The 222106-nt window shown below is 58.7% G+C and carries 232 protein-coding genes, 5 tRNA genes, 1 other RNA gene and 1 riboswitch (2 of these 239 cut by a window edge); of the genes, 109 read left to right on the top strand and 129 right to left on the bottom strand.

Annotation, left to right across the window (positions count from 1 at the left end; all coding sequences use genetic code 11):
* From ACR0B5_RS01695 to ACR0B5_RS01655, 9 genes are all read right to left on the bottom strand, one after another.
* A protein-coding gene (locus tag ACR0B5_RS01695) for a cell division protein FtsQ/DivIB (RefSeq protein WP_480537987.1) crosses the window boundary here: on the bottom strand, positions 1–578 show its 5' portion. 430 nt of this gene lie to the left of the window's left edge; 578 of the gene's 1008 nt are visible here — the first part of the coding sequence; the start codon lies at positions 576–578; the stop codon falls past the left edge of the window.
* Positions 566–1483 carry a D-alanine--D-alanine ligase gene (locus ACR0B5_RS01690; protein WP_170460942.1) on the bottom strand — a complete coding sequence of 306 codons (918 nt, stop codon included), beginning with the start codon at positions 1481–1483 and terminating at the stop codon, positions 566–568. The genes ACR0B5_RS01695 and ACR0B5_RS01690 overlap by 13 nt, the downstream gene beginning before the upstream one ends.
* 108 nt (positions 1484–1591) lie before the next feature.
* Positions 1592–2518: a UDP-N-acetylmuramate dehydrogenase gene (gene murB / locus ACR0B5_RS01685; protein ID WP_480537985.1), complete on the bottom strand. Its 927-nt coding sequence runs from the start codon at positions 2516–2518 to the stop codon at positions 1592–1594.
* Positions 2519–2574: 56 nt separating this feature from the next.
* A complete protein-coding gene (locus ACR0B5_RS01680; RefSeq protein WP_480537983.1) occupies positions 2575–2817 on the bottom strand; it encodes a DUF2484 family protein in 243 nt (80 codons plus the stop codon).
* Positions 2814–3062: a DUF2484 family protein gene (locus tag ACR0B5_RS01675; RefSeq protein ID WP_480537981.1), complete on the bottom strand. Its 249-nt coding sequence runs from the start codon at positions 3060–3062 to the stop codon at positions 2814–2816. The genes ACR0B5_RS01680 and ACR0B5_RS01675 overlap by 4 nt, the downstream gene beginning before the upstream one ends.
* A 72-nt stretch (positions 3063–3134) precedes the next feature.
* On the bottom strand, positions 3135–4544 hold the full coding sequence (gene murC / locus ACR0B5_RS01670; RefSeq protein ID WP_480537979.1) for a UDP-N-acetylmuramate--L-alanine ligase: 1410 nt from the start codon (positions 4542–4544) through the stop codon (positions 3135–3137).
* On the bottom strand, positions 4541–5638 hold the full coding sequence (locus ACR0B5_RS01665) for a UDP-N-acetylglucosamine--N-acetylmuramyl-(pentapeptide) pyrophosphoryl-undecaprenol N-acetylglucosamine transferase (protein ID WP_480537977.1): 1098 nt from the start codon (positions 5636–5638) through the stop codon (positions 4541–4543). Before ACR0B5_RS01665 ends, murC begins: the two co-directional genes overlap by 4 nt.
* Entirely contained in the window at positions 5638–6801 is a 1164-nt protein-coding gene (gene ftsW / locus ACR0B5_RS01660) for a putative lipid II flippase FtsW (protein WP_170702517.1), read from the bottom strand. The genes ACR0B5_RS01665 and ftsW overlap by 1 nt, the downstream gene beginning before the upstream one ends.
* Before the next feature lie 128 nt (positions 6802–6929).
* Positions 6930–8003 (bottom strand): Hint domain-containing protein, encoded by a 1074-nt coding sequence (locus ACR0B5_RS01655; protein WP_480537975.1) that lies wholly within the window; start codon positions 8001–8003, stop codon positions 6930–6932.
* A 249-nt stretch (positions 8004–8252) separates the two neighbouring features.
* Here ACR0B5_RS01655 and ACR0B5_RS01650 point away from each other — a divergent pair, with 249 nt between their 5' ends.
* Positions 8253–9431, top strand: a complete 1179-nt coding sequence (locus tag ACR0B5_RS01650) for a BaiN/RdsA family NAD(P)/FAD-dependent oxidoreductase (RefSeq protein ID WP_480537973.1) — start codon at positions 8253–8255, stop codon at positions 9429–9431.
* On the opposite strand, the gene ACR0B5_RS01645 is transcribed toward ACR0B5_RS01650, so the two are convergent.
* The 9 genes from ACR0B5_RS01645 to mraZ form a co-directional block, all read right to left on the bottom strand.
* Entirely contained in the window at positions 9428–9808 is a 381-nt protein-coding gene (locus tag ACR0B5_RS01645) for a glycine zipper family protein (RefSeq protein WP_170374988.1), read from the bottom strand. The genes ACR0B5_RS01650 and ACR0B5_RS01645 overlap by 4 nt on opposite strands.
* A gap of 99 nt (positions 9809–9907) precedes the next feature.
* Positions 9908–11308: a UDP-N-acetylmuramoyl-L-alanine--D-glutamate ligase gene (gene murD, locus ACR0B5_RS01640; protein ID WP_480537971.1), complete on the bottom strand. Its 1401-nt coding sequence runs from the start codon at positions 11306–11308 to the stop codon at positions 9908–9910.
* Positions 11309–11457: 149 nt separating this feature from the next.
* Positions 11458–12540 (bottom strand): phospho-N-acetylmuramoyl-pentapeptide-transferase, encoded by a 1083-nt coding sequence (gene mraY, locus ACR0B5_RS01635; protein ID WP_170468019.1) that lies wholly within the window; start codon positions 12538–12540, stop codon positions 11458–11460.
* Between the two features lie 35 nt (positions 12541–12575).
* Complete coding sequence (locus ACR0B5_RS01630) at positions 12576–13970, bottom strand: UDP-N-acetylmuramoyl-tripeptide--D-alanyl-D-alanine ligase (protein WP_480537969.1); 1395 nt, start codon at positions 13968–13970, stop codon at positions 12576–12578.
* Entirely contained in the window at positions 13967–15448 is a 1482-nt protein-coding gene (locus ACR0B5_RS01625; protein ID WP_480537967.1) for a UDP-N-acetylmuramoyl-L-alanyl-D-glutamate--2,6-diaminopimelate ligase, read from the bottom strand. Before ACR0B5_RS01625 ends, ACR0B5_RS01630 begins: the two co-directional genes overlap by 4 nt.
* Before the next feature lie 22 nt (positions 15449–15470).
* Entirely contained in the window at positions 15471–17258 is a 1788-nt protein-coding gene (locus ACR0B5_RS01620; RefSeq protein WP_480537965.1) for a peptidoglycan D,D-transpeptidase FtsI family protein, read from the bottom strand.
* Positions 17255–17623, bottom strand: coding sequence for a cell division protein FtsL (gene ftsL, locus ACR0B5_RS01615; protein ID WP_170460904.1), 369 nt, complete (start codon positions 17621–17623; stop codon positions 17255–17257). Before ftsL ends, ACR0B5_RS01620 begins: the two co-directional genes overlap by 4 nt.
* On the bottom strand, positions 17620–18612 hold the full coding sequence (rsmH, locus tag ACR0B5_RS01610; RefSeq protein ID WP_480538154.1) for a 16S rRNA (cytosine(1402)-N(4))-methyltransferase RsmH: 993 nt from the start codon (positions 18610–18612) through the stop codon (positions 17620–17622). The genes ftsL and rsmH overlap by 4 nt, the downstream gene beginning before the upstream one ends.
* Positions 18613–18616: 4 nt before the next feature.
* Positions 18617–19084, bottom strand: a complete 468-nt coding sequence (gene mraZ / locus ACR0B5_RS01605) for a division/cell wall cluster transcriptional repressor MraZ (RefSeq protein ID WP_480537963.1) — start codon at positions 19082–19084, stop codon at positions 18617–18619.
* A gap of 815 nt (positions 19085–19899) precedes the next feature.
* Here mraZ and ACR0B5_RS01600 point away from each other — a divergent pair.
* Positions 19900–20247 (top strand): DUF1127 domain-containing protein, encoded by a 348-nt coding sequence (locus ACR0B5_RS01600; protein WP_480537961.1) that lies wholly within the window; start codon positions 19900–19902, stop codon positions 20245–20247.
* 374 nt (positions 20248–20621) lie between these two features.
* Positions 20622–20912: a DUF1330 domain-containing protein gene (locus ACR0B5_RS01595; protein ID WP_170637194.1), complete on the top strand. Its 291-nt coding sequence runs from the start codon at positions 20622–20624 to the stop codon at positions 20910–20912.
* A gap of 3 nt (positions 20913–20915) precedes the next feature.
* On the opposite strand, the gene ACR0B5_RS01590 is transcribed toward ACR0B5_RS01595, so the two are convergent.
* Entirely contained in the window at positions 20916–23312 is a 2397-nt protein-coding gene (locus ACR0B5_RS01590; RefSeq protein WP_480537959.1) for an ATP-dependent helicase, read from the bottom strand.
* 180 nt (positions 23313–23492) lie between these two features.
* Here ACR0B5_RS01590 and ACR0B5_RS01585 point away from each other — a divergent pair, with 180 nt between their 5' ends.
* The 7 genes from ACR0B5_RS01585 to ACR0B5_RS01555 all read left to right on the top strand — a co-directional run bounded on the left by ACR0B5_RS01585 (position 23493) and on the right by ACR0B5_RS01555 (position 33626).
* A complete protein-coding gene (locus ACR0B5_RS01585) occupies positions 23493–25271 on the top strand; it encodes a sensor domain-containing diguanylate cyclase (protein ID WP_480537957.1) in 1779 nt (592 codons plus the stop codon).
* 39 nt (positions 25272–25310) lie between these two features.
* Positions 25311–26447 (top strand): alpha-hydroxy acid oxidase, encoded by a 1137-nt coding sequence (locus ACR0B5_RS01580; protein WP_480537955.1) that lies wholly within the window; start codon positions 25311–25313, stop codon positions 26445–26447.
* Positions 26448–26593: 146 nt separating this feature from the next.
* Complete coding sequence (locus ACR0B5_RS01575) at positions 26594–30031, top strand: pyruvate carboxylase (protein WP_480537953.1); 3438 nt, start codon at positions 26594–26596, stop codon at positions 30029–30031.
* Positions 30032–30104: 73 nt separating this feature from the next.
* Complete coding sequence (locus ACR0B5_RS01570; RefSeq protein ID WP_170468037.1) at positions 30105–30488, top strand: MAPEG family protein; 384 nt, start codon at positions 30105–30107, stop codon at positions 30486–30488.
* Positions 30489–30808: 320 nt separating this feature from the next.
* A tRNA-Thr gene (locus ACR0B5_RS01565) sits at positions 30809–30884 on the top strand.
* A 134-nt stretch (positions 30885–31018) separates the two neighbouring features.
* Positions 31019–31798: a hypothetical protein gene (locus tag ACR0B5_RS01560; protein ID WP_480537951.1), complete on the top strand. Its 780-nt coding sequence runs from the start codon at positions 31019–31021 to the stop codon at positions 31796–31798.
* Entirely contained in the window at positions 31791–33626 is a 1836-nt protein-coding gene (locus ACR0B5_RS01555) for a 7-cyano-7-deazaguanine synthase (protein WP_480537949.1), read from the top strand. The genes ACR0B5_RS01560 and ACR0B5_RS01555 overlap by 8 nt, the downstream gene beginning before the upstream one ends.
* On the opposite strand, the gene ACR0B5_RS01550 is transcribed toward ACR0B5_RS01555, so the two are convergent.
* The 3 genes from ACR0B5_RS01550 to ACR0B5_RS01540 are packed head-to-tail and all read right to left on the bottom strand — an operon-like array spanning position 33627 to position 35375.
* The gene (locus ACR0B5_RS01550) at positions 33627–34688 is read right to left on the bottom strand and encodes a tyrosine-type recombinase/integrase (RefSeq protein WP_480537947.1); all 1062 of its coding nucleotides are present in this window, start codon (positions 34686–34688) and stop codon (positions 33627–33629) included.
* Positions 34666–35172: a helix-turn-helix domain-containing protein gene (locus ACR0B5_RS01545; protein WP_480537945.1), complete on the bottom strand. Its 507-nt coding sequence runs from the start codon at positions 35170–35172 to the stop codon at positions 34666–34668. The genes ACR0B5_RS01550 and ACR0B5_RS01545 overlap by 23 nt, the downstream gene beginning before the upstream one ends.
* Positions 35172–35375 (bottom strand): helix-turn-helix domain-containing protein, encoded by a 204-nt coding sequence (locus ACR0B5_RS01540; protein WP_480537943.1) that lies wholly within the window; start codon positions 35373–35375, stop codon positions 35172–35174. Before ACR0B5_RS01540 ends, ACR0B5_RS01545 begins: the two co-directional genes overlap by 1 nt.
* A gap of 313 nt (positions 35376–35688) precedes the next feature.
* On the opposite strand from ACR0B5_RS01540, the gene ACR0B5_RS01535 reads away from it, so the two are divergent.
* The 3 genes from ACR0B5_RS01535 (at position 35689) to ACR0B5_RS01525 (ending at position 39005) form a co-directional block, all read left to right on the top strand.
* Positions 35689–36486 (top strand): hypothetical protein, encoded by a 798-nt coding sequence (locus tag ACR0B5_RS01535; protein ID WP_480537941.1) that lies wholly within the window; start codon positions 35689–35691, stop codon positions 36484–36486.
* 222 nt (positions 36487–36708) lie between these two features.
* Positions 36709–37857 carry an amidohydrolase gene (locus ACR0B5_RS01530; protein WP_480537939.1) on the top strand — a complete coding sequence of 383 codons (1149 nt, stop codon included), beginning with the start codon at positions 36709–36711 and terminating at the stop codon, positions 37855–37857.
* On the top strand, positions 37848–39005 hold the full coding sequence (locus ACR0B5_RS01525) for a M24 family metallopeptidase (RefSeq protein WP_480537937.1): 1158 nt from the start codon (positions 37848–37850) through the stop codon (positions 39003–39005). Before ACR0B5_RS01530 ends, ACR0B5_RS01525 begins: the two co-directional genes overlap by 10 nt.
* A 182-nt stretch (positions 39006–39187) precedes the next feature.
* Here the strand turns inward: ACR0B5_RS01525 and ACR0B5_RS01520 are convergent, their stop codons facing one another.
* Positions 39188–39442, bottom strand: coding sequence for a DUF6552 family protein (locus ACR0B5_RS01520; RefSeq protein ID WP_480537935.1), 255 nt, complete (start codon positions 39440–39442; stop codon positions 39188–39190).
* On the bottom strand, positions 39432–40136 hold the full coding sequence (locus ACR0B5_RS01515) for an SDR family oxidoreductase (RefSeq protein WP_480537933.1): 705 nt from the start codon (positions 40134–40136) through the stop codon (positions 39432–39434). Before ACR0B5_RS01515 ends, ACR0B5_RS01520 begins: the two co-directional genes overlap by 11 nt.
* A 98-nt stretch (positions 40137–40234) precedes the next feature.
* Between ACR0B5_RS01515 and ACR0B5_RS01510 the strand changes: the two genes are divergently transcribed.
* On the top strand, positions 40235–41113 hold the full coding sequence (locus ACR0B5_RS01510) for a LysR substrate-binding domain-containing protein (RefSeq protein WP_480537931.1): 879 nt from the start codon (positions 40235–40237) through the stop codon (positions 41111–41113).
* Between the two features lie 292 nt (positions 41114–41405).
* Here ACR0B5_RS01510 and ACR0B5_RS01505 read toward each other — a convergent pair whose 3' ends face one another.
* Genes ACR0B5_RS01505 through ACR0B5_RS01490 form a run of 4 tightly spaced genes read right to left on the bottom strand, consistent with a single transcriptional unit; the run spans position 41406 to position 45487 of the window.
* Positions 41406–42317: a glycosyltransferase family 4 protein gene (locus ACR0B5_RS01505; protein WP_480537929.1), complete on the bottom strand. Its 912-nt coding sequence runs from the start codon at positions 42315–42317 to the stop codon at positions 41406–41408.
* Positions 42318–42330: 13 nt separating this feature from the next.
* The gene (locus ACR0B5_RS01500) at positions 42331–43317 is read right to left on the bottom strand and encodes a glycosyltransferase family 2 protein (RefSeq protein ID WP_480537927.1); all 987 of its coding nucleotides are present in this window, start codon (positions 43315–43317) and stop codon (positions 42331–42333) included.
* Between the two features lie 20 nt (positions 43318–43337).
* The gene (locus tag ACR0B5_RS01495; RefSeq protein WP_480537925.1) at positions 43338–44252 is read right to left on the bottom strand and encodes a glycosyltransferase family 2 protein; all 915 of its coding nucleotides are present in this window, start codon (positions 44250–44252) and stop codon (positions 43338–43340) included.
* On the bottom strand, positions 44249–45487 hold the full coding sequence (locus tag ACR0B5_RS01490) for an oligosaccharide flippase family protein (protein ID WP_480537923.1): 1239 nt from the start codon (positions 45485–45487) through the stop codon (positions 44249–44251). Before ACR0B5_RS01490 ends, ACR0B5_RS01495 begins: the two co-directional genes overlap by 4 nt.
* A gap of 195 nt (positions 45488–45682) precedes the next feature.
* On the opposite strand from ACR0B5_RS01490, the gene ACR0B5_RS01485 reads away from it, so the two are divergent.
* Positions 45683–46912 (top strand): polysaccharide biosynthesis/export family protein, encoded by a 1230-nt coding sequence (locus tag ACR0B5_RS01485; protein ID WP_170723054.1) that lies wholly within the window; start codon positions 45683–45685, stop codon positions 46910–46912.
* 1 nt (position 46913) lies between these two features.
* Here ACR0B5_RS01485 and ACR0B5_RS01480 read toward each other — a convergent pair whose 3' ends face one another.
* The 4 genes from ACR0B5_RS01480 to ACR0B5_RS01465 all read right to left on the bottom strand — a co-directional run bounded on the left by ACR0B5_RS01480 (position 46914) and on the right by ACR0B5_RS01465 (position 52380).
* Positions 46914–49301: an ATP-binding protein gene (locus ACR0B5_RS01480; RefSeq protein ID WP_480537921.1), complete on the bottom strand. Its 2388-nt coding sequence runs from the start codon at positions 49299–49301 to the stop codon at positions 46914–46916.
* 195 nt (positions 49302–49496) lie between these two features.
* Positions 49497–50003, bottom strand: coding sequence for a putative pterin-binding protein (locus ACR0B5_RS01475; RefSeq protein WP_170663342.1), 507 nt, complete (start codon positions 50001–50003; stop codon positions 49497–49499).
* A 101-nt stretch (positions 50004–50104) separates the two neighbouring features.
* A complete protein-coding gene (locus ACR0B5_RS01470; protein WP_480537919.1) occupies positions 50105–50986 on the bottom strand; it encodes a UTP--glucose-1-phosphate uridylyltransferase in 882 nt (293 codons plus the stop codon).
* 20 nt (positions 50987–51006) lie between these two features.
* Positions 51007–52380, bottom strand: a complete 1374-nt coding sequence (locus tag ACR0B5_RS01465; RefSeq protein ID WP_480537917.1) for a WecB/TagA/CpsF family glycosyltransferase — start codon at positions 52378–52380, stop codon at positions 51007–51009.
* 252 nt (positions 52381–52632) lie between these two features.
* Between ACR0B5_RS01465 and ACR0B5_RS01460 the strand changes: the two genes are divergently transcribed.
* The 3 genes from ACR0B5_RS01460 to ACR0B5_RS01450 all read left to right on the top strand — a co-directional run bounded on the left by ACR0B5_RS01460 (position 52633) and on the right by ACR0B5_RS01450 (position 56117).
* Entirely contained in the window at positions 52633–53247 is a 615-nt protein-coding gene (locus tag ACR0B5_RS01460) for a response regulator transcription factor (RefSeq protein WP_170768777.1), read from the top strand.
* Positions 53248–53607: 360 nt separating this feature from the next.
* Positions 53608–54843 (top strand): GumC domain-containing protein, encoded by a 1236-nt coding sequence (locus ACR0B5_RS01455; RefSeq protein ID WP_480537914.1) that lies wholly within the window; start codon positions 53608–53610, stop codon positions 54841–54843.
* Entirely contained in the window at positions 54840–56117 is a 1278-nt protein-coding gene (locus tag ACR0B5_RS01450; RefSeq protein ID WP_480537912.1) for an O-antigen ligase domain-containing protein, read from the top strand. The genes ACR0B5_RS01455 and ACR0B5_RS01450 overlap by 4 nt, the downstream gene beginning before the upstream one ends.
* A gap of 363 nt (positions 56118–56480) precedes the next feature.
* Here the strand turns inward: ACR0B5_RS01450 and ACR0B5_RS01445 are convergent, their stop codons facing one another.
* Positions 56481–57371, bottom strand: a complete 891-nt coding sequence (locus ACR0B5_RS01445; protein ID WP_480537910.1) for an AraC family transcriptional regulator — start codon at positions 57369–57371, stop codon at positions 56481–56483.
* 161 nt (positions 57372–57532) lie between these two features.
* On the opposite strand from ACR0B5_RS01445, the gene ACR0B5_RS01440 reads away from it, so the two are divergent.
* A complete protein-coding gene (locus ACR0B5_RS01440; RefSeq protein WP_480537908.1) occupies positions 57533–58486 on the top strand; it encodes an SDR family oxidoreductase in 954 nt (317 codons plus the stop codon).
* Between the two features lie 159 nt (positions 58487–58645).
* On the opposite strand, the gene ACR0B5_RS01435 is transcribed toward ACR0B5_RS01440, so the two are convergent.
* Both ACR0B5_RS01435 and ACR0B5_RS01430 read right to left on the bottom strand, forming a co-directional pair.
* Positions 58646–59278, bottom strand: coding sequence for a tyrosine-type recombinase/integrase (locus ACR0B5_RS01435; protein WP_480537906.1), 633 nt, complete (start codon positions 59276–59278; stop codon positions 58646–58648).
* A gap of 104 nt (positions 59279–59382) precedes the next feature.
* Entirely contained in the window at positions 59383–60546 is a 1164-nt protein-coding gene (locus ACR0B5_RS01430) for a tyrosine-type recombinase/integrase (protein ID WP_480537904.1), read from the bottom strand.
* A 601-nt stretch (positions 60547–61147) separates the two neighbouring features.
* On the opposite strand from ACR0B5_RS01430, the gene ACR0B5_RS01425 reads away from it, so the two are divergent.
* Positions 61148–61381 (top strand): hypothetical protein, encoded by a 234-nt coding sequence (locus ACR0B5_RS01425; RefSeq protein ID WP_480537902.1) that lies wholly within the window; start codon positions 61148–61150, stop codon positions 61379–61381.
* Between the two features lie 31 nt (positions 61382–61412).
* Here ACR0B5_RS01425 and ACR0B5_RS01420 read toward each other — a convergent pair.
* A tRNA-Tyr gene (locus ACR0B5_RS01420) sits at positions 61413–61496 on the bottom strand.
* A 116-nt stretch (positions 61497–61612) separates the two neighbouring features.
* Here ACR0B5_RS01420 and rlmB point away from each other — a divergent pair.
* From rlmB to ACR0B5_RS01400, 4 genes are all read left to right on the top strand, one after another.
* The gene (rlmB, locus tag ACR0B5_RS01415; RefSeq protein ID WP_170374935.1) at positions 61613–62389 is read left to right on the top strand and encodes a 23S rRNA (guanosine(2251)-2'-O)-methyltransferase RlmB; all 777 of its coding nucleotides are present in this window, start codon (positions 61613–61615) and stop codon (positions 62387–62389) included.
* A 9-nt stretch (positions 62390–62398) separates the two neighbouring features.
* Positions 62399–62680 (top strand): hypothetical protein, encoded by a 282-nt coding sequence (locus ACR0B5_RS01410; RefSeq protein ID WP_475217007.1) that lies wholly within the window; start codon positions 62399–62401, stop codon positions 62678–62680.
* A gap of 171 nt (positions 62681–62851) precedes the next feature.
* Positions 62852–63232 carry a YHS domain-containing (seleno)protein gene (locus tag ACR0B5_RS01405; RefSeq protein WP_480537901.1) on the top strand — a complete coding sequence of 127 codons (381 nt, stop codon included), beginning with the start codon at positions 62852–62854 and terminating at the stop codon, positions 63230–63232.
* 197 nt (positions 63233–63429) lie between these two features.
* A complete protein-coding gene (locus ACR0B5_RS01400; RefSeq protein WP_480537899.1) occupies positions 63430–63900 on the top strand; it encodes a CoA-binding protein in 471 nt (156 codons plus the stop codon).
* A gap of 2 nt (positions 63901–63902) precedes the next feature.
* Here the strand turns inward: ACR0B5_RS01400 and ACR0B5_RS01395 are convergent, their stop codons facing one another.
* The 3 genes from ACR0B5_RS01395 to hisF all read right to left on the bottom strand — a co-directional run bounded on the left by ACR0B5_RS01395 (position 63903) and on the right by hisF (position 65617).
* A complete protein-coding gene (locus ACR0B5_RS01395; RefSeq protein WP_170374931.1) occupies positions 63903–64469 on the bottom strand; it encodes a hypothetical protein in 567 nt (188 codons plus the stop codon).
* Positions 64470–64541: 72 nt separating this feature from the next.
* Positions 64542–64859: a phosphoribosyl-ATP diphosphatase gene (locus ACR0B5_RS01390; RefSeq protein WP_480537897.1), complete on the bottom strand. Its 318-nt coding sequence runs from the start codon at positions 64857–64859 to the stop codon at positions 64542–64544.
* Complete coding sequence (gene hisF, locus ACR0B5_RS01385) at positions 64856–65617, bottom strand: imidazole glycerol phosphate synthase subunit HisF (RefSeq protein ID WP_170460845.1); 762 nt, start codon at positions 65615–65617, stop codon at positions 64856–64858. The genes ACR0B5_RS01390 and hisF overlap by 4 nt, the downstream gene beginning before the upstream one ends.
* 118 nt (positions 65618–65735) lie before the next feature.
* Between hisF and ACR0B5_RS01380 the strand changes: the two genes are divergently transcribed.
* Positions 65736–66182 (top strand): DUF302 domain-containing protein, encoded by a 447-nt coding sequence (locus ACR0B5_RS01380; protein WP_475216657.1) that lies wholly within the window; start codon positions 65736–65738, stop codon positions 66180–66182.
* Positions 66183–66187: 5 nt separating this feature from the next.
* Here ACR0B5_RS01380 and hisA read toward each other — a convergent pair whose 3' ends face one another.
* Positions 66188–66907 (bottom strand): 1-(5-phosphoribosyl)-5-[(5-phosphoribosylamino)methylideneamino]imidazole-4-carboxamide isomerase, encoded by a 720-nt coding sequence (gene hisA, locus ACR0B5_RS01375; protein ID WP_480537894.1) that lies wholly within the window; start codon positions 66905–66907, stop codon positions 66188–66190.
* A 123-nt stretch (positions 66908–67030) separates the two neighbouring features.
* Here hisA and ACR0B5_RS01370 point away from each other — a divergent pair, with 123 nt between their 5' ends.
* Entirely contained in the window at positions 67031–67432 is a 402-nt protein-coding gene (locus tag ACR0B5_RS01370) for a DUF2147 domain-containing protein (protein WP_170374923.1), read from the top strand.
* A 108-nt stretch (positions 67433–67540) separates the two neighbouring features.
* Here ACR0B5_RS01370 and hisH read toward each other — a convergent pair whose 3' ends face one another.
* Together hisH and hisB are read right to left on the bottom strand one after the other, a co-directional pair.
* Positions 67541–68179, bottom strand: coding sequence for an imidazole glycerol phosphate synthase subunit HisH (gene hisH, locus ACR0B5_RS01365; protein ID WP_480537892.1), 639 nt, complete (start codon positions 68177–68179; stop codon positions 67541–67543).
* A gap of 58 nt (positions 68180–68237) precedes the next feature.
* Complete coding sequence (gene hisB / locus ACR0B5_RS01360; RefSeq protein WP_170401424.1) at positions 68238–68825, bottom strand: imidazoleglycerol-phosphate dehydratase HisB; 588 nt, start codon at positions 68823–68825, stop codon at positions 68238–68240.
* A gap of 154 nt (positions 68826–68979) precedes the next feature.
* Between hisB and ACR0B5_RS01355 the strand changes: the two genes are divergently transcribed.
* Positions 68980–69219, top strand: a complete 240-nt coding sequence (locus tag ACR0B5_RS01355; protein WP_050602861.1) for an Lrp/AsnC family transcriptional regulator — start codon at positions 68980–68982, stop codon at positions 69217–69219.
* Between the two features lie 125 nt (positions 69220–69344).
* On the opposite strand, the gene ACR0B5_RS01350 is transcribed toward ACR0B5_RS01355, so the two are convergent.
* From ACR0B5_RS01350 to ACR0B5_RS01340, 3 genes are all read right to left on the bottom strand, one after another.
* Positions 69345–69419, bottom strand: a tRNA-Gly gene (locus ACR0B5_RS01350).
* A gap of 37 nt (positions 69420–69456) precedes the next feature.
* Positions 69457–69531, bottom strand: a tRNA-Gly gene (locus ACR0B5_RS01345).
* Positions 69532–69651: 120 nt separating this feature from the next.
* Positions 69652–69873: a hypothetical protein gene (locus ACR0B5_RS01340; RefSeq protein ID WP_170374917.1), complete on the bottom strand. Its 222-nt coding sequence runs from the start codon at positions 69871–69873 to the stop codon at positions 69652–69654.
* Between the two features lie 144 nt (positions 69874–70017).
* On the opposite strand from ACR0B5_RS01340, the gene ACR0B5_RS01335 reads away from it, so the two are divergent.
* Positions 70018–70893, top strand: a complete 876-nt coding sequence (locus ACR0B5_RS01335) for a hypothetical protein (protein ID WP_480537889.1) — start codon at positions 70018–70020, stop codon at positions 70891–70893.
* A 16-nt stretch (positions 70894–70909) separates the two neighbouring features.
* Here ACR0B5_RS01335 and ACR0B5_RS01330 read toward each other — a convergent pair whose 3' ends face one another.
* Complete coding sequence (locus ACR0B5_RS01330; RefSeq protein WP_170374913.1) at positions 70910–71176, bottom strand: DUF2312 domain-containing protein; 267 nt, start codon at positions 71174–71176, stop codon at positions 70910–70912.
* Between the two features lie 164 nt (positions 71177–71340).
* On the opposite strand from ACR0B5_RS01330, the gene ACR0B5_RS01325 reads away from it, so the two are divergent.
* On the top strand, positions 71341–71559 hold the full coding sequence (locus tag ACR0B5_RS01325) for a hypothetical protein (protein WP_170468076.1): 219 nt from the start codon (positions 71341–71343) through the stop codon (positions 71557–71559).
* 9 nt (positions 71560–71568) lie between these two features.
* Here the strand turns inward: ACR0B5_RS01325 and ACR0B5_RS01320 are convergent, their stop codons facing one another.
* On the bottom strand, positions 71569–71784 hold the full coding sequence (locus ACR0B5_RS01320) for a hypothetical protein (RefSeq protein ID WP_170468079.1): 216 nt from the start codon (positions 71782–71784) through the stop codon (positions 71569–71571).
* 235 nt (positions 71785–72019) lie between these two features.
* On the opposite strand from ACR0B5_RS01320, the gene ACR0B5_RS01315 reads away from it, so the two are divergent.
* Genes ACR0B5_RS01315 through ACR0B5_RS01300 form a run of 4 tightly spaced genes read left to right on the top strand, consistent with a single transcriptional unit; the run spans position 72020 to position 74205 of the window.
* A complete protein-coding gene (locus tag ACR0B5_RS01315; RefSeq protein WP_480537887.1) occupies positions 72020–72883 on the top strand; it encodes an MBL fold metallo-hydrolase in 864 nt (287 codons plus the stop codon).
* Between the two features lie 30 nt (positions 72884–72913).
* Complete coding sequence (locus tag ACR0B5_RS01310) at positions 72914–73333, top strand: YeeE/YedE family protein (RefSeq protein WP_480537885.1); 420 nt, start codon at positions 72914–72916, stop codon at positions 73331–73333.
* Positions 73333–73764, top strand: a complete 432-nt coding sequence (locus ACR0B5_RS01305) for a DUF6691 family protein (RefSeq protein WP_480537883.1) — start codon at positions 73333–73335, stop codon at positions 73762–73764. Before ACR0B5_RS01310 ends, ACR0B5_RS01305 begins: the two co-directional genes overlap by 1 nt.
* Before the next feature lie 9 nt (positions 73765–73773).
* Positions 73774–74205, top strand: coding sequence for a protein tyrosine phosphatase family protein (locus tag ACR0B5_RS01300; protein WP_480537881.1), 432 nt, complete (start codon positions 73774–73776; stop codon positions 74203–74205).
* A gap of 1 nt (position 74206) precedes the next feature.
* Here ACR0B5_RS01300 and ACR0B5_RS01295 read toward each other — a convergent pair whose 3' ends face one another.
* The 5 genes from ACR0B5_RS01295 to ACR0B5_RS01275 all read right to left on the bottom strand — a co-directional run bounded on the left by ACR0B5_RS01295 (position 74207) and on the right by ACR0B5_RS01275 (position 80111).
* Positions 74207–75301, bottom strand: a complete 1095-nt coding sequence (locus ACR0B5_RS01295) for a FliM/FliN family flagellar motor C-terminal domain-containing protein (protein ID WP_480537879.1) — start codon at positions 75299–75301, stop codon at positions 74207–74209.
* 76 nt (positions 75302–75377) lie between these two features.
* The gene (locus tag ACR0B5_RS01290; protein WP_480537877.1) at positions 75378–78056 is read right to left on the bottom strand and encodes an ATP-binding protein; all 2679 of its coding nucleotides are present in this window, start codon (positions 78054–78056) and stop codon (positions 75378–75380) included.
* Positions 78056–78364, bottom strand: a complete 309-nt coding sequence (locus ACR0B5_RS01285) for a hypothetical protein (RefSeq protein WP_480537876.1) — start codon at positions 78362–78364, stop codon at positions 78056–78058. The genes ACR0B5_RS01290 and ACR0B5_RS01285 overlap by 1 nt, the downstream gene beginning before the upstream one ends.
* Positions 78361–78741, bottom strand: coding sequence for a response regulator transcription factor (locus ACR0B5_RS01280; RefSeq protein ID WP_480537874.1), 381 nt, complete (start codon positions 78739–78741; stop codon positions 78361–78363). The genes ACR0B5_RS01285 and ACR0B5_RS01280 overlap by 4 nt, the downstream gene beginning before the upstream one ends.
* Before the next feature lie 77 nt (positions 78742–78818).
* The gene (locus tag ACR0B5_RS01275) at positions 78819–80111 is read right to left on the bottom strand and encodes a helix-turn-helix domain-containing protein (RefSeq protein WP_480537872.1); all 1293 of its coding nucleotides are present in this window, start codon (positions 80109–80111) and stop codon (positions 78819–78821) included.
* A 189-nt stretch (positions 80112–80300) separates the two neighbouring features.
* Between ACR0B5_RS01275 and ACR0B5_RS01270 the strand changes: the two genes are divergently transcribed.
* The 4 genes from ACR0B5_RS01270 to aat all read left to right on the top strand — a co-directional run bounded on the left by ACR0B5_RS01270 (position 80301) and on the right by aat (position 83532).
* Positions 80301–80837 (top strand): LuxR C-terminal-related transcriptional regulator, encoded by a 537-nt coding sequence (locus ACR0B5_RS01270; RefSeq protein WP_170460784.1) that lies wholly within the window; start codon positions 80301–80303, stop codon positions 80835–80837.
* 151 nt (positions 80838–80988) lie between these two features.
* The gene (gene accB / locus ACR0B5_RS01265; protein WP_480537870.1) at positions 80989–81492 is read left to right on the top strand and encodes an acetyl-CoA carboxylase biotin carboxyl carrier protein; all 504 of its coding nucleotides are present in this window, start codon (positions 80989–80991) and stop codon (positions 81490–81492) included.
* Between the two features lie 9 nt (positions 81493–81501).
* A complete protein-coding gene (gene accC / locus ACR0B5_RS01260; RefSeq protein ID WP_170460778.1) occupies positions 81502–82851 on the top strand; it encodes an acetyl-CoA carboxylase biotin carboxylase subunit in 1350 nt (449 codons plus the stop codon).
* A gap of 48 nt (positions 82852–82899) precedes the next feature.
* Entirely contained in the window at positions 82900–83532 is a 633-nt protein-coding gene (gene aat, locus ACR0B5_RS01255) for a leucyl/phenylalanyl-tRNA--protein transferase (RefSeq protein ID WP_480537868.1), read from the top strand.
* On the opposite strand, the gene ACR0B5_RS01250 is transcribed toward aat, so the two are convergent.
* From ACR0B5_RS01250 to ACR0B5_RS01225, 6 genes are all read right to left on the bottom strand, one after another.
* Complete coding sequence (locus ACR0B5_RS01250; protein WP_480537866.1) at positions 83487–83855, bottom strand: DUF2155 domain-containing protein; 369 nt, start codon at positions 83853–83855, stop codon at positions 83487–83489. The two genes, aat and ACR0B5_RS01250, sit on opposite strands and share 46 nt — an antisense overlap.
* Entirely contained in the window at positions 83852–84304 is a 453-nt protein-coding gene (gene mlaD, locus ACR0B5_RS01245; RefSeq protein ID WP_170468107.1) for an outer membrane lipid asymmetry maintenance protein MlaD, read from the bottom strand. The genes ACR0B5_RS01250 and mlaD overlap by 4 nt, the downstream gene beginning before the upstream one ends.
* Before the next feature lie 13 nt (positions 84305–84317).
* Positions 84318–84701, bottom strand: coding sequence for an NADH:ubiquinone oxidoreductase subunit NDUFA12 (locus ACR0B5_RS01240; RefSeq protein WP_480537864.1), 384 nt, complete (start codon positions 84699–84701; stop codon positions 84318–84320).
* A 79-nt stretch (positions 84702–84780) separates the two neighbouring features.
* Entirely contained in the window at positions 84781–85146 is a 366-nt protein-coding gene (locus tag ACR0B5_RS01235) for a RidA family protein (RefSeq protein ID WP_480537862.1), read from the bottom strand.
* A gap of 164 nt (positions 85147–85310) precedes the next feature.
* Positions 85311–86579 carry an ATP-dependent Clp protease ATP-binding subunit ClpX gene (clpX, locus tag ACR0B5_RS01230; RefSeq protein WP_170374874.1) on the bottom strand — a complete coding sequence of 423 codons (1269 nt, stop codon included), beginning with the start codon at positions 86577–86579 and terminating at the stop codon, positions 85311–85313.
* Between the two features lie 133 nt (positions 86580–86712).
* Positions 86713–87345: an ATP-dependent Clp protease proteolytic subunit gene (locus ACR0B5_RS01225; RefSeq protein WP_170468115.1), complete on the bottom strand. Its 633-nt coding sequence runs from the start codon at positions 87343–87345 to the stop codon at positions 86713–86715.
* Positions 87346–87670: 325 nt separating this feature from the next.
* Between ACR0B5_RS01225 and ACR0B5_RS01220 the strand changes: the two genes are divergently transcribed.
* The gene (locus ACR0B5_RS01220; RefSeq protein WP_480537859.1) at positions 87671–88015 is read left to right on the top strand and encodes an ArsR/SmtB family transcription factor; all 345 of its coding nucleotides are present in this window, start codon (positions 87671–87673) and stop codon (positions 88013–88015) included.
* A 120-nt stretch (positions 88016–88135) separates the two neighbouring features.
* Complete coding sequence (locus ACR0B5_RS01215; protein ID WP_170374868.1) at positions 88136–88273, top strand: entericidin A/B family lipoprotein; 138 nt, start codon at positions 88136–88138, stop codon at positions 88271–88273.
* 598 nt (positions 88274–88871) lie between these two features.
* Here the strand turns inward: ACR0B5_RS01215 and ACR0B5_RS01210 are convergent.
* Both ACR0B5_RS01210 and ACR0B5_RS01205 read right to left on the bottom strand, forming a co-directional pair.
* Positions 88872–89138, bottom strand: a complete 267-nt coding sequence (locus ACR0B5_RS01210; RefSeq protein ID WP_480537857.1) for a hypothetical protein — start codon at positions 89136–89138, stop codon at positions 88872–88874.
* A 465-nt stretch (positions 89139–89603) separates the two neighbouring features.
* Entirely contained in the window at positions 89604–90056 is a 453-nt protein-coding gene (locus tag ACR0B5_RS01205; RefSeq protein ID WP_480537856.1) for a hypothetical protein, read from the bottom strand.
* A gap of 237 nt (positions 90057–90293) precedes the next feature.
* Here ACR0B5_RS01205 and ACR0B5_RS01200 point away from each other — a divergent pair, with 237 nt between their 5' ends.
* The 6 genes from ACR0B5_RS01200 to ACR0B5_RS01175 all read left to right on the top strand — a co-directional run bounded on the left by ACR0B5_RS01200 (position 90294) and on the right by ACR0B5_RS01175 (position 96653).
* Complete coding sequence (locus tag ACR0B5_RS01200) at positions 90294–92162, top strand: DEAD/DEAH box helicase (protein ID WP_480537854.1); 1869 nt, start codon at positions 90294–90296, stop codon at positions 92160–92162.
* A gap of 88 nt (positions 92163–92250) precedes the next feature.
* Positions 92251–92442: riboswitch (cobalamin riboswitch) on the top strand.
* 85 nt (positions 92443–92527) lie between these two features.
* Positions 92528–92749 (top strand): glutaredoxin-like protein NrdH, encoded by a 222-nt coding sequence (nrdH, locus tag ACR0B5_RS01195; RefSeq protein WP_170374861.1) that lies wholly within the window; start codon positions 92528–92530, stop codon positions 92747–92749.
* A 15-nt stretch (positions 92750–92764) separates the two neighbouring features.
* Positions 92765–93178: a class Ib ribonucleoside-diphosphate reductase assembly flavoprotein NrdI gene (gene nrdI, locus ACR0B5_RS01190; RefSeq protein ID WP_480538152.1), complete on the top strand. Its 414-nt coding sequence runs from the start codon at positions 92765–92767 to the stop codon at positions 93176–93178.
* Positions 93160–95283, top strand: coding sequence for a class 1b ribonucleoside-diphosphate reductase subunit alpha (nrdE, locus tag ACR0B5_RS01185; protein ID WP_480537852.1), 2124 nt, complete (start codon positions 93160–93162; stop codon positions 95281–95283). The genes nrdI and nrdE overlap by 19 nt, the downstream gene beginning before the upstream one ends.
* A gap of 12 nt (positions 95284–95295) precedes the next feature.
* The gene (gene nrdF, locus ACR0B5_RS01180; RefSeq protein WP_480537850.1) at positions 95296–96267 is read left to right on the top strand and encodes a class 1b ribonucleoside-diphosphate reductase subunit beta; all 972 of its coding nucleotides are present in this window, start codon (positions 95296–95298) and stop codon (positions 96265–96267) included.
* The gene (locus ACR0B5_RS01175) at positions 96267–96653 is read left to right on the top strand and encodes a nucleoside triphosphate pyrophosphohydrolase family protein (RefSeq protein WP_170554049.1); all 387 of its coding nucleotides are present in this window, start codon (positions 96267–96269) and stop codon (positions 96651–96653) included. Before nrdF ends, ACR0B5_RS01175 begins: the two co-directional genes overlap by 1 nt.
* Before the next feature lie 91 nt (positions 96654–96744).
* On the opposite strand, the gene ACR0B5_RS01170 is transcribed toward ACR0B5_RS01175, so the two are convergent.
* Positions 96745–97251, bottom strand: coding sequence for a hypothetical protein (locus tag ACR0B5_RS01170; RefSeq protein ID WP_170374852.1), 507 nt, complete (start codon positions 97249–97251; stop codon positions 96745–96747).
* A 208-nt stretch (positions 97252–97459) separates the two neighbouring features.
* Positions 97460–97627 carry a 50S ribosomal protein L33 gene (gene rpmG, locus ACR0B5_RS01165; RefSeq protein WP_037309480.1) on the bottom strand — a complete coding sequence of 56 codons (168 nt, stop codon included), beginning with the start codon at positions 97625–97627 and terminating at the stop codon, positions 97460–97462.
* Positions 97628–97906: 279 nt separating this feature from the next.
* Here rpmG and ACR0B5_RS01160 point away from each other — a divergent pair, with 279 nt between their 5' ends.
* From ACR0B5_RS01160 to ACR0B5_RS01150, 3 genes are all read left to right on the top strand, one after another.
* A complete protein-coding gene (locus tag ACR0B5_RS01160) occupies positions 97907–98542 on the top strand; it encodes a DUF1326 domain-containing protein (protein ID WP_425085569.1) in 636 nt (211 codons plus the stop codon).
* Between the two features lie 12 nt (positions 98543–98554).
* Positions 98555–99376 (top strand): DUF2182 domain-containing protein, encoded by an 822-nt coding sequence (locus ACR0B5_RS01155; protein WP_480537847.1) that lies wholly within the window; start codon positions 98555–98557, stop codon positions 99374–99376.
* 76 nt (positions 99377–99452) lie between these two features.
* Complete coding sequence (locus ACR0B5_RS01150) at positions 99453–99785, top strand: GYD domain-containing protein (RefSeq protein ID WP_480537845.1); 333 nt, start codon at positions 99453–99455, stop codon at positions 99783–99785.
* 9 nt (positions 99786–99794) lie between these two features.
* On the opposite strand, the gene rnpB is transcribed toward ACR0B5_RS01150, so the two are convergent.
* The 5 genes from rnpB to gatC all read right to left on the bottom strand — a co-directional run bounded on the left by rnpB (position 99795) and on the right by gatC (position 103506).
* Positions 99795–100194: RNase P RNA component class A (rnpB, locus tag ACR0B5_RS01145), an RNA gene on the bottom strand.
* Between the two features lie 126 nt (positions 100195–100320).
* The gene (locus ACR0B5_RS01140; protein ID WP_480537843.1) at positions 100321–101037 is read right to left on the bottom strand and encodes an N-acetylmuramoyl-L-alanine amidase; all 717 of its coding nucleotides are present in this window, start codon (positions 101035–101037) and stop codon (positions 100321–100323) included.
* Entirely contained in the window at positions 100988–101689 is a 702-nt protein-coding gene (locus ACR0B5_RS01135; protein ID WP_170768500.1) for a hypothetical protein, read from the bottom strand. The genes ACR0B5_RS01140 and ACR0B5_RS01135 overlap by 50 nt, the downstream gene beginning before the upstream one ends.
* Positions 101690–101727: 38 nt before the next feature.
* Positions 101728–103215 (bottom strand): Asp-tRNA(Asn)/Glu-tRNA(Gln) amidotransferase subunit GatA, encoded by a 1488-nt coding sequence (gene gatA, locus ACR0B5_RS01130; protein WP_480537841.1) that lies wholly within the window; start codon positions 103213–103215, stop codon positions 101728–101730.
* Positions 103216–103218: 3 nt separating this feature from the next.
* On the bottom strand, positions 103219–103506 hold the full coding sequence (gatC, locus tag ACR0B5_RS01125) for an Asp-tRNA(Asn)/Glu-tRNA(Gln) amidotransferase subunit GatC (RefSeq protein ID WP_170325838.1): 288 nt from the start codon (positions 103504–103506) through the stop codon (positions 103219–103221).
* 218 nt (positions 103507–103724) lie between these two features.
* Between gatC and ACR0B5_RS01120 the strand changes: the two genes are divergently transcribed.
* Together ACR0B5_RS01120 and ACR0B5_RS01115 are read left to right on the top strand one after the other, a co-directional pair.
* A complete protein-coding gene (locus ACR0B5_RS01120; RefSeq protein WP_170718948.1) occupies positions 103725–103883 on the top strand; it encodes a hypothetical protein in 159 nt (52 codons plus the stop codon).
* A 146-nt stretch (positions 103884–104029) separates the two neighbouring features.
* Positions 104030–104593 (top strand): DUF4202 domain-containing protein, encoded by a 564-nt coding sequence (locus ACR0B5_RS01115; RefSeq protein ID WP_480537838.1) that lies wholly within the window; start codon positions 104030–104032, stop codon positions 104591–104593.
* On the opposite strand, the gene ACR0B5_RS01110 is transcribed toward ACR0B5_RS01115, so the two are convergent.
* On the bottom strand, positions 104584–105240 hold the full coding sequence (locus tag ACR0B5_RS01110) for a ceramidase domain-containing protein (RefSeq protein WP_480537836.1): 657 nt from the start codon (positions 105238–105240) through the stop codon (positions 104584–104586). The genes ACR0B5_RS01115 and ACR0B5_RS01110 overlap by 10 nt on opposite strands.
* 58 nt (positions 105241–105298) lie before the next feature.
* Between ACR0B5_RS01110 and ACR0B5_RS01105 the strand changes: the two genes are divergently transcribed.
* Both ACR0B5_RS01105 and ACR0B5_RS01100 read left to right on the top strand, forming a co-directional pair.
* On the top strand, positions 105299–105991 hold the full coding sequence (locus tag ACR0B5_RS01105) for a metal-dependent hydrolase (RefSeq protein ID WP_480537834.1): 693 nt from the start codon (positions 105299–105301) through the stop codon (positions 105989–105991).
* Positions 105991–107157: a M24 family metallopeptidase gene (locus tag ACR0B5_RS01100; protein WP_480537832.1), complete on the top strand. Its 1167-nt coding sequence runs from the start codon at positions 105991–105993 to the stop codon at positions 107155–107157. The genes ACR0B5_RS01105 and ACR0B5_RS01100 overlap by 1 nt, the downstream gene beginning before the upstream one ends.
* On the opposite strand, the gene ACR0B5_RS01095 is transcribed toward ACR0B5_RS01100, so the two are convergent.
* The gene (locus ACR0B5_RS01095; protein WP_480537830.1) at positions 107154–107606 is read right to left on the bottom strand and encodes a nucleoside deaminase; all 453 of its coding nucleotides are present in this window, start codon (positions 107604–107606) and stop codon (positions 107154–107156) included. The genes ACR0B5_RS01100 and ACR0B5_RS01095 overlap by 4 nt on opposite strands.
* A 61-nt stretch (positions 107607–107667) precedes the next feature.
* Here ACR0B5_RS01095 and ACR0B5_RS01090 point away from each other — a divergent pair, with 61 nt between their 5' ends.
* The 13 genes from ACR0B5_RS01090 to ACR0B5_RS01030 all read left to right on the top strand — a co-directional run bounded on the left by ACR0B5_RS01090 (position 107668) and on the right by ACR0B5_RS01030 (position 122440).
* Positions 107668–108483 carry a pseudouridine synthase gene (locus ACR0B5_RS01090; protein WP_480537828.1) on the top strand — a complete coding sequence of 272 codons (816 nt, stop codon included), beginning with the start codon at positions 107668–107670 and terminating at the stop codon, positions 108481–108483.
* Between the two features lie 174 nt (positions 108484–108657).
* The gene (locus ACR0B5_RS01085; protein ID WP_480537826.1) at positions 108658–109572 is read left to right on the top strand and encodes a 5-bromo-4-chloroindolyl phosphate hydrolysis family protein; all 915 of its coding nucleotides are present in this window, start codon (positions 108658–108660) and stop codon (positions 109570–109572) included.
* Positions 109573–109605: 33 nt separating this feature from the next.
* Positions 109606–110796, top strand: coding sequence for a toxic anion resistance protein (locus ACR0B5_RS01080; protein ID WP_170374831.1), 1191 nt, complete (start codon positions 109606–109608; stop codon positions 110794–110796).
* Positions 110797–110808: 12 nt separating this feature from the next.
* Positions 110809–111765: a DUF2927 domain-containing protein gene (locus ACR0B5_RS01075; protein WP_480537824.1), complete on the top strand. Its 957-nt coding sequence runs from the start codon at positions 110809–110811 to the stop codon at positions 111763–111765.
* A gap of 22 nt (positions 111766–111787) precedes the next feature.
* The gene (locus ACR0B5_RS01070; RefSeq protein WP_480537823.1) at positions 111788–112936 is read left to right on the top strand and encodes an SPFH domain-containing protein; all 1149 of its coding nucleotides are present in this window, start codon (positions 111788–111790) and stop codon (positions 112934–112936) included.
* 539 nt (positions 112937–113475) lie between these two features.
* On the top strand, positions 113476–114564 hold the full coding sequence (locus tag ACR0B5_RS01065) for a TFIIB-type zinc finger domain-containing protein (RefSeq protein ID WP_480537821.1): 1089 nt from the start codon (positions 113476–113478) through the stop codon (positions 114562–114564).
* Positions 114565–114678: 114 nt separating this feature from the next.
* Positions 114679–115116 carry a D-aminoacyl-tRNA deacylase gene (dtd, locus tag ACR0B5_RS01060; RefSeq protein WP_480537819.1) on the top strand — a complete coding sequence of 146 codons (438 nt, stop codon included), beginning with the start codon at positions 114679–114681 and terminating at the stop codon, positions 115114–115116.
* Entirely contained in the window at positions 115116–116219 is a 1104-nt protein-coding gene (locus ACR0B5_RS01055; protein ID WP_480537817.1) for a DUF4147 domain-containing protein, read from the top strand. The genes dtd and ACR0B5_RS01055 overlap by 1 nt, the downstream gene beginning before the upstream one ends.
* Before the next feature lie 231 nt (positions 116220–116450).
* Positions 116451–118037 (top strand): ABC transporter substrate-binding protein, encoded by a 1587-nt coding sequence (locus ACR0B5_RS01050; protein ID WP_170468167.1) that lies wholly within the window; start codon positions 116451–116453, stop codon positions 118035–118037.
* Positions 118038–118052: 15 nt separating this feature from the next.
* A complete protein-coding gene (locus tag ACR0B5_RS01045) occupies positions 118053–119009 on the top strand; it encodes an ABC transporter permease (RefSeq protein WP_170643095.1) in 957 nt (318 codons plus the stop codon).
* Positions 119009–119824, top strand: coding sequence for an ABC transporter permease (locus ACR0B5_RS01040; protein WP_170375341.1), 816 nt, complete (start codon positions 119009–119011; stop codon positions 119822–119824). Before ACR0B5_RS01045 ends, ACR0B5_RS01040 begins: the two co-directional genes overlap by 1 nt.
* Positions 119821–121461, top strand: coding sequence for an ABC transporter ATP-binding protein (locus tag ACR0B5_RS01035; RefSeq protein ID WP_170662132.1), 1641 nt, complete (start codon positions 119821–119823; stop codon positions 121459–121461). The genes ACR0B5_RS01040 and ACR0B5_RS01035 overlap by 4 nt, the downstream gene beginning before the upstream one ends.
* A gap of 142 nt (positions 121462–121603) precedes the next feature.
* Entirely contained in the window at positions 121604–122440 is an 837-nt protein-coding gene (locus tag ACR0B5_RS01030; RefSeq protein WP_170637354.1) for an alkaline phosphatase family protein, read from the top strand.
* A gap of 85 nt (positions 122441–122525) precedes the next feature.
* Here ACR0B5_RS01030 and ACR0B5_RS01025 read toward each other — a convergent pair whose 3' ends face one another.
* The 3 genes from ACR0B5_RS01025 to ACR0B5_RS01015 all read right to left on the bottom strand — a co-directional run bounded on the left by ACR0B5_RS01025 (position 122526) and on the right by ACR0B5_RS01015 (position 127224).
* On the bottom strand, positions 122526–123449 hold the full coding sequence (locus ACR0B5_RS01025) for an alpha/beta hydrolase (protein ID WP_480537814.1): 924 nt from the start codon (positions 123447–123449) through the stop codon (positions 122526–122528).
* Between the two features lie 12 nt (positions 123450–123461).
* Positions 123462–125351: an acyl-CoA synthetase gene (locus tag ACR0B5_RS01020; RefSeq protein WP_170468173.1), complete on the bottom strand. Its 1890-nt coding sequence runs from the start codon at positions 125349–125351 to the stop codon at positions 123462–123464.
* Positions 125352–125511: 160 nt separating this feature from the next.
* The gene (locus ACR0B5_RS01015; protein ID WP_480537812.1) at positions 125512–127224 is read right to left on the bottom strand and encodes an ABC transporter transmembrane domain-containing protein; all 1713 of its coding nucleotides are present in this window, start codon (positions 127222–127224) and stop codon (positions 125512–125514) included.
* Here ACR0B5_RS01015 and ACR0B5_RS01010 point away from each other — a divergent pair.
* On the top strand, positions 127223–127387 hold the full coding sequence (locus tag ACR0B5_RS01010) for a hypothetical protein (RefSeq protein ID WP_480537810.1): 165 nt from the start codon (positions 127223–127225) through the stop codon (positions 127385–127387). The two genes, ACR0B5_RS01015 and ACR0B5_RS01010, sit on opposite strands and share 2 nt — an antisense overlap.
* A 67-nt stretch (positions 127388–127454) precedes the next feature.
* Here ACR0B5_RS01010 and ACR0B5_RS01005 read toward each other — a convergent pair.
* The 3 genes from ACR0B5_RS01005 to ACR0B5_RS00995 all read right to left on the bottom strand — a co-directional run bounded on the left by ACR0B5_RS01005 (position 127455) and on the right by ACR0B5_RS00995 (position 128703).
* Positions 127455–127528: transfer RNA gene (locus tag ACR0B5_RS01005), tRNA-Gly, on the bottom strand.
* Positions 127529–127617: 89 nt separating this feature from the next.
* Positions 127618–128184 (bottom strand): tetratricopeptide repeat protein, encoded by a 567-nt coding sequence (locus ACR0B5_RS01000; protein ID WP_170374785.1) that lies wholly within the window; start codon positions 128182–128184, stop codon positions 127618–127620.
* A gap of 30 nt (positions 128185–128214) precedes the next feature.
* Positions 128215–128703 carry an Lrp/AsnC family transcriptional regulator gene (locus ACR0B5_RS00995; RefSeq protein ID WP_480537807.1) on the bottom strand — a complete coding sequence of 163 codons (489 nt, stop codon included), beginning with the start codon at positions 128701–128703 and terminating at the stop codon, positions 128215–128217.
* 103 nt (positions 128704–128806) lie between these two features.
* Between ACR0B5_RS00995 and putA the strand changes: the two genes are divergently transcribed.
* Together putA and ACR0B5_RS00985 are read left to right on the top strand one after the other, a co-directional pair.
* Positions 128807–132205, top strand: a complete 3399-nt coding sequence (gene putA, locus ACR0B5_RS00990; RefSeq protein WP_480537805.1) for a bifunctional proline dehydrogenase/L-glutamate gamma-semialdehyde dehydrogenase PutA — start codon at positions 128807–128809, stop codon at positions 132203–132205.
* 42 nt (positions 132206–132247) lie between these two features.
* A complete protein-coding gene (locus tag ACR0B5_RS00985) occupies positions 132248–132991 on the top strand; it encodes a rhomboid family intramembrane serine protease (RefSeq protein WP_480537803.1) in 744 nt (247 codons plus the stop codon).
* Positions 132992–132997: 6 nt separating this feature from the next.
* On the opposite strand, the gene ACR0B5_RS00980 is transcribed toward ACR0B5_RS00985, so the two are convergent.
* Both ACR0B5_RS00980 and ACR0B5_RS00975 read right to left on the bottom strand, forming a co-directional pair.
* The gene (locus tag ACR0B5_RS00980; RefSeq protein WP_170468209.1) at positions 132998–133783 is read right to left on the bottom strand and encodes an inositol monophosphatase family protein; all 786 of its coding nucleotides are present in this window, start codon (positions 133781–133783) and stop codon (positions 132998–133000) included.
* A gap of 98 nt (positions 133784–133881) precedes the next feature.
* Complete coding sequence (locus ACR0B5_RS00975) at positions 133882–134787, bottom strand: LysR family transcriptional regulator (RefSeq protein ID WP_480537801.1); 906 nt, start codon at positions 134785–134787, stop codon at positions 133882–133884.
* 94 nt (positions 134788–134881) lie between these two features.
* Between ACR0B5_RS00975 and metF the strand changes: the two genes are divergently transcribed.
* Complete coding sequence (metF, locus tag ACR0B5_RS00970; protein ID WP_480537799.1) at positions 134882–135748, top strand: methylenetetrahydrofolate reductase [NAD(P)H]; 867 nt, start codon at positions 134882–134884, stop codon at positions 135746–135748.
* 184 nt (positions 135749–135932) lie between these two features.
* Positions 135933–136595: a J domain-containing protein gene (locus tag ACR0B5_RS00965; RefSeq protein WP_480537797.1), complete on the top strand. Its 663-nt coding sequence runs from the start codon at positions 135933–135935 to the stop codon at positions 136593–136595.
* A gap of 70 nt (positions 136596–136665) precedes the next feature.
* Here the strand turns inward: ACR0B5_RS00965 and ACR0B5_RS00960 are convergent, their stop codons facing one another.
* On the bottom strand, positions 136666–137184 hold the full coding sequence (locus ACR0B5_RS00960; RefSeq protein ID WP_480537795.1) for a YHS domain-containing (seleno)protein: 519 nt from the start codon (positions 137182–137184) through the stop codon (positions 136666–136668).
* 229 nt (positions 137185–137413) lie between these two features.
* On the opposite strand from ACR0B5_RS00960, the gene yghU reads away from it, so the two are divergent.
* Entirely contained in the window at positions 137414–138292 is an 879-nt protein-coding gene (gene yghU, locus ACR0B5_RS00955) for a glutathione-dependent disulfide-bond oxidoreductase (RefSeq protein ID WP_480537793.1), read from the top strand.
* Between the two features lie 58 nt (positions 138293–138350).
* Here the strand turns inward: yghU and ACR0B5_RS00950 are convergent, their stop codons facing one another.
* The gene (locus ACR0B5_RS00950) at positions 138351–139139 is read right to left on the bottom strand and encodes an SseB family protein (protein WP_480537791.1); all 789 of its coding nucleotides are present in this window, start codon (positions 139137–139139) and stop codon (positions 138351–138353) included.
* On the bottom strand, positions 139132–139719 hold the full coding sequence (locus ACR0B5_RS00945) for a uracil-DNA glycosylase family protein (RefSeq protein ID WP_480537789.1): 588 nt from the start codon (positions 139717–139719) through the stop codon (positions 139132–139134). Before ACR0B5_RS00945 ends, ACR0B5_RS00950 begins: the two co-directional genes overlap by 8 nt.
* A 237-nt stretch (positions 139720–139956) precedes the next feature.
* On the opposite strand from ACR0B5_RS00945, the gene ACR0B5_RS00940 reads away from it, so the two are divergent.
* Genes ACR0B5_RS00940 through ACR0B5_RS00925 form a run of 4 tightly spaced genes read left to right on the top strand, consistent with a single transcriptional unit; the run spans position 139957 to position 144513 of the window.
* On the top strand, positions 139957–140616 hold the full coding sequence (locus ACR0B5_RS00940) for an ATP-binding cassette domain-containing protein (RefSeq protein ID WP_170460627.1): 660 nt from the start codon (positions 139957–139959) through the stop codon (positions 140614–140616).
* Positions 140594–142162 carry a KpsE/RkpR family capsule polysaccharide export protein gene (locus ACR0B5_RS00935; RefSeq protein ID WP_480537787.1) on the top strand — a complete coding sequence of 523 codons (1569 nt, stop codon included), beginning with the start codon at positions 140594–140596 and terminating at the stop codon, positions 142160–142162. The genes ACR0B5_RS00940 and ACR0B5_RS00935 overlap by 23 nt, the downstream gene beginning before the upstream one ends.
* 5 nt (positions 142163–142167) lie before the next feature.
* Positions 142168–143001, top strand: coding sequence for a 3-deoxy-8-phosphooctulonate synthase (gene kdsA, locus ACR0B5_RS00930; protein WP_480537785.1), 834 nt, complete (start codon positions 142168–142170; stop codon positions 142999–143001).
* A 15-nt stretch (positions 143002–143016) separates the two neighbouring features.
* Entirely contained in the window at positions 143017–144513 is a 1497-nt protein-coding gene (locus ACR0B5_RS00925; protein WP_480537783.1) for a phosphomannomutase/phosphoglucomutase, read from the top strand.
* A gap of 28 nt (positions 144514–144541) precedes the next feature.
* Here the strand turns inward: ACR0B5_RS00925 and ACR0B5_RS00920 are convergent, their stop codons facing one another.
* Complete coding sequence (locus tag ACR0B5_RS00920) at positions 144542–146488, bottom strand: AsmA family protein (protein WP_480537781.1); 1947 nt, start codon at positions 146486–146488, stop codon at positions 144542–144544.
* Between the two features lie 98 nt (positions 146489–146586).
* On the opposite strand from ACR0B5_RS00920, the gene rimO reads away from it, so the two are divergent.
* Together rimO and ACR0B5_RS00910 are read left to right on the top strand one after the other, a co-directional pair.
* Positions 146587–147975, top strand: coding sequence for a 30S ribosomal protein S12 methylthiotransferase RimO (gene rimO / locus ACR0B5_RS00915; RefSeq protein ID WP_170555823.1), 1389 nt, complete (start codon positions 146587–146589; stop codon positions 147973–147975).
* 118 nt (positions 147976–148093) lie between these two features.
* Positions 148094–148417, top strand: a complete 324-nt coding sequence (locus tag ACR0B5_RS00910) for a hypothetical protein (protein ID WP_480537779.1) — start codon at positions 148094–148096, stop codon at positions 148415–148417.
* Positions 148418–148453: 36 nt separating this feature from the next.
* On the opposite strand, the gene ACR0B5_RS00905 is transcribed toward ACR0B5_RS00910, so the two are convergent.
* Both ACR0B5_RS00905 and ACR0B5_RS00900 read right to left on the bottom strand, forming a co-directional pair.
* Positions 148454–148810, bottom strand: a complete 357-nt coding sequence (locus ACR0B5_RS00905; RefSeq protein ID WP_170555825.1) for a diacylglycerol kinase — start codon at positions 148808–148810, stop codon at positions 148454–148456.
* Between the two features lie 139 nt (positions 148811–148949).
* Complete coding sequence (locus tag ACR0B5_RS00900; RefSeq protein WP_425085163.1) at positions 148950–149135, bottom strand: hypothetical protein; 186 nt, start codon at positions 149133–149135, stop codon at positions 148950–148952.
* Positions 149136–149364: 229 nt separating this feature from the next.
* Here ACR0B5_RS00900 and ACR0B5_RS00895 point away from each other — a divergent pair, with 229 nt between their 5' ends.
* Complete coding sequence (locus ACR0B5_RS00895) at positions 149365–149607, top strand: CDGSH iron-sulfur domain-containing protein (RefSeq protein WP_480537777.1); 243 nt, start codon at positions 149365–149367, stop codon at positions 149605–149607.
* A 23-nt stretch (positions 149608–149630) separates the two neighbouring features.
* Here the strand turns inward: ACR0B5_RS00895 and ACR0B5_RS00890 are convergent, their stop codons facing one another.
* Genes ACR0B5_RS00890 through ACR0B5_RS00875 form a run of 4 tightly spaced genes read right to left on the bottom strand, consistent with a single transcriptional unit; the run spans position 149631 to position 151301 of the window.
* Positions 149631–149900, bottom strand: a complete 270-nt coding sequence (locus tag ACR0B5_RS00890) for a DUF6455 family protein (RefSeq protein WP_480537775.1) — start codon at positions 149898–149900, stop codon at positions 149631–149633.
* A 14-nt stretch (positions 149901–149914) separates the two neighbouring features.
* Positions 149915–150211, bottom strand: coding sequence for a DUF6455 family protein (locus ACR0B5_RS00885; protein WP_480537773.1), 297 nt, complete (start codon positions 150209–150211; stop codon positions 149915–149917).
* Positions 150212–150234: 23 nt separating this feature from the next.
* Positions 150235–150603: a YigZ family protein gene (locus ACR0B5_RS00880; RefSeq protein ID WP_170460595.1), complete on the bottom strand. Its 369-nt coding sequence runs from the start codon at positions 150601–150603 to the stop codon at positions 150235–150237.
* The gene (locus ACR0B5_RS00875; protein ID WP_480537772.1) at positions 150600–151301 is read right to left on the bottom strand and encodes a M48 family metallopeptidase; all 702 of its coding nucleotides are present in this window, start codon (positions 151299–151301) and stop codon (positions 150600–150602) included. The genes ACR0B5_RS00880 and ACR0B5_RS00875 overlap by 4 nt, the downstream gene beginning before the upstream one ends.
* 120 nt (positions 151302–151421) lie before the next feature.
* Between ACR0B5_RS00875 and ACR0B5_RS00870 the strand changes: the two genes are divergently transcribed.
* The 3 genes from ACR0B5_RS00870 to ACR0B5_RS00860 all read left to right on the top strand — a co-directional run bounded on the left by ACR0B5_RS00870 (position 151422) and on the right by ACR0B5_RS00860 (position 153114).
* A complete protein-coding gene (locus ACR0B5_RS00870) occupies positions 151422–151661 on the top strand; it encodes a hypothetical protein (RefSeq protein WP_170460576.1) in 240 nt (79 codons plus the stop codon).
* Between the two features lie 185 nt (positions 151662–151846).
* On the top strand, positions 151847–152425 hold the full coding sequence (locus ACR0B5_RS00865; protein WP_170664759.1) for a nitroreductase family protein: 579 nt from the start codon (positions 151847–151849) through the stop codon (positions 152423–152425).
* On the top strand, positions 152422–153114 hold the full coding sequence (locus ACR0B5_RS00860) for an EI24 domain-containing protein (protein WP_480537769.1): 693 nt from the start codon (positions 152422–152424) through the stop codon (positions 153112–153114). The genes ACR0B5_RS00865 and ACR0B5_RS00860 overlap by 4 nt, the downstream gene beginning before the upstream one ends.
* Positions 153115–153116: 2 nt before the next feature.
* On the opposite strand, the gene ACR0B5_RS00855 is transcribed toward ACR0B5_RS00860, so the two are convergent.
* Together ACR0B5_RS00855 and mce are read right to left on the bottom strand one after the other, a co-directional pair.
* Positions 153117–153389, bottom strand: coding sequence for a DUF1467 family protein (locus ACR0B5_RS00855; RefSeq protein ID WP_170374730.1), 273 nt, complete (start codon positions 153387–153389; stop codon positions 153117–153119).
* 21 nt (positions 153390–153410) lie between these two features.
* Complete coding sequence (gene mce, locus ACR0B5_RS00850; RefSeq protein WP_170555832.1) at positions 153411–153815, bottom strand: methylmalonyl-CoA epimerase; 405 nt, start codon at positions 153813–153815, stop codon at positions 153411–153413.
* Positions 153816–153950: 135 nt separating this feature from the next.
* On the opposite strand from mce, the gene ACR0B5_RS00845 reads away from it, so the two are divergent.
* Positions 153951–154667, top strand: a complete 717-nt coding sequence (locus ACR0B5_RS00845; protein ID WP_480537767.1) for a response regulator — start codon at positions 153951–153953, stop codon at positions 154665–154667.
* Between the two features lie 425 nt (positions 154668–155092).
* Here ACR0B5_RS00845 and aspS read toward each other — a convergent pair whose 3' ends face one another.
* The 4 genes from aspS to ACR0B5_RS00825 all read right to left on the bottom strand — a co-directional run bounded on the left by aspS (position 155093) and on the right by ACR0B5_RS00825 (position 159340).
* Complete coding sequence (aspS, locus tag ACR0B5_RS00840; RefSeq protein WP_480537766.1) at positions 155093–156868, bottom strand: aspartate--tRNA ligase; 1776 nt, start codon at positions 156866–156868, stop codon at positions 155093–155095.
* A gap of 77 nt (positions 156869–156945) precedes the next feature.
* On the bottom strand, positions 156946–157617 hold the full coding sequence (locus ACR0B5_RS00835; RefSeq protein WP_480537764.1) for a CPBP family intramembrane glutamic endopeptidase: 672 nt from the start codon (positions 157615–157617) through the stop codon (positions 156946–156948).
* Positions 157614–158258, bottom strand: coding sequence for an aminotransferase class IV family protein (locus tag ACR0B5_RS00830; RefSeq protein WP_480537762.1), 645 nt, complete (start codon positions 158256–158258; stop codon positions 157614–157616). The genes ACR0B5_RS00835 and ACR0B5_RS00830 overlap by 4 nt, the downstream gene beginning before the upstream one ends.
* A complete protein-coding gene (locus ACR0B5_RS00825; RefSeq protein ID WP_480538150.1) occupies positions 158213–159340 on the bottom strand; it encodes an aminodeoxychorismate synthase component I in 1128 nt (375 codons plus the stop codon). The genes ACR0B5_RS00830 and ACR0B5_RS00825 overlap by 46 nt, the downstream gene beginning before the upstream one ends.
* A 177-nt stretch (positions 159341–159517) precedes the next feature.
* Here ACR0B5_RS00825 and carB point away from each other — a divergent pair, with 177 nt between their 5' ends.
* Positions 159518–162862 carry a carbamoyl-phosphate synthase large subunit gene (carB, locus tag ACR0B5_RS00820; protein ID WP_480537760.1) on the top strand — a complete coding sequence of 1115 codons (3345 nt, stop codon included), beginning with the start codon at positions 159518–159520 and terminating at the stop codon, positions 162860–162862.
* A 54-nt stretch (positions 162863–162916) separates the two neighbouring features.
* On the opposite strand, the gene ACR0B5_RS00815 is transcribed toward carB, so the two are convergent.
* From ACR0B5_RS00815 to ACR0B5_RS00805, 3 genes are read right to left on the bottom strand one after another with little or no spacing between them, the layout of a single operon-like run.
* Positions 162917–165958, bottom strand: a complete 3042-nt coding sequence (locus ACR0B5_RS00815) for an efflux RND transporter permease subunit (RefSeq protein WP_480537758.1) — start codon at positions 165956–165958, stop codon at positions 162917–162919.
* 11 nt (positions 165959–165969) lie between these two features.
* Positions 165970–167007 (bottom strand): efflux RND transporter periplasmic adaptor subunit, encoded by a 1038-nt coding sequence (locus ACR0B5_RS00810; RefSeq protein ID WP_170555839.1) that lies wholly within the window; start codon positions 167005–167007, stop codon positions 165970–165972.
* Complete coding sequence (locus tag ACR0B5_RS00805; protein WP_170637450.1) at positions 167004–167471, bottom strand: MarR family winged helix-turn-helix transcriptional regulator; 468 nt, start codon at positions 167469–167471, stop codon at positions 167004–167006. The genes ACR0B5_RS00810 and ACR0B5_RS00805 overlap by 4 nt, the downstream gene beginning before the upstream one ends.
* 168 nt (positions 167472–167639) lie before the next feature.
* Here ACR0B5_RS00805 and ACR0B5_RS00800 point away from each other — a divergent pair, with 168 nt between their 5' ends.
* Positions 167640–168764 carry a beta-ketoacyl-ACP synthase III gene (locus ACR0B5_RS00800; RefSeq protein WP_419737674.1) on the top strand — a complete coding sequence of 375 codons (1125 nt, stop codon included), beginning with the start codon at positions 167640–167642 and terminating at the stop codon, positions 168762–168764.
* Positions 168765–168851: 87 nt separating this feature from the next.
* Here the strand turns inward: ACR0B5_RS00800 and ACR0B5_RS00795 are convergent, their stop codons facing one another.
* Positions 168852–169313 carry a hypothetical protein gene (locus tag ACR0B5_RS00795; protein ID WP_170374695.1) on the bottom strand — a complete coding sequence of 154 codons (462 nt, stop codon included), beginning with the start codon at positions 169311–169313 and terminating at the stop codon, positions 168852–168854.
* 358 nt (positions 169314–169671) lie between these two features.
* On the opposite strand from ACR0B5_RS00795, the gene ACR0B5_RS00790 reads away from it, so the two are divergent.
* Entirely contained in the window at positions 169672–170250 is a 579-nt protein-coding gene (locus ACR0B5_RS00790) for a thymidine kinase (RefSeq protein WP_480537755.1), read from the top strand.
* On the opposite strand, the gene ACR0B5_RS00785 is transcribed toward ACR0B5_RS00790, so the two are convergent.
* The 5 genes from ACR0B5_RS00785 to ACR0B5_RS00765 all read right to left on the bottom strand — a co-directional run bounded on the left by ACR0B5_RS00785 (position 170247) and on the right by ACR0B5_RS00765 (position 173441).
* The gene (locus tag ACR0B5_RS00785) at positions 170247–171197 is read right to left on the bottom strand and encodes a 2-hydroxyacid dehydrogenase (RefSeq protein WP_480537753.1); all 951 of its coding nucleotides are present in this window, start codon (positions 171195–171197) and stop codon (positions 170247–170249) included. The genes ACR0B5_RS00790 and ACR0B5_RS00785 overlap by 4 nt on opposite strands.
* Positions 171197–171535 (bottom strand): tRNA-binding protein, encoded by a 339-nt coding sequence (locus tag ACR0B5_RS00780; protein WP_419737671.1) that lies wholly within the window; start codon positions 171533–171535, stop codon positions 171197–171199. Before ACR0B5_RS00780 ends, ACR0B5_RS00785 begins: the two co-directional genes overlap by 1 nt.
* Positions 171528–172343: a pyrroline-5-carboxylate reductase gene (proC, locus tag ACR0B5_RS00775; protein WP_480537751.1), complete on the bottom strand. Its 816-nt coding sequence runs from the start codon at positions 172341–172343 to the stop codon at positions 171528–171530. The genes ACR0B5_RS00780 and proC overlap by 8 nt, the downstream gene beginning before the upstream one ends.
* Before the next feature lie 38 nt (positions 172344–172381).
* The gene (locus ACR0B5_RS00770; RefSeq protein WP_170468281.1) at positions 172382–172882 is read right to left on the bottom strand and encodes a type III secretion system chaperone family protein; all 501 of its coding nucleotides are present in this window, start codon (positions 172880–172882) and stop codon (positions 172382–172384) included.
* A gap of 310 nt (positions 172883–173192) precedes the next feature.
* Positions 173193–173441, bottom strand: a complete 249-nt coding sequence (locus ACR0B5_RS00765; protein WP_050604795.1) for an accessory factor UbiK family protein — start codon at positions 173439–173441, stop codon at positions 173193–173195.
* Positions 173442–173538: 97 nt separating this feature from the next.
* On the opposite strand from ACR0B5_RS00765, the gene lgt reads away from it, so the two are divergent.
* From lgt to ACR0B5_RS00740, 5 genes are all read left to right on the top strand, one after another.
* Positions 173539–174426 (top strand): prolipoprotein diacylglyceryl transferase, encoded by an 888-nt coding sequence (gene lgt / locus ACR0B5_RS00760; RefSeq protein WP_480537749.1) that lies wholly within the window; start codon positions 173539–173541, stop codon positions 174424–174426.
* On the top strand, positions 174423–175490 hold the full coding sequence (locus ACR0B5_RS00755) for a class I SAM-dependent methyltransferase (RefSeq protein WP_480537747.1): 1068 nt from the start codon (positions 174423–174425) through the stop codon (positions 175488–175490). Before lgt ends, ACR0B5_RS00755 begins: the two co-directional genes overlap by 4 nt.
* Complete coding sequence (pgeF, locus tag ACR0B5_RS00750) at positions 175487–176245, top strand: peptidoglycan editing factor PgeF (RefSeq protein WP_480537745.1); 759 nt, start codon at positions 175487–175489, stop codon at positions 176243–176245. Before ACR0B5_RS00755 ends, pgeF begins: the two co-directional genes overlap by 4 nt.
* A gap of 273 nt (positions 176246–176518) precedes the next feature.
* A complete protein-coding gene (locus ACR0B5_RS00745) occupies positions 176519–176647 on the top strand; it encodes a hypothetical protein (RefSeq protein ID WP_425085140.1) in 129 nt (42 codons plus the stop codon).
* A gap of 325 nt (positions 176648–176972) precedes the next feature.
* Positions 176973–177755, top strand: coding sequence for a Hint domain-containing protein (locus ACR0B5_RS00740; RefSeq protein WP_480537743.1), 783 nt, complete (start codon positions 176973–176975; stop codon positions 177753–177755).
* Between the two features lie 117 nt (positions 177756–177872).
* Here the strand turns inward: ACR0B5_RS00740 and ACR0B5_RS00735 are convergent, their stop codons facing one another.
* A complete protein-coding gene (locus ACR0B5_RS00735; RefSeq protein WP_170718841.1) occupies positions 177873–178373 on the bottom strand; it encodes an Lrp/AsnC family transcriptional regulator in 501 nt (166 codons plus the stop codon).
* A gap of 225 nt (positions 178374–178598) precedes the next feature.
* Here ACR0B5_RS00735 and trxB point away from each other — a divergent pair, with 225 nt between their 5' ends.
* The 4 genes from trxB (at position 178599) to ACR0B5_RS00715 (ending at position 184212) form a co-directional block, all read left to right on the top strand.
* A complete protein-coding gene (gene trxB, locus ACR0B5_RS00730; RefSeq protein WP_480537741.1) occupies positions 178599–179540 on the top strand; it encodes a thioredoxin-disulfide reductase in 942 nt (313 codons plus the stop codon).
* Positions 179541–179619: 79 nt separating this feature from the next.
* Complete coding sequence (locus ACR0B5_RS00725; protein ID WP_480537739.1) at positions 179620–181290, top strand: adenylate/guanylate cyclase domain-containing protein; 1671 nt, start codon at positions 179620–179622, stop codon at positions 181288–181290.
* A 226-nt stretch (positions 181291–181516) separates the two neighbouring features.
* The gene (locus tag ACR0B5_RS00720) at positions 181517–183235 is read left to right on the top strand and encodes a bifunctional sulfate adenylyltransferase/adenylylsulfate kinase (protein ID WP_480537737.1); all 1719 of its coding nucleotides are present in this window, start codon (positions 181517–181519) and stop codon (positions 183233–183235) included.
* A 137-nt stretch (positions 183236–183372) separates the two neighbouring features.
* On the top strand, positions 183373–184212 hold the full coding sequence (locus tag ACR0B5_RS00715) for a hypothetical protein (RefSeq protein ID WP_480537735.1): 840 nt from the start codon (positions 183373–183375) through the stop codon (positions 184210–184212).
* Here ACR0B5_RS00715 and ACR0B5_RS00710 read toward each other — a convergent pair.
* The 4 genes from ACR0B5_RS00710 to ACR0B5_RS00695 form a co-directional block, all read right to left on the bottom strand.
* Positions 184209–185081: a glycosyltransferase family 10 gene (locus tag ACR0B5_RS00710; protein ID WP_170689254.1), complete on the bottom strand. Its 873-nt coding sequence runs from the start codon at positions 185079–185081 to the stop codon at positions 184209–184211. The two genes, ACR0B5_RS00715 and ACR0B5_RS00710, sit on opposite strands and share 4 nt — an antisense overlap.
* A complete protein-coding gene (locus ACR0B5_RS00705) occupies positions 185078–185965 on the bottom strand; it encodes a PhzF family phenazine biosynthesis protein (RefSeq protein WP_170689253.1) in 888 nt (295 codons plus the stop codon). Before ACR0B5_RS00705 ends, ACR0B5_RS00710 begins: the two co-directional genes overlap by 4 nt.
* Before the next feature lie 109 nt (positions 185966–186074).
* A complete protein-coding gene (locus ACR0B5_RS00700; RefSeq protein WP_170374662.1) occupies positions 186075–186299 on the bottom strand; it encodes a DUF1150 family protein in 225 nt (74 codons plus the stop codon).
* Between the two features lie 5 nt (positions 186300–186304).
* The gene (locus tag ACR0B5_RS00695; protein WP_480537732.1) at positions 186305–186718 is read right to left on the bottom strand and encodes an Hsp20 family protein; all 414 of its coding nucleotides are present in this window, start codon (positions 186716–186718) and stop codon (positions 186305–186307) included.
* Positions 186719–186881: 163 nt separating this feature from the next.
* On the opposite strand from ACR0B5_RS00695, the gene ACR0B5_RS00690 reads away from it, so the two are divergent.
* The 3 genes from ACR0B5_RS00690 (at position 186882) to ACR0B5_RS00680 (ending at position 189051) form a co-directional block, all read left to right on the top strand.
* On the top strand, positions 186882–187106 hold the full coding sequence (locus ACR0B5_RS00690; RefSeq protein ID WP_037308505.1) for a YdcH family protein: 225 nt from the start codon (positions 186882–186884) through the stop codon (positions 187104–187106).
* 396 nt (positions 187107–187502) lie between these two features.
* Positions 187503–187991 carry a 5-(carboxyamino)imidazole ribonucleotide mutase gene (gene purE / locus ACR0B5_RS00685; RefSeq protein WP_170468304.1) on the top strand — a complete coding sequence of 163 codons (489 nt, stop codon included), beginning with the start codon at positions 187503–187505 and terminating at the stop codon, positions 187989–187991.
* A complete protein-coding gene (locus ACR0B5_RS00680; RefSeq protein WP_480537730.1) occupies positions 187984–189051 on the top strand; it encodes a 5-(carboxyamino)imidazole ribonucleotide synthase in 1068 nt (355 codons plus the stop codon). Before purE ends, ACR0B5_RS00680 begins: the two co-directional genes overlap by 8 nt.
* A 66-nt stretch (positions 189052–189117) precedes the next feature.
* On the opposite strand, the gene ACR0B5_RS00675 is transcribed toward ACR0B5_RS00680, so the two are convergent.
* From ACR0B5_RS00675 to ACR0B5_RS00650, 6 genes are all read right to left on the bottom strand, one after another.
* Entirely contained in the window at positions 189118–190269 is a 1152-nt protein-coding gene (locus tag ACR0B5_RS00675) for an alpha-D-ribose 1-methylphosphonate 5-triphosphate diphosphatase (protein WP_480537728.1), read from the bottom strand.
* Positions 190266–191039: an esterase/lipase family protein gene (locus ACR0B5_RS00670; RefSeq protein WP_480537726.1), complete on the bottom strand. Its 774-nt coding sequence runs from the start codon at positions 191037–191039 to the stop codon at positions 190266–190268. The genes ACR0B5_RS00675 and ACR0B5_RS00670 overlap by 4 nt, the downstream gene beginning before the upstream one ends.
* A 44-nt stretch (positions 191040–191083) precedes the next feature.
* Positions 191084–191920: a DMT family transporter gene (locus tag ACR0B5_RS00665; protein WP_480537725.1), complete on the bottom strand. Its 837-nt coding sequence runs from the start codon at positions 191918–191920 to the stop codon at positions 191084–191086.
* A gap of 179 nt (positions 191921–192099) precedes the next feature.
* A complete protein-coding gene (gene groL, locus ACR0B5_RS00660; RefSeq protein ID WP_170374649.1) occupies positions 192100–193743 on the bottom strand; it encodes a chaperonin GroEL in 1644 nt (547 codons plus the stop codon).
* A gap of 56 nt (positions 193744–193799) precedes the next feature.
* Positions 193800–194087 (bottom strand): co-chaperone GroES, encoded by a 288-nt coding sequence (gene groES, locus ACR0B5_RS00655; RefSeq protein WP_170352338.1) that lies wholly within the window; start codon positions 194085–194087, stop codon positions 193800–193802.
* A 154-nt stretch (positions 194088–194241) separates the two neighbouring features.
* Positions 194242–194916: a DUF2161 domain-containing phosphodiesterase gene (locus ACR0B5_RS00650; protein ID WP_480537722.1), complete on the bottom strand. Its 675-nt coding sequence runs from the start codon at positions 194914–194916 to the stop codon at positions 194242–194244.
* A 122-nt stretch (positions 194917–195038) separates the two neighbouring features.
* Between ACR0B5_RS00650 and ACR0B5_RS00645 the strand changes: the two genes are divergently transcribed.
* The 7 genes from ACR0B5_RS00645 to ACR0B5_RS00615 all read left to right on the top strand — a co-directional run bounded on the left by ACR0B5_RS00645 (position 195039) and on the right by ACR0B5_RS00615 (position 201305).
* Positions 195039–196010: a TraB/GumN family protein gene (locus ACR0B5_RS00645; RefSeq protein ID WP_480537720.1), complete on the top strand. Its 972-nt coding sequence runs from the start codon at positions 195039–195041 to the stop codon at positions 196008–196010.
* Positions 196011–196115: 105 nt separating this feature from the next.
* Positions 196116–197036 (top strand): manganese-dependent inorganic pyrophosphatase, encoded by a 921-nt coding sequence (locus ACR0B5_RS00640; protein ID WP_480537718.1) that lies wholly within the window; start codon positions 196116–196118, stop codon positions 197034–197036.
* A gap of 230 nt (positions 197037–197266) precedes the next feature.
* Complete coding sequence (locus tag ACR0B5_RS00635; protein ID WP_480537716.1) at positions 197267–198142, top strand: TIGR01459 family HAD-type hydrolase; 876 nt, start codon at positions 197267–197269, stop codon at positions 198140–198142.
* Positions 198143–198243: 101 nt separating this feature from the next.
* On the top strand, positions 198244–198687 hold the full coding sequence (locus tag ACR0B5_RS00630; protein WP_074736482.1) for a MaoC family dehydratase: 444 nt from the start codon (positions 198244–198246) through the stop codon (positions 198685–198687).
* A 181-nt stretch (positions 198688–198868) separates the two neighbouring features.
* Entirely contained in the window at positions 198869–199801 is a 933-nt protein-coding gene (locus ACR0B5_RS00625; protein WP_480537714.1) for a bifunctional riboflavin kinase/FAD synthetase, read from the top strand.
* Positions 199798–200271: a YcgN family cysteine cluster protein gene (locus ACR0B5_RS00620; RefSeq protein ID WP_480537712.1), complete on the top strand. Its 474-nt coding sequence runs from the start codon at positions 199798–199800 to the stop codon at positions 200269–200271. The genes ACR0B5_RS00625 and ACR0B5_RS00620 overlap by 4 nt, the downstream gene beginning before the upstream one ends.
* The gene (locus ACR0B5_RS00615) at positions 200271–201305 is read left to right on the top strand and encodes a threonine aldolase family protein (protein ID WP_480537710.1); all 1035 of its coding nucleotides are present in this window, start codon (positions 200271–200273) and stop codon (positions 201303–201305) included. The genes ACR0B5_RS00620 and ACR0B5_RS00615 overlap by 1 nt, the downstream gene beginning before the upstream one ends.
* Positions 201306–201307: 2 nt before the next feature.
* Here ACR0B5_RS00615 and ACR0B5_RS00610 read toward each other — a convergent pair whose 3' ends face one another.
* A complete protein-coding gene (locus ACR0B5_RS00610) occupies positions 201308–201910 on the bottom strand; it encodes a DsbA family protein (RefSeq protein WP_475217000.1) in 603 nt (200 codons plus the stop codon).
* A 107-nt stretch (positions 201911–202017) separates the two neighbouring features.
* Here ACR0B5_RS00610 and ACR0B5_RS00605 point away from each other — a divergent pair, with 107 nt between their 5' ends.
* Positions 202018–203037, top strand: coding sequence for a ribose-phosphate pyrophosphokinase (locus ACR0B5_RS00605; protein WP_170637503.1), 1020 nt, complete (start codon positions 202018–202020; stop codon positions 203035–203037).
* Positions 203038–203139: 102 nt separating this feature from the next.
* Positions 203140–203580, top strand: coding sequence for a ribose 5-phosphate isomerase B (gene rpiB / locus ACR0B5_RS00600; RefSeq protein ID WP_480537708.1), 441 nt, complete (start codon positions 203140–203142; stop codon positions 203578–203580).
* A gap of 43 nt (positions 203581–203623) precedes the next feature.
* On the opposite strand, the gene ACR0B5_RS00595 is transcribed toward rpiB, so the two are convergent.
* The 7 genes from ACR0B5_RS00595 to ACR0B5_RS00565 form a co-directional block, all read right to left on the bottom strand.
* On the bottom strand, positions 203624–203974 hold the full coding sequence (locus ACR0B5_RS00595) for an H-type lectin domain-containing protein (RefSeq protein ID WP_170374626.1): 351 nt from the start codon (positions 203972–203974) through the stop codon (positions 203624–203626).
* A gap of 116 nt (positions 203975–204090) precedes the next feature.
* A complete protein-coding gene (locus ACR0B5_RS00590; protein WP_170374624.1) occupies positions 204091–204501 on the bottom strand; it encodes a F0F1 ATP synthase subunit epsilon in 411 nt (136 codons plus the stop codon).
* Positions 204502–204513: 12 nt separating this feature from the next.
* On the bottom strand, positions 204514–205938 hold the full coding sequence (gene atpD, locus ACR0B5_RS00585) for a F0F1 ATP synthase subunit beta (protein WP_170460468.1): 1425 nt from the start codon (positions 205936–205938) through the stop codon (positions 204514–204516).
* An 18-nt stretch (positions 205939–205956) separates the two neighbouring features.
* Positions 205957–206835, bottom strand: coding sequence for a F0F1 ATP synthase subunit gamma (locus tag ACR0B5_RS00580; protein ID WP_170374620.1), 879 nt, complete (start codon positions 206833–206835; stop codon positions 205957–205959).
* 12 nt (positions 206836–206847) lie between these two features.
* Positions 206848–208386: a F0F1 ATP synthase subunit alpha gene (atpA, locus tag ACR0B5_RS00575; RefSeq protein ID WP_170374618.1), complete on the bottom strand. Its 1539-nt coding sequence runs from the start codon at positions 208384–208386 to the stop codon at positions 206848–206850.
* Entirely contained in the window at positions 208387–208947 is a 561-nt protein-coding gene (locus ACR0B5_RS00570) for a F0F1 ATP synthase subunit delta (protein ID WP_170374616.1), read from the bottom strand.
* A gap of 300 nt (positions 208948–209247) precedes the next feature.
* Positions 209248–209982, bottom strand: coding sequence for a methyltransferase domain-containing protein (locus ACR0B5_RS00565; RefSeq protein ID WP_170680344.1), 735 nt, complete (start codon positions 209980–209982; stop codon positions 209248–209250).
* A 62-nt stretch (positions 209983–210044) separates the two neighbouring features.
* On the opposite strand from ACR0B5_RS00565, the gene gloB reads away from it, so the two are divergent.
* Together gloB and clpA are read left to right on the top strand one after the other, a co-directional pair.
* A complete protein-coding gene (gene gloB / locus ACR0B5_RS00560; RefSeq protein WP_480527106.1) occupies positions 210045–210812 on the top strand; it encodes a hydroxyacylglutathione hydrolase in 768 nt (255 codons plus the stop codon).
* Positions 210813–210986: 174 nt separating this feature from the next.
* Positions 210987–213311, top strand: a complete 2325-nt coding sequence (gene clpA / locus ACR0B5_RS00555) for an ATP-dependent Clp protease ATP-binding subunit ClpA (protein WP_170460457.1) — start codon at positions 210987–210989, stop codon at positions 213309–213311.
* Positions 213312–213393: 82 nt separating this feature from the next.
* Here the strand turns inward: clpA and ACR0B5_RS00550 are convergent, their stop codons facing one another.
* The 4 genes from ACR0B5_RS00550 to ACR0B5_RS00535 form a co-directional block, all read right to left on the bottom strand.
* Positions 213394–214035, bottom strand: a complete 642-nt coding sequence (locus tag ACR0B5_RS00550) for a phosphotransferase (RefSeq protein WP_480537705.1) — start codon at positions 214033–214035, stop codon at positions 213394–213396.
* A 111-nt stretch (positions 214036–214146) separates the two neighbouring features.
* Positions 214147–215826, bottom strand: coding sequence for a peptidoglycan -binding protein (locus ACR0B5_RS00545; protein WP_170374606.1), 1680 nt, complete (start codon positions 215824–215826; stop codon positions 214147–214149).
* A gap of 3 nt (positions 215827–215829) precedes the next feature.
* Positions 215830–217008, bottom strand: a complete 1179-nt coding sequence (locus tag ACR0B5_RS00540; protein WP_480537703.1) for a biopolymer transporter ExbB — start codon at positions 217006–217008, stop codon at positions 215830–215832.
* A 68-nt stretch (positions 217009–217076) separates the two neighbouring features.
* Positions 217077–217607 (bottom strand): gamma-glutamylcyclotransferase, encoded by a 531-nt coding sequence (locus ACR0B5_RS00535; protein ID WP_170701916.1) that lies wholly within the window; start codon positions 217605–217607, stop codon positions 217077–217079.
* A 67-nt stretch (positions 217608–217674) separates the two neighbouring features.
* On the opposite strand from ACR0B5_RS00535, the gene ACR0B5_RS00530 reads away from it, so the two are divergent.
* The gene (locus ACR0B5_RS00530) at positions 217675–218676 is read left to right on the top strand and encodes a DUF2125 domain-containing protein (protein WP_170637529.1); all 1002 of its coding nucleotides are present in this window, start codon (positions 217675–217677) and stop codon (positions 218674–218676) included.
* On the opposite strand, the gene ACR0B5_RS00525 is transcribed toward ACR0B5_RS00530, so the two are convergent.
* The 4 genes from ACR0B5_RS00525 to ACR0B5_RS00510 all read right to left on the bottom strand — a co-directional run.
* Positions 218673–219521 carry an extensin-like domain-containing protein gene (locus tag ACR0B5_RS00525; RefSeq protein WP_480537701.1) on the bottom strand — a complete coding sequence of 283 codons (849 nt, stop codon included), beginning with the start codon at positions 219519–219521 and terminating at the stop codon, positions 218673–218675. The genes ACR0B5_RS00530 and ACR0B5_RS00525 overlap by 4 nt on opposite strands.
* Positions 219518–220438, bottom strand: a complete 921-nt coding sequence (locus ACR0B5_RS00520; RefSeq protein ID WP_480537699.1) for a prephenate/arogenate dehydrogenase family protein — start codon at positions 220436–220438, stop codon at positions 219518–219520. The genes ACR0B5_RS00525 and ACR0B5_RS00520 overlap by 4 nt, the downstream gene beginning before the upstream one ends.
* Complete coding sequence (gene hisC / locus ACR0B5_RS00515) at positions 220435–221520, bottom strand: histidinol-phosphate transaminase (protein WP_480537697.1); 1086 nt, start codon at positions 221518–221520, stop codon at positions 220435–220437. Before hisC ends, ACR0B5_RS00520 begins: the two co-directional genes overlap by 4 nt.
* 64 nt (positions 221521–221584) lie before the next feature.
* Positions 221585–222106 carry the 3' end of an aminotransferase class V-fold PLP-dependent enzyme gene (locus tag ACR0B5_RS00510; RefSeq protein WP_480537695.1) on the bottom strand. The gene runs 894 nt beyond the window's last position, so 522 of the gene's 1416 nt are visible here — the last part of the coding sequence; its start codon lies off the right edge, out of view; it ends in the stop codon at positions 221585–221587.

The following is a 222106-nucleotide window of genomic DNA, read 5'->3' as shown; positions in this document are numbered from 1 at the left end:
ATGACAGGCTGACGCTCGACAACGTCCACCTGCAGGATGCCACCGGGCCGAATGCGCACAGTGGCCGATTTCACCGGATCAAGCCCGGTGATCGTGTCGCGCATCTGTTCGACATCCAAATCCCAAGAGCTGATCGGGAAATCCAGAGGCACCACTTCGCGAATGTCATCCGACAGGCCTGGGCCTGCACCGTCAATGGCCATCAGATTGACCATGAACTCAGGACGCTCCTGAATCGAGGTCCGGATGTCTGCGATATAGGTATTGAGCGCCTCGCGCCGCTCCTCGGACGCAAAGTAAAGCCCGACGGCTGCCGCAACGGCGCAGACCGGCAGACCCAGCTTGACGCCCATACGGATGCCCGGCGTCAGCATCCAACGCTGGAACCGGTAGCTGAGGCGCGACGGTGCCGGGTCAGACCGGCGCGCGGTGCGGTTGAACAGCTTCACCCCGCCCAAACGGAGAACGGGCTGCGTTTCATGGGATTCGGTATCAGCGGATTCGAAATCTGCATCCGGCCCGGCCAGAGGTTTGGCCCGATGGATCACTGGCGCGCGGGAGGCCCTTAGCGGTCGCATGAGGCATCCTCCACCATCCAGGCACAGAGCTGTCCGAAACTCATCCCGCAGTGTTCCGCCTGTTCCGGCACCAGCGAGGTCGGCGTCATCCCGGGCTGGGTGTTGGTTTCCAGCAGGAACAACCCATCCGCACCCATAGTGTCGTCCCACCGGTAGTCGGTGCGGGTCACGCCGCGACAGCCCAAAGCGTTATGCGCTTTCAAAGCGTAGTCCATGCAGCGGTCAAAGATATCCTGCGGGATGTCAGCGGGCAGCACATGCCACGAGCCGCCGGGCTTGTATTTGGCATCGTAGTCGTACCAACCACCATCCGTCATGATCTCAGTCACGGTCAGGGCGCGATCACCCATAACGGTCACAGTCAGTTCTCGACCCGCGACGTATTTTTCGACCATGATGTGGTCGGGCATATCCTCCGACAATTGCGGAGGACCATTCGACCCTTCGTGCACGATGTAGATGCCGACGCTCGACCCTTCGTTGTTGGGCTTGGCGACGTAAGGCGGCTCCATCACGTGAACCTCAACCACCTCGACCTTGGGCACGATCACGCTTGGAACAATGGGCAGCCCTTCGGCCTGATAGACCTCTTTGCTGCGCTGCTTGTCCATTGCAAGCGCCGAAGCCAGTACGCCCGAGTGAGTGTAGGGAATGCGCATCCATTCCAGTAGGCCCTGCACACAGCCATCCTCACCCCAGCGGCCATGCAGGGCGTTGAAAACCACATCCGGTTTGATGTCCAAAAGGCGCGCGTAGAGGTCGGGACCTGCGTCCAGCTCAACCACTTCAAAGCCTTCTCCCACAAGGGCGGCTGCGCATTCGCGCCCAGAGCTGAGAGACACCTCGCGTTCCGCCGAGGGGCCACCCATCAATACCGCCACTTTGGGGTTTGTCCTGCTCGACATACCCAACGTGCGCCTCAATGTCCCCGGACCTTATGTGGTGGTCCGTACTGTGTTTATGCCTTTGATCCGTCGCCGTTAATTGCCTGTTATGGTCTGACGGTTGGGGCTTTATTCTTTCGGCGGATCACCGACCCGCATGATTTCCCACTCTAGCGTGATGCCGCTTGTTTCGTAAACCTTTTTTCGCACCTCTTCACCCAGACCTTCTAGGTCCGCGGCAGTTGCATCGCCCGTGTTGATCAGGAAATTCGAGTGCTTGGGGCTCATCTGCGCGCCGCCTTTCGTGGCCCCACGCATGCCCGCGTCGTCGATCACTTTCCATGCCTTTAGGTCATGCACATCATCCGCCTTCCCCGTCGAGGAGAACCCAGCCGGATTGCGAAAGGTCGAACCGGCGCTGCGGTCTTTGGTGGGCTGGGTCTCGTCGCGCTTTTGCAACTGCGCCATCATTCGGGCATGAAGCGCGTCGGGGTCACCTTTGGGACCTTCGAAGGTTGCCGAGATCAGCACCGCGCCATCAGGCAGATCGGATTGACGATAGCGAAAGTTCAGGTCCTCGGGGCCGAGGCTCACCACCTCACCCTGTCGTGTGACGATAGCGGCCTTTTTCAGTACATCCGCTGTGTAACTGCCATAACACCCTGCGTTCATCCGAACGGCACCACCGACCGAGCCCGGAATTGTGCGCAAAAAGGTCAGATCCACACCGGCATCCGCCGCTTTACGCGCCACGTGCGCATCCAACGCCGCAGCACCTGCGGTGACCGAAGTGCCCTCGATCTCGATCCCGTTGAAACCCCGGCCCAGCCGGATCACCACTGCGCGCAAACCGCCATCGCGCACGATGAGGTTCGAGCCGACCCCCATCGGGAAGATCACGACGTCATCGGGAAGTTCGTGCAAAAAGCCCTGCAGATCTTCAACATCCGCAGGTTGGAACAGATAGTCAGCCGGGCCGCCGACACGCAGCCATGTCAGGTCGCTGAGGCTTCGGTTTTCGGACAGTTTGCCACGAGGCACAGGAAGAACAGTCATAGCTGCTAACTCGCGGATTCAGAGGGAGTTGGCAACCTGTATCCGCAGCGAAACGGTCAAATCCGCCTACGCAGCCACCGCCCCAGATAGATCACCGGCCAGCGCAAGATCGACATACCCATCACGAGAACTAACAGCCCGACCCATGGGCCATTCTCATAGGTGACATATCCAAGCAGAGGAATACCGACCGCTATCAGGATGTAGGCGCGGGTCCAGTGGTTGTCCTTGCTGGGGATCATCGCCAGAAGGTTAGCGACAAGGCCCCACAGGGCTGCGAGAGCAAGAGAGAGGGTCATTTCATCACCTCTCCGCGCACCCATTTGCGCCAGTAAAAGCGGATCGGTCTGCGGAACATCGAGACGAATCCTCCGAAAGCGAGAGCCGACCAGACCCATCCATGATCATAGCCCAGCCAGATGATCATTACCGGCGCGCAGAGCAACAGGATAATCCCCGGAGGGAATTGCAGCCGCATCGGCAACAAGGCCACGATCGTGGCGCTGATCACCCACAGGGCGGCAAAGATGGTCGAATAGTCCATTGTCCCCTCCTGGGACGTGGTCTTGGCAATAGGTCACACATCCTCAGGTTGTGCAGCAAATATGATCAGCCGTCAAACAGCCTGTTTCCGTTGCAACCGTTCCGGCAACCCGTTCGCCCATGCACTGATCGTCCCGGCGCCTAGACACACGACCATGTCACCGGGGCGGGCTTGTTCGCGGACCAGACGCTCCAGATCGTTTTCGTCCAACAAGGCCCGCGCATGGCGGTGGCCGTGACGGATGAGGCCCTGCACCAGATCATCGCGCGAAGCACCTTCGATCGGGTCTTCTCCGGCGGCGAAGATATCGGCGATGGCGACCACGTCAGCGTCGTTGAAGCAGGTGCAGAAATCGTCGAACAGGTTGGACAGACGCGAATAGCGGTGCGGTTGGTGAACGGCGATCACGCGGCCCTCGGTCGCTTGGCGAGCGGCTTTCAGGACGGCGGCGATTTCGACCGGGTGGTGGCCGTAATCGTCGATGATGGTGACACCGTCGACCTCTCCGACCTTGGTGAAGCGGCGGTTGACGCCACCGAAATTCGCCAAAGCCTCGCGGATTTCGGATGCTTTCATGCCCAAGTGCCGCGCCACCGCAACAGCGGACAACGCGTTCGAGACATTGTGGTCACCCGGCATCGGCAGGGTGCAACCTTCGATCACCTTGTCCTCATATTGCAGATGGATATCGAAATGCGCGACGCCGCCCTTGTAGGTCAGGTTCTCGGCCCGCACATCGGCCTGCGCGTTGAAGCCATAGGTGCGCACGCGGCGGTCGGTGATGCGGCCGACCAGCGCCTGCACTTCGGCATGATCCGTGCAGCACACCGCCAGACCATAGAAGGGCAGGTTCGATACGAACTCATAGAACCCGTCGCGCAGCGTATCGAAATCACCCCAATGCTCCATATGCTCGGGGTCGATATTCGTGACGATGGCGATGGTTGCGGGCAGACGGTTGAACGAGCCGTCGGATTCGTCGGCCTCGACCACCATCCATTCGCCCTGCCCCATGCGCGCGTTAGAGCCATAGGCGTGGATGATGCCGCCATTGATGACGGTAGGATCGAAGTCACCTGCGACCATCAGTTCGGCCATCATCGTGGTCGTGGTGGTTTTGCCATGGGTCCCGGCAATCGCGATGTTCGACCGCAGGCGCATCAGTTCGGCCAGCATGTCAGCGCGACGAACAACCGGCAGGCCCTGCGCGCGCGCCTCATCTAGTTCCGGATTGCCCGGTTTGATCGCGGTCGAGGTGACGACCACGGCGGCGTTTTGCAGATTTTCGGCCTTCTGCCCCACAAAAATCTCGGCTCCAAGAGACGCTAACCGATCCGTGATTATCGAGGCCTTAAGATCCGAGCCCTGCACCCGGTAGCCAAGGTTCAGCAACACCTCGGCGATGCCCGACATCCCGATCCCTCCGATCCCAACGAAATGGATCGGTCCTACGTCCTGCGGCAGTTTGGTTGCGGGGTTCATGTGGTCTCCTTCTGCGCCAGTTGCTCGACAAGGGCGACCAAGCGCTCGGTGGCGTCGGGGGCTCCTGTCGAGAGGGCGGCATGGGCCATTTTTTGTGCGGCTTCCGGGTTGGTTAAAACCGTGGTCATTTGCTCGGTCAGTGAGGGAACGTCAAGCGCCTTTTCGGGGATCATGATCGCCCCACCCGCCTGCACCAGCCCTCGGGCGTTGGCGGTTTGGTGATCCCCTGCAGCGGCGGCGAAAGGGATTAGGATCGAGGGCCGACCGATGACCGAGATATCGGCCACGCTCGACGCGCCCGAACGGCTGATGACAAGCTGCGCATCCGACATGCGGCGCGGAACGTCGTCAAAGAACGGCTGCACATCCGCGCGAATGCCGTGATCGGCGTAGAAGGCCGTGACCCTCTCGCCATCCTCGTCGCGGGCTTGATGCGAGACGCGGATGAACCCGCGCAGGAATTCGGGCAGAGCCGCAATCGCTTCGGGCACTACATCGCTGAGGATACGCGCACCCTGACTGCCACCCATCACCAGCACCGACATCGGATATTCGCCGGGCGGAATGTAGGGTGCGCCAGCCCGCTCCAGCACCGAAGCCCGGACCGGGTTACCGGTGTGAATGCCGCTGGACCCTTCGGGCAGATCGGTCGGCCAAACACCGCAGGCCACTTGGGCCACGCGTGTGGCGAAGAGCTGGTTCACACGCCCCAAAACGCCGTTTTGCTCATGGATCATACGCGGCAGTTTCAGCAGCGTTGCCGCGCCCAGCGCCGGGATCGACGGATAGCCGCCAAAGCCCACAACCACGTCCGGACGGTCGCGCAACATCTGCATCGCCATGCTGGTCACACCGCCCGCAATCTTCGGCCCCACCAGAGCCTTTGCGGCCAAACCGCCGCGCGCGAAAGTGGCCGAGGACACCTCGACAATCTCGGTCGAGTGCGGGAAACCCCCGGTATAGCGGGCACCGCGCGGGTCGGTCGACAGGCGCACGCGCCAGCCTTTTTGCAACATCGCCTCAGCCAAGGCCTGCGCCGGGAACATGTGGCCCCCGGTGCCGCCAGCCGCAATCAACAGGTAAGGTTTGCCCATCAGCCTCGTCCGCGCAAGATATCACCTAGCTCACCCTGTGGACGCGAGCGTGTGAAGGCTAGCAACATGCCGACCGCAATACCGCCCGCGATTAGGGATGAGCCGCCATAGCTGACAAAGGGCAGCGTCATGCCCTTTGCGGGCAACAGGCGCACCGCCACACCCATATTGATCATCGCCTGAACGCCAAACATGCAGGCCAGCCCGGTGCCAGCCAGACGGATGAACATATCCCGCTCACGCATCAGGCGCATCAGCGAGCGCACAACGATGATCGAATAAAGCGCGATGATGATCAGCACCAGGATCAGCCCATATTCCTCGGCCGCCACAGCAATGATGAAATCCGTATGCGCGTCAGGAAGAGACCATTTGACCTGCCCCTCACCCACACCAACACCGAACAAACCGCCCTCACGGATGGCATTGGTCGCGTAGCCCAGCTGAGTGGTCGGATCGACCTCTTGGTTCAGAAAGCCGTCGATGCGGCGGGCAAAGTGGTCCGAGTTGGAATAGGCGAACATCCCGCCCAGAACGACCACGCCTGCCATGCCAACCAGCAAAAGCATCGGCGCTCCGGCCACGAAATACATCACGCCCCAGCCGAACAGGATCAGGCAGGCTTGCCCAAAATCAGGCTGCATCACCAGCATGCCAACGATCGCCATACACAGCGCAAAGGACCACAAGCGCCCGGGAGGGCCGTTAATCTCTTGCGAGGCCGCCAGCAGCCACGCCGCAATGACCACAAATCCGGGCTTTAGAAACTCGGACGGTTGCAATGAGGCGAAACCCAGCGAGTACCAGCGTACAGCACCTTTTCCGAAATCCGTCCCGAAGACCGGCAGGAATGCCAGCGCTACGAAGGCCCCCAAAAAGCCCAACACCGCCAGACGGCGCACCAATGTCGGAGACATCATCGAGGTCAGCAACATTGCGATCAGCGCCAATCCGCCGAAGAGCGCCTGTCGTTCGACATAGTGGAACGGATCAAACCCGTTTCGCCCGGCCAGAGGCGGCGATGAAGCCAGCCCCAGCAACAATCCGATGACAAACAGAATCAGAACGCAGGACATCGTCCAGCGATCAATCGTCCGCCACCACTTCGGTAGAATCGGTTCCCCGCGCTGGTCCTGGACCGCGCCATACACCATCTCAGTCATGAGATACCGCCACTTACTGCCTCACTCGCGTCCCGTTTTCGGGATCTGCTTGAGAGTCTACAGGGAAATTGGCGTTTGGGCTAGGGAAATGAGCTTTGCAAACAAAAAACGGAGACAAAGTAGCGAGTTCAACCGCCGCTATTAGCCTGAGCCTTTCTCTGAACCATTGGCTTGCCGTTTTTCACGTGACGCTGAACCAGATTGCGCATTTGCCTCCCCCTCCTCGGGAACAGTCGCGCGGGTTCAGGCTTGTGGGTAATTAAAAACAATTGCGGGAAAATTTGCCGCAATTCTTCGACTCCGTTCTTTCCGATCGCCCTAAGCGCTTCGGGCCCCGTGAACAGGCTTTCCGTCGGCGCGCCCTCGGCAAAGATGACCTCGTGGCGGTCAAGGAGAAGGTGGATATACGTAACCGTCGCGCCTCCCGTCTGCACTGAAACGCCAGGCAGATCGAGCAGTTTGCAGGCCGGGACAAAGACCTCATCTTTGGCAAACATGCGCTCAGCAATGGCTGACTTTACCAGCATGCGGTGTTGTGGCGAGACACACAGATCACGCGCAGGAACGCCCTGTCCCAAAGCACCCTGCGCGATATGGATTGGCCTTAGCTTGGGTTTCAGCGTCAGATCTATTTTGTCGAGGTCCTGCGTGCCGATCCAACGGATCGGTTGAGCACCATTATCCTGAGTGAGAACCAAATCACCTGGGTTCAGATCGTCAATCAATCGTGGGCCATCAGGTGTTTCGATCAACGTGCCCGAAACGAAACACGGCACAACCGTATCAACATCAATATCGGGGCCGTTGTCGATAACCCCGTTGACGGTCAGAGGCGTGTTCAGCGGTGGAACAGAGCCATCAAGAAACCCAATGAAGAACCCGGATTCCGCGTTGATAACGTTCGAGTTTCCATTGCCGTCGATGTCGTAGTCGAAGATACCGATCTGGTACGTATTGGTGCCGTCAGTGACTTCGATAGTGAAGTCCCAGAAGATCACATTGCCATCGAAGGTCTGCGTTGGATCGTTTGGAAACTCGTTGTTCTGATCATCACCATCGATGATTGTAGCGTCGGCCCCATCCTCGATAGTGATCTGGCTGTAGGCCGAAATCTCGAAGACAACGCCTGTTGGATCGAAGGTAACGTCATTCGCAGACAGATCGGTATCGGTTCGGAACGCACCGAAAACATTGGTCGGCATAGTGAATACACTCCGCAAAACGGGAAACAGCTCGGAACTTGGCACTTTTTTATCGTCACTCAGGCCAAGGTAACAGGTGGTAGGCCTCACAACGGTTCAAAATACATTAATCTGTTGCTGTTCAGGCGCTCTCGGCTGCGGAAACTGTGCCTTTCGCCTGATAGAAGCTGGCCTTTGGACACGCTCTGTTTTTGAGCAGGTGTCTTACCAGCGCTTGCCATCCGGGCCAATCCGCGCCATTCGCAGCGCATGACCTATGACACGATCATCCTCGGGGCCGGTGCTGCCGGTATGATGTGCGCGGCGCATTGCGGCGGGCGGGTTCTGGTGATCGATCACGCAAAAGCCCCCGGCGAGAAGATCCGTATCTCAGGCGGCGGGCGCTGCAACTTTACCAACATGTATGCGGGGCCCGCCAATTTCCTGTCGCAAAACCCGCATTTCTGCAAATCCGCCTTGGCGCGCTATACGCAATGGGATTTCATCGATCTGGTCGCGCGTCACGGTATCGCATGGCATGAGAAAACGCTGGGGCAGTTGTTTTGTGATGAGTCTTCGAAACAGATCGTTCAGATGCTGCTGGATGAGATGACCCGGGCCCGGGCCGACCTGTGGCTGCGGACCGAGGTCAAAGCGCTGCGCAAGACCGAAGCCGGGTTTGCGCTGGAGGTCGACCGCGAAGGTGCGCGGCACAGCCTGACCTGCCGCAACCTTGTGCTGGCAACCGGCGGCAAGTCGATCCCCAAAATGGGTGCCACAGGTCTCGCCTATGACATCGCGCAGCAATTCAATCTGCGCACCACCGATACCCGCGCTGCGTTGGTCCCATTCACCTTCTCGGACGGGAGGTTCAAGGAGCTGTCTGGCGTCTCTCTGCCAGCACGTCTCTCCAACGACCGCACCAGTTTTGACGAAGCACTTCTGTTCACCCATCGCGGCCTCAGCGGGCCTTCCGTGCTGCAACTGTCCTCATATTGGCATGAGGGAGAAGCGATCCGCGTCAATCTGATCCCAGACCTGCCCTTGTTCGATCTTCTGCGCGATCAGCGACAAGCCGGAGGGCGCAAGGCTCTGACCACCGAACTCGCCCGGCACTTGCCATCGCGGTTGGTGGATCACCTCGCCCAGCATATCCCGATGAAGGGCAACCTTGCCGATCAGTCGGACGCGGCGCTGAACGATCTGATCTCGGCATTGTCAGAATGGCAGCTGACCCCCTCAGGGACCGAAGGTTACCGCACCGCTGAGGTCACTCTGGGTGGGATCGACACAGATGACCTGTCGTCAAAAACGATGGAGGCCAAGGATGTCCCCGGCCTCTATGCGATTGGTGAAGCGGTGGATGTCACCGGATGGCTTGGCGGCTACAACTTCCAGTGGGCGTGGTCCTCGGGCCACGCCGCTGGAAAGGCCATTTCCGCGCGTTAGCCGACGACGTTATAGCCGCGTCCGCGCATGCAGTTGCGCACGATGACTTCCTTGTTCTGGTTCTTTGCAATCACGTCAGCCCCGGCCCCGATCAGAGCACCCGCCGCCGCAGCGCGACCCAGATTGTCACTGCTGTCCTGAATGATCGCCGTAGTCGCCGCAGCACCCGCCGCACCGATCGCCGCGTTGCCAGCCGTCGACCCGTCAACTGCCGCCTGCGAGGCCGCCAGCTGCTGACATTGCAGCAAGTCTGACTGATAATTTGGACCAACCGGGCCATCAATAACGGGCACGTAGTTTGCGCCTGTATTCGTGCAAGCCCCAGCCAGCAGCAGAGCCGGGACGATCAGAAGGGATTTCGGGTTAGGCATATTCATGACCTCTTTTTGAATTTCCGAGCAGAAAAGCAAATTCTTAAACGGCTTCAAGCCGATACCCGCGAACTGTCGCCCAATCGGCAAGGAATTGCAAACGGGCTAGGCTTTAAGGTGCTTTTGAACCTGCGCCGCGAAGTCATCCCCGCGCTGCTCGAAATTGTCATATTGATCAAAACTGGCTGCTGCTGGAGCCAGCAAGACGGTCTCCCCAGCCTCACTGTCGGCTATGGCCTGCTCAACGGCAGCGGCCATTGTGGTACAGACTTGGGCTTCGACCTCTAGTTGCATGGCGAAACCCGCCGCTTCGCGCCCAATCACATAGGCCTTGATAACCTGATCCGAAGCACCGTTCAGGGCGTCAATGCCTCCTTCTTTCTCCAACCCACCGCAAATCCAACGGATTTTCTTGAACGCACTCAGAGCTTTCACCGCACTGTCCACATTCGTCGCCTTGGAGTCGTTCACGAAAGTCACCCCACCCGCTTCGGCGATGATCTGACTGCGATGCGGCAGGCCCGGATAGCTGTGCAAGGCATCCTCAATCACGCGCGGCGCCAGACCCAGAGACCGACAAGCGGCATAGGCAGCACAGGCGTTCTGGTGGTTATGCGCGCCCGGCAGCCCCTTTATGCCGCGCAGATCAATCGAGCCGGTCTGCCGCCCTTTGCGATACTCCGAAAGGAAGCCTTTGCGGGCAAAGACCTGCCATCCCGGACCGGTAAGTTTGCGCTCAACCGAGATGCGGATCACCCGATCATCCGCCGGACCCTCGGCCAGTTGCCCTGCGAGGAACGCGCCTTCGGCTTCATCAATGCCAATCACGGCACGGTCTGGCCCGCCCTCGGCAAAAAGGCGTCTCTTGGCGGCGAAATAGCCACCCATTCCACCGTGTCGATCCAGATGGTCCGGCGATAAGTTGGTAAAGACGGCTACATCAGGCGTCAATGCGCGGGCCAGCTCGGTCTGATAGCTCGAGAGCTCCAGCACAACGACCGATCCATCGCCACCGGGGTCGATATCCAACACGCCACGCCCGATATTGCCCGCCAGCTGCGCCTCACGCCCCGCCTCGGACAGAATGTGATGGATCAGGGCCGCCGTGGTCGATTTACCGTTTGATCCGGTCACTGCGATCACGCGTGGCGGCGTGTCGTAGTTGTTCCATTCCGGTCCCGCAAACGATCGAAAGAACAGGCCGATATCGTTGTCCACGGGCACCCCGGCCTCCAACGCGGCGGCGACAACCGGGTTCGGTTGAGGATAAAGATGCGGAATACCGGGCGAAACGATCAGCGTGGCGATCTCATCAAACGCCCCGTGGCGGCGCAGATCGAGGCATTGAAACCCCTCCCCTTCAGCAGTCTCGCGCGCGGCCGGATTGTCATCCCAACAGATCCCCTCGGCTCCACCGGCACGCAACGCGCGCGCCGTCGCCAAACCCGAGCGGCCAAGGCCCAAAACGGCGACCTTCTGCCCTGAGAAACCTTTGACCGGGATCATGCCGCCCTCCCCTTCGTTCAACTTGAATGCGCGCCACACTGCACCGAAGAAAATCCCAATGGCAAGGGCACTTCAGGCTCGCGTGCCAGCGCGAGCCGGGCCTAACAGGTGGCAAGAAGGCCGCAGGCCCTCTTAACCTGGCGGGAGGGCTATCGGACTTTCAGTGTCGCCAGACCGATCATCGCGAGGATCAGCGAAATGATCCAGAACCGGATCACGATGGTGGGTTCGGCCCAGCCCTTTTTCTCATAGTGGTGATGAATCGGTGCCATCAGGAACACGCGCTTGCCAGTGCGTTTGAAGTAAAGAACCTGAATGATCACACTCAGCGCCTCGACCACAAACAGGCCGCCGACCACGGCCAGCACCAACTCGTGCTTGGTCGCCACGGCAATCGCGCCCAGCGCGCCACCCAAAGCGAGCGACCCAGTGTCGCCCATGAACACAGCCGCAGGCGGGGCGTTATACCACAGGAACCCAAGGCCACCGCCGAACAGGGCCGAGGTGAAGATCAGAATCTCGCCCGTTCCGGGTACGTAGTGCACATCCAGATACTCAGTAAAGTCGACGCGCCCTACCGCATAAGCGATGATTCCCAGAGTCGTAGCAGCAATCATCGCGGGCATGATCGCCAAACCGTCAAGACCATCGGTCAGGTTCACGGCATTGGCAGAGCCCACAATCACGATAACGGCAAACGGGATGTAGAGGATCCCTAGATTGACAAGCGTATCCTTGAAGATCGGCACCGCCAGTTGGTTCTGCAAAGCCTCCGGATGATGCAAGGACGCCCAAAAGGCCGCCAACACTGCAATGATTATCCCCAGTGCCAGGCGCATTTTGCCAGACACGCCTTTGGTGTTCTGCTTGGACACCTTGGCATAGTCATCGGCGAACCCGATGGCCGCATAAGCCAACGTCACAAACAGCACCATCCAGACGTAGGGATTGTCCCAGCGCGCCCATAGTAGCGTTGACGTGACCAGCGCCCCTACGATCAGCAAGCCACCCATGGTGGGCGTTCCGGCTTTGGAGAAATGCCCCTCGGGCCCGTCATCACGGATCGGTTGGCCTTTACCCTGCCTGCGGCGCAGTACGTTTATCAAAGGTTTGCCAAACAGAAACCCAAAGATCAGCGCCGTCAAAAAGGCCCCACCCGCGCGGAACGTGATATAGCGGAAGAGGTTCCAGAAATCCCCTCCGTCCGACAGGGCGGTCAACCAATACAGCATTACAGTACCTTTCTCACACGAGGCGCACGGGTGCGTTACCCGTCAAGCGCGCCCCCTTGCCCCATTTTCCGCAGACCGTCAACAATCCGGGCCAACGCCATGCTAAGAGACCCTTTCGCCAGCACGGCATCGCCACTTTCAATCAATTCCGGCAGGTGTTCAGCCATCTCGGCGCTGGTTTCAAACCACAGGCCCCTCTTTGTATCCGGCAACGCCTCATGCAGCGCTTTCATCAACGGGCCAATACAGTGAGCCCGATCGACCTGTGCCATCGCGCTCACCTCGGCCATGCCCGCATGCATTGCGACCTCTTGTGCGCCCAATTCCTTCATGTCGCCCAAAAAGGCGATGCGGCGCGTGCCGTTCGAGGCGGCTAAGACGTCCAGCGCAGCCTCCATCGAGGTTGGGTTCGCATTGTAGCTATCATCCAGCAGTTCGATCTGACCGCCACTCGCCAGCGGCAGAGTCTCCCGAACCCCGCGCCCTTTGACTGGGGACCATTGGCGCAGGCCGTCTGTTGCCTGTTCCAAATCCACGCCCATCTCAACACAAGCGGCCAACGCACCCAGCGCATTCATTGCAAAATGCGTGCCTGCCGATTGGACGTCGAAGGCAAACACAGTGTCACCAACTTCAGCCCGTGCTTGAACGGTTTCGGACCCGGCAGTCACTTCGATCAGCTTGTAATCTGCACCTTGCCGACCGAACTCAACGATTCCAGCGCCAAGGTTTTGTGCTGCCTGGCGCAATATACCCGTATGTTCGACATCAGCGTTCACGATGGCTGCACCACCGGGCTCCAACCCTTCAAAGATCGCCGCTTTCTCGTGAGCGATACCGGCAACGGACTCGAACGCTTCGAGGTGAACAGCGGCCACCGTCGTCACCAAACCCACATGCGGGCGCGCCTGACGGGCCAGCGGGGCAATCTCGCTCGGATGGTTCATCCCGATCTCAATCACCGCGAATTCAGTGTCTTGCGGCATACGTGCTAGCGTCAGTGGTACACCCCAGTGATTGTTATAGCTGGCGACACTGGCATGGGTTTTGCCCTGCGTTTCCAGAATGGTGGCCAGCATTTCCTTGGTTGAGGTCTTGCCAACACTCCCTGTCACTCCCACCACACGCGCCTCGGTCCGGGCGCGGGCGGCCTGTCCGAGTGCTTCCAGCCCGGATTGCACATCATCGACAATCAACAGAGGCGCATTTTCGGACACCCCTTCAGGGACATACGACACCAAGGCGGCGCCAGCGCCCTTCTCCAGCGCCTGAGCTACAAAATCATGGCCGTCGCGCGCGGCCTTCAACGCGACAAACAAGTCGCCCGGTTGCAATGTCCGCGTATCAATCGACACGCCATCCACAGTCCACTCACTGGTAGCGCGCCCGCCGGTTGCAGCGGCGGCCTCTGCCGCAGTCCAGAGTGTCATGCGACCCTCCCGTCCAGAGCGGCCACGGAAATGCTCGCCTGCTCTACATCATCAAAGGGTAGCACCTGATCACCTACAATCTGGCCGGTTTCATGGCCTTTGCCTGCAATCAGCAGCGCATCGCCGGGTTGCAAAGCTTCAATACCTCGCAGAATGGCCTCGGCACGGTCACCTACTTCGGTCGCCTCTGGCGCACCGTCCATCACGGCGGCGCGGATAAAGGCCGGGTCTTCGCTGCGCGGGTTGTCGTCAGTGACAAAGACGATATCCGCGTGATTGGCGGCGGCCCTTCCCATCAGCGGGCGCTTGGTGGCGTCGCGATCTCCGCCCGCGCCAACGATGGCGATCAAACGTCCCATCACATGCGGGCGCAGCGCTTTCAAAGCCGTGGCGACCGCATCCGGCGTGTGTGCATAGTCCACAAACACCGCCGCGCCATTGTCGCGGGTGGCGGCTAGCTGCATGCGGCCCCTGACCGTAGTCAGATGCGGCAAGGTCTCGAACACCCGCTCAGGGTCGTCGCCTGCCGCGATGACCAGTCCGCAAGCCAGCAGGATGTTTTCAGCCTGGAACCCTCCGATCAGGTTCAGGCGCGTCTGGAAGGTCTTGCCCTGCCACGAGAACCGCAAATCCTGCCCGGTCGAGTCAAACCGTTGGTTCATCAAGCACAGGTCGGCCTCACCCAGCCCAACGGTCAGCACTGTCTGCCCCCGAGCCTCAGTGATCTTGCGCACCTGCGCACCCTTCGGGTCGCTCAAGTTGACAACCGCCGTGCCGTCCTGCGGCAGAACCCGGTCGAACAAACCCATTTTGGCTGCGAAATAGGCCTCGAAGGTCTCGTGATAGTCCAGATGATCCTGCGTGAAATTCGAGAACCCAGCAGCGACCAGATGCACTCCGTCCAGACGCCGCTGTTCCAATCCATGCGAGGACGCCTCCATCGCCGCGTGGGTCACGCCGTTTTCGGCAGCCTCGGACAAGCAGCGATGCAAGGTGATTGGTTCGGGCGTGGTGTGAGCCAGCGGCGCGGTCCATGCGCCTTCGACCCCGGTGGTGCCAAGATTTACGGCGGCGTGGCCAAGCTCAGCCCAGATCTGGCGGACGAATGTGGCAACCGAGGTTTTGCCATTGGTCCCAGTGACCGCAACAATCGTCTGAGGTTGCGCCCCAAACCAAAGCGCGGCAGAACCGGCAAGTGCCTGACGCGGGTCTTCAACCACAACCAAGGCAGCATCGGATGCGGCCAGTTCGGCCTCGGAGATCTGCGCGCCTTCAGCGTCGGTCAGAATAGCAGCAGCGCCCATGCGCAGAGCGAATTGGATAAACTCACCACCGTGGACACGCGTACCGGGAAGCGCTGCAAACAGGAAACCGTCTTTGACCTCGCGGCTATCGGCGGCCAATCCGGTGATGTCGGGATTCGCGCCTCCGCGTGCTGTCAGGGCCAGTTGGCTGAGTTTCTTTGTTCTTGCGCCCATGACCCACCTGTTCTTTGGCACCCTAATTCGAGGTCAGGGTTATAGCAGCGCTCGCCTCAGGCTCAAGCCGGGGGCGCAGTCCCAGCAGCGGCGCGACACGGCCGATCAACTCCGCCGCCACGGGCACCGCTGTCCAGCCCGCAGTCCGGCGCTTTTCTCCATAAGCCAGAATGGAGGGTTCATCCAAAGTGACAATAAGCACATATTTCGGGTCGTAGGCCGGGAAGATGGTGGCGAAGGTGGCGATCACCTTGTCATCATAATACCCGCCACGCGGTTTGGGCTTATCGGCGGTACCGGTCTTGCCCGCAACGTCATAGCCTTTGACCTCAGCAAAACTGGCCGTGCCGTCGGTCACCACTTTGCGCAACATCTTCTGCGCCTGACGCGCGGTATTTTCCGACATCACACGTGGGCCATATTGAGGGCCATTGCGGCGCAGGATCGTCGGGCTGACATAGTGCCCGCCATTGGCAATCGCGGCATACCCCGCCGCCAGATGCATCGGGCTGGTCGACAGGCCGTGACCGTAAGAGATGGTGACCGTGCTCAACTCACCCCATTTCTTGGGCTTGAGGGGCGCACCGCCTGCGGCTTCGACAATCTCGAACGGGGTGGGTTCGAACATGCCCAGCGTTTCCAGAAAGCTTTGCTGGCGTTTCGAACCGATTTGCAAAGCCAACCGTCCAGTTCCGCGGTTCGAACTGTGAACGATCACGTCCGCCACGCTGATCTTGCCATAGTTCTTGCCGTTGAACTCACCAATTGGGAAACGGCCGATCTTCATCGGACCGGAGGTGTCGATGATAGTGTCAGAATTCACCAATCCAAGCTGGACCGCCTGAGCGGCGGTGAAGATTTTGAAAACCGATCCAAGCTCATAGACACCCTGCACATAACGATTGAACAGAGGGCTATCAGACGGATCAAAGCCCGAGATTGGCGGGCGCGGACGGTCGTTGGGGTCAAACGACGGCAGAGACGCGGCCGAGATCACCTCGCCCGTATGCGCGTTCATCAGAACCGCCGAAGCCCCCTTGGCGTTCATGATCTTCATGCCGCCGTACAACACCTGCTCGACCGCTGCTTGAATGGTCAGGTCGAGCGACAGTTGCAACGGCTTGTTGCCGTTGGCCGGGTCTCGCAGATAGTCGTCGAACTTCTTCTCGACCCCCGCAACGCCGATCACCTCGGCAGCACTCACGCCTTCGCGGCCAAAGCCTGAGCCGCCAAGAATATGCGCCGCCAGCTTGCCATTCGGGTATAGGCGCATTTCTCGCGGGCCGAACAGGATACCTGGATCGCCGATGTCATGCACCGCCTGTTTCTGCTCGGGCGAGATGCGTTTCTTGATCCACAGGAACTTACGCTTTCCAGTGAAGTCCTTGATCAGACGCTCTTTTTCCAGATCGGGGAAGATCGCGACTAGCTGATCAGCTGCCGCAATCGGATCAATCATCAAAGGCGGCTGGGCGTAGACCGAGTAGGTATCCAGATTGGTTGCCAGAATGCGTCCTTCGCGATCAACGATATTGGCGCGCTGCATCGCGATTGAGGCACCGGGCGCGCTGGCCAGCGGCTCTTGTGCCTCGGACGTCGCCAGCATGCCCATGCGGACGCCCACAACCGAGAAGGCGCAAAAGAAGAACAGACCCAAAACCAAAAGACGTCCCTCGGCGCGAGCACGTGCGCGGTCTTTCATCTTTTCATGGCGTTGGCGGATATTCTCGCGCTCGATGACCTTTGGGTTTTCGCCCTTCGCGCGGGCATCCAGAACGCGGGCCAGAGGGCGGAGGGGGGTACGGGTCATGGAATCTGCACCTCGCCCAGGGCCTGAATGTCGGTGATCGCCTGCAGCTCGATCGGGTCAACAACCGGCAGGTCGGGGTCCTCGGCATAGGCGATCTGGTCCGCACGTCCGAATTGCTCGGCCCGCAAGGGCAGCAGGCCCATGCGTTCGAAATTCAAATCAGCCAGCTCACGCAGACGATCGGGGCGGTTCAGATAGGCCCATTCGGCGTTCAAAACCGCCAGCTTAACCTGAGCCACTCCGATCTCACCCTGCAGCGCCTGCATTTCCTTCACAACTTGCTGGGTCCGGTAGTTCTCCTGATAGGCCCACAGGGCCAATCCGAACACGGACAGAGCGGTCAACACATACAGAATACTCTTCATCTTGCCCTTCCCCCAAGTTGCGGCATCCCGATGGCGCGGGCGTCAATTTCCCCAGCCGGAGCCTCGGTACGGATCGCGACACGCAGCTTGGCCGATCGCGAACGCGGGTTTTCCTGCAATTCCTGCTCATCCGGCCCGACGGCCTTGCGGGTCTTGAGCGTGAATTGCGGCAGTTCCTGTTCCATCTCGGGCGCATAGCGGTTGGCACGACCCGTCTTACCGGCCCGAGACTGGAAGAACCGTTTAACCATGCGGTCTTCGATGGAATGAAAGGTCACAACGGCCAGTTGCCCGCCAGGCTTCAAGGCCCGCTCGGCGGCCATAAGACCCTGAAACAGCTCATCATATTCCGCGTTCACGGCAATCCGCAGACCCTGAAAACTGCGCGTCGCAGGGTGCGATTGTCCCGGCTTGGGGCGCGGCAGGGAGGATTCGATAATCTCGGCCAGACGCAAGGTCGTGATGATCGGCTCCTCGGCGCGCGCTTTGACAATCGCCTTGGCGATACGTCGACTTGCACGCTCCTCGCCGTAGTGGAACAGTATATTAGCCAATTGCGCCTCGCTCGCCGTGTTGACCAAATCGGCGGCGCTTTCGCCTTCCTGGCTCATACGCATGTCGAGCGGGCCGTCTTTCATGAAGGAAAAGCCGCGCTCAGCCAGATCCAGCTGCATGGACGAAACCCCGAGGTCCAGCACAACCCCATCAAGATCCTGCGCATATTCATCCATGCGAGAGAATACACCGGGCTGCATCACAAGGTGGTCGCCATAGTCGCCTGCCCAGTCTTCGGCCATTTCAAATGCCAGCGGATCGCGATCCACGCCGATCACTTTCTCGGCCCCGGCCTCAAGAAGACCCCTTGTATAGCCGCCCGCGCCGAACGTGCCGTCCAGCCAAGTACCCGCCACCGGAGACACCGCCGCCAGCAAAGGGCGCAGCAGGACAGGAATATGTGGGTTCGAAGATGAGGAGACCGCGCCGGACATGCCGTTACGCGTCCCCAACGCCATCGAGATAGACCATCGGGTCGAAATCATCCGGCAGATCGTCCATCCATTCCTCGGCCTTGGCCAGTTCCTCGACCTCATAGGTCTGGGGCTTCCAGATCTGGAAGGTGTCACCGGCGGCTATGAAGAAGGCCTCATTCTCCAGGTCGATCTTGTTGCGCAGCTTGGCTGGCAAAACCAAACGCCCGGTTTCATCCACATTGGTGGGAAAGGACTGACCGTGGAACATACGCTGAAGCATCTTACGCTCCATCGAGCCTCGCGGCAGAGCGTCGATCTTGTCGTCGACCTCATCAATCGCCTGCATGGTATAGCATTCAAGGTATTTGCGGCGGTGGTCGCCATAGACAATCACAAGCTCAGGATTGTCACCGGGCTGCCAATTGGGGTCAGACGATTCAAGCACACGGCGAAACGAGGCTGGGATCGAGACCCTGCCCTTCGTGTCCACCTTATGGTGGCTTTCACCTCTAAACCTGCGCGCCAAGACGACTGTCCCTTTCGCTTGCGCCCCACTTGAATTTCACGTTCCCCCGGGATGAAAAACGGCGGGTTGATCTGCTGCCACTGATCAACCCGCCGCATTGGCCCGCTTTGCGGGATGTCCAGCTGCACGCGCCACCTGGGGGGATGTCTGCTCGCCCGCGCGCCGGATCTCTTGAGTGATGAAAGCGAGATGCCTGTATGAAACCTGATTATTTTTGGTTGGGGTCGTTTGCTGCCCCTGCTGCCTCGTCCTCATCGGATGCACTAGGGATGGCATGGGAATTTACGGAAATCAATAGGAATTTTTGGGCGTCGTCTAATACGGGCTATGAAAACAAGGCGAATTTTGAGTCAATTTTAGAACCTACACACCTCATATCGACATCAAAAGTCATTCGATCACTAGATATTGTGACCTCAAGAACCTCCCTCAATCACCCATGAATTCCCAAAAAAATTTCGAATTCTCGGAATTTTTGCCGACTGAGACACGCCAGCAACGCAAAAACAAAGAATCACACGGACGGAAACCGCGTGAAATGTGGCCGTTTTGATCTGCTCCCACGAATTCCCAAGCCAGGACCCAAGATCGCTTTCCCGTGATCGAGTTGAAACAAAGCGTCCATCAAACGCACAAACTTTCGCAGCTGCGCTCAAACTCCGGGCAAGTCGAATGATGAGACGGAATCTTTGCTCGACCAGGACTTAGCGCCCAAGGTACCGCAAACCCCAAAAAATCATGGGTGATTTCAAACCGCGACTGACAAGGCTCTGATATCCATGCATTTGCTGCATAGCAGCATTGACGTTGCGGGCTATTGTGCAATCGCAGCATTCACTTATTTTCATCCTCAAGCAAACGCTGGCACCGGTCAGCAAGACAAGAATGAACGGAATAACAAGATGGCAATGGCAACAAACACACCGGCACTTAAAGGCACTCACTTTGGCGGTATTACCACCATGATCGAGGTCGCAAAGACACGTTTTGCCCGCTACCGCCTGTACCGCCAGACGGTAAGTGAGCTGTCCGCGCTGTCCAACCGCGAGCTGGCCGATCTCGGCCTGAGCCGCGCAATGATCCGCGGCCTGGCCCGTCAGGCGGCTGACGACTTCACAGCGCGTTAAGCGCAGAGGAACACACGAGATCAGACCCTTCCTCCTCCCTTTAGGGTCTGTAATCAGCGGCGACGTCTCTCCTCCTCCCTGACGTCGCCGCACCTAATACCGGCCTTGCGACGCCGGACCTAGACACACCGGGCTCTCCTCCTCCCTGCCCGGTGTTGAAAGCGCGCGGTGACGTCTTCCTCCTCCCTGACGTCGCCGCGTCTTCCTCATACCGGGCTCAAACCCGGGTTCAGATACATCGGGGCTCTCCTCCTCCCTGCCCCGATGTAGAAAAGAACGGCGGTTTCCCTTCCTCCTCCCTGGGAAACCGCCGTTTTTGCATTTTGGGCAAACGGACTAAGATCGGCGCAGTTACGTTTTTTCAGGAGTGCGTCATGGCCGCCTATTTCATCGCCCAAATTTCCATTCACGACACGGACGGGTATCAGAAGTATCTTGAAGGTTTCATGCCCATCTTTGACCGGCACGGCGGGCGCCTGCTGACCATTTCTTCAAAACCCGTCGAGATCGTCGAAGGCAGTTGGGCCGAAGAAGGTATCGTGCTGATGGAGTTCCCGGACATGGCCGCAGCCCGAGCGTGGAAAGACGACCCAGACTATATCGAGCTGGCCAAGATCAGACGCAAGACAGCGAAGGCCAATCTGGTGCTGGTCGAAGGTCTCTAGCGGTCAGAACGGAACGTCGTCTTTGGTCGTCAGGAAACGGGAAACGACCTTTTTCACGCCTGCTTTGTCGAAATCGACCTCGACCTTGTCCCCTTCGATGCCGATCACCGCGCCATAGCCGAATTTCTGGTGAAACACCCGCTCACCCAAGGTGAAACTGGCAATGGCCGTGGCATCAATCACCGTATTTCGGCTTTCTTTCGGCTGGGACATCCCATATTGGCCCTGCCGTGCCTGCATCCGCTTCCAGCCCGGGGAGTTATAGACATTCGCCTCGGCCGCGCGGGTTTCGATCGTCGCAGCTGGTTGCCCGCCACCATACAGCCCCGGAGGCGTCAGAACCTCCACATGATCCTCAGGCAATTCGTCGATGAACCGCGACGGCATCGCGTTCTGCCATTGCCCGAACACTCGCCGATTGGCCGCGAAAGAAATCGTGCAGACCTCCTCAGCGCGGGTAATGCCCACATATGCCAGACGCCGTTCTTCCTCGAGACCCTTGAGGCCCGATTCATCCATGGAGCGTTGCGAGGGGAACAAACCGTCCTCCCACCCCGGCAGGAACACGGCGGGAAACTCCAACCCCTTTGCCGCGTGCAAGGTCATGATCGAAACCTTCGCCCCGTCGCCCTCTTGTTCATTGTCCATCACCAGGCTGACATGCTCCAAAAACCCTTGCAGGTTCTCGAAATTGTCTAGCTGATTCACCAGTTCCTTGAGGTTCTCTAGCCGACCCGGAGCCTCGGGCGTCTTGTCGTTTTGCCAATGCCCGGTATAGCCAGATTCGTCCAAGATGATCTGCGCCAGCTCGATATGCGTGTGCTCCGGCATGCCATAGCGAATGGGCGACACCCCGTCGTCAATAACCGAGTCGTCATCGACCTCGATCCGAGGCCCCCGCGTCAGCCCATTCCACCGCGCCAACCCGTCGATCAGTTCGCGCAGCGCTTTGACACCTCTCGCGCCGATCAGTTTTTCTTCAACGACAATCCGAGCGCCTTCTACCAGCGACACCCCATGTTCCCGCGCCACAACCTGAATCGTCTGTTGCGCCTTATCGCCGAGGCCGCGTTTGGGCGTGTTCACGATCCGCTCGAATGCCAGATCGTCCTCGGGGCTGACCACCAGCCGGAAATAGGCCATGGCATCGCGAATCTCCATCCGCTCATAGAACCGAGGGCCGCCGATCACCTTGTAAGGTAGACCAATCGTCAGAAACCGATCCTCAAACGCGCGCATTTGGTGTGACGCGCGGACCAGAATAGCGATCTGGTCGAGGTTCATCGGCCGCACACCACGCGTGCCGCCCTGCATCGCGTCTATCTCTTCCCCGATCCAGCGCGCCTCTTCCTCACCATCCCAATGGCCGATCAGTCGAACTTTTTCACCGTCTTCGGCATCGGTCCAAAGCTCTTTGCCCAGACGGCCTTCATTGCCACGGATCACATTCGACGCAGCCGCCAGAATATGGGGGGTCGAGCGGTAGTTCTGCTCCAACCGCACCACGAAGGCGCCGGGAAAGTCTTTTTCGAACCGCAGGATGTTGCCCACCTCGGCGCCGCGCCAGCCATAGATCGACTGGTCATCATCACCCACGCAACAGATGTTCTTGTGCCCTCCGGCCAGCAGACGCAGCCAGAGGTACTGGGCGACGTTGGTATCCTGATATTCATCCACAAGGATGTAGCGGAACCAGCGCTGGTATTGCTCCAGCACGTCCTGATGGGTTTGGAAAATCGTGACCATGTGCAGCAGCAGGTCACCGAAATCCACCGCATTCAACTCGCGCAGGCGGGTCTGGTACTGGGCATATAGCTCCACACCCTTGTTGTTATAGGCTCCAGCATCCGCAACCGGCACTTTGTCAGGCGTCAAAGCGCGGTTCTTCCAGTCGTCGAAAATTCCGGCCAGCATCCGCGCTGGCCAGCGCTTGTCATCTATGTTGGCAGCCCGCAACAGTTGCTTGAGCAAACGCAACTGATCATCACTGTCCAAAATGGTGAAATTCGACTTCAGATCGACAAGCTCGGCGTGGCGACGCAGCAGTTTGACGCAGATCGCGTGGAAGGTTCCCAGCCATGGCATCCCTTCGGCGGGCTGGTCGAGAAGACGGCCCACCCGCTCTTTCATCTCGCGCGCAGCCTTGTTGGTGAAGGTCACGGCTAGAATCTCGTTCGGGCGCGCTTTGGCGGTAGTTAGAAGATGCGCAATCCGTGTGGTCAGAGCCTTGGTTTTTCCTGTTCCCGCGCCCGCAAGCATCAGCACCGGACCGTCCAACTGCTCAACCGCTTCTCGCTGCGCGGGATTGAGGCCGTCCAGATAGGGCGTAGGTCGCGCGGCCATGGCCCGCGCCGATAGCGATGCGCCCTCAAAGGCGTCCATTTCATCAAAACTGCTCATATCGGCAAACTACGCTGGATGGGCCAAAAGGAAAAGGGTTTGTTCACGCCTTGTTCGCGCGAATTTTCCGTCGAGGTCTTACAAATCTTAATCACTTTCGCACCCCCACATGCAAGGAAGTTAACACTCTGTCAAAACCTCTTGCCGATGCTGCTCTGCACTTTGTGGGAGAACGCGGGTATGGAACAGACGGCAAAAGCACGCCTTATGGGCAAGCTGAAGGTCTTTGTCAGCACGGCAGTGCTGATCGCTCTGACGGCTTTGGCCGGTTGGGGGATATATACGCTGCCTGCCCCGCTTGTGGACCGCATGCTGGAATCGGATCTGCGGCATCACGCCGTACGCCTTGAAAGGAAAGTGGAAAGTCAGCTTTTTGACGTCAAGACCAGTTTCGAACGACATATCCTCAGCCAACATGATGAGGCTTTTCTGAGCTTGCTGTCAGAAACCTCGGATATCTACCGCTTCAAACTGTTCGATTCCTCGGGTGAGGTGTTCTGGTCAACCCGCGATGACGATGTCGGTTCGGTGAATACCAAACCTTATTTCAAGGACGTGGTGGCCATGGGCAACCTGTTCTACAAGCATGAGGAAAAGCCCATCGCCGAGGTGGACTCTCTGAACGCCGATCAGTTGGAGAATCTGGACAGCAACACCCGCCACGTGGCCGAAATTTATACGCCTGTGATTCAAAGCGGAAAATTCCTCGGCGCGATTGAGTTCTATTCCGACATCACGGATGTGAGGAACCTGTTCATTGATCGGGTTCGCATGTCGCTGATCGCGATCAGTGCGGTGGTCCTGCTGGCCTTGTCGGCGGTGATCCTGATCGTGCATCGCAACAATCGCAGGCAATTGGGCGTGCTGCGCGTGCGTGCGGAGAAAGAACGAGAGTTGATGGACGACCAACTGCGTCTCGCGCGTGAGGTCCGGTTGCTGGGTGAATTGAATGAATGGCTGCAATCCAGCCGCTCTCTGGATGAGCTGTTCGACATGGTCTCGCGCTTCATGACCCACATCCTGCCCGAGGCTGAAGGCAGCGTTTATGTCTATTCCAATTCACGCGATGTTCTGGACGGATGCGCCAGTTGGAACGGCGGCACCCACAAGGCGCATATCCACCCCGAGGGCTGCTGGGGCTTGCGCCGTGGACGGACCTATGAATTCGGTGCCTCCGAGATTGATTTTGTCTGCGAGCATGCCGAACCCCATGACGGTCGGGCCTATTTCTGCTTTCCGATACTCGCGCATGGCGAAACGGTCGGTCTGTTGCACCTGCGCGCGCATGAAGGAAAGTGTGAGGCGTTTCATGCCAGCAAGAAACTGGCGCAGCTTTGTGCGGAACAGATCAGCATGGCGATTGCCAATGTGCGGATGCGCGATCAGTTGCATGACCAGTCCGTGCGCGATCCTCTGACAGGGTTGTTCAACCGACGCCACATGACCGACAGTCTCCGCCGGGGAATCAGCCGCAGCCAACAAACCGGAGCACCGCTCAGCCTGATTGCAGTGGATGTGGATCATTTCAAGAAATTCAACGACACACATGGGCATGACGCGGGTGATATGGTTCTGCGCGCCGTGGGCGCCGCCTTGGAACAGGGGTGCGACCGCGATGAAATCGCCTGCCGCATCGGTGGCGAGGAGTTCATGCTGATTCTCCCCGACAACACGCCGGATGATGCGGTGACACGGGCTGAAACTCTGCGTCAGGCAGTCGAGGCGGTGTCGGTCAGATATGGCGAAAAGTCCCTGCCGCGGATCACGATCTCGGTCGGGGTAGCGCATTACCCTGCACATGGGACGATGCCGCAAGACTTGATGCGAGCGGCCGATGATGCCCTCTATTCAGCCAAGGATAACGGCCGAAATCAGGTGCGCGTTGCAAGTGGTCATACCGACTCGGCGGCTGAATGTCCGGGGCCAAAATCGCTCAAACAGAAGCCTGATGCGGCGTGATCCTCTTGCCGAATCGCAGCGCAGGTTGGATCAAGCGCCATGGACCTGCACAGCACCTATCCCGGCATTGCCGACCTGAAACACCGCGCCCGACGGCGGCTTCCGCATTTTGTTTGGGAGTATACCGAAAGCGGAACAGGGACCGAAACGGCCATGCTTCGAAACCGAACAGCACTGGATTCAGTGCGGCTACTCCCCGCGGTTCTAAAGGGTGAACTGGAATATGACACCAGCACGCGCTTTCTGGGGCAGGAGTGCCCACTTCCCTTCGGAATCGCGCCGATCGGCATGTCGGGTATGATCTGGCCGGACGCAGAAGGCATTTTGGCGCGTGCGGCTGCGCAGGCCTCTCTGCCCTACACATTGTCAACGGTGGCCAGCCAATCCCCGGAGGATCTGGCCCCTCATCTGGGTGAAAACGCCTGGTTCCAGCTTTACCCGCCTAGGGATCCCGAGATTCGGGCAGATTTTATGGCCCGCGCCCGACAGGCAGGATTTAAAACTTTAGTCCTGACAGCAGATGTTCCTGTCGCGTCCCGCAGAGAGCGTCAGACACGCTCAGGGCTGACCCATCCGCCAAGGCTGACGCCGAGATTGCTGGCCCAAGTCGCGCGGCGCCCCGCTTGGGCGTTTGGGATGCTGCGACAGGGCATGCCCAAAATGCGCACGTTGGAAAAGTACATCGACAACACAAAATCGATGCCGCTCACGGCCCATGTCGGATACTTGCTGCGCACGTCACCGGACATGGAATACGTCAAACGGTTGCGCGATCAGTGGGATGGGTCCTTCGTAGTCAAGGGAATCATGCGCCCAGACGATGCCGAAATGCTTGAACGAGCCGGGGTGGACGCGCTTTGGGTTTCGAACCACGGAGGCCGTCAATTTGACGGTGCCCCCGCCAGCATCGAAGTTCTACCGGAGATTCGCAGCGCCACCAGCTTGCCTCTGATCTTCGACAGCGGCATCGAAGGCGGGTTGGACATCCTTCGCGCTTTGTCCAAAGGGGCCGATTTCGTCATGCTTGGACGGGCCTTCTTGTATGGGCTGGCAGCACTTGGCCCCAAGGGACCAGCTCATGTGATTGACCTGTTGCGGCAGGATATGCTCGCAAATATGGGGCAGATGGGCCTTGCCGACCTGACGCAAATCAAGACGATTCATCACGAAGATTGATGCTGCGACGCAGCAACGCTAAAAGAAACGCGCGAACAATGGCCGTTTGCGAGCGTTAACATGCCGGTTATACCCAGAACCACTGATACACCTGCGCGTATTCTCCGCCTATGAACACGGCCGAAACACCAAGACCGGGACCCAAAATGACCGATTTCAAGAAGATCCTGATCGCCAATCGCGGCGAGATTGCCATTCGCGTGATGCGCGCAGCCAACGAGATGGGTAAACGCACCGTTGCGGTCTTTGCCGAAGAAGACAAGTTAGGCCTGCACCGCTTCAAGGCGGACGAAGCCTACCGAATTGGCGAAGGTCTTGGCCCCGTCGCGGCATATCTGTCGATTGACGAGATCATCCGCGTTGCCAAGGAATCGGGTGCGGACGCGATCCATCCCGGCTACGGCCTGTTGTCCGAGAACCCGGACTTCGTGGATGCCTGTGTTCAAAACGGCATCACCTTCATCGGCCCCAAGGCCGAAACCATGCGTGCCCTGGGCGACAAGGCTAGCGCCCGCAAGGTGGCGATTGCCGCCGACGTGCCGGTTATCCCTGCCACAGAGGTTCTGGGTGATGATATGGCCGCGATCAAGAAAGAGGCGGCCGAGATCGGCTACCCATTGATGCTGAAGGCCAGCTGGGGTGGCGGTGGGCGCGGCATGCGCCCAATCCTGTCCGAGGATGAGCTGGAAGAGAAAGTTCTGGAAGGCCGCCGCGAGGCCGAGGCCGCATTTGGCAATGGCGAAGGCTATCTGGAAAAGATGATCACCCGCGCCCGTCACGTCGAGGTTCAGATCCTCGGCGATAAGCACGGTGAGATCTATCACCTCTATGAGCGTGACTGCTCGGTCCAACGCCGGAACCAGAAGGTGGTTGAACGCGCCCCTGCCCCCTATCTGACCGAAGAACAACGCGCCGAGATTTGCGAACTGGGCCGCCGCATCTGCGCCCATGTGAACTATGAATGCGCTGGCACCGTCGAATTCCTGATGGATATGAATACCGGCAAGTTCTACTTCATTGAAGTGAACCCTCGCGTTCAAGTGGAACACACCGTCACCGAAGAGGTCACTGGCATCGACATCGTTCAGGCTCAGATACTGATCGCCGAGGGCAAGACACTGGCCGAGGCCACTGGCAAAACCAACCAAGATGAGATCCGCCTTAACGGCCACGCGCTGCAGACCCGTGTGACCACCGAAGACCCGCTAAACAACTTCATCCCGGACTATGGCCGCATCACCGCCTATCGCTCGGCAACTGGCATGGGCATCCGTCTGGACGGCGGCACCGCCTATGCGGGCGGCGTGATCACGCGCTACTACGACTCGCTGCTGACCAAGGTCACTGCTTGGGCGCCGACGCCCGAAAAGGCGATCGCCCGGATGGACCGTGCCCTGCGTGAATTCCGCGTGCGCGGCGTCTCTACCAACATCGCATTTGTGGAAAACCTGCTGAAGCACCCAACCTTCCTGTCGAATGAATACACCACCAAGTTCATCGACGAGACACCGGACCTGTTCGCCTTCAAAAAGCGCCGTGACCGGGGCACCAAGGTTCTGACCTATATCGCGGACATCACCGTCAACGGTCACCCCGAAACCAAGGATCGCCCTGAGCCGCGCGCCGACCTGAAAGAGGCGAAAGCCCCAGCTCAGAAAGCCGAACCCCAGATGGGGACCCGCAACCTGCTGGAGCAAAAGGGCCCGCAGGCCGTGGCCGACTGGATGAAGGCCCAGCGTCAGCTACTGATCACCGACACCACCATGCGGGACGGTCACCAGTCGTTGCTGGCGACACGGATGCGCTCGATCGATATGATCAAGGTCGCGCCCAGCTATGCCGCGAACCTGCCGCAGCTGTTCTCAGTGGAATGCTGGGGTGGCGCGACATTCGACGTGGCCTATCGCTTCTTGCAGGAATGCCCGTGGCAACGCCTGCGTGACCTGCGCGAGGGGATGCCGAACCTGATGACCCAGATGCTGCTGCGCGGCGCAAACGGTGTCGGCTATACCAACTACCCTGACAATGTGGTGCAGGAGTTTGTGCGCCAGGCCTCGCAAGGGATCGACGTGTTCCGCGTGTTCGACTCGCTCAACTGGGTTGAAAACATGCGCGTTGCGATGGATGCAGTCGTTGAAAGCGGCAAGATCTGCGAAGGCACCGTTTGCTATACTGGCGATATTCTGGACCCGGATCGCTCGAAATACGATCTGAAATACTATGTCGGCATGGCGAAAGAGCTGCGCGATGCAGGGGCGCATATTCTGGGCTTGAAAGACATGGCAGGTCTTCTGAAACCGGCCTCGGCCAAGATCCTGATCCGCGCGCTGAAGGAAGAGGTCGGCCTGCCGATCCACTTCCACACACATGACACCGCAGGCATCGCCAGCGCCACCATTCTGGCGGCGTCTGAGGCCGGCGTCGACGCGGTGGATTGCGCGATGGACAGCTTCTCAGGCAACACGTCTCAGGCGACGCTGGGCACCGTGGTTGAAGCGCTGCGCCATACCGAGCGGGACACTGGCCTCGACATCAAGTCGATCCGAGAGATCAGCGATTACTTCGAGGCCGTACGTGGCCAGTACGCGGCCTTTGAATCCAGCCTGCAGGCCCCGGCCTCCGAGGTGTATCTGCACGAGATGCCCGGCGGCCAGTTCACCAACCTCAAGGCTCAAGCGCGCTCTCTGGGGCTTGAAGAGCGCTGGCACGCGGTCGCGCAAACCTATGCTGACGTGAACCAGATGTTCGGTGACATCGTGAAGGTGACGCCGTCGTCCAAGGTTGTCGGTGACATGGCGCTGATGATGGTCAGCCAGGGCCTGACGCGAGAGGAAGTGGAAAGCCCAACAACCGATGTGGCCTTTCCCGACTCGGTCGTGGATATGATGCGCGGCAACCTGGGCCAGCCTCCCGGTGGTTTCCCGCCTGCAATCCTTCAGAAAGTCCTCAAGGATGAGGCCCCCAATACCGAGCGTCCGGGCAAGAACGTACCTGCCGTTGATCTCGAGGCCACCCGCGCCGACCTGTCCAAGCAACTGGACGGCAAAGAGGTCGATGACGAGGATCTGAACGGCTACCTGATGTATCCAAAGGTGTTCCTCGACTATATGGGCCGTCACCGCACCTATGGTCCGGTGCGCACCCTGCCTACCCGCACCTTTTTCTACGGAATGGAGCCGGGCGAAGAGATCACGGCCGAGATTGACCCAGGCAAGACGCTGGAAATCCGTTGTCAGGCCATTGGTGAGACCGACGAGAAAGGCGAGGTCAAAGTGTTCTTCGAACTCAACGGCCAGCCCCGCGTCATTCGAGTACCCAACCGTCTTGTGACAGCCACTACACAGGCCCGCCCGAAGGCTGAAGTCGGAAATACCAACCACATCGGCGCACCGATGCCGGGTGTTGTGGCTACTGTTGCGGTCACCGCAGGCCAAGAAGTCAAGGAAGGCGATCTGCTGCTGACCATTGAGGCGATGAAGATGGAAACCGGCATCCACGCCGAACGCGACGCCGTGGTCTCTGCCATCCATGTCCAGCCCGGCGGCCAAATTGACGCAAAGGACCTGCTGGTCGAACTGGAATAACCAGTTTAGTTTTCAAAGGCACAAGGGCCGCTCGGGGAACCGGGCGGCCTTTTTCATACTCAGGAGGAACACGATGCTGTCCATCACCCCAGTTTACGCCTCGTTGCTGGCGATCCTTTACATTGTGCTGAGCTTCATGGTCATCAGCCAGCGCCGCAGTGACAAGGTCTCTTATGGCGATGGTGGCAAGCCGGACATGCTTAAGGTTATACGGACGCATTCCAATTTCATCGAATACACGCCCTTTGCACTGCTGCTGATCACCATGGTCGAGCTTCAGGGCGCCGGGGCGTTGATGCTGAACCTGTTGGGGCTCTGTCTGTTAAGCGGCCGCCTATTGCACGCCTACGGCTTTGGCCGCAGCCCGCAGATCGTGATTCTGCGTCAGATCGGGATGGTCCTGACCTTCACTGCTATCCTCGTTGCGGCAATTGCGAACCTCGTGTTGGCGCTTTGAGCCAAGCATCCGTTTTTTGGCGAACGCCTATATTTTTCGACCCGATGCGATCAAGCTACGATGGAAGGATGCCAACGGTTCCATTGGCTGCCTCCAGTTAAAATCGTAGCGTATGAACAACGTTGCAAACTGAGTAAATTACCGGGTTGCGGGCCAAAAAATTTTGCCATATACGCCTGCTCATCCAGTTGGCCGTTGCCCAACGAACATAGACCAAAATGTTCAAGGTAGCGCCCTAACTTTTGAAACTTAGCCTTTCGTGGCTTGATCTGAATGCAAAGAAGATCTGCCTCTGCACCAAAGGACCAAGTTGAAAAAGTGCCCCTATAGCTCAGCTGGTAGAGCAACTGATTTGTAATCAGTAGGTCCGCGGTTCGAGTCCGTGTGGGGGCACCAATTTTTTCAAAGACTTACGCGGCGATCTCATGCCTAACACTCGCTTCGGGTAAGCGTAGGGTAAGCGTAGATGCCGATTTTCCCCTTTACATTCGCCTGATGGTTGTATGCCTCTTCAGGCAAGGGAGGAACTGATGGGACACATCAGGCTTGGCACTTTGCCTCGGTCCAGGAAGTGGCGCGAGGTCGTTGATCTGATCGCAACCGATGCGTCAGTCGAAGAGATCGCCGAGGCGGCGGCTGAGGCATCAGACAAAGATCTCGCGCGCGCGAGTCGTGACCCTCGGTTTCAGTTTGTAAGTGATCTCCTCGTGAGGCTGCCTTTGCTTGCAAGGGCTCCGGGCTTCGAAGACGCTTTGGCTGACTTGGGCATTGCGACGTCGGAACTCGGTTCAGTGACCGGCTTGCTGGCCGGTTTGGATCGTGCCATTGATCGCAACAGCTTCGATCTCCGAAGTTCCTCAGATGCAGGAGAATTGGCGAAGGTCGCGCTCTTGGAAAGCCTTTCCGTTCAGCTGCACGACCGGTTGCCATCCCTGTTTGAACCGACACCGCAAGAAATTCGCCAAGCACTCGCGAGCTTCGCCTCGGGCGATGCATTTGCGAGACTCTCGCGGGATTTCTTTGCCCGGCTGACATACCGCTCGCTAGACTACTATCTGAGCCGGGAACTCGCCAATCACACTGGCGAGGATCGACGCTTTTCAACTGATGCACAGCGAGTGGCATTTCAACAAGCCCTCGCCCAGCACACATTTGAAGTGTCTAGAATTGTCGAAGAATATGCTGGCGGCTGGTATGGCAAAACCGTCTGGCAGAAGCAGGCGCTTGATCGCGATGCAATAGACAAGTTCACAGCTTACGCTTTCAAAAAGATGCGCTCGGAGTTTGGGCGCCGTCGCGCCGTTGTCTGAAGTTGAAGTCAGATGGTTGCCGCCGCTGACAAAAAGCGGCGGTGATGAAGTTCTGCGTCTCGACATTGCTGGCCGCGAAGTTGCAATGACGCTGCGGATTGGACAATTGAACCGTCAATTGGTCGAGGCCCTGCAGGATCGTGCACTCGATTTGCTGGAGATTGCCGCGCTTGTCTATTGCGCGGACGCAGCAGTCAGCCGTGGTGGCCCGGCGGATCAAAAGATGGGTGAGAAGTGGCACAGACGGTTCGTAGCCACAATGCCGGTTCGCGATCTGGATTTCTGGCAACGTGAGAGCGTAACACAGGCTCTGGAAGAAACGTTGATGTTTCTATCCGGCGACCGCTTTGAATTTTCTTTTTCGACCAAAGACGAACCGGATGCAGAGCGATCGCGCTTCTTCAAATTCGGCCGAAATAGTTCATGGAAGCCCCACCGCGTCCTGATGTTTTCCGGCGGACTCTATTCCTTTGCGGGCGCTGTGGAAGAAATCGTGGAACAGAAGCATCGGGTTGCTTTGGTCAGTCATGCCTCGTCCACGAAAATAGCGCCGGTCCAGAAACGGCTGATATCAGCGTTGAGCAAACGGTACGGACCGGAAACGTGCCGTCACATTCCCATGACCGCCCAGTTGAAGAGCCGATCGACCGCGGAAAGAACGCATCGCACACGCTCATTCTTGTTTGCGGTACTTGGGTCGATCACTGCAACGGCCTTTGGACTTGACCGCGTGTCGTTCCATGAAAACGGGGTCGTGAGCCTCAACCTACCGCCGGTCGGCAACGTCGTTGGAACACGAGCGACGCGAACCACGCATCCCAAGACACTGAAGCTCTTCACTGGTCTTCTGCGGCTTGTTTTCGAGAACGATATGCGCGTCGACAATCCCTACTTCGCGCGCACTAAAGCTGAAGTCGTGGAGCGCATCTCCCAACTTGGGATCGCAGACCAGATCGTTGAGACGCGCAGTTGCGCTGATGTGCATAATCAAACCCATCAATACTTCCATTGTGGGCGCTGTTCGCAGTGTATCGATCGGCGGTTCGCGATGCTTTCAAAGGGGTTGGAGCGATTTGACTCGGAAGATGCCTATCGCGTGGACCTTGTGTCGGACTCTAGACCGAACGGGACCGACCGGGAGATGGCGTTGTCCTACGTACGCAATGCAGTGTTCTTCGAGAACGCCACACCAGATGCGCTGGCCCGTAGTTTCCCGGTTGTTCTGGACGCGGTCAATCATCTCGACAGTCCACCAGACACAGCAATGTCGATGATCGCAGATTTGCTTAACCGCCACGGCAAGGCGGTCACATCTGTGATGCGCAGAACTCTCGAAAGCAAGTCACCCGGCGAGTTCCCAGAACAGAGTTTGCCAAGACTATATGGCGAGATGCAGAGCGCCTTGTCCTTGCCATTCGTGCCAGCTCCCTCAGTTGAAAAAAACGAGAATGAGAAACCACCGCTGACCATAGAAATCGACAAAACCTCACGTTTGGTTTTGATCGGCGAACATATTGAGCTTAAGAAAAACGCCACAGCGGATCTGTTGATCGTTTTGGCTGAAGAGTGGCTCCGTGCGGCAGGCAAAGGTCGCGAACCTTTGGAATTTCCCTGCTTGAAGTCTGGCGACCTCGTCAAAAAATTAGGCGTTGAATCCGACGAAGTCGTTAGGCGGAGAATACTGACCGCGCGAAGAACGATTGCAAAGAGATTCGAGTCCGCTGGTCTGTCAGTTGATAAGCCCGAAGAGTTGATGGAAAATCTCTCTTGGAACGGATACCGGCTTGCTCCCGAACGCGTGGTCGTTCGGGTGCGCCACCGGAGCTGATCATTCATCTATTGCCGCGTCCTCGTCTGGCAACGGTCCACGGCGGCGATACCGCCCCATCAGTTCGACCTGACGACCAGGTGAAACGGAACCATAGGAGCTGAACGTCGTCATCACGTCGTTGTGTCCCATGTTCTGCGACCAGGCTTTGTAATCCTCTGGTGTCCTGCAGTGAAGTTTTGCCAGTTCTGCGATCGTATCTCGCACGCGGTGCGGCGAAAACGGTGGCAGCCCGGCGTTGACGAAAGCTTGCTTGAAGATCCTGGCCGCTGACGACGGGCCGGCCCACGGGTCGCGCGCGATACCTAATGCCTCAAAGCGTCTGGACGGGCCAACAGCGACGCGCGTCTTTGGGAACAGAGGATCCGTGTCCGAGAAAAGATGGTCCTGACGAAGCTCTGTGATCCAGTCTCGCAGAATCCTTTCGACATCATCACCGAAGGGAAAGAAACTGGTCGTGAAGGACTTTCCAAACTTTGTATCCACAGAACGGCCGTCAAACTGCACACATTTATTGACTAGATCGACATGACGCAGTTGCACGGTGATGGCGGCACCTTCACGTGATCCGGTCAAGAAGAGGAAGGCGATCAGGGCGCGGTCACGGCGCTGGACCACTGTTTCTGCAGGCGCGATGGACAAAAGGTGATTTAGTTGTTCATGGGACGGATGCGGCTTCCACAGGGTGCTGCGACGGGCCTGTTCCGATTTGCGATCCGGCGTGAGATAGGCAATGTCTGCGCGCGAGATCCTGGACTTGTACCCCGGTTGGTCCGCCATCCAGTCAAAAAGCTTCATGACGTCGCGCAACACACCGTTGATCGTAGCTGCTGACAGTGGCGCGCCCGTACGTTCATTGCGCAGACCTTGCAGATGGCGTTTGAACGCACGCGCCCTTTCTGAGTGGAACGCCCTGCAGTCCTTACCTTTGAGCCATTTATCATAGATGGCAATCGATGCTGCGGCTTTGTCGATCGAAGATTGCGACAGTCCCTTTGCGTCCTTCAGCCAGACAAGGTGTTTGCGCTTGATGCGCAGGTTATCCGAGGTGTGTTTTGGCATAGGTCTCGGGCTCCTCTTTCAAGGTCACTTTTGAATGGGGTTCGGTACAGGACACTAATCTTGGGGAGGCTTGTTGAAGTGTGACCTCCAGTTTGGCCTGAATGGCTTCCAGATCTGAACGGCGAATGATCTTGTTCATGACCGCACCGCACGTCGGACAGAGGGCTGTTAGGCGGCCGCTGGAAGCTGTTTCCTGAACATAATCCGCAATCTTGCCGTCAGGTTCACGCGGACCTCTGCAACTGAGGCAGTAGCAGTGATGCAATGCCAGCTTGCACCGCGCTTTGCGCTGTCTTTGTCCGAGGAAGTCCTTGAGCACATGTCCTTCGATCAACCAAGGCTTGCTGCTGGTATCAGCCGCAAGTCCGTTGTTCCCAATCCAGCGAATGACGGTTTGGCGATGACATCCTAAAAAGTCCGCCACCTCCCAGGCCGTATAGACAATGTGCGATTTGACTTTGTGTGAGGGGAAGGACTTTGCCATTACACACCCTCCCCGGAAATCATTCCGCATGTATTCTGGCAGACCTGCGCCTCCTCAAAGGCTTCGATCACGCTTTTGTCGTACAAAACGCGCGCGCCGATCTTTAAAAACCTGGGGCCCTTTCCGAGCCAGCGCCATTGCTCCAGCGTCCGCGGCGACATGTGCCACCGCTCCGCCAGCTGATCTTGTGTCAACTTGGGCATATCAACCTCAACTGCTCACTGCGGCACGAGGAAGTTCGGTCCGCTTCTGTTGAACAAAGTGAGGGTTCGGATCTCTAAAATCTGTGGCCGCCGTCAATAAGGCCGTGACACATTCTAGGGCTAAATCATTGATATTATGTGACTTGAATCAGAAAGGTGTGACCCATCCGCAAAATGCGTGACCTTGCCATCCAAATCGCAGGGGCTCAGCGGCTGCAAATGACCCGAAAGGTGACGTTAATCAAAAATGCTTGGAAGACGGCTTCGAGCCCAGCAGAGACATCTCCACATCCTCGCACTACAATCGGTCGAAATGGAGACGGAACGCCATACCGGAAAAGAACCTAGGATTTTCCGAGGCAGGATTGTTGTGCCAGCAGAACTATCGGCCTGTGAGCGGCGAGCACTGTCGAACATACTGTATTCAGTACATCAAAAGATCTTTGCGGGCGTTTCCGCCGAAGAATTTCATCAGCACGTGATAGAACCGCCGGCAGAAGCAACATCCATCCAGCTTTACTACGCGGCAGACCAAAGTGTTATTGGTTATTGTGCAGTTCACCGTTATCGACGCCAAGTGCATGGGCGCAGCGTCATTGTATTGCGGGCAGAGGCTGGGTTGGCACCTGGGTTTCGCGGGCGCGGCGCAACTTACGGCTTCGGGATCGTACGTGCTTTAACTGAAAAGCTAAGCCACCCATTCACCCCAGTGTACTATCTCGGCACACTCGTTCACACGTCGAGCTATCACCTGTTCTGCAAGTATTTTCGGCGAATTTTCCCGCACCCGAATGTTAAGCCGCCCGCTGATACTCAGGTAATCGCTCGCCAGCTCATAGAAAGCTTCTCTGATCCGGCAGTTCGTCCAGAAGACCCGTTTGTGCGTGACGTCGGATGGGTCACTATCGAAACACCGCAAGAAAAACGTCTCAACGAACGGCTTGATCCATCAGACGTTCAGTTTTTTAAGCTACGCAATCCAGGTTATACAAAGGGTCATGGCCTTGTCGTTTTAATTCCGATGACCTGGTTCAACCTTTTAGGAGCACTTCTTTCACGTCTTCACGAGCGCACGCGTATCGCTTCCGGAATTCATAAACCCGACCTTTGATTGAACGGTGACTTTGCCTGCAGAGCGGTCATTCAAGCAAAGCGCAGCGAACTACCGCTTCGAACCAAAAATGCACAATGCTGCAACCGGCACAAATGTCTTCTTTGATCATACGTTGGTGATTCAGGTACTTGCTAAATTTCCTGCCATGGGTCGTATTCCAGCCTGCCTTGCCGAGTTTTCAAGTTAACCTCGTCGGAGACCAACCAGCGAGAAAAACGAATGCCACCAATTGACCTGATCGCCTTACGCCACGAATTTCACAGAATGCCCGAACTCGGGTTTGCTGAAGAAAACACGAAGGCACGGGTTGCGAGTATCCTTCAAGATCTCGGAATCGAGACCCATGTCGGCGCGGGTGTTGTTGGTGTCCTTAAACGCGGGACAGGGAATCGTGCCATCGGTCTACGAGCCGACATGGACGCACTGCCGATACATGAGGCCAGCAGCCATGACTATGTCTCCCAGACGGCTGGTGTTATGCATGCGTGCGGGCATGACGGCCATATGACAATGCTCTTGGGCGCGGCGGCGGCCCTTGCTGAAGAGCCCGATTTTGATGGCACGGTGGTGTTCATTTTCCAACCCAACGAAGAACACGGATTGGGCGCACAAGCCATGATTGCCGAGGGTGTGCTAGAGCGTTTTCCCGTTGAGGAAGTCTATGCCATTCACAATCTTCCTTCCGCGCCGGTGGGGCAGATTTCCACGCGGCCCGGTCAAATCTGTTCGAGCGAAAGCCTGTTTGAAATTCTGATCGAAGGACAAGGAGGTCACGCCTCCATGCCGCAGGTTGGGCGGGATGCGATTACCATCGGGGCAGAGATTGTGCAGGCCTTGCAAACCATCGTCTCGCGCAAGCTTGCTCCGGGCGCGGGTGTTGTCGTTTCGGTAACGGAATTCCTGGCCGATGGTCAGCGCAATGTCCTACCTGGTGTCGCAACCCTCAAAGGGGACGTACGCGCACGGACGCCAGAGGAACGCGAGGAGGTCGCGCGGCTTATGCGCCAGCTTGCCGAAGGTATCGGAGCCGCCCACGGAGTAAAAGTATCTATGACATTTGACACAGAATTCGTCGAGACGATCAATGCCCCGGAACAAACTCGCGCAGTCGTAGACGCGGCTCTCGCTTTAGGGCTGGAGACTGAAGGCAATCGCGAACCCATGAGTTTCTCGGAGGATTTTGCGCACTTCTCGGCCGCTGTTCCGGGGTGCTTCTTGCTGCTCGGCAACGGGCAAGAGGGGCCGTGTGGCCAACCGCTCCATTCGGACGACTATGATTTCAACGATGATCTGTTGCCAATTGGGGTCGCGTTTTGGGCACAACTAGTGCGTGACCGCCTGCCGGTAGCAGGAAACGGATGCGATTGACCATGTTAGAATCCCGCATGAATAGGCTTCGCGTCGAAATGGGCAAAAAAGGCCTTGATGTCGCTCTCATCACCGATGACGACAATGTCTATTACCTGACAGGGTACTACGACTATTTGCATATGGAATTTGGCCGCCCGACCATATTGGTGGTGCCGCGCGACGGTTCCAGCCTGTTGATCACACCCACAATTGACCTCATCGCTGCTCAATCTGCGGCGTGTGTAGACAAGATTGCGGCATGGAATGACGGAATGGGGGTGGAATGGCGCGCTGAACTACCTACCGTCGTCAAAGGTGCCAGGCGTATTGGAATAGAGCCCAATCACATGCCAGCCCTTGTGCGCGCATATATTGATGAACTGGTTGGTGCGCAAAATCTCACCTCGGTCACACCGATCCTGTCCGAGATGCGGATGATCAAATCCGACCGAGAGTTACTGCTAGCACGCCATGCAGGTCAGGTCGCAGACGCCATGATGAACGCCGGTCGCGCTGCCATCGGGGATGGTACGCCAGAATACGAAGTAGCCCTTGCCACATCACAAGCAGGGACACGCAAAGCGGCGGAACTTCTGAACGCGCACTACGAAGACGCCGATATGTCGCCGAATACGCACTTCCTGCAAATTATGGCTTCGGGCGAGGCAATCACAAAGACCCATCACCGCGCCACCACACGTATCATGCGGCGCGGCGAGCCGGTGTTCCTCTGCTTGTGCGGCATGACCAATTTTCACCGCTTCAAGCTAGGCTTTGACCGAACCTTTTGGATTGGCGAGATTAATGACCCATCTCAGGCCGCGGTCTATGAGGTCGCACTGGCCAGTCAGCAAGCCGCGCTTAAAGCGTTGCGACCCGGTGTAACAGCAGAAAGCGTTCACTCTGCATATGCAGAAGTTATTCAAGGTGCAGGATATGAGTATCCTTTTCGTTGTGGCCGCGCGACAGGTTTCAGCTTTCTGGAAACTCCGCAACTGGTTACTGGCGACACAACAATACTCCAGCCAGGTATGGTTTTTGCAGTGGATGGATCTGTGTCTGTAGACACCTTCCGTGCCCAGATCGGTGACAGTTTTATCATAACGCAAGACGGCTATGAGCCAGTGACCAATCATCCAAAGACAATTGATCAACTCATCTTGTGATCAGTCTTGAATAGCCATCCCAATTTTAGCGAAGCTGTTCGAATGATAGAAAACGGCCATTGGTTTTGATGCAGTGAAAGCTCACTCTGTCGGCAATGCGGACATTCAGCGGAATTAACTGAAAGTCTGCTTCGAGCCCAGAAATACCGAATGCTACGCAATGCACGAATGGCTGCTTTTGCTCATCTGCCGCTAACCATACCAGAAATCATTGCGCCTAACGCGACAAGGTGGACAAGCATGAGTGCCTTGTCATTCCATAGAGCGCCAACGGCGAACCAACCAACGACACCGACAAGAAACATGTATAGGTTCCAAGGTGCCCAGCCAAAACCCGTTGCAGTGTATCCCATGATCTGAACGGCGGATGCGCCCCACTTGACCGCGAAGACAAGGCGCTCGCGAGGCGATCCAAGGACCAAAGCATCAGACTGCACGGGTCAAGCCTCCGTCGATACGCAGGTTTTGTCCCGTCATGTAGCCACCATCTTCTGAGGAGAGCCACGAAATAAGAGAAGACACCTCCGACGCCAACCCGTAACGCCCTATGGGAATACGCGCTTTGCGGTCTTCGGTTTCGGGCAGGCTGTCGATGAAGCCCGGAAGGACGTTGTTCATACGAATGTTCTCTGACGCAAATTTGTCCGAGTAGAGCTTCGAGAATGCAGCAAGCCCGGCCCGGAATACCCCCGACGTTGGAAAAAGAGGGTCGGGTTCGAATGCCGCAAAGGTCGAGATGTTGATGATTGCTCCGCCGCCCTGCGCCTGCATTGTGGGTGTGACAAGCCTTGTCGGGCGGATTACGTTCATCAGGTAGACTTCCATCCCTTTATGCCATTCGTCGTCGCTGATTTCGAGAACCGGACCCTTCGGTCCGTGGCCAGCAGAGTTCACCAAGACATCAATACGGCCCCAACGATCCTTCGCACCCTCGACCAAAGCGTTCAGCGCTTCTCCGTCAAGGTTAGAGCCGGTCACGCCAAAGCCGCCGAGTTCGCCGCCGAGCGCCTCACCCTTGCCGGACGAGGACAGGATGCCAACCTTGAACCCATCTTCCGCCAATTTACGGGCTGCATCCGCTCCCATGCCGCTACCGCCCGCTGTGACCAGAGCTACTTTTTCTACTGACATAACGAGTGTCCTTTCATGATTGGACTATATATGGCTCGCTCAATGAGAAAGTACGATTGAGAATTGATGTTACATGACAGTAGAAATACTATCGCAAAATGACTGACCTTCCCCCGCTCAATAGTTTGCGTGCTTTCGATGCAGCAGGCCGCCGCCTTAGTTTCCGAGCCGCCGCCGATGAATTGGGCGTCACTCAAGGGGCCGTGGCGCAACAAGTGCGTCAGCTCGAAGCGCATCTTGATGTGGCCTTGTTTGAACGGGTGCCTAAGGGCCTACGGTTTACATCGGTCGGACGCAGCTTTCACAACCGGATAGCTGACGTGTTCGAAGACCTTCGATCCGCAACGGCAGAGTTGAAGCCAGAGCCGAACAAAGTCCTTATCAGCGTCACCCCGACGTTCGCAGCAAAATGGCTGATCCCCAACTTACCGGACTTTTCGGCAGCATATCCGAATATTGATTTGCGGATCATGGCAACTGAGAAAATCTCGAGCTTTCATAGCGACGGGATAGACCTTGCAGTGCGCCAAGGGTCGCCACCCTTCAGCGCGTCACTGGACGTAACGCTTTTGTTCAAGCAATCGCTCATCGCGGTGGCCGCGCCAAAATTCGCGGCCAAGGACGGTAGTCTCCTTGAGCCAGGAACCCTCACTAAACTGCCGAAGATCCATGACACCCATGATCTATGGCCCAGCTACCTTGCGCAATTAGGCGTCAAGGACCAGTCTCCCCGTGACCTCCGCTTGAGCCAAACGTCGCTTGCGGTCGACGCTGCCATCGCTGGACAAGGCGTGGCCTTGGTAAGCCGGTTTCTAGTAGCTCATGACATTGAAGCCGGACGCTTGGTCGAGGTTGGTGCAGCCTGGGTCGTGGGTAAAAATGACTTCTATGTCCTCATGTCGCGGGCCACTAAAAACCATGAGGCAGTAGCCAACGTTGTGGCATGGCTCAAGTTGCGCTCCGCCGAAGATACCTAAGTGCCTTGAATGGAAAGCAGTCATTCGCATCATTTCGGCGAATGGTAGCTTTGTCCGCAAAACGGTCATTCGTCGCAACTCTGTTCAATGTCTGCTTCGCGGACATAGCTGCCGTCCACTTAGCACAAGGTAATGACCGCTCGCAGTCCAAAGAGGGCACCAAAATGTACTGCGCTAAGTAGGCTCGCGCACAAAACGCAAAGCTGGACTCAGGCAATTTCTTTGAAATCACAATTGATTTTGCAGCGAATGGCTCGGCAAAAACGCAAAAGATCCAGTGTCAAATTTTGATTCAGCTGCTTTTCTCAATAGTGTTGGAAAGCAGAAAATTATTGATCGCAAGTCGCCAATCATAAGGGTTAAGGTTGCAGAATGAAACTCTCGTATCTCCTTCACGGTCACGTAACCCATCAACTTTACTGGCTATCACATTGCGCTTCGCGGCAAGCGCTTCGTCCAGCACAAGTCCGTAAGCCTCCCAACGCGAGGGAATCGCAATGATATCAACGGCTTGATAAGCCTCTGCTGGATCTTTGGCATGACCCCTAAATTCGATGCGCGGGTCACCTTCTGCTAACGCCTCAAGGTATGAACGCTGACTGCCTTCACCAAAGATCAACAAGCGCGCGCCCGGCGTTCGGGTTGACCGAAAGCCCTGGATCAGGATGTCGAACCCTTTCTGCTGTTCAAGCCGCCCGATGGCACCAATTGTGGTCTTTGACTTGGGCGGCATCGTGTTGCTAGACAACTGCTCAAGATCAACGGTCGGAGGAATGACGGTTAGTTTTTCCGAAGCAGCCAGGCGTCGTTCCTTCATCCAATCCGACTGCGCATGGCTGACCGCGACCACCTGATCGAAGAAGGAATAGATCACCCGCAGCATCGCAAAGAACCGGCGCTTGTGCGGGACATTCAGGGCGGTGAATGCCCGGGTGTAGCTGTGTTCGACATGGACCAGTCGCGTGTCCAGATGCATTGCGCGAAGGGCCGAGAACGCGGGCAGGCTTCTCCAACTTGGTACGACGTGGGACACGATGACATCCGCATTCAGTTTGCCCCAAGAAAATGCGGTCCGTTTGATCTTCAACACCTTTTGCTCGACCGCGCCGGACAGATCTGACTGCGCTAAAAGATGGTCGAGCATCCGCATCACGCCACCCGCAGTGGTGTCGTCTACCAGGTGGAGGATCTTTTTCTGTTCCATGATGACGCCTCTCTCAAATCGATTGCAGTTTGGATTTCATTTGTGCCACCCGGGTGATCGGGCCGGGTCCAAAAGTTTTCAACGCAAGGGCTGCGGCGAAAGTGCTGAACGATTTCATAGGTTCCTCAAGCACCGGGCGGAGGCTTTCCTGGACGCTTCGCGCAAACAACTCCCAAGCTTTGTCCCGATCGAGGTTGGTGATGGCCCGCCGCGCCAGATAGCGCAGCTGATAAGCGCGGGCCGAGGGTTCGTGCCGGGTGAAGAATTCAGGGTTCAGCGGGCGCAGCTTCGCGACCATCCGCTCCCACGCCTCTAGCTGACGATCCAAAGCGGCGGACAGCCCGCCTGCATTGATCCGGTAGTGGGTCAGCAGCCCCGGAACGCCTTCGATCTGCCAATCGGTCTTCAGCATCAACCGCATCCAGCATTCGATATCCTCGGACTGCCGGAAGGTCTCATCGAAGACCCAATCCCGCTCGGTTTCAAAGCTCGGGCGATAGGCCAGAGCCTCCAGCACAGTCTTTCGAATAACGGCCGCCGATCCATTGCCGATTGGGTTGCGGTTCAGAACATGTGCTGCGGTCACATCCTTCAGGCGGGGTGCTTGTTTGATCCCCATCGCGCACCCCGCCTCGTCGATCAAGGCACTGCCGGAGTAACTAACCCCCACATCCGGTTCGGCCTTGAGATGGTGAATATGAGCCGCCAGCTTCTCGGGCATCCACAGATCGTCGGCGTCGCAAAAACCGATGAACGTACCCCGCGCGGCAGCGATGCCGGTGTTTCTGGCCCCCGCCAGCCCGCGGTTGGCTTGCTGGACAATTCGTACGCGTGGATCGCTTTGGCACGCGCGGGCGATCTCGGCGGTCGCGTCCTGCGATCCGTCATCGACGATGATGATTTCGAAATCGTCGTAGGTTTGCGCCTGCAGCGAGTCGAGCGTTTCGGCCAGGGTTGCTTCGGTGTTGTAGGCCGGTACGACAATGGATGCTGTAGGCATGGTGATCTCCTTCAAAATTCTCATGAAAACCACGCGCGTTTGATCGCTTGCGGCAGGATCGGGGCCAGCGCGGCCCCTGCGGTGGTAGGCAGTCCTCGGCGCAGGGGCAGCAGGAAACTGCGCGCATGCAGGCTCAAGCCTTTGCCTGTGTAAGACAGCGCCTGACCCTGATGTCCCAACCGCAGCGCTCGGCGGGCGAGATAACGCAGATAGACGGCCTCGGACGACCGAGACGGGAACACGCCATAAGACGCAGCCGTTTTCACCGCGTAGGCCCGCCCAGCGCGCATTGCGGCCAAATCCGACGACAAGCCCTCGGCGCTGGTGCGATACCAAACTTGGAATTGATTGACCCCTTTGATGGTGAACCCTTCGCCTGCGAGGCGGATCAACAGCTCCAAGTCTTCGTTGTGCACCGTTCTCGTGTCCAACCCGCCGACAGCGTTGAAGACCTCGCGACGGATCGAAAGATTGGACATGGTGCAGACCGGGTTCTCAGCCAAAAGGTCCCGAATGGTCAGGGGTGCGTCAGAAACGGTCGAACCTGTCTGAGAATCTCCGGGCCGATCCGTGAAGAACCGGATCTGCCCAAAAACCGCATCCGTCGAGGAGGATTGGAAGGTTTCTTTTAGCTGCGCCAGCTTGTCCTTGTGCCACAGATCGTCTGCGTCGCAGAACGCTAGTATGTCACCCTTGGCCAGCTCGGCCCCATAGTTGCGGGCGGCGCTTGGGCCATCGAAGGGGCTGCTTGCGACCCGGATGCGTGGGTCTTGCGCGATGTGATCCAGCACGATGGACAGACACGCGTTTGAGGGACGGTCGCCGACGCAGATCGCCTCCCAATCCTCGAAGCTTTGTGCGCGAATGCTGGTAAGCGTGTCGGCGATAGTATCCGCATCGCTGTGAAACGGCACGATGATGGTAAAGCGGGTCATTGGAAGCCGAGCCTTTCTGTTGTTTTGTGATCCCGAGGCAGCAGCACCCAAGAGGCCGTTAGCATCACGGCAGCACTCGTAAGCAGGTACCCGGTCGCCACTGGCATCAGCCCGAAAGGCGCCATGATCGCGGTGTTGAGGATCAATGCGAAGGCCAAGGCCGCGCTGACCCATAGCTCGGCAACCGCGCGGTTCTCGGAACGCAGCCATCCGGCCACGGCTGACCAGATGACGCTGGGCAATGCGGCAAGGCACAAGACCGAGACTACCGGTGACATCTGTTGCCACTCGGCCCCTAGCAGCAGCGGCACATAGACCGGCGCAAGCGCGGCTTGCAGCAAAACCAACGGGCTTAGCACCAGGAGGGACGTGCCGAGCCCATGACGCAGCGCCTTGGTTTTATCCGGGGCTGCGCAAAGATGTGGGAAAAGAACAACTGAAAAGGCCTGCGTGAAAGATGTCGCCAAGCCGAGCCCAGCGTTGAAAGCCATGAAGTAGATGCCAAGGCTCTCGGCCCCCAGCATCGCGCCGACGACAAGCTTGTCGGCCTGGAGACGCAGAACTTTGACTATCTCGACGCCCAGAACGGCCCAGCCGAACCCAACAAAGGGGCGAAGAGCGGCAAATCCTTGTTTGGTGTCCAACGCCCAGGGACGCAGGCGGCGCATCAGGACCAGCCAGATCGGAGCAGCCAGCAAGCGGGGCAGCACCAAAGCCAGCGGCGAGGCCCAGAGCAGCGCCAGTAGCGCCGCCATGACATTCGCTCCAACCAACTGCCCTCCGGCAATGGCGGCGGTCTGCTGCAGCTTGCCCTCACGCATCGCAAGCGAGGCCTGTACTAGACCGGCGGGCATGAACAGGTACTCTCCCGCCAGAATGGCGAGCAGCAGCGCCAGCGTCTCGTGCCCTATCGCGTAGAGGAACGCAGCGATAGCCAGCTGCAGCGAAAACAGCGCCCCGCACCAGACCCAGAAGATGCGATGCGCAGTGTTGCAGCGCTGTTCCAACTCAGCCTGAGGGGCTTGGATGATCCTCTGCCCTACGCCGTTCTCGGTCAGCGCCTTGAGGATATCCCCTGCCGCAAGGGCAGCAGCAGCCAGACCGATTGCCTCGGGGCTGAGGCTGCGGGCCACGACAACAACGACCACAAGGCGCGACGCCTTTGCAGCCACTTCGGACGCCGCATAGGCCAGCAGGTGCCGCAAAAAACCGGAATGTGCCAATTGCTGATCCATGTCGCCAAATGTCCAAAAACAGTGTTGGGATCAGTTCTAATTGGCCGCGACTTCCCTGTCCCAGACGCGGGCGGACAGCCAGACGAACCATCCGGCGAGGGCCCTATCCGAATGGGATAAACGGCAATCCCGATGCCGGTCTGACGCATATCAAGACACTGCCGTAGCTGTAGATGCAGTTCAGGAGAGTTCAAAATGACACGACATTTCAAAGTTTTGGTATTAGGAGCCGTCAGCGCGATTGCTCTGTCGGGTTGCAGCAGCATGAAGACCCCGCGCAACATCGAACCCGTCGCAAAAGGCGACAGCTATCAGGCGCAGTACCGTGCCCCCTCGCGGCGCCGGGCAAATGCACCTTTGCTGCAAGCGGAACATATGAATGGACGCGCCTGTATGCCTCAGACCGGGGATCAGGGCGCAAGTGCTTTTGCCAAATGGTCACAGCCCGCGCTTAGCCCATTGTTGGGCGAGAAGCTTTCGCGCAATGACATGGTGCAGATCACCATCGACGGGGATGAGCTTCTCAGCGACACCTATGTTGTGTCCCGCGATGGCGATCTGAAGCTGCCCTACCTACCGCCGGTGCGTGCGCAGGGTCGTACGACCGAGCAGGTAGAGCGGGATGTCGCCCGCGTTCTAGTGGCGGCACAGTTCTATGACAGTACCCCGCGTGTCACGGCGCGCATCAGCGATTTCGCCTCGGTTACTGTCGGCGTGAAAGGCGCAGTGTTTGAGCCCCACTCGGTCGAGATCGGAGGCACCCCAGGCGACTCACTGGATCGAGGACGCCAGGGTGTGCTGGGCGCCTCGACCGAGGCGCGCAACCTCTCGGTCGCCATTCGCGCTGCCGGAGGTGTGCGCCCTGATGCGGATCTGTCAGCGGTCGAACTGCACCGGCAAGGCACGATCTACCGGATGGACCTACGCGGCGTGTTCGAAGGCTCAGACCCGACCGACATCATGCTGCTGACCGGGGATCAGATCGTGGTCAACAGCCGAGGGTGTTTCCAGGATGATCTTATGCGCCCCAGCCCGATCAGCCCGCCCGGCGTGACGCTTTACATGTCCAACCTCACACAACCTGCAACTGGCAACGCAGAGTCGGCTATTGGACGCGACGTGCGTGAGGTACCTTATGGCACGCGCTACCTGCAGGCGGTCGTCGATACCAATTGCGTCGGCGGAGCCAAGACGACCAACGCCAATCGCAGCGCGGTCCTGTTCACCCGCAACCCGATGACCGGGAACTCGATCGTCATTGAACGCAACATCGAAAAGCTGCTGCGACGCGGGGATCGGGATGACTATGACCCCTATGTTTTGCCGGGTGATGCGATAGCCTGCTACGACAGCAAGGTAACCGGCCTAACCGAGGTCGCCCGCGCGGTTGGCATCGTCGGCGCAGCGGCGCTGCTGGCCCCCTAAATCAATCCCGAGCGGGCGATGCTTTCGCCCGTTCCCAAACGGTAGAGATTACAGCGAGTTTGTCAGTGATGTCTTTGCGTTCCTTGGCTGCAGTCTCTACCGCAATTAACGCCTCGCGAAATTCTTCTGCGCCGAAGGTTGCCGCGCTGCCAGCCAATTTGTGACAAGCCTGAGCGATTTGGGTCAAATCTGACTGGTCAATGGCACCGGTTTCAAGCTGTTCAACGAACTCATCCCCTTCGACAATGAACTTGGCATGCAGACGGGCAAAGACTTCGGGCCCGAGGCTGTCTCTTAACTCAGCCAACGGATCAGGCTGCGCATGCCCTGAAATCTGGCCGTCGGTTCGGGTGACCACCGAAAGCGCCTTGCGCAGAGCATCAAGCGAGATTGGTTTGCCAATGAAAGCTGTCATGCCAGCGGCACGAAAGGTTTCGACCGCGTCTGGCAGGACATTGGCCGACACTGCGATAATCGGCACATCTGTCGACTGCCCCTGGCCATTGCGGATGTGGCGTGCAGCGGTTGGTCCATCCATCACCGGCATGCTGATATCCATCAGGATCGCGTCGAACCGCTGACTGCTGGCCTTTTCGACGCCGACCTGCCCATTTTCCGCTGTCGTTACACAATGACCGTCCAGCGCCAGCATGTTGCAGATGACCTCGAGGTTGATCTCATTGTCTTCGACCACCAACAAGTTCAGAGGGCGAACGGTCTCGGTATTGATCTGAGCAGCTTCTAGCAGTTGGTCGCGCGCCCACGGCTGCAACGGTATCCGCAGCCAGAAAACACTGCCTTCGCCCAATGTGCTTTCCGCCCCGACCTCACCGCCCATGGCCTGCGCGAACCTACGGGCAATTCCCAGGCCAAGCCCGGTTCCTCCGACCGTGCGACCGATAGAGGGATCGCTGGTGTAGAAGTCATCAAAAATGGCGTCGATCTCATCATCGGCGATGCCAGCCCCGGTGTCGATCACACGCACTTCGTATACATGTGCCTTACCCTGATCTTCAGGTTCACATCTTTCGACCTCAATAGAAACACGGCCATTTTCGGTAAACTTGATCGCATTACCCACGAGGTTCAGCAGAATTTGCCGCAACCTTTGCCCATCAGTCGCGACATGCGGATAGGCTCCACCCACCCATTGCCAAGAGATTGAGTTGCCGCGCGAGGCCGCATTGCCGCTTTGACCATCCACTAGGTCCTGCAGCATCGCGTTCAGGTCGGTTGGCTCGTGCGCGACTGACAGCTTGCCGGCCTCGAACCGAGCAATATCCAGCACCGCATCCACATGGTTTTGCAGAACCTGGCCCGAGATCTCCATGTTGCGGACAAACTGAGACTGCTGTTTGGTCGTGCGTGTATTCTTTAGAAGGGTGAGGTTGCCCAGCAGCCCGTTTAACGGGGTTCTGATCTCATGGCTCATTACAGTCAGAAAATCCGACTTGGCCTTTTCCCCGGCAAGGGCACGGTCGCGGGCCGAGACAAGCTCTTTCTGATCCGCAACGCTTTGTGAGATATCGCGGACGAAACCGATTACGATTTCCTCGTCTCCGGCCTGGGCGGATTGCAACGCAAGTTCGACGGGAAAGACCTCACCATTCTTGCGCATCGCCTCAAGCTGGACGCGACCTTTGCCGACGACGTGGCGGTCTCCTCCGCTCTGCATCCGCTCCATGCCTTGGTTGTGGGCCTCGCGTAGATGCGAAGGCACAATCAATTCACCGATCGAATGCCCTTTGGCCTCTGCCTCGGAATACCCGAAAATTGCTTGTGCAGCCGCGTTGAACTCCAGCACTGTGCCGGCGGCGTTCACCACGATCACGGCATCCAATGAGGTCGAAAGGATCGTATTCATGCGTTGGTTTGCCTGCTGAATCGCCTGCCCCCGCCGATCAGCTTTGCGGTTGACCACCAAGAGGTATGCGCTGACCGCAGTCAGCGTCAGAAATAACCCACCGGACAAAACGGCCAGTTGAAACAGGCTGAGCGCGGTTTCCTCACGGCGCTGATCCGACTGGCTTGCAAAGTACGAGATCGCCGAGACCGAAAGTTCGCGCACCCGCGGAGCGATCCCCTGCGCACCGTCATAGAGATTTGACAGCCCAGCAATCAGGCCTGGGTCCTCAGCGTCGATTGTAGGCACCGAGGCCTTCAGATAGGCGGAGACGTCGTTCAGAGGTTCAGCGAATTTCGGGTCACTTCGCAGCGTTTCAAACAAACGCGAGGTGTCAAGAATGTCGATACGACTATACAAAAGATCGAAACGGCGGCGGACAAGGTCCAGGTTTTCAAGACTTGGCCCTGCATCCGATACACCCGCCTCAAGCGCGTTGAGGTAGAACAGGAACTCGACCTCGACCTGCGTTAGCGTCCATTGCACGTTATCTGTCCGGGCTGACTGCCGGTCGCGCAGGTCGGATATCACCTTGACGGACAGCAATACGACCAAAGCTAGGGCACAAAGAACGGCGATGCCGATGAGCCCGAAAGCCCACCGGCGCCTCGAGTGGTTTTGGAAATTTCTTGTCAATGTCTGGCCCGTATCGCCCACTTCATGCCGTATTTTAACCCAATGCTATTTAACGATTTCCAACCTGTCGAGTTGCCAAATACTGCGAGAGTAAATCACCTCGGTCTGGTACTTGGTGTCACTGTCATAAGGATAAACAATCCATAGCGGACCTTTTTGTCGGCGGGACATCGCCTCCCCATCCATCTGATAGGCGACAATCGGGTCCTGTGCTGAGATCGACTCTACTGGGATCTCAACCGCGTAGTCATTTATCGCCGTTGCTCGGATCGTCGCGCCCTCTGCTCCGATCTGTTCCAGCAAGACAGAGAGGGGAACGCCGACAAAACTGGTCTCGCCTTCAGTCCAGATCGTCGAGGTTTCAAAGCTGCGCTGCGGTAGCGCCTGCAACATTTCCATATCGAACTGCGCTGCCCCGTCGGGTCCGGCCTTTGCGATGTTGCCTGAAATGGTCAGCACAACCTCACCTGCCGGGGTCGCCAAATCTTCGGCTTGCGCTGACGTCAGGCAAAATGTGAACACAGCTGAGAGGATCGCAAAAAACAGACGCATAATAGTCTCCATTTCTTTGGCCTTAAGAAACCAGAAAGAGGTCCGTCGCGACAGATGGGCAAGGGGATACGCACCTATCCGAACGGATAGGTGCCTCGGTCTCATGCGGCGACAGACAGGAGGTTCATGCGCTGACGCAACATGGATTTGAACCCGTCCCGCAGCTCTGCACGTTCCAATGCAAAGACGGTGGTTGCCTCAAGATATCCAGCGACCGACCCGCAATCGAAGCGCTCTCCCTCAAAGGCGAAGCCGTGGCATCCGATCTTTTCGATATCGGACGCAATCGCATCAGTCAGTTGTATTTCATTGCCCGCGCCGGGTGCCAATCCGTTTAACTGATCGAAGATCGAGGGGTGCAGCAGATACCGCCCGACGATGCCAAACTCGGACGGCGCCTCATCGGCGGAGGGTTTTTCGACCAACCCTTTCAGATGCTGCACCTGCCCAGCCCTATGCGCGATATCGACCACGCCATAGGCGCTGATCCGGTCGGATGGAACCTCTTCGGTCGCGATCATGTGTCTGCCTTCAAAGTTCTGGACCATTTGCGCCAGGACCGGGCGCTGCGCGTGGATCACATCATCCGGCAGGATCACCGCGAAGGGTTCATCACCGACAATGTCACGTGCCAGAGAGACTGCGTGGCCCAGTCCGCGTGGGCTGTCTTGTTGGATAAAACTGTATGCCTCATCCTCAAGATTCGTGCGGCGCAAACGGTTCAGCAGGGTGGTTTTGCCGCCATCCTTCAGTTTGCGCTCCAGCCCCGGGTTCCGCCCAAAATACGTCTCCAGCGCGGATTGGCCGGTTGACGTGATAAAGATGAATTCAACAATCCCGGCGGCGCGGGCCTCGTCCACTGCATATTGGATCAAGGGGCGGTCGATCAACGGCAGCATTTCCTTGGTCACCGATTTGGTGGCCGGCAGAAACCTTGTGCCCAGACCTGCGACCGGGAAAACAGCTTTGCGAATACGGGTCATTTCAATGCTCCTAGGATTGATCAGTAAGCGCCTCTGCCCGACACGACGGCACGTGCGGTCAATGCGATGAGAAATAGGTTCAGAAGGGGCGAGCGGGCGCGGACATAGGCCGTATCCAGTTCGATCATGCGGTCAAAGCCGATGCCCGCGCGGCCCGAAACCTGCCAGAGGCCAGTGATACCGGGACGCACCTGAAGGCGCTCCAGTGCTTGTTCTGGATAGGCGGCAACCTCTTCGGGTAAAGCCGGGCGCGGGCCAACCAACGACATATCCCCTTTCAGCACGTTGAAGATTTGCGGCAGTTCATCCAGCGAGCACCGGCGCAGAACTTTCCCGACACGGGTGATGCGTGGATCATTTTTAGCTTTGAAGCACACGCCTTCACGGTCCGAACGGGCGAGCAGGTCCGTACGCCGCGCTTCTGCCTCCTGCGTCATCGAGCGGAACTTGTACATCGTGAAAGGCACGCCGTTTCGACCGATCCGCGTCTGCCGAAAAAAAGCGGGGCCGCGGCTGTCCAATCGCACCAATGTGGCGATTGCGGCCATGGGCAGGGCCAGAAGAGACAGCGCGACCACCGCCAAAGTGAGGTCCAGCAGGCGACATGCTGAGACCTTGGGAACAGAATTGTGCGCAGCACGCCCAAGGAATTCGAAATTGCCCAATAGATATCTGCGGGCCATGCGACGGGGCTCCATCGCTAACCGCCATGCCCACTCCATCCGGGCGCGTCGAACGATGCGCGGTGCCCGGCGCACGTTGCCAGCCAGGAAGTCAAACAAAGCACCCACACCTAGCGCGATGCGAGGGTCTAGCCGGTGGCGGTTCTGCGTAATCCACAATTCCTGCAGCGGAACACCCATCGCGACCAACAGGATGTCGGCGCCGGACTGGTTGATATCGTCGATCAACTCATCAACCCGCGCGGCACCTTCATAACCATCGCGCGTACCAGCCACGGCCAAATCGGGGATCATATGCCGCAACCGGGCCGCCGCTGCCTGAGCTGTTCCGGGACGTCCCCCCAACAGGTAGACCGACTGCCCAAGACGCGCCGCGCGTTTCAGCAGTTTGGGCACAAAGTCCGTACCGTTCAGGTTCTCGGCCAACTGGACGCCTTGCAACTTTGCCGCGACCTCTACCCCAATCCCGTCAGGTAGGATCATATCTGCCCGGACCAATGCTGCTCGATAGGTATGGTTACGGGCCCGTGTGTTTGCGCAATGTGCATTTAGGAAAAAGACCGTCCGGCGGGTTCCATCCAGCAGTTTTGAGATCACCTGCCCGGATTGGGCATTCACAACTGGCAAACCCAAAATCTCGGTCTCTTCCAGATTTGGTGTGGGTGTCGGCTGCGCGCCTTTGTACATATCTTGGACTGACAGGAACTGCATGGAACTCTCCGATCAACGATGACAATCTGTGGTTTCAGACTGCCAACGTGATCCTGCAACCGATAGGCGAGCATCCGGAGAGGGATCGGAGAATAGGTCTATTCAAACGACCCCGCAGCACATAGCGTGGTGGAAACGGCCCGCTGACCTATCCGATTGGATATTCACCTGTCCGTCAGGCAGGCTTCATGCCATGTGTTCAATGATTTATTAACGCATTTGGGTGTGGTTGGGGGCAGACGGAGATTTGAGATGAAAGTTCTTATTGCTGACGACCATGAGCTTATTTTGGACACGCTCGTTGCCTTCATAGATGCCGCGGGCGGGATCGAGGTTGAGACCGCGCCGGATTTCCCAGCCGCGAAGACTCTGATCGAGAACGACGGAGCCTTTGATCTGGTCCTTTTGGACCTGAACATGCCCGGCATGAACGGGTTGGCCGGACTTGAAACCTGCATCGCTTTGGACGGTGCCCAGCATGTGGCCTTGTTTACCGGCGACACCTCGCGCGATCTGGCGCAACGCGCGTTGGAGCTTGGGGCGGCCGGTTTCGTCCCCAAGACTCTACCGGCCAAATCCCTGGTCAATGCGATCCGCTTCATGGCGATGGGCGAGCAATACCTTCCTGCGGGTTTCATGAACGCGGAGCAGCCGGAAGACTCCCACCCCATGGCTCAAAAACTCACAAAGCGAGAGCGGCAAGTTCTCAAAGGGCTGACTGAGGGCAAATCCAACAAGGAAATCGCCCGCGATCTGGATCTGTCAGAGCCGACGATCAAACTGCATATGAAGACTTTGTACCGCAAAGTTGGTGTCAGCAATCGAACCCAGGCCGCCTTAGCTGCGCGCGAGGCGGGGTTGTTCTAAGCGTCACTATCCAAAGGGATAGGGGGCGCTCCCAATCCCCTCGGCCCCTAGCCTGCTGAGCGAATGATCAGCGATCAGATGCGGTGTATCACCCTTGCAAGAAAGGGTTTTTCCATGCCGCAACAGATTTCGAACTGCTCTGATTCCACGCGCGACATGCAATTTCTGCATTGGGTCCGCATTTCCCGATCCAATTTCAGATCGCTCGGGTGGCGTCGCATCTTAAAGGGAGGGCGCCTCAGCGATGCAGGCCGCCTGCCCCGTTACGTGGCATTATACCTTCTTGGGGCGAGTTGCATCTGGGCCCCGATCAGCGGCTATTTGGCGACCGCGCCTGTCAAATACACCTCCCACGCATCATTGATCCTGCCAGGATCTGGCGCTTCCGCATCGGTGAACCTGGCCAATATCGGTCAGGCATCCTCATACGCGAACTCTGCCTTTGCCAACGGTTCGATCAGCCCGACCGAGACGTATAAACGTTTGTTGTCGGCCGATCGCATCCTCGATGCGGCAACCAAGGCGGTAGAGGCTGACCGAGATGGGTTTGGCAAGCCGCGGGTTCAACTGGTCGATCAAACCAGCCTGATCCATATCGAGCTTCAAGCGGCCTCTCCGGCTGACGCTCAGCAATATGGTGACGCCCTAGTGGCGGCTTTTTTCGCCGAAATTGACGCTCTGCGCGCCGATGAAATTGCCACCCGTGAGGCCAGCAATACGGGCGCGATCGAAGACTACACGCGCGCAATTCAGGCCACACGGGCCGAAATCAAACAGCTGCAGTCGCAAAGCGGCCTAGTATCAGTCGCGCAATACCAAGAGCAGGTCGCTGCAAATGACCGTGCAAAGCAGGAGTTGCGTACGCAGGAGAGCGAGCTGGCACGCCAATCGGAACGTGTCGCCGCGCTTCAAGTCGCGTTGGATCTGCCCTCTGATGCAGCGGCGGCAACGCTGAAACTCTATGCTGATGCGCAGTACCTATCGTTGCTTGAGGACGTGTCGGCGGGGGCTGCAAAGCTGGCGCAAGCTGACGCGACCTATGGATCGCGCCATCCGATCTACGTGAATGCCCAAAACGACTATGAAGGGGCGCGTTCGGTTGCGTTACAACGCGCGTCGCAGGTGACCGGCTTGACGGCCGAGCAGCTCGGTGGACTGGATCGCGCGCCGGAAGGGCAACGGGCGCAGTTGCTCAGCGAGTTGGTGCGCGAGGATGCCTTGCGTGCGGGATTGGAAGAACATGTCGCGACGCTGCGCACACAAGTTCGTCTGGAAACTCTGCGCTTGTCAGACCTCGCCCCCATCGCCGCTGAATTGGAGGACCGGCAGAGAGATTTCGCCGTGGCAGAAGCCGTGTTCGCCTCTGCCATCGCTCGGTCCGAGTCGAAAAAGACCGATGTCTATGCCTCCTATCCCTTGATCCAAGTGCTGGAGAACCCGTCTCTGCCGACCCACCAGTCTTCGCCGAACAAGAAAATCTCGATTGCCGCCGGGATCGCTGCAAGCCTTATGCTGCTGATGGGTTTGGTGCTTGCCTGGATCCGAAACCCGCTGATCTCAAAGCTGCTAAAAGACCAGAAAGAGGCCGCAGGATGACGCATGTGGCCCCTCAAACCCCGGCCGAAAAGATCGTCTGGTACACGCTGGTCTGGACGTGGCCGTTCTACGGGCTTGGCGCGCTCTATGTTGTCGGTCCGATGCTAGGTTGGATGTTGGCTGCGATGGCCGGGTTGTCACTTTACCTCGGCCCGGCGATCCGTTCGGATATGCGCGCAACCGGCCCCGTCCCCGCCTTGGTCTGGGTCTGGAGCGTTGGCATGCTAGCGATGCTGGTCTCACTTTGGGCAGGCCACGCGGATTGGAATCTCGGCACCACCAAAACGATCAAATCGAGCATCGGTTGGGCCAAGGGTTGGGCACTGATCCCGTTGTTTATCCTTGCCGGATCAGTCTTGCCCATCCGACGCGAGGTGCTAGTCAGAGGACAATGCGTGTTGGGCCTTTGGACCTTGTGCCTTCTGCCGTTGTTAATTCTCGCCCCCTATGCCGGTCTGCCACATCTGCTGTTTACGTCTCCGTTGAAAGCAGTGGGCGGCCCGGGGCCTGAGTATTTCTCGGTCTACCTATATACAATCGACCCCGCCAGCGGCACGCCGCGTTGGCAGTTCTTTGCGCCTTGGTCGCCATTCGCGGCCTTGCTGGGCGTCTGCATGGTCTTGTTTGCTCTCGAAGAAAAGCACCGCAGCTGGAAGGTTATCAGCTTAGCTGCCGGAGTTCTGATGATCCTTATGTCCAAGTCCCGAATGGGTATGGTTGGATTGGTGATCTGCTCGCTGTCACCCCGCCTATTGCCACTTGTCGCCCGCAGCTTGGGGTGGATTTTAATGTCTGCAGTCACCACCACCGTAGCCGTTTGGGGCGCCGCCTTTGTCGAGTTCGGCAACCGAGCCCTCTACAGCTTCAAATCCGCGCGCGCCGACAGTACCCGCGTACGCGAAACGCTGCAGCGCATCGCATATGAACGATGGCAATCAGACGCGATGGTTTTCGGGCACGGCACGGTCAGACCAGGAGCGCATCTTGTTGAGTACATGCCGATCGGCAGCCATCACACCTGGTACGGATTGCTATTCGTGAAAGGGCTGACCGGATTTGCCGCGTTTCTCGTTCCTTTCCTCGGTCATTTAGCAATCGTCACCCTGGACGCCATAAAGTCGGAACGCGGGAGACTGCCGCTCGGGCTGTTGCTCACAGTTTTCCTGCTGACCTTTGGAGAGAACGTTGAAATCCAAACCTACTTGCTCTGGCCGACCTTACTGATGCTCGGATTGCATTTGCGAGAGGTCAAATCAGTGTGTCTGGGAAGCTGATACGCCGCTAGGATTGTTGCGATACCAGCGTAGTTTCAGACGTCATTCTTTTGGGTTGGTTCAATTGCCACTCTCGAGAACGAATGGTAGATATTTTCAGGTGAAGACTTTCATGTTTTTACGGTGAACTTGCTGTCGATCTGAAATCTGCGCCTCCAAGTTCATCAACGACAGTTTGGTTCTTCAGCCAACTACTGAGATCGGATATCTGGTAGTCCGCTTTGGGCTCGGTGCTGTCGTTCGCTGTGATCTGTCCGAGGGACTGCTCTGCGGACAAAGCTGCCATTCATTACGACGCACCGGATGACGGCAACACCACTCAAACCGGACATTCGCCACAAATGAATTCCAACGGAGTGTACGTTAGGTCAATCGGTCGGGCACCTGCGCCGCATTACTCCATTGCCGGGGCGACTGGCCGTAAATCCGCTTGAACTCGCGGCTGAATTGAGACGAGCTTTGATAGCCGACATCCCAGGCTGCCTCCGACACGGTCTTTCCTGCTGCGATCTTCATGGCGGCGTGGTTCAGCCGCATGGATTTAACAAACTGAATCGGAGACATCGTCGTGGCTTCCTTGAACCGCCGGTGGAATACCGCACGGCTCATGCCAACGTGGTCGGCCATATCGTCGATGGTGACCTGTTCGTTTAGGTTGTTCGAGAGGTAGTCGATGGTGCGCGCGATCTCGTTGCCCACGCCAAAGGCCCGCATTGCGGCTGGCCCGGCCTCGCCCATGAGCACCGCGTAACACAATTCGCGCAATCGTCCCGATCCGAGAACCTCCAAATTAACTGGATTGTCGAGCAACTCGAGAAGCCGCAACAGCGCCTGCGTAAAACCAAAATCCCAAGAAGCTAACTCCAAAGCTGACGGCGCGCTGCCCCGGGGCTGCCTATTGCCACCGGCGGCGGTCTCGATATCCATAGTGAGCTCGCGCATCGTCCGTGGTTCCAGCGCAATCGCCACGCCAAGCAGAGGATCTTCTTTGGAAGCCAATGGCGTGCCTGCCTCCACCGGTAAAGTCATTGGGCACAGCAGATATTTGCTGCTGCCATAGACGTGGTGCTCACCGTCCAGAACAGCTTCCTTTGTGCCGCTGAGGATTGCCACCACCGTGGGCTCGTAGACAGCAGGCACGCAGGGCATGGCCTCGGTCACCCGGAAAAGCTGGACGCCCTTCAACGCGGTATCGACAAGGCCTGCCTCGGGAAGATGGCGCTCGATAAGGTTTTTGATCTGGTCTTTGCTCATGCAATCTAGTTGGCAGAGGGCTTTCATCTTTGCAACGGGGTTGAGACGATTGGGCAAGTAATCGAGAGGATATCGCCTGTTTGAACGTCCAGCCAGGTTCTATCTGTGCCCTCAAGCAACAACACCCCACATCGCCAGTTTGGAACGGCAGGAGACAGAAAATGGCAGATACGACATTTGGATCCAAAGGTTGGACACCCGAGCGTCTCAGCGACCAGCCAGGCAAGACCTACATCATCACCGGCGCCAACGCGGGCGTAGGCTTTCAGGCCGCGCGCATTCTTCTGAAGAAAAACGCCAAGGTGGTTATGCTGAACCGCTCCGCCGAGAAATCCGAGGCGGCAATCGCTGACCTGAAACAGGAATTCGGCGCGAAAGCAGATGTGAGCTTTTTCCGGATGGACTTGTCCGTTCTGGACAGCGTGCGCGACGCCGCCGCAGAAGTTCTGAAGACGGTGCCTCAGATCGACGCACTGATTAACAACGCGGCCGTCGCGCAGGTGCCGACACGCAAGCTGACCGTCGACGGGTTCGAAAGCCAACTTGGCACCAACCACTACGGGCACTTTCTACTCAATGGCCTGCTCTTCGATCGCATCGCCGAAAGCAAAGGCCGGATCGTAGTCGTCGCCAGCCTCGGCTACAACATGGGTCTCAAAACCATCAAGTTCGACGACATGAACTGGGACGAGAGCTACGGTGCGAACACCGCCTATTCGCAAAGCAAGCTGGCGCAGATGATGTTCGCCTACGAACTGCAGGACCGTTTGGCCGCGGCAGGGCGGAAGGAAGTAGAGGTCTTCGTCTGTCATCCGGGCTCGTCCGCCACGTCCCTGATCACAACAAGTGGCAGTCGTACAATGCGTTTCATCTGGTGGCTGATGACCAAGACGCCGATGGTCCAGACTGCGGAACAAGGTTCATACCCTGAGGTAATGTGCGCAACAGAAGCGGCCCTGACCGAGCAACGCGCCCTCTACGGTCCTACGGGCAGCATGGAAGCGGTCGGCCCAGTCGGCAAAGGCACACTTAACGCTCACGCCTACGACAAAGCTGCTATGTCGAGGCTCTGGGATGAGTCTGAAAAAGCTGTCGAGTTCGAATGGAAACTCTGACCAATTGATAGAAGCTGGTTACTAGCGCAGCAGTCCAGAAAGCAGACATTGGTGCGCTGTGCAGCATCTGGGAAGTTTGGGCTCTCAGCGGAAGATTAAAGGGTGATTTCAAATGTCTGCTTGGGAGCGGCGAGCGGACGATCCCGCCCGCCTAAATAGTTAAAGATCGATACGTTCGGCAATACTAAGTGCGTCTTCAAGCTCGACGCCAAGGTATCGCACCGTACTGTCCACTTTGCTGTGACCGAGCAGAAGTTGAACGGCACGTAGGTTTCCGGTCTTTCTGTATATCAAAGCCGCTTTGGTTCGCCTACGCGAATGCGTGCCGTAGCTGGACGGATCGAGACCAATCGCTGACACCCATTCCCAGACAAGCCTAGCGTATTGCCGGGTCGAAAGATGCGGCAAAGCATGCATACGACTTGGAAACAGATACGGTTGTCCATGCATGTATTGAGAAGAGACCCACTGCGACAGGACTTCACGTGTATTCTCCGTCACTTCAAATTGCACTGGCTTCGCAGTTTTGCGTTGAACAACGGATACCCGATCGCGAACAGAATTGCCGACGGCGAGATCGTTAACCCTCAGGCGGACGAGATCGCACCCGCGCAACTTGCTATCGATGGCTAGATTGAACAATGCTAGGTCTCTCAGCTTGTTTGCAAGTTCGAGCCGAGCGCGAATGGCCCAGACTTGCTTTGACTGCAATGGCCGCTTCTGTCCGACTAGTCTGCCTTTGTTCCAAGGCGGACGACGCGTTGTGACAACGGGAAGTAGAGATTTGGACATCTTATATCTCCGTCCATTCCCGTCCGTCCCAAACATCGACACAGTGCCAACAGCTGCAGTCTAGTTGCCGCTCGCGTGCCTTCAGCACAGGAAATTCTCAGGTTTCAGGAACTGCCACCGCTGATCTTCTTTCCCATCACATCCGCTGCCTGCCGCAACGGGTCATCTGCGAGGTGCGCGTAGCGTTGCGTGGTAGACGGGTTCGTGTGTCCAAGCAATCGACCGACTATGGGCAGACTCAGACCGCTGGAAACGAGATGCGACGCATGCGTATGCCGATTGTCGTGGATGCGGTAGTCTTGAAGACCTGCTGACGTGGTGACCGAGCTCCAAAACTTCTTCAGATCTTTGTACGGTTGGCCTGGAGAGCGTCCCGGAAACAACCAGCGACTTTCTGGAGATGCCCCTGCTTTCATTGCCGCAAGCAAATCACAGGTTGCTGACGAAATCGGCAGGTGCTCTCGTCGCTTTTGCTTTGTGTGGTGCGACGGCTTTGTCCAGACCGCGCGGTCCAAATCGAAGTCTTCCCATTTTGCCTTCAGCACTTCGCCGATCCGTGCACCTGTCAGGAGCTGCAGGCGAATAGCGTTCGCTGCAACCTGATTTGGATGCTCTGACAGAGCCTCCAAAAGTCTTTGCAGCTCACCGTCTGACAACCAGCGGTCCCGCTTTTCCTCAGGGAACTTTTCTATGCCGCGCGCAGGATTGTCAGAACGCTGACCCCAGCGCACAGACAGTTCAAACATTTTCGACATGAGGGCCAGAGTGCGATTGGCTTGATAGGGCGTATCACGCATTTGATTGTGAAGCTTCTGAACATGCTGATGCGTCACTTCAGTGACTTTAAGATCCCCAAGCTTGGGGAGAATGTATCTGTCCAGCATTGACCGATCATTCCGAACGCTACCGGGACGTTTCTTCGGTTCCGCATGTTCGGTCATGTATTGCGTGGCAAGTGAGTTCACCGTTGGTGAATGCCTTAGGCTTTGAGCATCGGCGACAGGATCTGCGCCACGTACCACGTCAGCAAGAAGCGCGCGTGCTATTTCGCGGGCGGCGCCTAAAGACAAGGTCGGCCCATATCGCCCAAGTGTCTTGCGTTTCGACCGACCGGTTTGTTTGTTGCGGTATTGAACTAAGAAGCTTTTGACGCCGGTCGTTTTCACGCGGAGTCCAAAACCCGGCAGACCGTCGTCCCAATAGATCGTGTCCCGGTTTGTTGCTGAAAGGCGATCGACACTTGATTTTGTTAATCTGACGTTGGGCATTTTGGTCTCGGACGGATTGGGTAAGCACAAGGTAAGCAAAGTGCGGAGAGTTGGGAAGGGTCTTATAGAAACCTCTGCACGCTAAAGCTTCTGTTATTTAAGAGAATATACTGCCCAATCGAAGTGGCTATAATGCTATCGAAAATATGGTGATAAGATTTGTAATCAGTAGGTCCGCGGTTCGAGTCCGTGTGGGGGCACCACTTTCATGCAAGAACAGTATGTTGCCCTGCTCAAATGGTCGGCCCACACCAACCTTTGGGAACAAAGGTCAAGAGTAATTGGTGACAACAAAGCTCTGCGCGTTCGAAAAATCTGAAAACTCTGTGCGCTGTGTGAACAACATTACTGAACGCAAAATCGAAAGCCGCCATAGTCAACACTGTAACGAGTTAGCGTTCATGGTGTGTTTCGAACGCGAGATCGGTTTCTCCTCCCTGAGATAGGGGCGCGCTTTGTTTCCGGCGTGCCCCGTCTTCTTTTTGGCTCGATGTCACGCTTACCGACCCAACTCGGGCTTGCGTAGAACCCGCGCGGTACGACTTTGTCAAACGCTCTCACCGTCCTACAATTTGGGTGTGAACAAACGAAGCGAATGGCCATGCTGGAAGACAAGCGCAAAGATCTTGATTCGGAGAAGCAGAAACAACTCCTACGGAAGTTGGTTGAAGATCTGAGTAAACAGCAGATCGACCTTTACTATCAGCCCACGAGCGAAATCGCCGCGTTTCTTGAGAAAAAGATCGAAAGCGGTGAGTCTCTTCTGGCAGAAGACAGGGCGCTTCTGCGTCGGTTGAGCCGCCGCGATATCGAAGTGCTTCTCAGTCTACACTGATAGATTTGCCAAAATTTTCTGCTAGAGAAAGTGGTGGGCGACCCTGGAATCGAACCAGGCGTGCGTCTCCGCGAGGGAGTTACAGTCCCCTGCCACACCTTGCGGCCTGTCGCCCACTGTCAGGCGTTGCACCTGACGTGGAGGCGTGATTACTAGCGCACCAAAGGAGCGTCAACAGGAAAATACCGCTTTGACGCAGGAAATCGAACGCCCGGCCCGGAGGCCAATAAAATGAAGAAACCCAAGTGGGTCGTGGAAAAGGAACAGGCGCGCAAAGCAGCCGCTTCGGAAACGGTTTGGCTGTTTGGTCTGCACGCCGTGCGCGATGCGTTGATGAACCCGAAACGGCAGAAATTGCGCCTGATTGTGACCCGAAACGCCCGTGACAAACTGGCAGAAGCCATTGATTTTGCGGGCACCGAGGCCGAGATGGTCGATCCAAGAAAGTTCAACGCTCCGATTGATCAGGGATCAGTCCATCAGGGTGCCGCCCTTGAGGTCAAGCCGCTGGAATGGGGCGGGTTGACCGAAAACTGTATCGGGCGCGAACACCCTCGCGTGATTTTGCTGGATCGGGTGACAGACCCGCACAATGTCGGGGCGATTCTGCGCTCGGCCGAGGTGCTGGGCGCCAGTGCTGTGATCGGGACTCGGCACCATTCCGCGCCTGAGACTGGGGCGCTGGCCAAAACCGCGAGCGGCGCTTTGGAGCGTCAGCCCTATTTGCGAGTCCGCAATCTGGCCGACGCGATTGTCGAGTTGCAGGGCATGGGCTTTCTGGTGCTGGGTCTCGATGGTGAGGCCGAAGATACGATCGAGGCCGCCATAGGGGATCAACGTGATCGTCCAGTGGCGCTGGTGCTGGGTGCAGAAGGCCCTGGATTGCGGCAAAAGACCAAGGAAACCGTGGACAAACTGGTGAAAATTGACGCAGCCGGTGGTTTTGGATCTTTGAACGTCTCAAATGCGGCGGCGATCGCCCTATATGCCTCACGGTATACAGGATAGGAGCGCGTCATTTCTGGCCCATCGAAAATCGCCACCTGCTGCTATTGCGGGACCCGAGCGGCGCTTGTCCTGAAGGGAAAGCAGCGGCATGAGCTGAGCTGCTCCAGCTGCGGCGCGCCGTTGCATGACCTCAAGATGTTGCCCAAGCGCAAGGTGACCGAAAGCGTGCCTAGGAAACATGCGGTAACTCATGCCGCGCCGCCGAAATCCAAGCGTAAGAAAAAGAAGAAAACCTTGTTTTCGCGCGTGATGGATGAGGCCTGGGATGTGATCGAGGATATCTTCGACTGATCCTCACGCCTTGGAATGATCACAACCGCGTCATCTGGGGTGTCTCGCCGCGCAAAACGTTGCAGATTGAGATGCTGAGTCCATGATTCCGTTGTAACTATGCCAATCCGCCACGCTCTCATTGGCGCGCTAAGCGCCACTCTTCTCGCTTCTGCCGCTATTGCGCAGCCCATGCCCGTGTATTTCGCGCCTGAGGGGGCTGCGATGGCGGGATACGATCCAGTGTCATATTTTCAGGGTGACATACCCGTGCAGGGCCGCCCCGAGATTTCAGTGACGTGGAAGGGAGCCGAATGGCATTTCGCCTCTCTCGAAAATCGCGCGTTGTTTGAGGCGAATCCGCGCGCCTTTGCCCCTCAATTCGGGGGGTATTGTTCCTATGCGATGGCCCAAGGCATTCTTAAGGGAACCGATCCGGGGGCCTGGCAGGTGGTAGATGGGCGCCTCTACTTGACGTTTTCGCCTGAAATTGAGCGGAAATGGCGTGAGGATCAGTTGGAATACATCCATCAGGCCGAAGGGAACTGGCCTGAGATTCTGTATCGAGAATAGGCAACCTTCCGCCGTTTGTGAAAAGTCATCACAAAAATGCGCACGCCCTCTTTTTTTTAACCAAAACATGCCTAAATGTCACAGTGACCGCGGAACGGAACTGCCGCGGGTCATTTCACTGTCCCTCGTTCCAACAACTGGCGCCCAAGGTTTCTTGGGCGCTTTTTTCTTTTCCGGCCCTCGCATAGGGTAGCGGTATGGCTGACTATTCTGATGAGTTCCTGAGATCCATTCTAAAGCGCACCAAGACCGTCGCCGTGGTCGGGGTGTCCATGAACGAGGTGCGGCCGAGTTTCTACGTGGCCCGCTATCTGTCGCTGAAAGGCTTTACAGTAATCCCGGTCAATCCCGGCCATGCGGGAAAGCAGCTTTTCGGTCAAACCGTGCGCGCCAGCCTGTCAGATATCACAGAAGATGTTGATATGGTGGATATCTTCCGCCGCTCTGAGGCTGTGCCTCCGATCGTGGATGAGGCGCTGGAGGTATTCCAATCCCTACGCACCATCTGGATGCAAATCGGTGTTGAACACGCAGAGGCTGCCGCCAAGGCAGAGGCGCGCGGCGTGGATGTGGTGATGAATCGCTGCCCCAAAATCGAATATCAGCGCCTGTTCGGAGAACTGCGCATGGGCGGCTTTAGCACTGGTATCATTTCATCCAAGCTATAGCGTTACTGCGCCTGGTAGGGTTTGAGGCGGGCCACCTGCTCTTGCCTGCGCTTTTCCAGAACAACCTCGCGCGGGACCCAGTCATATCTTGTGTCTTCCTGCAGCGGAGACCAGAAAAGAACCCCGCCATAACGCCACGGGTCCAAAACCACGCCATCATAGAGCGACTCGCCGCGCGCGCTGATAATGGCTGTGCTGTGGTCGATTCGCAGTGGATTGTCGGCATTGGCGATGGCGCGATGCATGTCCAGCGTTTGGAAGTTCTCTTGCTTCAACCGCCGCTCGATATCTTCGGCCCAGTGCCAGCATAACCCACGCGGGCGCAGGCCCTTGTTGACCTTGGCATTGTGGATCAACGGAGGATCGGTGATCTCGTATTCCTGCACCAGCTGCGCGGTGTAAGAATACGCAATGCGGGCGGCCCGGTTGGCCTCAGCCGGATCAATATCGGGGCCGAGGCTTTGGATTTCCGAAGCAAGACGCTGAACTTCATCCCCGGTGGACGGCGGCGGGGCCGCACAGGCGCCCAAAGTCACGAGGGCCAGAACGCAGGCCAAAGCTCTGATCATTGTGATGTCCCTCGCCCGATAGACCGTGAAACATGATCATAGAACCGCTTCGGCGCGGACGGAAGACTGAGCTTAACTTTTTGGGCGTGCGGCCTTTTCGGCGATACCGCTAAGGCCCTGACGCCGCGCCAGCTCCTCCAGCACATCGTCCAGCGCAACGTCGCGCGCGGCCAGCATGACCAAAAGGTGATACAGCACGTCGGCGGCCTCGGCCGTCAGCCCGTCTTTGTCATTTTTGACGGCTTCGATGATGGCCTCAACGGCCTCTTCGCCGAATTTCTCTGCGCATTTTTCTGGGCCCTTGGCCAGCAGCTTTGCCGTCCAACTGCTGTCCGGATCCGCCCCTTTGCGCGCCTCGATTGTGGCGGCCAGATCGTGCAGAATGCTCATGTCAGCCTCATCGGGATACCGGCGGCGGCCATGTGTTCCTTGGCCTCGCGGATGGTGTATTCGCCAAAATGGAAGATCGAGGCTGCCAGTACGGCGCTCGCCCCGCCTTCGGTGACGCCTTCGACGAGATGGTCCAGATTGCCAACGCCGCCCGAGGCGATCACCGGCACATCCACCGCGTCGCTGATTGCGCGGGTCAGCGGCAGGTTGAACCCTGACTTGGTTCCGTCACGATCCATCGAGGTCAGCAGGATTTCTCCGGCACCTTTGGCGACCACGGTTTTCGCGAACTCGACCGCGTCGATGCCGGTGGGTTTGCGGCCGCCATGGGTGAAGATCTCCCATTTTCCGGGGCTGACGGTTTTGGCGTCGATGGCGCAGACGATGCACTGGCTGCCGAACTGGTCTGCCGCCTCGGCAATCACATCCGGGTTGGCGACAGCGGCCGAGTTAAAGCTGACCTTGTCCGCCCCTGCCAGCAGAAGGGCACGCACGTCATCCTTGGTACGCACGCCGCCACCCACGGTCAGAGGAACAAAGCACTGCTCGGCCGTGCGCTGAACTACATCGAACATGGTACCACGGTTCTCATGCGTTGCATGAATGTCCAGAAAACAGATCTCATCCGCGCCGGCGGCGTCATAGGCCTTGGCCGATTCCACCGGGTCGCCTGCATCGCGCAGACCCACGAAATTCACACCTTTGACCACGCGGCCATCGGCGACATCCAGACAGGGAATGATACGAGTTTTCAGCATTCGCTTTCCTTTGTTGCCCGCACCCTTACCGGCAAAGCCCCGCCGATGCCAGACTTGTGATTGTCACCCCTCTCAAACCTGTGAAAACTGTCCCCAAATTCATCAGGAGATCAATAAGATGCGAAACCTTATTCTGACCACCACTTTCCTTTTTGCAGGAGCAGTTGCCGCAATGGCTGACGATATCATCAAAGTAGAAACCACAAAATCTGTTCCCGAGGCGCTGGACGCCCTGGAAGCCGCAGTGGGGAACGCAGGCGCGACGGTCTTTGCGCGCATCGACCATGCCGCAGGAGCCGAAAAGGTCGGTACGCCGATTCCGCCCAATCAGGTGCTGATCTTCGGCAACCCGGCGCTGGGGACGCCTGCGATGCAGATCGACCCGCGTGCAGGCCTGTTCCTGCCGTTGAAAGTGCAGGCCTATGAAGACGCGAACGGGCAGGTCTGGCTGGCCTATGAAGACCCGAAAGAGACGATGGATGAACTTGACGAGGTCGAAAACTCGCCCGTGATCGAGAAAATGCGCGGCGCGTTGAAGAAACTGACCTCGGCTGCCGCGCAGTAAGGCGTTTAGCTCAGGGCGCGAATGGCCTCGGCCAGGTCAATCGCGCCATCATACAGCGCCCGGCCCGAGATCGCGCCGTTCAGCTCAACCCCGCAATCGCGCAGGGCGATCAGATCATCCAATGAGCTGACACCACCCGAGGCAATGACCGGGATGGAGACGGCTTGGGCCAGCGCGGCTGTGGCTTCGATATTGGGGCCCTGCATCGCGCCGTCGCGGTTGATGTCGGTATAGATGATTGCCGCAACGCCAGCATCTTCGAAGCTGCGGGCCAGATCGGTGACCTGCACATCGGTTTCCTCGGCCCAGCCTTTGGTTGCGACCATGCCGTTGCGAGCGTCGATGCCAACTGCGACCTTACCGGGGAAGGCTTTTGCGGCCTCGCGCACCAGATCGGGGTTTTCGACGGCAACGGTGCCCAGAATGACCCGCGCCAAACCCTTTTCGATCCAAGTCTCGATGGTGGCAATGTCGCGAATACCGCCACCCAGCTGAGCGGGCACGTCGCAGGCCTTCAGGATCGCCTCAACCGGGGCGGCATTGACCGGCTCGCCCGCGAAGGCACCGTTCAGGTCGACAAGGTGCAGCCACTCACATCCTGCATCAACAAAGGCACGGGCCTGCGCGGCGGGATCTTCATTGAAAACGGTTGCTTTGTCCATTTCTCCGCGCAGCAGGCGAACAGCGTTGCCGTCTTTCAGGTCGATGGCGGGGTACAGGATCATGTCGGGCGGCCTTATCTGAATGTTACACGGGCGGCGTATCGCACAAGCGGGTTAGCGACGCAAAGTCAATCTTGCCCGAAGCCCGACACCGGGCCAGAGTGAACCCAAATCAGGGAGGTTATCATGAAGAAACTTGCACTTTCGATTGCTTTTGCATCGCTGGCCACAGGCGCGATGGCGGCAGATCCGGCGGATGGGCTGTGGAAAACACAACCCGGCGACACAGGTGGGTACCTGCACGTGTCGATCAGCGAATGCGGCAGCGCAATTTGCGGCACCATCGACAGCGCCTTTGATGGCAATGGCGATCAGATTCTGGACTATGAAAACCTGGGCAAACAGATCATCTGGGACATGGTTGCGGAAGGCAGCGGCAGCTATGACAACGGCAAGATCTGGGCCCCGGATCGCGACAAGACCTACAACTCCAAAATGACACTGGACAGCCAGAACCAGCTGACGGTCAAAGGCTGTGTCGCAGGCGGTCTGGTCTGCCGCGGACAGACCTGGACCCGCATTCAGTAACGCCCAAGATCGTTTCGGGTTAAACTCGCGACACGAATACCCTGTCACGCTTTCAGCGTTCTCGGGGCATTCGTGTCTCTTGATGTTTCAGGTAAAACCCGAAACGCTTTAGGGTGCCCAAGTCAGGAAGTTGCCTATCAAGCGCAGGCCAACATCCTGACTTTTCTCGGGGTGGAATTGCATCCCAAGCATCGTGTCGCGGCCAATCACGGCCGTGACGTCCTGCCCATAGTCCACATAAGCCAGCCGCTGGGCCGGGTCCGCGACGCGGAAATGGTAGGAGTGGACGAAATAGACATGATCGCCGGATTTCACCCCGTCAAACACTGGGTGATCGCTATCCAGAACCAGATCGTTCCAGCCCATATGTGGCACCTTGAGCGAGGCGTCCGAGGGTTCGATCCGCAGCACGTCCCCAGCCACCCAATCCAGACCATCGGTTTCGGTGTATTCATGGCCTTTTGAGGCCATCAACTGCATTCCGACGCAGATACCAAGGAAGGGGCGGCCTTTCTGTTCAACCGCCTCAACCATCGCATCATAGATGCCCTTGTGACCGCGCAGCTCGGCGGCGCAGGCCGGGAAGGCTCCGTCGCCGGGTAGCACCAGCCGGTCCGCGCGCGCGACGACATCCGCGTCCGAAGTCACAACGACCTCACCCGAGTCCAGTTCATTCGCCATGCGCTGAAAGGCTTTTTCGGCCGAGTGCAGGTTGCCGCTCTCGTAGTCGATGATCGCGGTGAGCATTTGAGTCCTTTCTGTGCGCAACTTGTCCGAAAACCGGTGCCCACTTTTCGGGTTACGCTTACAACGCGCCCTTCGTTGACGGAATCGCATCCGCCTTGCGCGGGTCGGTTTCAACCGCATCCCGCAGGGCGCGGGCAACGGCCTTAAAGGCAGCCTCAGCGATGTGGTGACTGTTGAAACCATGCAACTGGTCGATGTGCAGCGTGATGCCGCCATGGGTGCTAAGCGCCTGAAAGAACTCGCGCACCAGCTCAGTGTCGAAGGTGCCGATCTTCTGGGTTGGCAGGTCCACGTTCCAGATCAGGAACGGGCGCGCGGACAGATCCAGCGCACAACGCACCTGAGCGTCGTCCATAGGCAAGTGACACTCACCATAACGGCGGATGCCCTTCTTGTCGCCCAATGCCTGCGTCAGCGCCTGACCCAGCGCAATGCCGGTGTCTTCGACGGTATGGTGATCGTCGATGTGGTAATCGCCCTTGGCGCGGATCGTCATGTTGATCAGCGAGTGACGCGCCAACTGATCCAGCATATGGTCAAAGAAGCCAACGCCAGTCTGGTTGTCATACTGGCCGGTGCCGTCCAGATTGACCTCGACCGAGATCTCGGTCTCGGCGGTCTGACGGCTGATCTTTGCGCTGCGCATGGGCGAATTCCTTTTGCTACAGGCGCGCTTATAGACGGGGTTGGGCGGGTTGATCCAGTGCCCGCAGCGCATTCGCTTCAAACTGTTGCAGGGGATTGCACACAGGTCCGGGCCGTGCCAGCCTGCCGGAAACTCAAGTCAAAAGGCCCGGCACATGTCCACCTGCGTTTTCATCCAGATCCGCTGCAAACCCGGTACCACCTACAAGGTCGCCGAAGAGATCGCCCTGCGCGAGATTCACTCGGAGCTTTATTCCACAAGCGGCGAATACGACCTGCTGCTGAAGCTCTATATTCCCGAAACCGAGGATGTGGGCCATTTCATCAACGAACATCTTCTTGTGATTCCAAACATCGAACGATCCTTGACCACGATGACGTTCAAAGCGTTCTGAAATGAACCTGCACTCATGATGCGGCAGGATCGGCCCGGTCGCGAAAGACCTCCGGGCCAATGCCAAACACAGACGCTCAGACTCTGCAATTTTACCGCGATCTACCATTTGGGAAGGTTCGTATCTGGAGCGGGCGAGGCGATTCGAACGCCCGACCCTAACCTTGGCAAGGTTATGCTCTACCCCTGAGCTACGCCCGCATCAGATACATATGTTGGTCCGAAGACCTTAACTCAATGGAGCGGGCGAGGCGATTCGAACGCCCGACCCTAACCTTGGCAAGGTTATGCTCTACCCCTGAGCTACGCCCGCGCCGTTGAGTGAGGAGGGATGTATAAATTCCCGCGCGAGCCTGCAAGCGGAAAAAGACAAAAACCTGTAAAAATCTTTCGACGGAAATTCGGAGCTGACGCGTTGAATGGGTAATGAGGCTTACAAGGCGAAGGGACGCGTGATGAAATCAAGGGCATTGGCCGAAATGAAGACGGCACTGTTGGCGGCGCTGATTGTTTTCGCGGTATTGCTCTGCCCGCCCGAGGACGATCCGTTGGCCGAGGTCCCCTCCCCTATGTATGAGCGGCAGATTTTGACCGGATAGGCAATCTTGCCGGGACCTGCCAAAAGGGTATCGCATTCGGCGTAGGCGTGGTCCAAGCTGACCTCTGCGGACGGGCGCCAAATGTCGATCTCTCCGCAACGACCCTAGCAGCCAACAAGCCGCTTGCCAGTTACGGCATTTACCGATGAAGGCGCAGGATGTAACACCGGAGAAAGGAGCCCGGCAAAAACAGGACGAAGATGCAGGTTGTTATCCACGCAGGCGTGGCCTTTTCCGACAATGACCGGTTGATCGAAACCCTTATCGCGAACGCGTCGGTTCTGAACCAGCAGCGGGTCATCCCTCTGGACCTCGCGCAGGGGCGGCAGTTTGTGAAAGTCGCCTCAGATTCCATGACAACCGGAGTGCCTCTGCCAGATGTCCTGATGGGCTTGAATGAGGTTCTTCCCGACCGCAACACCTGCGATCGCGTTGTCCTGTCGAGCGACAAGGTTTTTGGCCCCAGACGCACCGCGATTCTGCACGGGCAGTTTTATCCAAATGCGGCCGAGCGGATTGCGTTCCTGGACCGTGTTCTAGAGGCGGATCAAATCGAGCTGTGTTTCGCGCTGGTGAACCCAGCGAGCTTCATCTCGAAACTGCTGATGTCCCTGCCCGAAGAGCGGCGGAAAGCCGTTCTAGGGAACACCGACCTGAGCAGCCTGAACTGGCTGACCATGATCAACGAGTTGCGGGAAACGGCTCCGAACGTTCAGATCACGCTCTGGGCCAATGAGGACACTCCGCTTATCTGGGGCGATATCCTCAGAACGCTTGCAAGACTACCCGATAAGGCGGCCCTGCAACATGAATACGCGTTCCTTGCCTCAGTGCTAACGGACGCGGGCCGTGCAGAACTAACGCAACTGTTGGAACAAATAGCGTGGCAGGATCGGGACATGCTGCGGGATAGTCTGACCCATCTGTTTGATGAACATGCCGACCCGGCGCAGATCGAAGAAGAGCTTGAGATTTCGGGTTGGAATTCCGATGTGGTCAGCGCGTTTTCCGAGATCTACGAACAGGATCTCGCGGCACTACGCGCCATGCCGGGCGTAAGGGTGCTGCAGCCCTGACACGGGCTGCATTGCATTACATACCCAGCGCTTCCTTATACATTTCGAGAACCGCCTCTTCTTCGGCGATATCATCCTTGTCGCGCTTGCGCAGAGCGACCAGTTTGCGCATGACCTTGGTGTCGTAACCGCGCGCTTTCGCTTCGGCCATGACCTCTTTCTGTTGCTCGGCCAGATCTTTCTTTTCGGCATCCAGACGCTCGATCCGTTCGATGAACTGGCGCAGCTCGCCTGCTGTCACGCGGTAGTTGGCGGCGGCCTGATCTTCGGTCATGTCTTCCATGTAGGTCTCTCCCAGAGGCTGAATTGCGATGCTGAGACATCGGGCATGGTGCCGGATACATTGCCGGTGCCCGGGTCGCAAGCACCCAATCCCATGGGCGGGCTTGTCGGCAGGCCCCTGATCCGCTAAGCGCAAAAACACGGCACCAGCAAAGGCAGGCAACCATGTTCGAAATCATCACCTGGGGCGGCGCCGCCCTGTCAGTGGCCGGGCTTGTCGGTCTGATCTGGTGTATTCTGCGCGTAATGAAGGCCCGCAAAGCGGGCCTTTCAGATGACGAACTGCGCGCTGTTGTTCAGGGTGTTCTGCCCTGGAACCTTGGGGCGTTGTTTCTGTCGGTCATGGGGCTAATGCTGGTCATCCTCGGCATTTCGCTGGGATAACCCGACCGATCAGATCGGCAAATTGTCAAACCGCGCTTCCATCGCGTCCTCGCACAGGGCCGCATCCAGTCGGCGCATGCGCGACGGAACATGCATCCCCTGCTGACGCATGCGATCTACGATCTTGCTGAAACTGGGCTGCAGCGCCAACCGGGTATCCAGACACGCGTTCTGAAGTTTTTGCTCTAGCTCTTGCGCTTCGAAATAGAGGTTATCTGTCGTCATTGTGATCCTCCCAATTGTCAGTATCCCCGATATAGGTAACGCGGATACGACACGAAGATGCTACCGGAAACGATGGCGGTTTATTGCCCGCTAAAATACCCTGTTCGGCAAATCTGCGCGTCTGGGTTAAAGTTTAGGCAAATTTCATCTGTCGTGCCTTGACGGACATCAAAAACCAAACTGGCTCTTGTATCATATTCTGTTTTTCTTATATGTCGTCTAAGTGGAGGAGACCATGAAGCCAAAAGTGAAAGCGTTCTTCGACGACCAGACCTTTACGGTCTCGTACGTCGTCCACGAAGACAGTAGCCGCGCTTGTGCGATTATCGATAGCGTTCTGGATTTCGATCATGCCTCGGGCCGGACGGGGACAAGCTCTGCCGATCAGATCATCGCTTATGTGCGCGACAATGACCTCAAGACCGAGTGGATTTTGGAAAGCCATGTGCATGCAGACCACCTCTCGGCTGCGCCATATCTGCAGCAGGAACTGGGCGGCAAAATCGGGATCGGACATCACATCGTCGAGGTGCAAGAGACCTTTGGCAAAATCTTCAACGAAGGGACCGAGTTCCAGCGCGATGGCAGCCAGTTTGATGCCCTCTTCCGCGAGGGCGACAGTTTCCACATCGGACAGATGCGAGGCGATGTGCTGCACACACCCGGTCATACGCCGGCCTGCCTGACCTATGTGATCGGCGATGCCGCTTTTGTCGGCGACACCTTGTTCATGCCCGATTTCGGCACCGCACGATGTGATTTCCCGGGCGGCTCATCCGAGGTGCTTTTTGAGTCGATCCAGAAGATCCTGTCTCTGCCCGATGAGACCCGCATTTTTGTGGGGCACGACTACAAGGCCCCGGGCCGGGATGAGTATGCGTGGGAGACAACGGTGGGCGAGCAAAAGGCGCTGAACATCCATATCGGGAAAGGTCGCAGCATCGAAGAGTTCGTGGAAATGCGGGACGCACGCGATGCGACCCTCTCCAAACCCAAGCTGATTCTGCCGTCGCTTCAGGTCAATATGCGCGCGGGTCAGATGCCCCCGGCCGACGAACAGGGCGATGTTTTCCTGAAATTGCCGATCAACAAGCTGTGACCCGCGCCAACAGTATAGGATGGACATAGAATGAACCCGGACTGGATATGGGGCCTTTGTGGCGGCATCCTGATCGGCTGCGGCGCTGCGCTTTACCTGCTTGGCAATGGCCGAATCATGGGGGCCAGTGGCATTCTGCGAGGTTTAATCGACGGCCCGGCAAGGCGCGAGAAACTGGCATTTGTCGTGGGGCTGATCGGTATGCCTCTGATCATGAGCCGACTTATGAGCGAACGGCCTGAAACGCACCTTACGGAAAATCTGGGCCTTTTGGTCGTGGCCGGGCTGCTGGTTGGCATTGGCACGCGTTTGGCCAACGGTTGCACATCGGGCCATGGGGTCTGCGGCATCTCTCGGTTTTCGCTGCGCGGGATTGTTGCGACCCTTATCTACATCGGTGCCGGAGCGGTGGTTTTGGCCCTTTTCCGCCACGGTTTGGGGGTGATCTGATGCGGTTGTTGATCGCTTTGCTATCGGGCGCGCTTTTTGGTGCGGGGCTATTGCTGTCGGGGATGACGGATACCCAAAAGGTACAAGGCTGGCTGGATATCTTCGGCGCATGGGACCCGACTCTGGCCTTTGTCATGGGCGGCGCGATTCTTCCCATGTTGGTCGCGTGGCGCGTGACCAAGACCCGCCAACCGTTGACTGGCGGCACATTTCCCACCCCTGCACGGACCGAACTTGACCGAGGGCTGATCCTCGGCTCAGTCCTGTTTGGCGCGGGCTGGGGATTGGTCGGCCTATGCCCCGGCCCAGCCATGGCGGCTCTGTCCTATGGCGGGACCAGCAGCGCCGTCTTTCTGGTGGCAATGGCGGCAGGGATGCGGCTGGCACCGGGGCTGCGCGCGCAACTGGACAGGGCGGCCAACGCGGCCTAATCAATTGGCATGGAGATTCGACCAATAACCCCCCGCTACGCCGTGTCCCCGCAGATCACTGTCGAGGATGTGCCCGCCATTGCCGAGGCCGGCTTCGTCAAGGTTATCTGCAACCGACCCAATGCTGAGGTTCCCGAGATCATGCAATCGGATGCGATCGGAGACGCGGTCCGCTCAGCCGGGCTGGAATACGAGGTGCTGGAACTGACCCACCAGACCATGACGCCCGAAAACGTCGCCCGGCAGAGGGATATGGCCGAAAGTTGCTCTGGCCCGGTTCTGGCATATTGCGCGTCCGGCACGCGATGCTCGGTCGTATGGGCTCTGGGTCAATGCGATCAGATGAGTACGGATGAGATTCTGACTGCCACCACCAATGCCGGGTATCAGTTGGAACAGCTGCGCCCCACTCTGGATCAACTGCGCAACACGTCAGACTAGCTCAGACCTCCCCATCCTTCGGGCCATCGAGGCCCGCCAGTTGCGAGATTTCTGCAGCCATTCGATCGGGTTGAATAAGGCTCTGGTCGTCGTCGACCGGATCAGCAACTGAGGGGCTCGCGACCAGATCGAGAGGGTCGGACAGGATATCTACGTCTGTGTCAGCCATATCGCCCCGGACACTGGCCGGTCGGCTTTCTATGAATTCGGCGGACTCCAAAGCTTCCAGCGAGGGCAGCGGTACGTTTTCGTTCAGCCGAACGGCGCGCATCCCGCCCGACTGCCCCAGACGCCCGACCGAGGCGCGGGCGCATTCGATTGTCAGAACCTCAGTCCGGTCCAACCGCGCGCCGGTCAGAGGCAACAGTCTGCCCACCTCAAGCGCGGAAAGATGCGCCAAAGGCAACCTCATGCGACATACCACGGCGTTCAGTTCGGCCCGGACGACGCCTGATGACTGTTCCAGCCGAGGGCCCGTATCGATGTCCAGCTCGATCGCGGCTTCGTCGGGGGTGGGCGGATCCGGCAGCACAATCGTGATCTGGCCCTGACGCAACCCGCCAGCAAGCTCCACTGTCAGATCAAAAACGCGGTAGCTGTCGGCCACAAGCGACAAGGTCAGGCCGCGCAAATCCGCCGCCCGTGAGGTATACTCATACCCCGTCAGCCCCTTGTGATCCGCCGCATCGACCAGACCGACGGCACGGCGCAACGCATCCTCGACCAGTGGGGCGGCCATGGCGGCGTCCGTATCCGTAAAGCCCCGCTCGGCGGGCGCGTCCGGTGTAACCTCACCAATGGTTTGGGTCTGAACGATGGCCGAGACGCAGTTCAAATCCAGACAGGCCGCCGCCATCCCGTCGGGTCCCGAAAATTTCAACAACAACCAATCCTCGGCCAATGTGGCCGCAATCCCGGCCTGCGCCCGATCTGCCTGTTTTGCCCCTATAACAGCCAGCGGAAGGTTCAAACGCTCACCTGCGGCCCGCGCAAAGCCCAAGCGCAACGCCCGCAGGATAGAGCGGGGCCGATCCCCCAGATCCCCCTGCCCCACTGACAATTTGCGCGCCAAAGCGGCGCCGGCCGTGTGTGCCATGGCTTCGGTACCATCCGATTTCTTGTCGTGAATCTTGGTGTAACCCAGCAGAGGTTACGAACTTCTTTAAACCGAACTATTGCGCGGCCTGCCGGTAGGCCAAGGGCAGGCTGACGCGGAACGCCGCACCGCCCTGCCCCGGCAGATATGTGATATCGCCGCCCAAACGGTGCATGATCTCGCGGCAAATCGCTAAACCCAGCCCGGCACCGCCGGCCTTGTCCCCTCCGACCCGGGCAAATTTCTCAAAAATCATAGACCGCGCCTCAGGCGGAACACCGCTGCCATTGTCGATGAAGTCCACAACCAGTTGCCCGCCCACATCATGCGCCGAGATCGTCAAAACGGGCTCATCGGCATCACAGTATTTCCGCGCGTTGGAGATGAGGTTGATAAACACCTGCCCCAAGCGGTCGAGATCAGTTTGCAAGGGGATACGCTCGGATGCCTTACTACGCCGCACAACGAGCCGCTGATCCGTGCCCGCCAGCGCGCTGGAGATCGACCGATCCAGAACAGAACGCAGCGTATCGTCGCCGAGGTTCAGCCTGACCTGCCCGTTCTCAAGAACGCTGAGGTCAAGCAGATCGTCCAGCAGACGCGTAAGGCGCAGCGCCTCGTCGTGAATGATGGCGGCATAGCGGGTCTGTTCTTCGTCGCTCAGCCCCTGGGTGTCGCGCATGATCTCGGAAAATGCCCGGATCGAGGTCATAGGCGTGCGCAATTCATGACTGACCTGGCTGAGGAAGCTGTCCTTCTGCTCGGATATTTGGGTAAGCTTGGCGTTGGCATCGCGCAACTGTCGTGCCGTGCGGCTAAGTTCGGCAGATTTCTCTTCCAACTGGCTGGAGTATTCCAGCAATTGCGCAGATTCGTCGGCGACTGCCAGGAGGTCCTCGACCGAAACCGAGGCTCCTCCCACGATCTGCCCGATCATCGCATGTGCCGTCGCCGCCCCTACTGAGCCGCTGAGCTCCCGTTCAAGCCGGGCCAAAAATCCGGGCGTCGGCTCGGGCAAGGGCGAGCGTCCGCCCTGAAGCTCGGCCTCGCGCTGGAACAGTTCCTGGGCGGGTGATGTGCCCAGAATGCGCTGCGTCATGATCATCAGGTCTTCGCTTTGCGCAACCGACCCGGTCCAACCGCGCGGCGCGACCGAGTGGTCAAAGACATTGACGAACTGCGCGCCCTGAAGCCGCTCCAACGGGCTGGGAAAGCTCAGCAGGGACGCAACACAGAACACAATCGCATTCAAGGAAATTGACCACATGACCGAATGCACCATTGGGTCGATACCTTCGATCCCGAACAAGGCCTGAGGTCGCAGCCATGCAATACCGAATGGGCCGTTCAGCAGCACACTCTCGGGCATCCATGCCGCCCCCATTCCGGGTAGAAGCAGGGTGTAGATCCACAGAACAAAGCCCACGGTCAAACCTGCCAGGGCACCGGTTCTGGTGGCCCCGCGCCAGAATAATCCGCCGACCATCGCGGGCAGGATTTGCGAAATACCGCTAAAGGCCACCAACCCGATCGAGGCCAACGCCGCGCCGCCGCCAGACAGGCTGTAGTAGAAATAACCGAGCGCCATGATCGCAGCGATCGAGATACGCCGCGCCATCAGTACGATGTTGCGCACGTCTCCCGGTACAGACCCGACCCGCTCGTGCGTGTTCAGCCAGATCGGCATCACGACGTGGTTCGACACCATCGTCGACAGGGCCATTGCCGTCACGATCACCATCGAGGTCGCTGACGAGAACCCTCCGATAAAGGACAGCATCGCCAGACCGTCCTTGCCCTGAGACAACGGTACGGTAAGAACGAACAGATCCGGGTTGGACCCTTCCGGCAGCATATCAAGCCCGACAACGGCGATGGGGACGACAAACAAGCTCATCAGAAGAAGGTAGAGCGGAAAAGCCCAGGCGGCGGTGCGCAGATGGCCTTCGTCATCATTCTCAACCACCATCACCTGGAACATGCGCGGCAAGCACACAAAGGCGGCGGCGGACAGGAAAATAAAGGTCGTCCAGCGACCGGCATCCACTTGCCATTTACCAATTTCGGAGGCGTCGATCCGCTCCATCATCGGGCCAAAGCCACCGGCAACGCCCCAGACCACGAAGATACCGACGGCCACCAGCGCAAAAAGTTTGACCACCGACTCGACCGCAATGGCTGTGACCACACCGTGGTGGCGTTCATTGGCATCCAGATTGCGGGTGCCGAACAGGATCGCAAACATCGCCAGCCCAGCCGCCACCCAGAACACGCTGGAGCCTTCGCGATAGAGGCCCGAGGGGTCGGCCTCGGCAAAGATCGAGAAAGACAGGGTAATCGACTGCAATTGCAGCGCGATATAAGGCGTGCCGCCAATCACGGCCAAAATCGTGACGCACACAGCAAGCGTGTTCGATTTGCCATAGCGCGAGGACAACAGGTCCGCGATCGAGGTCACGCGCTGGCTGCGCCCGACCCGAACCAGTTTGCGTAGCCCCCACCACCAACTGATCATCACAAGCGTCGGCCCGAGGTAGATTGTCACGAACTCCAACCCCGACCTTGCCGCGTTGCCAACTGCGCCGTAAAAGGTCCAAGCCGTGCAGTAGATCGACAGGGACAGCGTGTAGATCAAAGGGGAGCGCAGCCATTTGCCCCTCCCCGCAGCCGCCATTCTGTCTGCGGCAAATGCCACGCCGAACAGCAGAACGACATAGCCCAGACAGACCAGAATCAGGACGTTCAGCGTTGCCATCAGCCCGCATCCGCCTCAGAGTTGTCATCCGCGCCGGTGCGCCGGGCGACGAAGCCAAAAATTAGGCTGACCAGAATCAGACCGATCCAGCAGGCGAAGATGTAGAAAATCGCCGACGACAGAGGCGCACCGCCAGATTCAGACTCGGCAGCTGGCCACAGCAGCGGCAACACCAGCAGCGCACCGCCCAGAAATGGCAGTAACCGAGCCGAATCCGCCAACCTACGTCTGCGATAGCTTTGCCGTTCCAGAAACAACGTGGGCCGCGCAACGCGCGACGTGCGGTCCTGACCCTCGGGCGACGTCATAACTGCGTCGCCTGCGCATGCAGATCGCGCACGGCGGTCAGCACCTCGGCGTTGGAAAACGGCTTGGTCATGAAGCGGCTGACGCCCGCATTCTCGGCCATCTCACGATCTCTGGACTGCCCGCGAGCGGTCAGCATCAGAACCGGCAAGTCCTGCATGTCGTCCAAGGCACGCAGATCGCGCAGGATGTCCATCCCGCTCTTGCCCGGTAGCATCACGTCCAGAATCACCAGATCGGGCTGTGCGCCCTGAATCACCTGAAGCGCATCCGTTCCATCGCCATGTGTCTCGACCTGCCACCCCTCACGGGTCAGCAGAAACCGGATGGCCTCGGCGATGTTGGGCTCATCCTCAATTAGCAGAACCTTACGGCTCATTTGTGTATATCCTCCCGATGACTGGCCTCCACCCCGGAACCAGTCATCGCCAGACTAAGCGGTTGTTCGGGAACCTGTCAAAAGCCTTCGCTGAGAATCGACGGCTCGCGACGAGAACCGCAATCACCGCTTGGGCAAATTCGGCAGCTTGGTCCGACTCGTGTCGCCTCTGGGTTCGGTTCGGCCTCGACCAGCGGCAGTATCAGCATGGCCGCGCGATATGAGGGTTCCTGATCGTATCCGGACACGCCATGCGGCCAGGCATAAGCATGACATTCGAACATTGCAGCAGCACGCCCCTGCTGCGCGACCTGCCGTCTGATCGGAACCAGAGGCCGGTTCAGCGTAGAAAACAGCGGCCAATGCGGGCAGGCCTCGCCGTGGCGTGGCAGTGACAGGCCGGGGACAGGCTTCAGAAAAAGGATACTGCCCGAGCCGTCGCAGATCACCAGCCCTACTGGGCGGCTCAACACCCCTTCGGGCAGACTGGCGAGGCGTCGGAACACTGTCGGCAGATCGACCGAGAATCGCTGCGCCAGTTCCAAAGGGTTCGGATCACCATCTGCCAGCGTGGTTTTTAGGGCATCCAGCGGCATCGCCTTGGCATCAGCCTCACTCTGCCTAAGCCATTCCTCTGCGAGATTGCGTGCAGCCGAGGTATTCAGGCCCTCTAGATCAATGACCTCTGCCCCCTGTCCGGCGTCGAGTTCCGGAAAACTGTAGCCGCGCGCCTCAAGAAACACCTCGACCTCTTCCAGCGGTGCGCCACGCGGGTCTTTCGATGCATCGCTTTCGTCCAGATATGCCACCAACGCCTTTGAGCTGTCGGCCAGTCGCTCGGCATCCTGATGAAGGTTTTGGTGGAACCGATCCTGCCACTCGGCGTCGATATCCTGCGGGTCGGCCAGAATCGCTGCGGTTGACCGAATCGCCGCTGCGGTCGACAGAACTTCGTGCATCGAGGCTGCCAGATGCGGGTCATGGGTCAATCGGTCCGAAAGCGTTGCAACCGTCCGTTCCAGCGACACCACGCGCCGGTGCATCTGCGCCAAAACTCCGGACCAGCCGGGAAAGCGGCCTGCAAATTCCTCAAGCGTTTCAATTTCGGCCTGCTGGCCAACTGCATCGGCTGCAGCTTCGCGCAAAGCCGATATCAAGGTCGCTTCAATCCCTTGCGTCAAGACAGAAGGCTCAACCGCCAGCGCCCCGGCGATATCGACCAGCAATTTTCCCCCGATCCGGCGGCGGTTGTGTTCGATCAGGTTCAGATAAGAGGCCGAGATCCCCACCTGACGCGCAAGCTCTGCCTGCCTCAGACCCGCGATCTGCCGTCTTTCGCGGATCCGGCTACCGGTCAGCAAATCCCGCATGATTAAAGTCCTCAGTCCCGTTTAGCTATCTCTGGTTGGCTGTGTTTTCAGTTTATCCTATCATTTTCTGAATGTTACACACCAATTTTCAGAATGAATTGACAAGGTTAACAACTTCTGGTCCTCGACCGCATCACCGGACGCGCTTCGCCCCTTCTCATTTCCTGCATTTACCGCCACCATATGGGCATGAGCGATCCAGCTTTTGAATATGCACCCATCGGCCTTGTCGAATTGGAAAACCGCATCATCCGACGGTGCAATCTTCAATTTGCACGCACCTTTGGCGGGGATGAAGCCGAATACAACAACATGCCCTTGCTGCATCTCTACCCCTCGGTCGCGGATTGGGAGAGAATCGGGCAACGCAGCCTGCAGGTGATGCGCGACACCGGCTACTACACCGATGAACGGGTGATGCGCCGCAGGAACGGAGACCTGTTCTGGTGCCGCGCACGTGGGCGATCGCTTACCCCTGACGACCCGTTTCGCCATGGAATCTGGAGCTTTTCCGACATCTCGGAGGAGCGCCCGCTGGTGGAACTGACCGTGCGCGAGCGCGAAGTAGCGATCCTGTCCTGCCGCGGCCTGTCTGCCAAAGAAATCGGGATGGAACTGGGTCTGAGCTACCGCACGATCGAGGCCTACCGCGCCCGGCTGCTGGAAAAATTCGGTGCCCGCAAACTGCCGGAACTGGTCGCAAAGCTCTCTGGTATGCCGCTGTAGGCATAAGCGCCCGTCACAAACCACCCAAACCCCCTGTTTTCAGGCTTAAACGGCGCTTTTCATGGCTGCTCGCTTGGCTTATAACGCTGCGTAATCAGATCGAAGCCCGCGCAAACACAGACGGGCCAAAGGGGAACCTTCGAGGATACTCATGACAGATACCAAACACGAAGCGGATGTGGCGTTCATCAAAGCCTTGGCCGAACTGCTGCGCGAAAATGACCTGACCGAGTTGCAGGTCAAACGCGAATATGGCGAGGAAGACAGCCTGAACGTGCGCGTCAGCCGGGCAACGCAGGCGGTTGCTGCTCCGGTTCAGGTTGCCGTTCCGGCCGCAGCTGCAGCTCCTGTCGCTGCCGCACCGGCCCCTGCAGCAGCCCCCGCAGCCGCGGCCGCAGATGTGGAAGACCCGGCCAGCCATCCCGGCGCCGTGACCTCGCCCATGGTCGGCACGGTTTACATGCAGCCCGAACCCGGCGCGCCTTCTTTCGTTTCGGTCGGTGCGTCTGTTTCCGAAGGGGACACGCTGCTGATCGTCGAAGCGATGAAGACGATGAACCACATCCACGCGCCCAAATCGGGCACCGTGAAACGCATTCTGGTCGGCGATGGCGACGCTGTGGAATTCGGCACCCCTCTGGTCATCATCGAGTAAGGCGGGCCCATGTTCGACAAGATCCTGATTGCCAACCGAGGCGAGATCGCCCTGCGCGTCATCCGCGCCGCGCGCGAGATGGGGATTAAGACGGTCGCCGTCCACTCCACCGCCGACAGCGACGCGATGCATGTGCGCATGGCGGACGAATCGGTCTGCATCGGCCCCCCGCCCAGCCCGCAAAGCTATCTGTCCGTCCCCGCCATCATCTCAGCCTGTGAGATCACCGGCGCGCAGGCGATCCATCCCGGCTATGGCTTCCTATCCGAGAATGCCGAGTTTGTGCAGATCGTCGAAGACCACGACATCACCTTCATCGGCCCCACCGCCGAACATATCCGCGTGATGGGCGACAAGATCACCGCCAAAGACACGATGAAAGCACTGGGTGTGCCATGTGTTCCCGGCTCCGACGGTGGCGTTCCAACGCTGGAAGACGCCAAGCGTATCGGTGAGGAATTCGGCTATCCTGTCATCATCAAAGCCACTGCGGGTGGCGGCGGGCGCGGCATGAAAGTCGCGATGAGCGCGGATGAGATGGAAAGCGCCTTCATGACCGCACGTGCCGAGGGCAAAGCAGCCTTTGGCAATGATGAGGTCTATATCGAGAAATACCTGACCACACCGCGCCATATCGAGATTCAGGTCTTCGGCGACGGCAAAGGCAACGCTGTCCATCTGGGTGAGCGCGACTGCTCGCTTCAGCGTCGTCACCAGAAGGTGTTCGAAGAGGCCCCAGGCCCTTGCATCACCCCCGAAGAACGCGCCAAGATCGGCAAGATCTGCGCCGACGCGGTGGCCAAGATCAACTATATCGGCGCGGGCACCATCGAGTTCCTGTACGAAAAAGGCGAGTTCTACTTCATCGAGATGAACACCCGCCTGCAGGTGGAACACCCGGTGACCGAGGGCATCTTCGGCGTCGATCTGGTGCGCGAACAAATCCGCGTGGCCTCAGGCTTGCCGATGTCGTTCGGACAGGATGACCTTGAGATCAATGGCCACGCCATCGAGGTTCGGATCAACGCAGAAAAACTGCCCAACTTCTCGCCCTGCCCCGGCAAGATCAGCGCGTATCACGCGCCTGGCGGTTTGGGAGTGCGGATGGATTCGGCGCTTTACGATGGCTACTCGATCCCGCCTTATTACGACTCGCTGATTGCCAAGCTGATCGTTCAGGGCCGTGACCGGGCTGAGGCTCTGGCCCGCCTAGAACGCGCTTTGGGAGAGCTGATCGTAGACGGCATCGACACCACAGTGCCTCTGTTCCACGCGCTGTTGCAGGAGCCGGACATCCATAGCGGTGACTACAATATCCACTGGCTGGAGCATTGGCTTGCGGAGAATATGGCCGACTAACCCCACAGGGCCGGTTGGCATGCGCCGCCCGGCCCTTGGATGCTTCTCATGAGCCTGTCACCAGAACTTTTGCTGCACGGCTATTCGATCGGCATTTTCCCGATGGCCGAGCATCGCGATGACCCGGACCTGTTCTGGGTCGACCCCAAATTCCGCGGGGTTTTCCCACTGGACGGTTTCCACATCTCGCGCAGCCTTGCACGGCGGATACGGAGATGCGGCTTTACCATCTCGATCAATCAGGATTTCGAAGGCGTCGTCGACGGGTGTGCCGATCGTACGGACACTTGGATCAACGCCGAGCTGCGCGACCTGTATCGACAGGTGTACAACGCAGGCCAAGCGCATTCTCTGGAAGTATGGGAAGATGACCAGCTTGTCGGAGGCGTTTTCGGAGTAGCTCTGGGCGCTGCGTTCTTTGGCGAGAGCATGTTCTCACGTCGCACCGATGCCTCGAAAATCGCGCTGGCTTATCTGGTGGACCGCCTGCGACAGACTGGTTTTCAGCTGTTCGATACTCAATTTCTGACCGCCCATCTGGCCACACTTGGTGCAATCGAAATCCCCCGCAGCGAGTACAGAAAAGCGCTGGAAGAAGCGATTGGCGATAGCGCCGACTTTGCGGCTGAGGTGCCTCAGTCCGCCGATGGGGTGATACAGCGGATCACCCAAACGTCGTAGCGCGAATGATCTAAGGCATTCAGTGCCGGAGAGGTCGCGATCATCCAGCCGTCGAACAACTGCTCCGCCTTGCCCTGTTCCCATATGGTCAGGAAGGCAAACGCATCCCCTGTTGGGTTATCGACGGGATAGCGGCAATCCCCCAAGGCGACATCCAGACCAAAGATCGACTGTGTTTGACCAGCCTGCAGCTCTACATCCACGGTCTGACCGTTGACCTTATCCAAGCCGCGCAACATCGCGCCGGGTCCGGACTGAACCGTTTGCTGCGCCGTCGCGGATGTCGCGGCCAGCGCCAACGCAAATGCCAGAGCGCGCATCATTCGCTGCCGTCTCCGGCTACGAACTTCACCAGCAACGAGATCAGGCTGACCGCGCCCTGTGTATCTTCGATCTGATCACCCGGCTCAAAATAGAACGGAGAACCGCCCGGCATCACCTCAACAAAATTGCCCCCCAACAGCCCCTCGGACGAAATCACGATGGCACTGTCATCGGGCACGAGAACACCATCCGCGACCGAAAATGTCGTATCAGCGCGGTAAGTCTCGGGATTCAGGGTCACGTCGGTGACGGTCCCGATTTTGACGCCCGCAAGGCGCACATCGGTTCCGACATTGACCCCTTCCAGCGACCGGAAGGACGCGCCCAGCTCATATCCGGCACTGCCTTGTGACAGGCCGGTGGATTGGCTGGCATATACACCAAACGCGACGGCGCAGGCCAAGACGGCACCGCCGACAAATACTTCGGTCCAGTTGTGGGTCGACATTGCTCGCCTCGTCTTATTCTGGGCTCCAGGCCTCGTAATCCTTACGCTCAACAGGCTCAACCCGGCGCAAGGACCCCGCAGGGGTGTAGGCAAGCGCGGTGCCTGTCAGGTTCTCCTGATGCGGTTTTTCCCAGGCCTTGTGCGCCAACGGTTTGTCTGTCGGCGGCTCATCCCAGGTGCGGTGAAGCCAACCATGCCAATCTGGATCAACCCTGCTGGCTTCAGCCTCACCATTGAAAATTACCCAGCGTTTGCTGTCATCGGCGGTTCTATAGAAGACGTTGCCTTCATTGTCCTCGCCAACTTTAACACCTTTACGCGCAGTAAAAATCTGCGTGTTCAAGGTTGCCCCGTTCCACCAGGTTACGGCCCGTAAAAGAGTGTTAAGGATGCCCATGATCCGCCTCCGGCAATTCGGTCCCGAGAAGGTATGACCCAAAGGCGCGCCAAGGTCCAGTACCCGCCGCGTGACTGCGTCACTGCGGCAATAAAGCGGTCACTTCGATCTCGATCCGGTATTTGGGGTTGATCAGACCGCATTCAATCATCGTCGCAGCCGGTGGATTGGCTCCGAAAACCTCGGATAACACCGGCCAGCACGGCTCGAACTCGGTCCGGTCGGGCAGCATGTAGGTCACGCGTACAACATCGGAGAAACCTGCGCCCGCCTCATCCAAGGCTTTCCCGATGACGTCCAGAGCTGATCTGCATTGATCTACAACGCTCTCACCCTTTCCAACAGTGCCGGAAACGTGAACCCACCCTCCGGCCACCACGGCGCGGCAATAACCGACCTTGCCCTCGAATTCACCACCTGAAGAGATACGCTTGATGGCGGACACGGCTCATTTCTCCGAGAATTTGAATGTTATGAGATTTCGCGAGGCTCTGCCTCGCGCTCCGGGATGTTTATGGCCAGATGAAGTAAGGGATCCCCTGTTCATCTGGCTGGAAATACCTCGGGGGAGGCGCCTGAAAGGCGGCGGGGGCAGCGCCCCCTTTCTCCTTAACCAGCTGACGCCGACTCCGGCACGGCATCCGCATAGATGATCAATGGCTGCGAGTCAGAGGTCACGGCCTCTTCGTTTACAACCACTTCGGTCACGTTCTTGAGGCCCGGAAGTTCGAACATCGTATCCAGCAGGATATCTTCGAGGATCGAACGCAGCCCCCGAGCGCCGGTTTTGCGCTCGATTGCTTTCTTCGCGATCGACTTCAGCGCCTCATCAGTAAAGGAAAGTTCAGCATCTTCCAGCTCAAACAAACGCTGGTATTGTTTGACCAGAGCGTTCTTGGGTTTGGTCAGGATGGTGACCAGCGCGTCCTCATCCAGATCCTCTAGCGTCGCCAGAACCGGCAGACGACCGACGAATTCCGGGATCAACCCGAATTTCAGCAGATCTTCCGGCTCGAGATCCTGGAAAATCTCACCAACGCCACGCTCGTCATTGTCGCGGACGTCAGCGCCAAAGCCCATTGCCGAGCCTTTGCCGCGCTGCGCGATGATCCTATCCAGACCGGCAAAGGCGCCACCACAGATGAACAGGATATTAGTGGTGTCCACCTGCAGGAACTCCTGCTGCGGATGCTTGCGGCCACCCTGAGGCGGAACCGAGGCGACGGTGCCTTCCATCAGTTTCAGCAGCGCCTGCTGCACACCCTCACCCGAGACGTCACGGGTGATCGATGGGTTTTCGGACTTGCGCGTGATCTTGTCGACCTCGTCAATATAGACGATGCCACGCTGTGCGCGTTCAACATTGTATTCACTGGCCTGAAGCAGCTTCAGGATGATGTTCTCAACATCCTCGCCCACATAGCCAGCTTCGGTCAGTGTCGTCGCGTCGGCCATGGTGAACGGCACATCCAGAATACGCGCAAGCGTCTGGGCCAGCAGCGTCTTACCGCAACCGGTCGGGCCGATCAGCAAGATGTTCGACTTGGCCAGTTCAATATCGCTGCCCGCTTTCTGGGCGTGGTTCAAACGTTTGTAGTGGTTGTGGACCGCAACCGACAGAACCCGCTTGGCTGTGGCCTGACCGATTACGTAATCGTCCAGAACCTCACAGATATCCTTGGGTGTCGGCACCCCGTCCGAGGATTTCAGACCGCTGGCCTTTGTTTCCTCGCGAATGATGTCCATGCACAGCTCGACGCATTCATCACAGATGAAAACGGTCGGGCCTGCGATCAGCTTGCGCACCTCATGCTGGCTTTTTCCACAAAAGCTGCAGTAGAGCGTGTTTTTGCCGTCACCGCCTGAATTCGTCGCCATGATCTACCTTTCGGGCTTCGTCTCTGCGCCCTTACCTTTGGGGCGCGCTTGCGCATGTTCGTGCAGCTTAGGCCAGCGCTCTGGCGGCTACAATCTCAAAATGGGCCCGCACTTGGCACGCGGGACGCGTTTCTTAGGCCTCTTCCGTATCCATCTTGGCACGGTTTTCGACGATCTCGTCGATGTGGCCCCAATCCTTGGCCTCTTCGGGACTCATGAAATTGTCACGATCCAGAGCCTTTTCAACGGACTTCTTGGTCTGACCGGTGTGACGTACGTAGATGTCATACAAGCGATCTTTCAGCTTCTGTGTCTCAGCGGCATGGATCATGATATCGCTGGCCTGACCCTGATATCCGCCGCTGGGCTGGTGAACCATGATACGGCTGTTGGGCAGCGAAAAGCGCATACCTGTCTCACCGCCGGCCAGCAGGACCGAGCCCATTGAGGCCGCCTGACCGATGACCAATGTGGAACATTTAGGCTTGATGTACTGCATTGTGTCGTAAATCGACAAACCGCTGGTCACCACGCCGCCGGGCGAGTTGATGTAGATCGAGATTTCCTTGTTCGGGTTTTCCGCCTCAAGATGCAGCAACTGCGCGACGATCAAATGGCTCATCCCGTCGTGAATCGGACCGTTGATGAAGATGATCCGCTCTTTGAGCAGGCGCGAGAAAATGTCATAGGCGCGCTCCCCCCGGCTGGTCTGCTCAACGACCATGGGCACGAGCGTATTCATATAGGTATCTACTGGATCGAACATTCGGAACCTGCCTGCTTTGCTATGGATTGGGACATTATCCCAACAAGAGTTACCCGAGTCTTAGTGTTGCCACTGGGGGGCTGCAAGGGGGGGCCGGTAAGAACGACCTTGCAAACTGTTCGCAAGATACGGCGGCCCTTGTCTTCAGGTCCCACCTCACAGGGGCCGAAAACGGCGCTTTTTTGTTCACCGCTTCTCTGATCACAGTATTTTGATGCATGCATATGGGCGTAAAAGTGCAAAACAAGTAAATTGGATGTACTTATCCGGAAAGCAGTATATGGCTGGCTCCACCCACAGCGGGATAGTAAGGAACGAAGTTTAGATGGCACTCCCCCAAGTAACCCAGGACATCCCTTCAGCAGAGCTTGACCACATGGTCGAAAACGCGGCTAGGGCGGCGAATTTTCTGAAGGCAATTAGCCACGAAGGGCGTCTTATGATCCTGTGCCATCTGGCGTCGGGCGAGAAATCTGTTACCGAGCTTGAGACCCTGTTGTCCGCACGCCAGGCCGCCGTGTCGCAGCAATTGTCGCGCTTGCGGCTGGAGGGGCTGGTGACGCCCCGCCGCGACGGCAAAGCGATCTATTACCGACTGGCCGATGACAAGCCCCGTCGGATGCTGGAAACCGTCTATGAGCTGTTCTGCAGCGAAAACACAGGGCACTAATAGTTTGCCCGGCAGGCCGCAGGCGTAGACGCAGCGCGACCTCCGGAAAACCGCAAAAGTGCTAGCCTCCTCAGTAAGATACTGCTACCGAAGGCCTGATCGAGCATGAAGGAGAAAAACATGATCCGCGCAATTCTGATTGGCCTGAGCCTATTTGCATTGACCGCCTGCGAAACCGCCAAAGGCGCGGGCAAAGACATCGAAAAAGCGGGCGATGCGATCCAAAACGCAGCCTCGGACGTGCAGGAAAACCTCTGATTTACGCCTTCATCTTGCGGATCGCAGGATGACGCACGCAATATGTTGTTGATGTGGTAGGCTGAACTGGCTATTATGCAAGGACAGGTGCATAGACGCGGCATTGCATCATCTGACGTTAACACGGGGCTCTTTTGCACATGCGAAAGAGCCCCGTTCCCATTCTGACGAGGGGTGGGTGGAAGCCTGCATGAAGCCAGCGAGGGAAAAGGCGTCAGGTGCGCAGACGCGGTCTTTGCATGCGCCCTTGCGGGCAACCCCTGACGCCTTACCCGGACGAAGTTTGTCCTAAGACCACTTCGATCCAGTTGCCTCGGCCCCCGAAGGAACCGCAGCCGTCGCCACAAACTCGAAAGTCGCCGCGACGCACAAAGCCCATTTGAGAAGATGATCCGACGACCCAAGGCACGAAGCCCCAACTCGATGCACCACCCACCGGTAAGCCCTTGCAAATGAATGTCAATCCTAAGATCAACCTTCCCTGCGCAGACCTCCTTGGCCTTTGCATCCCGCCTTCTGATCCGAGGAACTCCAGCGGTGAAACCAATCTTGCATTGCACTCGTTATCGAGCAAGAAAATAGCACTGCAGCATGGAAATCAGACGGGGATAAGTTGTTGATATCTGCCGGGATGGTACTGTGGATAACTGCGGATTTCTCGAAAACCACGTAGGGTTAGAATTGCAAAACTCTTTTCGCTAAATTCTGACCGGAATGTTGCGAATTGCTGCAAGCGCAAAGTGCAACAGACGATAAACTGATCGCAAATTGCAAAAACTGACAACGCCGCGCTGTCTGCAAAACCGAATCGTTCGGACTGAAATAGCGCTAAATTCCCTCCATGATCGCCTGTGCTGTCGAACATATTTGCAAGACGGTTGTCAAAGCGAGACTTGCACCCGGTAATGATCCTTAACCGACGCTTTAAAAACGCCGACCCTACTGACGTCAATCGCGTAGGCAGAGCAGATATGCTCGCAAGAGGTCGACTGGACAAATCCTCCCAACAGAATCTGCGGCATACTGCGGGTAGGATGCCATTCTGAAATGGAGCTTGGACCGGACGGCGAATTTTTCACCGTGCGCGACTCCGCGCTGAAGGTTCGCGAGATCCGAATAACCCGGGCCGAGGAACACGGCGTGTAAACCCGACATATACTGGATCCCGTCGCGAGCGGCGAAATCACCGTCCGGTCCGCCTCCTCCCTGTGGAGACGATCCTTCCGATATTGAGAAGCGTTCCGGCCCAGACGGTTTACCTACTATTCTGTCGCGTTCAAAACCGGGCGACAGTCTGTACCCCCTACAGTCCGGCCGGGCCGGGAACGCTTCAGTTCACCTGACGTTCCAGAACGGTGCTGTAAGTTGTTCCAGTCCGCAGGCTACGGAAATCCGCATAGATTCGCCCATCTTCGTAGCGCGCGTCGATCAAAGCGTTCACGCCAATCGCTGGCTCGGCCGAGCTTTCGACGATCCCGATCTTTCCAGAGCCATCCTGGCTGATGGAACCAGTGGCCTCGTACATCGTCCAGTTATCCATGGCATTGCGCCGCCACATGCTCGGACCCCAGAACGCGTTGTCGTTTTGAACCTGAATCTCGAGCACCCATTCCGACTGGTTAAATCGCGGCGCATCACCGGTAGCCGAATTCGACGGCGAAACTGTAGTCTGGCTGGCCGTCCAAATACCGCGCAGATCAGGCGTGTTTTCGGCAGCAGCGGCAGTACCAAGGGCTAGGCTCGTGGCCAGAGCGGCTGCTCCGGCAGTCATAAATCTGGTCATGGTCTCTTTCTCCCTGAAATCGGTGCCATCTCTGGCTGTGTTCAACAGATTGGGAGGAGTGCGACGGGTTACAACTTTCCTGAAGGAACCTTCATCAAGCGTTCATGCTGTGTTTGATCGTGCAGCCCGCTTTCCGCTCTATACATCCGGCGCCTCACTGGGTAAGGAGTGCCCTTCGACGATCATCCGCGTGTTAGACGCTCTGAGGGTGACCGCAGCATCCCAACGAGCCGAGCCATGAAACAAACACTTCAAGACGCCCTTGATCGCAAAGGGTATGACACGCTGACCCCAGTCCAAACCGCCGTAACTACGCCCGACCTGCAAGGGCGCGACATGTTGGTTTCAGCGCAGACCGGGTCAGGGAAAACCATAGGCTTCGGCCTTGCCATCGCCCCGACCGTTCTGGGCGACGTGGATGTATTCGATGCGGCTGGCGCGCCTTTGGCGCTGGTCATAGCACCAACGCGCGAGTTGGCGATGCAGGTCAAACGCGAACTGGCGTGGCTCTATGCGGATGTAGGCGCGTTCATTGCGTCATGTGTTGGCGGCATGGATATGCGAGACGAGCGGCGAGCGTTGGCTCGCGGTGCGCATATCGTGGTCGCAACGCCGGGCCGTCTCCGCGACCATATCATGCGGGAGTCGATTGACCTAACCGCTGTCCGCGCAGTGGTTCTGGATGAAGCCGACGAAATGCTAGACCTGGGCTTCCGCGAAGATCTTGAGTTCATTCTGGAACAGACGCCCTCCGAGCGTCAGACACTGCTGTTTTCCGCTACGGTTCCTCGCGCCATCGCCTCCCTCGCCGCTCGCTACCAGCGCGATGCCGAGCGCGTCAGCACCGTCAGCGAGCGCACGCAACATGCCGATATCGAATATCGCGCGATGAATGTGGCCCCGCGCGATGGTGAGAACGCAATCATCAACGTGCTGCGCTTCTACGAGGCCCCCAACGCCATTATCTTCTGCAACACTCGCGCCATGGTCAGCCGCCTGACGGCGCGACTGTCGAATCGTGGATTCTCGGTCGTGGCCCTGTCCGGAGAGCTGACGCAAAGCGAACGTTCGAACGCGCTGCAAGCCATGCGCGACGGACGCGCCCGCGTCTGTGTGGCGACCGATGTGGCCGCGCGCGGGATCGACCTGCCGAACCTTGATCTGGTGATCCATGCAGAACTGCCGAACAGCCATGAAACGCTGCTGCACCGCTCGGGCCGAACCGGACGCGCCGGGCGGAAAGGCGTCAGCGCGCTGGTCATACCGCCTGCATCGTTCAAAAAGGCGCAACGCCTGCTGAAATTCGCCAAGCTGACAGCCGATTGGGGGTCTGCACCCTCGGCCGATGAGGTTCAGGCGCAGGACATGCAGCGGATGTTCAGCTCGGACGACTGGACCGTGGATGTCACCGAGGGCGAAAGCGCACTGGTTGATGATCTGGTCTCGCGCTTTTCACCGCAGCAGCTGGCGGCGGCCTATCTGCGTCAATACGGGCGCAAACACTCCGCCCCGGAGGAACTGAGCGACACGCAAGATGCCGCGCCCAAGCCGAACGTGCCCTTTGGCTCAAGCGTGTGGTTTTCGCTGTCGGAGGGACACAACGAAAACGCCTCGCCTCGCTATTTGCTGCCCATGTTGTGCAAGGCGGGCAAGATCACCAAAGACGATATCGGCGCGATCCGCATTGCCGACACCGAAAGCTATATCGAGATTCGCGAAAGCAGCGTTGAAGGTTTCCTGAAGGCCATTGGCCCCGAGATGACGGTCGAAGGCACCAAGACCCTGGTGCAACTGGACGCGCCGCCTGCCTTTGCCGGTGGTGGCCGCAAAGGTCCCAAGCGCGACTTCAAAGGCAAGAAGCGCCACGAACGCCCGGCCCACGCGGCTGAGCCACAGCCCGCAAAACCACGCCGGAAGCCGGCCGAGAAACCCAAGCCCGAAACGCGGCCCAAACGGGATGAGACCCCCTCGGGCGATCAGCACAAGAAACCTGCGCGCCGTCTGAAAGGCCCGCCTCCGCCCAAAGGCAAGCCAAGCAGCAAGAAAAACCGCGCACGTGCGGCTGCGATGAAGGGTGGCAACGCGATGCCCAAGCGGAAAAAGTAGACCGCCTTAGCGCACGTGGCTGGTTGTGCAAGCGAAGAAAATTATTTTCTTCGCCACACCATATATTGACAACACTCCACCACCAACCCCAATATGGTGTTGCTTCGGTTCTTTCGATTCCTGTTGAAAGCTAAGAGGGAAACCGGTGAAAAACCGGCGCTGCCCCCGCAACTGTAAGCGGATAGTTCGGCTGAATACGCCACTGAAAGCGTGCTTTTGGGAAGGCCAGTCCGAACGTCAATCCGCGAGCCAGGAGACCTGCCGCAAGCAAAGAAAGAGAACCGCGAACGGAGGGTTCGGGGGCGTGTTCAGGGGTCATTTTGCCCGCAGCGTCCTCGGCATTCATTAAAAGGACAGAGGACGACATGAGCATTACCGTATATTCCAAACCCGCATGCGTACAATGCACCGCCACCACCCGAGCGCTGGATGCAAAAGGCATCACCTATGACGTCATCGACCTGACCCAGGACGACAGCGCCATGACCCATGTGACCGAGCTGGGTTATCGTCAGGCCCCTGTCGTTGTGGCGGGCAGTGATCACTGGTCGGGTTTCCGCCCGGACATGATCGCCCAACTGGCCTGATCCATGGCCGCGCCGATCCCGGCGCTGGTCTATTTCTCTTCGAAATCCGGAAACACCCACCGCTTTGTCTCGCGGCTGGGCCTGACCTCTTTCCGCATTCCGAACGGGATGGACCCGCTGCCTGACCCCCGACACCCCTATGTGCTGATCAGCCCCACCTACGCCGACGGCGAAGGGCGCGGGGCGGTTCCTAAACAGGTGATCCGGTTTCTGAACGACCCGGACAGACGTGCCGGGATCGTTGGAGTGATCGGCACAGGCAATCGTAATTTCGGTGCGACCTACGCTTTGGCCGGTCGCATCATCGCTCAAAAATGCAACGTTCCGCTGCTCTACACATTCGAGCTGGCCGGAACAGAGACCGACATCGCCCGCGTCCGCGCCGGGCTGGAAAAACTAGGGAGAAACCTATGCTCGACAGCAGCGTAAACGAGCAGGACTATCACGCGTTGAACGCGATGCTGAACCTCTACGATGGTGAGGGGAAGATCCGGTTCGATGCCGACCGAATGGCCGCGCGGCAGTACTTCCTGCAGCATGTGAATCAGAACACCGTGTTCTTCCACTCGCTGGATGAAAAACTCGGGTATCTGGTTTCCGAGGGCTACTACGAAGAGGCCGTTCTGGACCAGTATTCCAAGAACTTCATGCGCAAGATCTGGGACGCGGCCTATGCCAAGAAGTTCCGGTTCCCGACCTTTCTGGGCGCGTTCAAATATTACACCTCATACACGCTGAAAACCCGTGACGGGCAGCGGTTCTTGGAACGCTACGAGGACCGCGTCGTCATGACCGCGCTGGCGCTGGCACGCGGTGATGAGGCGCTGGCCCTGTCTTTCATGGAGGAAATCCTCGACGGTCGTTTCCAGCCCGCCACGCCCACCTTCCTGAACGCCGGGAAAGCCTCACGCGGGGAATTGATCTCATGCTTCCTGCTGCGGCTTGAGGACAACATGGAGAGCATCGGTCGCGGCATCAACTCGGCCCTGCAACTGTCCAAACGTGGTGGAGGCGTAGCGCTGCTGCTGACCAACATCCGCGAGCATGGCGCGCCGATTAAGGGCATTGAGAACCAATCCTCCGGCGTGATCCCGGTAATGAAACTGCTGGAGGACAGCTTTTCCTACGCCAACCAACTGGGTGCGCGGCAAGGCGCGGGTGCGGTGTATCTGAACGCACACCACCCGGACATCATGCGCTTTCTCGACACCAAGCGCGAAAACGCGGATGAGAAAATCCGTATCAAAACGCTGAGCCTTGGCGTGGTGATCCCTGACATCACTTTCGAGCTGGCGAAGAAAAACGCGGATATGTACCTGTTCTCGCCTCATGACGTAGAAAAGGTCTATGGCGTGCCGTTCTCGGAAATCTCGGTGACGGAGAAGTATCACGAGATGGTCGATGACAAGCGAATCCGCAAATCCAAGGTCAATGCGCGTGAGTTCTTCCAGACCATTGCAGAGATTCAGTTCGAATCCGGTTACCCCTACGTGATGTTCGAAGACACGGTGAACCGGATGAACCCCATTGCGGGCCGGATCAACATGTCGAACCTGTGTTCCGAGATTTTGCAGGTCAATGAAGCGTCTGAGTTCAACGATGACCTCAGCTATTCCCATCTGGGCACGGATATCTCCTGCAACCTCGGCTCGCTGAACATTGCCAAGACAATGGATGGCGGTGATCTGGGCCGCACTGTCGGCGCTGCGATCCGCGCGCTGACGGCGGTGTCCGAGATGTCGGCAATCGACTCGGTGCCTTCGGTGCGTCGCGGCAATGATGAAAGCCACGCGATTGGTCTGGGGCAGATGAACCTGCACGGGTTTCTGGCGCGGGAACATATCCACTATGGCTCGCCCGAGGGGGTTGAGTTCACCTCGATCTATTTTGCCACCGTGGCTTATCACGCGATCCGCACGTCATGCGATCTGGCGAAGGAACGCAATGCGTCGTTCAAGGGATTTGAGGACTCCGACTATGCCTCAGGCACCTTCTTCGACAAATACACCACCCGCGACTGGCTGCCTGAAAGCGACAAAGTGAAAGCGCTGTTCGACGGCATGACCCTTCCCACCCGCGACGACTGGGCAGCGTTGAAGGCCGATGTGATGAAACGCGGCCTCTATAACCGCAATCTTCAGGCGGTGCCGCCGACCGGCTCGATCAGCTATATCAACAATTCGACCTCTTCGATCCACCCCATCGTCTCGAAGATCGAAATCCGCAAAGAGGGCAAGATTGGCCGCGTCTACTATCCGGCGGCTTTCATGAGCAATGACAACCTCGAATACTACCGCGATGCCTATGAGATCGGCCCCGAGGCGCTGATCGACACCTATGCAGCGGCGACCGAGCATGTGGATCAGGGGCTGTCGCTGACCCTGTTCTTCCCGGCCGAGGCCACGACCCGCGATATTAACCGCGCGCAGATCTACGCGTGGAAGAAAGGCATCAAAACCATTTATTACGTGCGTCTGCGCCAGGAGGCCCTTGAAGGGACCGAGGTGCAGGGCTGCGTATCCTGCTCGCTGTAAGGGGCTACTGACATGAAAGACATGATCCAAACCAAGATCCCCCGCGCCATCAACTGGAACCGGCTGGAGGATGACAAGGACCTTGAGGTCTGGAACCGCCTGACGGTCAATTTCTGGCTGCCCGAGAAAGTGCCGCTGTCCAACGATATCCAAAGCTGGGCGACGCTGACGGACCATGAAAAGCAGCTGACCATCCGCGTCTTCACCGGCCTGACCCTGCTGGATACGATCCAAAACACGGTCGGTGCCCCTGCCCTGATGCCGGATGCCGTCACTCCGCATGAAGAGGCCGTACTGACCAACATCGCCTTTATGGAGGCGGTACATGCGCGCAGCTATTCCTCGATCTTCTCAACACTGTGTTCGACCAAAGAAATCGACGAGGCGTTCCGCTGGTCCGAAGAGAATCCCCATCTGCAGGCCAAGGCCGAGGCGATCCTGAACACATACGCTCCGGGCAACGATCCGCTGAAACGCAAGATCGCGTCGGTGTTTCTGGAGAGCTTCCTGTTCTATTCCGGGTTCTACCTGCCAATGTACTGGTCCAGCCGCGCCAAGCTGACCAACACCGCCGACCTGATCCGCCTGATCATCCGCGATGAGGCAGTGCATGGTTATTACATCGGCTACAAATTCCAGCGCGGCTACGAGACGCTGTCCGAAGCCGAACAGCAGGAGTTGAAGGACTATGCCTTTGGCTTGATGTTCGAACTTTACGGGATCGAGAACCAATACACCGAGGAACTTTATGACGAGATCGGCTTGACCGAGGATGTGAAAGTCTTCCTCCACTACAACGCCAACAAGGCACTGCAGAACCTCGGGTTCGAAGCCCTTTTCCCGCCGGAAGTGTCCGAAGTGAATCCGGCGATTCTGGCCGCCCTCAGCCCGGACAGCGAGAACCACGACTTCTTCTCGGGCTCTGGCTCCTCTTATGTCATCGGCAAGGCCGTAGCGACCGAGGACGAAGATTGGGATTTCTGATGGCAAAGGACACTCTGACCATCGTTCGGGACTGGCACGAAGCCTTTGACGTGCCGGTCGTGGACGCACCCGCAATCCCCGAGACGCGCGCTCAGATGCGGTTGGCGATCCTCGAAGAGGAAGTCGCGGAGCTGCGCGCAGCGGTGGAGGATGGCAATCTGGTCGAGGTGCTAGATGCCCTGTGTGACATCCAATACGTGCTGGACGGCACCTTTCTGGAATTCGGCCTACACAGTGTCAAACAAGCTGCGATGGAGGAAGTCCACGCCTCGAACATGTCCAAGCTGGGCGCCGATGGGAAACCGGTTCTTCGCGAAGATGGCAAGGTGCTGAAAGGCCCGACCTTCCGCCGGCCCGACCTCGCCCGTTTCCTTGAGGATGGCTAACTCTGCCTTGGCTTAGAAGAACAGCATCGGCCCAAATTAACAGGGCGAGTAAATCCCCGCCCTTTTTCACGTCAACTGATCTTCGACTGGATCAGCTGCAGTTCAGCGGAACCGCAAAGCCCGAGCTACGATCGGATGAGCCCTTGCTGTAGACATCTCCTGCAGGCAGGCAACCGGTAAAGCGTTCGGTTTCTCTACCAAACGCCGCCCCCACAGAGTTATCGACCCGAGTGCTGTTGGAGCGAGTCCGAACGACACCGAATAGGGTGCCGTTCACATTCACCGTGCTCAGATACAGGTTCTGACTGCTTCCCGATAGTTCCACCGCGTTTGCAGGCGACTGACCGCCGTTTTCGATCGCCACACCGGCAATCTTATCGATCCCGACCTTGTCGGATAGGACTGAGACAGTCGGCAATTCCGCAAGCTCGGCCGGGACATTGGTCGCTGGCGGTAAGAAGGCGACGGCTCCCGGAACATCGGACACCGTGCGCGGTTCACCATCAATCCCGGTGAACCCGACACCTTGGCGATTGAAGGGGTCTTCACAAGCCGCGAGGGTCAAAACGGCGATTGTCGGTAGCAAGATTTTTTTCATGGCGGTCAACATTTTGTGGCGATTTGCTAAACCGTAGCGGTAGCGAGATGTAAAAAGCAAGCCGCGGCAGGTGCGAAGGGGCCTGGCGCTGATGCGTCCCTGCAACGGACCTGTTCCCTTCGCATGGCCGCACCAGTGTACGCGTCCGAAAGAAAAAGGGCTCTGACAACTCAGAGCCCTTTTCAAAATGTCCAATTGGAACGGCAGATTACTTAATCTTGCCTTCCTTGTACTCGACATGTTTCCGAACAACCGGGTCGTATTTACGAATGGTCATTTTCTCGGTCATCGTACGCGCGTTTTTCTTGGTCACGTAGAAGTGGCCCGTGCCCGCGGTCGAGTTCAGGCGGATCTTGATTGTCGTCGGCTTCGCCATGGTTATCTCCTGCGTCCGAAAAGGCAGGGCCTTCCGGTTGAATTCCTATGAGCGTGCGCTTTTACCCCGTCGCGCGCCCGAGTCAACCGGATTCCGCAAGTGAGTTGCACAAAAGCTGAGTTGCACGCTTGCACCGGATTTGGCGCAATCACGCTTTCGTGATATGGTCGCGCAATTCGGAAGACCCAAAAGCCGGCGCCAAGCCCGGCCTTCGAGGCATCCAGATCAGGCTCGACCCTAAAACGGCAGATTACGTTTAAGCGTGTTTGGGGGTTAATCATGACAGAATGGAAACTGCAGGCCGAAGAGCTGGCCAATTGTAACTGCAACTTCGGCTGCCCTTGCCAGTTCAGTGTTCTACCCACCCATGGCAATTGCGAAGCTGTAGTAGTCTTCGATATTGAATCCGGCCACTATGGCGAAACAGATCTTGCCGGTGTGCGGGCAGCAGGCGTGTATCACTGGCCCGGCCCGATCCATGAAGGCAATGGCCAAATGCAGTTGATCATAGATGAAAGCGCCTCTGCCGATCAGCGCGCCGCGTTGCAGGCGATCATGTCCGGCGAAGACACGGATGAAATGGCGACCATGTGGTACGTCTTCAGCGCAATGGCGCCCAAGAAACACGAAACTCTGTACGTTCCGATCGAACTGGACTGGAGCCGCGAGGACCGGACTGGCTATGCGAACGTGACCGGTGTGTTCGATGTGAAAGTCAGACCGATCCCCAATATCGTGACCGGAGACCCGCATCGTGCGGCGTTCCATCTGCCCAACGGGTTCGAATATCGCACCGCCGAGGCGGCCTCGGGCTCAGCCCAAACCACGGGCGCTGCGATAAGCCTGGCCTTTGATGCGACCCACGCGCATCTGGCGCATCTCAACATCTCAGGACATGGGGTTCTGGGCGCTTAGGAAGGGTGTCCAATGACTGAATCCCCACAACCGAGCCATTTGGTCGATCGGGTGCTTCGGCATGACCGTGGAGTTGTTCTGGTTTGTGTCGCGCTGATCATTCTGGCGGCATCGTGGTACACGATTGCCGGGGTTGGCATGAACATGACCGCTGTGGACATGACCCGGATGGCCCGCCCTATTGGCAACCCGATGCAGATGGCGACCGAGGTACATTGGACGGCGCCTTATACCGTGCTGATCTTCCTGATGTGGTGGGTGATGATGATCGCGATGATGACGCCCAGCGCCGCCCCCACTGTTCTGCTGTTCATGGCGTTGAAACGGGTCGGGCCGGACAAGGCCAATACGGCGCGGCTGAGCCTGTTTTTTCTGGCCGGCTATCTGGTGGCCTGGGCCTTGTTCAGTGTGCTGGCGACCGGCGCACAATGGCTGCTGGAAGTAGTTGGGCTGTCCGATGGCCCGATGATGACCATCCGCTCTCGGACGGCGGCTGGGTGCGTTATGATCGCAGCGGGGCTGTACCAACTGTCTAGCCTCAAAACTGCCTGCCTGCGCCACTGCCGTAGCCCGGCGCGTTTTCTGGCCGATCACAACAGACCCTACGCCTATGGCGCATTCCGCACCGGCGCGCTGCACGGAGCTTATTGTCTGGGCTGCTGCTGGGCCCTGATGCTGCTGCTATTCGTGGGCGGCGTAATGAACCTTTATTGGATTGTCGGCGTCGCCATTTACGTCGCGTTGGAGAAACTGATGCCGCGCGCCATGTGGCTGGTGCCTGCAACCGGTGCGACGCTGATCATTCTTGGCGTCTGGCTGGTGGCCGTGCCTTAGCGCACGCCTCGGATCGGATTTCAGGCCAAAGGACCGGCCCAATCAAAGGTCCCTCAACTTCAGTCAGGAGTCATCCATGCCTATTTTTATCACCTATGCATCCTATTCCCAAAAAGGCGCGAAGGGGATGGTCGGCAAACCATCCGATCGGACGGACGCCGTAAAAGCGCTGTTGAAGAAGGTCGGTGCCAAGCTTTTGGCTTTCTACATCACGACGGGGGATAACGACGTGGTTGTCATCAGCGAAGCACCGGATGAGTCGGACGCAGTTGCGGTGGGCATGGCGGTTGCCGCCTCGGGCGCGGTATCCAAGATAGAAACCGTAAGGGCCTGGAAAGCGAAGGACTTCGTGGCGGTTCAGAAAAAGGCTGCGAAACTGGTCGGGGCGTATACTCCCCCCGGCAACTGACAATAGGATACGCGCGGAGGGCCTGTAAGCCGGATCTTGTTCCGGGGTTGCCCCCTTCGATGACCATTCCTCTAGGCCGCGCATTGCTGCGCGGCTCAAGCTGCCAACCCGGTCCCTCTCGGCCAAGACGCGCTTAGCGGTGGTATCGGCAGACGCCGACCATCCCGCGCGGGGACCCTATTTGGCATTGCTCCCGGTGGGGCTTGCCGTGCCGCCGCTGTTGCCAGCGGCGCGGTGGGCTCTTACCCCACCGTTTCACCCTTACCTTTGACCGAAGCCGCAGGCGGTCTGATTTCTGTGGCGCTTTCCGTCGGGTTGCCCCGCCCGGGCGTTACCCGGCACCGTTGCCTTGTGGAGTCCGGACTTTCCTCTCGGGTCTTGCGACCCCAGCGGCCATCCGGCCCTCCGCGCAGAGGGGTGGGTATGCTGTGTTCCCGGTCGCGTCAAGGGTGGATGGGGCGGAGGAAGGGGCCAGCCCCTTCTTGGCCTGCGGCCAATTCATCCCCGGGATATTTTTGGCCAGATGAAGAGCGGATCAGGTCGCGCTTGGGGCCAAGCTGAGCGCCTTGATATCGGCTAGGGAGAGCGGACCGTTGCCCCAAGGGCGGTATCGTAGGCGGATGGCAGCCAGAAGCGTCTCGTTCGGGACATCGGCAGTGAAACCTGCGGCGCGGGCCAGTGTGCGGAAGTTGTCGCACGTGATGTCTGCCGGGGCCGTTTGGGCTCCGCGTGCGGCGGCCAAACCCTGACGTTCGAGCCGCCGCCAGTCGAACTTTGCTCCGGGGTCACTTTTTCGGCCGGGGGCCATGTCGGAATGGCCAATCACGCCCTCGGGCGAAATCGCCCAGCGCGACATGATCTGGGGCAAGAGGGTTTCCAGCGCTGACATCTGCAAATCCGAGAAAGGATGCGCCCCGGTATTGTCCAGCTCGATCCCGATGGAGCGCGAGTTGATGTCGGTCTGACCGTGCCATTCGCCCGCACCGGCGTGCCATGCGCGGTCCTCTTCGCGCACCATCTGCCAGAGCGTTCCGTCAGAACCGATCAGGTAATGCGCCGAGACCTCGGCTTGTGGGTCGCAGAGACGCTCCAGTGCCGCCTGAGCGCTATCCATCGCGGTGTAGTGCAGGACAATCAGCATCGGTGTCAGGCCGTCGCGGCGGGGGCCGAAATTCGGGGATGGGTGCCAGATCGGCGCAGGCTCAGTTGTTGATGGCACTGCGGAACGGGCTCGGGTCCCAGCTGCAGGCATAGCCGTCGCCATCCGGGTCCAGTCCTTTACGGTCGCGCTGTGGCCCTCCGTTCGACAGGAAGGCGATCTGGGCCTGGTCCGGCGAGGGGAATTGTGCGCAGTTGCGCTGTGCTTTGGCCTGCAGGTTGAACCCCGCACGGCTGTAAAGCTGGGTGCCCACCGGGTTGGATGTGCTGAGTGCGTATTGCACGATGTTGGGCTGCCCGTCGCTGCCACGTTCAGGCACGGCCGTAGGGGCAACCACTTCGTAGGTCTGGCGGTTCTGTTCGATGCGAGCAGCGTCGGATTCGATGCTGCGGCGCTCGGACACGGCTCCAAAATCCTGTTCGTCGGAGATGCCGGTATTGTTGGGCACGGGAGTGACCGTTGGTTGCGCCGAAGTGCTGGCCAATGCCGCCGCCGTCTGATTGGCAATATCGGCATTGGCACCGGTCGCAACTGGCAGGTTCGACGCCGAACCCGGTGCACCTAGGGCCTGCTCCGAAACATCCACCGGGGCAAGCAGCGGGTTTACGACACTCCCCTGCCCGGACAGTTGAGCCTCACGCTGGGCCTGATACTCGGGCGTGTTGAAATCGGTTCCGCCAATCGGTGTGACCGTATCACAGGCAGCGATCAGCGAGATCGCCGCGATGAGAGGCAAAGAGCGCATGCTGCGCCTCCGTGTCTGATGTCTTTCAGGCCCGAGGCTTACCACCATTTCGACGGTTTTGCCACAAAACCGGCGGCGTTTTCCAACGCATAGGCGGTATTGAGCAGATCGCCTTCTTCCCAGGGCCTACCGATCAGTTGCAGACCCAGCGGCAGCCCTTGTTTGTCGAGCCCTGCGGGCACCGAAATACCCGGCAGACCAGCAAGGTTTACGGTTACGGTAAAGACGTCGTTCAAATACATTTGAACAGGGTCGGCCTCGGTCATCTCGCCCAGACCGAAGGAGGCCGACGGGGTGGCCGGGGTCAGGATCGCGTCGACACCTGCGGCGAAGACATCTTCGAAGTCTTTCTTGATCAGCGTGCGGACGCGGCGGGCACGGTTGTAATAGGCGTCGTAGAAGCCAGCGGACAACACATAGGTGCCGATCATCACGCGGCGCTGCACCTCGTGACCGAAACCTTCGGCGCGGGTCTTCTCGTACATCTCGGTGATGCCGTCACCCTGTGCCAGCTGCGCACGGCGGCCATAGCGGACACCGTCATAGCGCGCGAGGTTCGAGGACGCCTCGGCCGGGGCAATCACGTAATAAGCGGGCAGCGCGTATTTCGTGTGCGGCAGCGAGATATCGACGATCTCGGCACCAGCGTCCTTCAGCATCGCCGCGCCATCGGCCCAGAGCTTTTCGATCTCGGCGGGCATGCCGTCCATCCGGTATTCTTTCGGAATACCGATCTTCTTGCCCTTGACGTCGCCGGTCAGCATCGCCTCGAAATTCGGGACGGCCAGTTCGGTGCTGGTCGAGTCCTTGGGGTCATGACCGCACATCGCTTCGAGCATGATTGCCGCGTCGCGCACGTTCTTGGTCATCGGACCAGCCTGATCCAGCGAGGACGCAAAGGCCACAATACCCCAGCGCGAGCAACGGCCATAGGTCGGCTTGATGCCAGTGATGCCAACAAAAGCTGCAGGCTGGCGGATCGAACCGCCAGTATCGGTGCCGGTCGCGGCCAGACACAGGTCCGCCGCCACAGCAGACGCCGAGCCACCCGACGAGCCGCCCGGTGTCAACTGCGCGTCGTCATTGCCGCGACGCCACGGGCTGACTGCGTTGCCATAGACGGAGGTTTCGTTGGACGAGCCCATGGCGAATTCGTCCATGTTCAGCTTGCCCAGCATGACTGCACCAGCATCAGCCAGTTGCTGCGAGACGGTGGATTCGTATTCCGGCTTGAACCCTTCAAGAATCTTCGACGCCGCCTGCGAGGGCACGCCCTTGGTGCAGAACAGATCCTTGATGCCGATCGGCAGACCACACATCGACGACGCGTCGCCGCCCTTGATCCGCTCATCCGCAGCCTTGGCGCGCTCCAGCGCGATCTCGGGCGTTTTGTGGACAAAAGCGTTCAGCGCGTCGGCGCCATCAATGGCCTTTAGGCAGGACTCAGTCAGTTCCACCGAGGTCACGTCACCCTTGCGCAGCGCATCGCGGGCCTCGGCCAGGCCCAGTTTGTTCAGATCGCTCATGTCTTACTCCACCACTTTGGGGACTGCGAAAAAGCCTTCGCGGGCGTCGGGGGCATTGGCCAGAACCTTGTCCTGTTGGTTTCCGTCGGTGACTACATCCTCACGACGTTTCAGGCGCATCGGCTCGACCGAGACCATCGGCTCGACACCTTCGACGTCCACTTCGTTCAGTTGCTCGATGAACCCAAGGATGGTGTTGAACTCGGACGCCAGCGCGGGCAGCGCGTCATCCTCGACCTTGATCCGGGCCAGTTTGGCCACCTTGGCGGCGGTGCTTTGGTCAATCGACATCGGAAAACCTCATATGCGTTAGGGGGCATTTACCCGTCTGGGGTCCGGGTCGCAAGAGCGCGATAAGGTCTGCCCTGGCATCATCTGACATGGCCTCTTTTCAATTTTGCATACCTCCCATGCAAAAAAGTAAACCGATTAGTTCATTTTTACTCTTGAAAAACTGAACTGAACTGTTCATTTCTATTCACGACACAGCCAAAACCCGGAGAAAAGACATGAAACCCTTCCTGATTGCATTTGTAGTGGCCACCACTGTTTTAGCGTCGCAAGCACAGGCTTTTGGCCCGACAATGAATACCCTGACACCTGATCTGACCTTCCCCACACCTGCCCCCGAGGTTGTCAGCCAGGATCAGGTCAAGACGAACAAGTGATAGACCCCCTGCCCCGGGTCGGGTGATAACTGCCCGGCCCGGACGGCAACAATTGACTACTGCTCTTTTCGACGCGACCCGCTACGGTAGACTGAGTGATGCGTCGAACCGTAAACTTGGTTCGGCAAGAACCAACGGAGCAGAAGATGAGCGCTCGCAAGCAAGTCGTTCTGGACGCGATTGATGCGGCCAACAGGCAAGACCCCAACATCGAAGACGGCCAACCGGTCGAGCTGATCTATGGCCAGCGCATGAGCACCGAGATGGACAGGCTGTTCCCTGACGCCTCGGACATGTTGAAGATTGCCGCCCGTGGGCAGCATGTTGAGCGCTGGAAGCTGGCGCGCAGCGAGTATCCCGAAGGTCGCGCCGGATATCTGGCGTGGCGCAAGGCGCAGGGTGTCCATCACGCCGAGGTTGTCATGGGCCTGATGCAGCAGGCCGGGTACGACGCGGACGACGTCGACGCGACCGGGCGCATGCTACGCAAGCAAGGCATCAAGCGCGATGATGAGGTTCAAGCGCTTGAGGATGTCATCTGCTTTGTGTTCCTGAAATGGTATTTCGCGCCTTTCGCCGCAAAACACTCGGCCGAAAAGATCCAGAGCATTGTCGAAAAGACCGCCCGTAAGATGTCAGCCGAAGGCCGCGCGCGGGTTCTGCAGGAATTTGATCTGCCCGACAACCTGGCTGCTGCCTTTCAGGACTGAGACGCGCGGATCAGGTGCCTGCGATAGACCTCGATCATCCAGCCCAGCATGGTTGCGTTCAGGATATGCCACATGAAATGCGTGCCCAGCGGGAGCTGCATACATAGTGGCTCATCCAAAGCGCGGAAGGTGATCGAGGCGATCAGGATAAACGCTCCAATCGCTAGCCCTCGGGCCGTTTCCGGCGTGCGATTGCGCAGCAAAAACGCATAGATCAGGATCAGCAGCGGCACCGGAGCGTATGCGGCGGAGCCCCCCAATCCCGGAACCAGTTGAAACAGCGGCAGGGTTGCAGCGGCGTACGGGATGAATAGCGCTGTCACCATCGCGGCGGGCAGCGGACGCATCTGCCAGACGTCCCGATTGATCGCAAAGATATAGACCAGAATATACAGAAGGATCGGCGCAACATCGGCCATCGCAGCCCAGACCTGCGCGTGGGTGTGAAACAGATAGCTGCAGATTCCGATCGTGGCGAGAATCAACACCAGCAACATCGCCAGAGACATCCCCTGCCCGCGCACCCTGCGCCACATGATGAAGGCTGCGATCAGAAACGCAGCGTTGGTCACCGCGTTGATCGGCTCGGCCCAATAGGCGGGGGTAAGGCGTTCGCAATACCCGTCAATTTCCTGAAACCAATCCATGAACTTTTACATAACGGATGCTAGTGTGATGCCAATAGGCATCGCAGGAGGATTTCTCATGAACATCATTTGGTTGGGCCATGGCAGCTTTCGCATTGAAACCGAAGGTCAGGTGCTGCTGGTCGACCCTTGGCTGACCGGCAACCCGTCACTGCCCGAGGATCAGCACGATGCAGCCGTTGAAGGTGCCACGCATATCCTTCTGACACACACCCATTTCGACCATGTCGTCGACATCCTGCCCTTGGCCAAACACCTGAAGGTGCCGGTGGTCGGTCAGTATGACCTCATGGGCTATTGGGCCGAGGCCGAAGGGATCGAGACCATCGGCTTCAACAAAGGCGGAACGGTCAATCTGAACGGCATCAAAGTCACGATGGTGCCCGCCTCGCACAGCTCGACCTTTTCGACGCCGGACGGGTTGCGCACCGGCGGCAGTGAGGTCGGGTTTATGATCGCAGCCGAGGGGCGCATGCTATATGTCTCGGGCGATACCGATATCATGGCGGATATGGATTGGATGGGGGATTACTACAAACCCGATATCGGCATTCTGTCGGCGGGCGGACATTTCACAATGGATATGAAAGCCACCGCCTATGCCGCCAAACGGTACTTCGATTTCAAAACGGTGATTCCCTGCCACTACAAAACCTTCCCCATTCTTGAGCAATCAGCGCAGACACTGATCGACGGCCTGCCCGGTGTGGACGTGATTGAGCCTGAAGTCATGAAAGCGATCGCCCTCTGATGCCGGCATCAGATTTCAGCGCGCAGGAATACGCGGACCGCCTGAGCAAGACCCGCGCGGCGATGAACGCGCGCGGGATTGAGACTCTGCTGGTCACCGACCCATCCAACATGGCCTGGCTTACCGGTTACGACGGCTGGAGCTTCTACGTCCCGCAGATGGTGATCCTGCCTGCACAAGGGGCGCCTCTGTGGTGGGGGCGTACGCAGGACAAGGCCGGCGCCGCGCAGACCACGTGGCTGGAAGCGTCGGATTTGCTGGATTGGCCGGAAGAACACGTCCAGCATCCCGACCACCATCCGGTTGACGCTCTGGTTCTTGCCCTGCGCGACCGGGACTGGACCCGAGGGCTGGGCGTCGAGATGGACAATTACTACTACTCCGCCGCCAGCCACCGCATTCTTGAGCGCGCCTTCGGTGAAATGATTGATGCCACGGGTCTGGTGAACTGGCAGCGTGCGGTCAAAAGCGACGCAGAGATCGACATGATGCGCAAGGCGGGCCAGTTGACAGCGCATATGCATGGGGTGCTGCGTGAGGCGTTTCGCGAAGACCTGCCCAAGAACCAACTGGTCGCCCAAGTGCAGGCAGCAGGCATCGCGGGCCTGCCCGGTTTGGCGGGCGACTACCCTGCTATTGTACCAATTGCTCCCTCGGGCCGCGAGGCCTCGGCCTCGCATATCACCTGGAATGACAGGCCCTTAGTGCGCGGAGAGGCCACCTATTTTGAAATCTCCGGCTGCTACCGACGGTATCACTGCCCCGCCAGCCGCAGCCTGTTTCTGGGCGATCCACCGGATGACATCCGCCGGGCCGAAGCGGCTGTTCTGACGGCGATTGAGGCCACTCTGGCAGCCGCCCGTCCCGGCACAAAATGTGAGGAAATCGCCACTTGTGTCTACGACAGTTTCGCCCGCGCCGGATATGAAAAAGCCAACCGCACCGGCTATCCCATCGGCCTCAGCTACCCGCCCGACTGGGGAGAACGCACGATGAGTCTACGCCCCGGCGACACCACGGTACTGCAGGAAAACATGACGTTTCACTTGATGCCGGGACTGTGGACTCCGGACTGGGGGCTGGCGATAACCGAAAGCTTTGTGGTGACGCCGGAGGGCGGCCAACCTCTGGCCGATATCCCGCGTGAGATGGTGGTTAAACCCTAGTCACGTTGGCTCGCGAAAAAGCACCTGAGCAGGTCGGCCGCCTCCTCGGCGGCGATGCCATCGTAGACCTCCGGCTTGTGATGGGCCTGCGGGTGCGCAAAAACCCGTGCGCCATGGGCGACCCCACCTGATTTCGGGTCGGACGCCCCGTAGTAGATGCGGCGGATACGGGCCGCAGCCAAGGCCGCTGCACACATCGCGCAAGGCTCTAGCGTCACATAGAGGTCATGGCCGGGCAGCCGTTCCGAGCCTGCCTCGGCACAGGCGGCGCGCAGCGCCAGTATCTCGGCATGGGCGGTCGGATCGTTCAGCTCACGCGTGCGATTCCCGGCAGTGGCGACAACCCGGCCGTCGGACGCGACGATCACCGCGCCGACGGGAACCTCCCCCCGTTCAGCGGCCGCGCGGGCCTCGGCCAGCGCCTTGTCCATATGTGATTTGAACACCATGCCCCTGACTGCCTCAGAAACCTGCCTTTCGCAAGCGGGCGGGATGCGGTATGGCCCTGCCATGAGCAACACCCCTCCTCCCGGCGACCGGATCGCCAAAGTCCTGGCCCGTGCTGGCGTTGCCTCGCGGCGCGAGGCGGAACGCATGATCGAAGCAGGCCGCGTCAGTGTGAACGGCAAGGCTATCAAGAGCCCTGCCCTGAACGTGACCGGCAAAGACAGGATCACCGTCGACGGCAAACCGGTATCGGAACCCGAACCCTCACGGCTTTGGCTGTATCACAAACCGACCGGCCTGGTGACCACGACCAAGGACGAAAAAGGCCGCGCGACGATCTTTGACAAACTGCCCGAAGGCATGCCTCGGGTGATGTCTGTTGGCCGGTTGGACCTGAATTCCGAAGGGCTGCTGCTGCTGACCAATGATGGCGGCATCAAACGCAAGCTGGAACTTCCCTCAACCGGTTGGCTGCGCAAATATCGCGTTCGAGTGAATGGACGCCCCAAGGACGAGGATTTCGCCCCCCTGCGCAAAGGTCTGGTGATCGAGGGCGAGCGGTTTCAGCCCATGACAGTCTCGCTTGATCGTCAGCAGGGCGCAAATGCATGGCTGACAATCGGCTTGCGCGAAGGCAAAAACCGCGAGATCCGCCGCGCGATGGAGGATATCGGCTTTACCGTGAACCGCCTGCTGCGTGTGTCTTACGGGCCGTTCCAACTGGGCGACCTGAAACCGGGTGAGGTTGAAGAGGTCCGCCGCCGCGTTATGCGCGATCAGCTGGGTCTGGATGGGGGTGAAACACCCGAAGGAACGGCAAAACGCGCAACCCGACCGCAGCGAAAACGCCCTCCGATCGGCAAGAAACCCCGCAAGTGATGCGGGTTTGGCAACCTTCCCCCTAGCGCCAAGCCCTCGTATCCCCTAAATTTTCTGTGAGTGCTGCTATTTGGGGGGCTGAATGTCCGGGAGCGGAGTGCAAAAACTGGCCTATGCGGCCCTTCTGGTGCTGCTATTTGGCGTCTGCACCGGCCTGCTTGGGGGTCTGTAGCCATGGCCAAACGGTTCGGTGGCAAATACAGCCCTCAGGGTGAGGACTCGCCAGACAGCCCGCTTCCGCGCGGCCAGTTTGACAATGCCCGAGTCGAACCTGCAGGCGCGCGGGCAAACATCCTTTTCATCCCCGCGATCCCTCTGGTCTTTTTATCGCTTAATGATGGCGCGATTGGCATGACCATGGGCCTTGTTGCCGCCGGCATTCTGACAGCCGCCGCGTTTTTGCTGCGCGAAGGGTTGCGGGCCGAGGCTGCCTATAACGCCCGCAAAACCGCGCGTCGCCCGGCGTTCCCTCGCAAGATCTTTGCCAGCGTTCTGACGGGACTTGGGGCTGCGCTCGCGTCCTACCGGACCGAGTTTCTGGACGCTGAGACCGCAGCACAAGCAAGCCTTGTAGCCCCGATTCTGTTTGGCGCCGCCGCCGCGACCCTGCATTCCGTGTCCTTCGGCTTGGACCCCATGAAAAACAAGGGGATGGAGGGCGTCGACACGTTCCAGCAGGACCGTGTCGCTCGCGTTGTCGATGATGCCGAAAAGCATCTGGCCGAGATGACGGATGCGATCAAACGCGCCGGAGATCGCCGGATCGAGGCGCGTGTCGAACGGTTTCAGGATACAGCCCGCGATCTGTTTCGCACGGTCGAAGAAGATCCGCGCGATCTGGCGGGCGCACGGAAGTATCTGACCGTCTATCTGCAGGGCGCACGTGATGCGACCGTCAAGTTCGCGGATGTTTACGCCCGCACCCGCGACGGGCAGGCCTTGGCAGATTACTCCGCCCTATTGGATGATCTGGAACAGAATTTCGCCGCGCGTACGCGCAAAATGCTATTGGATGACCGTAGTGATTTAACGGTCGAAATCGACGTGCTGCGTGAAAGACTGCAGCGCGAAGGTGTCCGGCTGGACTGACCGGCCCTTTATATTTGAGCGAGGAACTCCCCTATGTCCGACGAGATCAAGAACAAAGCGGTTGAGGCCGAAACACTTGTGCAAGAGGTCACCGCGGTGGCCCTGCCCGAACCGCAGGCCGAGGTCGTCTCGCTTGAAGAGGCCGACGAACCCGTCAGCGCCGAGATCCGCAAGCGCATGGATGAGATCGACATGGGCAACACCAATTCGATCGTCGCCTTCGGCTCGTCCGCGCAGGCCGAATTGCAAGAGATCAGCCAAGCCATGCTGGCGGATGTGCGCAACAAGGATGTTGGCCCCGCAGGTGACAGCCTGCGCAACATCGTCACCACGATCCGGGGGTTCTCGGTCAGTGAACTGGACGTGCGGCGCGAACGCAGCTGGTGGGAGAAATTGTTGGGCCGCGCCGCACCCTTCGCCAAGTTCACCGCGCAATACGAAGAGGTTCAGGGCCAGATCGACCGCATCACAGACGATTTGCTTTCTCACGAACACACTCTGTTGAAAGACATCAAATCGCTGGACCTGCTCTATGAAAAGACGCTGGGGTTCTATGATGAACTGGCGCTCTATATCGCTGCGGGCGAGGAAAAGCTGACCGAGCTGGATAGCCACGACATCCCCGAGAAAGAGGCCGAGGTTCAGGCCGCGCCCGAAGACCAGCAGGTCATGAAAGCGCAGGAGCTGCGCGACATGCGCGCCGCGCGCGACGATCTGGAACGCCGTGTGCATGACCTGAAACTGACCCGGCAGGTGACGATGCAGTCACTGCCCTCGATCCGGTTGGTGCAAGAAAATGACAAGTCGCTGGTCACCAAGATCAACTCGACTTTGGTCAACACCGTGCCACTGTGGGAAACCCAGTTGGCGCAGGCCGTCACCATCCAGCGCAGCGCCGAAGCCGCCGCTGCCGTGCGCGACGCCAATGATCTGACCAACGAGCTTCTGACCTCGAACGCTGCCAACTTGCGCGAGTCGAACAAGATGATCCGCGAAGAGATGGAGCGCGGTGTGTTCGACATCGAAGCCGTCAAGCAGGCCAACGCTGATCTGATCGGCACGATCAATGAAAGCCTGGCGATCGCGGACGAAGGCAAAGCCAAACGTGCTGCCGCCGAGCAGGAACTTCAGAAGATGGAGGCCGAACTGCGCGACACGTTGGCAGCTGCCAAGGCACGGCGTGACGGGACCGGCGACAATGCCGGAACGGCTGTTCCGGGATAAGGTGGGCTGGGCGTGCGGCCTTTGACCTGTCTCAAAACGGGCCTTGGTGTTCTGGGGCTTCTAGCGCTTGCGGGGTGCGATGAGGCGCTGACCTCTTCGGTCGTTCCTCAGGTGCGACCTTCGGCCCCGCCGACTGCGGCCAACGCCTATGTGCCACCTTCTGCCGCCAGTCAGGACCTCGCGCGGTTCTATCAACGGATCGAACGGGACCTGCTGACCCGCGGCCTGCTGCGCACCGATGGGGGCGGACCAGACACCCCTTATGACGCCGACGACCTGAGCCGGAACTTTGAGGCCATCGCCTTCTACAGCGAATATCCTGATCACACTGTCTCGCTCGGGTCGCGGCAGACGGATGGGCAACTCAGCCGCTGGTCGGGACCCGTTCGCATCCAGACCGAGTTCGGGCCCTCGGTCCTGCCCGCAACTCGCACCAGTGACGCGGATCAGGTGCAGTCCTATGCCGCAAGGCTGGCCAAACTGACTGGCCATCCGATTTCGACCGTTAGTCGCAAAGCCAATTTCCACGTGTTTTTCGCCGGCAAGGATGACAGCGCCTATGTTGTCACTCGTCTCAAGGAACTGGTGCCCAACATCAGTCAGGCCTCACTGGATCTGGTCGCCAACCCGCGCGCGAGTTTCGACTGTTTTGTGTTCGCCTCGGCCACCCGCAACGATCCGAACAAATACGTGCGTGCGGTGACGCTGATCCGGTCGGAACTGCCCGATCTCGTACGGCGCAGCTGCATTCACGAAGAGATTGCGCAAGGGCTGGGCCTGTCCAATGACAGCCCCGCCGCGCGGCCCTCGATCTTCAACGATGATGACGAGTTTGCTTTGCTGACAAGTCATGATGAGAAACTACTGACAATGCTCTATGATCCGCGTCTTTCACCCGGAGTGACGGTCGATCAGGCCCGCCCCGTGGTACGGATCATTGCGCGTGAATTAATGGGGCAGCCGCTCTGACCCCAAGGACAGGAGAACCCAAATGGGAATTTTCGATTTTCTGACCGGAGAGTTTATCGACGTCATTCACTGGGTCGATGACACCCGAGACACCATGGTCTGGCGGTTCGAACGCGAAGGGCACGAGATCAAGTATGGTGCCAAGCTGACCGTCCGCGAGGGTCAGGCGGCGGTGTTTGTCCATGAAGGGCAACTGGCGGATGTTTTCACGCCGGGTCTTTATATGCTTGAGACCAATAACATGCCGATCCTGACGACTTTGCAGCACTGGGATCACGGCTTTCAGTCCCCGTTCAAGTCCGAGATCTACTTCGTCAACACAACGCGGTTCAATGATCTGAAATGGGGCACCAAAAACCCAATCATGCTACGTGATCCGGAATTCGGACCAACCCGTATTCGGGCCTATGGCACCTATACGGTCCGGGTGAAAGACCCGGCGAAATTCCTGGTCGAGATCGTCGGAACCGATGGTGAATTCACCATGGATGAGATCAGCTTTCAGGTCCGTAACATTATCGTGCAAGAGTTCAGCCGCGTGATCGCCGGATCCGGTATTCCGGTTCTCGACATGGCGGCGAATACGGCCGATCTGGGCAAACTGATCGCAGCCGAAGTCTCGCCCGTGTTGGAAGGCTATGGGCTGGAGATGCCTGAGTTCTACATCGAAAACATCTCGCTTCCGCCTGCGGTAGAGGCCGCTTTGGACAAGCGCACCTCGATGGGGCTGGCGGGTGATCTGGGCAAGTTCACCCAGTATTCCGCCGCCGAGGCGATGACGGCAGCGGCCAACAACCCCGGTCAGGGCGGCGGCATGGGCGCAGGTCTTGGCATGGGAATGGGCATGGCGATGGCCAATCAGATGGCGAACATGGCAGCGGGCCAACCGAGCGGCCCGTGGGGGTCGCCCGCCCCCGCTGCCCCGCAACCATCCGCGCATACAGCCCCGCCGCCCCCTCCGCCTGTTGAGCATGTTTGGCATATCGCGGTGGATGGGCAGACCAGCGGACCGTTCTCGAAGGCCAAGATGGGGCGCATGGCCTCGGACGGGGAACTGACCCGAGACACCCATGTCTGGACCGCTGGTCAGGATGGCTGGAAGAAAGCAGGTGAAGTGCAGGAATTGGCGCAGCTGTTCACGATCCTGCCTCCACCTCCGCCAAGTTCATAGCCTACGGTGATAGATGTCGCTCAATCCCCCTATGAAAAGCGAGAGATTCGGCGCGCAATAAATCTTTGCGCGATATCTGGATGGGTTGCAGTGGTCGGAATACCTTTGGCTTCTGAAATGCTGGTTCGCGGGTTCGATCCTTCGCTGAAATCGTTGTTCTTTCTATTCACGTTGATTGGCTTGCCTTTGTCCTTTCTCATTGCGTGGGTATTAGTAGCGCCTGCCTTGCGCGTAGTATCGCAAAAGCCCATAGGTTATTTACGCGCCGCCAAGTGGGGTATTGGAATTGGGTGTGGCTTGGTAGGAGTGAGCATCTTACTCGGGCGGCTTTTTGGTTGGTTTCAATCAATAAACCCAGATTTTAGTTCGACAATGGGAGGCATCGGCTCCGTTCGGTCGGTCGACGGCATATTGACACTTTACGGATGGTGGATACTCGCCCAAAACTCTGCACAATTTGTTCTGCTATGCGCTTTGATCGCACTGCTAGTGCGTTGGCAGATCGGACCAGGGGCAAGAACTACATTCAGGACGGACGAATGACCGAAGAACACCGCTTTCCCTGCGACCAATGTGGCGCGGACTACAGGTTTAACCCGGGCGATGGCACATTGACTTGCGACCATTGCGGCCACTCGGAACCCATTGGCTCAGGCCCCTGGGGCGGCGCAAGCCTGCGCGAGCTGGATTTTGACGCCGCCATCGCCGACCGTCTGCCCGACAGCGAGATTGAGGAAACGCGGGTTCTGTCCTGCCCCAACTGTGCCGCGCAGGTCGAGTTCGACCCGAATACCCACGCCGCGGAATGTCCGTTCTGTGCCACTCCTGTGGTGACGGATACGGGCGTCAACCGGCATATCAAACCCAAGGGCGTGTTGCCCTTTGCGCTGGATGAACGGTCCGCCCACAAGGCGATGGGGGATTGGCTGGGTCGGCTTTGGTTCGCGCCGAACGGGCTGAAGGACTATGCTCGCAAGGGCCGAAAAATGCAGGGCATATATGTGCCCTACTGGACCTTCGACGCGGACACCAAATCCAGCTATCGCGGCGAACGCGGTACCGTTTACTACGAAACGCGCACCGTCATGCGCGACGGGAAGCGGGTGCAACAACAGGTGGCCAAAGTGCGCTGGAGCCCGAAATCCGGTCGCGTCGCGCGGTTCTTTGATGATGTTCTGGTGTTGGCCTCACGCTCGCTGCCTAAGAAATACACCGACGCGCTGGAGCCCTGGGATCTGCCCGCACTTGAACCCTACCAGCCGCAATACCTGGCGGGGTTCCGGGCCGAGGCGTATTCGGTCGAGTTACCCGATGGGTATTCCGAGGCGCGGGCCCATATGGCGCGGGTGATCGAGCGTGACGTGCGCTTTGACATCGGCGGCGACCGGCAGCGTATTCACGCGGTGGACACTGATGTGCGCGATGTGACGTTCAAGCATATCCTGCTGCCCATCTGGATGGCTGCCTATAAGTATCGCGGGCAAACCTATCGGTTTGTGGTCAACGGGCGCACTGGCCGGGTGCAGGGGGAACGACCGTGGTCTGCGATCAAGATAACCATTGCGGTGGTCCTCGGCCTGCTGGTGGCGGCGGGCGTGGGTTACGTGATGGCGACGTCGCATGGTTGAGCCCACCAAAATCACACAGGCAAACGTTTTCCCGAATACGGGCAAGACGCTGGATGACAAGTGGGCCTCCGGCGGCTAAACCGACTGCTGAACGCATGCGATTTGGGGAGAGCGATGCGCGCAGTCTTACAACGTATCTCTAGGGCGTCAGTCTCGGTGGATGGCGCTGTTGTCGGTCAATCGGGACCGGGCCTGATGATTCTCGTATGCGCGATGCAGGGCGACAGCGAAGAGAACGCGTCGAAACTTGCTGCGAAAATCTCCAAGCTGCGAATCTTCAAGGATGCCGCCGGCAAAATGAACCGGTCTGTTGTGGACATTGGCGGCTCGGCTCTGGTTGTCAGCCAGTTCACCCTTGCTGCGGATACGGCCAGCGGTAACCGGCCCGGGTTCTCGCAGGCTGCTGCGCCGGATATCGGAAAACACCTTTTTGAAAGTTTTGCCAAGAACCTCGCCGCGTGCGGAATCGCGGTTGAGACAGGGCAATTTGGGGCCGACATGGCCGTTGAGCTGGTCAATGATGGGCCAGTGACAATCTGGATGGAGAATTGATGACCCGCGCTGAACAGGCAATCGCACTCTGGCAAGCCGGAGTCGCGGCGGTAGACGGATACACGGCGACCCGAAAAGCACTCTCCGATGTTGCAAAACCGGATCGGATATTGGCCGTTGGCAAACCCGCTGCGGCGATGGCCCGAGCGGCATTGGATCATTTCGGAGACATCCCAACGCTGGTGGTCACCAAGGACGATCACGGGCGCGACTTGCCCGACGGCGTCGAGGTAATCGAGGCCTCTCATCCTGTCCCGGACGGCCGCAGCTTGGCAGGTGGCAGGGCGCTACGCCATGCGGTTGAGGCTATGCCGTCTGAGGCGCACCTGCTGCTGTTGGTGTCGGGCGGCGCGTCCTCGCTGGCCGAAGATTTGATAGGTGGCAAAACGCTTGAGGATCTAGAGGCGTTGAACAAAAAGCTGCTCTCCGAAGGGCTTGATATCGGGGCGATGAATGCGGAACGACGCAAGATTTCGCAGGTCAAAGGCGGAGGATTGCTGTCCCGGCTCAAAGGCCGGAAGGTCACGGTTCTGGCGATCTCGGACGTGCCAGGGGATGATCTGAACGTTATCGGCTCGGGCATCGGTGCGCTGCCTGAACAAGTCTCTTATGAGGCCGAAGCGCAGATCATTGCCTCGAACGCCCATGCCCGTGCGGCAGCGGCCGAAGCGGCCGAGGATGCGGGTCTGTCGGTGCTGGCCAATGAAGAGGCCTTGCATGACGATTATCAGGCCGTCGCCACCGCAATCGGTGAGAAGCTAAGGCAGATGGGATCAGGCGTCATGGTTTTCGGCGGCGAGCCGACTGTTGTGCTGCCCCCAAACCCCGGACAGGGTGGGCGCAATCAGGCACTGGCACTGGCACTGGCGCACGAGATTTCCGGCCTTGAAGATATCACGGTCGTGGTCGGAGGAACCGACGGAACGGATGGCCCAACCAACGCAGCAGGCGGGGTTGTTTCTGGCGCCACTTGGGCCAAAGGCGCGGACGAGGCGCTGGCTGCCGCCGATAGTGGGGCCTTCCTGGAAAACGCAGGCGCTTTGCTGGTGACCGGGCCGACAGGAACCAATGTCATGGACCTGATTGTCGCAATTCGGGACTAGAATGACGTATTCTCCCGATACCGACCAAGGCAACCAATAGATCATTTTCGTCATAGCGGAGGACGCGAAGACACGGCGCTATGACGGCTTTGATAAACACGGTATTGTCAGGCAAGGCACATTTGCGACACGGAATTCCACTTGCCCGACCCGCTGAAATGCGTCAACGTTGACTCACGCGTCAATAAAAAGCCCGAAAACGGGCGAACACAACCAACTGGGAGCTTCTGAATGAACGAACAACTCACTCACATGTCCAAACAGGTGACGGCAGGCAAACTGACCCGTCGCGAGTTCATGGGCAAAGCCGCCGCTCTTGGCGTTTCGGCAGCCATGGCCAGCACGATGTTTGCCGACGCGGCCCGTGCAGCCGGCCCGAAAAAAGGTGGCGATCTGAAATTCGGCCTGCAGGGCGGCGAATCGACCAACTCGCTGGACCCGGCAACCTATGCAAGCTCGGTCCCGTTCCAGAACGGCAAACAGTTTGGCGACCAACTGGTCGAAGTTGCACCCGACGGCACGATCGAACCACGCCTTGCCGAAAGCGTCGAAGGCAGTGCAGACGCGAAGGTCTGGACCTTCAAGCTGCGTCAGGGGGTCGAGTTCCACAACGGCAAGACTATGACCAGCGAAGACGTGCTGAAAACCATGCAGCGCCATTCGAACGAAGACTCCAAGTCCGGCGCATTGGGCATCATGAAAGGCATCGAGTCGATGAAGGCCGATGGCGACAACTTCCAGGTCACCCTGTCCGAGCCCAACGCCGACCTTCCCTATCTGATGGCCGACTATCACCTGATCATTCAGCCTGACGGTGGTATGGAGAACCCGGCAGCCGGTATCGGCACTGGTCCCTACAAGCTGGAAGTTGATGAACCCGGCGTCCGCCACCTGTTCACCAAGAACGAAAACCACTGGAACAGCGATTTCGGCAACTTCGACAGCGTCGAAGTGGTTGTCATCAACGACGCAACCGCCCGGACAGCCGCGCTGCAATCGGGTCAGGTTCACGCAGTGAACCGCGTTGAGCCCAAAGTTGCCGACCTGCTGGGCCGCGCACCAAACCTGACTGTTCATTCGACCGCCGGTCGTGGCCACTATGTGTTCATCATGCATTGTGACACGGCTCCGTTCGACAACAACGAACTGCGCACGGCTCTGAAATACGCCATCAACCGCGCGGATCTGGTAGACAAAGTTCTGCGTGGCTATGGCTCGATCGGGAATGACATGCCGATCAACGCGGCCTACCCACTGTTTGATGAGACCATCGAACAGCGCGAGTTCAGCGTTGAAAAAGCAGCCGAGCACTACAAGAAATCTGGCCACGATGGATCGCCGATCATTCTGCGTGTTGCAGATGGCGCCTTCCCAGGTGCTGTGGATGCGGCGGCGCTGTTCCAGCAAACCGCAGCTCAGGCAGGTATTCCGCTGGAAATCAAACGCGAACCCAATGATGGCTACTGGTCGGAAGTGTGGAACGTTCAGCCGTTCTGTGCCTCGTACTGGGGTGGTCGTCCCGTCCAGGACCAGATGTATTCGACCGCGTATCTGTCGAGCGCAGACTGGAACGACACGCGCTTCAAGGTTCAGGCCTTCGACGACATGCTGTTCGCAGCGCGCGCCGAACTGGATCCCGAGAAACGCAAGGGTATCTACAGCCAGATGGGCCAGATGGTCCGCAACGAAGGCGGCCTGATTTGCCCGATGTTCAACGACTTTGTCGAAGGCATCAGCAACCAGCTGGACGGTTGGGAATCTGATCCGACGCAAGAGATGATGAACGGCAACATCTCGCGCAAGATGTGGTTCGTGTAACTCGGGCAACGGATAATGCATCCTATCATCAAACTGGTTTCCCAGCGCCTTGCGCTGGGAATCCTATTGCTGCTCGGCGCTTCGGCTCTGATTTTTGGCCTGACCGAAGCCCTTCCCGGAGACGCCGCGCAAGCCGTCCTGGGGCAGTCCGCAACCCCCGAGGCCCTTGCCAACCTACGAGAAGAGATGGGCCTGAACCGCCCTGCCCTAACCCGCTATTTCGAGTGGTTGGGTGGCATCGCGCAAGGCGATCTGGGGCAATCCCTCACCAACAAACTTGATATCTCCGAGAGCATCGGAAAACGCCTCGGCAATACGTTGTTCCTTGCTTGCGTTGCTGCGATCGTTTCCGTTCCGCTGGCGATTTTCCTGGGCCTTCTGGCCGTTCGGTTCCGCAATCGCTGGCCCGACAAGCTGATCTCGGCGATCACGCTCACGACAGTTTCAATTCCCGAGTTTCTGATCGGTTACGTGGTGATCTACTTTATCTCAGTTAAACTGGGCTGGTTCTCATCCCTGGCGATGATCAACGATTCCATGACCTTCGGGCAGAAGCTGAATGCAATCGCCCTACCGGCTTTCGTTCTGACATTGGTGGTTCTGGCGCAAATGATGCGCATGACCCGCGCGGCCATTCTGAACCTCATGCAATCGGCCTATATCGAAACTGCCGAGCTAAAGGGCCTGAGCACCTTTCAGGTCATTGCACGCCACGCCTTCCCCAACGCGATTTCCCCGATCGTAAACGTTGTAATGCTGAACCTAGCCTATCTGGTTGTCGGCGTTGTCGTGGTCGAGGTTGTATTCGTCTATCCCGGCATGGGGCAATATCTGGTGGATGCGGTGACCAAACGTGACGTGCCTGTTGTGTTGGCCTGTGGTGTCGTATTCGCGGCCGTCTATATCGGCTTGAACATGGTTGCCGATATCGTGTCGATCCTTGCCAACCCAAGACTGAGGCATCCGAAATGATAAAGAACATTCCTCTTTCGGCACTGATTGGCCTCTTGTTCACTGGCGCCTATTTCTTTGTGGCCATCGCGGCCCCCCTGATTGCGCCCTATGGAATGGCAGAAGTTGTCGGCGATGTGTGGGAGCCTGCCAGCGCCGAACATCTGCTGGGTACGGACAATATCGGGCGGGACCTACTGACCCGCATGATCTACGGCGGGCGCACGACGATCTTCATCGCCGCCGCAGCCACGTTGCTCAGCTTTCTGACCGGTACGTCTCTGGGTTTGCTGGCCGCTGTTCTGGGCGGATGGGCGGATCAGGCACTCAGCCGGACCGTTGACCTGATCATGTCGATCCCGACCCTGATCCTCGCGCTGGTTATTCTGGCAATCGTTCCGGTGACCGTTCCGATCCTGATCCTTGTGATGGGCCTGCTGGACGCAACCCGTCCCTACCGACTGTCGCGCTCGGTCGCGGTGGACATCAACGTGATGGATTACGTCGAAGCCGCAAAACTGCGCGGCGAAGGGCGCGCATGGGTTATCTTTCGGGAAATCCTGCCCAACGCTCTGTCACCGCTGGTGGCCGAGTTCGGTCTGCGGTTCATCTTCATGGTTCTGTTTATCTCGACGCTGTCCTTCCTGGGCCTGGGCGTGCAGCCGCCGCTGGCGGACTGGGGCGGCATTGTGAAGGAAAACAAAGACGGTATCGTCTATGGCATCGGTGCTGCCCTGTGGCCCGCCGTGGCTATCGCGACGCTGGCCATCTCGGTCAACCTTGTGGCTGACTGGGTTCTGAACCGCACCACATCGCTGAAAGGAGGCCGGGGATGAGCGACGATATCCTTCTCAAGGTCCGCGACCTCAAAATCGGCGCGACCGTCTATCCGCCGGGCGAAAAGCCCCATGACATCGAAATCGTGCACGGGGTCAGCTTTGACCTCGAGCGCGGCAAGGTGCTGGGGCTGATCGGTGAATCCGGCGCCGGTAAATCCACCATCGGCCTGGCTTCGATGGCCTATGGCCGAGGTGGCGTGAAGATCACCGGCGGCGAGGTCTGGGTGAACGGGCGCGATATCCTCAAAACATCTCATGGGGATATCCGCAAGCTGCGTGGGGGTGAGGTCACCTATGTGTCCCAATCCGCTGCCGCGTCGTTCAACCCTGCCAAAAGGATCATGGATCAGGTCGTCGAAGCCGCGGTCGAGCAGAAGAAATTCACTCGCAAACAGGCCGAGGCCCGTGCGCGTGAACTTTTCGCCAAGCTGGGCCTGCCAGATCCGGACAATATCGGCAGTCGCTACCCGCACCAGGTTTCCGGTGGTCAGCTGCAACGCTGCATGACCGCGCTGGCCCTGTGTCCGGAACCTGATCTGGTGGTATTCGACGAACCCACCACGGCCTTGGATGTGACCACCCAGATCGACGTTCTGATGGCCATCAAGGAAGCCATTGCAGATACCGGCGTTGCTGCGCTGTATATCACCCACGACCTTGCGGTTGTGGCGCAGGTCAGCGACGACATCATGGTTCTGCGGATGGGCGACACTGTCGAGTACGGCAATACCGATCAGATCATCAACAACCCGCAGGAAGACTATACCAAGGCTCTGGTCTCGGTCCGGTCTATCGAACATGAAGAGAAAAAGCCGACTGCGGAGCCGGTTCTTCAGGTCGACGGTATTACCGCACGCTACAAGGGTCTGAACTTCGATGTTCTGCACAACGTCAACGTAGAGCTTCATCCGGGGCAGACTTTGGCGGTCGTGGGCGAATCCGGGTCGGGCAAGTCCACGTTGGCGCGTGTCATCACCGGCCTGCTGCCCGCACGTGAGGGTGAGATCACCTTCAACGGGCGCAAACTGAGCTCGGATCTGAAGGGGCGCACACGCGAAGACCTGCGTGAGCTGCAGATGATCTATCAGATGGCAGACACAGCGATGAACCCGCGTCAGACCGTCGGCACGATCATCGGCCGCCCGTTGGAGTTCTACTTCAACATGCGCGGGGCCGAGAAACGCAAACGCGTTGTCGAGCTGCTGGATGAGATCGAACTGGGTGAAAAGTTTATCGATCGCTACCCGGCAGAACTGTCTGGTGGTCAGAAACAACGTGTCTGCATCGCGCGGTCACTGGCGGCCAAGCCTAAGATGATCATCTGTGATGAGGTCACCTCGGCCCTTGATCCACTTGTGGCAGACGGCATCCTAAAGCTGCTGCTGGACCTGCAGAAGATCGAGGATGTGGCCTACCTGTTCATCACCCACGATCTGGCGACGGTCCGCGCGATCAGCGACAGCATCGCGGTGATGTATCAAGGTCGCGTCGCGCGTTATGGCTCGAAGTCTCAGGTGCTTAGCCCGCCGTTCGACGACTACACCGACTTGCTGCTCAGCTCGGTCCCCGAGATGGAGCTTGGCTGGCTGGAAAAAGTCGTTGCCAACCGCAAGATGGAGGCGGCAGGGAACTGATCCTTGCCCCAACCAACGCTATGAAATCCCGGCACGTGTCAAAAACAGGTGTCGGGATTTTGCTATTCGGGGCGTGAATAGGCAGCCCGAGCGCAAAGAATCTTTTAGGGTCGCCGGAAACACTCTCGAAAAGGGTCGGATCATGGACCGCAAACTCCTCCTCATCATTCTGGACGGCGTCCCGTGGCGCAACTTCCGCCGGTTGTTCGGCAACCTCGAAGGCTGGGTCGATAGTGGTGAGGCCCGCGTATGGAAGCTCCGCTCGGTCCTGCCATCGACCTCGGCCAGTTGCTATGCCTCGATCCACACGGGCGTGACCCCGCAGGAACATGGCTGTACCGGCAACGGCAATGTCTTCCGCCTGAGCCATAAGGACGTGTTCAGCCAGGTCCGCGAGGCCGGAGGCGTGACCGGAGCCGTCACCCACAGCTATTGGTCGCAGTTCTTCAACCGTCATCCGTTCGACTATGTGCGCGACGTGGAATATGACGAGCCGGAGAGTAAGACCATCAACCATGGCCGGTTTCACAGCATGACCGGCTATGGCAAGGCCAACCAGATGACGCCCTGCGACGTCGATCTATTTGCCACCCTGACGAACCTGTGCCTGCGCCATGGGTTGGACTACGGCATCCTGCACACCTGCACCTTGGACAGCATGGGTCATCGCTTCTTCCACGATTGCGAGGAAATGGACCACGCCTGCTTCGTGATGGATGAGATGCTGGCACCCTTCATCCCGAACTGGCGCAAACTGGGCTATGAGGTCATCGTCACCGCCGATCACGGGCAGGACGAACGCGGTCACCACGGCGGGCGCAGCCCGTTGCAACAGGAAACCGCGCTCTACTACTTTGGCGACGCAGAAGGCCCAGAGGCCGATACCGTGATCGACCAGCTACAGCTTGCCCCCACCATCCTGACCCGAATGGGCGCGCCGCTTGCGGACACGATGAAGGCCAAGCCCTTCCTGAGCTGATCAAAGCACTTCGCTGCCACATACGGCGGCAGGAATGTCCTGAACTTGGCAGGGCATTCCTGTTCTAATCTGGAACCCAGATGGATTAGTCGTAGGACCAGATCCCCTGCCCTAGCGCCTCAATGGCGATGGAAATCCGTTCGAAACTATCTGCGGCGCGCTTGACCGAGATTCGGGCGCGCAGATAGCCATGGACGAGGCCGAGTTCGTTGATCCATTCTGCCCGTCCTCCGGCGGATTGGATCGCAGCGCAATAATCTGATCCATCATCCCTGAGGGGGTCGCAATCGGCGGTGATGACAACGGTCGGTGGCAAGCTCGAGAAATCGGTATCCTGAAGCGGGGCAAAACTTGGATCACCGCTCGGGGCTGGCCCTCCGCATCTGACGGTTTCGTAGAACTTAACATCCTCAAGCGTCAGCAACGGGGCATGAGCGTGTTCGATATACGAGCCTATGGATGTATCACCGCCCAGCCCTGGGTAGATCAGGACCTGCCCCAAGATGTCCCCTAGCCGACCTCGCGCGTGGTGAGCGACAGCTGCGGCCAAATTGCCCCCTGCGCTGTCACCAGCCAAGATCATCGGGTCGCCAAACTCTTCCGCCGCCCAGTTTACGGCAGTCCAACAATCCTGAAACTGGGCCGGATGTACGTGTTCGGGGCACAGGCGGTAGTCGACGGCGACAATCCGGTATCCGGTCTGGGCGCAAATCTCGGCGCAGACATCATCGTGGCTATCCAGCCCGCCAACGACGAAACCGCCGCCATGGAAATAGACGACGGTTCGTGTCGGTTGCCCTTCGGTATAAAGGCGGACCGGCACGCCATTGGCAGATAGGTCCTGCACTTCCACCCCTTCGGGTCGCGGCTGGCGAAAGTCCTGACACATCGTGTCATAGACTTTGCGCTGGTCTTCGATTGACAGATCCACCGCATCGTCAGGATAGCTTTCAGCCGTGCGTCTTATGAACGCCCAAGTTTCCTCATCAATCAGACGTTCATAATCCATGTTCCCTCCCGGTTAGGCTGCCCACTCCCACGGCCGGGTATACGCGCCCAGCACTTTGCTGACATCGTCCTCGGATGTGCCGTTCGCGTCAAGCTGTGCGACAAGGCCACGCTTCTTGTCGTCGATGACCGAGACGACACGGGCATCAACGCCAGCTTGCTCAAGCGCGCCATTGTAGATCCGGGTGATCGCGTGCTTGCGCAGATCAGGTTTGAACACCTTACCAACGGCAGTCTTGGGCAATTCGGTCAGAATTGTCATGTGCTTGGGCTGAGCCGCGCGTTCATGAACATGGACCTTACAGAACTCCATCAACGCCTCTTCGGTCACCGAAGCTCCCTCCACCAGTTCTACGAATGCGCAAGGCACCTCACCGGAATGGGCGTCGGGCTGACCAATGGCACCTGCGAAGGCCACGGCCTCATGCCCCAGCAGGGCCTCTTCGATCTCGGCAGGGTCAATATTGTGTCCGCCACGAATGATCAGGTCCTTGGCACGTCCGGTGATCCAGAGGTACCCGTCCTCGTCAAAACGGCCTAGATCGCCTGTGCGCAGATACTTGTCGTAGTGGTACAGGTTCTCGTTCTTGTCGGTTTCGGTATAGGTATTGCCCGCAAAGACACCGGGGTTCGAAACGCAGATTTCGCCAATCTCATCCACCGCGCATTCCTTTGGCCCGTCCGGACTGTCCTGCAGGATTTTGACATCTGTGTAGGGGAAGGGAATCCCGATCGAGCCGATCTTTTTCTCACCATCCACCGGGTTGCACGAGACAAGGCAGGTGGCCTCGGTCAGGCCATAGCCTTCGACGATAGTCACGCCTGTTGCCTCTTCGAACCGCCGGAACAGTTCCACCGGCAGCGGGGCTGAGCCGGAGAACGCCGTTTTCACCGAGGAAATATCAGCATCCACGGGTCGTTGCATCTTGGCCGAGATCGCGGTGGGCACGGTGATGATGAAACTGACCTTCCACCGTTCGATCAGCTTCCAGAAATTGTCGAACACGCCATCGCCGCGATATCCCTGAGGTGTCGGGAAGATCACATGCGCGCCCGAGGACACGGCCGCCATCCAGATCACATGCACGGCAAAGACGTGGAACATAGGCAGCGGGCACATGATGACGTCGTTTTCGTCGAACAACAGCGTATTGCCCAGCCAGCCATTGTAGATCAGGCCCGAATATTTGTGCTGCGCCACCTTTGGCATGCCGGTCGTGCCGCCTGTGTGGAAGTAACAGGCCACCCGGTCCTCGGTGCTGTCTGCGAAGGTCAGGGTCGTGGGCTGTTTGGCCAATTCCTGATTGAAGTTCTTATAGTCCGCATGCGCGAGCTTTGCCTTGTCGCCCATTTTCGGCCGCAGGAAGGGAACGATCCAGGACTTCGGCGGCGTCAGATAGCGGTTCAGGTCAATCTCGAGAACGGTGTTGACCTTGGGCGCATGGCGCACGGCCTCTTCTACCTTCTGCGCCACATCCGTTTTCGGGAAGGACTTGAGCGTGACGACAACCTTGGCACCCGTCTCGCGCAGAATGGCGGCGATCTGTTCCGGCTCGAGCAGCGGGTTGATCGGGTTTACGATACCGGCCACGGCACCGCCCATCAGGGTCACCAGCGTCTCGTTACAATTGGGCAGGATATAGGCCACCACGTCGTTTTCGCCGATCCCGAGCGAGCGAAACAGATTGGCCGCCTGATTGACCTGCCCCAGAAGGTTGGACCATGTCAGCGTCTCGGCCTTGTCATTCGGACCTGAAAACAGCTGAAAACTGACCGCGTTGTGGTTTGGAAATTTCTCTGCCGTGCGCGATAGCAGCTGGTGGAACGTCACCGGCAGGTCGCGGTCCTCCCATGCCATTTCCTGTTCAATACGCGCTTTGTCTTCCTTGCCAACAAAGGCCATGTGGCTCCTCCCCGTGTTTTATTCTCCCGCGCGCCACACGCGGAGTGATCTTACCTCAGATGGGATCACAACCTTGGCGGCGCAAGCAAGGGCTTAGCGAGGGAAAAGTTGAAAATGTAGAATGACGCTACGGCGAAACGGCGATTGCCGGAGCGTCACTTTATTCCGCAGCGACACCGTCAGTGAACTGAAGACGGGCCAAGCGGGCGTAAAGACCTCCTTGCGCCACCAGATCGTCATGCGTGCCTTGGGCGACGATGCGACCGGCCTCCAGCACCACAATGCGATCTGCCTTTTTCACGGTAGCCAGCCGGTGCGCCACGATCAGGGTCGTGCGTCCGGCGCGCATCTGATCCACCGCGCCCTGTACAGCCCGTTCGCTTTCCGCATCCAGCGCCGAGGTCGCCTCGTCCAGCAACAGAACAGGCGCATCCCGCAAAATGGCGCGTGCAATAGCGATCCGCTGTTTCTGCCCGCCGGACAGCATCACTCCCCGTTCGCCAACGAAACTGTCATAGCCTTCGGGCAGTGCCGCGATGAAGTCATGCGCGGCAGCAGCACGCGCGGCGGCCTCGACCTCGGCGTCTGAGGCATCCAGACGACCAAAGCGGATATTGTCACGGGCCGAGGCGGCAAAAATCACCGGATCCTGCGGGACCAGCGCCATATGCTGGCGGAAATCTGCCCGGTTCAGGTTTTGCAGATCCATGCCATCCAGCATCACGCGCCCCGAGTTCGGGTCGTAAAACCGCTGGAGCAACTGAACCACCGTTGTTTTTCCCGCGCCCGAGGGGCCAACGAAGGCAACCGTCTCGCCGGGATTGACCTGCAGGCTGAGCTCGTCCAGCGCCACCACATCGGGCCGCGCAGGATAGCGGAAGGTGACCTCTTCGAACTTGATCTCTCCGCGCACCGGTTGCGGCAACGGTTTTGCTTGGGACGGGTCGATCACCGTGTCTTCGGCATTCAACAGCTCAACCAACCGTTCAGTGGCCCCTGCAGCACGCTGAAGCTCGCTCCAGATCTCGGACAGGGCAGCAACAGAGCCTGCCATGATGACCGAGTAGATGACGAACTGGATCAGAACCCCTTCGGTCATTACCCCGTTGCGCACGTCGTTGGCCCCCATCCACAGCACTCCAACGATGCCTGAGAAGACCAGAAAGATTACGATGACCGTCAGAACGGCCCGCGTCTGGATGCGGCGTAGCGAAACGACATACGAGGTCTCAGTCATGTCGCCGAATTGCTGGCGGCTTGCGCGTTCGTGGGTGAAGGCCTGCACGGTCTGTACCGCCCCCAGCGCTTCTCCCGCGTTGCCTGAAGAGGCCGCGATCCAGTCCTGATTCTCGCGGCTGATGGCTCGGAGCCTGCGGCCCAGCACCAGAATTGGCACCACAACAACGGGGATCAGCAGCAGAACCAGCGCTGTCAGCTTGGCCGAGGTTAACAGCATCAACACCAACCCTCCGACAAACATCAGCAGGTTGCGCAGGGCAATCGAGACAGATGACCCGATCACCGATTGAATCAGCGTCGTGTCGGTGGTGATCCGGCTCAGGACCTCTCCGGTCATGATGCGTTCGTAGAACTCGGGGCTCATACCGATGACGCGGTCAAAGACGGCCTTTCGAATATCGGCGACCACGCGTTCCCCCAGACGGGTGACAAGCGCGTAGCGGATGCCGGTGCCCACGGCGAGAATACCGGCGATACCCAGCGCGGCCAGGAAATACCAGTCCAGCAGCTCTCCGTCCTGAATGCGGAAGTTGTCCACCACGCGACGCACGGCCAAGGGCAAGGTCAGCGTCATACCAGCCGTCAGGACCAGCGCCAGTGTCGCTCCTAGCATCAACAGGCGATACGACTTCATGAACGGCCAAAGCGATGCCAAGACGCCCAGCTTTTTCGAGCCTGCTCTTTCTTCGCTGGCGCCCGGCGCGGATGCGGTCGTCGTGCTGGCTGTCTGTCTCGCCATGTACGGCCCTTATGTGTTCAATGCGGAGTTGCTGTTTCTTGGCGATACTGGCCCGTAGGGTCAAGAAGCCGTGCACAAAATGCACAGAGGACCGGGCTATTTGACGCAGAGATGTAGGGCTGAGTTGGAGCGGGTAGACGGAATCGAACCGACATAGCCTGCTTGGAAGGCAGGGGCTTTACCATTAAGCTATACCCGCTCAGCGCTTGGGTTGAGTAATCCAAGCATCTGGGGGCGTCAAGAACCGAAATCACGCCGGGCGTGCATTTCCTTGGGGCGGCGGGTCTGTCAGATATCCTCGCCCGGCGGCTCCAGCGCGCCGCCCGGTTCCAGCAAGGCCCGCTCGGACAGCCATGGGTTCAGCTCAAGGGCCGCAGTCAGGGCAGAACGGGCCTCATCCAACCGCCGCAGACCCAGCAACGTCAGGGCGCGACCGCTCATGGCCGCGATGTGATTAGGGGAAAGCTCCAGTGCCCGATCCAGATCAACCAAGGCCGAAGGAAAGTCTTGCCGCAGGAAATTGACGAAAGCACGTTGGTTGTACCCTTCGGCATAGTCCGGGCAGTAGACCACCAGCGCGTCCAGCTCCTGCAAAGCGCCCAGAAGATCCGATGCCTCGCGCCGCGCCATGCCACGATCCAACAGCGTCTGAGCGCGCAGATCGGGGGCATCGGTCCATAACTCCCACATCTGGTTGGAGATCCCACGCGCTTCGGACTGCGACTCGGCCTGCTGAATTTGTGCAATCAGCGCGCCCATCCCTGCCGAATGGTCCGGCGCGGACGGGCAGGATTGCGCAAAAGCGGGAGTTGTGAGCCAAAGGGCAAAGACAGGTGCTATGAACGTGCGGATCATAGACCAAGTGTGACGCACAATCCGCTTTGGTCAAGTTTTGCGGTCGATGCCCCCTAGCAAACCGGTTTCCTTCACCGCCTCCATCGCAACAAAGGTCGAAGTATTGGCCACATGCGGAAGGGATGAGATCTTCTCGGCCAGCACCGCGCGGTATTCTGACATGGACCCGGTGCGGACCTTCAGCAAATAGTCGAAATTCGACGCGATCATATGGGCTTGCTCGATCTCCGCGATCTTGCGGACCGCGGCATTGAACTCGGCCAGCGCTTTTTCCCGCGTGTCAGTCATGCGCACTTCGACAAAGGCCACGTGATCCAGCCCCAAACGGATCGGATCCAACATTGCCCGGTATCCTGTAATCACCCCGTCGGTCTCAAGCCGCTTCAACCGCGCCTGAGTCGGCGATTTCGACAACCCGATCCGTCGCGCCAGATCCGCGACCGAGATGCGCCCGTCTTCGGCCAGAGCCTGCAGAATCGCGCGATCAAAGCGGTCGAGGTTCGGAAAGTCCATTTGCATCGCAACACCGTTAGAAATCAGTTCATTTGACCTATGTATGCCAAAACTTGGTCCGTTGTCCCGGAAAATTGCGTGTACACTAACAAAAACGCCCGGAGGAACCATGTCTCACAGCCTGCGCACATCCATCGACACCCACACCTATGCCGATCAATCGACCGTTCTGCAGGAATTGACCGACCAGGCCGCCCTGTCCGAGGCGGACCGCCGCGCCATCTGCGACGCCGCCGCTCAGTTGGTTCGCGATATCCGCTCCAGCACTTCGCCCGGCATGATGGAGGTGTTTCTGGCCGAATACGGCCTGTCCACCGACGAAGGCGTGGCGCTGATGTGTCTGGCCGAGGCGCTGTTGCGGGTACCTGATGCAGATACGATTGATGCGTTGATCGAAGACAAGATCGCGCCCTCAGACTGGGGTAAACATTTGGGACAGTCCTCATCCTCGCTGGTCAACGCCTCGACCTGGGCCTTGATGCTGACTGGCAAGGTGTTGGATGAGGGCAAAGCCTCGCCCGTCAGCGCCATCCGCGGGGCGATCAAGCGGCTGGGTGAGCCGGTCATCCGCACCGCTGTTGGACGCGCGATGAAGGAGATGGGGCGTCAGTTCGTTCTGGGCGAGACCATTCAATCGGCCATGGATCGCGCCAGCGGAATGGAGGCCAAAGGCTACACCTACTCCTACGACATGCTGGGCGAAGCGGCCCGGACCGAGGCCGACGCCGCCCGCTATCACCTGTCCTATTCGCGCGCCATCGCCGCCATTGCCGAGGCGTGTACCCATGACGACATCCGCGCCAATCCCGGCATCTCGGTCAAGCTGTCCGCCCTGCATCCGCGCTATGAACTAGCGCAGGAGGCGCGTGTCATGGACGAACTTGTCCCCCGCCTGCGCGCGCTGGCCCTGCTGGCCAAGGCTGCCGGCATGGGCCTGAATGTGGACGCCGAGGAGGCCGACCGGCTGTCCCTGTCCCTGCAAGTAATCGAGGAGGTCATGGCCGAGCCTGCCTTGGCCGGTTGGGATGGGTTCGGCATCGTGGTTCAGGCTTACGGCCCGCGTGCCGGTTTGGTTCTGGATACGCTTTACGACATGGCCCAGCGTCATGATCGCAAGCTGATGGTGCGGCTGGTCAAAGGCGCCTATTGGGATACAGAGATCAAGCGCGCGCAGGTCGAAGGGGTCGATGGCTTTCCGGTCTTTACTCAAAAGGCCGCGACCGATGTCTCGTATATCGCCAATGCCCGCAAGCTGCTGGGCATGACTGACCGGATCTATCCGCAATTTGCCACGCATAACGCTCATACTGTCAGCGCGATCCTGCATATGGCCGAGGGGCAGCCGTTCGAGTTCCAGCGCCTGCATGGGATGGGCGAAACGCTGCACGGGCTGGTATTGGACAAACACAAAACCCGCTGCCGTATCTACGCGCCGGTCGGGGCGCATCGCGATTTGCTGGCCTATCTGGTCCGGCGTCTGCTGGAGAACGGCGCGAACTCATCCTTCGTGAACCAGATTGTAGATGAGGCCGTCCCACCGGAAGAGGTCGCCACTGATCCGTTCACCGCGATTGAGACACCGCCCGCGCCTCTACCCACCGGGCCAGAGCTGTTTTTGCCCGAGCGCCCCAACTCCAAGGGCTTTGATCTGCACCACACGCCGACGCTGGACCAGATCGACGCAGCGCGGGATCGGTTCCAAGCAACTGATTGGCGCGCGGAGCCTTTGCTGTCCGAGGACGCGAAACCCATGGCTGAAGAGCCGGTGATTAACCCGGCCAAACCCCAGGACAAGCCCGGCACAGTTGCGTCGACCAGTATTGCGGATGTGGAGCTTGCCCTGGCCTCGGCCAGCCCATGGCTAGCCCCGGCAGAGCAACGCGCCAAAGCTCTGAACGCAGCCGCCGACCTGTATGAGGCCCATTTCGGAGAACTCTTCGCCGTTCTGGCACGCGAGGCGGGGAAATCCCTGCCCGATGCCGTTGCCGAGCTGCGCGAAGCGGTGGATTTCCTGCGCTACTACGCGGCGAACATCCCCGATGCCAAACCGGCTGGGGTCTTCACCTGTATCAGCCCGTGGAACTTCCCCCTGGCGATTTTCACCGGACAGATTTCGGCGGCTTTGGCAACCGGCAACGCCGTCCTCGCCAAACCCGCGCCGCAGACGCCTCTGATCGCGCATCGCGCGGTGCAGCTGTTGCACGAGGCCGGAGTTCCCCGCGATGTGTTGCAACTGCTACCAGGCGGACCAGAGGTCGGGGCCGCGCTCACCTCGGATGCGCGCGTCTCGGGTGTGGCGTTCACCGGATCAACGGCGACGGCGTTGAAAATCCGCTCGGCCATGGCACAGAACATGCGACCCGGCACACCTCTGATCGCTGAGACAGGTGGTTTGAACGCGATGATCGTGGACAGCACGGCGCTGCCGGAACAGGCGGTGCAATCCATCATCGAAAGCGCGTTTCAATCAGCTGGTCAGCGCTGCTCAGCCCTGCGCAGTCTCTATCTGCAAGAGGATATCGCCGAGGATGTGCTGACCATGCTCAAAGGCGCGATGGATGCGCTGCAGGTCGGTGATCCGTGGCTGATCTCAACTGATTGCGGGCCGGTCATTGATGAGACCGCGCGTCAGGGAATCGCGGACCATGTCGCGAAAGCCCGTGCAGAAGGGCGCGTTCTGAAAGAACTCAACACGCCGCCCGAGGGGACATTCATTGCCCCCACCCTGATCGAAATCGGCAGCATCGCCGATTTGGAACGTGAAATATTCGGCCCGGTTCTGCATGTCGCTCGCTTCAAAGCGCAAGAGATCGACGCGGTAATCGCCGACATCAACGCCACTGGTTACGGGTTGACCTTCGGCCTGCACACTCGCATCGACGACCGGGTTCAGCATGTGACCGAGGCGATCCACGCGGGCAATGTCTATGTGAACCGCAACCAGATCGGCGCCATCGTGGGATCTCAGCCTTTCGGAGGCGAGGGGCTTTCGGGCACTGGTCCCAAAGCGGGTGGGCCGAACTACATGGCCCGGTTCTGCGCGCCGGATCGTCAGAGCACCTCAGAGACATGGCAGGCAACTGCGGAATTGCCCGCGCCGAAAGGGCAACCGGCCCCGGTTCGAACCCAAACCCTGCCCGGACCTACGGGGGAATCAAACCGGTTGTCTGAATTTGCCCGGCCTCCGCTGTTATGTCTCGGCCCCGGCGAGAGCGCTGCTCGCGCTCAGTCGGATGCGGTTCTGGCTTTGGGTGGGACGGCGATTGAGGCGACGGGCATGCTGGACCTGCATCGTCTGGAAAACCTCACCGGCTTTGCGGGCGTTCTGTGGTGGGGTGACGAGGAAACCGCCCGTCAGATCGAACATCATCTGGCGCGGCGCGACGGGCCGATCCTGCCCATGATCCCCGGCCTGCCGGATCGTACGCGGGTGCTGGCGGAACGCCATGTCTGCGTCGACACAACGGCGGCGGGCGGCAATGCGGCGCTGTTGGGTGGTGCGGCATAACCTGACCTTGACGCTGGGCGCGGAAAAGCCCAGCGTCGCGCCATGTTTCCGATCCGAGATCACAACCCCTCGGGGCGCACGCCCTATGTCGTCTACGCCCTTCTGGCGGCGAATATCCTGATCTTCGTCAGCTATGTCGGGATCACGGACAACGCACGGGTGCTTCAGCAGTTCTATTTCGACTACGCAATCATTCCCGCCCGTAGCGCCGAAGGGGTCGCACTCGAGACCTTCGTGACCTCGATGTTCCTGCATGGCGGCTGGATGCATCTGGCGGGCAACATGCTGTTTCTTTGGATTTTCGGCGATAATCTGGAAGACGAAATGGGCCACCTGCCCTTTCTGCTGTTCTACCTTGTCGCTGGGATCGGAGCCGGGCTGATCCATGTGATCTCCGAGCCCGACTCGGTAGTGCCCACAATCGGAGCCTCCGGGGCGATTGCTGGCGTGATGGGCGGGTACCTACTGCTTTTCCCCAAAGCCCGCGTGGATATTCTGCTGATCCTAATCGTCTATTTCCGGGTCTTTAGCATCCCGGCCTTCGTGATGCTCGGGGTTTGGCTAGCACTGCAGTTTTTTGGCAGTCTCTCAAGCAACCCCGAAGAGGGCGGAGTTGCCTATTGGGCGCATACCGGTGGGTTCTTCGTGGGGCTGATCCTGTGCATCCCGCTCTGGCTGAAACGCGGAGGACCAGCCTACTGGGACCGCACGCACGGCCATCCGCCTCACCCCGAGACGAAATACAAGCTGTCGCAATCACGGATCCCACGCGTGCCGCGCAGGTAAAAGCGTTTAGCCCCGAATTACCTTGGCAAAGCCGTCAAAGATTGGCTCGTTGGCGCAAATGACCTCGCCATCTTCCAGAATGCTGCCTTCGGGGTTCAAGGGCTGAACCAAACCACCGGCCTCTTTCACGATGATGATCCCGGCGGCCAAGTCCCATGCGTTCAAGCGGCGCTCCCAAAAGCCCTCGTAGCGACCAGCCGCCACATAAGCCATGTCGAGCGCGGCTGCGCCCCAGCGGCGCACGCCAGCACATGTGGGCATCAGGCGCGCCAGATCTTGCAGTGTGGCAGGCAGATCCGAGCGACCACCGAAAGGCAAACCGGTCGAGAAAACAGACTCGATCATGCGGTGACGGCCTGAGACACGGATGCGCATATCGTTCATCCAGGCGCCCTCGCCTTTTTCGGCGAAGAACATCTCGTCCTTGGCGGCGTCGTAGATCACACCGGCGACGATTTTACCTTTGTGCTCCAGCGCGATCGAAATCGCCCAGTGCGGCAACCCGTGCAGGAAGTTGGTGGTGCCGTCCAGCGGATCAACGATCCAGCGGCGGGTCGGGTCCTCGCCGTCAATCGCGCCGCCCTCTTCGGCCAGCCAGCCATAGGTTGGACGCGCACCCAGAAGTTCCTCTTTCAGAATGGCTTCGGCGGCGATATCGGCCTTGGACACAAAATCGCCCGCGCCCTTCATCGACACCTGCAGGTTCTCGACTTCACGGAAATCCTTGACCAGAGACCGCCCCGCCTTGCGCGCGGCTTTGATCATGATGTTGAGATTTGCACTGCCAACCATTGTGAAAAGGCTCCTGTCCGGTCAAACCGCGCGTATACTGATGCAATGCGCCCTTGCCAAGAGGAATGATGCGCATAGCAGACCCTAGCAAAACGCCGTTACTGCGCCTGCAACTTCCGCGCCTCGTCCCGCGCCAGTTTGACCAGCTCTTGCACGAAGGGCTTTTCCAGATCCTCAGTGCGGACAGCAGCATAGAGGCGGCGGGTAATCCCCTCTTTCGTCAGCGGGCGAGTGACGTAGTCCGAATTATACTTGACCTCACGCACGACCCAATCCGGCAGGACAGAAATCCCCCGATTTGAGGCGACAAGCAGCAGGATCACGGCGGTCAGTTCGACCTGACGGATGCTAGCCGGTTCAACCCTCGCCGGGATCAGCAACTGGCTGAACACGTCCAATCGCGTGCGCTCGACCGGATAGGTGATCAGGGTCTGACCGCGAAAATCCTCGGCCTCAATGAAGTCTTTCTCGGCCAGCGGATGGGAAGATGCCGCGACGAACACCGGTTTATAGTCGAACAATTCCACGAACTCGACACCCGGCAGGTCTTCAGGGTCGGAGGATACCACCAGGTCGACCTCCTCCTTCTGCAAGGCGGGCAGTGCGTCGAACGCGAGGCCAGGACGGATATCAACATCGACATCGCCCCAGGATTTGCGGAAGGCCTCCAACACTGGAAATAGCCATTCGAAACAGGCGTGGCATTCAATCGCAATATGCATCCGCCCCGTGCGGCCATCGCGCAGGGATGAGAACTCATGCTGCGCGGCCTCGACCTGAGGCAGAATCTGCTCGGCCAGCCGCAACAGACGCAGACCCGCCGCCGACAGCTTCATCGGCTTGGACCGACGCAGGAACAATTCGACCCCGGCTTGATCCTCCAGCCCCTTTATCTGGTGGCTCAGCGCCGATTGGGTGATGTTCAGCTGATCGGCCGCACGTGCAAGGCCGCCACAGTCATGGATCGCCTTGATGGTGCGCAGGTGCCGGAATTCGATGTGCATGTGAAGTGGAGCTCATGTTGTTCTTGAGGAATATGAGTTTGTCTCACAATGCGTACCGTGCGACAAGACCCTCAGTTGATCCTGAGAGGCTGCGATGACCAAACCTGAAATCTCATTCGAGTTTTTTCCACCCAAAACGCTGGAGGCCTCATTTCGGCTGTGGGATACGGTGCAGACGCTGGCCCCTCTGGAGCCCCGGTTCGTTTCGGTCACCTATGGCGCCGGCGGCACCACGCGCGAGCTAACGCGCGATGCAGTCGCGACTTTGCACAAGTCATCTGGACTGCCAGTTGCGGCGCATTTGACTTGTGTCGATGCTTCGCGTCAGGAAACGCTGGATATTGCAGACACCTTCGCCCGTGCCGGTGTAGAGAACATCGTCGCATTGCGGGGCGATCCTCCGAAGGGTCAGGACAGGTTTCTCCCTCACCCCGAAGGTTTTGCCAACTCGGTTGAATTGATTGAGGCCCTCGCAGAAACCGAGATGTTCAGCATTCGCGTTGGCGCCTATCCCGACATTCACCCCGAAGCACGGGATACGCGGGCCGATATCGACTGGCTAAAGGCCAAGCTGGACGCGGGCGCCGATGAAGCGCTGACGCAGTTCTTCTTCGAGGCCGAGACCTTCTTCCGGTTCCGTGATGCCTGTGTCAAAGCCGGGATCGATAAGCCGATCGTGCCGGGCATCCTGCCGATCGAAAACTGGAAAGGCGCGCGCGCCTTTGCCCAGCGCTGCGGCACACGGATACCCGATTGGGTCGATCATGCCTTTGAAAAAGCCCTACGTGATGATCGCGAGGATCTGCTGGCTACGGCCCTTTGCACCGAGCTGTGTTCGGACCTGCTGGAGGGCGGTGTGGACAAGCTGCACTTCTACACCCTGAACCGGCCCGAGCTGACCCGCGACGTGTGCTTCGCCCTTGGGATCACCCCGAAAGCCGAACTGCAGAACGTCGCCTGATCCTTCTCAACAAAGCCCAAATGCCCGCGCCATCCGAAAGCGCGGGCATTTTGCTTTGCCGCTGGAACAATGTCTGCACGGCCAGATCATTGTTCCCCGCAACTGGTTCAATCTTGAGAAGAATTTGACAAAATCGTGACCGTACTCAAACTGATCTCGTGTACGTTAATGAGTGTTTTTGAGTATGAAACCTGTCGATAAGATCGCAGCGCGAAACAGCGCGCTGGCGGACCTAGGGTTGTCCCCCTCTGCCAGTTCCGACGAAATCCGCGAAGCTTGGCGCAATATTGCCTTTCGGGCGCATCCCGACCATATGCCGGGGGATTGCGAAGACTTCTCGCGCGCCAAGACTGCCTATGATTTTCTGCGCAAACAGGGGTTAGGCGCAAAAGGCGCGTCGGGTCCGCAGATGCCGAAACGGCCGCGCCTTAAAAAGCGTGTGATCCAGTTGCCGCCAGAAGACATCTCTGCCTGCAAAGCCATGCTGAACCCGACGCAAGCCCTACCGCATATGGCGGGTTCGCCATCGCCTCGGGACACTGACGTTGAATCGGTCGCATCAGACCATGTGCCCGATGCCGTCGGATGCTATGGCCGCCACTTGACCTTTTTCGTGGCAACACCGGTTACCGAAGGGGCGAACCGCATCGCCCTTCCGACCTCGGTGCTAAGCAACAGACGGCATGTCGAGACGGAGATTCTGAGCTTCAAGTCCAACAACGCCGGCCCGGGCGAGGTGGTGCTTCCTGACACCATCTGTGAACGCAAGTTTCCGGGGGCAAAAAGCGTCCGTATCCGGTTCGAAGCCGATCAGGACATGATCGACGAATTCTGGCTGGCCGGATAGTCAGCCAGAAAAAAGCCCGGCTCAGTGGGGGGAGCCGGGCTTGTTTTTCTTCACAACATTGTCTGCGCGATCAGTTGCTGACCGGACCTTCCGAGTTGAATTTCGGGATCACGCTGGTCGATGCGTCCGCGCTTTCGATACCGGGCCAGTTACCTTCGGCCAGGTTGATGTTACCGGGGATGTCCTCTTCGAAGAAGCCGACAACAACGTCGGTGATATTCAGGTATAGCTTGTCATCAACGATGCGCCACAGGTTCGGGTTTGCCGGAACCTTGCCGCCTTTTGAGACGCCATAGGCGCAATGCCCGTCATATTGAGGCGCGTAATAAGCCGGGTTCTCAAGAAACTTGTCGCGGTTCTCCTTCGACGCAAAAGCCCAGGTTGCGCCGTTGTATTCCGCCGTGATGTCGGCATTGCCGCGTACACCTTCTGGCTGCGACGTCCCCACCGGCGCCTGATCAAGTCCGCGATAGGCGACAACATCGTAGCCAGAGACCGCAAATCCGGTTCCGTCGACATATTGGGGGCCTGCAAAAGCCGGAATTGCCAGAGCCATGGCCGCAGCAAAAGACAGGGCAAAACGTTTCATGTGGTCATTCCTTTTTCGTGTATCGGGGGTGCCGTTTGGCTGACACCACAGACAATAAGTGATTCTGAGGCGCTTCGTAGGCCCGCTCGCGCCGGTGTGACCATCAACGAGGTTTCGTGAGAGAATTATTACAATTTCCCGCGTCAAGCGGGGTTGGACTCGGGGAATTGCAACATTAGCTGTTAGCGCATCGGCTTTGCAGCCCTGCGATTGGCAAGAAAGGCATCAGATGAGCGATCAATCCACTTACACTCCCCCCAAAGTCTGGACCTGGGACAGCGAAAGCGGCGGGCGCTTCGCCAATATCAACCGCCCCATCGCCGGAGCGACCCATGACAAGGACTTGCCCATCGGCCGCCACCCCATGCAGCTCTATTCGCTGGCCACACCGAATGGCGTCAAAGTGACCGTCATGCTCGAAGAACTTTTGGCGCTGGGTCATGAGGGCGCCGAATACAATGCGTGGCTTGTCAATATTGGCGAAGGGGATCAGTTCAGCTCGGGCTTTGTCGAGGCGAACCCGAACTCGAAAATCCCTGCGCTGTGGGATCGGTCGGGCGATGCGCCAATGCGCGTCTTCGAAAGCGCCTCAATCCTGTTCCATCTGGCCGAAAAATTCGGAGCGTTCTTGCCCGAGTCAGGCCCGGAACGGACCGAAGTGATGAACTGGGTGTTCTGGCAAATGGGTAGCGCACCCTATCTGGGCGGCGGATTCGGCCATTTCTACGCCTATGCGCCCGAGAAATGGGAGTACCCGATCAACCGCTTCGCCATGGAGGCCAAGCGCCAGCTGGACGTGCTGGACCGTCAACTGGCCGAAAACACCTATATCGCAGGCGAGGATTACTCGATCGCGGATATGGCGATTTGGCCCTGGTATGGGCAGCTGGTTCTTGGGCGTCTCTACGATGCTGCCGAGTTCCTCGATGTGGAATCCTATGAAAACGTCATGCGTTGGGCCAAGGCGATTGACGCGCGCCCGGCCGTAAAGCGGGGCCGCATGGTCAACCGCGCGTTTGGCGAGCCGCACACACAGCTTCATGAACGTCATGAGGCCAGCGACTTCGAAACCCGCACGCAGGACAAGCTGGAAGCGGCAGCGGATTAATCTCTTCGAGGTTCGTTCGAAACATTTGGCGCGGTGCAAAGGAGTGCGCCGCGCTTATTTACTTAAGGATCGGCGGGTTCTCGGGGTCGCTGCCGGGCACAGGCCGGGTCAGGTCACGGGCCTCGGGTTGCGGCAGGTCGAACCGCAATCCAACCTTCGCCAAAGACGCCGCAGCGGGCGCTTCGGTTGCAAAGAACCCGACATCCATCGCTCCGGCTTCGATCCCCGAAAAGGTCAGCGCCTCGGACGCAGCCTTGGCCAGCGCTGATTGCGCCCCGTCCACGGCCCCGACAAAGCCCAGCAAATGACCAGAAGCCCCGGTTTCAGATTTGGTGCCGACTAGATAGGCCGCCTGCGCCAGACCGACCGCAGTCGACAGCTTTGTATCCAGCGCTCGCAACAGGGTTTCCGGCAGGCCGGTCGGAGGCAAAAACTCGGCCAGTTTCTCTTCGACTTCGGCGGGCGCATGTTCCAGCGTTGTCGCCAGCCAGCCCAGCGCCTCGGACGGGATTAGCATCGAGGATGGCGCGACCTCGAGGTTCAGGCCCAGACCGATCCCCTGCCCTGCCAGCATCGAAGACAGGATACGCCCCGAAAGCGCCGCGTAAGGCACAGGTCGTCCCGCGAACTGCGCCAACCGATCTTCGCGATCAAAGGCCAGTACGAAGCGGCCATCGGCCACGTCGAACAGCTCGGGTGAGATATTCTCGCCCTGCGCCTCTTCGGTCAGCATCAGGAACAACTCACTATCGGCCAGCCGCTCAAAAAACCGCAGCCGGGCGGCATCGTCCTGTGGAGCGGCTTCCATCGCTGTGTGCGCTGTGTCCAGCGCCGTTGCTTCAGTCATTCACAACCTCTTGCACCCGTGCCCGCAAGGCCGGCAGCAGGTCGGTCTCGAACCACGGGTTTTTCTTGATCCATGCCGTATTGCGCCAGGACGGATGAGGCAAGGCAAAGATGTGCGGCGCGTGGTCCCGCCAGTTGCGAACCGTCTCAGTGACCGAACTGCGCACGCCAAGATGGTACTTATGTGCGTGCCCCCCGACCAACACGGTCAGAGGGACCGGCCCCAGCGCCTCAACGACCCGGTCATGCCAGGTTTTACGGCACAAGGCGGGCGGCGGAAGATCCGCTTTTCGGTCATCATATCCAGGAAAGCAAAACGCCATGGGCACAATGGACAGACGATCCCGGTTGTAAAACACTCCCTCGTCGATCCCCAACCAATCGCGCAGGCGATCTCCCGAGGGGTCTGTAAAAGGCCGCCCCGATTCATGAACCCGCGCTCCCGGAGCCTGCCCCGCAACCAGAATCGGAGTGCCAGAGCGGAACCAGACGACAGGACGCGGCGCATGCTGCGTCGCGGTTTGCGCAAACGCATCCGCACACAGCCTACAGGCCGAGATTTCCTTTTGCAGATCACTCATAGCCGCTGTTTTGCCCCGAAACCGTGAGTATCTAGGGAAGATAACCACCCTCCAACCTGCCGCCAAAACATCTTTTCGTGTTGATGTTTGCCACGGTTTGATCTGCACTTTGCGAACGTGCATTGATCATTTGTTTCATAATTCGACATAATGTAGCCAACATGCAACGATAGACTTCGCATCCAAACGCTCACCAAAAAGAGCGATCAAACCAAATGATTGAGCAGCAGGCCAAGCATGCTTGAGTTCGAGAATGTCAGTAAATCCTTCTGGACGGGGACGCGCCGCAAGGTGATCCTCGACCGGGCTTCTTTCCGCGTCGAACTCGGAACCTCGCTTGGCGTGCTTGCGCCGAACGGGACGGGAAAAACCACTCTGATCAATATGATGGCGGGTTTGGAAAAGCCCGATGAAGGGGTCATCCGACGCGAGTGCAAAGTGTCTTTCCCGATGGGGTTTACCGGTGGTGTCTCCTCGAAGATGTCTGCATTGGAGAACGCACGCTATATCGCCAAAATCTACGGAATGGACCCCGACTATGTCGAAGCCTACTGCAGCTGGCTGTGCGGTCTTGGCGAGTATTTCAACCAGCCTCTGGCCACCTATTCTTCGGGAATGAAGGCCAGATTCACCTTTGCGCTGATGCTGGCACTGGACTTCGACATGTACCTGATTGATGAGGGCATGCCCGCGTCCACGGATGTGGAATTCAACCATAAGGCCGGCGCGATCCTGCAGGAAAGGCTGCGCACGACAACGCTGGTCATCGTGTCGCACAGCCCCGCAACGCTTGAAAAATTCGTGAAACAGGCGGCCGTTCTGGTGGACGGTCAACTGCGCATGTTTGAAACCTTGGAAGAGGCAAAGCAGTTATATGACTACGAAACCCAAGGTTAGAAAATACAACTGGCGACACAAGGCGCAATCAGGCACCTCGCCCGAGGCCCGCTCGGACGCCATGGCGCGCATTCGCAGCGCCACGCAGGCCTCGTCAGGCGAAACGCAGCCCGGGACCGAGCTGGACGATATCAAGCGCGAAGGCCTGACTGGTCGACAATTGCGCATTGCCCGGCGTCTGGCCAGCAAACACGGGCTGGCGGCGACCTCGGACTATGACGCGGTGCGCCTGCTGCGCAAGAAGGGCATTGACCCATTCCGGCGCAGCAATCTGCTGGAGCTTGCCTCGGCCAACGCTTCGGCGAAAACGGATGGTGACGAAACCGCACCCGTCCAGTTGCCACAACCGGTGAACGAGGCCCCTCAGACCCTGCCGGGACCTGAGATGAGCCCGGCCGAGCGGCGCGATCGCGAAATCGGTCAGATCCAGAAGGACATTGCCCGCCGCCGAAAGAAAAAGCTGGCGGCGTTGTTCGCGCGGCTTGCCGTGTTCGTTTTTCTGCCCACTTTTGTGGTGGGGTACTATTTCTACCAGATTGCAACGCCGATGTACGCCAGCGACTCAGCCTATTCGATTCTCCAGGCCGATGGCGGCGGCGGAGCGATTGGCGGACTACTGAGCGGGACCCAATTCGCAACCGCGCAGGATTCAGTTTCCACCCAGGAATTTCTTGAATCCAAGGATGCTCTGGAACGTCTAGAGGCAGATATCGGCTTCTCCCAGATCTTCAAGCAGGAATGGATCGACCCGATCCAGAGACTGCCAGAAAATGCAAGCTTAGAAGACACCTACAAACTCTTCAGAAGGATGGTGACCATCGGCTACGATCCAAGCGACGGGATCGTGCGAATGGAAGTTGCTGCACCCGAAGCCGAAACTGCTGTCGAACTATCCCAGCTTCTGATCTCTTACGCGGAAGAGCGGATCAATAGCCTGTCAGGCCTTAAGAGAGAAGATCAGATGCGCGATGCGCGGGAAGGGTTTGAGGCCGCTCAGGATGAAAGACGACGGGCGCAAGAAGCGCTGATCGAGTTGCAGCTGCAGGGTGCTTTGCTGGACCCTGAAAACGTCATCGCCGGTCTTCGCGGTCGGATCAATGAGATCGAGGTTGCCATTCAGGACAAAGAGCTGGAACTAGCTGCCCTGCAAGACAACCGTCGCCCAAACCAGGCCAAGGTTGATGGCGTCAGCGCGGATATCGCCCGCCTAGAAGTGGTCCTAGCCGAGTTGAACGCCGAGATGCTGGACGCATCCGCAGGCGAAAACTCGCTGGCGCGGTTGAGCGTTCGAATCCAGATGGCGCAGGCAGATCTGGCGGCGCGCGACATGATGCTGCAAACGGCAATGCAGCAAATGGAAACCACGCGCTCCGAGGCGAACCGAAAAGTGCGGTATCTGACGGTTTCGGTGAACCCGGTGGAGGCGCAGGATCCGACCTATCCAAGGAAGTTCGAAAATACGATTTTGGCTTTCCTGTTGTTTGCTGGTATCTACCTGATGATCTCGCTTACCGCGTCGGTCCTTCGTGAACAGGTATCCTCGTAAGACATATGAAACATGTAAAAATCTCCGACCTTACGGTCGGCAACGACCTTCCGCTGACCATCATCGCCGGCCCCTGCCAGCTTGAGACAGCAGACCATGCCCAGATGATTGCAGGCGCCATGAAAGAAGCCTGCGACGCGGCCGGGGCTCAGTATGTATTCAAGGCATCTTATGACAAGGCGAACCGGACTTCTCTGTCCGGCAAGCGCGGCATGGGGATTGATGTGGGGCTGAAGGTACTGGATGACATCCGCAGCACCATGGGCATTCCGGTGCTGACCGATGTCCACACGGAAGCCCAATGCGCCATCGCAGCCGAGTCCGTTGATATTCTGCAGATCCCAGCTTTTCTGTGCCGCCAGACCGATATGCTTTTGGCGGCGGGCGCAACTGGGAAGGCCGTGAATGTCAAAAAAGGCCAATTCCTCGCCCCTTGGGAAATGGGCAACATCGTCGACAAGATCGAAAGCACCGGGAACCAGAATATCCTGCTGACAGAACGCGGAACCTCGTTTGGGTACAATACTCTGGTGGCCGATATGCGTGGCCTGCCGCAAATGGCGAAGACGGGCTATCCGGTCGTGATGGACGCGACGCATTCGGTTCAACAGCCGGGTGGCAAGGGTGGCTCCTCGGGTGGGCAGCGCGAATTCGCGCCGGTGATGGCGCGCGCCGCCGTATCGCTGGGAATCGGAGCGGTGTTCATCGAAACCCATCAGGACCCCGACACAGCACCTTCTGATGGCCCCAACATGATCCCGTTGGATCAGATGCCCCATCTTGTTGACACATTGATGCGTTTTGATGCGCTGGCCAAAGCGAACCCGATTCAGATTTAACGATTGAGACCAGTTATGACCAAACCCATTCCCGAGGTGACTCCAAACACCTGGAGCTTTCTCCACGACCCGATGATCAAACCCACAGGGTTCCGCGAATATGATGCACGCTGGAAGTACCCTGATGAGATCAACCTGCCGGGCATGACCGCCCTTGGTCTTGGGATCGGTACTCAGATGCACAAACGCGGCATCGCGCCGGTCATCGCTGTTGGTAACGACTACCGCGACTATTCTCTGGCCATCAAGAACGCGTTGATCCTTGGCCTGATGCAGGCGGGTATTCAGGTGAAGGACATCGGCCCTGCCCTCAGCCCAATGGCATATTTCGCGCAGTTCCATTTGGATGTTCCGGCGGTGGCGATGGTCACCGCCAGCCATAACCCAAACGGCTGGACCGGGGTTAAAATGGGTTTCGACCGACCGCTGACCCACGGCCCGGATGAGATGTCCGAGCTGCGAGACATTGTGCTGAATGGCGAGACAGTGGCGCGTGAGGGCGGCGCGTATGAATTCGTCGATGGCGTAAAAGAGGCCTATATCGACGATCTGGTCGGTGATTTCAAAATGTCCCGCCCGCTTAAGGTGGTTTGCGCCACGGGTAATGGCACTGCCTCGGCATTTGCACCCGAGATTTTTGAGCGGATCGGTGTTGAGGTTGTGCCCAGCCACAACGAACTCGACTACACGTTCCCGAACTACAACCCGAACCCCGAAGCCATGGAGATGTTGCATGACATGGCGGATGCGGTGAAATCCAGCGGTGCCGATCTGGCCTTGGGATTTGACGGCGACGGCGACCGCTGCGGTGTGGTCGATGACGAGGGCGAAGAGATCTTCGCCGACAAAGTCGGTGTCATCATGGCCCGCGATCTGGCCAAGCTGCATCCCGGCGCGACCTTCGTGGCCGACGTGAAATCGACTGGCCTGTTCGCCAGCGACCCGGAACTTCAGGCCCTTGGCGTCAAGGCGGACTATTGGAAAACCGGCCACAGCCATATGAAACGTCGGGTCAAAGAGATCGGAGCCCTCGCAGGGTTCGAGAAATCCGGCCACTACTTCCTCGCCGAGCCTGTTGGGCGCGGATATGACTGCGGGATGCGCGTTGCGGTGGAAATCTGCAAATTGATGGACCGCAACCCGGGTCAGAGCATGTCCGACCTGCGCAAGGCCCTGCCCAAGACGTGGTCCACCCCGACAATGTCGCCCTACGCGGCGGATACCGAGAAATACGATATCCTGCAGCGCCTCGTGGACAAGCTGGTCGCCAAAGCCGACGCAGGCGATAGCTTCGCGGGCCGCGCCATCAAAGAGGTCGTCACCGTCAACGGCGCGCGCGTCATTTTGGACAATGGCAGCTGGGGCCTAGTGCGAGCCTCGTCAAACACCCCAAATCTGGTGGTCGTCTGCGAAAGCAGCGAAAGCGAAGCAGAGATGCGGGCGATTTTTGCCGACATCGATGCTGTCATCCGGACCGAGCCCGGCGTCGGCGACTACGACCAAACGATCTAAAAGAAAGGGGCGCCGATACGCGCCCCGATCAATCCCCTCCGAACAGCTTGAGCAAGCCTTTCTTGGCTTCCTCCTCTAGCTTGTCCTTCAGCACGTCCTCGATTTGATCAGTGTCTGTGATGGTCGTGTCCAACTCTGACCCGACTTTTTCCAGAACCTTGGTTTTGGTGTCGTTTTCCAGATCTTTCAGCTTTCCTTCTGCTGCTGCCTCAATGACCTTTGTCAGGTCCGGACGGATCGAAGGGTCGCTCCACGGGCCGACAATACGCACAGGCACAGCGATCCCTTCGCCTGAATTGGCGCGCAATGCGACCGGCGTGAACAGATAGTCGATATCGCGCGCGCCGATCCCGACGCGCCCCGAGCCATCCGCCCTGAAATTATCCAGCGACATGAGCAGGTCGCTGTTCGTCAGATTGCCGCCATCCATGGTGAAACTGGCCGTCAGGCTGTTGAACACCGTGGTTCCTCCGGACCCTTCGCCGCGCCCCATTAGCCGGTTCAGGTCGAAGCCGGAGATCACGCCTTTCCCGACCGCAATATCGCCCTTCCCGGACAGCGAACGCATGATCGCACCCTCGGTCTGTCCCACGCCCAGAAACTCCAGCGAGGCCGATGCCGTACCTGTCAGCCGTTCAACCCCTCCGAGCGTTGACAGAGCCTGTTGCACATCGATCCCTTCAGCCTTGAAGTTTCCACCGACAGACAGGCCGTTGCGATTATTGGCCACCACCTGTCCGTTCAATTGTCCGGAAAACAGGGTCGCGGGTTGCATTTTCAGAACCGCACGTGATCGGTCGAGGTTGAGCGTCAGGTCGCTTTGTCCAAGCGTCATGTCCGGCACGGCGATGGAGGACGCGGTCAGGCGAATCGACCCGTTTGCCAAGCCCAGCGCCGATGCGTCGATGGGTGCCGTCGACCACCCGTCACTGGCAGAGGCCCCACCGCCCCCGGAGCCTGTTTCGACGGAGTCTGCGAAGGTCGAAAAATCCAGATCCCCGGCCCGCAACCGGGCTGTGATCTGCGGAGGGTCTGAAATCACGATATCGGCCTCGCCATCGAACCGGTTGTGATCCAGCACTGCAGTCATGTTTCGCAAAGAGATGCGACCGTCCCGCGTGTACGTCATCTGCCCCGACACATCTGCCACGCGCCCCAAACCATTGGGCACCGCCACCCCCGCCTGCCCGAACGCGGCCAGCATGGCGTCGGTATTGCTGGTCTTGACCTCGGTCTTGCCGTCCATCTCTCCGTCTATGGTCGCGCGCCCATTGAACGCGATACGCCCGCCCGGCGCTGTCATCGAAAGCTCCAGCGGGGCAGCGGAGCCCGAGGCAAAGGCTGGAAGATCAGGCAGCTTCAGATTCACCTGAACAGTGCCACCGGGCACAGCCATATTGGCCTCCATGATCATCGGGGCCGAGACATCCGGCCATTGCGCCGAGAGGTTGACCTCCCGGAAATTCCACTTAGCCGCGCCGTTTTCAATGAAGATCAGGCGCGCGTTGCTCAGCTCCAGCCGGTCGAGCGTGATCGGTTGTGTCGACTGAGGCGCGGGCGCTGTTCCTCCGCCGGTACTGGGTGCGGAGGTTGGTGTGGTCAGTTCCCAATTGCCCCGGCCTTTGGCGTATTCCAGCCGCAGAACCGGGCTGTCGGCAAAGACCCGTTTGATCCGGATCTCTCCAGCCCACAGCGCCGCCGCATCCACACCGAAAGACAGGCTTTCGGCGCTCAGCATCGGCTCAGACCCCGCCCAATCGGCATTGCCGAAGGTGACCGGCCCGGTTTCAAGGCCCAGAACCGGCCAGAATGAGATCGAGACATCGCCCGAGAAGGTCAGGTCACGCCCCGTTTCCGCCTTGACCTGTTCGGCCAGAAGCGCGCCCAGTTTGTCGCCGGGCATCAACAAAAGCGCGCCCACAACAAGGCCCACAACGGCCACCAAGATGAACAGGATACGTATCAGCCATTTCATCGAACTGCTCTCCGCCTTTTTTGGGCTTGTGTTTGAGGTATCATTCAAACCCACGGTCGCATTTGCAAGGGGAACCAATCCAAACTATATGCGGCCGGATGAGTAGCAATCCGCCAAACCTCCGCCCCGACCTTGCCCCGTCTGCCCGGATCACCGACACGCCGCGTTCAGGCCAGCCGACCATCGGTATGGTCTCATTGGGCTGCCCCAAAGCGCTGGTAGACAGCGAGCGCATCCTGACCAGGCTGCGCGCCGAAGGGTACGGCATTTCGCCTGATTATTCCGGGGCCGATGCCGTGATTGTGAACACCTGCGGGTTTCTGGACAGCGCCAAGGCCGAATCTCTGGACGCCATCGGCGAGGCTCTGGTCGAAAACGGCAAGGTCATCGTGACCGGCTGTTTGGGGGCCGAGCCAGACTATATCCGGGAACACCACCCGCGTATCATGGCGGTCACCGGCCCGCATCAATACGAGCAGGTTTTGGACGCGGTACATGTGGCGGTGCCGCCTGATCCGGACCCATTCGTTGACCTGTTGCCTGCTAGCTCTGTGCAGCTGACTCCGCGGCACTACAGCTATCTCAAGATCTCTGAGGGCTGTAACCACAAGTGCAAGTTCTGCATCATCCCCGACATGCGCGGCAAGCTCGCCAGCCGTCCGGCCCATGCCGTGCTACGCGAGGCCGAAAAGCTGGTCGACAATGGTGTGCGTGAGCTGCTTGTGATCAGTCAGGATACCTCGGCCTATGGGTTGGACCGGAAATACGATGTGAACCCGTGGAAGGACCGCGAGGTGCGCAGCCATATCACCGATCTGGCGCGCGAATTGGGGCAGCTCGATGCCTGGATTCGGCTACACTATGTCTACCCCTACCCGCATGTGCGCGAGTTGATCCCGCTGATGGCAGATGCGGGCTGCAACGTGCTGCCCTATCTGGATATCCCCTTTCAGCATGCGCACCCGGATGTGCTGAAGCGCATGGCCCGTCCGGCCGCAGCCGCCAAAACACTCGATGAGATCAAAGCCTGGCGCGAGATCTGCCCGGACATCACTCTGCGCTCGACCTTCATTGTTGGCTATCCAGGCGAGACCGAGGCCGAATTCCAGACCCTGCTGGACTGGATGGACGAAGCGCAATTGGATCGTGTTGGCTGTTTTCAGTACGAAAACGTCGATCGCGCGCGCTCGAACGATCTGCCCGATCATGTGGCCCCCGAGGTCAAGCAGGACAGATGGGACCGTTTCATGGAGAAAGCGCAGGCGATCTCTGAGGCTAAACTGGAAGCCAAGGTCGGTCAGACGCTTCAGGTCATCGTGGATGAGGTCGACAACGAGGCCGCGACCTGTCGAACCAAGGCCGACGCGCCTGAGATTGACGGCAACTTGTTCATTGATGAGAGTTTCGAAACCCTCAACCCCGGAGACCTCGTGACGGTCGAGGTCGATGAAGCGGGTGAGTATGACTTGTGGGGCAAACGGGTTTGAACACCCTTAACCCTATGATCTGAAATCTACAAATCAGTTGAGGCAAGCGTGAGCCGAGTTTATTGGCGCTTGCCCGACAAAGCCGCGATGCTGAACTCGACACTGGTTGGAGGGTTTCATGTTTCGGTTTCCGACAATTTCATCTCATTTCAAAATGATGGCGGTGGCAGCCATGATGCTGGCGCCGCCGGCGGCGGCGCAGCACGTTCATGGCGGAGCGGTCAAGATCTTGTCAGTCGGTGGCAACAAGCTGGTGATTCACAAGCGCAGCAAACACTTTGTTCACCGACATCACTCGGCTCCGGTCCTCGAACACAAGGTCAAACCGGCCAAGCGCGTCCTGCATCCGCGTCGAAAACTGGTACTCAAGCATCACAGGCCGCGGCATCTGAAACACAGATCATTTGGTCTGCGCCACAGGATACATCGCAAGTTTCGCTGAGCGCTCCACGGCGTTTAAAGCGTAGCTTAAGGCGGTCTAGATCAGGCCGATCAGCGCTACGGCCCAGGCAATCCCAGCGGCAATCGCTGTCAATGCAACAGCTGCGCTCGCAGCATCTTTGGCCTGTCCCGCCAGCGGATGATGGTCGGTCGAGGTATAGTCGACCGCCCGCTCGATGGCCGTGTTGAACAGCTCGGCCACGAGCACGAGGACGCCCATGACAAGGATCAACGCACGCTCGACCCCGCTGATCGGCAGCCACACAGCAAGCACCGCCGAGATCAGGTTGGCATAGCCCCAAACGCGAAAGGAGTACTCCTCCCGCCAGGTGGCGACCAATCCTTGCCAGCTCCATTTGGTGCGGTCCTTTAGGCGGGAAAAGAAATTGAGCATGGGTCCTCGGGCGATTGCTTTCGTGCCGTTCTGAAGGGTTGGCAAGCGCAGTGCAATGGGCAAGAAAAAACCGCCCCAAGGGCGGTATCCACTCCGTTGGATGTGCAGACGGCCCGCATCGGGGCCGCCTGCAAAACCTTTATTGTATCGGGTCACAGACAGTCTGGCCTGCTTCGGTTGTTGCCAGCTGATACCCGCCCGGGCAGCTTGGTGTGCCAGCTTTATCATAGCTCGGCTGAACGTATACTGGGGTCGGTTCTTCCTGCTGCGCACAGGCAGTCAGGATCAGAGCAAACGCACCAACGGCGGCAAACTTCAGTTTCATGTCCATCATTCCTTTATTACTTTGCTGATATTGCCCAATTTTCGGGGCCACGACCAGAATACGGGCTGACAAGCAATCTGGCAACAGAATCAATCACAAAACCGTGAAACGCAGCGATTCCATGCCAGCATGACCGGCAATTTGCGACTTACTCGCCAAGACAGGCTACCTTTTTCGAAACATAACCCTAGACTTTTTGCAGACATCAGCCAAAGGACGGAGTAGCCAAATGTCTCAATCGCCGACCATCGCCCAAGACTCGCCCATTCCCGTCGAGGTCGAAGAAGGGAAAAGCTATTTCTGGTGCTCCTGCGGCCAGTCGAAGCGGCAACCTTTCTGCGATGGCTCCCACAAAGGCAGCAGTTTCGAGCCAGTTAAATACACCGCTGAGGCCAGCAAAAAGGTGTTCTTCTGCGGGTGTAAACATACGTCCAAGCAACCCCTGTGCGACGGGTCGCATTCCAAGCTCTGATTGTCAGGTCAAGTCCTGAGCCCTCAGGCCTCTTCGGTCTGGGCGGCCTTGAGCGCGGCAAATTTCCCCCGATTCGGACAGGTCTGCGGCGCGTCTGCGCCCGCGGCTTGCCGATCCATCCATTCGGGGCAATCCTGCGCAGATGAGCACCCCCGGCAGAACTGGATCATCTCGGCCCATTCCTCTTGGCTGAGTTTGCCGGACCGATGCGCATGAACAAGGTCTGCGCCGGTTGTCTGCCCCATGCGCAGGACCAGACGAAAATGGGTCATGATGTTTCCCAGATGCGGCATCCTACTAACCCGCGCTAGGGCATCAGTTTGTGCAGCAAGTCTTTGTTGCGGCAGTATTCAGGGGTCCGGCTTAGAGACGACGCTTGAGCCAGCAGCGTTTGGCAATTGTCAGGATTGGGGCAATCGGTGCAGCGCAGTACCGCCTCTGAGAGCTGGTCCATGGACACATCGCCCCGGATCGTGGCTTCCTCCAGATCGACATCCAGCATGTTTGCCATGTCGTCCACCAAACCGGCATGCAATCGCAGTGATTTCAGGCTGGGCATGTTGCGTCCTTTCCCTGTCGCGCTGGCAAACAGGGTAGCAAGCATGGACCATAGGACTTTGATTCAGGTCAAATTGGGGCGCTGATCCGGTCCAGATAGGCGCGCGTGGCGTCCTGAACACGACGAAAGCGGTCTCCGCCCAGTTTCTTGCCGCCATACCAGCGGGTGACGATGATCACGTGATTGCGCAGGCCTTCACGCTCCAACATACGTAAGATCACCATGCCAGCGCCGCTTTCGCCATCATCGGCCTTTAGCCCGCCAGTCGGCAAAACCGCCGCCCATGTATTATGCGTGGCCTTGGCATAGCTTTTGTCCGAACGCAGCGCGTCCAGCACCGCGTCAATCTCGGCCCGCGATTCGACATGCGCGCCCGACACCGCGTATTTCGAGCCCCGATCCGTCAAGACGACCCCCATCCGCAGCACATCCGTCATTGGGTCAATCCAAGCTGCCGGGCCGTTTGCTGAACGATCTGCACGCGCTGCGCGTTGGGCGGATGTGTGCTGAGGAACTTGTCAGCAGGATCCGGAATGCGGTCGAAGTACTTGGCACCGACCAAGGGGTTATATCCGGCATTATAGGTAATGATTGTACCCAGTTGATCGGCCTCAAGCTCAAAGGTCTGGACATAGGCCTGCACACCCACTTTAGCGCCCAGTTTCTGCGCCTCTTCAATCTCTGCATCGGTGCCGCCACGCAGCCGCGCCAGATCTCCGAATTTCGCGGCGCTGGCGCTAGCGTTTTCGCTTTGACGGGCGATATGGCTCAGAACATGATGCGCCGCCTCATGGCCCATGACAAAGGCCAGTTCATCCGCGTTTTGGGCCGACTGGATCATCGAGCGGGTAAAAATGATCACCGGCTGGTTTTTGTCGTCCAGCGTCTGAAACGCATTAGCCGGGGCCTTGGGATTCAGGTCCACCAGAATTCGGAAGTCGCAGTTCTGCCCCTTTGAGGTACGCAAACATTGCGCGCGGGCTTCGTCACCGATTGCCTGGCTAACCTCACGGAAGGTCTCAACCGTTACGGGCGCGTCCGAGGCCTCCCACTCGGCGACGGACTGCTCACGCAGGATTTCCGCGCTGCATGCCGCCAGAAACAGTGCAATCACCAGAAGAATGAGTCGACGCATCAGGTTTCCTTCAAGCGGTCAGGCCTTAAGGGGAACATAGCGCGCGCAAGACGACACGACCATACCCGGATCGCGCCCAAACGACTTGCATTGCTGGGCGGTCGCGCGCACTCTGTTCTCATGTTTTCGATTGAGCATGAATTCGACTCGACGGTGATTACTCTGGTGGATGAAGGCGACAAGCCTTTGAACGAAGACGTCGTCATCAACAGCTTCGCGGAATGTGTAACGTTGGAACAATTTGACCCCCGCACCGGTGAGGTCCAGAAAATAACGCTGTCGCCTGAACAGGTGCGTGATCTCGCAGCCGCGCTGGACCTGCCTGAAGGCGTCTATCAGATTCGCGAAACGCAGGATTAAGGCCCGTATAGAGCGCGCATGGACGGCGACACGCCGATGCCTTAGATATCCCAAACGTAGCCATTCAAACCCCTTTTTCCGCAGGCAGCGACCGGCCGGAAAAGACCCAGCGAGTTTGTGCAGCCCCTTGAAACCCAAGCCGTGGCAACCAAAATACAACTCGCTGATGTAAAGGAAGTTAACATATGTCCCTGAAAAACCCCGCTGCGCTGGAATTTCTGCAGGTGCGCCGCTCTCGTCCGGCGAAAACGCTGATCGCGCCGGCTCCGACGCGGGATGAGCTGTTGCCACTGCTGACCGCAGCCGCGCGCAGCCCTGATCATGGCAAGCTTGAGCCCTGGCGGTTCATTGTGCTGGAAAAAGGTGCCATGGCGCGTCTGGCCAGCCTGACCGAGGACTGCGGCACCGCTTTGGGCAAAAGCCCCGAAGACATCGCGAAGGCGCGCAGCCAGTTCGACTTGGGACATCTGGCCGTGGCCGTGATTGAGGTCCAGAAACCGTCCGAGAAAATCCCGGCCATCGAACAGACCTATTCGGCAGGCGCGGTCTGTCTGGCGCTGTTGAACGCGGCATTGGCCGCCGGATGGGGCGCCAACTGGCTGTCCGGCTGGCAGACCCATGACCGAGCCTTCTGCCAGAAAGCATTTGGCCTGGCCGACAATGAAAGCGTCGCAGGCCTGATTCACATCGCCACCGAAGGCAGCGCCCCGCCCGAGCGCCCTCGGCCCGATGTTGCCGCCCTGACGGAATGGGTCGCGGAATGATCATCCTCAACGCGTTTTTTGCAGCGCTGGGTCAGATCGGAGACCCAAAATTCCGCTCTGTTCTATTTCGGGGTATCGGCTTGACGATCCTGTTGTTGATCCTCGCCTGCGCGGGCGCGATCTGGTTCATCAATTCGCTGTCTGGAAACGAGATATCACTGCCATTTATCGGCACGGTTTCGTGGTTGAACGACGCGCTGAACTACTCGGGCATTTTTCTAGTGCTGGTGTTGCCGGTGTTTCTAATGGTGCCGGTCGCCTCAGCCATCACCTCAATCTTTCTCGAGGACGTAGCACAGGCCGTTGAGGATAAGCACTATCCAACCCTGCCCAAAGCCCCAAGGATACCGGTCTCCGAGGCCGTCATGGATGGGTTGGGCTTTTTGGGCGTTCTGATTGTGGCCAATATTCTGGCGCTGATCCTCTACGCGATCTTCCCACCCTTCGCGCCCTTCATTTTCTGGGCGATGAACGGTTTTCTGCTGGGCCGAGAGTACTTTACACTGGCGGCGATGCGCCGTTTGGGCCGCGACGGGGCACGCAAGCTACGCGCCAAACACGTCACCACAATCTGGGCGGCAGGAACGCTTATGGCGATCCCGCTTTCCGTTCCTTTGGTGAACCTGGTGATCCCTATCCTCGGGGCGGCCACGTTCACCCATATCTACCACAAGCTTTCGGACACCTGAGGTTAGCGAGGCTCCAGCTGGTTCAACCAGTCGAAGTCGCGCACAGAAATCGCGCCCGACAGGATGATCCCGGCGATGATCGCCCATAGAACGATCGAAATGCCTGTGGTGATCCACATCTTCTTTTTCATGTGATGCTCTTCCGGCGCACCCGCATGGGTGCCCGGAACGATATCCCCCAGATCGCCCTGCGTCTTGATACGAATAGGCAGAACGATCAGCAGCGTCATGAACCAGATGACAGCAAACAGAACCAAAGCGGCAGTTATAGTCATGTCAGGCCCTCCGGGCTGGCGTTACACCTGTTCCAACTCGACAAGGCAACCGTTGAAATCTTTGGGGTGCAGGAACAGCACCGGTTTGCCATGGGCACCGATCTTGGGCTCGCCGGAGCCTAGCACACGCGCGCCGGTTTCCTTCAGGTGGTCACGCGCGGCGATGATATCGTCGACTTCATAGCAGACATGATGGATACCTCCGGCGGGGTTCTTTTCCAGAAACCCGTTGATCGGGCTGTCCTCGCCCAAGGGGTACAAAAGTTCAATCTTCGTATTAGGCAGTTCGATAAAGACAACCGTTACACCATGATCGGGTTCATCCTGAGGCGCACCCACCTTGGCCCCCAGCGCATTGCGGTATTGATCCGATGCGGCCTCAAGGTCCGGAACGGCGATGGCAACGTGGTTCAGGCGTCCAATCATGATAGTCTCCTCTGTCCTGCGTTGCTTGGGTTATGGGGGCTGCCCAGCCAAAGAACAAGTGCGCCAAATTGCCCGTTAACCCTGTGTTAGCCAGAAGTTCCTAGCGTGAGGCATCTGCTGGATAGGAGAGCTGCCATGGACGATTCGGGACCATTGACCACCATTGCCACACCCACCGCGACCCGACCGTTGCGGGGACAGACCATTCTGGTTGTCGAAGACAGCCGATACTCCTGCGACGTGATCCGCCTGATGTGCTTGCACAGCGGCGCGCGGATCCGGCGTGCAGATTGCCTGAAATCGGCCCGGCGTCACCTGCAGATCTATCGCCCCTCGATCATCGTCGTGGATATGGGGCTGCCGGATGGCTCGGGCGCCGATCTGATTGCCGAACTGACGCAGGCCACCCCTCGGATCGGTGTCATCCTTGGTATGTCCGGCGATGACTGCATCCGCGAAAAGGCGATGCAGGCCGGGGCAGATGGATTTCTGGACAAGCCAATAAAATCCATGGCCTTCTTTCAAAGAACCATTCTCGAACTGCTGCCCGAAAACCGCCGCCCCAGCGAACTACACGCGGTCCGGGATGAGCAGATCCATCCAGATCCCCTCGCCTATCAGGACGACATGGCCCATATCGCCGATGTGCTGGCCAGTCCGAATGATCACCGCACGCTGGACTATGCAGCCCAGTTTCTCGGCAGCGTCGCGCGTGAGGCCAATGATCTGGTCTTGATCAAGGCGGCAAAGGACCTTGCAGCTTCGCGCTCCGAGGGCACGCCGATCACCGCACGCGCCGCGCAGGTTGCCGGGATCGTTCAAGACAGATTGCAGCAGAAAGAGGCTATCTGAATTGATCACCGCCTATTTCATCACCGCAACCTTGTTGTGTTTTTGGATGTACCGACAGGCCAGCAACTCGGCTCGGGCCATCCGCGCGAAACGGATCGGGGTCGCCAATCCTCTGGATTAAAGCGTTTCGGGTTTTACCTGAATCATCAAGTGGCACAAATGTTCCAAGAGCGCTGAAAGCGTGACAGAGCATTCGCGTCCCAAGTTTAACCCGAAACGATCTAGGTCAGGTTTGCTTGAAGCATTGAGCGGCATCACCGTCCCGAGAATGTCACAGGCATATCAGGGGATTGAAGTAACGAGACAGAATCGAAACACAAACGCATTCTCGCCTCCAGTGATCGGCGCGATCAGGTGATATGCAGCAACTGCTTGGTTTCACCCCCTCAAACGCAAACCGCCCGCTTGAAGCGGGCGGTTGTTCTTTAATCCTGAGGGATGATACGAAGCCCCAGCTCCATCAATTGATCCGAGCTTGGATCGGACGGCGCATCCATCATCAAATCTTCGGCGCGTTGGTTCATCGGGAACATCATGACCTCGCGAATGTTGGCTTCATCCGCCAGCAGCATCACGATCCGGTCGATGCCCGCAGCGCAGCCACCGTGTGGCGGCGCGCCGTAGTGGAACGCGTTGAAAAGGGCACCAAAGCGGGATTTCACTTCGTCTTCACCATAGCCCGCCAGCTCAAAGGCTTTCAGCATGATTTCCGGCTTGTGGTTCCGGATCGCGCCCGAGACCAGCTCATACCCGTTACAGGCCAGATCGTACTGATAGCCGCGCACGTCCAGAGGATCGCCGTTCAGCGCCTCCATACCGCCCTGCGGCATCGAGAACGGGTTGTGTTCAAAGTCGATCGCACCGGTTTCCTCGTCCTGCTCGTAGATCGGGAAATCCACGATCCAGGCAAAGGCAAAACGATCTTTCTCGGTCAGGCCCAACTCATCGCCAATCACATCGCGCGCCTTCCCGGCGACCTTTTCAAAGGCCTTCGGCTTACCCCCCAGGAAGAACGCCGCATCGCCGACGCCCAGACCCAGTTGCTGACGGATCGCCTCAGTGCGCTCAGGGCCGATGTTCTTGGCAAGCGGGCCAGCGGCCTCCATCCCTTCGCCCTGATCGCGCCAGAAGATATAGCCCATCCCCGGCAGACCCTCTTTCTGGGCAAAGGCGTTCATACGGTCGCAGAACTTGCGGCTACCGCCAGTCGGCGCTGGGATGGCGCGGATTTCGGTGCCTTCTTGCTCCAATAGCTTTGCGAAAATCGCGAAGCCAGACCCGCGGAAGTGGTCGGAGACCACTTGCATTTTGATAGGGTTCCGCAGGTCGGGCTTGTCGGAGCCGTACCACAGGGCCGCATCCTTGTAGGAAATCTGAGGCCATTCCTGATCGACCTTGCGGCCACCACCGAACTCTTCGAACACGCCGGTCAAAACGGGTTGGATGGTGTCGAACACATCCTGCTGTTCGACAAAGGACATCTCGAGGTCGAGCTGGTAGAAATCGGTGGGCGAACGATCAGCGCGCGGATCTTCGTCACGGAAGCACGGCGCGATCTGGAAATACTTGTCGAAACCCGACACCATAATCAGCTGCTTGAATTGCTGCGGCGCCTGCGGCAGTGCATAGAACTTACCCGGATGCAGACGCGAGGGCACCAAAAAGTCGCGCGCGCCTTCGGGCGAGGACGCGGTGATGATCGGCGTCTGATACTCGCGGAAGCCCTGATCCCACATGCGGCGACGCATTGATGCCACAACGTCCGAGCGCAGGGTCATATTCTGCTGCATCGCCTCGCGGCGCAGGTCGAGGTAGCGATAGCGCAGGCGGGTTTCCTCGGGGTATTCCTGATCGCCGAACACCATCAGCGGCAGTTCGTCGGCGGCACCCAAAACCTCCAGCTCACGCACGTAAACCTCGATCTCGCCAGTTGGCAGTTTCGGGTTCACCAGATCGGCATCCCGCGCTTTGACAGTGCCGTCGATGCGGATACACCATTCCGAGCGCACTTTCTCAAGCTCGGCAAAAGCCGCGCTGTCGCCATCGCAGAGAACTTGTGTCACACCGAAATGGTCGCGCAGGTCGATGAACAGCACGCCGCCATGATCTCGGACCCGATGCACCCAACCGGACAGGCGGACGGTTTCACCGACATTGGCGGCGGTCAGAGCGGCGCAGGTGTGGCTGCGATAGGCGTGCATGGAATATCCCTTCGGGCGCAGAATTCGTCGCGCCGATACACCCTGTCAGGCTTGGAAAGTCAAGGCGGGTCGCGCTGTCAAAACGGCCTTTGAACGTTGCCGGAATAGAAATACACGCCCAAACCCACGGCAAAGATGATATTCCCTGCAATCGCGTGCAGCAGCACCGCGTAGAAGAAGGACCCTCGTTTGCGATAGGCCCAGCTGAACAGCAGGCCGCCAACAAAAGTCATGACGGCGACGATCCAGCTCCAGTACATCAGATGGGCGAAGGAAAAGATGGCCGCGTTCAGGAGGTCGGCCTTGCGGCCTTCAGGCAGGACCCCATGGTAGCGGCGGTAAAACAGCGGACGGAACAACAGCTCTTGCGGTAGCGCAGACATTAGCGGATAGCCGACCCAGATAAAGGCCAGCATCTCGGGCCGGTGCATCAAAAGGAAAAAGGCGGCATCCGGGCGGGTCAGGTAGATAAGAGCAATGCAGAACAGTGCGGTAGCTGTCGTGAACGCGACCAGTTCACGGACCGACCAGTTTGCCCAATTGTAGCGAAGTTCGGCCCATTGGAAGCCCGGTGTGGCATACAACAGGACAATGCCCAGCCCAGTGAATGCAAACAAAGCCGGGAACATCCAGTTGGGCGGGAACAGGACTGCAATCAGCAGAGGGACCGCAACGAAGAACGCACCGAACTCAAGCCGCAGACGCCCCATCGCCACCGGTCGGTGATCCAACGCGCTGTCGTTGCTCATAGTGCCACCAGCTTTGCGGGGATTAGGCCGCGCAGAGAGTTGCCCATATAAATCGCCTTGGCGGAACTCAGATCATTCATGGTTAGAACGGCCTCGGCCCAACCCTCCTCCAAAAGCTGTTCGCGCAGAATGCCCGGCAAAAGACCGCAGGACACAGGAGGCGTAAGCCTGCGCCCGTCCGGCATTTCAATGAACAGATTGGTGATGGTTCCTTCGCACAGCTCTTCCCGCTCGTTGAGGAACATCAGCTCGTCAATGCCATCCGGCAGGGAGGCTCGGGCAGAATCGTAGACAGTGCGGCGCGTGGTTTTGTGCTGCAACCATATGTCGTCCGAGTTCAGCCGGGTCTGAGAAATCCCCAACCGCCAGATCTCAGGATTGCCAGCTAACGCGGCCGCGGTCAGGTCAAAGCCTCCATGGACATCCATGGTCAACCGACACCGCAAGGGGGCATCGCTGGTAACGCCGGACAATATCACAAGCGCCGCATTGCGGTCGAAGGACAGCGCCAAGTCCTTTGCCGTGCGCGCCATGCGGTCAAGGTGCCGATCACGCCGCACGAAGCCCTGATCGGGTTGAAAGCCAAGGGTTTCGATCAGGCGGAAATCAGGCTCAACTGGTGGGCGAAGCGGGCTTTCCATAGGGCTTCCTCGTATTCAGATGGGGCTGTGCTGTCCCAAACCACGCCTCCGCCGACGTTCAGCGTGGCCTTTCCGTCCTCCACCATCAGCGTGCGGATGGCGACGTTGAACTCCGACCGGCCATCCGGCGCGGCCCAGCCGATTGTTCCGCAATAGATATCACGCGCCCAGGGCTCCAGCTCGGACAGGATCTCCATCGCACGGATCTTGGGCGCGCCGGTGATGGAACCACAGGGGAACAGTGCCGTCATGATGTCGGACAACCCGGCCCCGACCTGCAGCTGCGCCCGCACCAGTGAGACCATCTGATGCACCGTGGCATAGGTTTCGACCTTGAACAGCTCAGGCACGTGAACAGAACCGGGCAGCGCCACGCGGCTGATATCATTGCGCAGCAGGTCAACTATCATCAGGTTCTCGGCCCGGTTCTTCTCATCCGACGACAGGAAGTTGCGGCGGCGGGCGTCCTCGGCCATATCCTCGCTGCGCGGCTGGGTGCCCTTCATGGGCCGCGTTTCGATCCGACCGGTTTCATCCGTGCGGAAGAACAGCTCGGGCGAGCGGCTGAGAAGGTCCGGCAGACCGTCCTGTTGAACAAGCGCTCCGTGGCCGACCGGCTGGCCGGATGTCAACGCCGCGTAGAGCGCCGCGCTATCCCCATCGACCGTTAGATCAATCGGGAAGGTCAAGTTCGCCTGATAGATATCCCCCGCCCCGATGGCATCATGCACTGCCCGGAAGGCCTGACTGTAGCGTGCTTCATCCCAACGCGGTTGAAACGTGGATACGCCGCCATCGGCTTTGGGTAATGTGCTTTGATCCGGAGCGTCATAGACGCCGAAACACAGCAGCGGCAGCTTTCGATCATCCGGCAACAAACCAAGCAGCCGAGGTTCCAGCACATAGCCCAGCTCATAGCTGGCGTAACCGGCCAGCCAACTGCCCGCCGCGCGAGCGTCATCAAGGGCCGCCAACGCCTGTGGCACCTCGTCCGCGGCATCCGCCCGGATGATGTGGGATGGCCGGTCGAACCGGGCTCCCGGACCGGCAGGTCCCTGATCAAAACGAATACGCAAGTGCATCCTCATAAGCCGTGATGCGCGATATAGAGAATACTCTGCCAAGGGAAAGGGGGGAAAGCGGCAATTTCACCTCTGTTCCCGATACCTCTTGCACCTTTTCGCGCGGTCCCTATAACGCAGGACAATTTGGGCGCTGGGGCGGTGCCCTGACTCGCTGACAATCGAAGGAACAAGGCCATGCCGAGAAGAACCGACATCCAGTCGATCATGATCATTGGGGCAGGCCCCATTGTTATCGGACAAGCCTGCGAGTTTGACTATTCCGGCGCTCAGGCCTGCAAGGCGCTGCGCGAGGAAGGGTACCGGGTCATTCTGGTGAACTCGAACCCCGCGACGATCATGACCGATCCGGGTCTGGCCGATGCGACTTATATTGAGCCGATCACCCCCGAAGTGGTCGCCAAGATCATCGAGAAAGAGCGCCCCGATGCCCTTCTGCCCACCATGGGAGGCCAAACAGGCCTGAACACCTCGCTCGCGCTGGAAGAGATGGGCGTTCTGGACAAGTTCGGCGTCGAGATGATCGGCGCCAAACGCGACGCCATCGAAATGGCCGAAGACCGCGCCCTGTTCCGCGAGGCGATGGACCGGCTGGGTCTTGAAAACCCCAAGGCAACCATTGTGACCGCCCCCAAGCGCGAAGACGGCTCCACCGATTTGGATGCCGGTGTGCAGATGGCATTGGATGAGCTGGAAGAGATCGGCCTGCCCGCCATCATCCGCCCTGCCTTTACTCTGGGCGGTACAGGCGGCGGTGTGGCCTATAACCGTGAGGATTATATCCATTTCTGCCGCTCGGGCATGGATGCTTCGCCGGTTAATCAGATCCTCGTCGATGAAAGCCTGCTGGGCTGGAAAGAATACGAGATGGAGGTGGTGCGCGACACTGCCGACAACGCGATCATCGTCTGTTCCATCGAAAACGTAGATCCGATGGGCGTGCATACGGGTGACTCGATCACCGTGGCCCCTGCCCTGACGCTGACCGACAAAGAATACCAGATCATGCGCAATGGCTCGATCGCTGTTCTACGCGAGATCGGCGTCGAGACAGGTGGTTCGAACGTACAATGGGCGATCAATCCAGAAGATGGCCGCATGGTCGTGATCGAGATGAACCCGCGGGTATCGCGCTCATCCGCTCTGGCCTCCAAAGCGACCGGTTTCCCGATTGCCAAGATCGCGGCAAAGCTGGCCGTCGGTTACACGCTGGACGAACTGGACAACGACATCACCAAAGTCACGCCCGCGTCGTTCGAGCCAACCATCGACTATGTCGTCACCAAGATCCCGAAATTCGCGTTCGAAAAATTCCCGGGCTCGGAACCCTACCTGACCACCGCTATGAAATCGGTGGGTGAGGCCATGTCCATCGGTCGCACCATCCACGAATCGATGCAGAAGGCTCTGGCCTCGATGGAATCGGGCCTGACCGGCTTTGACGAAATCGAAATCCCCGGCCTGAATGTCGGTGTTTGGGAAGAAGCGGACGACAAGGCCGCCGTGATCAAAGCGATCAGCCAACAGACCCCAGACCGCCTGCGCACCATCGCGCAGGCCATGCGCCACGGTCTGTCCGATGACGAAATCTTCGGCGTCACCAAGTTCGACCCGTGGTTCCTGGCCCGCATCCGCGAGATCATCGAGGCCGAGCGTCAGGTGCGCAAAGACGGCCTGCCGGTCACCGAGGACGGCATCCGCAAGCTGAAAATGCTGGGCTTTACGGACGCGCGTCTGGGCAACCTGACCGGCCGTGACGAAGACAACGTCCGCCGCGCCCGCCGCAATCTGGGCGTCAAGGCCGTGTTCAAACGCATTGACACCTGCGCCGCTGAATTCGAAGCGCAGACACCTTACATGTACTCGACCTACGAAGCTCCGATGATGGGTGAAGTCGAATGCGAGGCGCGTCCAAGCGACCGCAAAAAGGTCGTCATCCTCGGCGGTGGTCCGAACCGGATCGGTCAGGGCATCGAGTTCGACTATTGCTGCTGTCACGCCTGCTTCGCGCTGACCGACGCGGGTTATGAGACCATCATGGTCAACTGCAACCCCGAGACGGTTTCGACCGACTATGATACCTCGGACCGTCTGTATTTTGAGCCGCTCACCTTTGAACACGTCATGGAAATCCTGACGAAAGAACAGGAAAACGGCACCTTGCACGGTGTGATCGTCCAATTCGGCGGCCAGACTCCGCTGAAACTGGCGAACGCGCTTGAGGCCGAAGGCATTCCGATCCTCGGCACCACGCCCGACGCGATTGACCTGGCCGAAGACCGCGAACGCTTCCAGGCGCTGGTCAACGATCTGGGCCTGAAACAGCCGAAAAACGGCATCGCTTCGACCGATGAACAGGCGCTTGAGATCGCAGAAGAAATCGGCTTCCCGCTGGTGATCCGCCCCTCTTACGTTCTGGGCGGTCGCGCGATGGAGATCGTGCGCGATATGGATCAGCTGCGGCGCTACATCAACGAGGCTGTTGTGGTCTCGGGCGACAGCCCGGTTCTGCTGGACAGCTATCTGGCGGGTGCGGTGGAACTGGACGTCGATGCTCTGTGCGATGGCACCGACGTTCACGTTGCAGGCATCATGCAACACATCGAAGAGGCAGGCGTTCACTCGGGTGACTCGGCCTGTTCGCTGCCGCCCTATTCGCTTTCGAAAGAGATCATCGAGCAGATCAAAGAACAGGCGTTCAAACTGGCCAAAGCGTTGAACGTGGTCGGCCTGATGAACGTTCAGTTCGCAATCAAGGATGGTGAGATCTACCTGATCGAAGTAAACCCGCGCGCCTCGCGTACCGTTCCCTTCGTCGCCAAAGCCACCGACAGCGCGATTGCGTCCATCGCAGCGAGGGTCATGGCGGGTGAGAAACTGGCGGACTTCCCGAAACGCCCGCCCTACAAGACAGTCGACGACAGCAAGATCGCCGACCAGATGACACTGGCCGACCCGGACATGCCGTGGTTCTCGGTCAAAGAGGCCGTGCTGCCCTTCGCACGCTTCCCTGGCGTCGACACCATTCTGGGCCCGGAAATGCGTTCGACTGGTGAGGTCATGGGCTGGGATCGCGACTTCCCGCGCGCATTCCTGAAGGCACAGATAGGCGCTGGCATGGTGCTGCCCTCATCCGGCCGCGCATTCATCTCGATCAAGGACGCCGACAAAGGGCCTGACATGTTGGAGGCCGCGCGCGTTCTGGTCGATCAGGGCTTTGAACTGGTCGCCACACGCGGCACGCAAACCTGGTTGGACACGCAGGGCGTACCTTGCGAAGTGGTCAACAAGGTCTATGAGGGACGCCCCGATGTGACTGACCTGATGAAAGACGGCGGTGTTCAGCTGGTGATGAACTCAACCGAAGGCGCACAGGCGGTGGAAGACAGCCGGTCGATCCGCTCAATCGCTCTGTATGACAAGATCCCCTATTTCACCACCGCCGCCGCCAGCTACGCAGCAGCGTTGGCGATCAAGGCGCAGGCCGAAGGTGACGTCGAGGTGAAATCGCTGCAGGGCTGACCTGCAGCACCAAGGAAAAAGCAAAACCCCCGGTCGTTGGTCGGGGGTTTTCATTTAAGCAGCAACCGCTTGCCGTTTCTCATCTCGCTGAAAGAACAGCAGGTAGAAGACCGGGGCCGCGACCATGGTCAGGACCGTAGCAAAAGCCAGCCCGCCCATGATCGTAACTGCCATCGAGACGAAGAAAGCGTCGGTCAGCAGCGGGGCCATCCCAAGGATCGTTGTAATCGCCGCCAGCATCACCGGCCGCAGACGCGAGACGGATGCTTCGATGATCGACTCCTGCAGCGGTTTGCCCGTCGCGCGGACCAGGTCAATCTCTTCGACCAGAACGATACCATTCTTGATCAGCATCCCCGACAGGCTGAGCAGACCCAGAAGCGCCGTAAAGGTGAACGGCAGTCCGGTGCCCAGCAAACCGATCACCACACCGTTCACAGACATGGGAACCAAAAGCCAGATGATGACCGGTTGGCGGATTGCATTGAACAGCAGCACCGAGATCAGCACCATGATCAACAGGCTCAGTGGCAATTGCCTACCAAGGCTTTCCTGGGCATCGCCCGAGTCCTCGAACTCACCTCCCCATTCCATACGATAGCCGGGTGGCAGGTCCATCTCTTCAATCGTTGCGCGCACTTCGGAATGCACCTGCGCTGCGGTCACATCTGGTGGGATATCCGCGCCAACGGTGATTGTCAGAACCCGGTTGCGCCGGTGGACCTCGGTGTTGAGCAACTGGTATTCGAACCCGTCCACCATCTGTTCGATGGGCACGAATTGGCCTGACTGATCGGAATACACGACCTGATCGACGATCGAATAGTCACCCTCTGCAGGGCGGCGCAGAATGATCGGGATCAGGCGGTCACGCTCACGCAGGACGCCACCGGTAATGCCGTCGGTCGAGAATTGCAGCGTGGCCGCAATATCTTCACGCGAAACACCGGCTGTCTGCGCACGTTCGGTTGCGTAGATCGGTTGCACCGCCAGCTCTTTCTCGCGCCAGTCATGATGGACGTTCAGCGCGTTCGGCGTAGCAGCCGCCATGCGTTGAACCGCTTCGTCAGCCAACTGCCGCAGCACGGCTGGGTCGCTACCCGAGAAGCGGGCTTGAATCGGCGTGCCTCCACCCGGACCAAAGACCAGCCGTTTGGTGCGAAACTCGCTTTCAGGAAACTGAGCCACCCCAAAGGCCTCAAGCTCGGCCTGCAGCGTTGGAATATCCTCAAGCGTTTCCGTCCGAATGATCATGTGACCGTAGCTTGGGTTCGGATCCTCAGCGCTGTAGGTCAGCATGAAACGGGTCGCGCCTTGCCCGACAAACGTGGTGACGGACACCACATCGTCACGTTCGGCCAGCCAATCCTCTACCACTGCCATATCCGCAGAGGTACGTGAGATTGGTGTGCCCTGAGGCAGCTTGTAGTGGACAAAGAACAGCGGCGTATTCGAGTCCGGGAAGAATTGCTGCTTCATCAGGCCGAAGCCCGCATAACAGGCCACCGTCACAGCGATCAGCCCGGCCACAACGAGCCAGCGGAACCGCAACGCCCAGCGCAGTATCGCGCCGTAAACGTGGAACAGAAGGCTGCCATAAGCGTCAACTTCACCCTCTTTGCCCTGCTTGAAGAAATAATGGGCCAACATCGGGGTTACTGTGATTGCCAGAACCCAGCTGAGCAGCAACGAGATCCCAATAACCGCAAAGAGCGAGAACAGAAACTCTCCTGTCGCATCGGGGCTGAGACCGATGCCTGCAAAGGCCATGATGCCGATGACCGTCGCGCCCAACAGCGGGATCTGCGTTTTCGATGCCACCTCATCCGCTGCATCGCGCGAGGATTTGCCGCGCAACATCGCGATCTGCATGCCCTCGGCCACAACGATGGCGTTGTCCACCAGCATCCCCATCGCAATGATCAGGGCACCCAGCGAGATGCGCTCCATCTCAATCGAGAACAGCGCCATGAACAGTAGCGTCCCGACCACGGTCAGAAGCAATGTCGTCCCGACCACAATGGCAGCGCGCCATCCCATAAAGAGGCCCAGAACCGCGACCACGATGATCACCGACATGGCGAGGTTCACAAGGAAGTCGTTCGAGGCTTGCTCGACCACCACGTGTTGCTGGTAGATGGGCAGAATTTCCACGCCAAACGGAATTTGCGTGTCCAGCTCCGCGAATTTTGCATCCGCGCGCTTGCCGACTTCGACGATGTTCTCAGCGGCCAAACCGGCAATGCCCAGCGTAAAGGCCTCGGTCCCATCGAAACGGATCATGATATCCGGGTCGGTCTGACGGGCGCGGTAAACGTTAGACATGTCAAACAGGTTGATTACCTGCCCTTGCGAGCCGACCGACAATCCGGCGATGGCCGATACGCTATCTGACCCTTCGGCTGTCAAAATGGTGGTGCGGTCGTTCTCGGACCGAACCGAGCCGGAGGAGTTGACCGAATCCGCGTTGGCAATTGCCTCGTTGATAGCTTGGATGGGGACGTTCTGGTTCACCGAGATGGACAGATCCGGCTCTATGAAGATCGCTTCTTGCGGCAAGCCCTGAACTTCGACATCGGCAACACCGTCGACGGTCAGCAGCTCACGCCGCAGAAACGTCGCCAGTTCGTGCTTTTCTGCGTCCGAGAACCCTTCAGCGGTTACCGCATAGAACAGGCCGAACACGTCGCCGAAACCATCATTGACATAGGGCTGGTTTACACCGGATGGCAGGCCCCGCGCCGCATCGCGCACTTTGGCGCGTAGGCGCGTCCAGATGGCGGGCAATTCGCTGCCGTCATATGTGGATTTGATCTCAACCTCGATCAGGGATTGCCCCGGCTGGTTCAACGAGGTGATCGTATCCACCTCACCCATTTGCTGGATCGCCGATTCCAGAGGCTCAGAGACTTCCAGCGCCACCTGCTCGGCTGTGGCACCGGGGTATTGCGTGACGATCACCGCGTTTTTTATTGTGAAAGCCGGGTCCTCTAGGCGCCCCAGAGAAAGGAAGCCCCATATGCCGCCAAACAGGGCGATCAGGATGATCAGCCACGTGTAAAGCGGCCGGTCGATAGATGCGCGTGCAATTCTCATTAGCCCGCCCCTTAGTTCGAGAAGCCGGTGAAACGGCGCACGCTCTGGCCGTCTGTCAACGCCGAGCCACCTGCGACAACCACCTCATCGCCGTCTGACAAGCCGGTCAGAACACGGACTTCGCCGGTCTGCGTTGGTTCGATGGTTACGGGCGCAAGGCGTACCGTGCCCTCGTCTGCGCCAGCCGGAGAAAAGACCATCACGCCCAGCGCGCCATCCGCGCCAGCGACGATGGCTGACGCCGGCAGAACGATCCCCGTGCGGCCATCCCTGACATGCACGTTCACCGACACGGACGAGCCGGGCAGAATCTGCAGCCCCTCAGGCGGGGTCAGGCCGAACTGAATGCGGAATGTCTGCCCAACACTCGAGGTCTCAGCGTCGAACTCACGGATTTCCAGCGGAAAAACTTCGTCGCTTACGGGGAATTTGGCCGTGATCGTGATGTCATCCTGCTGACCCGAGCGTTGGAACAGGATCTCGGGGACGTCCACCTCGATCCGAAGTTCCGACATGTCGTGGATGCGCACGATCGGAGTTCCCGCCGACACGGTGGTAAAGGCCTCAACTGCGCGGCTTGATACAAGCGCGTCGAACGGCGCCGTCAGCGTTGCGTGTTCCAGCTCGTATTCCGCGTCGCGGAGGGCGATAGCGGCCAGTTGCGCTTCGGTTTCGGAATCATCGACCGCCACTTGGCTGGCGGTCGTGCCGCGCAACCGCGACAGGCGCGCGACGGTTCGGTCAGCTTGTTCTTTCTGCAAGCGGGCGCGATCCAGCCTGAGTTCGAACGGTTCCTGATCCAGTCGGGCAATCAGACCGTCCTTCGGGATGACGAACCCTTCGGTGACAGGCATCTCAACAATCTGCCCTGGAACCTGAAATGCCAGATCAACGGTCTGACGCGCAGCGACGCGGCCGAAAAACTGTCGAGTGAAACCCGGAGCCGTTTCCTGCACCTGCATTAGCTTGACCGGTTTCGCGGTCTCTTGCGCGACAAGCGGCGTCGCCAAAACGGCCAATAGCAGGCCCAGAGAAGTCAGCTGTTTCATTTCTTCAATCCCTCGGGAATTCCCGTTTTCAGTACGTTGTCACGAATCTTGCTCGCCATCCGAGCGAACTCGGCTGTTTCTTCTGCGTTCAGGCCAGAGGCCTTGTGAAACAGATCACCGGCTGCTGACACCAACATATCTCGCGCGCTCTCACCTTGTTCGGTCAGCACCAGCAACCAGGCACGGCGATCGTTGGGATCGCGCTGGCGCGCCAGATAGCCAGCTTCTTCCAGAGCATCCGCAGTGGCCGTAATGGTGGATGGCACGCTGAGCATATCGGCTGCCAGAACACCCATTCTCTTGGGTTCATCTAGCTTGATCAGCATATGGCATTCCGGGTGGCTCAGGTCAGTTTCGATGGTGTCGAAGGTCTCTTCGAGTTTCCAATAGAGAGCATAGACGCCCATGATGGCCTGAATTTCAGGGCTCAGGCGGCCAAGCCTGTCGCTGATACTGTCTGACATTGAAGAGACTCCGAGACGTCGTTGCGGGTCATATACTTCAAATTATGAACTATTCAATAACTGAAGTGGAGAATCATCCTCGGGCCTAGCTTCCCTCGGGTAACCAAGACTTGATCAAATGCCCCTGTGACTGCATTTTGAGCAAATCCAAAACGTTCAGGACTTGCCATGTATATCCCTGCAATCACCGGTACAGGCGTTTTCACGCCGGAAAACGTCATCACCAATGCCGAGCTGGTGCAAGCCTTCAACGCCTATGCCGACAAGGTGAATGCAGAGAACGCCCAGGCAATCGAGGCCGGGCAGATGGAGCCGATGCAGCATTCCTCCGAGGAGTTCATCGTCAAGGCGTCCGGCATCGAAAACCGCTATGTGATGGATAAATCCGGCGTGCTGGACCCCGACACCATGCACCCCGCTTTGCGCCAGCGCAGCGATGACGAGCCGGGGATCATGACCGAAATGGCGGTGGATGCCTGCAACAAAGCTCTGGCGCAGGCTGGTCGGACAGCGGCAGATGTCGATCTGGTGATCTGCGCGGCGTCGAACCACGAACGCGCCTACCCGGCCATCGCCATCGAGATACAGCAGGCTCTGGGCATCAATGGCTTTGGTTTTGACATGAATGTCGCCTGTTCCTCGGCCACATTTGGCATTCAGGCGGCGGCGGATATGGTGCGGTCGGGTTCGGTTCGGGCCGCATTGGTGGTGAACCCCGAGATCTGCTCGGGCCACCTGGAATGGCGCGACCGGGATTGTCATTTCATCTTCGGCGACGTGGCCACGGCCACCCTGATCGAACGCATCGAAGACGCGCAAGGCCCGCATTTTGAGGTCCTGTCGACCCGCTGCGCCACGAGTTTCTCGAACAATATCCGCAACAATAACGGCTTTCTACGCCGCTCACGACCTGATGGGATGATCGACCGGCGCGACATGCAGTTCATGCAGAACGGGCGCAAGGTCTTCAAGGAAGTGCTCCCCATGGTCAGCCAGCATATCAGCGACCACATGGAGGCCGAGGGCATCAGCAGCGACGACCTGACACGCCTGTGGCTGCATCAGGCCAACAAGACCATGAACGATTTCATCGGCAAGAAGGTCCTTGGACGTGTGCCCGAGGCGGGTGAGCAACCCAACATCTTGCAGGATTATGCCAACACCTCCTCAGCCGGGTCGATTATCGCCTTCTCCAAATACTCCGACGACCTTGAGGACGGGGATATCGGGCTGATCTGCTCGTTCGGGGCTGGCTATTCGGTTGGGTCCGTCATCGTGAAACGGAAATCCTGATCCGACGCTGTATTGGAGAAGCCGTCAGGTGGCAGCGCAGTCAGTGCGTTCAAACAACGACGTCCAAAAGGCGCCCGATGCCAGCTTTTAACTGACGCTTTCTTCTTCGAGATGCAGTTTCATCTCAATCAGAACCTGCTGCAAAAGGCTGGTTTCCTTCAGCAGGCGCTTGGCTTCGTTGACGGTGATGATCCCGTCTTCGATGGCCGCCTGATACTCGGTCATCAGCATGGCAAACCGCTGGCTCAGGGCGATGACATCAGCGTTTACGCCACCTGTACGCGGAGAATCCGTGTTGCGATCCCCGTAGGACAGAGTGATGTTCTTCAGGTCCGCCAGCGCCGAGGTAACATGCGGATAGTTAGCCGCATTCTCTAGCCGTGCCACTGCGTCAACGGGCATGAACCGATCCGCGTGCTCCGAATTATCCGAATAGTAGCGGCCGAGCGTCGCCTTGGATTTGCCCGTGATCTCACACGCGGCTTCGATCCCGACATCTTTCACCAAGGCTTCGGTGTGTTTCTTAAGATAGGCCCCGATATCTGCCATAGTTCTACCTTTGCTACCTGCACGCGCCGCCCCTTCTATCCGTTTTGGGGGAAAGCATAGGGAAATTTCCCATAACCGAGTCATAATTGAAATGCCATAAATTGACTATCCCTCAGATATGCGAGGGTTTTGTGAGTGAGTGGCGGCCGTTCAGTGCCGGTAATGAGTAATCGTGAGGCAATATTGTTCAGCCTCACTCCGTTTTGGTCACATGTTGACCGATGGCGTCGCTGTTGCATGCGCAAGGTTCCATCCCCAAAGAGCATCTGCTCGGCCTCTGCAATGGTAACGGCGACGTCGCTTCCCCCTGAAAGATTGATGGGTTGTTCGATTGGCGTCGGCGCTTTAGACCCGCCGCATGGCTAAACTGTATTTCAACTACTCGACCATGAATGCGGGCAAATCGACCGTATTGCTGCAGGCCTCGCACAATTACCGTGAGCGCGGCATGAAGACCTATCTGATGACCGCTGCCGTGGACGGGCGCGCCGGTGTGGGGCGGATCGCCTCGCGTATCGGGATTTCCGAAGAAGCCGATACCTTCCGCCCAGACGATGACGTTTTTGCCATGATCGAAAAGCGCCAGAAGGCCGATCAGATCGCCTGTGTCTTTGTGGACGAGGCCCAGTTCCTGTCCGAGGATCAGGTTTGGCAACTGGCCCGCGCCGTGGATGACCTGAAGCTCCCGGTGCTGGCTTATGGCCTAAGGGTAGACTTCCAGGGCAAACTCTTCCCCGGCTCAGCCGCCCTGCTGGCCTTGGCCGATGAGATGCGCGAGGTCCGCACCATCTGCGAATGCGGACGCAAGGCCACGATGGTGATTCGGCAGGACGAGAGCGGCCGCGCCATCACCGAGGGTGCTCAGGTTCAGATCGGCGGGAACGAGACCTATGTCTCGCTCTGCCGTAAACACTGGCGCGAGGCGGTCGGCGACTAGACCGGATTCGGCAGGTCATGCCCGGCGACGAAGGCGGCCACATTGTCCAGAGCCATATGCCCCATTCCGGTCCGAACCTCTTCGGTGGCGGTGCCCAGATGCGGCAGCAGGGTGACGTTCTGCATCTCGCGCAGTGCCTTTGGCACGGCCGGCTCGAACTCGTAGACATCCAGCCCGGCCCCGGCGATCTGCCCTGCTTGCAGCGCGCTGATCAGAGCGGCCTCATCTACCACCTCACCCCGCGCGATGTTTACCAGAATGGCCGAGGGGTTCATGGCCTCAAGCACTGCGGCATTGATCAGATGGCGCGTTTCTGCCCCGCCCGGAACGGCCAGAACCAGAAAATCGACCGAGGCCGCAAGTGCCGAGAGATCGGGGATGAACTCGGCCTCAAAATCCAGCTGCTTGGCACTGCGGGATTGATAAGCGACCTGCATGCCGAACCCGAGGTGACAGCGCCGCGCGATGGCTTGGCCGATGCGGCCCATGCCTACGATGCCGACCCGCTTGCCGGTGACATGATGCCCCAGCATCTGGGTGGGATGCCAACCCTGCCAGTGTTCAGCCCGCACCAAACGCTCCCCCTCACCCGCGCGCCGCGCGGTCGAGAGGAGCAAGGTCATGGCGATATCGGCGGTCGCATCTGTGACCGCTCCGGGCGTGTTGGTGACGGCAATGCCCAAGGCGCGCGCGGCCTCGACATTGATGTGATTGTAGCCGACGCCGAAATTGGCCAACAGCTTGCAGCGCGGCTCGGGCACTTTGGCGAAGATCTGCGCCGAGAATAGGTCGCCCAGAGTGGGCACAACCACGTCATACTCCTGCAACGCCCTCACCATCTCATCCTCGGAAAGCGAAGTGGTTGCGGGGCGAATCTCAACATCGAACTCCGCGGCTGCCCGTTCTTCGACCGCTGAAGTCATCGAGCGCGTGATCCAGAGTTTCATCAGTGCATCCTTCCGCCAACGGGGACTTTGCCATCCGGGCCGATCAACACGATCTCACCTTTTTCATCCGGCAGGCCCAGCACCAGAACCTCGGACATGAATTTCCCGATCTGGCGCGGCGGGAAGTTGATCACAGCCATCACCTGTTTGCCGATCAGCGTCGACGGATCGTAATGCGCGGTGATCTGGGCCGAGGTCTTGCGCTCACCAATTTCGTCGCCGAAATCGATCCACATCTTGATCGCGGGCTTGCGGGCTTCGGGATAGGGCTCGGCGCGGATGACCTCACCGACGCGGATGTCGACTTTCAGGAAGTCGTCGAAGGAAATCTCACTCACGGCCCAACTCCTTGGAACGGTCGGTCGCAGCCTTGACGGCCCGGTGCAGTAGATTCGGGAAACCCTCTGCTTCGTGCATCAGAACCTCTAACGCGGCCTGTGTAGTGCCATTGGGCGAGGTCACGTTGACCCGCAGCTGCGAGGGGTCTTCCTCGGCGGCCATGGCCAAGGCACCGGCACCTGCTACCGTGGATTTCGCAAGTTTCATGGCCAGCTCATGCGGCAGACCCTGCGCCTGCCCTGCGGCGGCCAGCGTTTCGATCAAGTGGAATACATAGGCCGGGCCAGAACCGCTAACCCCGGTGACCGCATCTATCTGAGCCTCGTCCGACAGACGCACGGTCTCGCCTATCGCCGACAGCAAGTTTTCCGCGAGGTCCAAATCGTCACCGGACACATGTGCGTTGCCGATCATCGCCGTGATACCCTGACGGATCGCCGCCGGTGTGTTCGGCATTGCCCTCACAATCGGGGTGCCTTCGCCCAGCACGTCTTCGAACGTTGCAATCGAGGTGCCCGCTGCAACGGAAACGAACAGGCTGCCACCGCCACCGAGAGTCTGGATCGCAGGCAGCGCCTCACCCATCATTTGCGGTTTGACGGCCACCAACACGACTGCGGTGGATTCGGGCAGTGGCGTGTTGATGTTGACGCCCTGCGCTTTCAGCCAGTCCGAGGGGTAAGGATCAATCACCCAAACGGAAGCGGCGGGCAGACCGTGATCCAGCCAACCCGCCAACATCGCGGATCCCATCTTTCCGCAACCCAATAACACAAGGCCCTGCTCGGCCACGCGCGACATGTCCATCTGTGCCCCTCCCCTATTCAACGGTTCAGGGCAAAGGTTTACGCTCGGCCGTAGGCCTCTGCAATGGCGACTTGCATCGCCTCTTCCGGATCGCGATTGCCCCAGGTGACCAGCTGAATCGCCGGGTAGTAGCGCTCGGCGCTCAACACCGCGGCGTTGATCATCGTGTCGATCTGATCGGGGCTTGCGGTCTGACCACCGGCCAGAACCAGGCCGTAGCGATAGACCATCAGCTTCTGGTTCGCCCAATAGGTGAACGCGCCCGCCCAGCACTGATCATTCATTTTGTTGAGCAGCTCATACAGCTCACTCTCACGCTCGGCCGGAGGCTCCATCTCGAATGAGCAAACCATGCGCAGCGTTTCGTCATAGTTGGACCAGGCCAACGTGATCGAATAGGTTCGCCACTGTCCTTCGACGGCCATGGCGATCTGATCGTCACCGATGCGGTCAAAATCCCAGTCGTGATGTTCGGCCAGATGTTCAACAATATCGATTGGATGAAGGTCTTCTTCGAGAAACTGCTCGGAAAGGGCCATAATGCCACCTCACTACTCTCTAGCATTTCGGGGCTGGCAGCGCCCCAGCGCTAGTTGCCTGCTCTACAAGCCGGGCTTCCCCCTTAGGCCTGCACCAAATATGGTGCGCCGCGAGAGGGTGTCTGACAACCCCATTTCTTGGGGACAACAGCAATAAGTTGTGGACAGTCGGCAACGACGATCAAAATATTGGCGTCTTGTGCAGCTTTGTCTTGATTAATTTCTGCAAGGCGGCATGATACACAACACCGCACAACCCGACCTTGGATTGCGCGGCGCTAAACTTGTCTTCAAAATTTGGAAATGGGCGTTATTTGTCCAGTTTCGCCTCAAGCGCGGCGATACGCGCCTCAAGCGCGGCGTTCTCTTCACGGGCCTTTTGGGCCATGGCGCGAACAGCGTCGAATTCTTCACGCGTTACGAAATCGCGGTCGGCCAGCCAACGGTCGATCATCGACTTCATCGCATTCTCGGCCTCTTCGCGTGCGCCCTGCGCCACTCCCATGGCGTTGGTCATCAGCTGTGAAACGTCGTCGAGGATCTTGTTGCGGGTTTGCATGGCTTTTCTCCGAAATCGCGGTTGTATCCTATATGGGGAAGGAATGGCGCAGGCTCAAGGTTGACTTGCCCTGCAAACCCCGGGCAATGAGACGCACATGCAGGCTGTTCTGAATTTCCCCGATCTGTCGCCCGAGCTGTTCTCGATCCCATTGTTCGGGATAGAATTCGCGCTCAGGTGGTACGCGCTGGCTTATATTGTCGGCATTTTGATTGCCTGGCGTCTGGCCGTGATGGCCCTGCGGCGTCCGGCCCTTTGGCGCAATGAGACGCCACCCATGAAGCCAGAGCAGCTGGATGACCTGCTGACCTGGATCATTATCGGTGTGATTTTGGGCGGCCGGCTGGGTTTTGTGCTGTTTTATCAACCGGCCTACTACCTGTCGCATCCGGCGGATATCCTGAAGGTCTGGCAAGGCGGCATGGCCTTTCACGGCGGGCTGCTGGGGGTGATCGTCGCCTCATACCTCTATGGTCGCCGTCACAACATTCCGACCCTGTCGCTAGGCGATTTGGTGGCCTACACCGTCCCGCCCGGCCTGTTGCTGGGGCGGCTTGCCAATTTCATCAACGCCGAGCTTTGGGGCCGACCAAGCGAGCTGCCATGGGCCGTGATTTTTCCCGGCTTCGCAGCGCAGGACTGCCCAGGCGTCGTGGCCGGTATGTGTGCCCGTCACCCCTCGCAGCTATACGAAGCCGCGCTAGAGGGTGTCCTATTGGGCGCAGTCCTTCTTTGGTTGGCCTATCGGCGCGGCGCGTTCCGGAAACCCGGCCTGATCATGGGTGTTTTCCTGGCAGGCTACGGGGCGTCCCGCTTCGTGGTCGAGTTTGTCCGGCAGCCCGACGCGCAGTTCATCTCGCCCGGCAACCCGCTTGGGCTGGCGTGGCATATCGGCGGCTACGGCCTAACAATGGGGCAAATCCTGTCCCTGCCGATGATCGCTCTTGGGCTATGGTTCGCCCTGCGCGTCCGGCGAACGGCATGAGCCTGCACGATCTTCTGATCGCCCGAATCCGGCAAGACGGCCCGATGACGCTGGCCGACTACATGACCGAATGCCTGCTAAACCCAACTTTGGGCTATTACTCAACGCGCGATCCGTTCGGCGCGCAGGGGGACTTCACAACTGCACCGGAAATCAGTCAGATGTTCGGCGAGTTGATCGGCCTATCACTGGCGCAAAGCTGGATGGATCAGGGGCAGCCATCCACGTTTGCGCTCGCCGAACTCGGACCGGGTCGCGGTACGCTGATGGCGGATATCCTGCGGGCGACCCGCTCGGTACCCGGTTTCCATGCGGCGGCCAAGGTTGTTCTGCTGGAAGCCTCGGAAACGCTCCGCAACGTGCAAAAGGCAACCCTGAAAGATCACAACCCGCAGTGGATCAGCGATGTGGCGGAATTGCCGGACTTGCCGGTGTTTCTGGTGGCGAATGAGTTCTTTGACGCGCTCCCCATCCGCCAATTCCTGCGCGACGGCCCTGCTTGGCGCGAACGATTGATCGGAGAGGCCGATGGCGCGCTGAGTTTTGGCCTTGGCCCGGCCGGACCACAAGCGGCGCTACAGGACCGTCTGTCCGATACGCGAAACGGGGATCTCGTCGAACTCTGCGCGCCTGCCATTCCGATTCTAACCATCATCGCCAGCCGAATCGCGCAGAACGGAGGGGCCGCTCTGATTGTGGACTATGGTGACTGGCGCTCGCTTGGCGATACGCTTCAGGCCCTAAAGGCGCATGAGCGTGTGGACCCTCTGCAAACCCCCGGTCAGGCAGACCTGACCGCGCATGTGGATTTTGAGCCCCTGGCGCTGGCAGCAAAGGCGGCAGGCTGTGCTCATACCCGCCTGACACCACAGGGTATTTTTCTGGAACGTCTGGGAATCACCGCTCGTGCACAGGCTCTGGCCAAGGGTATAGGCGGCTCCAAGCTTGATGAACTGGTGGCCGCACATCGCCGGTTGACGCATCCCGATGAAATGGGAAATCTGTTCAAAGTGCTGGGCCTCTACCCGCCCCAAGCTGCGCCTCCACCGGGACTTGAACCATGACCTTGGAAATTCTCACGTCGGATATGCTGGCCCCCGTAAAACACGGCTTTTTCAGCCGTAGAGGCGGCGCATCCTCGGGCGTCTTCGCGGGATTGAACTGCGGTTATGGATCATCCGATCAGACCGAGATCGTCGCCCTGAATCGCCGACGGGTTGCTGACGCAATGGATGTCACGCCAGAGGCGCTGGTTGGTATTCATCAGGTTCATTCGCCCGATGTGCTGACGGTGGATGCGCCCCTTGCGGGTGACAAGCCCAAAGCGGATGCGCTTGTGACCGCCACGCCCGGGTTGGCTCTGACAATTCTGACCGCGGACTGCCAGCCCGTGCTTTTCTGCGACCCTGACGCGAACGTGATCGGCGCCGCCCATGCTGGCTGGCGTGGCGCTTTGGACGGCGTGTTGGAGGCCACATTGGACGCGATGGAAGCACTGGGGGCCACGCGCGAAAACACGCGTGCCGTGATCGGGCCATCCATTTCGCAGGCGGCCTATGAGGTCGGCCCCGAGTTTTTGGATGCGTTCATGGCGGAGTCTCCAGAAAACAGCCGATTCTTCGCCAATGGCACCGAGGACCGGATGCAATTTGATTTGCCAGCCTTTGGTCTGCATAAACTGCGTCAAGCGGGTGTTGGGCAGGCAGAATGGACCCGGCACTGTACTTATTCCGATCCGGATCGCTTTTATTCGTACCGCCGGACAACACACGCCAAAGAGGCGGATTACGGGCGGTTGATTTCGGCGATCAGATTGTAGATTAGGTCCCAATTAAGGCAAAACCGCCACCTTTCCGCCACATTTATTGTGTTTACCTGACACAGAATCGTAGTGAATTTTGTGCCAGTACTCAGAAGGTTATCTGTCTTTGCCGACAAATGAATGCTGGCACCTCGAACAGAGGAACCGCCAACCTTTATTTTTTGTCCGTTTTTGATCCCGGTTAAGCCTTATCCCTGCCGCAAACCTGCGGCACATTAAGTCTACACACACTGAATGAGGCTCAGACCTCCGATCGAGCAGGACCAGAAAATGAAACAGAAATCTCGCTTTCTCAGCGCGGTCATTCAGGCCGCACAGGACCCGAAACTGGACATGCCATGGAAGCGAGTTTCAAGCCATTCTGTCAGGGTTGCACGCCGTCTCGCGACGCAACGCTGAAACAGAAAGCCAACGGAACCAAGCTGCCGGTTCCATTTGGTAGACGCGCACCGGGTAGTGCTCCGGTCCGATGTGCGTGGGATGCAACAAAAACTGCATCCTGAGTTCGGAGCGTGTTTGTGGGCATTTTCGCCCACGCAGTACGAGTTTGTCTGGGGGGTCAATGGATTGACCAATGGAATGCGAAATTGCTTCGCTGTGCGCTGCGGCCATCGCCGGTGCCCAGGGGTTACCCATTTATTTCAAGACAAAGAACCGAACCGACAGATGGGCCTGCATGGGGGTATGCCCCGTCTGATCCGGTTCTAAAAGGAACGGAATATTTATGACTATTCCAAAATCACTGGCCATTGCTGCCAGAAATGCTGTCGAAACCTCGGCATTGCTCCGCGACACTCCGCGGTCGACTACAAAACAGAAAGCCCAGCTGCGTCGTTACGAAGTGAGCGCTCTGCTCAAAAACGGAGACATTGCGCAAACCCGGCATATCGCACCTGCCCTGCCTATGTTCGAGGACGCCTTTTGCGCCTTCTCACGGGGGTCGCTTGTGGAAACCGAACAAGGGCCCATGGCGATCGAAGACCTGCTGCCCGGCGACACGGTACTGACGCAGGATGGGACCTCCGAGACCGTTTTGTGGAAGGGCTCGGTGACGCTGATACCGGGCCGCGAGGACTCCCGCGGGCGCACCCGTCCGTTGACCCGCATCATGGCTGATACATTTGGCATGCAAAAGCCAATGTCCGGCGTGATTGCCGGACCTGCCGCGCGCCTGCTTGGCACGCCAGCCCATTTGCGGCGCCTGCATGGCGGGTCACCGATTCTGACGCCTGTCGCCGAATTTCAGGACGGAATGGGTGTTGTGGAAACAATGCCTCCAACTCCGGTAGAATTGTTTCACATTTGCCTGGAAAAACACTCGGTCATCCGTGTAGACGGCTTGCCCTTTGAAACCTATCATCCAGGTGCTAATGCGGTTCGCATGATCAGCCATTCGTTACGGTCGATCTATCTGAACCTGTTCGCGCATATCGAATCGTTGAACGATTTTGGCCCGTTGCTTATGCCGCGCGCCGGAGACGGAGAGATCGACGCGATATCGGCGTGAAGTGTTAAAGAGTACTGCAGAGTGGGGGCTTTATGCAGATTTTGATAGGATGGGCTTTGACCCTGGCGGTGGTGGCTATGCTGCCACCCTGCCCGACAGAAACACGACGGATGTGGTTTACGCCGAACGGTTCATTCGGTCTTCCAATACATCGAACGGGACGCCTGGCTCGTCTTTTGCGCCGCGGATAACAAGCGATGTCTTGACGCTGGCCACGTTTGGCGTGGTCAGTAATTCTCCGGTCAGGAACTGCTGAAAACTGCTGAGGTCGGGCGCGACGCATTTCAGGATGAAGTCGACCTCGCCGTTCAGCATGTGGCACTCACGGACCAGCGGCCATTTTCCGCATTGCGCCTCGAACGCGCTGAGTTCCGATTCTGCCTGGCTGTCCAATCCAACCATCGCAAAGACTTGAACCTCGAACCCAAGCTCGCGGGCGTTCACCTCGGCGTGGTAGCCGGTGATATAACCCGATTCCTCCAACGTGCGCACGCGGCGCAGGCACGGAGGGGCCGAGATACCGACCCTTTTGGCCAGTTCCACGTTGGTCATGCGACCGTCCGCCTGCAATTCCGCCAGAATCTTGCGATCAATTTCATCCAGCCGGGTCGTGACCATAAAACGCTCCTGATTTTTCGGTTCTTATATCAGCACCCAGCCCACGCGCAATAATGTTTCGCAGCTGCGCAATTTTCTTTGTTTTCAAATCGCTCATTTGCGCAGGGTCATTCCGATAAGGCATATCAGGTTCCCTTCATGAAGGGGCTTTAAGCCGTGCCCGCCCATCGCTATATCCTTGCGACGGGTAAAAGGCCCAATTCAGGCAGTTCGAGCGAGGGTACCATGGCCGACACACGACACACCAAGGTTCTGATCATCGGGTCGGGGCCCGCAGGCTATACAGCCGGGGTTTATGCAAGCCGCGCGATGCTGGAACCCATTCTGGTGCAAGGGATCGAGCCCGGCGGCCAGCTGACAACCACCACCGAGGTCGAAAACTGGCCCGGCGATACCGAGGTACAAGGCCCCGATCTGATGGTCCGCATGCAGGACCACGCCAAGGCAATGGGCTGTGAGGTCATCGGCGATATCATCAGTGATCTGGATGTCTCGACACGTCCGTTCACCGCAAAAGGGGATAGCGGCACGGTTTACACCGCTGACGCGGTCATTCTCGCAACCGGCGCGCGGGCCAAATGGCTTGGCCTGCCGTCGGAAGAGAAATTCAAAGGCTTCGGCGTCTCGGCCTGCGCGACATGCGACGGGTTCTTTTATCGCGGGCAAGAGATCGTTGTAGTCGGTGGTGGCAACACCGCCGTGGAAGAAGCGCTTTTCCTCACCAATTTCGCCAGCAAGGTGACCCTGATCCACCGCCGCGACGAGTTGCGGGCGGAAAAGATCCTACAAGATCGCCTGATGAAGAATGAAAAGATCGAACCGCTCTGGTTCCACGAACTGGACGAGGTCATCGGGACCGACGCGCCCCTGGGCGTCGAAGGCGTGCGTGTCAAGAACGTGAAAACAGGCGAGGTCTCTGAGATCCCGTGCAAGGGCGTTTTTGTCGCCATCGGCCATGCCCCAGCCAATGAATTGGTCAAGGACACGCTGGAAACCCATATGGGCGGCTATGTCGTGACAAAGCCGGGATCGACCGAGACCTCGGTTCCGGGCGTTTTCGCAGCCGGTGACCTGACAGATCACATCTACCGTCAGGCCGTCACAAGCGCAGGCATGGGCTGCATGGCCGCCCTGGATGCCGAACGCTTTCTGGCCGAACAGGACTGAGGGGCCACCGGGTCAGGTCACACCGGCTTGACCCTGTCCCCGCGCGGCCTCACACTGGTGCAAAACATGAGGGTCGCGCGTGGTCACAACGGACAACGCTCTTTGGCGTGGCGGGTGGTCAACCCGGCTTAGGATCGGCAGCGGGCTGGTCCTTTTTGTCTTTGCCTTCTTCCACTTTCTGAACATCGGCCTAGGCCTGTTTCACACCGACTATCTGCATGGCATGCAAGATGGTCGAAAGGCCGTAACCCGCCACGACGCCATGAGCGCGCTTCTCTACCTTGCGCTGATCGTGCACTCGGGCCTTGCGCTAACGTCGATCATACAGCGACGGACCCTGCGCATGCCGTTCACCTCAGCCCTGCAAATCGTGCTGGGGCTGCTGATCCCGATCCAGCTGATCGTCCACATTATTCACACGCGATACGCGCATGAGATCTACGATGTGAATGACGAAATGGGTTATATCATCATCCTGATGTGGCCAAGCTCTGCTATTTGGATGCAAAGCCTGCTTTTGCTGATCGTGTGGGTACATGGCTGCATCGGGTTGCACATGTGGCTGCGGCTGACCACGTGGTGGGGCAAGACCCTGCCCTACCTGATCGGTATTGCGGTCTTTGTCCCCTGTTTCGCCTTGGCCGGTGTGCTGACCGAGGGGCGCCGGATCTGGGCCGATTTTTCCGATGACTTCCTGCGCGAACAATATATCGAACACTATAACTGGCCCTCGGCCGAGGCCTTCGAGGCCATGTTCCGCGTCGAAGACAACGCCATGACGGGGTTTTGGGCCGCGCTCGGGGCCACGGCGGCCTTCTATCTTGGCCGCAAGCTGTGGCGTCGTCGGCACTCTGTACAGGTGACCTATGCCCGTGGCCCCGAGGTTTTTGCCGAGAAGGGCATGACGCTGCTTGAGATGTCTCAGGCCAACGGAATTCCGCATGCCGCCCTATGTGGCGGCAAGGGCCGCTGCACCACCTGCCGCGTGATCGTTGAGGATGGTGGAGATCACCTGCCCCCGCCCAGCGAAATCGAAGCCCGCAGTCTGGCCGCCGTAGGGGCCTCGGCCCAGACGCGCCTGGCCTGTCAGATGCGCCCGACCGAGCCGGTAAAGGTCTTTCGGGTTTTCCGTCCCGACGGCAAGCACGACCGGGCTCATGCAAGTCAGGGGCAGGAACGTCAGTTGGCCGTGCTGTTTCTGGACATGCGCGGCTTTACCGCCCGCACCGCGGGGCAATTGCCATATGACATCGTGTTCCTGCTAAACCGGTTCTTTGACGCGATTGTGCCTTCGATCACCTCTCAGGGCGGGGTCGTCGACAAATACATGGGGGATGGGCTGCTGGCGGTTTTTGACAAGCCCGACCCCCAGCATTCCGCCCGCGCCGGTCTGAAAGCGGCAATTGAGATCAGCCATGCGCTGGAACAGTTTAACCGACAGCTTTCATCCGAAGACAGCCCGCATATCCGCATCGGCATGGGGCTGCATCTGGGCGATCTGGTGCTTGGGGAAATTGGCGCGGCCGGTCATGCCGCGCAAACCATCATCGGGGACGCGGTGAACGTCGCCAGCCGGCTTGAGGCTGAAACAAAACCGCTGGGGGTTGAGCTTCTGGTGTCGGCCGAGCTGCTACAGGCCGCCGAGATGGACATCTCGGACGATCGCATCCAACCCTTCAGACTGCGCGGCGTGTCCGAGCCTGTTCCAGCCCTGCCAGTGCTCCGCGCTTCGGAACTTGAAAAGGCCTGAGACAACAGGAACACGCATACTTACTGTGGCACGTTTGCGCTAGATTGCCGGAACTTTGATCGCCCGTTTTCCGCCGAATTGGAAAATTCTTCCAATCACAAGAAAAACCGCTCATATCCTCCTTAGTTTTATCTGACCCTGTGGACTCTGACTCAGTGGCGGGGCACATGCCGTTTCAAATGCCAAAATCACACTGGCGCATCATCACATCGACAAGAGAATTCCGATGACAATGTTAAGCAATCTCGCCCCCATTCCCGAACTCTACGTCTCTTATGACTCGGCCCAGAAGCTGAAGGTTGAGGCAGCGGATCTGACCAGCCATGACCTGTCTCCGCGCCAGATCTGCGATCTGGAACTGCTGATGAATGGCGGCTTCAACCCGCTGAAAGGGTTCCTGAGCGAAGCCGACTACGACAACGTGGTCGAGAACATGCGTTTGGCTGACGGCACGCTGTGGCCGATGCCGATCACACTGGATGTGAGCGAAGAATTCGCCGAAAGCATCGAGCTGGGCCAAGATATTGCCCTGCGCGACCAAGAGGGTGTGATCCTCGGCACCATGACCGTGACCGACCGCTGGACCCCTGACAAATCGCGCGAGGCCGAGAAGGTCTTTGGCGCGGATGACGACGCGCACCCGGCCGTCAACTACCTGCATAACGTGGCAGGCAAGGTCTATCTGGGCGGTCCCGTTGTCGGCATTCAGCAGCCCGTTCACTATGATTTCCGTGGCCGCAGAGATACTCCGAACGAGCTGCGCGCCTATTTCCGCAAGCTAGGCTGGCGCCGCATAGTTGCGTTCCAAACCCGCAACCCACTGCACCGCGCCCATCAGGAACTGACCTTCCGCGCCGCGAAAGAGGCGCAGGCCAACTTGCTGATCCATCCGGTTGTCGGCATGACCAAACCGGGCGACGTGGACCACTTCACCCGCGTGCGCTGCTATGAGGCGGTGCTGGACAAATACCCGGCCTCGACCACCTCGATGTCGCTGATTAACCTGGCGATGCGCATGGCTGGCCCACGTGAGGCCGTTTGGCATGGTCTGATCCGCGCCAACCACGGCTGCACCCATTTCATCGTTGGCCGCGACCATGCTGGCCCTGGCAAGAACAGCCAAGGTGAAGATTTCTACGGCCCCTATGACGCGCAGGATCTGTTCCGCAAATACCAAGATGAAATCGGCGTTGAGATGGTCGACTTCAAGCACATGGTTTATGTGCAGGAACGCGCCCAGTACGAACCGAATGACGAGATCCTCGACAAGGACAATGTCACGATCCTGAACATCTCGGGCACCGAACTGCGCCGCCGTTTGGCCGAAGGACTGGAAATCCCCGAATGGTTCAGCTTCCCCGAGGTCGTGGCCGAGTTGCGCAAAACCAAACCACCACGCAGCCAGCAGGGCTTTACCGTGTTCTTCACCGGCTTTTCGGGTTCGGGTAAATCCACCATCGCCAACGCGCTTATGGTCAAGCTGATGGAGATGGGCGGCCGCCCCGTGACGCTGCTGGATGGTGACATCGTGCGTAAAAACCTGTCGTCCGAGCTTGGCTTCTCGAAGGAACACCGCGATCTGAACATCCGCCGCATTGGCTATGTCGCCTCCGAGATCACCAAGAACGGCGGAATCGCCATCTGTGCGCCGATTGCTCCTTATGCGACCACTCGTCGGGCCGTGCGCGAAGAGATCGAACAGTTCGGTGCCTTCTGCGAGGTTCACGTGGCCACCAGCATCGAGGAATGCGAACGCCGCGACCGGAAGGGCCTCTATAAGCTTGCCCGCGAAGGCAAGATCAAAGAGTTCACGGGCATCTCAGACCCTTATGACGTGCCTCAGAACCCTGAACTGAGCGTCGAGACCGAGAATGTCGAAGTCGACAACTGCGCCCATCAGGTTCTGCTGAAGCTCGAGAGCATGGGCCTGATCGCTGCGAACTAAGCGGTTGAGCTAAACCAGATTGGAAACGGCCTCCGGTCACCGGGGGCCGTTTTTCGTGCGAACCAACGACCGAGATTGACAAAGATGCCTGGCCTTGATGCATTCAGCCCAGTCAAGTTCGGTACGGCCCATCCACGATGCACCCCCTTCCTCAAATCGCCAGCTTCTGGTTTGGCTCCGATCTCAGCTGGCTCGAGGCGCTGTGTATTCAATCCTATCTGGACCACGGCCATTCCTTCACCCTTTATGCGGCGCATGACATCGCGAATATCCCGCCTGGCGTCGACCTGCGGCACACGTCCGAGATACTGTGGCCCGCCCCTTTCGCGTTACGGCCCGAAGATCGGCTGGGCGTTGCGGTTTTTTCCGACATCTTCAGGCTGAAACTATTGGAACGTACAGATTTCGTCTGGGTTGATCTGGATGCGCTCTGTTTGAAGCCTTTCGATTTTGCCTCCCCTTATGTCTTTGCGCCCTCTCAATCCGGCAAGTTTCCCAATGGAGTGCTGCGCCTGCCGCAAGAGTCCCAGACGCTTGCGCAGATGCTGGCATTTGTCACCTCGGCCAACCCGACCCAACCCTGGCGCGGGGCCAAGCTACGCAGGCGCAACGAGCAGCGTATCGCGGAGGGCGAGACCTGGGGGATCGAGGCGCTGCCATGGGGATGCTCCGGCCCCAAGGCGCTAGGGCATTTTCTGCGTGAGACCGGAGAGGACATCCACACCCTGCCCGCCGATACCTTCTACCCCCTGGCGAATGAGGCGCTTTGGAAGCTACACGACCCTCGTGTGCCCCCATCCACTATTGAACGAGATGGGGTACATTCCGTGCATGTCTTTGGGCATCAGAAGAAATTCATGGCCCAACAGACTGCGGGCCTGCCGGTGCGGGGATCGTTTCTCAGCACGCTATGCGCGCGTCACGGGATTGACCCACAAGACAACCCAATCGCACCGATGGCTTGGATGGGGTTTTAACCGGACGCGCCCGATAGCTCATGCCGCAGAGCGCGCACGGCGCGTTCTTCGAACTGACCGTAATCTGCAGCTGCGTCCTGAGTCGCCTTCAGATGGGGCAGACGCTGGGCATAGTCTTCTTCGGATGCAGACTGAATCGCTTGCTGTATATCTGCCTGTGTCTCGCAGAGGATCATCCCAGAAGTCTCCATGAAATCCCCGATATTCGGGCAACCCCAGTAAATCGGGACCGTTGCGCAGAGGATCGAGTCGATCAGTTTCTCCGAGAAGTAATTCCGCTCTCGAACATTCTCGATTACGACCGAATAGCGGTAAGGGGCCAAACCATCCGATTTCTGATCGAAAGGCGTGTATCCCCGCCCCATGATGTCCACATCGGCCCCGGTTTCGCGGATCCAATCTATAACGTCATGGCGTAGCTGGTGGCCCACGAGGTCCCGCTTGGCCGAGGCGATCAGCGAACAGGATTTGACCTTCTCAGCCTGTAGCTCCTGCCAGTCCGGCACCATGGTCACGCCATAGGGCAGAAACACAGCATTGGGCAGGTTTTCCAGTAGAACGTCGTGAAAGGTGAACACCCTAAAGAACCGCCGCCATGTCAGGCGCAGCTGTCGGTCATGTTTGGCGTGGATGGCCGAAGGCTCGCCCATCATCAGCGAAATTCGCGCCTTCGTGCCACGCCGCAACCGCCAATGGACCGTCGAATTGGGATACATGATCAGATGATCTGTCGGCGCGAGGTCCCCGACCGTTTTACCCAGCAAACGATCCGGGCAGCCCTCGTGCCAGATCAGCTCGGACAGAGGCACCTCGGCCAGTTTCGGGCCCAGACGGTGGCCGTAGGGTAAAACAGCAATCGATTGGGTCATTGATCCGTCTCAGGCAAGTCGACCTGTCCGCGCATCAGAACATAGCCTTGCCCCGCCACCTTGATCCCGGTCATGGCATCGCTTGGGCCGACGCGCGTCACCGTTGCCTGCCCCGGACGCCCCATGTCATGGCCCTGTTCAGCGATGAATTGGTCTTTCTCCATAAGCCCGTATTTCCAAAGATAAGCCGCCATCGCGCCCGTCGCAGAACCTGTGAAAGGGTCCTCGTGTGGGCTGGGCGGTGCCAGCAGCAGGCGTGAGAACGTATCCCCTTGTGTCGTCGCTCCCTGCAAGCTGACCAAAAACGGCTCTGCCATATCGGAACCAGAAAATCCCGCTAATGCAGCCACCTCGCGCAAAGGACCTTCGGCCAACCGCGCCGCGCGTAACGCTTCGTGATCCCGCAGCACCGTGATACAGAACGGCAACCCGGTAGAGACAAATCGCGGCGGAGAGATGATGGCCTCTTCGGGCAGCGAAATCGCGCTGGCAACCAGATCGGCGGGAACATGTGCTCCAAATTCCGGCGCAACCTGCGTCATCTCTATCGCGTCACCGTTCAGACGAATAGCGACAAGCCCCGCCCCGGTTTCCAAAGTCAGAGAGTCGCCCTCAACCAGACCACGCGACCGAAGTGCCTCGACCGTTGCGATGGTCGGATGACCGGCAAAGGGGATTTCACGACTGGCCAGAAAATACCGCACCCGGATATCGGCCACATCCGACGGGCCGGTAAAGGTACACTCAACCAGAGAGGTTTCGCGCACATAGGCCATGCAGACCTCATCCGACAGGTGGGCCGCGCCATGGACTACGGCGCAGCCATTTCCACCAAAGGCTTTGTCGGTAAAGGCATCCACCCAGTCAAAATCGAACCAGCTCATCCAGCGTTTCCTTACATGAACATGTCATCCCGGATGCGATCCGGAGCTTGTGCATGTTTCGCTGGTGTCGGGCGGAATGTCACGCGCAAACGCGTGTGGCTGGGGCCGTTCAGTGAACGGCCACCGGCGAGAGATCATGCTCGCGGGCCAGCACAAAGGCCAGCTTGCGGTCGGCGACAAGCGCCAATTGCTGCCCGTCGGAGTCATGCACGGCGTACAGTTGATCCAGATCACCCGCCTGATCGCGCAGATCGCTGGGCAGATCGGCAACCTCAACCGTTTTGACATAGACGATACGATCGCCTTCGGTGTTGATTTCAATCGGTGTGTTCATTGCTCTTACCCCTTCCGTATGTTGATTGTCTGCACCACGGTTTCCGGCACGGCGCGGGTCAGATCCACATGCAGCAGACCGTTCTCCATAATCGCCTCGCCCACCTCGACACCGTCGGCCAGCACGAACATGCGCTGGAATTGACGCGCCGCAATGCCGCGATGCAGGAAGATGCGCCCCTCGCAGTCGTCGCGTTGACGGCCCCGGATCACCAGTTGGCGGTCCTCGATGGTGATCGACAGATCCTCTTCCGCGAACCCGGCCACCGCCAGAGTGATGCGGTAGGAATAGTCCGAGGTTTGTTCGATGTTGTAGGGCGGATATCCTTCGTTGCCAGCCTTTGCAGACCGTTCCAGAAGGCGTTCCAATTGCTCGAACCCCAACAAATGCGGGTATGAGCCCAAGGTAAGTTTTGACACGTGTTCTCGTCCTTTTATGTCAAAGCGACGTTCTGGGCGGCCCCGTTCTGGCAACCGCACAAGATAGAATATGGGAAGAAACCCGGATGTCCACAAGGTCTGGCGCGATAACGTCTTGCACACTATCTTGTTGGGGACGCACCACAACAAGCCCGAGTCGCCAATGAACGCGCCCACTGACCTTTCCATGAAAACCGACGAAGTTCTGCGGGTTGAGCTGGAGGTTTTTCGCCGTCAGCACCGGGATCTTGATGAGGCGATCGAGGCGTTACAGGCCACCGGCACATCCGATCAATTGACGATCAAACGCTTGAAAAAGCAGAAACTGCGGCTGAAAGACATCATCCGCCTGATCGAGGATCGCCTGACCCCCGACATCATCGCCTGACATAAGAGTCAATTGGATGGAAAGCTTTAAAAAAAGGCATCAGGTCGATTTCTGTATGCGTTTTGGGGTGTTTTCCTTGTTTCAATACTCGTGCATTTCGCAATTGGCGGTGTCGTGGTTGCCCATAGCTTCGAAGATGGACAAAATTACGTAGCTTTGCGCGGTGCTCCAAACGTTTGGATGCCAATATCAGGCTTCCTTCTTACTGCTCATCTAGTCCTAAAACCTCTGATGCTGGCGATGTGTGTGACCGCCGTATCTATAGGTGTGTTTTGCTGGGTGAACGGTTTGCGGCGATCTCCAAAACACTGAAGCCCGGGCGACAGGAAACTGCATTGCCACATGGTCGGATTTGGCTATAGTGCGCGCTCTTTCGAACGGCAGGGACGCAAGCGGATGAGCGATGTGAAAGTGGGGATCATCATGGGCAGCCAATCGGATTGGCCCACGATGAAAGAAGCCGCCAATATCTTGGATGAATTGGGCATCGCGTATGAAAAACGCATCGTTTCGGCCCACCGCACGCCTGATCGTCTTTGGGATTACGGCAAGACCGCCGCGTCGCGCGGTTTGCATGTGATCATCGCAGGCGCTGGCGGGGCTGCACATTTGCCCGGCATGATGGCGTCGAAAACCCGCGTGCCCGTGATCGGCGTTCCGGTTCAGACGCGCGCGTTGTCGGGTGTCGACTCGCTGTATTCGATCGTCCAGATGCCGAAAGGGTTTCCTGTGGCGACCATGGCGATCGGCTCTGCCGGTGGGGCCAATGCGGGCTTGATGGCGGCCGGTATTCTGGCCTTACAAGACAGCGCGCTGGCCGAACGGCTGGACGCGTGGCGTGAGGCTCTGTCCGCTTCGATTCCGGAGGAGCCAGTTGATGAGTGACGTTCTTCAACCCGGTGCCCGGATTGGAATCCTGGGCGGAGGCCAGTTGGGCCGGATGCTGTCGGTCGCTGCCTCGCGCTTGGGGTTTGTGACGCATGTCTTTGAGCCGGGCGCGAACCCACCCGCCGCTCAAGTGGCCAACCGCGTGACAACCGCGTCCTATGACGACGCCGACGCGCTGCGCGCCTTCGCCGACTCAGTCGATGTTATCACCTACGAGTTCGAGAACATCCCAACCGAGGCGCTGGACCTGCTGGAAGCCCACCGCCCAATCCGTCCGGGACGCGAGGCGCTACGGGTCAGTCAGGACCGGTTGACCGAGAAGAATTTCTTGCAAGGTCTGAGCCTCAACACAGCACCTTTTGCGGACGTCACCGATCTGGCAAGCCTGAATACGGCCATTGAGGAAATCGGGACACCCGCGATTCTGAAAACCCGCCGGTTCGGCTATGACGGCAAAGGTCAGGCCCGCCTGCGTGCGCCTGAGGATGCCGAGACTGCTCTGGCCGATATGGCGGGCGCGCCCGCGATCCTTGAGGGGTTTGTGGAGTTCTCGCACGAGGTCTCGATCATCGCGGCCCGCGGGCTGGATGGTCAGGTCGCCTGCTTTGACCCCGGTGAAAACGTCCACCGCGACGGCATCCTGCACACAACAACGGTCCCTGCCCGCCTGCGCCCGGCGCAGCGCACGGATGCAGTTCTGCTCGCGGCCAACATCCTGAATGCTTTGGACTATGTGGGCGTGATGGGGGTAGAGCTGTTCGTCACACCCGCGGGCCTGATCGTGAACGAAATTGCACCTCGGGTGCATAACTCGGGTCACTGGACGCAGAATGGCTGCGCCGTCGACCAGTTCGAGCAGCATATCCGTGCCGTGGTCGGGTGGCCGTTGGGCGACGGGCAGCGGCACTCGGACGTTGTGATGGAGAACCTGATTGGCAACGATATGGACCGCGTGCCGGAACTAGCGCAGGAGCGGGACGTTGCCTTACACCTGTATGGCAAGGCCGAGGTCAAGCCGGGCCGGAAGATGGGCCACTTCAACCGCATCGCTCGCTGAGGGAAATCGCGCAGTCTGCGCGATGCCTCCGGCGGAGGTATTTTTGAACAGAAGAAGGTGAGGCGGTCAGGCGAAAAATCTGGCCGCGATATCACCGGACATACGGCTGACACGCCCGCCCGCAAAGGTGGCGGCGACGCGGTGGGTTTTTGCGTCCAGGATGACGATATCGGCGCGTTGACCCGGCATCAATGTGCCGCGATCTTTCAGGTCGAGAACCCGCGCGGGGCCGGACGAGACCAGCGCCCAGGCGTTTGCAAAATCCAGCAACCCGCTTTTTGCCAACATCAATGCGGCGCGGCGCGGGCTGGGGTAGTGGTAGTCCGAGGCCAGCGCGTCACACAGCCCCATCGCGATCAGATCCAGCGCGCTGGCGTTGCCCTTGTGGGAGCCTCCGCGCACCACGTTAGGTGAACCCAGGATGATGTGATCTCCGGCCGCGCGTGCGGCTTCGGCTGCAGCGAGGGTTTCGGGGAATTCAGCGATCGAAACACCGCGTTTGCGCCATCCTGCGCGGGTCTCAGGCGTGGCATCATCATGGCTGCCCAATCGCACGCCGCTTTGGGTCAAGTCAGCGCAAAGCGTGTCCAACGCCGCAGGGACTTCATCCCTGCGGGCGTGCATGGATAGCAGCATCTCAAAATGCGCATCAGGGTTGCGCCCCGCTTTCAAGGCCTGCCCCGTCAGACGCGGAGGTTTACGGCCTTCGGCAAGGCGGTCATGCGGCAGGTGATCGTTGAAGACGACATAAGGCACTTGCCAATCTGAGATCTTCTCGGCCAGCCCGTCATAGTCGTCCAGCATATGTGTCTCGAACCGCAATTGCGGGATCAGATCAGTGACGGTGCTGTCCTTGACCTCAGCAATCGCCTTGAACACCTGAGAGGCAAAGTCTGGCCCGCGCACCCCGCCCTCCCAGCTGTAAAACTGGGCCAGAACGCCGGTGGTGATGCCGTTGGCGGCAAGCTCGGCCTCGACTGAAAGTATGCCTTCGTTCATTTGCTTCATGGCTCCGCGGCGCGGGGCGATGTGGCGCTCGAACCCGTCCCCGTGCAGGTCGATGATGCCGGGCAGAACCAGATAGCCAGACAAATCAACCTGTCGCCCGGTTCGGTCGCCCTGCACCTCCCCTTCGGCGATTGACAAATCGGCACGCGATAACCCGGCCTCCGGCAGTAGAACCTCTGCTCCGGTCAACGTCAGTTCCAATGCGGTCATTCCGTGCGCTCCGAGTCCGGCTCCGAGCAATCCTGCCCGATACAGATCTCGTCAATGACGTCCATCACCCCATCAAGCCAAGTGATTTGCGGGTCGAACTGTCCGAATTCGATGAAGTGCAGTGCCTGGGCCATTACACGGGGATTGTTCATCATGAACGTATGCGTCACGGGCAGAACGATATGATCCGCCATGCCTTCAACTCGGGTCGTGCGGATCGAAACTTTGCCATCGTCTGGCCCATCAATCATCGACGAAAAGACCGGGTTCAGAGAATTTTCACCCGCGATCACCCCAAGTTCGAACTCAACCGGGGGCAATTGGCGCGGGATCCCCTCGGGGCCTGTGCCCAACTGCAGCCCTGCCGGACCGTTGAGGTAGCCGAACACCTCCCATGCGCCCAATTCATCCACCAGTTGGCTGCCCTGGTTAGGCGGCCCAAGCATGACAACGCGACCCAAATTCTCAGGGTCGTGATCCTGCAGCCAATAGCGCAACAGAATACCCCCCATGGAATGCGCCACGACATTTGCGGTGTCGTCCCCGCATTCGGCGAACGCATCGGGCAGAGTTTGCTCGGCCAGTTCCGGAATGCCCAAATCGGTCGACGGATAACCCGGTCGAATAACCGTGTAGCCATGAACCTCGAACAATTGTTCCATCACCGAAAAGGACGCCTCGGTCCGAGCCAGCCCATGCAGCAGGATCACGCATTTCGCCTGGGCTGCAGCCGGGAGCAGTAGAAAAAATATGGCAAGCAGAACTCTCATACCCGCCAGATAAGGCCTATTTCGGTTCGGGGAAAGATGTGACCTCAGGTTCTGCGCTGTACTGCCAGCGCGATCCCGCCCAAAACCAGTGCCGCGCCGATGATCAAGCGCATGCTTGCCACCTCACCCAACAGCAAAATTCCGGCAACGATTGCGATGACAGGGACGCTGAGCTGTACGACCGCAGCGACCGAAGGGGCAAGCTGCGGCAACACGCGATACCAAAGCGCGTAGCCAAGGCCCGACGTCACGCCCCCGGACAGAGCCGCCAGAAAATAGCCAAATCCGGTCATCTGCCAAGTACCACCTGTCACCAGCAAGGCCATAGCCGTGACGGGTAAGGCGACAACGAAATTGGCCGCCGTGCCCTCCAAAGCGTTCGGTTCGGACCGTCCGGCCAAGGAATAAGCAGCCCAACCAACCCCCGCCGCGACCATCAGAGCAGCCCCCAAGGCGTCCACCTGAACGGTCCCCGATGGCCAAAGCACATAGGCCAACCCACCCAGCGCGACCGCTGCGCCTGCCAATTGGCGCACCGTCGGGGCCGCTCCGGTCATAGCACCGACTGCGAACATGGTGATCTGAACGACACCGAACAGGATCAACGCACCCAACCCGGCGTCCAACGTCAGGTATGCCACAGAAAAGCCAATCATATAGAGAGACAGTGAACCCGCCCCGATGATCCGACGTGGTGAGAGAAGCGGCAGAACCCCGCCTTTCAAAAGAACCAACACGGCCAGAACCACCGCCCCCGCAAGAACACGGAAAACGGCGAACCCCGCAGGATCACTCGCCCCGCTCTCAATCGCCAGCCGGTTCAGAATCGAATTGGCCGCAAAGGCGCACATGGTCAGGGAGGTCAGAAGAAAAAGTCTCATGAATCCCGCATAGCGCGTTGGCCACGCTTTGCACACTCACTTTCCAGCTAAGTGCAAAGCTCACCCTTCTTCTGTTCAACAATACCTCCGCCGGAGGCATGACCGCGCAGCGGGCATTCCAAACGCAAACGGGGCCGCCAAAAGGCGACCCCGCTCGTAAGCACTATGGCCTAAGCAGCTTACATCATGCCGCCCATGCCGCCCATGTCGGGCATGCCGCCAGCAGGTGCCGCGCCTTCTTTGGCGGGTTTGTCAGCAACCATTGCTTCGGTGGTGACCAGCAGACCAGCAACCGAGGCCGCATCTTCCAGAGCGGTACGGACAACTTTGGCCGGGTCAATCACGCCGAACGAGAACATGTCACCATATTCTTCGGTCTGCGCGTTGAAGCCGAACGATACATCCCCGGATTCACGGACTTTGCCCGCAACGACCGCACCGTCAACACCTGCGTTCTCGGCGATCTGGCGCAGCGGCGCTTCGATCGCTTTGCGAACGATGTTGATACCGGCGTTCTGGTCAGCGTTTGCACCTTCCAGAGTTTCCAGTGCTTTACCGGCCTGAACCAGAGCAACACCACCGCCGACGACAACGCCTTCCTGCACAGCAGCGCGGGTCGCGTTCAGAGCATCGTCCACACGGTCCTTGCGCTCTTTCACTTCAACTTCGGTCATGCCGCCGACGCGGATAACAGCAACACCGCCTGCCAGTTTGGCAACGCGCTCTTGCAGCTTCTCACGGTCGTAGTCCGACGAGGTTTCTTCGATCTGAGTGCGGATCTGAGCAACACGTGCTTCGATCTCGGCTTTCTCGCCAGCACCATCAACGATGGTTGTTTCGTCTTTGGTGATCTCGATCTTCTTGGCGGTGCCCAGCATGTCCATGGTGACGGACTCGAGCTTCATGCCCAGATCTTCCGAGATGACCTGACCGCCGGTCAGGATCGCGATGTCCTGCAGCATGGCTTTACGACGATCGCCGAAGCCCGGTGCTTTGACAGCAGCAATTTTCAGGCCGCCGCGCAGTTTGTTGACAACCAGAGTTGCCAGCGCTTCGCCTTCAACGTCTTCCGCGATGATCAGCAGCGGTTTCTGCGACTGGATCACTTGCTCGAGCAGCGGAACCATCGGCTGCAGCGAGGACAGTTTCTTTTCGTGCAGCAGGATCATGCAGTCGTCGAGCTCTGCAATCATCTTGTCTGCGTTGGTGACGAAGTAAGGCGACAGGTAGCCACGGTCGAACTGCATACCTTCGACAACATCGGTCTCGGTTTCCAGACCTTTGTTTTCTTCGACGGTGATAACGCCTTCATTGCCAACCTTCTGCATCGCGTCTGCGATCTGCTGGCCGATTTCGGCTTCGCCGTTGGCCGAGATGGTGCCAACCTGAGCAACTTCGGCCGAGTCTTTGACTTCACGCGACGCGTCTTTGATGCCTGCAACAACTTTGGCAGTCGCCAGGTCGATGCCGCGCTTCAGGTCCATCGGGTTGAGGCCAGCTGCAACCTGCTTCAGACCTTCGCGCACGATGGCTTGAGCCAGAACGGTTGCGGTGGTGGTGCCGTCGCCGGCTTCGTCATTGGTGCGGCTGGCGACTTCTTTCACCATCTGCGCGCCCATGTTTTCGAACTTGTCTTCCAGTTCGATTTCCTTAGCAACCGAAACACCGTCTTTGGTGATGCGCGGTGCGCCGAAGGATTTGTCCAGAACCACGTTGCGGCCTTTGGGGCCCAGGGTCACTTTAACAGCATCGGCCAGGATGTTCACACCTGCCAGCATGCGGTTACGGGCATCGGTGTCGAATTTGACGTCCTTTGCAGCCATGTCGTTTCTCCTTGAGAAATATGTTGGAAATGAAGATCAGAGTGAAGCGCGGCGGCTTACTCGATGATCCCCATGATGTCGCTTTCTTTCATCATCAGCAGCTCTTCGCCGTCGACCTGAACCTCGGTGCCCGACCATTTGCCGAACAGGATCTTGTCGCCAGCTTTGACCGCCATTGCGATCAGCTCGCCGCTGTCCTTGCGTGCGCCTTCGCCGGTTGCGACGACTTCGCCTTCGCTGGGCTTTTCTTTTGCGCTATCAGGAATGATCAGGCCGCCTGCGGTTTTCTCTTCGCTTTCTGTACGGCGAACCAGCACACGGTCATGAAGCGGTTTCAATGCCATCTTTGCAGCTCCTTGGGCTCAAAGTTTATCTATCCTCCCCTCGCCGACTGGCGAGGCGTTAGCACTCAAGGGTAGAGAGTGATAACGACGCATAGCTAGGGGGTGCAAATCCCCGAGTCAACAAGCTGTGATGGATTTTTTTCGACCCAGACCCTCAATCAGGCTGGTCCCAACTATAGGCCCAGTGCTTCAAGCCCTCCTGCCCCGCATCCGTCAGGGCATAAACACCTTTTTCAACCTTGTCGAACCAGCCGTAGTGATTGGTGCGCATCAGCCGAGTGGCCTCGGCTACGCCTGTCGACTTCGCGACCTCGGCCCCTTTGCAGGCGCCATGTTCGGCGAGATGGGCCGCGCATTTCAAAGCATCCTGACGATAGGCGGTGACAATGCCGTGCCGCGTTGCGCCGCCAGAGTTCGGGTCGCCTTGCAGCCGATCAAACTCGCGCTGCATCCGGCCCGCTTTGGCCTTGTTCTTGCGCGGGGCATAGGGGCCGGGATCGCACTGCACCTGAACCACTCCGTCCGCGCGCACGGTGATCAGGCCCAAGCCCAACCTGCGGCAGAGCGCCAGATTGTCCCGCAACGCTCGACGCGCAGTGCGTCCGGTTGGCTTGCTGACCCCCAGATAGACCTGATCCGTGATCCTCAGCCGCGCGACGGCCTGATGGAACAAAGCCAGCGAAAAGCGCAGCTTCAACTCGACAATCACCGGCTCAGATCCGTCGCGCACCGCCATGATGTCGGCTGCGCCAACCTCACCTTTCACGGTATAACCCTGCTTCTCGAACAATGCCTTGATCGGGGGATAAAGATCCTGCTCGCGCTCCATGGCCCAATGCTATGCGTTTCGTGTCGAAATACCAGATGGGTCGCCTTGAATATGCTGCATTTGGATGCCTAAATCTTATGTCGTCTGTTTGACCATTCGAGGAAGGACCGCCTATGCGCCTGATGGCCCTTATTGGACTATTGCTTCTGCCCATGACGGCACATGCCGCCTGCGAAGGTCACGACCTGCGACCCTTGATGTCGGAAGAGGATCAGGCCGCCCTGCAGCAATCCCTTGCCTCGGTCCCCTACCCCGAGGGCAATCACTGGATCGCCACTAAGGGCGACACGACCCTGCACCTGATCGGAACACTGCACACCAACGATGCACGGATGGGGCCGGTCGTCGAACGGCTGACACCCATCGTAGCCCAAGCAGACGCGATCTATTTCGAGGTCACCGAGGCCAAAATGGAAGCGTTCGAGCAAGGCCTGGCCAACGACCTGAGCCCCGTGATGATCACCGAGGGCCCCACCCTGATCGACCTGATGAGCGCCGAGGACTGGGCGGCCCTTTCGACTTCTTTGGCCGAGCGCGGCATTCCCAGCTGGATGGCGGCCAAAATGCGGCCCTGGTTTCTGAGCATGATGCTAGGCATCCCGCCCTGTCTGATGCAGAACCCGGATTCGAACCATGGCATGGATGCCCGCCTGACAGATGTGGCCGAGGCACACGGAATCCCCCAACACTCGCTGGAGCGGATCGAAGACCTGATGGCGATGTTCGACACGCTTTCGCTGGAACAACAGGTCGACTCGCTGGTCCGCCTGTCCGGAGCGATGCAGGCCGATGCAAACCACCTCGCCACGATGGCCAATGCGTATCTCGAGGAGAAGCACGCGCAAATCCTACAGCTGGCCCGGATACAGGGGTTCGAGGCCTCGGGCCTGTCGCAAGAGGATTACGACGCCGAATGGGCGCAGTTCGAACAACAATTGCTGGTAGATCGCAATAACAGTTGGATGGACCATATCCTGCGGATTCAGGATCAGACGGCAGTCATCGCGGTAGGTGCCGGGCATCTCAGCCAGACATACGGCTTGCTCTCGCTTCTGGAAAAGGAAGGCTACACGCTGACGCGCGCGCCGTTCTGATTTCTCGGCATGTCAGACCAACAGTCGCAGCGGCTCGCAAGCGGGTGACAAGCTATGTCATGCGCCCTATAAGGCGCGCAAATTTCCAATCCGCAGGACGCTGACATGACAACCCTAGTATTTGGTCACAAATCTCCCGACACCGATTCCACCGGCTCTCCGATCCTGTGGTCGTGGTATCTGAACGAAGTTAAAGGCGAGAAGGCTGAACCCGTGCTGCTGGGCGAGCCTAACACCGAAGCCGCCTTCATGCTGCAGCGCTGGGACCTGCCCAAGCCACGCATCATTGAAGATGTGGACGCGGACGCTCCGGTTGTTATCGTCGACACCAACAACCCGGCCGAACTGCCCGCAAGCGTCAACAGCGCTGACATCCGCGCCATCATTGACCACCACAAACTGGTTGGCGGTCTGGAAACCAAGGGCCCGATCGATATCACCGTGCGCCCTCTGGCCTGTACTGCGACCATCATGGTCGACCTGATGGGTGACGACGCCGCCAAGATGCCTGAAGCCATCAAAGGCGCAGCGCTGACTTGCATCCTGTCCGATACGCTGGAATTCCGCTCGCCCACCACCACCGCGCATGACCGCGAAGTGGCCGAGAAACTGGCCGCAGAACTGGGTCTGGATGTCTCGGCCTATGCGGCGGACATGTTCGCGGCAAAATCGGATGTGTCCTCGTTCTCGGATGCCGAACTGATCCGCATGGACAGCAAGGAATACGAAGTTGACGGCACCAAGTTCCGTGTATCGGTTCTGGAAACCACTGCTCCGGGCGTTGTTCTGGACCGCAAGGGCAGCTTGGCCGCGTCGATGGTTGACGTAGCAAAAGAAGACGGCGTCGATCAGGTGCTGCTTTTCGTCGTCGACATCCTGAACGAAGAAGCCACCCTGCTGGTCCCAAATGAATTGGTCAAAACCGTTGCCGAGAAAAGCTTCGGTGCATCGGTCGTCGGCGACGCTGTGGTCCTGCCCGGCATCATGAGCCGAAAAAAGCAGATCATCCCGAACCTCAAGGTCTGAGACCTCACCCCAAGGCGCCCCAAGCGGGCGCCTTTTTTCTTTATGCGAGGCTCTGCCTCGCGCTCCGGGATATTTTTGGCCAAGTGAAGTGCGGATCCCCTGCTTCTTCTGTTCCAAAATACCTCGTGGGAGTCGCGGCTTGCCGCGGCGGGGGCAGCGTCCCCTCTGGCAAAACCTGCCAAGCTCTGCCATAGGCTTTGCTGTCCGCAGACCATGCCAAAGGGAATCCCATGACCCAGATCATCTCCGCCCTCCACGAGATCTCCGATCGCTACAAAGTGCTTTTCGTCGACCTTTGGGGCTGTGTTCACAATGGGATCACTGCCTATCCAGAAGCCGTTGCCGCGCTGCAGACCTACCGCTCGAAAGGCGGTTTCGTTGTTCTGGTGACAAACTCTCCGAAGCCGCGCGCGGGCGTCGCCGCGCAACTTTCGCAGTTCAACGTCCCCGCTGACGCCTATGACACCATCGCAACAAGCGGCGACTCTGCACGTTCAGCCATGTTCCGCGGAACGGTCGGAGAAAAGGTTTACTTCATGGGCGAATGGGAACGCGATGCGGGGTTTTTTGAGCCGCTGAAGCTGTTGGAGCATCCTGTTCATATCGAGCGCGTCCCTCTGGATCAGGCCGAGGGGATCGTCTGCTGCGGGCCGTTTGATACGATGGCGGATCCCGACGTCAATCGCCCGGACTTCCTCTATGCCAAGCAAAAAGGCATGAAGCTGCTATGTGCGAACCCTGACATCGTGGTCGATCGAGGCGAAGTACGGGAATGGTGCGCGGGCGCTTTGGCGAAGCTCTATACCGAGATGGGTGGCGAGAGCCTGTATTTCGGCAAACCCCATCCTCCGATCTATGATCTGGCGCGTCGGCGTGTGCAGGAAATGGATGTTGACGTCTCGGACAGCGACATTTTGGCTATCGGTGACGGCCCGCATACCGACATTCTGGGCGGCATGGGAGAGGGAATCGATACGCTCTTTATCTCAGGCGGGTTGGCCGCGGCCGAGACGAAAACGTCGCACCACCCCCACGCAGAATCCCTAAGCGATTATATAGAAAGGGAAAAGATCAACCCAACCTATACAATCGGGCGTTTGCGTTAGTCATTTTTCACTTGATTTTCTGCAGTTGCGAAGTAATAAAGTTGCCAACGGATAGCCGATGGTAGACTTTTATTACTCGGCAGATATCAAGTGAGGGCACCATGTTGGACAATCTTCCACGCGGAACGATCTGTATTGAAGACATCGAGATGGGCATGTCCCGCCACCTGCGCAAAGTGGTGACGGATGAAGATATCGAGATGTTCGCGCAGGTCTCGACCGACCGTAACCCTGTGCATCTGGACGATGACTACGCCCGCGATACGATCTTTGAAGGCCGCATTGCGCATGGGATGCTGACGGCCGGGTTGATCTCGGCCGTGATTGGCGAGCAATTGCCCGGTCATGGGACGGTCTACATGGGTCAGTCGCTGAAGTTCCTAGCCCCGGTGCGTCCCGGCGATATGGTCTATGCCGAGGTCAAGGTGATCGACATTGATTTTGCCAAACGCCGCGTGAAGCTGGACTGTCACTGCGCGGTCGATGGCAAGAAGGTTCTGGTCGGTGAAGCCATGGTCCTTGCCCCATCGCGCAAGTTCGACTGAGCTAGTAGACACGCACCCCTGCCACAGAGGGGTTTAATCCCTGCAGCAATGACCAGCGCGCTGCAATGGTCATTGCTGAACCGAACGACACACTGCCACTCACCATCCGAGCGGGTCGAATTGTCCGAAATTCTCGAAGGTCACGCTTGAACATACTGTTGATGAACAGTACCCAAAGCGCATGCAGATCATCCGGGACTTCCAGTATATCGAGCCAGAAGATCGCGGCGCCAGCGTGGCGATCGGGAACTTTGATGGCGTCCATGTCGGCCATCAGTCGGTTATCGAATTGGCGCGAAATGCGGCTCCGAATGCGCCTCTGGGCGTGCTGACGTTTGAACCGCATCCGCGTGAGTATTTTGCACCCGATGCGCCTCCATTTCGATTGATGCGCGGGAACGCGCGGGCACACCGGCTTGAGAAGCTGGGTGTGCAAAAGCTTTACGAACTGCCCTTCAATGCCGCTTTGGCCGGGCTGACCCCCGAGGAATTCGCGCGCAATGTGATCTGCGACGGTTTGGGCTTGTCTCATATCGTTGTGGGTGCCGATTTCTGCTTTGGCAAAGGGCGGGTTGGAACGGCGCAGGATATGGCGCGCTTTGGCGAGCAAATGGGGTTCGGTGTGACCATCGCCCCTTTGATGGAGCGTTCCAAGAACGTCGTCTCTTCGACCGCGATCCGAACCGCGCTCAGCGAAGGCCGCCCCGGCGATGCGGCGACCATGCTGGGCCATTGGCACCGCATCGAAGGTGAGGTCATTGGCGGCGAGCAGCGCGGGCGCGGGCTGGGCTTTCCCACCGCAAACATGTCTATCGAGGGTTTGCACCCACCAAAGTTCGGCGTCTATGCCGTTCTGGTGGATGTGCTGGACGGCCCAAACAAGGGCTCCTACCAAGGCGCAGCGTCGATTGGCGTGCGACCCATGTTCAATGGTGAGGTCCCCAATATCGAGACCTTCCTGTTTGATTTCTCCGGCGATCTATACGGTGCAACCCTCTCGGTTGGGTTGGTCGAGTTCCTGCGCCCTGAAATGAAGTTCGATGGTCTGGACGGGCTGATCGTCCAGATGGATGCCGATTGCGCGAAATCACGCGACGTTCTGGCCGCGCGATGAGCGTGGATCCGATCAACCGCGCGGGCCTGCCCCCGCGCTTTTGGGAACGCAAACCCCTGCGCAAGATGAACCAGCGCGAGTGGGAGGCGCTTTGCGATGGGTGCGGCAAGTGCTGTCTGAACAAGTTGGAAGACGAAGACACTGGCGAGGTCGCGCTGACCTGTGTTGCCTGCCGTCTTTTGGACGATGAAAGCTGCCGTTGCACCCAGTATGACATCCGGCACCAGTTCGTGCCCGAATGCATCGTCATGACGCCGGACAACATCGACTCGCACGCCTACTGGTTGCCCCAAACCTGCGCCTATCGTTTGCTGTGGGAGGGTAAGCCTCTCTATGATTGGCACCCCTTGCTGACTGGTACAGCTGACTCTGTTCATGCCGCCGGTGTCTCGGTTCAGGGGCGTACCGTGTCCGAGTTCGAGACCCCCATGGAAGAGTGGGAAGACTATATCATTGAGGAGCCGACCTGATGTATTTTGCCTCTGACAATTCCGGGCCTGTCCATCCGCAGGTATTGGCAAAACTGGCCGAGGCCAATCAGGGCTATCAGATGGCCTATGGGGCTGACACGCTGATGAATGAGGTCCGGGACCGCCTTCGCAGCATTTTCGAAGCCCCCGGCGCGGCGGTTTATCTGGTGGCGACCGGAACGTCGGCGAATTCACTGGCACTGGCAACCCTCTCCAACCCGTGGGAGACGATCTTCTGCTCTCCGGTCGCGCATATCCACGAGGATGAATGCAATGCGCCGGAATTCTACAGCGGCGCCAAGCTGACCCTAGTGCCGGGCACGGACAAGATGACCCCCGAGGCGCTGCGCCGGACGATTTCCGTTGAAGAAACGCGTGGTGTTCATGGACCTCAACGCGGGCCTGTTTCCATCACACAAGTGACCGAGCGCGGGTCGGTTTATTCGCTGGAAGAATTGCAAGCGCTCTGCGCCGTAGCGAAAGAGTATGACCTGCCGTTGCATCTGGACGGGGCGCGGTTCACGAATGCTCTTGTCGCGTTAGGATGTTCACCGGCCGAGATGACATGGAAGGCCGGCGTGGACGCGGTCAGCTTTGGCGGGACCAAGAACGGGTTGATGGGCGTCGAGGCGGTGATCTTCTTCGACGAATCCAAAGCATGGGAATTCGAGCTGCGCCGCAAACGCGGGGCGCATTTGTTCTCGAAACACCGGTATCTGTCCGCCCAGATGGCGGCTTATCTGGAGGACGATCTGTGGCTGACATCGGCGCGCCGGGCGAACGCGAACTGTGCCCGTTTGGCAGAGGGTCTACGCGCCAAAGGAGCCGATTTCCTGCATGAGCCACAGGCCAACATGATCTTCGCCTCCTTCCCGCGCGCCAAGCACCGCCAGCTTCACGCGGCGGGCGCGGTCTATCACCTGTGGGGAGCGCAGTTGGAAGGCGAAGATGAGGCAGAACCTCTGCCCTGCCGTCTGGTCTGCGACTGGTCGATCAGCCATGAACAGATCGACCAGTTTTTATCCCATCTGTAGGCTCAGCCTTTCAACTCGGCCAAATGTTGGTCAAGGTCATCCAGACTGTCCTGCCCCCAGAACCGCTGACCATCCGGCGTGATGTAGAAGGGCGCGCCGAAAGCCCCGCTCTCCACGGCCTCTTCCAGATTGGCGGCGTAAGTCTCGGCCCCCACAAGCAGGCCGCTATCGGCCAGATCGGCATCGAACCCGGCTTGCGTCAGGCAATCACGGATCACGTCGTCCTGCGCAACGTCTTTCTCTTCAGCCCAACAGGCCCGCAGCAGGGATTGGCATAGTTTACCCACATCCCCCGATCCATCTTTGGCTGCCGCAATCACAGCGTAAGAGGACGGAGCCATATTGGTCGGCCAATGCGCCGGTTTCAGGTTGAACGGTACGCCTAACTTTTTCGCGACCCGCACCAGATTCTGTGCGCGGTATTCAATGCGGGAAATATGCCGGTCTTTTGGTGGCGTGCCGCCTGTGCGCCCGAACAGCGCCATGATGTCCAGCGGTTTGTAATTGATCGTCGCGCCGTGCTTGGCTGCGATCTCCTCCAGCCGTGTGCCCGCCAGATAGGTATAGGGTGAAATTGTCGCAAAATAGTAGTCAATCTGGGTCATCTGCACTTTCTCCGCTGCGTTGTCTTTGCGGAACGGTAAGGCCATGCTAAGCGGTGTCAACATCACGAATCTGTCACATTGCCAACGCTGCCCGGGGACTCCAGCCGATGCCGACACTCCACGAACCCAAGCTGATTGCTGGGAACGCTAACCTTCCGCTTGCCGAAACCATTTCACGCCGAATGAGCCTGTATCGCGGCGTTGATCAGGGTTTGGTCGATGCCCGCGTCGAGCGCTTCAACGACGGCGAGATCTTCGTCGAGGTATTCGAGAACGTGCGCGGCGAGGATATGTTCATCATCCAGCCGACCTCGAACCCGGCGAATGACAACCTGATGGAGCTGCTGATCATCGCCGACGCGTTGCGCCGTTCGTCCGCGCAGCGCATCACCGCCGTGATCCCTTACTTTGGCTACGCCCGTCAGGACCGCCGTACCAAGGCGCGCACACCGATCTCGGCCAAGCTGGTCGCCAACATGCTGACCGGCGCAGGGATCGAGCGGGTTCTGACCATGGACCTGCACGCGGCCCAGATTCAGGGCTTTTTCGACATCCCGGTAGACAACCTTTATGCCTCGCCAATCTTTGCATTGGATGTGAAAAACCAGTTCAAAGACAATATGGACGAGATCATGGTGGTCTCACCCGATGTAGGCGGTGTGGCCCGCGCGCGCGAACTGGCCAAGCGGATCGAAGCCCCCCTGTCGATCGTCGACAAACGCCGCGAAAAGGCCGGTGAAGTGGCCGAGATGACCGTCATCGGCGATGTCAAAGACAAGATCTGCCTGATCGTTGACGACATGTGCGACACCGCCGGCACCCTGTGCAAAGCAGCGCAGGTGTTGCTGGATAACGGCGCGAAAGAGGTCCACTCCTACATCACCCATGGCGTCATGAGCGGCCCCGCGGTTGAGCGTGTGACGAATTCGGTGATGAAATCTCTGGTTTTGACCGACACGATCCAGCCGACTGATGCGATCCTGAAAGCCAAGAATATCCGCATCGTGCCGACCGCACCGATCTTTACCCAGGCTATCCTGAACATCTGGAACGGCACCAGCGTCTCGTCCCTGTTCGAGGACAAGACACTGACCCCGATCTACGAATCCATGTACCAGATGGACTAATCTGACAGGGCGGCTTGCGATAGCCGCCCTTTTCTTTTCAGCAGCGGCGGATTAGGACGCCCCTGCCCTATCTCTACCACCATACAGCGGGACAGCGTTCTCATGACTGAAACCAAACGCGTCGTTCTTTCCAGCGACCACGCCGCCATCGACCTGCGCCAGACCCTTGCCGCACATATCGCCCAAGCCGGGTGGGAGGTCGTCGATATCGGCCCCACCACGCCTGAAAGCACGCACTACCCACTGCACGGCAAGGCTGCGGCCGAACGCGTTGCCTCGGGCGATTGCAATCTGGGTATTCTGCTGTGTGGCACGGGTCAGGGGATCATGATGGCCGCAAACAAGGTTTCAGGTATCCGTTGTGGCGTTTGCTCGGACACGTTTTCGGCCCGGATGATCCGCCAGCACAATAACGCCAACATGCTGTCGATCGGCGCACGGGTCATTGGCGAAGGTCAGGCGCTCGACATCGTGGATGCGTTTCTGGCGGCTGAGTTCGAAGGCGGCCGCCACGCAACACGCGTGGACATGATCGAAGACTGACCAAAGCACTGGCCCGCATGGGCTGCGGGCCATGGCACCGGCCTTAGGAGATATCCCAATCATCCTCATGGGCAACTTCACCAATAGCCGTCCATGAGGCGCGGATACGCGCGATCTTCGTGTCGGACCATGTTCGAAACACAGCCGTGAACCCTTCGGCCGTGATCTCTTCGGCCTGCACCTCGGCGCGCAGAGCCGAGGAAGTATCCACATCCCACAAAGACACTCCGATCTGGATCAACGGAGCTGACCGGAACGACTGGCTGAATTTCACCGGGGAACGACGCTCACGCGGGCCGTTGCCTGTCCACATGTCGCCGCCGTTGGAAAAGTCTGAGAACAGAACCGTCTCGCCTTGGTCAATACCTATAGGATGGGTGCGAAAAGTCTTCATATTATTATGTCTTTAACTCGTAATTACCGGAACTTATTCCACAGTTATCTCACAATCACGACAAAAAAACGGCCCCGCAAAAGCGAGGCCGTTCAATTCTTCTGCAGGTGAACCTGTTACAGGCTCATATGCGTTCCAAGGGCTTCCATATCGGCCAGCAACTTGGCGGCTTCGTCGACGATGGACTGATCATCACCTTCCTTGGCCGCATCATGCGAGGCACGCGCGTCAGCGATCAGGTCATCGAGATGCGACCGGGTCACTTCGGCAACCGGAATGGCCTTTTCGGCCAGAACCGACAGGCCATCACCGTTGATCTGAGCAAACCCACCAGTCACCAGATATTCGCTGGTGCCTTCGGGTGCGTCGACCTTCAGGATGCCCGGGCGCAGCGTTGTGATCGTGGGGGCATGATCGGGCATCGCCGTCATGTCCCCGTCCGCGCCGGGTAGCTGGACCGCGGTGGCCGCGAGCGAAGCAAGGCTTCGCTCGGGGCTGACGAGGTCGAATTGCATTGTGTTTGCCATCAGGGATACTCCTTAGGCGGCTTCTGCGGCCATCTTCTCCGCTTTGGCGATCACTTCGTCGATGCCGCCAACCATCAGGAAGGCCGCTTCGGGCAGGTGATCGTATTCGCCAGCCACAACAGCTTTGAACGATGCGATGGTCACGTCCAAAGGAACCTGAACGCCGGGCGAACCGGTGAAGACTTCGGCAACGTCGAACGGCTGCGACAGGAAGCGCTCGATCTTACGGGCACGGGCAACGGTCAGTTTGTCTTCTTCCGACAGTTCGTCCATGCCGAGGATGGCGATGATGTCCTGCAGCGACTTGTAGCGCTGGAGGATCTGCTGAACGTCGGTCGCAACCGCGTAGTGCTCTTCACCAACGATGGCCGGGTCCAGCAGACGCGACGACGAGTCGAGCGGGTCAACAGCCGGGTAGATACCCTTTTCCGAGATCGCACGGTTAAGAACGGTGGTCGCATCCAAGTGAGCAAACGAGGTGGCCGGCGCGGGGTCGGTCAAGTCGTCCGCAGGCACGTAGATCGCCTGCACCGAGGTGATCGAGCCCGACTTGGTCGAGGTGATGCGTTCCTGCAGGGCGCCCATGTCGGTCGCCAGTGTCGGCTGGTAACCCACCGCCGAAGGAATACGACCCAGCAGAGCCGAAACCTCGGAGCCCGCCTGCGTGAAGCGGAAGATGTTGTCGACGAAGAACAGAACGTCGGTACCGGACTGGTCGCGGAACTGCTCGGCCAGGGTCAGACCTGTCAGAGCAACACGTGCACGCGCACCCGGAGGTTCGTTCATCTGACCGTAAACCAGCGCAACCTGCGATTCCGACAGGTTGTCCGGCTTAATAACGTTCGATTCGATCATCTCGTGGTACAGGTCGTTCCCTTCACGGGTCCGTTCACCAACACCCGCGAACACCGAGAAGCCCGAGTGCACTTTTGCGATGTTGTTGATCAATTCCATGATCAGAACGGTTTTACCAACGCCGGCGCCGCCGAACAGGCCGATTTTACCGCCCTTGGCGTAGGGGGCCAGCAGGTCAACAACCTTGATGCCGGTCACCAGGATTTCCGACTCGGTCGACTGTTCGTCGAACTCAGGTGCGGGCTGGTGGATCGCGCGGGCTTCAGTTGCTTCAACCGGGCCTTTTTCGTCGATCGGCTCGCCGACAACGTTCAGGATGCGGCCCAGAGTTGCGTTACCAACCGGAACCGAGATTGGTGCGCCAGTGTCGGTTACAACTTCGCCACGGACCAGACCCTCGGTCGCGTCCATCGCGATGGTACGGACGGTGTTTTCACCCAGGTGCTGAGCAACTTCCAACACCAGGCGCTTGCCGTTGTTGGTGGTTTCCAGCGCGTTCAGAATTTCAGGCAACTGATCTTCGAACTGCACGTCGACGACGGCCCCGATGATCTGTGTGACTTTGCCTTTTGCATTCGCCATGTTTCGTCTCCGGTTTTCTTACAGCGCTTCGGCGCCGGAAATAATTTCAATCAGCTCGTTGGTGATCACGGCCTGACGCGAGCGGTTGAACTGGATCGTCAGCTTGTCGATCATCTCACCCGCGTTGCGTGTCGCGTTGTCCATCGCGGACATTCGCGCACCCTGTTCAGACGCTCCGTTTTCGAGCAGAGCCGAGAAGATCGCGGTCGCAACCCCCTTGGGCAGCAGGTCGGCCAGAATGGCCTCTTCGCTGGGCTCGTAGTCGAAGATTGCACCGCTGTCGTCACCTGCCGCTTCGTCTTCGAACGAGGCGGGGATAACCTGCTGTGCCGTCGGGATCTGGGTCACAACGTTGACGAACTTCGAGTAGAAGATCGTGGCAACATCGAACTCACCCGCATCGAAGCGAGACAGGACGTCCTTCGCGATGTCTTGCGCATTGGTATAGCCAATACGTTTGACTTCGCTCAGGTCGACATGACCTACGAACAAATCGCCCAGATCGCGCTTGAGCGCGTCGCGGCCTTTTTTGCCAACGGTCAGAACTTTGACCGTTTTGCCTTTGCCGCGCAGCTCTTCAGCTTTGGCGCGGGCCAGCTTGGCGATGTTCGCGTTGAAGCCGCCACATAGGCCGCGTTCAGCTGTCATCACAACCAGCAGATGGACATCATCACTGCCCGTACCACGGAGCAGCTTGGGGGCGCTGTCACTGCCCCCGACCGAAGCCGCCAGCCCCGCCATCACGGCATTGAACCGCTCGGCATAGGGGCGCGAGGCTTCAGCAGATTCCTGGGCGCGGCGCAGTTTTGCAGCCGCGACCATCTGCATGGCCTTGGTGATCTTGCGGGTCGATTTGACCGACTCGATCCTGTTTTTAAGGTCCTTCAGACTAGGCATCGGAACCTCCTCTTATGCGAAGGTCGCGGCAAATTCGTCGATCGCTGCCTTGATCTTGTCGGACGCTTCACCTTTGATCTTCGGATCTTCGTCGGTGAGCCATGTCAGCAGGTCAGCGTGCTTACCGCGCAGGTGCGCCAGCAGACCGGCCTCATAGCGGCCAACATCCGATACGTCGATTTTGTCGAGGTAACCGTTGGTCCCTGCGAAGATGACGCAGACGATTTCCGCGTTGGTCAGCGGCGAGTACTGCGGCTGTTTCATCAGCTCGGTCAGACGGGCACCACGGTTCAGCAGCTGCTGAGTTGCGGCGTCGAGGTCCGAACCAAACTGCGCAAACGCAGCCATTTCGCGGTACTGAGCCAGTTCCAGTTTAACCGGACCAGCGACCGATTTCATCGCATTGGTCTGAGCCGAGGAGCCCACACGCGAAACCGACAGACCGGTGTTCACAGCAGGACGGATACCTTGGTAGAACAGTTCGGTTTCAAGGAAGATCTGACCGTCGGTGATCGAAATCACGTTGGTCGGAATAAACGCCGAAACGTCACCACCCTGAGTTTCGATAACCGGCAAAGCGGTTAGCGAGCCTGCACCGAAATCTTCGTTCAGCTTCGCCGAACGCTCCAGCAGGCGGGAGTGGAGGTAGAAAACGTCACCCGGATACGCTTCACGGCCCGGCGGGCGGCGCAGCAGCAGGGACATCTGACGATAGGACACAGCCTGCTTGGACAGGTCATCATAGATGATCAGCGCGTGGCGGCCATTGTCGCGGAAGTACTCGGCCATCGCAGTCGCAGCGTAGGGCGCCAGGAACTGCATCGGCGCCGGGTCGGACGCGGTCGCAGCAACAACGATCGAATATTCAATCGCGCCGGACTCTTCCAGTTTCTTCACCAGCTGAGCAACGGTCGAACGCTTCTGACCAACCGCAACGTAAACGCAGTACAGTTTCTTCGACTCGTCGTCGCCTGCTGCGTCGTTATAAACTTTCTGGTTCAGGATGGTGTCAAGAGCAACGGCGGTTTTACCGGTCTGACGGTCACCAATGATCAGTTCACGCTGCCCACGGCCGATCGGGATCATCGCGTCGACCGATTTCAGGCCTGTCGCCATCGGCTCGTGAACCGATTTACGCGGGATGATGCCGGGGGCTTTAACGTCTGCAACGCCACGCTTGGTTGCGTTGATCGGGCCTTTGCCGTCCAGCGGGTTTCCCAGACCGTCAACAACACGGCCCAGCAGCTCGTCACCGATCGGAACGTCCACGATCGAATTGGTGCGCTTGACAGTGTCACCTTCTTTGATGTCACGGTCAGAACCGAAGATAACGACACCAACGTTGTCGCTTTCCAGGTTCAGGGCCATGCCCATGATGCCACCGGGGAATTCGACCATCTCACCGGCTTGCACGTTGTCCAGGCCGTATACACGGGCAATCCCGTCACCGACGCTCAGCACGCGGCCGATCTCGGCCACTTCGGCTTCCTGACCAAAATTCTTGATCTGGTCCTTCAGGATTGCAGAAATCTCTGCAGCTTGGATTCCCATTTATCCGACCTCTTTCATTGCATTCTGTAGGGAGTTCAGCTTCGAACGGATCGAGCTATCGATCATTTTCGAGCCCACTTTAACGACAAGACCGCCGATGAGGCTTTCATCCACGGTCGCATTGATAGTCACGGTCTTGCCCACACGCTCGGACAGCGTCTTGGACAGTTTTTCCATTTGCGTCTTGGTCAGCGCCTTGGCCGAGGCGACATCGGCGGTCACTTCGCCGCGCTCTTCGGCCAGCATGTCGCGCAGGACCTGCACCAGCTGCGGCACCACAAACAGGCGACGCTTCTGCGCCATCAGACCCAGCGTGTTGCGCAGGATGGCGTTCAGGCCCATCTTATCAGCAACAGCGGCAATGGCGTTTTCCTGTTCGGCGCGGGAAACCAGCGGAGATGCGATCAGGTCGCGCAGATCGGCGCTTTCGCCCAGTGCAGCTGCAAGATCATTGATGCCGGATTCCAGACCTGCAAGGTCTTTGTTCTCTTTTGCGATCTCGAAAATCGCGGTGGCATAGCGCTCGGCGATGCCTGTGGAAATCGAAGCTGGTTCGGACACGTCCACCCTTCCGATACTTAGGCCCCGAAAACCGCGCGCGCAGCCAACCCGGGGGCGTGAAGATACCCCGTCCTTGAAGGGCGGGGATCAAAATCACCGGGGATGTATCAGAGGTGCTTCCACCAAGCAATACGCGATAGCGGTAACTGAATTATCCACAAATCGTTAGTTTTCATAAGCTTAACCCAAGTGCGACCGTTTGGACCCCTCGGCGCAGTTGAAAAATGTTACTGATTTGCAGGTTTTTGCGATTCCTGTGACCTTTTTCCCGCATTTTTTCCCGATGACTGCGCGGAATCGTCACGCCGGCTTCAGCAAACCGTCCAGCGCTTTGATCGGACGTTTCACCTTGTCTTTGGTGACCGTACCGCTTGGCGGGCGGATCAGCTTGCTGACCTCAACCATCAGCACGCCTCCGGCCATTACGGTGGGAATGCGCTGGCCGGTTTTTTCGATCAGGCTACCCGATTTTAGCCAAAACCGCCGGAACGAGGGCGGAAGATACAGCGCGGAACAGTGGTTTTCAGGCACGAAATGATGGCTGCGAAGGAGGTTCTCGAGTTGCGTGGCCGAATATGGGTGACCAAATCCGAACGGTGTCCGGTCGGACCGCGACCACAGCCCCGCCCGGTTCGGCACTACAAAAAGGGCTCTGCCCCCCGGCCCCAACACGCGCCAGCATTCCTCAAGCACCTTGCTGGGCTGTTCCGAGGTCTCAAGCCCGTGCATCACCACCAGCTTGTCCACGTGGCCCGTCTCAATCGGCCAAAGCGTCTCTTCGGTCAGGACCGAGACATTGGGCATCCCGGCAGGCCAGGGCATCACCCCCTGAGGACCCGGCATCAATCCGACAACCCGCCGCGCGTCGGCGAGGTAGGGCCGCAGAAGAGGGACCGCAAAGCCAAATCCGGCCACCGTCTGGCCCTTCGCCTCGGGCCAGAGGTCGATCAGCCGACCACGAATCGCAGCCTGCGCCGCACGGCCCAGCGTGCTGCGATAGTAGAAATTCCTCAGATCCTGCACATCAAGATGCATTGCGGACACCCGGTCAATCGGCTTAGCTGAGGCGCAGTCTAGCAACGAAAGGGCAAAAGGCCATGCCTCTTGAGATCGTAACCATCCCATGTCTCAGCGATAATTACGCGTTTCTTGCGCATGATGCCGAAAGCGGCGCGACCGCGCTGATCGACGCACCCGAAGCCGGGCCCATCCTGGCCGAGTTGAAGGCGCGCGGCTGGACCCTCAGCCATGTCTTGCTAACCCACCACCACTGGGATCACGTCGACGGACTACCCGGAATTCTTGAGAAACACCCGGCCAAGGTGATCGGAGCAGCAGCTGATGCGCACCGCCTGCCCCCGCTCGACCAACAAGTCAGCGACGGTGAGAGCTTTGAGTTCGCAGGTGAGCCAGTTCAGGTAATGGATGTCTCGGGGCACACTTTGGGTCACGTCGCCTATTACATGCCGCAAAGTGCCACTGTCTTCACTGCGGATAGCCTGATGGCGCTGGGATGTGGGCGCTTGTTTGAAGGCACGCCGGAGCAGATGTGGCGCTCACTCAGCAAGCTTGCGGCGCTGCCGGATGACACGCTGGTCTGTTCGGGCCACGAATACACCCAATCTAACGCCAAATTCGCCGTCACCGTTGATCCGAATAATGCAGCCTTGCAACAGCGCGTCGTCGATATCGACCGCGCGCGCGCTGCAGGTCTGCCCACGGTGCCCTCAACAATGGGTCTGGAAAAGGCAACCAACCCGTTCCTGCGCGCCGAAGATCCGGCGATTCTGGCCCATTTGGGCATGGAAGGTGCGGACCCAGTTGCTGTTTTTGCCGAGATCAGGGGTAGAAAAGACAATTTCTGATGCCTATTTGACCATCCTCACGGCCACTCTCACAACAAATGTGACTGTCAAGTGAAAGAAAACCCTTGAAGCCGGGCGTCGATCAACCAAACTCTAATAGTATGAGGACATGGTTGGGATGGGGATCCGGCCGCAAGCCTGCCCCCTTCTGACCCAAGACAGAGGAGCACCCGCGTGCCTTCATTCTCGAGCACTTTGGAACAAGCCATTCACGCAGCTCTGGCAGCGGCGAATGAGCGGCGACATGAGTTTGCTACGTTAGAGCATCTACTACTGGCGCTATTGGAAGAGCCTGACGCAATCCGGGTCATGAAAGCCTGCAGCGTCGATCTGGACGAATTGCGCAGCACATTGGTCGAATTCATTGATGAGGATCTGTCGAACCTCGTCACCGATATCGACGGGTCCGAGGCCGTGCCAACGGCAGCATTCCAGCGCGTCATCCAACGCGCGGCCATTCACGTGCAAAGCTCGGGTCGGACCGAGGTCACAGGCGCGAACGTACTGGTCGCCATCTTCGCCGAACGCGAAAGCAACGCTGCTTATTTCCTGCAGGAACAGGACATGACCCGGTATGACGCAGTTAATTTCATTGCGCACGGCGTCGCGAAAGACCCGGCCTATGGCGAAAGCCGCTCGGTCTCAGGCGCGGATCAGGTCGAGGACGAGGTGCAGGCCACCGCCAGCGACGAAGATCAAAAAGAAAGCGCATTGGGCAAATACTGCGTTGATCTGAACGCCAAATCGCGCGCAGGCGATGTGGACCCGCTGATCGGCCGCGCCGATGAGGTCGAGCGTTGCATTCAGGTGCTGTGCCGCCGGCGCAAGAACAACCCATTGCTGGTGGGCGACCCCGGCGTGGGCAAAACGGCGATTGCCGAAGGTCTGGCGCATAAGATCGTGGCCGGCGAAGCCCCGGATGTACTGTCGAACACAACGATCTACTCGCTCGACATGGGCGCTCTGCTGGCAGGAACCCGCTATCGCGGCGATTTCGAAGAACGTCTCAAAGCGGTCGTGACCGAGTTGGAAGATCACCCCGATGCGGTGCTGTTCATCGACGAAATCCACACTGTTATTGGTGCCGGGGCGACATCAGGCGGGGCCATGGACGCGTCCAACCTGCTGAAGCCTGCGCTTCAGGGGGGCAAGCTTCGCACCATGGGGTCGACCACCTACAAGGAATTCCGTCAGCATTTCGAAAAAGACCGCGCGCTGAGCCGCCGGTTCCAGAAAATCGACGTGAACGAGCCTTCTGTTGAAGACAGCGTGAAGATCCTGCGCGGTCTGAAGCCCTATTTCGAAGAGCATCACGCCATCAAATACACCGCAGATGCGATCAAAACCGCTGTGGAACTGTCGGCGCGCTATATCAACGACCGCAAATTGCCCGACAAGGCGATCGACGTCATCGACGAGGCCGGTGCCGCGCAGCATTTGCTGGCCGAAAGCAAGCGCCGCAAGACAATCGGGGTGAAGGAGATCGAGGCCGTCGTCGCCAAGATTGCCCGCATCCCACCGAAGAACGTCACCAAGGACGACGCGGTGGTTCTGAAAGACCTCGAAGCCTCGTTGAAACGGGTGGTCTTCGGTCAGGATGACGCCATTGTGGCCTTGGCCAGCGCAATCAAGCTCGCGCGCGCCGGGCTGCGGGAGCCTGAAAAGCCCATCGGCAACTACCTGTTCGCCGGCCCGACCGGTGTAGGTAAGACCGAGGTGGCGAAACAGCTGGCCGACAATCTGGGCGTGGAACTTCTGCGCTTTGACATGTCGGAATACATGGAGAAACACGCGGTCAGCCGTCTGATCGGTGCGCCTCCGGGCTATGTCGGGTTTGATCAGGGCGGTCTGCTGACCGATGGCGTCGACCAGCATCCTCACTGCGTCTTGCTGCTGGATGAGATCGAAAAAGCGCACCCGGATGTGTTCAACATCCTGCTGCAGGTCATGGACCATGGCGAGCTGACCGATCACAACGGTCGCACGGTGAACTTCCGCAACGTGGTCCTGATCATGACCTCAAACGCGGGCGCGCAGGAACAGGCAAAGGCCGCCATCGGCTTTGGCCGCGACCGTCGCGAGGGCGAAGATACCGCCGCGATCGAGCGGACCTTTACTCCGGAATTCCGCAACCGTTTGGACGCGGTGATCTCGTTCGCGCCGCTGCCGAAAGAGGTCATCCTGCAGGTGGTGGAGAAGTTCGTTCTGCAGCTTGAGGCGCAACTGCTGGATCGCGGCGTGACCATCGACCTGACGCCCAAAGCCGCCGCATGGCTGGCCGACAAGGGCTATGACGACAAGATGGGCGCCCGTCCTCTGGGCCGCGTGATCCAGGAACACATCAAGAAGCCTCTGGCCGAAGAGTTGCTGTTTGGCAAACTCGCCAAGGGCGGTGTTGTTCGTGTCTCGGTCAAGAAGGGCGATCTGCACTTGGATATCCTCGGCCCTGATCAGCCGCGTATTCCGGGCAACAAGCCTCCGCTTTTGACGGCGGATTGATCTCAGGCCATTGAAATAGAAAAACCCGCCAGTGTTTGGCGGGTTTTTTCATGTCCAAAGCACTACGGTAAATGTCCGGTTCTCACTGCCCGGTCTGTATTCGGCGCGCTGAAGCGGTATGGGTGACGGCCCATTTGCCCCGAACCGCCCAATAACCAGATAGTAGGCTGGACGCATAGCGCATTCCTTGCTGACCTTGAAACAAGGCCGACAGCACTGCGATGCTCAGATCGCGGGCTTTGCGAAGCCTCCCCGCTTTGGTCGGCTTAAAATATTCGAAATCAATGAACCTGATCTGCTGTCCATCCCAACACATATCGCGAAAAGCGGGGCGTCCGTGGGCAAGATCTAACGCATGAAGCCGCGCCAAAGCCCGGCCTGCGGCGCGACAGGCTGTTTGTTTGCTGACAAGCTCACGGGAACGATCCCCGCAAAAACGGGTCAGGCTGAGACCCGCATCTTCGACGGCGATGAAATCGGAACCCTCGGCCAAGATGCGCGGCACCGGCACGCCTTTGTTCCACAAATAGCGATGGGATGTCCGGTCCCTAGCAAATGCCACCTTAGGGCAACCTTTGACCAGCCAAAGATGGGGGGCAAAACGCTCAACCCGTTTGAGCCAGAACCTGTCTCCGCTTGCGGTCTGGCACAACACCACCCGTCGGTATGAAGCTCGCAAAACCGTTTCAACCGTTTGGTACAGGTCTGCTACCCTATGGGCCACGCGCGTCTCCTCTCAACCTATGACAGTAATCTAGGTTTGAGGTGGGTGTGTTTCATCGGGTGCAGGCGGCAAATCCAGATCGCAAAGGCGGTTTTTCGCCACGCGAGGGGTTTAGCGCTCGGTCAATTTCAACTCAATTCGCCGGTTCTGTGCTCGCGCCTCGGGCGTGTCTTCCGGGTTGACAGGCTGGAACTCTCCGAACCCGTTGGCGGCCAAGCGATTGGGTGGAATGCCCAGCGCTTCGACCATATAGCGCACGACGGAGAGCGCCCGCCCCTGGCTCAGTTCCCAGTTGTCGCGATACCGACCCGACCCGGCCAAGGGCACGTTGTCGGTGTGGCCATCCACCCGGATCACCCAGTTCAGACCTTCCGGGATTTCGGCAGCAACTGTGCGGAGGATCTCAGCGACTTTGGCGACCTCCTGCCGGCCTTCCAGCGACAACACGGCAGAGCCTGTGGCAAACAGTACCTCAGAGGAGAACACGAACCGGTCGCCTTCGATCCGCACGCCATCCTGATCACCCAATACGTCGCGCAGGCGGCCAAAGAATTCCGACCGATAGCGTTGCAAATCCTCGGCCTGCGCCGCGAGTTCCTCATTCTGGCCGGCCAGTGCTTCGGCCTCAGCCTCTACGCGTTGACGCTCGGCCTCTTCCAGCAGGCGGCGGCGGCGTTCCTCGGATGCGGCGCGGGCTAGAGCCGCGTTCAGGTCCTGCCCCAGAGACTGGATTTGAATTTCAGCGGCCGTATTGCGGTCTTCGTAGTCGTCCAGCAGCGCCTGCAGCGATCCCAATTGTCCGCGCAATGCTGCGATTTGCTGGTTCAACAAAGCGGCCTCGCGCTGCGCTTTTTCCGAGACCGCCTGTTCCGCCGAAAGCGTCTCGCGGGCCACGGCCAGCAATGCATCGCGCTGTTCGGCCAAGGAACGCTGGGATGCTGCATCTTCCTGCGCCTCGGCCTGCGCTGCCAGAGCGGCCTGCAACTGGACCTCCAGCTCTTCCGTGTTCAACTCGCCAAACTGTCGTTCCAGTTCTGCGCGGGCAGCATTCGCAGCAGCCAAAAGGGTCAGGGTATCCTCTGCCTCTTTGCGCTGCGCCTCTAGCGCAAGGGTCATGGCGGTCAGTTCCGCATCGGCGTTCTGAAGGCGATCCCTCAGCGCTTCGGCAGCGGCGGCCTCCGCCAGCCTGCCAGCCTCTTCCGCACTTAGCTGATCTTCGAGTTGAGCGATCTGTGCCGCGCGTTCTTCGCCGCTTTGTTCCAGATCAGCGACCAAAGCCTCCAAAGCCTCACGGCGGGCTGCAGCGAGGCGGGCGGCTTCGGCTTGCGCGTCAATTTCTTCGCGGCTTTGCGCCAAGGCCTGATTCAGACTGTCGCGTTCGCCCAAAAGATCCGCCCGTTGCGTCTCAAGCGCAGCTATCGCGTCTTGCGCCCGCGCCTGATCAGCCAACAGCGCCGCGACCTGAGCCTCGAACCCAGTGATCTGGCTTTGCGCCTCAGCCAGACTATCTTCCGTTTCGGTCAGTGTGGCATTCAAGGCCCCCAACCGCGCTTGCAGACGGCTATTCTCACGCTCTTCCAACCCTAAAGCACCAGCCAGTGCGGCAACCTCATCCGCAAGGGTCGTCAGCTCATCCTCCTGACCCGAGATCGTTTCACGTAGCACGAATTGGATGACCATGAAGATGGTCAGTACGAAGGTCAAAACCATCAACAGACCCGTCATCGCATCGACGAAACCGGGCCAGACCGAGCCCTGGAACCGTTGACCGGTGCGGCGGGAGAGGGCCATGGGTTATTCCCCCTCGTGCGTGGTTCGAACCGCGCCGCGTGGCAGGGTCAGAGCCTTCACTAGCAGTTCGATATCCTTGCGGAATTCGTTCATGCTGTCCTGACGACCGGCGGAGATCTCTTCGAGGATGCGCAGCAACTGAACATCCATCGACCGCAGGCGCATCCGACTTTCTGCATCGATGCCCTCGCCCGCCCCGTGTTCGCGCATGTGATCCAGCAAGGCGTCCTGCCCCAAAGCAACACGCTCCAACGCGGCGGCAACGCCTTCATTATCCGCCTGACGCTGGTTCATTTGTCCGATGACAGTGACCAATTGACCAAGCTTGTTGGACACGTCGGCCCGCTCTTCCTCCTGCGCCGAGAACAGATCCTGTAGCGCGTTCATCTGATCCGACATGGCGTCCAGCACAGGCGCCAGAACGGCGACCTCAGCCCCACCCTCCTCGCCCGAGGCGAATCCGACCCGGGTGATGCCCGACAGCCATTCCTCAAGCTCGCGGTAGAAACGGTTCTGTCCGTGGCCGGCGAAGACCTCCAACAGGCCCACGATCAATGACCCGGCAAGGCCCAGCAAGGAGGAGCCAAACGCAACGCCCATCCCCTGCAACTGCGCCTCAAGGCCCGTCATCAAACGGTTGAAGACGGCCAGCCCCTCTTCCCCTTCTTGCGGGTTCAGGCTGCGAATGGTGTCGACAATTGCGGGCACCGTGGTGGCAAGTCCAAAGAACGTCCCCAACAGGCCCAGATAGATCAGAACGTTGGTGATGTAGCGGGTGATCTCACGCTCTTCTTCTACCCGTTCCGCCACCGAATCCAGAATGGACCGGGTCGAGGTGGAACTGATCTGCGACCGCGCACCGCGTTCGCGCAGCAGTGAGGCCAATGGCGCAAGCAATTGAGGCGTGCGCGCATCCTCATGCACCACGCCGCCCACAAAGGCCTCGATCCAGCGGACCGAGCCGATCAGCTGCGCGACCTGATAAAAACAGGCGAAGACACCGATGATGAACACCAGCAAGATGAAGCCGTTCAGATAGGGATTCGCAAAGAAGACCGGCAGCACATAGGGCAGCGCCAAGAACACCCCGAGGCCCGACAGGCCTATTGCGATCAGCATCAGAAGAATCTGCCTGATCGGTTGCGAGAAATGCGGTCTCGCGCCCTGTTGTGCCTGCGCCATGCGCGTTATTCCTGGTTCTGCCTGCTCTGGCCTGAATCTAGCGAAAAGACGCCGATGACGCCAAGGGTTTATGCGGTGATGCTGCGCACCCGTTGCGACAACCACTCAAGATCAGGATCGTGCAGGCCGATCTCGGCCAGATGCTCGGTAGTGTTATACAGATATTCCGTGTTTGGACCGCGCCCGCCAACGGCATGAGCGATGATTTGCGCCTGTTCTTCCAAGGGCATGCCGCCGCAATATTGAACGTGATCTGCATCAATCACATAGGTCACAGCATTGACAACCTCACCATTGTCCAAATGCACGTCCAGCATCTTTTCGACATAGGCCGACGAAATCAGCTCGCGCTCACGCAGTTCGTGTAGGGTGCGGTCCTCATGCCCAGCTTCCACGGCCAGCGCCAAACCTTTGCAATGCGCCTCAGGCTGTTCGTCCAAAGCCAGCACAAGGCCGGGGTGGTCCTCGGTGCCGCGATGGTGGATCGAACTCATGCAGAAAGAGCGCGCATATCCGTGCAGCATCGCAAGCTCGGTGCGTGCCACGGGAAAGCCCGGGTTCCACAGTAGCGATCCATATCCGAAAACCCACATCGTCATTGCTCTGGTCCTTGCCCGTTTGGGCCTATAAACATCAAATCCGAGGCAGGAAAAAGGGCCAATGCTCATGCGTCGTCTGATACGAGTGTTCATTTTTATCGCCATCGCATGGAGCGCCTATTGGTTCATCGCGGGCTATGGTCTGCGCAATGCGATCACCAGCTGGTTCGATGCCCAGCAGGCGCGCGGCTGGCAAGCCGAATTCTCAGGCGTTGAAACGGCGGGCTACCCGACACATCACACCACCCGCTTAAACAACCCGGCGCTGGCCGATCCGGTCAACGGCACAGCTTGGAGCGCCGATTGGATTGAGTTTCAAAGCCCCGCAATCTGGCCCGGTCGGCAAACCCTCAGCTTTGCTAATACACCTCAGCGCCTATCCTATTTCGACCAGACCGCGACGATCGAGGCCAAGGCTTTGCAGGCAGAGTTGGAATTGCAACCCGGTGTCGCATTGGTGCTTGAGAAGATGGCACTGACGGCCGGCCCTTGGCTGATCAGCGAAGAGAATGAGGCGCTGGCGGGCGGTGGTACCCTCAGCGTCATCATGGAGCAGACCACTGCGCCCGAAGCCTATGCCATCACGGCGCAAATTGACGGGTTCACCCCCGGTGAAGATTTGCGCGCGCTGATGCAATCGGCGACCTCGCTGCCCCAGCGGTTCGAGACGTTGCAGTTGGATATGCTGACCACGTTCGACAAGCCTTGGGACCGGACCGCGCTAGAGGACAGCCGCCCTCAGCCCGTCGCCATTGATCTGAATCTGGCCGAGGTCAAATGGGGCGAGTTGCGCCTGTTTGCCGCCGGTGAGTTGGATGTAGACTCGCAGGGCATCCCAACCGGAGAGATTGCGATTAAGGCCGAGAATTGGCGCGACATGATCGCAATGGCGAATGCCGCCGGTGCCCTGCCCGATCAAGCCGTCGACCCCGTGACCCGCGCGCTCAACTTTCTGGCCGGACTAGGCGGCAACCCGAACGCGCTGGACCTGCAATTGAATTTCCGCGACGGGTTCGTGGCTCTGGGGCCGCTCCCTCTTGGCCCGGCCCCACGTCTGATCCTGCGCTAGCGGCAGTAAGACCCTGTGCGATACCGCGCCGTATCCAGATGAAAATGGTCCCGGTGATACCTGTCTGAATTGGGTCCCAACACGGTGCCAAACGGCCCGCAGGCCCCGCGCCATATCTTCTTGAGTTGCTTTTGTGAGGGGTTCTTGCGCCATCCGTTCAGCACTGTGACCACCTCTCCATCCGCCATGACAAAGCCGGAAATGTCGATGGCACGGCCCTTGCCATGCTCAGAGACTCGCGCGCCTTTTTGATTGTTGCGCGTCCGGCAGGCATAGTGCGCGGCAACTTGCAGCTGCACCACAGGACCACGGCGTTTGAACGTCGGCTTGACGGTTTTGTCGACCCATTTGTTCAACGCGATGGCCGTGCCGCAATCCATTGTCGATGCCCGGCTCAGCGTCACCCCCGAGACAGAGGTGATCTGGACCGCATCCTTGACCCCGCACGCCTTGGTTTTGCTGGAGACACGCCCGACAGGCTTGCCCTGTATCGCGATATCACCGCAGACCGACCCTTTGCGCAGCTTGCGTTTTTTGAACAGCACCTCCTGCTCTAGCGATTTGGGCCTGAGATAAGGCATCAAAGAGGTATCCGGCCCTAGCAGCGGCAAATCCGCCGGACGCGCTGCGGCGGCGATAAGCTGAGGCGACTCGGGTCGTGTTTCGGGGCGCAGGTTCGGGATGGTCAGAGGTGTTGCTGCCCGGCTGGAGATCGCCACGATACCAGCAGGTTCGTCCGCTGCACCAGGGCGCGCAACTGGATAAAGCGATCGATCGGGGGCGGCGGCTTGGGTGGATGTGGCCCAAAGCGCGGCAACAACCGCGTATCGCAAAATCTGTTTCATGACCCTGCCTTTCCCCGGCCAAAGTCCGGCGCGTCGGTATCCTGACCCGCATCAATAATCCCACGCCGGATCGCGCGGGTGCGGGTGAAATAGTCGAACAGATGCTCTCCGTCCCCGGTGCGGATCGCACGCTGCAGGGCGAAAAGCTCTTCGGTGAAACGGCCCAGAATCTCAAGCGTCGCGTCCTTGTTCGTCAGGAACACGTCGCGCCACATGGTTGGGTCCGAGGCCGCAATGCGGGTGAAATCCCGAAAGCCCGCAGCCGAGTACTTGATGACCTCGCTATCGGTCACCCGACGCAGGTCATCGGCAACACCGACCATCGTATAGGCAATCAGGTGCGGCGCATGAGAGGTCACGGCCAGAACCAGATCATGATGGTCCGCATCCATCTCATCGACATTGGCCCCCATGCCTTCCCACAAGGCCCGCAACTGGGCGATGGCCTCGGGGTCCGATCCTTCGACCGGCACAAGTAGACACCAGCGATTGTCAAAAAGCTCGGCGAACCCGGCCTCAGGCCCCGAATGTTCGGTCCCGGCCAAAGGGTGCGCAGGGATGAAATGGACGCCTTCAGGGATATAAGGCGACACGGCCTCGATCACGCTGCGTTTGACCGATCCAACATCCGTCACCGTTGCCCCCGGCTTCAGCATTGGGGCGATGTCCTGTGCGACCGCGCCCATCGCGCCAACCGGAACGCAGAGGACGACCAGATCCGCGCCCTCGACTGCCTCTTGCGCGGTGTCGCAAACCCGGTCACACAAACCGATCGTGCAGGCTGTGTCGCGGGTAGCCTCAGAGCGTGCATAGCCGGTGACTTCACCAGCCAGACCAGCGCGTTTGATGGCCCAGAACATGGAGGAGGCGATCAGACCCAGCCCGATCAGCGCAACACGGTCGTAAATCTGGCTCATGCTGCGCCCTCTTTGAATGCGGTGATGGCTGCGACGACACGGCGGCAGGCTTCCTCATCGCCCACGGTGATCCGCAACGCGTTTGGCAGGTTGTAGCCCGCAACGCGCCGCACAATCAAACCCTGCGACTTGAGGTAGCCATCGCAAGCCTCAGCCTCGGCCTGATCGGCAAAGCGCGCGAGGATGAAGTTGGTGAACGACGGGTCGGACGGGACACCGATCTTGGCCAGCTCATCCGACAGCCATACCCTCAGGCGCGCGTTTTCAGCCTGACAGAAGGACAGGAAGTCGACATCATTTACAGCTGCTTCGGCCGCAGCCAGCGCGGTCAAAGACAGGTTGAACGGTTGGCGCACCCGGTTCAGTACGTCGATGATCGACTGATGCGCATACCCCCAGCCCACGCGCATTCCGCCCAGCCCATAAACCTTTGAAAAGGTCCGGGTCATGATCACGTTCTCATGGGCATCGACCAGAGACGCACCGCCATCGAACCCGTCTACAAACTCGGCATAGGCCCCGTCGATAACCATCAGGCAGCTATCCGGCAGACCTTGCGCCAAACGCTCCAGTTCCTGTTGCGAGATCATGGTTGAGGTCGGATTGCCGGGGTTGGTGACAAACACGATCCGCGTCTGCGCTGTTATGGCTGCTAAAATGGCATCCACATCGACCTTGCGCTCGCGCTCGGCCACCATGACCGGCGTGGCCCCCGCCATCCGAGCAATGATCGGATACATGGAAAACCCATGTTCCGTATAAACCACCTCATCCCCCGGCCCTGCATAAGCCTGAGCGATGAATTGCAGCACTTCGTCACTGCCCACACCGCATATGATCCGCGCCGGGTCCAGACCGTGACGCGCGCCCACCGCATTGCGCAGGCTGGCGTGGTCGGTGCTGGGATAGCGATGCAAGGTGGCGGCGCTGTCGCGCACCGCCTCAATCGCTTTGGGGCTAGGGCCAAACGGGTTTTCGTTGGAGCTCAGCTTGATCACATGCTCAACACCCGCCACATGCGACTGGCCGCCTTGATACAGCGCAATGTCCATAATGCCGGGTTGAGGGGTAATCTTGGTCATGAGAGGCTCCGTTTATTGGGCCTCTCATACCTGTCTCAACGCTTTCAGAAAAGCAGCAATTCCATCATGCGGCTTTGAAGCGCGCAGTCGCCGGGTCGGCATTGTAGAACGGTGCGAATTCTTCGGTCCGACGGGACAGGTCGTTGACGCTGTCGATGATGAACTGGACCGTTTCCTCGCGCATCAGATACGAGAAGTTCAGACGCACCCATCCGGGCTTTTTCATCTCCTCACCCGCGGACAGAGCGGCGTGCAATTCCTCTGACGCGGCACGATCTATGCCCAGAAGCCGATGCGCGTATGGGCCGGCACAGGCGCACCCTCCGCGCGCCTGAATGCCGTATATGTCGCTGAGCATACGTGTGAACAGTTGCTGGTGTACCGGTTGCCCTGCATTGTCGCGCACGAGGAAGGAAAAGATCGGCAGGCGATGTGCATTCTCCACCCCAAGCAAGGTCAGGTTCGGGTTGTCTTTCCACCCCTCCAGCGCCATTTGGTTATATTGCGCCTCGCGGCAGGCGATCTCATCCGTTCCGACGACATCCTTAACGATGAAGGCAAGTGCCGCGCGGATATCACCGATCAC

Source organism: Ruegeria sp. AG1, from assembly GCF_056541705.1.
The sequence above is the reverse complement of the archived record's forward strand: the minus strand, read 5'-3'. Positions and strand labels throughout refer to the sequence as shown.

Bases quoted from the DNA above. Each gene is read 5' to 3' on its own strand.
- ACR0B5_RS01690 (WP_170460942.1), bottom strand. From the start codon at position 1,483: ATGTCGAGCAGGACAAACCCCAAAGTGGCGGTATTGATGGGTGGCCCC.
- murB (WP_480537985.1), bottom strand. From the start codon at position 2,518: ATGACTGTTCTTCCTGTGCCTCGTGGCAAACTGTCCGAAAACCGAAGC.
- ACR0B5_RS01680 (WP_480537983.1), bottom strand. From the start codon at position 2,817: ATGACCCTCTCTCTTGCTCTCGCAGCCCTGTGGGGCCTTGTCGCTAAC.
- ACR0B5_RS01675 (WP_480537981.1), bottom strand. From the start codon at position 3,062: ATGGACTATTCGACCATCTTTGCCGCCCTGTGGGTGATCAGCGCCACG.
- murC (WP_480537979.1), bottom strand. From the start codon at position 4,544: ATGAACCCCGCAACCAAACTGCCGCAGGACGTAGGACCGATCCATTTC.
- ACR0B5_RS01665 (WP_480537977.1), bottom strand. From the start codon at position 5,638: ATGGGCAAACCTTACCTGTTGATTGCGGCTGGCGGCACCGGGGGCCAC.
- ftsW (WP_170702517.1), bottom strand. From the start codon at position 6,801: ATGACTGAGATGGTGTATGGCGCGGTCCAGGACCAGCGCGGGGAACCG.
- ACR0B5_RS01655 (WP_480537975.1), bottom strand. From the start codon at position 8,003: ATGCCGACCAATGTTTTCGGTGCGTTCCGAACCGATACCGATCTGTCT.
- ACR0B5_RS01650 (WP_480537973.1), top strand. From the start codon at position 8,253: ATGACCTATGACACGATCATCCTCGGGGCCGGTGCTGCCGGTATGATG.
- ACR0B5_RS01645 (WP_170374988.1), bottom strand. From the start codon at position 9,808: ATGAATATGCCTAACCCGAAATCCCTTCTGATCGTCCCGGCTCTGCTG.
- murD (WP_480537971.1), bottom strand. From the start codon at position 11,308: ATGATCCCGGTCAAAGGTTTCTCAGGGCAGAAGGTCGCCGTTTTGGGC.
- mraY (WP_170468019.1), bottom strand. From the start codon at position 12,540: ATGCTGTATTGGTTGACCGCCCTGTCGGACGGAGGGGATTTCTGGAAC.
- ACR0B5_RS01630 (WP_480537969.1), bottom strand. From the start codon at position 13,970: ATGACACTCTGGACTGCGGCAGAGGCCGCCGCTGCAACCGGCGGGCGC.
- ACR0B5_RS01625 (WP_480537967.1), bottom strand. From the start codon at position 15,448: ATGGGCGCAAGAACAAAGAAACTCAGCCAACTGGCCCTGACAGCACGC.
- ACR0B5_RS01620 (WP_480537965.1), bottom strand. From the start codon at position 17,258: ATGACCCGTACCCCCCTCCGCCCTCTGGCCCGCGTTCTGGATGCCCGC.
- ftsL (WP_170460904.1), bottom strand. From the start codon at position 17,623: ATGAAGAGTATTCTGTATGTGTTGACCGCTCTGTCCGTGTTCGGATTG.
- rsmH (WP_480538154.1), bottom strand. From the start codon at position 18,612: ATGTCCGGCGCGGTCTCCTCATCTTCGAACCCACATATTCCTGTCCTG.
- ACR0B5_RS01600 (WP_480537961.1), top strand. From the start codon at position 19,900: ATGCATTTGCTGCATAGCAGCATTGACGTTGCGGGCTATTGTGCAATC.
- ACR0B5_RS01595 (WP_170637194.1), top strand. From the start codon at position 20,622: ATGGCCGCCTATTTCATCGCCCAAATTTCCATTCACGACACGGACGGG.
- ACR0B5_RS01590 (WP_480537959.1), bottom strand. From the start codon at position 23,312: ATGAGCAGTTTTGATGAAATGGACGCCTTTGAGGGCGCATCGCTATCG.
- ACR0B5_RS01585 (WP_480537957.1), top strand. From the start codon at position 23,493: ATGGAACAGACGGCAAAAGCACGCCTTATGGGCAAGCTGAAGGTCTTT.
- ACR0B5_RS01580 (WP_480537955.1), top strand. From the start codon at position 25,311: ATGGACCTGCACAGCACCTATCCCGGCATTGCCGACCTGAAACACCGC.
- ACR0B5_RS01575 (WP_480537953.1), top strand. From the start codon at position 26,594: ATGACCGATTTCAAGAAGATCCTGATCGCCAATCGCGGCGAGATTGCC.
- ACR0B5_RS01570 (WP_170468037.1), top strand. From the start codon at position 30,105: ATGCTGTCCATCACCCCAGTTTACGCCTCGTTGCTGGCGATCCTTTAC.
- ACR0B5_RS01560 (WP_480537951.1), top strand. From the start codon at position 31,019: ATGGGACACATCAGGCTTGGCACTTTGCCTCGGTCCAGGAAGTGGCGC.
- ACR0B5_RS01550 (WP_480537947.1), bottom strand. From the start codon at position 34,688: ATGCCAAAACACACCTCGGATAACCTGCGCATCAAGCGCAAACACCTT.
- ACR0B5_RS01545 (WP_480537945.1), bottom strand. From the start codon at position 35,172: ATGGCAAAGTCCTTCCCCTCACACAAAGTCAAATCGCACATTGTCTAT.
- ACR0B5_RS01540 (WP_480537943.1), bottom strand. From the start codon at position 35,375: ATGCCCAAGTTGACACAAGATCAGCTGGCGGAGCGGTGGCACATGTCG.
- ACR0B5_RS01535 (WP_480537941.1), top strand. From the start codon at position 35,689: ATGGAGACGGAACGCCATACCGGAAAAGAACCTAGGATTTTCCGAGGC.
- ACR0B5_RS01530 (WP_480537939.1), top strand. From the start codon at position 36,709: ATGCCACCAATTGACCTGATCGCCTTACGCCACGAATTTCACAGAATG.
- ACR0B5_RS01525 (WP_480537937.1), top strand. From the start codon at position 37,848: ATGCGATTGACCATGTTAGAATCCCGCATGAATAGGCTTCGCGTCGAA.
- ACR0B5_RS01515 (WP_480537933.1), bottom strand. From the start codon at position 40,136: ATGTCAGTAGAAAAAGTAGCTCTGGTCACAGCGGGCGGTAGCGGCATG.
- ACR0B5_RS01510 (WP_480537931.1), top strand. From the start codon at position 40,235: ATGACTGACCTTCCCCCGCTCAATAGTTTGCGTGCTTTCGATGCAGCA.
- ACR0B5_RS01505 (WP_480537929.1), bottom strand. From the start codon at position 42,317: ATGGAACAGAAAAAGATCCTCCACCTGGTAGACGACACCACTGCGGGT.
- ACR0B5_RS01500 (WP_480537927.1), bottom strand. From the start codon at position 43,317: ATGCCTACAGCATCCATTGTCGTACCGGCCTACAACACCGAAGCAACC.
- ACR0B5_RS01495 (WP_480537925.1), bottom strand. From the start codon at position 44,252: ATGACCCGCTTTACCATCATCGTGCCGTTTCACAGCGATGCGGATACT.
- ACR0B5_RS01490 (WP_480537923.1), bottom strand. From the start codon at position 45,487: ATGGATCAGCAATTGGCACATTCCGGTTTTTTGCGGCACCTGCTGGCC.
- ACR0B5_RS01485 (WP_170723054.1), top strand. From the start codon at position 45,683: ATGACACGACATTTCAAAGTTTTGGTATTAGGAGCCGTCAGCGCGATT.
- ACR0B5_RS01475 (WP_170663342.1), bottom strand. From the start codon at position 50,003: ATGCGTCTGTTTTTTGCGATCCTCTCAGCTGTGTTCACATTTTGCCTG.
- ACR0B5_RS01470 (WP_480537919.1), bottom strand. From the start codon at position 50,986: ATGACCCGTATTCGCAAAGCTGTTTTCCCGGTCGCAGGTCTGGGCACA.
- ACR0B5_RS01465 (WP_480537917.1), bottom strand. From the start codon at position 52,380: ATGCAGTTCCTGTCAGTCCAAGATATGTACAAAGGCGCGCAGCCGACA.
- ACR0B5_RS01460 (WP_170768777.1), top strand. From the start codon at position 52,633: ATGAAAGTTCTTATTGCTGACGACCATGAGCTTATTTTGGACACGCTC.
- ACR0B5_RS01450 (WP_480537912.1), top strand. From the start codon at position 54,840: ATGACGCATGTGGCCCCTCAAACCCCGGCCGAAAAGATCGTCTGGTAC.
- ACR0B5_RS01445 (WP_480537910.1), bottom strand. From the start codon at position 57,371: ATGAGCAAAGACCAGATCAAAAACCTTATCGAGCGCCATCTTCCCGAG.
- ACR0B5_RS01440 (WP_480537908.1), top strand. From the start codon at position 57,533: ATGGCAGATACGACATTTGGATCCAAAGGTTGGACACCCGAGCGTCTC.
- ACR0B5_RS01435 (WP_480537906.1), bottom strand. From the start codon at position 59,278: ATGTCCAAATCTCTACTTCCCGTTGTCACAACGCGTCGTCCGCCTTGG.
- ACR0B5_RS01430 (WP_480537904.1), bottom strand. From the start codon at position 60,546: ATGCCCAACGTCAGATTAACAAAATCAAGTGTCGATCGCCTTTCAGCA.
- ACR0B5_RS01425 (WP_480537902.1), top strand. From the start codon at position 61,148: ATGCTGGAAGACAAGCGCAAAGATCTTGATTCGGAGAAGCAGAAACAA.
- rlmB (WP_170374935.1), top strand. From the start codon at position 61,613: ATGAAGAAACCCAAGTGGGTCGTGGAAAAGGAACAGGCGCGCAAAGCA.
- ACR0B5_RS01405 (WP_480537901.1), top strand. From the start codon at position 62,852: ATGCCCGTGTATTTCGCGCCTGAGGGGGCTGCGATGGCGGGATACGAT.
- ACR0B5_RS01400 (WP_480537899.1), top strand. From the start codon at position 63,430: ATGGCTGACTATTCTGATGAGTTCCTGAGATCCATTCTAAAGCGCACC.
- ACR0B5_RS01395 (WP_170374931.1), bottom strand. From the start codon at position 64,469: ATGATCAGAGCTTTGGCCTGCGTTCTGGCCCTCGTGACTTTGGGCGCC.
- ACR0B5_RS01390 (WP_480537897.1), bottom strand. From the start codon at position 64,859: ATGAGCATTCTGCACGATCTGGCCGCCACAATCGAGGCGCGCAAAGGG.
- hisF (WP_170460845.1), bottom strand. From the start codon at position 65,617: ATGCTGAAAACTCGTATCATTCCCTGTCTGGATGTCGCCGATGGCCGC.
- ACR0B5_RS01380 (WP_475216657.1), top strand. From the start codon at position 65,736: ATGCGAAACCTTATTCTGACCACCACTTTCCTTTTTGCAGGAGCAGTT.
- hisA (WP_480537894.1), bottom strand. From the start codon at position 66,907: ATGATCCTGTACCCCGCCATCGACCTGAAAGACGGCAACGCTGTTCGC.
- ACR0B5_RS01370 (WP_170374923.1), top strand. From the start codon at position 67,031: ATGAAGAAACTTGCACTTTCGATTGCTTTTGCATCGCTGGCCACAGGC.
- hisH (WP_480537892.1), bottom strand. From the start codon at position 68,179: ATGCTCACCGCGATCATCGACTACGAGAGCGGCAACCTGCACTCGGCC.
- hisB (WP_170401424.1), bottom strand. From the start codon at position 68,825: ATGCGCAGCGCAAAGATCAGCCGTCAGACCGCCGAGACCGAGATCTCG.
- ACR0B5_RS01355 (WP_050602861.1), top strand. From the start codon at position 68,980: ATGTCCACCTGCGTTTTCATCCAGATCCGCTGCAAACCCGGTACCACC.
- ACR0B5_RS01335 (WP_480537889.1), top strand. From the start codon at position 70,018: ATGCAGGTTGTTATCCACGCAGGCGTGGCCTTTTCCGACAATGACCGG.
- ACR0B5_RS01330 (WP_170374913.1), bottom strand. From the start codon at position 71,176: ATGGAAGACATGACCGAAGATCAGGCCGCCGCCAACTACCGCGTGACA.
- ACR0B5_RS01325 (WP_170468076.1), top strand. From the start codon at position 71,341: ATGTTCGAAATCATCACCTGGGGCGGCGCCGCCCTGTCAGTGGCCGGG.
- ACR0B5_RS01320 (WP_170468079.1), bottom strand. From the start codon at position 71,784: ATGACGACAGATAACCTCTATTTCGAAGCGCAAGAGCTAGAGCAAAAA.
- ACR0B5_RS01315 (WP_480537887.1), top strand. From the start codon at position 72,020: ATGAAGCCAAAAGTGAAAGCGTTCTTCGACGACCAGACCTTTACGGTC.
- ACR0B5_RS01310 (WP_480537885.1), top strand. From the start codon at position 72,914: ATGAACCCGGACTGGATATGGGGCCTTTGTGGCGGCATCCTGATCGGC.
- ACR0B5_RS01305 (WP_480537883.1), top strand. From the start codon at position 73,333: ATGCGGTTGTTGATCGCTTTGCTATCGGGCGCGCTTTTTGGTGCGGGG.
- ACR0B5_RS01300 (WP_480537881.1), top strand. From the start codon at position 73,774: ATGGAGATTCGACCAATAACCCCCCGCTACGCCGTGTCCCCGCAGATC.
- ACR0B5_RS01295 (WP_480537879.1), bottom strand. From the start codon at position 75,301: ATGGCACACACGGCCGGCGCCGCTTTGGCGCGCAAATTGTCAGTGGGG.
- ACR0B5_RS01290 (WP_480537877.1), bottom strand. From the start codon at position 78,056: ATGGCAACGCTGAACGTCCTGATTCTGGTCTGTCTGGGCTATGTCGTT.
- ACR0B5_RS01285 (WP_480537876.1), bottom strand. From the start codon at position 78,364: ATGACGTCGCCCGAGGGTCAGGACCGCACGTCGCGCGTTGCGCGGCCC.
- ACR0B5_RS01280 (WP_480537874.1), bottom strand. From the start codon at position 78,741: ATGAGCCGTAAGGTTCTGCTAATTGAGGATGAGCCCAACATCGCCGAG.
- ACR0B5_RS01275 (WP_480537872.1), bottom strand. From the start codon at position 80,111: ATGCGGGATTTGCTGACCGGTAGCCGGATCCGCGAAAGACGGCAGATC.
- ACR0B5_RS01270 (WP_170460784.1), top strand. From the start codon at position 80,301: ATGAGCGATCCAGCTTTTGAATATGCACCCATCGGCCTTGTCGAATTG.
- accB (WP_480537870.1), top strand. From the start codon at position 80,989: ATGACAGATACCAAACACGAAGCGGATGTGGCGTTCATCAAAGCCTTG.
- accC (WP_170460778.1), top strand. From the start codon at position 81,502: ATGTTCGACAAGATCCTGATTGCCAACCGAGGCGAGATCGCCCTGCGC.
- aat (WP_480537868.1), top strand. From the start codon at position 82,900: ATGAGCCTGTCACCAGAACTTTTGCTGCACGGCTATTCGATCGGCATT.
- ACR0B5_RS01250 (WP_480537866.1), bottom strand. From the start codon at position 83,855: ATGATGCGCGCTCTGGCATTTGCGTTGGCGCTGGCCGCGACATCCGCG.
- mlaD (WP_170468107.1), bottom strand. From the start codon at position 84,304: ATGTCGACCCACAACTGGACCGAAGTATTTGTCGGCGGTGCCGTCTTG.
- ACR0B5_RS01240 (WP_480537864.1), bottom strand. From the start codon at position 84,701: ATGGGCATCCTTAACACTCTTTTACGGGCCGTAACCTGGTGGAACGGG.
- clpX (WP_170374874.1), bottom strand. From the start codon at position 86,579: ATGGCGACGAATTCAGGCGGTGACGGCAAAAACACGCTCTACTGCAGC.
- ACR0B5_RS01225 (WP_170468115.1), bottom strand. From the start codon at position 87,345: ATGTTCGATCCAGTAGATACCTATATGAATACGCTCGTGCCCATGGTC.
- ACR0B5_RS01220 (WP_480537859.1), top strand. From the start codon at position 87,671: ATGGCACTCCCCCAAGTAACCCAGGACATCCCTTCAGCAGAGCTTGAC.
- ACR0B5_RS01215 (WP_170374868.1), top strand. From the start codon at position 88,136: ATGATCCGCGCAATTCTGATTGGCCTGAGCCTATTTGCATTGACCGCC.
- ACR0B5_RS01210 (WP_480537857.1), bottom strand. From the start codon at position 89,138: ATGTTCGACAGCACAGGCGATCATGGAGGGAATTTAGCGCTATTTCAG.
- ACR0B5_RS01205 (WP_480537856.1), bottom strand. From the start codon at position 90,056: ATGACCAGATTTATGACTGCCGGAGCAGCCGCTCTGGCCACGAGCCTA.
- ACR0B5_RS01200 (WP_480537854.1), top strand. From the start codon at position 90,294: ATGAAACAAACACTTCAAGACGCCCTTGATCGCAAAGGGTATGACACG.
- nrdH (WP_170374861.1), top strand. From the start codon at position 92,528: ATGAGCATTACCGTATATTCCAAACCCGCATGCGTACAATGCACCGCC.
- nrdE (WP_480537852.1), top strand. From the start codon at position 93,160: ATGCTCGACAGCAGCGTAAACGAGCAGGACTATCACGCGTTGAACGCG.
- nrdF (WP_480537850.1), top strand. From the start codon at position 95,296: ATGAAAGACATGATCCAAACCAAGATCCCCCGCGCCATCAACTGGAAC.
- ACR0B5_RS01175 (WP_170554049.1), top strand. From the start codon at position 96,267: ATGGCAAAGGACACTCTGACCATCGTTCGGGACTGGCACGAAGCCTTT.
- ACR0B5_RS01170 (WP_170374852.1), bottom strand. From the start codon at position 97,251: ATGAAAAAAATCTTGCTACCGACAATCGCCGTTTTGACCCTCGCGGCT.
- rpmG (WP_037309480.1), bottom strand. From the start codon at position 97,627: ATGGCGAAGCCGACGACAATCAAGATCCGCCTGAACTCGACCGCGGGC.
- ACR0B5_RS01160 (WP_425085569.1), top strand. From the start codon at position 97,907: ATGACAGAATGGAAACTGCAGGCCGAAGAGCTGGCCAATTGTAACTGC.
- ACR0B5_RS01155 (WP_480537847.1), top strand. From the start codon at position 98,555: ATGACTGAATCCCCACAACCGAGCCATTTGGTCGATCGGGTGCTTCGG.
- ACR0B5_RS01150 (WP_480537845.1), top strand. From the start codon at position 99,453: ATGCCTATTTTTATCACCTATGCATCCTATTCCCAAAAAGGCGCGAAG.
- ACR0B5_RS01140 (WP_480537843.1), bottom strand. From the start codon at position 101,037: ATGCCTGCAGCTGGGACCCGAGCCCGTTCCGCAGTGCCATCAACAACT.
- ACR0B5_RS01135 (WP_170768500.1), bottom strand. From the start codon at position 101,689: ATGCGCTCTTTGCCTCTCATCGCGGCGATCTCGCTGATCGCTGCCTGT.
- gatA (WP_480537841.1), bottom strand. From the start codon at position 103,215: ATGAGCGATCTGAACAAACTGGGCCTGGCCGAGGCCCGCGATGCGCTG.
- gatC (WP_170325838.1), bottom strand. From the start codon at position 103,506: ATGTCGATTGACCAAAGCACCGCCGCCAAGGTGGCCAAACTGGCCCGG.
- ACR0B5_RS01120 (WP_170718948.1), top strand. From the start codon at position 103,725: ATGAAACCCTTCCTGATTGCATTTGTAGTGGCCACCACTGTTTTAGCG.
- ACR0B5_RS01115 (WP_480537838.1), top strand. From the start codon at position 104,030: ATGAGCGCTCGCAAGCAAGTCGTTCTGGACGCGATTGATGCGGCCAAC.
- ACR0B5_RS01110 (WP_480537836.1), bottom strand. From the start codon at position 105,240: ATGGATTGGTTTCAGGAAATTGACGGGTATTGCGAACGCCTTACCCCC.
- ACR0B5_RS01105 (WP_480537834.1), top strand. From the start codon at position 105,299: ATGAACATCATTTGGTTGGGCCATGGCAGCTTTCGCATTGAAACCGAA.
- ACR0B5_RS01100 (WP_480537832.1), top strand. From the start codon at position 105,991: ATGCCGGCATCAGATTTCAGCGCGCAGGAATACGCGGACCGCCTGAGC.
- ACR0B5_RS01095 (WP_480537830.1), bottom strand. From the start codon at position 107,606: ATGGTGTTCAAATCACATATGGACAAGGCGCTGGCCGAGGCCCGCGCG.
- ACR0B5_RS01090 (WP_480537828.1), top strand. From the start codon at position 107,668: ATGAGCAACACCCCTCCTCCCGGCGACCGGATCGCCAAAGTCCTGGCC.
- ACR0B5_RS01085 (WP_480537826.1), top strand. From the start codon at position 108,658: ATGGCCAAACGGTTCGGTGGCAAATACAGCCCTCAGGGTGAGGACTCG.
- ACR0B5_RS01080 (WP_170374831.1), top strand. From the start codon at position 109,606: ATGTCCGACGAGATCAAGAACAAAGCGGTTGAGGCCGAAACACTTGTG.
- ACR0B5_RS01070 (WP_480537823.1), top strand. From the start codon at position 111,788: ATGGGAATTTTCGATTTTCTGACCGGAGAGTTTATCGACGTCATTCAC.
- ACR0B5_RS01065 (WP_480537821.1), top strand. From the start codon at position 113,476: ATGACCGAAGAACACCGCTTTCCCTGCGACCAATGTGGCGCGGACTAC.
- dtd (WP_480537819.1), top strand. From the start codon at position 114,679: ATGCGCGCAGTCTTACAACGTATCTCTAGGGCGTCAGTCTCGGTGGAT.
- ACR0B5_RS01055 (WP_480537817.1), top strand. From the start codon at position 115,116: ATGACCCGCGCTGAACAGGCAATCGCACTCTGGCAAGCCGGAGTCGCG.
- ACR0B5_RS01050 (WP_170468167.1), top strand. From the start codon at position 116,451: ATGAACGAACAACTCACTCACATGTCCAAACAGGTGACGGCAGGCAAA.
- ACR0B5_RS01045 (WP_170643095.1), top strand. From the start codon at position 118,053: ATGCATCCTATCATCAAACTGGTTTCCCAGCGCCTTGCGCTGGGAATC.
- ACR0B5_RS01035 (WP_170662132.1), top strand. From the start codon at position 119,821: ATGAGCGACGATATCCTTCTCAAGGTCCGCGACCTCAAAATCGGCGCG.
- ACR0B5_RS01030 (WP_170637354.1), top strand. From the start codon at position 121,604: ATGGACCGCAAACTCCTCCTCATCATTCTGGACGGCGTCCCGTGGCGC.
- ACR0B5_RS01025 (WP_480537814.1), bottom strand. From the start codon at position 123,449: ATGGATTATGAACGTCTGATTGATGAGGAAACTTGGGCGTTCATAAGA.
- ACR0B5_RS01020 (WP_170468173.1), bottom strand. From the start codon at position 125,351: ATGGCCTTTGTTGGCAAGGAAGACAAAGCGCGTATTGAACAGGAAATG.
- ACR0B5_RS01010 (WP_480537810.1), top strand. From the start codon at position 127,223: ATGAACGGCCAAAGCGATGCCAAGACGCCCAGCTTTTTCGAGCCTGCT.
- ACR0B5_RS01015 (WP_480537812.1), bottom strand. From the start codon at position 127,224: ATGAAGTCGTATCGCCTGTTGATGCTAGGAGCGACACTGGCGCTGGTC.
- ACR0B5_RS01000 (WP_170374785.1), bottom strand. From the start codon at position 128,184: ATGATCCGCACGTTCATAGCACCTGTCTTTGCCCTTTGGCTCACAACT.
- ACR0B5_RS00995 (WP_480537807.1), bottom strand. From the start codon at position 128,703: ATGCAAATGGACTTTCCGAACCTCGACCGCTTTGATCGCGCGATTCTG.
- putA (WP_480537805.1), top strand. From the start codon at position 128,807: ATGTCTCACAGCCTGCGCACATCCATCGACACCCACACCTATGCCGAT.
- ACR0B5_RS00985 (WP_480537803.1), top strand. From the start codon at position 132,248: ATGTTTCCGATCCGAGATCACAACCCCTCGGGGCGCACGCCCTATGTC.
- ACR0B5_RS00980 (WP_170468209.1), bottom strand. From the start codon at position 133,783: ATGGTTGGCAGTGCAAATCTCAACATCATGATCAAAGCCGCGCGCAAG.
- ACR0B5_RS00975 (WP_480537801.1), bottom strand. From the start codon at position 134,787: ATGCACATCGAATTCCGGCACCTGCGCACCATCAAGGCGATCCATGAC.
- metF (WP_480537799.1), top strand. From the start codon at position 134,882: ATGACCAAACCTGAAATCTCATTCGAGTTTTTTCCACCCAAAACGCTG.
- ACR0B5_RS00965 (WP_480537797.1), top strand. From the start codon at position 135,933: ATGAAACCTGTCGATAAGATCGCAGCGCGAAACAGCGCGCTGGCGGAC.
- ACR0B5_RS00960 (WP_480537795.1), bottom strand. From the start codon at position 137,184: ATGAAACGTTTTGCCCTGTCTTTTGCTGCGGCCATGGCTCTGGCAATT.
- yghU (WP_480537793.1), top strand. From the start codon at position 137,414: ATGAGCGATCAATCCACTTACACTCCCCCCAAAGTCTGGACCTGGGAC.
- ACR0B5_RS00950 (WP_480537791.1), bottom strand. From the start codon at position 139,139: ATGACTGAAGCAACGGCGCTGGACACAGCGCACACAGCGATGGAAGCC.
- ACR0B5_RS00945 (WP_480537789.1), bottom strand. From the start codon at position 139,719: ATGAGTGATCTGCAAAAGGAAATCTCGGCCTGTAGGCTGTGTGCGGAT.
- ACR0B5_RS00940 (WP_170460627.1), top strand. From the start codon at position 139,957: ATGCTTGAGTTCGAGAATGTCAGTAAATCCTTCTGGACGGGGACGCGC.
- ACR0B5_RS00935 (WP_480537787.1), top strand. From the start codon at position 140,594: ATGACTACGAAACCCAAGGTTAGAAAATACAACTGGCGACACAAGGCG.
- kdsA (WP_480537785.1), top strand. From the start codon at position 142,168: ATGAAACATGTAAAAATCTCCGACCTTACGGTCGGCAACGACCTTCCG.
- ACR0B5_RS00925 (WP_480537783.1), top strand. From the start codon at position 143,017: ATGACCAAACCCATTCCCGAGGTGACTCCAAACACCTGGAGCTTTCTC.
- ACR0B5_RS00920 (WP_480537781.1), bottom strand. From the start codon at position 146,488: ATGAAATGGCTGATACGTATCCTGTTCATCTTGGTGGCCGTTGTGGGC.
- rimO (WP_170555823.1), top strand. From the start codon at position 146,587: ATGAGTAGCAATCCGCCAAACCTCCGCCCCGACCTTGCCCCGTCTGCC.
- ACR0B5_RS00910 (WP_480537779.1), top strand. From the start codon at position 148,094: ATGTTTCGGTTTCCGACAATTTCATCTCATTTCAAAATGATGGCGGTG.
- ACR0B5_RS00905 (WP_170555825.1), bottom strand. From the start codon at position 148,810: ATGCTCAATTTCTTTTCCCGCCTAAAGGACCGCACCAAATGGAGCTGG.
- ACR0B5_RS00900 (WP_425085163.1), bottom strand. From the start codon at position 149,135: ATGAAACTGAAGTTTGCCGCCGTTGGTGCGTTTGCTCTGATCCTGACT.
- ACR0B5_RS00895 (WP_480537777.1), top strand. From the start codon at position 149,365: ATGTCTCAATCGCCGACCATCGCCCAAGACTCGCCCATTCCCGTCGAG.
- ACR0B5_RS00890 (WP_480537775.1), bottom strand. From the start codon at position 149,900: ATGCCGCATCTGGGAAACATCATGACCCATTTTCGTCTGGTCCTGCGC.
- ACR0B5_RS00885 (WP_480537773.1), bottom strand. From the start codon at position 150,211: ATGCTTGCTACCCTGTTTGCCAGCGCGACAGGGAAAGGACGCAACATG.
- ACR0B5_RS00880 (WP_170460595.1), bottom strand. From the start codon at position 150,603: ATGACGGATGTGCTGCGGATGGGGGTCGTCTTGACGGATCGGGGCTCG.
- ACR0B5_RS00875 (WP_480537772.1), bottom strand. From the start codon at position 151,301: ATGCGTCGACTCATTCTTCTGGTGATTGCACTGTTTCTGGCGGCATGC.
- ACR0B5_RS00870 (WP_170460576.1), top strand. From the start codon at position 151,422: ATGTTTTCGATTGAGCATGAATTCGACTCGACGGTGATTACTCTGGTG.
- ACR0B5_RS00865 (WP_170664759.1), top strand. From the start codon at position 151,847: ATGTCCCTGAAAAACCCCGCTGCGCTGGAATTTCTGCAGGTGCGCCGC.
- ACR0B5_RS00860 (WP_480537769.1), top strand. From the start codon at position 152,422: ATGATCATCCTCAACGCGTTTTTTGCAGCGCTGGGTCAGATCGGAGAC.
- ACR0B5_RS00855 (WP_170374730.1), bottom strand. From the start codon at position 153,389: ATGACTATAACTGCCGCTTTGGTTCTGTTTGCTGTCATCTGGTTCATG.
- mce (WP_170555832.1), bottom strand. From the start codon at position 153,815: ATGATTGGACGCCTGAACCACGTTGCCATCGCCGTTCCGGACCTTGAG.
- ACR0B5_RS00845 (WP_480537767.1), top strand. From the start codon at position 153,951: ATGGACGATTCGGGACCATTGACCACCATTGCCACACCCACCGCGACC.
- aspS (WP_480537766.1), bottom strand. From the start codon at position 156,868: ATGCACGCCTATCGCAGCCACACCTGCGCCGCTCTGACCGCCGCCAAT.
- ACR0B5_RS00835 (WP_480537764.1), bottom strand. From the start codon at position 157,617: ATGAGCAACGACAGCGCGTTGGATCACCGACCGGTGGCGATGGGGCGT.
- ACR0B5_RS00830 (WP_480537762.1), bottom strand. From the start codon at position 158,258: ATGGAAAGCCCGCTTCGCCCACCAGTTGAGCCTGATTTCCGCCTGATC.
- ACR0B5_RS00825 (WP_480538150.1), bottom strand. From the start codon at position 159,340: ATGCACTTGCGTATTCGTTTTGATCAGGGACCTGCCGGTCCGGGAGCC.
- carB (WP_480537760.1), top strand. From the start codon at position 159,518: ATGCCGAGAAGAACCGACATCCAGTCGATCATGATCATTGGGGCAGGC.
- ACR0B5_RS00815 (WP_480537758.1), bottom strand. From the start codon at position 165,958: ATGAGAATTGCACGCGCATCTATCGACCGGCCGCTTTACACGTGGCTG.
- ACR0B5_RS00810 (WP_170555839.1), bottom strand. From the start codon at position 167,007: ATGAAACAGCTGACTTCTCTGGGCCTGCTATTGGCCGTTTTGGCGACG.
- ACR0B5_RS00805 (WP_170637450.1), bottom strand. From the start codon at position 167,471: ATGTCAGACAGTATCAGCGACAGGCTTGGCCGCCTGAGCCCTGAAATT.
- ACR0B5_RS00800 (WP_419737674.1), top strand. From the start codon at position 167,640: ATGTATATCCCTGCAATCACCGGTACAGGCGTTTTCACGCCGGAAAAC.
- ACR0B5_RS00795 (WP_170374695.1), bottom strand. From the start codon at position 169,313: ATGGCAGATATCGGGGCCTATCTTAAGAAACACACCGAAGCCTTGGTG.
- ACR0B5_RS00790 (WP_480537755.1), top strand. From the start codon at position 169,672: ATGGCTAAACTGTATTTCAACTACTCGACCATGAATGCGGGCAAATCG.
- ACR0B5_RS00785 (WP_480537753.1), bottom strand. From the start codon at position 171,197: ATGAAACTCTGGATCACGCGCTCGATGACTTCAGCGGTCGAAGAACGG.
- proC (WP_480537751.1), bottom strand. From the start codon at position 172,343: ATGGACATGTCGCGCGTGGCCGAGCAGGGCCTTGTGTTATTGGGTTGC.
- ACR0B5_RS00770 (WP_170468281.1), bottom strand. From the start codon at position 172,882: ATGGCCCTTTCCGAGCAGTTTCTCGAAGAAGACCTTCATCCAATCGAT.
- ACR0B5_RS00765 (WP_050604795.1), bottom strand. From the start codon at position 173,441: ATGCAAACCCGCAACAAGATCCTCGACGACGTTTCACAGCTGATGACC.
- lgt (WP_480537749.1), top strand. From the start codon at position 173,539: ATGCAGGCTGTTCTGAATTTCCCCGATCTGTCGCCCGAGCTGTTCTCG.
- ACR0B5_RS00755 (WP_480537747.1), top strand. From the start codon at position 174,423: ATGAGCCTGCACGATCTTCTGATCGCCCGAATCCGGCAAGACGGCCCG.
- pgeF (WP_480537745.1), top strand. From the start codon at position 175,487: ATGACCTTGGAAATTCTCACGTCGGATATGCTGGCCCCCGTAAAACAC.
- ACR0B5_RS00745 (WP_425085140.1), top strand. From the start codon at position 176,519: ATGAAACAGAAATCTCGCTTTCTCAGCGCGGTCATTCAGGCCGCACAG.
- ACR0B5_RS00740 (WP_480537743.1), top strand. From the start codon at position 176,973: ATGACTATTCCAAAATCACTGGCCATTGCTGCCAGAAATGCTGTCGAA.
- ACR0B5_RS00735 (WP_170718841.1), bottom strand. From the start codon at position 178,373: ATGGTCACGACCCGGCTGGATGAAATTGATCGCAAGATTCTGGCGGAA.
- trxB (WP_480537741.1), top strand. From the start codon at position 178,599: ATGGCCGACACACGACACACCAAGGTTCTGATCATCGGGTCGGGGCCC.
- ACR0B5_RS00720 (WP_480537737.1), top strand. From the start codon at position 181,517: ATGACAATGTTAAGCAATCTCGCCCCCATTCCCGAACTCTACGTCTCT.
- ACR0B5_RS00715 (WP_480537735.1), top strand. From the start codon at position 183,373: ATGCACCCCCTTCCTCAAATCGCCAGCTTCTGGTTTGGCTCCGATCTC.
- ACR0B5_RS00710 (WP_170689254.1), bottom strand. From the start codon at position 185,081: ATGACCCAATCGATTGCTGTTTTACCCTACGGCCACCGTCTGGGCCCG.
- ACR0B5_RS00705 (WP_170689253.1), bottom strand. From the start codon at position 185,965: ATGAGCTGGTTCGATTTTGACTGGGTGGATGCCTTTACCGACAAAGCC.
- ACR0B5_RS00700 (WP_170374662.1), bottom strand. From the start codon at position 186,299: ATGAACACACCGATTGAAATCAACACCGAAGGCGATCGTATCGTCTAT.
- ACR0B5_RS00690 (WP_037308505.1), top strand. From the start codon at position 186,882: ATGAACGCGCCCACTGACCTTTCCATGAAAACCGACGAAGTTCTGCGG.
- purE (WP_170468304.1), top strand. From the start codon at position 187,503: ATGAGCGATGTGAAAGTGGGGATCATCATGGGCAGCCAATCGGATTGG.
- ACR0B5_RS00680 (WP_480537730.1), top strand. From the start codon at position 187,984: ATGAGTGACGTTCTTCAACCCGGTGCCCGGATTGGAATCCTGGGCGGA.
- ACR0B5_RS00675 (WP_480537728.1), bottom strand. From the start codon at position 190,269: ATGACCGCATTGGAACTGACGTTGACCGGAGCAGAGGTTCTACTGCCG.
- ACR0B5_RS00670 (WP_480537726.1), bottom strand. From the start codon at position 191,039: ATGAGAGTTCTGCTTGCCATATTTTTTCTACTGCTCCCGGCTGCAGCC.
- ACR0B5_RS00665 (WP_480537725.1), bottom strand. From the start codon at position 191,920: ATGAGACTTTTTCTTCTGACCTCCCTGACCATGTGCGCCTTTGCGGCC.
- groL (WP_170374649.1), bottom strand. From the start codon at position 193,743: ATGGCTGCAAAGGACGTCAAATTCGACACCGATGCCCGTAACCGCATG.
- groES (WP_170352338.1), bottom strand. From the start codon at position 194,087: ATGGCATTGAAACCGCTTCATGACCGTGTGCTGGTTCGCCGTACAGAA.
- ACR0B5_RS00650 (WP_480537722.1), bottom strand. From the start codon at position 194,916: ATGGAGCGCGAGCAGGATCTTTATCCCCCGATCAAGGCATTGTTCGAG.
- ACR0B5_RS00645 (WP_480537720.1), top strand. From the start codon at position 195,039: ATGGCCCTTATTGGACTATTGCTTCTGCCCATGACGGCACATGCCGCC.
- ACR0B5_RS00640 (WP_480537718.1), top strand. From the start codon at position 196,116: ATGACAACCCTAGTATTTGGTCACAAATCTCCCGACACCGATTCCACC.
- ACR0B5_RS00635 (WP_480537716.1), top strand. From the start codon at position 197,267: ATGACCCAGATCATCTCCGCCCTCCACGAGATCTCCGATCGCTACAAA.
- ACR0B5_RS00630 (WP_074736482.1), top strand. From the start codon at position 198,244: ATGTTGGACAATCTTCCACGCGGAACGATCTGTATTGAAGACATCGAG.
- ACR0B5_RS00625 (WP_480537714.1), top strand. From the start codon at position 198,869: ATGCAGATCATCCGGGACTTCCAGTATATCGAGCCAGAAGATCGCGGC.
- ACR0B5_RS00620 (WP_480537712.1), top strand. From the start codon at position 199,798: ATGAGCGTGGATCCGATCAACCGCGCGGGCCTGCCCCCGCGCTTTTGG.
- ACR0B5_RS00615 (WP_480537710.1), top strand. From the start codon at position 200,271: ATGTATTTTGCCTCTGACAATTCCGGGCCTGTCCATCCGCAGGTATTG.
- ACR0B5_RS00610 (WP_475217000.1), bottom strand. From the start codon at position 201,910: ATGACCCAGATTGACTACTATTTTGCGACAATTTCACCCTATACCTAT.
- ACR0B5_RS00605 (WP_170637503.1), top strand. From the start codon at position 202,018: ATGCCGACACTCCACGAACCCAAGCTGATTGCTGGGAACGCTAACCTT.
- rpiB (WP_480537708.1), top strand. From the start codon at position 203,140: ATGACTGAAACCAAACGCGTCGTTCTTTCCAGCGACCACGCCGCCATC.
- ACR0B5_RS00595 (WP_170374626.1), bottom strand. From the start codon at position 203,974: ATGAAGACTTTTCGCACCCATCCTATAGGTATTGACCAAGGCGAGACG.
- ACR0B5_RS00590 (WP_170374624.1), bottom strand. From the start codon at position 204,501: ATGGCAAACACAATGCAATTCGACCTCGTCAGCCCCGAGCGAAGCCTT.
- atpD (WP_170460468.1), bottom strand. From the start codon at position 205,938: ATGGCGAATGCAAAAGGCAAAGTCACACAGATCATCGGGGCCGTCGTC.
- ACR0B5_RS00580 (WP_170374620.1), bottom strand. From the start codon at position 206,835: ATGCCTAGTCTGAAGGACCTTAAAAACAGGATCGAGTCGGTCAAATCG.
- atpA (WP_170374618.1), bottom strand. From the start codon at position 208,386: ATGGGAATCCAAGCTGCAGAGATTTCTGCAATCCTGAAGGACCAGATC.
- ACR0B5_RS00565 (WP_170680344.1), bottom strand. From the start codon at position 209,982: ATGCATCTTGATGTGCAGGATCTGAGGAATTTCTACTATCGCAGCACG.
- gloB (WP_480527106.1), top strand. From the start codon at position 210,045: ATGCCTCTTGAGATCGTAACCATCCCATGTCTCAGCGATAATTACGCG.
- ACR0B5_RS00545 (WP_170374606.1), bottom strand. From the start codon at position 215,826: ATGGCCCTCTCCCGCCGCACCGGTCAACGGTTCCAGGGCTCGGTCTGG.
- ACR0B5_RS00540 (WP_480537703.1), bottom strand. From the start codon at position 217,008: ATGGCGCAGGCACAACAGGGCGCGAGACCGCATTTCTCGCAACCGATC.
- ACR0B5_RS00535 (WP_170701916.1), bottom strand. From the start codon at position 217,607: ATGACGATGTGGGTTTTCGGATATGGATCGCTACTGTGGAACCCGGGC.
- ACR0B5_RS00530 (WP_170637529.1), top strand. From the start codon at position 217,675: ATGCGTCGTCTGATACGAGTGTTCATTTTTATCGCCATCGCATGGAGC.
- ACR0B5_RS00525 (WP_480537701.1), bottom strand. From the start codon at position 219,521: ATGAAACAGATTTTGCGATACGCGGTTGTTGCCGCGCTTTGGGCCACA.
- ACR0B5_RS00520 (WP_480537699.1), bottom strand. From the start codon at position 220,438: ATGAGCCAGATTTACGACCGTGTTGCGCTGATCGGGCTGGGTCTGATC.
- hisC (WP_480537697.1), bottom strand. From the start codon at position 221,520: ATGACCAAGATTACCCCTCAACCCGGCATTATGGACATTGCGCTGTAT.